Origin of the sequence: Phaeobacter sp. S60 (assembly GCF_000826845.1) — a bacterium.
GTDB lineage: Bacteria > Pseudomonadota > Alphaproteobacteria > Rhodobacterales > Rhodobacteraceae > Phaeobacter > Phaeobacter piscinae.
The window spans coordinates 57242-287927 of record NZ_JSWJ01000004.1; the positions used below are offsets into that span (position 1 = coordinate 57242).

Annotated in this window: 216 protein-coding genes, 2 tRNA genes, 1 pseudogene and 2 riboswitches (2 of these 221 cut by a window edge); of the genes and pseudogenes, 100 read left to right on the forward strand and 119 right to left on the reverse strand. The window is 59.2% G+C overall.

Annotated features, from left to right (window positions below; all coding sequences use genetic code 11):
* Window positions 1-1056: the 3' portion of an aldehyde dehydrogenase family protein gene (locus OO25_RS05200; RefSeq protein ID WP_040178785.1), read on the forward strand. Its footprint begins 384 nt before the window's first position; the window shows 1056 of its 1440 coding nt (coding positions 385-1440); the start codon falls outside the window, past its left edge; the stop codon is at window positions 1054-1056.
* A 75-nt stretch (window positions 1057-1131) separates the two neighbouring features.
* Here OO25_RS05200 and OO25_RS05205 read toward each other — a convergent pair whose 3' ends face one another.
* Window positions 1132-1605: a glyoxalase superfamily protein gene (locus tag OO25_RS05205; protein ID WP_040170142.1), complete on the reverse strand. Its 474-nt coding sequence runs from the start codon at window positions 1603-1605 to the stop codon at window positions 1132-1134.
* 360 nt (window positions 1606-1965) lie between these two features.
* On the opposite strand from OO25_RS05205, the gene OO25_RS05210 reads away from it, so the two are divergent.
* Window positions 1966-2469, forward strand: coding sequence for a VOC family protein (locus OO25_RS05210; protein ID WP_052463840.1), 504 nt, complete (start codon window positions 1966-1968; stop codon window positions 2467-2469).
* Window positions 2470-2539: 70 nt separating this feature from the next.
* Complete coding sequence (locus tag OO25_RS05215; RefSeq protein WP_040170139.1) at window positions 2540-3397, forward strand: alpha-1,2-fucosyltransferase; 858 nt, start codon at window positions 2540-2542, stop codon at window positions 3395-3397.
* Between the two features lie 12 nt (window positions 3398-3409).
* Here the strand turns inward: OO25_RS05215 and OO25_RS05220 are convergent, their stop codons facing one another.
* A complete protein-coding gene (locus OO25_RS05220; RefSeq protein ID WP_040178786.1) occupies window positions 3410-4063 on the reverse strand; it encodes an RluA family pseudouridine synthase in 654 nt (217 codons plus the stop codon).
* Between the two features lie 138 nt (window positions 4064-4201).
* On the opposite strand from OO25_RS05220, the gene OO25_RS05225 reads away from it, so the two are divergent.
* Entirely contained in the window at window positions 4202-4615 is a 414-nt protein-coding gene (locus OO25_RS05225; RefSeq protein WP_040178788.1) for a nuclear transport factor 2 family protein, read from the forward strand.
* A gap of 116 nt (window positions 4616-4731) precedes the next feature.
* Window positions 4732-5274: pseudogene (locus OO25_RS22450) on the forward strand (SGNH/GDSL hydrolase family protein); the annotation flags it as partial.
* 60 nt (window positions 5275-5334) lie between these two features.
* Here the strand turns inward: OO25_RS22450 and rarD are convergent.
* The 9 genes from rarD to OO25_RS05275 all read right to left on the reverse strand — a co-directional run bounded on the left by rarD (window position 5335) and on the right by OO25_RS05275 (window position 15925).
* The gene (rarD, locus tag OO25_RS05235) at window positions 5335-6228 is read right to left on the reverse strand and encodes an EamA family transporter RarD (RefSeq protein ID WP_040170129.1); all 894 of its coding nucleotides are present in this window, start codon (window positions 6226-6228) and stop codon (window positions 5335-5337) included.
* A 182-nt stretch (window positions 6229-6410) separates the two neighbouring features.
* Window positions 6411-8861 (reverse strand): FAD-dependent oxidoreductase, encoded by a 2451-nt coding sequence (locus OO25_RS05240; protein WP_040179145.1) that lies wholly within the window; start codon window positions 8859-8861, stop codon window positions 6411-6413.
* 108 nt (window positions 8862-8969) lie between these two features.
* Window positions 8970-9998 (reverse strand): GlxA family transcriptional regulator, encoded by a 1029-nt coding sequence (locus OO25_RS05245; RefSeq protein ID WP_040178791.1) that lies wholly within the window; start codon window positions 9996-9998, stop codon window positions 8970-8972.
* A complete protein-coding gene (locus tag OO25_RS05250) occupies window positions 9979-12426 on the reverse strand; it encodes an FAD-dependent oxidoreductase (RefSeq protein WP_040178792.1) in 2448 nt (815 codons plus the stop codon). Before OO25_RS05250 ends, OO25_RS05245 begins: the two co-directional genes overlap by 20 nt.
* Before the next feature lie 16 nt (window positions 12427-12442).
* Window positions 12443-12814, reverse strand: a complete 372-nt coding sequence (locus OO25_RS05255) for a GFA family protein (RefSeq protein WP_040178793.1) — start codon at window positions 12812-12814, stop codon at window positions 12443-12445.
* Window positions 12811-13440: a LysE family translocator gene (locus OO25_RS05260; protein WP_040178794.1), complete on the reverse strand. Its 630-nt coding sequence runs from the start codon at window positions 13438-13440 to the stop codon at window positions 12811-12813. Before OO25_RS05260 ends, OO25_RS05255 begins: the two co-directional genes overlap by 4 nt.
* Complete coding sequence (locus tag OO25_RS05265; RefSeq protein ID WP_369808849.1) at window positions 13440-14036, reverse strand: helix-turn-helix domain-containing protein; 597 nt, start codon at window positions 14034-14036, stop codon at window positions 13440-13442. The genes OO25_RS05260 and OO25_RS05265 overlap by 1 nt, the downstream gene beginning before the upstream one ends.
* A 165-nt stretch (window positions 14037-14201) precedes the next feature.
* Window positions 14202-14657, reverse strand: coding sequence for a GAF domain-containing protein (locus OO25_RS05270; protein ID WP_040178795.1), 456 nt, complete (start codon window positions 14655-14657; stop codon window positions 14202-14204).
* Between the two features lie 95 nt (window positions 14658-14752).
* Window positions 14753-15925, reverse strand: a complete 1173-nt coding sequence (locus tag OO25_RS05275) for an acetyl-CoA C-acyltransferase (RefSeq protein WP_040178796.1) — start codon at window positions 15923-15925, stop codon at window positions 14753-14755.
* A 93-nt stretch (window positions 15926-16018) separates the two neighbouring features.
* Between OO25_RS05275 and OO25_RS05280 the strand changes: the two genes are divergently transcribed.
* From OO25_RS05280 to OO25_RS05290, 3 genes are all read left to right on the forward strand, one after another.
* Complete coding sequence (locus OO25_RS05280) at window positions 16019-16363, forward strand: STAS domain-containing protein (protein WP_040170118.1); 345 nt, start codon at window positions 16019-16021, stop codon at window positions 16361-16363.
* Window positions 16364-16398: 35 nt separating this feature from the next.
* Window positions 16399-16845, forward strand: coding sequence for an ATP-binding protein (locus tag OO25_RS05285; RefSeq protein ID WP_040178797.1), 447 nt, complete (start codon window positions 16399-16401; stop codon window positions 16843-16845).
* 212 nt (window positions 16846-17057) lie between these two features.
* A complete protein-coding gene (locus OO25_RS05290) occupies window positions 17058-18632 on the forward strand; it encodes a gamma-glutamyltransferase family protein (protein ID WP_040178798.1) in 1575 nt (524 codons plus the stop codon).
* Window positions 18633-18723: 91 nt separating this feature from the next.
* Here OO25_RS05290 and hspQ read toward each other — a convergent pair whose 3' ends face one another.
* Window positions 18724-19050, reverse strand: a complete 327-nt coding sequence (gene hspQ / locus OO25_RS05295) for a heat shock protein HspQ (RefSeq protein ID WP_014876215.1) — start codon at window positions 19048-19050, stop codon at window positions 18724-18726.
* 245 nt (window positions 19051-19295) lie between these two features.
* On the opposite strand from hspQ, the gene OO25_RS05300 reads away from it, so the two are divergent.
* The 3 genes from OO25_RS05300 to OO25_RS05310 are packed head-to-tail and all read left to right on the forward strand — an operon-like array spanning window position 19296 to window position 21103.
* On the forward strand, window positions 19296-20231 hold the full coding sequence (locus tag OO25_RS05300) for a tetratricopeptide repeat protein (protein WP_040170274.1): 936 nt from the start codon (window positions 19296-19298) through the stop codon (window positions 20229-20231).
* 27 nt (window positions 20232-20258) lie between these two features.
* On the forward strand, window positions 20259-20900 hold the full coding sequence (locus tag OO25_RS05305; protein WP_040178800.1) for an LON peptidase substrate-binding domain-containing protein: 642 nt from the start codon (window positions 20259-20261) through the stop codon (window positions 20898-20900).
* Window positions 20897-21103: a Trm112 family protein gene (locus OO25_RS05310; RefSeq protein ID WP_040170111.1), complete on the forward strand. Its 207-nt coding sequence runs from the start codon at window positions 20897-20899 to the stop codon at window positions 21101-21103. The genes OO25_RS05305 and OO25_RS05310 overlap by 4 nt, the downstream gene beginning before the upstream one ends.
* Before the next feature lie 71 nt (window positions 21104-21174).
* On the opposite strand, the gene OO25_RS05315 is transcribed toward OO25_RS05310, so the two are convergent.
* Window positions 21175-22401 (reverse strand): FAD-dependent monooxygenase, encoded by a 1227-nt coding sequence (locus OO25_RS05315; RefSeq protein ID WP_040178801.1) that lies wholly within the window; start codon window positions 22399-22401, stop codon window positions 21175-21177.
* Window positions 22402-22490: 89 nt separating this feature from the next.
* On the opposite strand from OO25_RS05315, the gene OO25_RS05320 reads away from it, so the two are divergent.
* The 4 genes from OO25_RS05320 (at window position 22491) to OO25_RS05335 (ending at window position 29033) form a co-directional block, all read left to right on the forward strand.
* Window positions 22491-23819, forward strand: coding sequence for an amidase (locus tag OO25_RS05320; RefSeq protein WP_040178803.1), 1329 nt, complete (start codon window positions 22491-22493; stop codon window positions 23817-23819).
* A gap of 108 nt (window positions 23820-23927) precedes the next feature.
* Window positions 23928-25106, forward strand: coding sequence for an aminotransferase class I/II-fold pyridoxal phosphate-dependent enzyme (locus tag OO25_RS05325; protein ID WP_040178804.1), 1179 nt, complete (start codon window positions 23928-23930; stop codon window positions 25104-25106).
* A 113-nt stretch (window positions 25107-25219) separates the two neighbouring features.
* Window positions 25220-28381, forward strand: coding sequence for a DNA translocase FtsK 4TM domain-containing protein (locus OO25_RS05330; RefSeq protein WP_040178805.1), 3162 nt, complete (start codon window positions 25220-25222; stop codon window positions 28379-28381).
* A 64-nt stretch (window positions 28382-28445) separates the two neighbouring features.
* A complete protein-coding gene (locus OO25_RS05335) occupies window positions 28446-29033 on the forward strand; it encodes an outer membrane lipoprotein carrier protein LolA (RefSeq protein ID WP_040170103.1) in 588 nt (195 codons plus the stop codon).
* Window positions 29034-29102: 69 nt separating this feature from the next.
* On the opposite strand, the gene OO25_RS05340 is transcribed toward OO25_RS05335, so the two are convergent.
* The 3 genes from OO25_RS05340 to OO25_RS05350 all read right to left on the reverse strand — a co-directional run bounded on the left by OO25_RS05340 (window position 29103) and on the right by OO25_RS05350 (window position 31571).
* Window positions 29103-29690 carry a lytic transglycosylase gene (locus OO25_RS05340; RefSeq protein ID WP_040170101.1) on the reverse strand — a complete coding sequence of 196 codons (588 nt, stop codon included), beginning with the start codon at window positions 29688-29690 and terminating at the stop codon, window positions 29103-29105.
* Window positions 29691-29815: 125 nt separating this feature from the next.
* Window positions 29816-30604 carry an exodeoxyribonuclease III gene (locus tag OO25_RS05345; protein ID WP_040178806.1) on the reverse strand — a complete coding sequence of 263 codons (789 nt, stop codon included), beginning with the start codon at window positions 30602-30604 and terminating at the stop codon, window positions 29816-29818.
* A gap of 280 nt (window positions 30605-30884) precedes the next feature.
* Window positions 30885-31571, reverse strand: a complete 687-nt coding sequence (locus OO25_RS05350) for a response regulator transcription factor (protein ID WP_014876226.1) — start codon at window positions 31569-31571, stop codon at window positions 30885-30887.
* A 195-nt stretch (window positions 31572-31766) separates the two neighbouring features.
* On the opposite strand from OO25_RS05350, the gene ribA reads away from it, so the two are divergent.
* Window positions 31767-32855 carry a GTP cyclohydrolase II gene (gene ribA / locus OO25_RS05355; RefSeq protein ID WP_040179148.1) on the forward strand — a complete coding sequence of 363 codons (1089 nt, stop codon included), beginning with the start codon at window positions 31767-31769 and terminating at the stop codon, window positions 32853-32855.
* Between the two features lie 35 nt (window positions 32856-32890).
* A complete protein-coding gene (locus OO25_RS05360) occupies window positions 32891-33382 on the forward strand; it encodes a L,D-transpeptidase (protein WP_040179150.1) in 492 nt (163 codons plus the stop codon).
* A 28-nt stretch (window positions 33383-33410) separates the two neighbouring features.
* Here the strand turns inward: OO25_RS05360 and OO25_RS05365 are convergent, their stop codons facing one another.
* Entirely contained in the window at window positions 33411-34067 is a 657-nt protein-coding gene (locus tag OO25_RS05365; RefSeq protein WP_040178808.1) for a YggS family pyridoxal phosphate-dependent enzyme, read from the reverse strand.
* 112 nt (window positions 34068-34179) lie between these two features.
* Window positions 34180-35121, reverse strand: coding sequence for a porin (locus OO25_RS05370; protein ID WP_040170093.1), 942 nt, complete (start codon window positions 35119-35121; stop codon window positions 34180-34182).
* 280 nt (window positions 35122-35401) lie between these two features.
* Here OO25_RS05370 and OO25_RS05375 point away from each other — a divergent pair, with 280 nt between their 5' ends.
* The 5 genes from OO25_RS05375 (at window position 35402) to OO25_RS05395 (ending at window position 40832) form a co-directional block, all read left to right on the forward strand.
* Window positions 35402-35890 carry a DUF3576 domain-containing protein gene (locus OO25_RS05375; RefSeq protein WP_040170090.1) on the forward strand — a complete coding sequence of 163 codons (489 nt, stop codon included), beginning with the start codon at window positions 35402-35404 and terminating at the stop codon, window positions 35888-35890.
* A 105-nt stretch (window positions 35891-35995) separates the two neighbouring features.
* Window positions 35996-38569 carry a leucine--tRNA ligase gene (gene leuS, locus OO25_RS05380; protein WP_040178809.1) on the forward strand — a complete coding sequence of 858 codons (2574 nt, stop codon included), beginning with the start codon at window positions 35996-35998 and terminating at the stop codon, window positions 38567-38569.
* Window positions 38556-39098: an LPS assembly lipoprotein LptE gene (lptE, locus tag OO25_RS05385; protein ID WP_040170085.1), complete on the forward strand. Its 543-nt coding sequence runs from the start codon at window positions 38556-38558 to the stop codon at window positions 39096-39098. Before leuS ends, lptE begins: the two co-directional genes overlap by 14 nt.
* On the forward strand, window positions 39095-40123 hold the full coding sequence (gene holA / locus OO25_RS05390; protein ID WP_040178811.1) for a DNA polymerase III subunit delta: 1029 nt from the start codon (window positions 39095-39097) through the stop codon (window positions 40121-40123). Before lptE ends, holA begins: the two co-directional genes overlap by 4 nt.
* Window positions 40124-40241: 118 nt before the next feature.
* Window positions 40242-40832, forward strand: coding sequence for a glutathione S-transferase family protein (locus OO25_RS05395; RefSeq protein ID WP_040178814.1), 591 nt, complete (start codon window positions 40242-40244; stop codon window positions 40830-40832).
* Here the strand turns inward: OO25_RS05395 and OO25_RS05400 are convergent.
* The gene (locus OO25_RS05400) at window positions 40805-42028 is read right to left on the reverse strand and encodes a TIGR03862 family flavoprotein (RefSeq protein WP_040178816.1); all 1224 of its coding nucleotides are present in this window, start codon (window positions 42026-42028) and stop codon (window positions 40805-40807) included. The genes OO25_RS05395 and OO25_RS05400 overlap by 28 nt on opposite strands.
* A 90-nt stretch (window positions 42029-42118) precedes the next feature.
* Between OO25_RS05400 and OO25_RS22455 the strand changes: the two genes are divergently transcribed.
* Entirely contained in the window at window positions 42119-42427 is a 309-nt protein-coding gene (locus OO25_RS22455) for an HNH endonuclease (RefSeq protein WP_082035287.1), read from the forward strand.
* An 11-nt stretch (window positions 42428-42438) separates the two neighbouring features.
* On the opposite strand, the gene OO25_RS05405 is transcribed toward OO25_RS22455, so the two are convergent.
* Both OO25_RS05405 and OO25_RS05410 read right to left on the reverse strand, forming a co-directional pair.
* On the reverse strand, window positions 42439-43056 hold the full coding sequence (locus OO25_RS05405) for an enoyl-CoA hydratase/isomerase family protein (protein ID WP_040178818.1): 618 nt from the start codon (window positions 43054-43056) through the stop codon (window positions 42439-42441).
* Window positions 43053-43802: an SDR family oxidoreductase gene (locus tag OO25_RS05410; RefSeq protein WP_040178820.1), complete on the reverse strand. Its 750-nt coding sequence runs from the start codon at window positions 43800-43802 to the stop codon at window positions 43053-43055. The genes OO25_RS05405 and OO25_RS05410 overlap by 4 nt, the downstream gene beginning before the upstream one ends.
* 132 nt (window positions 43803-43934) lie before the next feature.
* Between OO25_RS05410 and OO25_RS05415 the strand changes: the two genes are divergently transcribed.
* The 5 genes from OO25_RS05415 (at window position 43935) to lpxK (ending at window position 49935) form a co-directional block, all read left to right on the forward strand.
* Complete coding sequence (locus tag OO25_RS05415) at window positions 43935-45458, forward strand: DUF2125 domain-containing protein (protein WP_040170075.1); 1524 nt, start codon at window positions 43935-43937, stop codon at window positions 45456-45458.
* Between the two features lie 122 nt (window positions 45459-45580).
* The gene (locus tag OO25_RS05420) at window positions 45581-46927 is read left to right on the forward strand and encodes a TldD/PmbA family protein (protein WP_040178821.1); all 1347 of its coding nucleotides are present in this window, start codon (window positions 45581-45583) and stop codon (window positions 46925-46927) included.
* Window positions 46914-47717 (forward strand): 3'(2'),5'-bisphosphate nucleotidase CysQ, encoded by an 804-nt coding sequence (locus OO25_RS05425; RefSeq protein ID WP_040178822.1) that lies wholly within the window; start codon window positions 46914-46916, stop codon window positions 47715-47717. The genes OO25_RS05420 and OO25_RS05425 overlap by 14 nt, the downstream gene beginning before the upstream one ends.
* Before the next feature lie 30 nt (window positions 47718-47747).
* Window positions 47748-48944 carry a 3-deoxy-D-manno-octulosonic acid transferase gene (locus tag OO25_RS05430; RefSeq protein ID WP_040178823.1) on the forward strand — a complete coding sequence of 399 codons (1197 nt, stop codon included), beginning with the start codon at window positions 47748-47750 and terminating at the stop codon, window positions 48942-48944.
* On the forward strand, window positions 48931-49935 hold the full coding sequence (gene lpxK, locus OO25_RS05435; protein WP_040178824.1) for a tetraacyldisaccharide 4'-kinase: 1005 nt from the start codon (window positions 48931-48933) through the stop codon (window positions 49933-49935). Before OO25_RS05430 ends, lpxK begins: the two co-directional genes overlap by 14 nt.
* 83 nt (window positions 49936-50018) lie before the next feature.
* On the opposite strand, the gene OO25_RS05440 is transcribed toward lpxK, so the two are convergent.
* Both OO25_RS05440 and OO25_RS05445 read right to left on the reverse strand, forming a co-directional pair.
* Entirely contained in the window at window positions 50019-50690 is a 672-nt protein-coding gene (locus tag OO25_RS05440) for a DsbA family protein (RefSeq protein ID WP_040178827.1), read from the reverse strand.
* Window positions 50687-51214, reverse strand: a complete 528-nt coding sequence (locus tag OO25_RS05445; protein ID WP_040170062.1) for a DUF721 domain-containing protein — start codon at window positions 51212-51214, stop codon at window positions 50687-50689. The genes OO25_RS05440 and OO25_RS05445 overlap by 4 nt, the downstream gene beginning before the upstream one ends.
* An 84-nt stretch (window positions 51215-51298) precedes the next feature.
* Here OO25_RS05445 and mutY point away from each other — a divergent pair, with 84 nt between their 5' ends.
* Both mutY and OO25_RS05455 read left to right on the forward strand, forming a co-directional pair.
* On the forward strand, window positions 51299-52372 hold the full coding sequence (gene mutY, locus OO25_RS05450) for an A/G-specific adenine glycosylase (protein ID WP_040178829.1): 1074 nt from the start codon (window positions 51299-51301) through the stop codon (window positions 52370-52372).
* Window positions 52373-52444: 72 nt separating this feature from the next.
* Complete coding sequence (locus OO25_RS05455; protein WP_040179152.1) at window positions 52445-53608, forward strand: alkane 1-monooxygenase; 1164 nt, start codon at window positions 52445-52447, stop codon at window positions 53606-53608.
* Here the strand turns inward: OO25_RS05455 and OO25_RS05460 are convergent.
* The 4 genes from OO25_RS05460 to OO25_RS05475 all read right to left on the reverse strand — a co-directional run bounded on the left by OO25_RS05460 (window position 53605) and on the right by OO25_RS05475 (window position 57575).
* A complete protein-coding gene (locus OO25_RS05460; RefSeq protein ID WP_040178831.1) occupies window positions 53605-54984 on the reverse strand; it encodes an adenylate/guanylate cyclase domain-containing protein in 1380 nt (459 codons plus the stop codon). The two genes, OO25_RS05455 and OO25_RS05460, sit on opposite strands and share 4 nt — an antisense overlap.
* 178 nt (window positions 54985-55162) lie before the next feature.
* Window positions 55163-56266 (reverse strand): site-specific DNA-methyltransferase, encoded by a 1104-nt coding sequence (locus tag OO25_RS05465; protein WP_024098739.1) that lies wholly within the window; start codon window positions 56264-56266, stop codon window positions 55163-55165.
* A gap of 110 nt (window positions 56267-56376) precedes the next feature.
* The gene (locus OO25_RS05470) at window positions 56377-57039 is read right to left on the reverse strand and encodes a ribonuclease HII (RefSeq protein ID WP_082035288.1); all 663 of its coding nucleotides are present in this window, start codon (window positions 57037-57039) and stop codon (window positions 56377-56379) included.
* 62 nt (window positions 57040-57101) lie between these two features.
* A complete protein-coding gene (locus OO25_RS05475; protein WP_040178834.1) occupies window positions 57102-57575 on the reverse strand; it encodes a hypothetical protein in 474 nt (157 codons plus the stop codon).
* A 167-nt stretch (window positions 57576-57742) separates the two neighbouring features.
* On the opposite strand from OO25_RS05475, the gene OO25_RS05480 reads away from it, so the two are divergent.
* From OO25_RS05480 to OO25_RS05490, 3 genes are all read left to right on the forward strand, one after another.
* Entirely contained in the window at window positions 57743-58048 is a 306-nt protein-coding gene (locus OO25_RS05480) for a hypothetical protein (RefSeq protein ID WP_040170268.1), read from the forward strand.
* Complete coding sequence (locus tag OO25_RS05485; RefSeq protein WP_040170054.1) at window positions 58020-58721, forward strand: histidine kinase; 702 nt, start codon at window positions 58020-58022, stop codon at window positions 58719-58721. Before OO25_RS05480 ends, OO25_RS05485 begins: the two co-directional genes overlap by 29 nt.
* Window positions 58722-58859: 138 nt before the next feature.
* Window positions 58860-60476 (forward strand): DUF427 domain-containing protein, encoded by a 1617-nt coding sequence (locus tag OO25_RS05490; protein ID WP_040178836.1) that lies wholly within the window; start codon window positions 58860-58862, stop codon window positions 60474-60476.
* On the opposite strand, the gene OO25_RS05495 is transcribed toward OO25_RS05490, so the two are convergent.
* The 8 genes from OO25_RS05495 to urtA all read right to left on the reverse strand — a co-directional run bounded on the left by OO25_RS05495 (window position 60466) and on the right by urtA (window position 72203).
* Window positions 60466-61500 (reverse strand): ACP S-malonyltransferase, encoded by a 1035-nt coding sequence (locus OO25_RS05495; protein WP_040178838.1) that lies wholly within the window; start codon window positions 61498-61500, stop codon window positions 60466-60468. The genes OO25_RS05490 and OO25_RS05495 overlap by 11 nt on opposite strands.
* Window positions 61497-63686, reverse strand: coding sequence for a thiamine pyrophosphate-dependent enzyme (locus OO25_RS05500; RefSeq protein WP_040178840.1), 2190 nt, complete (start codon window positions 63684-63686; stop codon window positions 61497-61499). The genes OO25_RS05495 and OO25_RS05500 overlap by 4 nt, the downstream gene beginning before the upstream one ends.
* A 174-nt stretch (window positions 63687-63860) precedes the next feature.
* Window positions 63861-65675: a BCCT family transporter gene (locus tag OO25_RS05505; RefSeq protein WP_040178843.1), complete on the reverse strand. Its 1815-nt coding sequence runs from the start codon at window positions 65673-65675 to the stop codon at window positions 63861-63863.
* 515 nt (window positions 65676-66190) lie between these two features.
* Window positions 66191-66886 (reverse strand): urea ABC transporter ATP-binding subunit UrtE, encoded by a 696-nt coding sequence (gene urtE / locus OO25_RS05510; protein WP_040178845.1) that lies wholly within the window; start codon window positions 66884-66886, stop codon window positions 66191-66193.
* A gap of 3 nt (window positions 66887-66889) precedes the next feature.
* Window positions 66890-67630, reverse strand: coding sequence for an urea ABC transporter ATP-binding protein UrtD (gene urtD / locus OO25_RS05515; protein ID WP_040178846.1), 741 nt, complete (start codon window positions 67628-67630; stop codon window positions 66890-66892).
* Window positions 67627-68829 (reverse strand): urea ABC transporter permease subunit UrtC, encoded by a 1203-nt coding sequence (gene urtC / locus OO25_RS05520; RefSeq protein WP_040178847.1) that lies wholly within the window; start codon window positions 68827-68829, stop codon window positions 67627-67629. Before urtC ends, urtD begins: the two co-directional genes overlap by 4 nt.
* A 3-nt stretch (window positions 68830-68832) precedes the next feature.
* On the reverse strand, window positions 68833-70833 hold the full coding sequence (gene urtB / locus OO25_RS05525; protein ID WP_040179155.1) for an urea ABC transporter permease subunit UrtB: 2001 nt from the start codon (window positions 70831-70833) through the stop codon (window positions 68833-68835).
* Between the two features lie 74 nt (window positions 70834-70907).
* A complete protein-coding gene (gene urtA, locus OO25_RS05530; protein ID WP_040178848.1) occupies window positions 70908-72203 on the reverse strand; it encodes an urea ABC transporter substrate-binding protein in 1296 nt (431 codons plus the stop codon).
* Between the two features lie 357 nt (window positions 72204-72560).
* Here urtA and OO25_RS05535 point away from each other — a divergent pair, with 357 nt between their 5' ends.
* The 10 genes from OO25_RS05535 (at window position 72561) to OO25_RS05575 (ending at window position 83615) form a co-directional block, all read left to right on the forward strand.
* Complete coding sequence (locus OO25_RS05535) at window positions 72561-73475, forward strand: urease accessory protein UreD (protein ID WP_040179157.1); 915 nt, start codon at window positions 72561-72563, stop codon at window positions 73473-73475.
* A gap of 1 nt (window position 73476) precedes the next feature.
* Window positions 73477-73779 carry an urease subunit gamma gene (locus OO25_RS05540; RefSeq protein ID WP_024098754.1) on the forward strand — a complete coding sequence of 101 codons (303 nt, stop codon included), beginning with the start codon at window positions 73477-73479 and terminating at the stop codon, window positions 73777-73779.
* A 24-nt stretch (window positions 73780-73803) separates the two neighbouring features.
* Window positions 73804-73971: a peptidase M23 gene (locus tag OO25_RS22755; protein WP_096790061.1), complete on the forward strand. Its 168-nt coding sequence runs from the start codon at window positions 73804-73806 to the stop codon at window positions 73969-73971.
* Window positions 73968-74273, forward strand: a complete 306-nt coding sequence (locus tag OO25_RS05545; protein WP_040170035.1) for an urease subunit beta — start codon at window positions 73968-73970, stop codon at window positions 74271-74273. The genes OO25_RS22755 and OO25_RS05545 overlap by 4 nt, the downstream gene beginning before the upstream one ends.
* Window positions 74273-76012, forward strand: coding sequence for an urease subunit alpha (ureC, locus tag OO25_RS05550; protein ID WP_040178850.1), 1740 nt, complete (start codon window positions 74273-74275; stop codon window positions 76010-76012). Before OO25_RS05545 ends, ureC begins: the two co-directional genes overlap by 1 nt.
* A 12-nt stretch (window positions 76013-76024) precedes the next feature.
* Window positions 76025-76507 (forward strand): urease accessory protein UreE, encoded by a 483-nt coding sequence (locus tag OO25_RS05555; RefSeq protein ID WP_040178852.1) that lies wholly within the window; start codon window positions 76025-76027, stop codon window positions 76505-76507.
* Window positions 76497-77159 carry an urease accessory protein UreF gene (locus OO25_RS05560; protein WP_040179159.1) on the forward strand — a complete coding sequence of 221 codons (663 nt, stop codon included), beginning with the start codon at window positions 76497-76499 and terminating at the stop codon, window positions 77157-77159. Before OO25_RS05555 ends, OO25_RS05560 begins: the two co-directional genes overlap by 11 nt.
* Window positions 77156-77770 (forward strand): urease accessory protein UreG, encoded by a 615-nt coding sequence (gene ureG, locus OO25_RS05565; protein WP_040178853.1) that lies wholly within the window; start codon window positions 77156-77158, stop codon window positions 77768-77770. The genes OO25_RS05560 and ureG overlap by 4 nt, the downstream gene beginning before the upstream one ends.
* A gap of 456 nt (window positions 77771-78226) precedes the next feature.
* Window positions 78227-83032 carry a hypothetical protein gene (locus OO25_RS05570; protein WP_040178854.1) on the forward strand — a complete coding sequence of 1602 codons (4806 nt, stop codon included), beginning with the start codon at window positions 78227-78229 and terminating at the stop codon, window positions 83030-83032.
* Between the two features lie 40 nt (window positions 83033-83072).
* Complete coding sequence (locus OO25_RS05575; RefSeq protein WP_052465594.1) at window positions 83073-83615, forward strand: toxin-activating lysine-acyltransferase; 543 nt, start codon at window positions 83073-83075, stop codon at window positions 83613-83615.
* A gap of 147 nt (window positions 83616-83762) precedes the next feature.
* On the opposite strand, the gene OO25_RS05580 is transcribed toward OO25_RS05575, so the two are convergent.
* The 7 genes from OO25_RS05580 to OO25_RS05610 form a co-directional block, all read right to left on the reverse strand.
* A complete protein-coding gene (locus OO25_RS05580; RefSeq protein WP_040178856.1) occupies window positions 83763-84410 on the reverse strand; it encodes an SGNH/GDSL hydrolase family protein in 648 nt (215 codons plus the stop codon).
* Window positions 84411-84520: 110 nt separating this feature from the next.
* A complete protein-coding gene (locus OO25_RS22115; RefSeq protein WP_052465595.1) occupies window positions 84521-85366 on the reverse strand; it encodes a TonB family protein in 846 nt (281 codons plus the stop codon).
* Window positions 85363-85752 carry a biopolymer transporter ExbD gene (locus OO25_RS05590; RefSeq protein WP_040178857.1) on the reverse strand — a complete coding sequence of 130 codons (390 nt, stop codon included), beginning with the start codon at window positions 85750-85752 and terminating at the stop codon, window positions 85363-85365. Before OO25_RS05590 ends, OO25_RS22115 begins: the two co-directional genes overlap by 4 nt.
* Window positions 85752-86135 carry an ExbD/TolR family protein gene (locus OO25_RS05595; RefSeq protein WP_369808850.1) on the reverse strand — a complete coding sequence of 128 codons (384 nt, stop codon included), beginning with the start codon at window positions 86133-86135 and terminating at the stop codon, window positions 85752-85754. Before OO25_RS05595 ends, OO25_RS05590 begins: the two co-directional genes overlap by 1 nt.
* Window positions 86125-86781, reverse strand: a complete 657-nt coding sequence (locus tag OO25_RS05600; protein WP_040178862.1) for a MotA/TolQ/ExbB proton channel family protein — start codon at window positions 86779-86781, stop codon at window positions 86125-86127. Before OO25_RS05600 ends, OO25_RS05595 begins: the two co-directional genes overlap by 11 nt.
* Window positions 86778-87209 carry a hypothetical protein gene (locus OO25_RS05605; RefSeq protein ID WP_040178865.1) on the reverse strand — a complete coding sequence of 144 codons (432 nt, stop codon included), beginning with the start codon at window positions 87207-87209 and terminating at the stop codon, window positions 86778-86780. Before OO25_RS05605 ends, OO25_RS05600 begins: the two co-directional genes overlap by 4 nt.
* A 27-nt stretch (window positions 87210-87236) precedes the next feature.
* Window positions 87237-89285 (reverse strand): TonB-dependent receptor domain-containing protein, encoded by a 2049-nt coding sequence (locus OO25_RS05610; RefSeq protein WP_175304802.1) that lies wholly within the window; start codon window positions 89283-89285, stop codon window positions 87237-87239.
* 233 nt (window positions 89286-89518) lie between these two features.
* On the opposite strand from OO25_RS05610, the gene OO25_RS05615 reads away from it, so the two are divergent.
* From OO25_RS05615 to OO25_RS05630, 4 genes are read left to right on the forward strand one after another with little or no spacing between them, the layout of a single operon-like run.
* Window positions 89519-90571, forward strand: a complete 1053-nt coding sequence (locus tag OO25_RS05615; protein WP_040178868.1) for a hemin-degrading factor — start codon at window positions 89519-89521, stop codon at window positions 90569-90571.
* Entirely contained in the window at window positions 90571-91440 is an 870-nt protein-coding gene (locus OO25_RS05620) for a hemin ABC transporter substrate-binding protein (protein WP_040178870.1), read from the forward strand. The genes OO25_RS05615 and OO25_RS05620 overlap by 1 nt, the downstream gene beginning before the upstream one ends.
* 1 nt (window position 91441) lies before the next feature.
* The gene (locus OO25_RS05625) at window positions 91442-92527 is read left to right on the forward strand and encodes an iron ABC transporter permease (RefSeq protein WP_040178872.1); all 1086 of its coding nucleotides are present in this window, start codon (window positions 91442-91444) and stop codon (window positions 92525-92527) included.
* A gap of 12 nt (window positions 92528-92539) precedes the next feature.
* Window positions 92540-93316 carry a heme ABC transporter ATP-binding protein gene (locus tag OO25_RS05630; RefSeq protein WP_040178874.1) on the forward strand — a complete coding sequence of 259 codons (777 nt, stop codon included), beginning with the start codon at window positions 92540-92542 and terminating at the stop codon, window positions 93314-93316.
* Window positions 93317-93393: 77 nt separating this feature from the next.
* Here OO25_RS05630 and OO25_RS05635 read toward each other — a convergent pair.
* Window positions 93394-93470: transfer RNA gene (locus OO25_RS05635), tRNA-Arg, on the reverse strand.
* 145 nt (window positions 93471-93615) lie between these two features.
* Between OO25_RS05635 and OO25_RS05640 the strand changes: the two genes are divergently transcribed.
* Window positions 93616-94641, forward strand: a complete 1026-nt coding sequence (locus tag OO25_RS05640; RefSeq protein WP_014881441.1) for a LacI family DNA-binding transcriptional regulator — start codon at window positions 93616-93618, stop codon at window positions 94639-94641.
* The gene (locus tag OO25_RS05645; RefSeq protein ID WP_040178876.1) at window positions 94641-95867 is read left to right on the forward strand and encodes a winged helix-turn-helix domain-containing protein; all 1227 of its coding nucleotides are present in this window, start codon (window positions 94641-94643) and stop codon (window positions 95865-95867) included. Before OO25_RS05640 ends, OO25_RS05645 begins: the two co-directional genes overlap by 1 nt.
* Window positions 95868-95897: 30 nt before the next feature.
* Here the strand turns inward: OO25_RS05645 and OO25_RS05650 are convergent, their stop codons facing one another.
* The 6 genes from OO25_RS05650 to OO25_RS05675 all read right to left on the reverse strand — a co-directional run bounded on the left by OO25_RS05650 (window position 95898) and on the right by OO25_RS05675 (window position 100972).
* Window positions 95898-96338, reverse strand: coding sequence for a thioesterase family protein (locus OO25_RS05650; RefSeq protein WP_040178877.1), 441 nt, complete (start codon window positions 96336-96338; stop codon window positions 95898-95900).
* Between the two features lie 98 nt (window positions 96339-96436).
* A complete protein-coding gene (locus OO25_RS05655) occupies window positions 96437-97942 on the reverse strand; it encodes a TRAP transporter large permease (RefSeq protein WP_024098775.1) in 1506 nt (501 codons plus the stop codon).
* Window positions 97939-98523, reverse strand: a complete 585-nt coding sequence (locus tag OO25_RS05660) for a TRAP transporter small permease (RefSeq protein ID WP_040178878.1) — start codon at window positions 98521-98523, stop codon at window positions 97939-97941. The genes OO25_RS05655 and OO25_RS05660 overlap by 4 nt, the downstream gene beginning before the upstream one ends.
* 70 nt (window positions 98524-98593) lie before the next feature.
* Complete coding sequence (locus OO25_RS05665; protein WP_040169969.1) at window positions 98594-99640, reverse strand: TRAP transporter substrate-binding protein; 1047 nt, start codon at window positions 99638-99640, stop codon at window positions 98594-98596.
* A 349-nt stretch (window positions 99641-99989) separates the two neighbouring features.
* Window positions 99990-100679 (reverse strand): fumarylacetoacetate hydrolase family protein, encoded by a 690-nt coding sequence (locus tag OO25_RS05670; protein ID WP_040178879.1) that lies wholly within the window; start codon window positions 100677-100679, stop codon window positions 99990-99992.
* Window positions 100680-100896: 217 nt separating this feature from the next.
* A tRNA-Lys gene (locus OO25_RS05675) sits at window positions 100897-100972 on the reverse strand.
* A 211-nt stretch (window positions 100973-101183) separates the two neighbouring features.
* Here OO25_RS05675 and dapF point away from each other — a divergent pair.
* The 3 genes from dapF to OO25_RS05690 are packed head-to-tail and all read left to right on the forward strand — an operon-like array spanning window position 101184 to window position 103859.
* Window positions 101184-102029 carry a diaminopimelate epimerase gene (gene dapF, locus OO25_RS05680; RefSeq protein ID WP_040169965.1) on the forward strand — a complete coding sequence of 282 codons (846 nt, stop codon included), beginning with the start codon at window positions 101184-101186 and terminating at the stop codon, window positions 102027-102029.
* Window positions 102026-103291, forward strand: a complete 1266-nt coding sequence (gene mtaB / locus OO25_RS05685) for a tRNA (N(6)-L-threonylcarbamoyladenosine(37)-C(2))-methylthiotransferase MtaB (RefSeq protein ID WP_040178881.1) — start codon at window positions 102026-102028, stop codon at window positions 103289-103291. The genes dapF and mtaB overlap by 4 nt, the downstream gene beginning before the upstream one ends.
* 43 nt (window positions 103292-103334) lie before the next feature.
* Window positions 103335-103859, forward strand: coding sequence for a chloramphenicol phosphotransferase CPT family protein (locus OO25_RS05690; protein ID WP_040178883.1), 525 nt, complete (start codon window positions 103335-103337; stop codon window positions 103857-103859).
* Window positions 103860-104031: 172 nt separating this feature from the next.
* On the opposite strand, the gene OO25_RS05695 is transcribed toward OO25_RS05690, so the two are convergent.
* The 4 genes from OO25_RS05695 to OO25_RS05710 all read right to left on the reverse strand — a co-directional run bounded on the left by OO25_RS05695 (window position 104032) and on the right by OO25_RS05710 (window position 107575).
* Complete coding sequence (locus OO25_RS05695; RefSeq protein ID WP_040169959.1) at window positions 104032-104823, reverse strand: cytochrome c1; 792 nt, start codon at window positions 104821-104823, stop codon at window positions 104032-104034.
* 18 nt (window positions 104824-104841) lie between these two features.
* Window positions 104842-106176, reverse strand: coding sequence for a cytochrome b (gene petB / locus OO25_RS05700; RefSeq protein WP_040169957.1), 1335 nt, complete (start codon window positions 106174-106176; stop codon window positions 104842-104844).
* Window positions 106177-106187: 11 nt separating this feature from the next.
* The gene (gene petA, locus OO25_RS05705; protein ID WP_040169956.1) at window positions 106188-106748 is read right to left on the reverse strand and encodes a ubiquinol-cytochrome c reductase iron-sulfur subunit; all 561 of its coding nucleotides are present in this window, start codon (window positions 106746-106748) and stop codon (window positions 106188-106190) included.
* 224 nt (window positions 106749-106972) lie between these two features.
* Window positions 106973-107575: a glutathione S-transferase gene (locus OO25_RS05710; RefSeq protein ID WP_040178884.1), complete on the reverse strand. Its 603-nt coding sequence runs from the start codon at window positions 107573-107575 to the stop codon at window positions 106973-106975.
* A gap of 188 nt (window positions 107576-107763) precedes the next feature.
* Window positions 107764-107913, forward strand: a riboswitch (FMN riboswitch).
* An 80-nt stretch (window positions 107914-107993) separates the two neighbouring features.
* Here OO25_RS05710 and OO25_RS05720 point away from each other — a divergent pair.
* The gene (locus OO25_RS05720; RefSeq protein ID WP_040178887.1) at window positions 107994-108431 is read left to right on the forward strand and encodes a 6,7-dimethyl-8-ribityllumazine synthase; all 438 of its coding nucleotides are present in this window, start codon (window positions 107994-107996) and stop codon (window positions 108429-108431) included.
* Window positions 108432-108450: 19 nt separating this feature from the next.
* Here OO25_RS05720 and OO25_RS05725 read toward each other — a convergent pair whose 3' ends face one another.
* The 3 genes from OO25_RS05725 to thiB are packed head-to-tail and all read right to left on the reverse strand — an operon-like array spanning window position 108451 to window position 111639.
* Window positions 108451-109143 carry an ATP-binding cassette domain-containing protein gene (locus OO25_RS05725; protein WP_040178889.1) on the reverse strand — a complete coding sequence of 231 codons (693 nt, stop codon included), beginning with the start codon at window positions 109141-109143 and terminating at the stop codon, window positions 108451-108453.
* Window positions 109130-110686 carry a thiamine/thiamine pyrophosphate ABC transporter permease ThiP gene (locus OO25_RS05730; RefSeq protein WP_040178890.1) on the reverse strand — a complete coding sequence of 519 codons (1557 nt, stop codon included), beginning with the start codon at window positions 110684-110686 and terminating at the stop codon, window positions 109130-109132. Before OO25_RS05730 ends, OO25_RS05725 begins: the two co-directional genes overlap by 14 nt.
* The gene (gene thiB / locus OO25_RS05735; RefSeq protein WP_040179167.1) at window positions 110662-111639 is read right to left on the reverse strand and encodes a thiamine ABC transporter substrate binding subunit; all 978 of its coding nucleotides are present in this window, start codon (window positions 111637-111639) and stop codon (window positions 110662-110664) included. Before thiB ends, OO25_RS05730 begins: the two co-directional genes overlap by 25 nt.
* Window positions 111640-111670: 31 nt before the next feature.
* A riboswitch (TPP riboswitch) is annotated at window positions 111671-111763 on the reverse strand.
* Window positions 111764-112043: 280 nt separating this feature from the next.
* Between thiB and aroC the strand changes: the two genes are divergently transcribed.
* Entirely contained in the window at window positions 112044-113150 is a 1107-nt protein-coding gene (gene aroC / locus OO25_RS05740) for a chorismate synthase (RefSeq protein ID WP_040178891.1), read from the forward strand.
* A 55-nt stretch (window positions 113151-113205) separates the two neighbouring features.
* Here the strand turns inward: aroC and OO25_RS05745 are convergent, their stop codons facing one another.
* The gene (locus OO25_RS05745) at window positions 113206-114708 is read right to left on the reverse strand and encodes a malonyl-CoA synthase (RefSeq protein ID WP_040178892.1); all 1503 of its coding nucleotides are present in this window, start codon (window positions 114706-114708) and stop codon (window positions 113206-113208) included.
* Window positions 114709-114824: 116 nt separating this feature from the next.
* Between OO25_RS05745 and OO25_RS05750 the strand changes: the two genes are divergently transcribed.
* On the forward strand, window positions 114825-115760 hold the full coding sequence (locus OO25_RS05750; protein ID WP_040179170.1) for a DMT family transporter: 936 nt from the start codon (window positions 114825-114827) through the stop codon (window positions 115758-115760).
* Between the two features lie 8 nt (window positions 115761-115768).
* Here the strand turns inward: OO25_RS05750 and OO25_RS05755 are convergent, their stop codons facing one another.
* On the reverse strand, window positions 115769-116215 hold the full coding sequence (locus OO25_RS05755) for a MarR family winged helix-turn-helix transcriptional regulator (RefSeq protein WP_040178894.1): 447 nt from the start codon (window positions 116213-116215) through the stop codon (window positions 115769-115771).
* 119 nt (window positions 116216-116334) lie between these two features.
* Between OO25_RS05755 and OO25_RS05760 the strand changes: the two genes are divergently transcribed.
* Window positions 116335-116763 (forward strand): organic hydroperoxide resistance protein, encoded by a 429-nt coding sequence (locus OO25_RS05760; RefSeq protein WP_040175289.1) that lies wholly within the window; start codon window positions 116335-116337, stop codon window positions 116761-116763.
* Window positions 116764-116877: 114 nt separating this feature from the next.
* Here OO25_RS05760 and OO25_RS05765 read toward each other — a convergent pair whose 3' ends face one another.
* Window positions 116878-117744, reverse strand: coding sequence for a branched-chain amino acid aminotransferase (locus tag OO25_RS05765; protein ID WP_040175287.1), 867 nt, complete (start codon window positions 117742-117744; stop codon window positions 116878-116880).
* A gap of 158 nt (window positions 117745-117902) precedes the next feature.
* On the opposite strand from OO25_RS05765, the gene OO25_RS05770 reads away from it, so the two are divergent.
* From OO25_RS05770 to dxs, 6 genes are all read left to right on the forward strand, one after another.
* The gene (locus tag OO25_RS05770; protein WP_024098794.1) at window positions 117903-118415 is read left to right on the forward strand and encodes a MarR family winged helix-turn-helix transcriptional regulator; all 513 of its coding nucleotides are present in this window, start codon (window positions 117903-117905) and stop codon (window positions 118413-118415) included.
* On the forward strand, window positions 118412-119113 hold the full coding sequence (locus OO25_RS05775) for a response regulator (RefSeq protein ID WP_040175285.1): 702 nt from the start codon (window positions 118412-118414) through the stop codon (window positions 119111-119113). The genes OO25_RS05770 and OO25_RS05775 overlap by 4 nt, the downstream gene beginning before the upstream one ends.
* A gap of 93 nt (window positions 119114-119206) precedes the next feature.
* Complete coding sequence (locus tag OO25_RS05780; RefSeq protein WP_040178896.1) at window positions 119207-120133, forward strand: histone deacetylase family protein; 927 nt, start codon at window positions 119207-119209, stop codon at window positions 120131-120133.
* A complete protein-coding gene (locus OO25_RS05785) occupies window positions 120130-120384 on the forward strand; it encodes an exodeoxyribonuclease VII small subunit (RefSeq protein ID WP_040175280.1) in 255 nt (84 codons plus the stop codon). The genes OO25_RS05780 and OO25_RS05785 overlap by 4 nt, the downstream gene beginning before the upstream one ends.
* A 3-nt stretch (window positions 120385-120387) precedes the next feature.
* Window positions 120388-121290: a polyprenyl synthetase family protein gene (locus OO25_RS05790; protein WP_040178898.1), complete on the forward strand. Its 903-nt coding sequence runs from the start codon at window positions 120388-120390 to the stop codon at window positions 121288-121290.
* A 47-nt stretch (window positions 121291-121337) separates the two neighbouring features.
* Window positions 121338-123266 carry a 1-deoxy-D-xylulose-5-phosphate synthase gene (gene dxs, locus OO25_RS05795; RefSeq protein ID WP_040178899.1) on the forward strand — a complete coding sequence of 643 codons (1929 nt, stop codon included), beginning with the start codon at window positions 121338-121340 and terminating at the stop codon, window positions 123264-123266.
* Here dxs and OO25_RS05800 read toward each other — a convergent pair.
* Entirely contained in the window at window positions 123263-124150 is an 888-nt protein-coding gene (locus OO25_RS05800; RefSeq protein ID WP_040178902.1) for an SDR family oxidoreductase, read from the reverse strand. The genes dxs and OO25_RS05800 overlap by 4 nt on opposite strands.
* A 73-nt stretch (window positions 124151-124223) precedes the next feature.
* Between OO25_RS05800 and OO25_RS05805 the strand changes: the two genes are divergently transcribed.
* Window positions 124224-124859, forward strand: coding sequence for a class I SAM-dependent methyltransferase (locus tag OO25_RS05805; RefSeq protein ID WP_040178904.1), 636 nt, complete (start codon window positions 124224-124226; stop codon window positions 124857-124859).
* 197 nt (window positions 124860-125056) lie between these two features.
* Here the strand turns inward: OO25_RS05805 and OO25_RS05810 are convergent, their stop codons facing one another.
* From OO25_RS05810 to OO25_RS05820, 3 genes are all read right to left on the reverse strand, one after another.
* Window positions 125057-125842 (reverse strand): carnitinyl-CoA dehydratase, encoded by a 786-nt coding sequence (locus tag OO25_RS05810; RefSeq protein WP_040178906.1) that lies wholly within the window; start codon window positions 125840-125842, stop codon window positions 125057-125059.
* Window positions 125835-127901 carry an acetate--CoA ligase family protein gene (locus OO25_RS05815; protein ID WP_040178907.1) on the reverse strand — a complete coding sequence of 689 codons (2067 nt, stop codon included), beginning with the start codon at window positions 127899-127901 and terminating at the stop codon, window positions 125835-125837. Before OO25_RS05815 ends, OO25_RS05810 begins: the two co-directional genes overlap by 8 nt.
* A gap of 105 nt (window positions 127902-128006) precedes the next feature.
* Entirely contained in the window at window positions 128007-129170 is a 1164-nt protein-coding gene (locus OO25_RS05820; protein WP_040178908.1) for an acyl-CoA dehydrogenase family protein, read from the reverse strand.
* A gap of 91 nt (window positions 129171-129261) precedes the next feature.
* Here OO25_RS05820 and OO25_RS05825 point away from each other — a divergent pair, with 91 nt between their 5' ends.
* The 7 genes from OO25_RS05825 (at window position 129262) to msrA (OO25_RS05855) (ending at window position 136278) form a co-directional block, all read left to right on the forward strand.
* A complete protein-coding gene (locus OO25_RS05825; RefSeq protein WP_040178909.1) occupies window positions 129262-130206 on the forward strand; it encodes a GlxA family transcriptional regulator in 945 nt (314 codons plus the stop codon).
* Between the two features lie 108 nt (window positions 130207-130314).
* Window positions 130315-132123, forward strand: coding sequence for an adenine deaminase (gene ade / locus OO25_RS05830; protein WP_040178910.1), 1809 nt, complete (start codon window positions 130315-130317; stop codon window positions 132121-132123).
* Window positions 132124-132193: 70 nt separating this feature from the next.
* A complete protein-coding gene (locus OO25_RS05835) occupies window positions 132194-133675 on the forward strand; it encodes an AMP nucleosidase (RefSeq protein ID WP_040178912.1) in 1482 nt (493 codons plus the stop codon).
* A gap of 141 nt (window positions 133676-133816) precedes the next feature.
* Complete coding sequence (locus OO25_RS05840; RefSeq protein WP_014876311.1) at window positions 133817-134104, forward strand: HU family DNA-binding protein; 288 nt, start codon at window positions 133817-133819, stop codon at window positions 134102-134104.
* 209 nt (window positions 134105-134313) lie between these two features.
* Entirely contained in the window at window positions 134314-135198 is an 885-nt protein-coding gene (locus OO25_RS05845) for a DMT family transporter (RefSeq protein WP_040179172.1), read from the forward strand.
* A 112-nt stretch (window positions 135199-135310) separates the two neighbouring features.
* Window positions 135311-135760: a peptide-methionine (R)-S-oxide reductase MsrB gene (gene msrB, locus OO25_RS05850; RefSeq protein ID WP_014876313.1), complete on the forward strand. Its 450-nt coding sequence runs from the start codon at window positions 135311-135313 to the stop codon at window positions 135758-135760.
* A complete protein-coding gene (gene msrA, locus OO25_RS05855; protein WP_040178913.1) occupies window positions 135757-136278 on the forward strand; it encodes a peptide-methionine (S)-S-oxide reductase MsrA in 522 nt (173 codons plus the stop codon). Before msrB ends, msrA (OO25_RS05855) begins: the two co-directional genes overlap by 4 nt.
* An 85-nt stretch (window positions 136279-136363) precedes the next feature.
* Here the strand turns inward: msrA (OO25_RS05855) and OO25_RS05860 are convergent, their stop codons facing one another.
* The 5 genes from OO25_RS05860 to OO25_RS05880 form a co-directional block, all read right to left on the reverse strand.
* On the reverse strand, window positions 136364-138370 hold the full coding sequence (locus OO25_RS05860; RefSeq protein ID WP_040178915.1) for a hydantoinase/oxoprolinase family protein: 2007 nt from the start codon (window positions 138368-138370) through the stop codon (window positions 136364-136366).
* Between the two features lie 42 nt (window positions 138371-138412).
* Window positions 138413-139501 (reverse strand): tRNA epoxyqueuosine(34) reductase QueG, encoded by a 1089-nt coding sequence (gene queG / locus OO25_RS05865; protein ID WP_052465596.1) that lies wholly within the window; start codon window positions 139499-139501, stop codon window positions 138413-138415.
* Between the two features lie 150 nt (window positions 139502-139651).
* A complete protein-coding gene (gene tdh / locus OO25_RS05870; RefSeq protein ID WP_040179176.1) occupies window positions 139652-140680 on the reverse strand; it encodes an L-threonine 3-dehydrogenase in 1029 nt (342 codons plus the stop codon).
* A 14-nt stretch (window positions 140681-140694) separates the two neighbouring features.
* Complete coding sequence (locus OO25_RS05875; RefSeq protein ID WP_040178917.1) at window positions 140695-141882, reverse strand: glycine C-acetyltransferase; 1188 nt, start codon at window positions 141880-141882, stop codon at window positions 140695-140697.
* A 121-nt stretch (window positions 141883-142003) separates the two neighbouring features.
* Window positions 142004-142570 carry a helix-turn-helix domain-containing protein gene (locus OO25_RS05880; protein WP_014881477.1) on the reverse strand — a complete coding sequence of 189 codons (567 nt, stop codon included), beginning with the start codon at window positions 142568-142570 and terminating at the stop codon, window positions 142004-142006.
* A gap of 136 nt (window positions 142571-142706) precedes the next feature.
* Between OO25_RS05880 and OO25_RS05885 the strand changes: the two genes are divergently transcribed.
* Entirely contained in the window at window positions 142707-143882 is a 1176-nt protein-coding gene (locus OO25_RS05885) for an acetyl-CoA C-acyltransferase family protein (protein WP_040179179.1), read from the forward strand.
* A 67-nt stretch (window positions 143883-143949) separates the two neighbouring features.
* Here the strand turns inward: OO25_RS05885 and OO25_RS05890 are convergent, their stop codons facing one another.
* The 6 genes from OO25_RS05890 to OO25_RS05915 all read right to left on the reverse strand — a co-directional run bounded on the left by OO25_RS05890 (window position 143950) and on the right by OO25_RS05915 (window position 151300).
* The gene (locus OO25_RS05890) at window positions 143950-145125 is read right to left on the reverse strand and encodes an ABC transporter permease (RefSeq protein WP_040175251.1); all 1176 of its coding nucleotides are present in this window, start codon (window positions 145123-145125) and stop codon (window positions 143950-143952) included.
* Window positions 145126-145130: 5 nt separating this feature from the next.
* Window positions 145131-146402, reverse strand: a complete 1272-nt coding sequence (locus OO25_RS05895) for an ABC transporter permease (protein ID WP_040175249.1) — start codon at window positions 146400-146402, stop codon at window positions 145131-145133.
* Between the two features lie 100 nt (window positions 146403-146502).
* Window positions 146503-147609, reverse strand: coding sequence for an extracellular solute-binding protein (locus OO25_RS05900; protein WP_040175246.1), 1107 nt, complete (start codon window positions 147607-147609; stop codon window positions 146503-146505).
* Window positions 147610-147698: 89 nt separating this feature from the next.
* A complete protein-coding gene (locus OO25_RS05905; protein WP_024098818.1) occupies window positions 147699-148799 on the reverse strand; it encodes an ABC transporter ATP-binding protein in 1101 nt (366 codons plus the stop codon).
* Between the two features lie 354 nt (window positions 148800-149153).
* Complete coding sequence (locus OO25_RS05910) at window positions 149154-150548, reverse strand: aspartate aminotransferase family protein (RefSeq protein WP_040178919.1); 1395 nt, start codon at window positions 150546-150548, stop codon at window positions 149154-149156.
* 65 nt (window positions 150549-150613) lie between these two features.
* Window positions 150614-151300, reverse strand: a complete 687-nt coding sequence (locus tag OO25_RS05915; protein WP_175304803.1) for a GntR family transcriptional regulator — start codon at window positions 151298-151300, stop codon at window positions 150614-150616.
* A gap of 141 nt (window positions 151301-151441) precedes the next feature.
* On the opposite strand from OO25_RS05915, the gene OO25_RS05920 reads away from it, so the two are divergent.
* From OO25_RS05920 to OO25_RS05935, 4 genes are all read left to right on the forward strand, one after another.
* Window positions 151442-152527 carry a polyamine ABC transporter substrate-binding protein gene (locus OO25_RS05920; protein ID WP_040178923.1) on the forward strand — a complete coding sequence of 362 codons (1086 nt, stop codon included), beginning with the start codon at window positions 151442-151444 and terminating at the stop codon, window positions 152525-152527.
* 114 nt (window positions 152528-152641) lie between these two features.
* A complete protein-coding gene (locus OO25_RS05925; protein WP_040175237.1) occupies window positions 152642-153769 on the forward strand; it encodes an ABC transporter ATP-binding protein in 1128 nt (375 codons plus the stop codon).
* Complete coding sequence (locus tag OO25_RS05930; protein WP_040178925.1) at window positions 153769-154650, forward strand: ABC transporter permease subunit; 882 nt, start codon at window positions 153769-153771, stop codon at window positions 154648-154650. The genes OO25_RS05925 and OO25_RS05930 overlap by 1 nt, the downstream gene beginning before the upstream one ends.
* Entirely contained in the window at window positions 154647-155462 is an 816-nt protein-coding gene (locus OO25_RS05935; RefSeq protein WP_014876330.1) for an ABC transporter permease, read from the forward strand. The genes OO25_RS05930 and OO25_RS05935 overlap by 4 nt, the downstream gene beginning before the upstream one ends.
* Before the next feature lie 3 nt (window positions 155463-155465).
* Here the strand turns inward: OO25_RS05935 and OO25_RS05940 are convergent, their stop codons facing one another.
* From OO25_RS05940 to cysQ, 5 genes are all read right to left on the reverse strand, one after another.
* On the reverse strand, window positions 155466-156527 hold the full coding sequence (locus tag OO25_RS05940) for a glycosyltransferase family 2 protein (RefSeq protein ID WP_040178927.1): 1062 nt from the start codon (window positions 156525-156527) through the stop codon (window positions 155466-155468).
* Window position 156528: 1 nt separating this feature from the next.
* Window positions 156529-157512, reverse strand: coding sequence for a UDP-glucose 4-epimerase GalE (galE, locus tag OO25_RS05945; RefSeq protein WP_040179181.1), 984 nt, complete (start codon window positions 157510-157512; stop codon window positions 156529-156531).
* A 97-nt stretch (window positions 157513-157609) separates the two neighbouring features.
* Window positions 157610-158503, reverse strand: coding sequence for a UTP--glucose-1-phosphate uridylyltransferase GalU (gene galU, locus OO25_RS05950; RefSeq protein ID WP_040175230.1), 894 nt, complete (start codon window positions 158501-158503; stop codon window positions 157610-157612).
* Between the two features lie 186 nt (window positions 158504-158689).
* The gene (locus OO25_RS05955) at window positions 158690-159490 is read right to left on the reverse strand and encodes a 3-deoxy-manno-octulosonate cytidylyltransferase (RefSeq protein WP_040178930.1); all 801 of its coding nucleotides are present in this window, start codon (window positions 159488-159490) and stop codon (window positions 158690-158692) included.
* Window positions 159490-160287: a 3'(2'),5'-bisphosphate nucleotidase CysQ gene (gene cysQ / locus OO25_RS05960; RefSeq protein ID WP_040178933.1), complete on the reverse strand. Its 798-nt coding sequence runs from the start codon at window positions 160285-160287 to the stop codon at window positions 159490-159492. The genes OO25_RS05955 and cysQ overlap by 1 nt, the downstream gene beginning before the upstream one ends.
* A 134-nt stretch (window positions 160288-160421) precedes the next feature.
* Between cysQ and OO25_RS05965 the strand changes: the two genes are divergently transcribed.
* Entirely contained in the window at window positions 160422-161243 is an 822-nt protein-coding gene (locus tag OO25_RS05965) for an ABC transporter permease (RefSeq protein WP_040175224.1), read from the forward strand.
* A gap of 19 nt (window positions 161244-161262) precedes the next feature.
* Here OO25_RS05965 and OO25_RS05970 read toward each other — a convergent pair whose 3' ends face one another.
* Window positions 161263-161865 (reverse strand): alpha-ketoglutarate-dependent dioxygenase AlkB, encoded by a 603-nt coding sequence (locus OO25_RS05970; RefSeq protein WP_040178935.1) that lies wholly within the window; start codon window positions 161863-161865, stop codon window positions 161263-161265.
* A gap of 212 nt (window positions 161866-162077) precedes the next feature.
* On the opposite strand from OO25_RS05970, the gene dnaK reads away from it, so the two are divergent.
* The 3 genes from dnaK (at window position 162078) to radC (ending at window position 166139) form a co-directional block, all read left to right on the forward strand.
* Entirely contained in the window at window positions 162078-163997 is a 1920-nt protein-coding gene (gene dnaK / locus OO25_RS05975; RefSeq protein ID WP_040178940.1) for a molecular chaperone DnaK, read from the forward strand.
* Window positions 163998-164073: 76 nt separating this feature from the next.
* Window positions 164074-165237, forward strand: a complete 1164-nt coding sequence (gene dnaJ / locus OO25_RS05980; RefSeq protein ID WP_040175217.1) for a molecular chaperone DnaJ — start codon at window positions 164074-164076, stop codon at window positions 165235-165237.
* Between the two features lie 137 nt (window positions 165238-165374).
* Entirely contained in the window at window positions 165375-166139 is a 765-nt protein-coding gene (gene radC / locus OO25_RS05985; protein WP_040178944.1) for a DNA repair protein RadC, read from the forward strand.
* A gap of 4 nt (window positions 166140-166143) precedes the next feature.
* On the opposite strand, the gene OO25_RS05990 is transcribed toward radC, so the two are convergent.
* The 3 genes from OO25_RS05990 to secA all read right to left on the reverse strand — a co-directional run bounded on the left by OO25_RS05990 (window position 166144) and on the right by secA (window position 171500).
* Window positions 166144-167700, reverse strand: coding sequence for a substrate-binding domain-containing protein (locus OO25_RS05990; RefSeq protein WP_040175212.1), 1557 nt, complete (start codon window positions 167698-167700; stop codon window positions 166144-166146).
* Between the two features lie 24 nt (window positions 167701-167724).
* Entirely contained in the window at window positions 167725-168654 is a 930-nt protein-coding gene (locus tag OO25_RS05995; protein ID WP_040178945.1) for a hypothetical protein, read from the reverse strand.
* Window positions 168655-168800: 146 nt separating this feature from the next.
* On the reverse strand, window positions 168801-171500 hold the full coding sequence (gene secA, locus OO25_RS06000; protein WP_040175206.1) for a preprotein translocase subunit SecA: 2700 nt from the start codon (window positions 171498-171500) through the stop codon (window positions 168801-168803).
* Window positions 171501-171677: 177 nt separating this feature from the next.
* On the opposite strand from secA, the gene OO25_RS06005 reads away from it, so the two are divergent.
* From OO25_RS06005 to mutT, 3 genes are read left to right on the forward strand one after another with little or no spacing between them, the layout of a single operon-like run.
* Entirely contained in the window at window positions 171678-172529 is an 852-nt protein-coding gene (locus tag OO25_RS06005) for a peptidylprolyl isomerase (RefSeq protein ID WP_040178946.1), read from the forward strand.
* 2 nt (window positions 172530-172531) lie between these two features.
* On the forward strand, window positions 172532-173761 hold the full coding sequence (gene argJ, locus OO25_RS06010; protein WP_040178948.1) for a bifunctional glutamate N-acetyltransferase/amino-acid acetyltransferase ArgJ: 1230 nt from the start codon (window positions 172532-172534) through the stop codon (window positions 173759-173761).
* Window positions 173758-174156, forward strand: a complete 399-nt coding sequence (mutT, locus tag OO25_RS06015; RefSeq protein WP_040175198.1) for an 8-oxo-dGTP diphosphatase MutT — start codon at window positions 173758-173760, stop codon at window positions 174154-174156. Before argJ ends, mutT begins: the two co-directional genes overlap by 4 nt.
* Window positions 174157-174560: 404 nt before the next feature.
* Here mutT and infB read toward each other — a convergent pair whose 3' ends face one another.
* The 6 genes from infB to pip all read right to left on the reverse strand — a co-directional run bounded on the left by infB (window position 174561) and on the right by pip (window position 181935).
* A complete protein-coding gene (gene infB / locus OO25_RS06020) occupies window positions 174561-177041 on the reverse strand; it encodes a translation initiation factor IF-2 (protein WP_040175196.1) in 2481 nt (826 codons plus the stop codon).
* Between the two features lie 8 nt (window positions 177042-177049).
* Window positions 177050-177670 carry an RNA-binding protein gene (locus OO25_RS06025; RefSeq protein ID WP_014876348.1) on the reverse strand — a complete coding sequence of 207 codons (621 nt, stop codon included), beginning with the start codon at window positions 177668-177670 and terminating at the stop codon, window positions 177050-177052.
* A gap of 26 nt (window positions 177671-177696) precedes the next feature.
* Entirely contained in the window at window positions 177697-179322 is a 1626-nt protein-coding gene (nusA, locus tag OO25_RS06030; RefSeq protein WP_040175192.1) for a transcription termination factor NusA, read from the reverse strand.
* Window positions 179322-179912 carry a ribosome maturation factor RimP gene (rimP, locus tag OO25_RS06035; protein ID WP_040178951.1) on the reverse strand — a complete coding sequence of 197 codons (591 nt, stop codon included), beginning with the start codon at window positions 179910-179912 and terminating at the stop codon, window positions 179322-179324. Before rimP ends, nusA begins: the two co-directional genes overlap by 1 nt.
* 200 nt (window positions 179913-180112) lie before the next feature.
* On the reverse strand, window positions 180113-180958 hold the full coding sequence (locus OO25_RS06040; RefSeq protein ID WP_040178952.1) for an ABC transporter substrate-binding protein: 846 nt from the start codon (window positions 180956-180958) through the stop codon (window positions 180113-180115).
* Complete coding sequence (gene pip / locus OO25_RS06045) at window positions 180955-181935, reverse strand: prolyl aminopeptidase (protein WP_040175187.1); 981 nt, start codon at window positions 181933-181935, stop codon at window positions 180955-180957. Before pip ends, OO25_RS06040 begins: the two co-directional genes overlap by 4 nt.
* Window positions 181936-181984: 49 nt before the next feature.
* Here pip and ubiG point away from each other — a divergent pair, with 49 nt between their 5' ends.
* Complete coding sequence (gene ubiG, locus OO25_RS06050; protein WP_040175183.1) at window positions 181985-182731, forward strand: bifunctional 2-polyprenyl-6-hydroxyphenol methylase/3-demethylubiquinol 3-O-methyltransferase UbiG; 747 nt, start codon at window positions 181985-181987, stop codon at window positions 182729-182731.
* Between the two features lie 270 nt (window positions 182732-183001).
* On the opposite strand, the gene OO25_RS06055 is transcribed toward ubiG, so the two are convergent.
* The 4 genes from OO25_RS06055 to OO25_RS06070 all read right to left on the reverse strand — a co-directional run bounded on the left by OO25_RS06055 (window position 183002) and on the right by OO25_RS06070 (window position 185381).
* Window positions 183002-183442 carry a MarR family winged helix-turn-helix transcriptional regulator gene (locus OO25_RS06055; protein ID WP_027248348.1) on the reverse strand — a complete coding sequence of 147 codons (441 nt, stop codon included), beginning with the start codon at window positions 183440-183442 and terminating at the stop codon, window positions 183002-183004.
* Window positions 183442-184272 (reverse strand): carbon-nitrogen hydrolase family protein, encoded by an 831-nt coding sequence (locus tag OO25_RS06060; protein WP_040178953.1) that lies wholly within the window; start codon window positions 184270-184272, stop codon window positions 183442-183444. The genes OO25_RS06055 and OO25_RS06060 overlap by 1 nt, the downstream gene beginning before the upstream one ends.
* Before the next feature lie 38 nt (window positions 184273-184310).
* Window positions 184311-184568, reverse strand: coding sequence for a glutaredoxin 3 (grxC, locus tag OO25_RS06065; RefSeq protein WP_014881502.1), 258 nt, complete (start codon window positions 184566-184568; stop codon window positions 184311-184313).
* An 84-nt stretch (window positions 184569-184652) separates the two neighbouring features.
* Window positions 184653-185381: a ComF family protein gene (locus OO25_RS06070; protein ID WP_040178954.1), complete on the reverse strand. Its 729-nt coding sequence runs from the start codon at window positions 185379-185381 to the stop codon at window positions 184653-184655.
* 14 nt (window positions 185382-185395) lie between these two features.
* On the opposite strand from OO25_RS06070, the gene OO25_RS06075 reads away from it, so the two are divergent.
* From OO25_RS06075 to OO25_RS06085, 3 genes are all read left to right on the forward strand, one after another.
* Window positions 185396-186226 (forward strand): methyltransferase domain-containing protein, encoded by an 831-nt coding sequence (locus OO25_RS06075; protein WP_040178955.1) that lies wholly within the window; start codon window positions 185396-185398, stop codon window positions 186224-186226.
* A 127-nt stretch (window positions 186227-186353) separates the two neighbouring features.
* Complete coding sequence (gene hemH, locus OO25_RS06080) at window positions 186354-187415, forward strand: ferrochelatase (protein WP_040175172.1); 1062 nt, start codon at window positions 186354-186356, stop codon at window positions 187413-187415.
* 73 nt (window positions 187416-187488) lie between these two features.
* On the forward strand, window positions 187489-190518 hold the full coding sequence (locus OO25_RS06085) for an aminotransferase class III-fold pyridoxal phosphate-dependent enzyme (protein ID WP_040178956.1): 3030 nt from the start codon (window positions 187489-187491) through the stop codon (window positions 190516-190518).
* Between the two features lie 99 nt (window positions 190519-190617).
* Here the strand turns inward: OO25_RS06085 and OO25_RS06090 are convergent, their stop codons facing one another.
* Window positions 190618-190800, reverse strand: a complete 183-nt coding sequence (locus OO25_RS06090; protein ID WP_014876361.1) for a hypothetical protein — start codon at window positions 190798-190800, stop codon at window positions 190618-190620.
* Window positions 190801-190941: 141 nt separating this feature from the next.
* Window positions 190942-191583, reverse strand: coding sequence for a L,D-transpeptidase (locus OO25_RS06095; RefSeq protein ID WP_040178957.1), 642 nt, complete (start codon window positions 191581-191583; stop codon window positions 190942-190944).
* Window positions 191584-191750: 167 nt separating this feature from the next.
* Between OO25_RS06095 and OO25_RS06100 the strand changes: the two genes are divergently transcribed.
* Window positions 191751-192242 (forward strand): CAP domain-containing protein, encoded by a 492-nt coding sequence (locus OO25_RS06100; RefSeq protein ID WP_040178959.1) that lies wholly within the window; start codon window positions 191751-191753, stop codon window positions 192240-192242.
* Between the two features lie 111 nt (window positions 192243-192353).
* Here the strand turns inward: OO25_RS06100 and OO25_RS06105 are convergent, their stop codons facing one another.
* From OO25_RS06105 to OO25_RS06140, 8 genes are all read right to left on the reverse strand, one after another.
* Window positions 192354-192872 (reverse strand): murein L,D-transpeptidase family protein, encoded by a 519-nt coding sequence (locus OO25_RS06105; RefSeq protein WP_040178960.1) that lies wholly within the window; start codon window positions 192870-192872, stop codon window positions 192354-192356.
* A gap of 64 nt (window positions 192873-192936) precedes the next feature.
* The gene (locus OO25_RS06110; protein WP_040179183.1) at window positions 192937-193746 is read right to left on the reverse strand and encodes an ion transporter; all 810 of its coding nucleotides are present in this window, start codon (window positions 193744-193746) and stop codon (window positions 192937-192939) included.
* 5 nt (window positions 193747-193751) lie between these two features.
* Complete coding sequence (locus OO25_RS06115; protein ID WP_040178962.1) at window positions 193752-194999, reverse strand: class I SAM-dependent RNA methyltransferase; 1248 nt, start codon at window positions 194997-194999, stop codon at window positions 193752-193754.
* Window positions 195000-195086: 87 nt separating this feature from the next.
* Window positions 195087-196955, reverse strand: a complete 1869-nt coding sequence (locus tag OO25_RS06120) for an ABC transporter ATP-binding protein (protein WP_040175160.1) — start codon at window positions 196953-196955, stop codon at window positions 195087-195089.
* Window positions 196952-198790 carry an ABC transporter ATP-binding protein gene (locus tag OO25_RS06125; protein WP_040178964.1) on the reverse strand — a complete coding sequence of 613 codons (1839 nt, stop codon included), beginning with the start codon at window positions 198788-198790 and terminating at the stop codon, window positions 196952-196954. The genes OO25_RS06120 and OO25_RS06125 overlap by 4 nt, the downstream gene beginning before the upstream one ends.
* A gap of 210 nt (window positions 198791-199000) precedes the next feature.
* Window positions 199001-200155, reverse strand: coding sequence for a CCA tRNA nucleotidyltransferase (locus OO25_RS06130; RefSeq protein WP_040178968.1), 1155 nt, complete (start codon window positions 200153-200155; stop codon window positions 199001-199003).
* The gene (locus tag OO25_RS06135) at window positions 200152-200748 is read right to left on the reverse strand and encodes a CoA pyrophosphatase (protein WP_040178969.1); all 597 of its coding nucleotides are present in this window, start codon (window positions 200746-200748) and stop codon (window positions 200152-200154) included. Before OO25_RS06135 ends, OO25_RS06130 begins: the two co-directional genes overlap by 4 nt.
* Entirely contained in the window at window positions 200741-201742 is a 1002-nt protein-coding gene (locus OO25_RS06140; RefSeq protein ID WP_040178970.1) for an Hsp33 family molecular chaperone HslO, read from the reverse strand. Before OO25_RS06140 ends, OO25_RS06135 begins: the two co-directional genes overlap by 8 nt.
* Before the next feature lie 78 nt (window positions 201743-201820).
* Between OO25_RS06140 and OO25_RS06145 the strand changes: the two genes are divergently transcribed.
* Window positions 201821-202273: an NUDIX hydrolase gene (locus tag OO25_RS06145; protein ID WP_040178971.1), complete on the forward strand. Its 453-nt coding sequence runs from the start codon at window positions 201821-201823 to the stop codon at window positions 202271-202273.
* A gap of 51 nt (window positions 202274-202324) precedes the next feature.
* Here OO25_RS06145 and OO25_RS06150 read toward each other — a convergent pair whose 3' ends face one another.
* On the reverse strand, window positions 202325-203596 hold the full coding sequence (locus OO25_RS06150; RefSeq protein ID WP_040175149.1) for a PP2C family protein-serine/threonine phosphatase: 1272 nt from the start codon (window positions 203594-203596) through the stop codon (window positions 202325-202327).
* 177 nt (window positions 203597-203773) lie between these two features.
* Between OO25_RS06150 and OO25_RS06155 the strand changes: the two genes are divergently transcribed.
* Complete coding sequence (locus OO25_RS06155) at window positions 203774-204097, forward strand: Hpt domain-containing protein (protein ID WP_040175147.1); 324 nt, start codon at window positions 203774-203776, stop codon at window positions 204095-204097.
* A 12-nt stretch (window positions 204098-204109) separates the two neighbouring features.
* On the opposite strand, the gene ilvA is transcribed toward OO25_RS06155, so the two are convergent.
* Together ilvA and OO25_RS06165 are read right to left on the reverse strand one after the other, a co-directional pair.
* Window positions 204110-205336, reverse strand: a complete 1227-nt coding sequence (gene ilvA, locus OO25_RS06160) for a threonine ammonia-lyase IlvA (protein ID WP_040178972.1) — start codon at window positions 205334-205336, stop codon at window positions 204110-204112.
* A gap of 71 nt (window positions 205337-205407) precedes the next feature.
* On the reverse strand, window positions 205408-206157 hold the full coding sequence (locus OO25_RS06165) for a hypothetical protein (RefSeq protein ID WP_040175143.1): 750 nt from the start codon (window positions 206155-206157) through the stop codon (window positions 205408-205410).
* 134 nt (window positions 206158-206291) lie between these two features.
* Here OO25_RS06165 and OO25_RS06170 point away from each other — a divergent pair, with 134 nt between their 5' ends.
* From OO25_RS06170 to OO25_RS06180, 3 genes are all read left to right on the forward strand, one after another.
* Entirely contained in the window at window positions 206292-207518 is a 1227-nt protein-coding gene (locus tag OO25_RS06170; protein WP_014876377.1) for an argininosuccinate synthase, read from the forward strand.
* Window positions 207515-207973, forward strand: coding sequence for a DUF1810 domain-containing protein (locus OO25_RS06175; protein ID WP_040178973.1), 459 nt, complete (start codon window positions 207515-207517; stop codon window positions 207971-207973). Before OO25_RS06170 ends, OO25_RS06175 begins: the two co-directional genes overlap by 4 nt.
* 91 nt (window positions 207974-208064) lie before the next feature.
* Window positions 208065-208349, forward strand: coding sequence for an SCP2 sterol-binding domain-containing protein (locus OO25_RS06180; RefSeq protein WP_040175136.1), 285 nt, complete (start codon window positions 208065-208067; stop codon window positions 208347-208349).
* Window positions 208350-208438: 89 nt separating this feature from the next.
* Here OO25_RS06180 and OO25_RS06185 read toward each other — a convergent pair whose 3' ends face one another.
* Window positions 208439-209152 (reverse strand): hypothetical protein, encoded by a 714-nt coding sequence (locus OO25_RS06185; protein WP_040178974.1) that lies wholly within the window; start codon window positions 209150-209152, stop codon window positions 208439-208441.
* Window positions 209152-210060: a D-amino acid aminotransferase gene (locus tag OO25_RS06190; RefSeq protein ID WP_040178975.1), complete on the reverse strand. Its 909-nt coding sequence runs from the start codon at window positions 210058-210060 to the stop codon at window positions 209152-209154. Before OO25_RS06190 ends, OO25_RS06185 begins: the two co-directional genes overlap by 1 nt.
* 144 nt (window positions 210061-210204) lie before the next feature.
* On the opposite strand from OO25_RS06190, the gene msrA (OO25_RS06195) reads away from it, so the two are divergent.
* The gene (msrA, locus tag OO25_RS06195) at window positions 210205-210870 is read left to right on the forward strand and encodes a peptide-methionine (S)-S-oxide reductase MsrA (protein WP_082035291.1); all 666 of its coding nucleotides are present in this window, start codon (window positions 210205-210207) and stop codon (window positions 210868-210870) included.
* 78 nt (window positions 210871-210948) lie between these two features.
* On the opposite strand, the gene OO25_RS06200 is transcribed toward msrA (OO25_RS06195), so the two are convergent.
* Together OO25_RS06200 and OO25_RS06205 are read right to left on the reverse strand one after the other, a co-directional pair.
* Complete coding sequence (locus tag OO25_RS06200) at window positions 210949-211821, reverse strand: ribokinase (protein WP_040178976.1); 873 nt, start codon at window positions 211819-211821, stop codon at window positions 210949-210951.
* A 4-nt stretch (window positions 211822-211825) separates the two neighbouring features.
* Window positions 211826-214081 (reverse strand): NADP-dependent malic enzyme, encoded by a 2256-nt coding sequence (locus tag OO25_RS06205; protein ID WP_040178977.1) that lies wholly within the window; start codon window positions 214079-214081, stop codon window positions 211826-211828.
* A 162-nt stretch (window positions 214082-214243) separates the two neighbouring features.
* Here OO25_RS06205 and mutS point away from each other — a divergent pair, with 162 nt between their 5' ends.
* Window positions 214244-216859, forward strand: coding sequence for a DNA mismatch repair protein MutS (gene mutS / locus OO25_RS06210; RefSeq protein ID WP_175304804.1), 2616 nt, complete (start codon window positions 214244-214246; stop codon window positions 216857-216859).
* A 102-nt stretch (window positions 216860-216961) separates the two neighbouring features.
* Here mutS and OO25_RS06215 read toward each other — a convergent pair whose 3' ends face one another.
* Both OO25_RS06215 and hrcA read right to left on the reverse strand, forming a co-directional pair.
* Entirely contained in the window at window positions 216962-217525 is a 564-nt protein-coding gene (locus tag OO25_RS06215) for a nucleotide exchange factor GrpE (protein WP_024098878.1), read from the reverse strand.
* Window positions 217526-217534: 9 nt separating this feature from the next.
* On the reverse strand, window positions 217535-218611 hold the full coding sequence (gene hrcA / locus OO25_RS06220; protein WP_024098879.1) for a heat-inducible transcriptional repressor HrcA: 1077 nt from the start codon (window positions 218609-218611) through the stop codon (window positions 217535-217537).
* Window positions 218612-218765: 154 nt separating this feature from the next.
* On the opposite strand from hrcA, the gene rph reads away from it, so the two are divergent.
* Genes rph through OO25_RS06240 form a run of 4 tightly spaced genes read left to right on the forward strand, consistent with a single transcriptional unit; the run spans window position 218766 to window position 221594 of the window.
* Complete coding sequence (gene rph / locus OO25_RS06225; protein ID WP_040178982.1) at window positions 218766-219479, forward strand: ribonuclease PH; 714 nt, start codon at window positions 218766-218768, stop codon at window positions 219477-219479.
* The gene (gene rdgB / locus OO25_RS06230) at window positions 219476-220090 is read left to right on the forward strand and encodes an RdgB/HAM1 family non-canonical purine NTP pyrophosphatase (protein WP_040178984.1); all 615 of its coding nucleotides are present in this window, start codon (window positions 219476-219478) and stop codon (window positions 220088-220090) included. Before rph ends, rdgB begins: the two co-directional genes overlap by 4 nt.
* Complete coding sequence (gene hemW, locus OO25_RS06235) at window positions 220083-221237, forward strand: radical SAM family heme chaperone HemW (RefSeq protein WP_040178986.1); 1155 nt, start codon at window positions 220083-220085, stop codon at window positions 221235-221237. The genes rdgB and hemW overlap by 8 nt, the downstream gene beginning before the upstream one ends.
* Before the next feature lie 3 nt (window positions 221238-221240).
* On the forward strand, window positions 221241-221594 hold the full coding sequence (locus OO25_RS06240; protein ID WP_040178988.1) for a YbaN family protein: 354 nt from the start codon (window positions 221241-221243) through the stop codon (window positions 221592-221594).
* On the opposite strand, the gene OO25_RS06245 is transcribed toward OO25_RS06240, so the two are convergent.
* The 7 genes from OO25_RS06245 to OO25_RS06275 all read right to left on the reverse strand — a co-directional run bounded on the left by OO25_RS06245 (window position 221584) and on the right by OO25_RS06275 (window position 228983).
* Window positions 221584-222477, reverse strand: coding sequence for a ParB/RepB/Spo0J family partition protein (locus OO25_RS06245; RefSeq protein WP_040175112.1), 894 nt, complete (start codon window positions 222475-222477; stop codon window positions 221584-221586). The two genes, OO25_RS06240 and OO25_RS06245, sit on opposite strands and share 11 nt — an antisense overlap.
* A 20-nt stretch (window positions 222478-222497) precedes the next feature.
* Window positions 222498-223307, reverse strand: a complete 810-nt coding sequence (locus OO25_RS06250) for a ParA family protein (RefSeq protein WP_040175111.1) — start codon at window positions 223305-223307, stop codon at window positions 222498-222500.
* Complete coding sequence (gene rsmG, locus OO25_RS06255; RefSeq protein WP_040178990.1) at window positions 223300-223914, reverse strand: 16S rRNA (guanine(527)-N(7))-methyltransferase RsmG; 615 nt, start codon at window positions 223912-223914, stop codon at window positions 223300-223302. The genes OO25_RS06250 and rsmG overlap by 8 nt, the downstream gene beginning before the upstream one ends.
* On the reverse strand, window positions 223915-225789 hold the full coding sequence (mnmG, locus tag OO25_RS06260; protein WP_040179186.1) for a tRNA uridine-5-carboxymethylaminomethyl(34) synthesis enzyme MnmG: 1875 nt from the start codon (window positions 225787-225789) through the stop codon (window positions 223915-223917).
* 12 nt (window positions 225790-225801) lie between these two features.
* Window positions 225802-227094, reverse strand: a complete 1293-nt coding sequence (gene mnmE, locus OO25_RS06265; protein WP_040178992.1) for a tRNA uridine-5-carboxymethylaminomethyl(34) synthesis GTPase MnmE — start codon at window positions 227092-227094, stop codon at window positions 225802-225804.
* Window positions 227095-227126: 32 nt separating this feature from the next.
* The gene (gene rho, locus OO25_RS06270) at window positions 227127-228398 is read right to left on the reverse strand and encodes a transcription termination factor Rho (RefSeq protein WP_014876396.1); all 1272 of its coding nucleotides are present in this window, start codon (window positions 228396-228398) and stop codon (window positions 227127-227129) included.
* Between the two features lie 129 nt (window positions 228399-228527).
* A complete protein-coding gene (locus OO25_RS06275; protein ID WP_040178994.1) occupies window positions 228528-228983 on the reverse strand; it encodes a CopD family protein in 456 nt (151 codons plus the stop codon).
* A 405-nt stretch (window positions 228984-229388) separates the two neighbouring features.
* Here OO25_RS06275 and OO25_RS06280 point away from each other — a divergent pair, with 405 nt between their 5' ends.
* Both OO25_RS06280 and OO25_RS06285 read left to right on the forward strand, forming a co-directional pair.
* The gene (locus OO25_RS06280; protein ID WP_040178997.1) at window positions 229389-229988 is read left to right on the forward strand and encodes a nucleoside triphosphate pyrophosphatase; all 600 of its coding nucleotides are present in this window, start codon (window positions 229389-229391) and stop codon (window positions 229986-229988) included.
* Window positions 229985-230686, forward strand: partial view of a shikimate dehydrogenase gene (locus OO25_RS06285; protein ID WP_014881539.1) — the 5' portion only. 132 nt of this gene lie beyond the right edge of the window; only the first 702 of its 834 coding nucleotides appear in the window; its start codon is at window positions 229985-229987; its stop codon lies beyond the right edge, outside the window. The genes OO25_RS06280 and OO25_RS06285 overlap by 4 nt, the downstream gene beginning before the upstream one ends.

The following is a 230686-nucleotide window of genomic DNA, read 5'->3' on the forward strand; positions in this document are numbered from 1 at the left end:
GACCATGCCCCCAACGATCGCATCATCCATGAGGCTGTCGGCGTCGCTGCGTTGATCACGCCATGGAACTGGCCGATGAACCAGGTCACGCTGAAGGTTGGCGCCGCAGCCATCGCGGGCTGCACCATGGTTCTGAAACCTTCGGAGCAAAGCCCGCTCAACGCGATGATCTTTGCCGAAATGATGGACGAGGTTGGCTTCCCTGCCGGTGTCTTCAATCTGGTGAACGGTGACGGCACCGGCGTGGGCACCCAGCTGTCCAGCCATCCCGATGTGGACATGGTGTCCTTCACCGGATCGACCCGCGCCGGCACTGCCATTTCCAAAGCTGCGGCAGATACACTGAAGAAGGTTCATCTGGAGCTTGGTGGCAAAGGCGCCAATGTGATCTTTGACGATGCCGACGAGAAAGCGGTCAAGCGCGGCGTGCTGCATATGATGAACAACACCGGCCAAAGCTGTAACGCGCCAAGCCGTATGCTGGTTCAGAAAGGCATCTACGACAAAGCCGTCGAAGAGGCCGCCGCTGTTGCCAACAAGGTAGAGGTCGGCCCCGCCTCCAGCGAAGGCCGTCATATCGGCCCGGTTGTGAATGAGCTGCAATGGACCAAGATCCAGGATCTGATCCAGAAAGGCATCGACGAAGGCGCCCGATTGGTAGCAGGCGGCACCGGTCGCCCCGATGGCTTGAACCAAGGCTTCTATGTCAAGCCAACCGTCTTTGCCGATGTGAACAACCATATGACCATCGCCCGCGAAGAGATCTTTGGCCCGGTGCTGTCGATTATCCCCTTCGAGAGCGAAGAGGACGCAATCGAGATCGCCAATGACACGCCCTATGGCCTGACCAACTATGTGCAGACACAGGATCCCGCCCGTGCCAACCGCATGGCCCGCAAGCTGCGCGCCGGAATGATCGAGATGAACGGCAAGTCGCGTTCCGCTGGCTCGCCGTTTGGGGGCATGAAACAATCCGGCAATGGCCGCGAGGGCGGCAGCTGGGGGATCGAGGATTTCCTGGAGGTCAAAGCCGTCGGTGGCTGGGCCGACGAGTAACGCCCCACACCAATCTGCGAACCCGACGACAAGAGCCGCCCATCAGGGCGGCTCTTTGCTATTTTCGCGCTGATTTCAGGTGAAACGGCTCCAATCAGGCAGATCAAGAACCAGTTGAGGCACACCATCCGAGGTCCGCTCAACCGAGCGTCCGTCCCACCCAATGGTGCCGCTGATCCGCTGACGCATTGCGGAGAAACTGTCGAATTTCACCACATCCACCGGCTCTTCCAGATGCAGGGTCACACGTCGGCGCGCGCCTTCACCAAAGACCTGCAGCCCGCGCAGCTCAGCGGTGAAGGCCTGACCAAGGTAGCTGCCCCGCAGGGTCTGCCCGACACGCAGGGTCTGCTGCGGAATATTCGGACGCGGTCTGTCCGCCTTGGCACTGATCGTATTCCAATCTTTATAGCCATATTGCCGGGCCACCATCTCAAGCGCGGCGCTATGTGACAGGGTGAGATTGCGGGCCTGCAACTGCTGTCGCAGATTGCGGGCCTGTTGCTTCAGGCTCCCGACGGTGGGGAGGTCTTCTGGGTTGGTCGTCATTCTTGCCTCTTGTCCAATCAACAAGATGCGCCGAAAACATGGAGCCCGCATTGCCATTGGCGCATCACATCGATGGGCGAAAGACAGGAATTCTATTGACGGGGGTTCACCATGGTCGTGTTGACCGCGAGCGGCAGGGCCCCGACCCTGCCTCAGCCTTAGGCCCTTCCACACGCCATGGTCAAGACCTTTGCCACCTCGTGTCTGTGGTTGAGTGGCTGTCTATCAGCCCTGCTGAGTTGAAAGTGGCCACGTCCAAGCCGCATCAAAAGAAAAAAACGGGGAGGTCATTTACCCCTTGATCTAAACCTGACTTGAGCTCGCAGGGTGGGAAAAACGATTGTTCAAAGGAGACACCGAATGATCCATCAGAAGCCTGCCCTCGCCGTTAAACCCGGTATTAACACCACCTTGACCGGTGTTTACGAAACCCACCTGCCGGTGAAAAACCTTGAGGTTTCAATGGCCTTTTATGGGGAGACCATCGGGTTGGAGCTTGCGCGTCACCTACCCGAGCGGCAGGTCGCTTTCTACTGGGTCGGCGGGCAATCTCAGGGGATGCTTGGACTTTGGGCGGGTGGCTCCGCTCCGATGGGTATGCGGTTGCACATGGCGTTTCGCACTACGGTCTCAGCACTTGATGGCATTTGCGACCGGCTGTCTGATGCCGGGATCACGCCGCTTGATTTTCACGGGTCCCCGACGACAGAACCGGTGGTGCTGGGCTGGATGCCCGCGCTGTCGGTCTACTTCAAGGATCCGGACGGGCACTCGATTGAGTTTCTGGCACCAATGACCGACGACCCAGATATGGATTTTGGCGTTGCAAGCTACAGCGACTGGCAGGCGCGATCCGGCGGATGAACCTGACCGGGACTGGTCATGGCGGTCGATGGCGCCTATCAACGCGGTATAGCGCTCCGAGGGACCAACCATGATCATCACCCGCCTGCATGGCCGACTGGGCAACCAGATGTTCCAATACGCTGCCGGGCGTGCGCTGGCGGATCGGCTAGGTGTATCAGTTGCGCTTGACAGTCGCGGCGCCGAGCTGCGCGGTGAGGGCGTGCTGACGCGCGTCTTCGATCTTGATCTGGCGACACCGGATATCCTGCCGCCGTTGCGCCAACGTGCTCCGCTTGGTTATGCGCTATGGCGCAGTTTGGGCCAGCATCTCGGCGCCGGACCGAAGCTGCGCCGGGAGGCAGGCCTGGGCTACAATCCGGGTTTCGCGGACTGGGGCGACAACAGTTACCTGCACGGCTACTGGCAGAGCGAGCGCTATTTCGCACAAAGTGCCGAACGCATTCGGCGCGACTTCACCTTCCCTGAGTATGCAAATCAGCAGAACGCGGAGATGGCGGCCCGCATCCACGAAACCAATGCAATTTCGCTGCACGTACGGCGGGGGGACTATCTGACCCTCGCCGCGCATGTGCTTTGCGATCAAGCCTATTACGAGGCCGCACTGGCGAAGGTTCTGGACGGGTTGGAGGGACACCCAACGGTCTATGTCTTCTCGGATGATCCACAGTGGGCCAAGGAAAATCTCCCTCTGCCCTGTGACAAGGTGGTGGTGGATTTCAACGGCGCTGATACCGACTATGAGGACATGCGCCTGATGAGCCTGTGCAAACACAACATCATCGGCAACAGTTCGTTCTCCTGGTGGGCGGCCTGGCTGAACCAGACACCGGACCGCCGCGTGGCTGGTCCCGCCAAATGGTTCGGCGATCCGAAACTGAACAATCCCGATATTCTGCCGCCAGACTGGCTGCGTATTAGCGTTTAGGTAGGGCCGACCTCAGAACGGAGCCTTGACGCGAAACTTCATCGATTCACCACTGTCAGGATGTTTGATCCGCAGCTCCTCCGCATGCAGCATCATACGCGGGTGATCCAGCGCGTGCCCCTCTGCATAAAGCGGATCGCCCAGAATCGCGTGGCCTAGAGACAGCATATGTACCCGCAGCTGATGCGACCGCCCGGTTTTGGGCGTCAGGCGCACGCGGGTTGCGGTGTCCTCATATTTCATCACCCGCCAGTCGGTCACGGCTTCTTTGCCGGTGTCATGGCAGACCATCTGGCGCGGACGATTGGGCCAGTCCACGATGAGCGGCAGATCTACGGTGCCGCTGCGCGGTTCAAGCCGACCGTCAACCCGCGCGACATAGGCTTTCTTCGCGCTGCGCTTTTCAAACTGCATGGACAGATGCCGCTGCGCATGTGGAGAGACGCCGAAAACCATCACACCGGAGGTATCGCGGTCAAGTCGGTGCACCAAAAGCGCTTCCGGAAAGGCAGCCTGCAGCCTGCTCAGCAGACAATCCGCAAGATGTTCCCCCCGCCCCGGCACGCTGAGCAGACCATGGGGCTTGTTCACCACTAGGAGCTGGGCATCGTGATGCAGGATGTCCAGGGGATCCTTCGGCGGAGTGTAGTCGCTAGAAACTGTCATGCCCGCGTCCCTAGCGGCCCGTTGCCTGCAGGGCAAGGTATCGCGACGTCGCGCTTGTCGGCGCTTGGGTAGAGCGGCAGGGTGGTGACATCTTCACATCCGCCCCGTCCGCGGGCTCCCTGGTCTGAAAGGTGACGCATGACTCATCCAACCATCAGCAGGCTGCAAGAGGTCGTCGCCAAGGGTGATGACAGTCAGATTGCAGATCTCCTGGCCGAAGACGTGCAGTTTCTGCCACCAACCTACTGGAAAACCTGGACAGGTCGCGCACCGGTCGCGGCCATTCTGGGGCATGTCGGTCAAGTTTTCAGCAATTTCCGCTATCGTCGCATCATGGGAGATGGCGATGACTGGGCGTTGGAATTCCAATGCAAGATCGGCGAATTCGACGCGGTCGGCGTTGATCTGATCACCCTGAATTCAGACGGGCTGATTGCTCAGTTCGAAGTGGTGATGCGCCCTTACAAAAGCATCGGGATCTTGCGGGACGCAATCATGGCGCGGGTCACCTCGGATCCCAGGTTTCTGCACTATCAATCGGCGCTCAGCTGATCGGCCTGGACCATATCGCCCGGATCGTACTGCTACCGTTGCTGGTCGTGCAGGTGGTCAACGTACGGCGCAGGGCCCTGCGCCTGCCTGAACCTTGGGGACCGCGGTTTGGACAGATGGGGCGTGGCGCCCCCCTGCGTCTGTTGATTGTCGGCGACAGCTCCGCCGCAGGGGTTGGTGTCGGTCGGCAGGATGACGCGCTTTGCGGCCAACTGACCACGAAACTGGCCGAAGGGCGGCATCTGACCTGGCGATTGGAGGCGACAACCGGACATCGCAGCGCTGATGCACTGGCGCGGGTCCGCGCATTGCCACCACAGACATTCGACGTCGCTGTCTTGGCGCTTGGGGTGAATGATGTGACGCGGCTTACACGACGGCGACGGTTTCACATGGAACAGTCAGCCCTGATCCAACTTCTGCGTGACCGATTTGGGGTCACGCTGGTGATCCTGTCCGGTGTCCCGCCGATGGCGGATTTTCCCGCTCTTCCCAACCCGCTGGCCTGGGTGCTGGGTCGGCATGCGACGCGGCTGGACCAAGTTCTGGCCAAGCTGGCCGCGCAAGATCCAAACATTATTCACCTGCCCTTTACACTGCCACCCGATCCAACGCTGGCCGCACGAGACGGGTACCACCCTTCGGCCACGGCTTATGCGCTTTGGGCTGACACACTGGCACAGACAATCAACGCCGAACTGTCGGGGCCTTCCGATCCGTCAGGCGCGACGCATCTGGCGCAGCAGAGAAGCGGAATAGATCACCAGCGCGAGCCAGATCATCGGGAAGGCGATCATCCGCGCGCGGCCGAACTCCTCGCCAAAGACAAAGACCGCCGCCAGAAAGATCATGGTGGGCGCGATATATTGCAGGATACCGATCGTGGATAGGCGCAGCAGTTTGGCGCCATTGGCATAGGTGATCAACGGCACCGCAGTCACCACACCACACCCCAGCAACAGCGCGGTATCGCTGAAGTCGCCGCCAAAATGGGCACCGCCCGTGGCCGTCAGATAGGCCAAATAAACCAATGCAGGGGGCGTTAGGATCAAAACCTCCAACATGAAGCCCTGATTGGGACCAACCGGTAGGGATTTTTTGAAAAACGCGTAAAAGCCCCAACTGAGCGTCAGCCCAATCGCCGCCCAAGGCAGCCGACCCGCATCCAGGGCGAGCACCAATACCGCCAGTGCTGCCAAACCGATCGCGACCAATTGGGCAGGTGACAGCCGCTCGCCCAGCAGCACAGCACCAAGCATAACGCTGAACAGCGGGTTGATATAATAGCCAAGAGCCGCATCCAACGCATGGCCGGTCGCGATGGACCAGACATAGATGCCCCAATTCACCGAAATCAGTGCTGCTGTTACCGCGCCCATCATCAACACTTTCGGGGAAGTAAGTGCCGCGCGCAGGTCGCGGGTCCGCCGCAGAATGATGAGCAGAACACCCGCAACAGGCACTGACCAGATCACCCGATGGGCCACCACTTCCGCTGCCGGCATATGCGCCAGCGCCTTCATATAGAGTGGCAGAAAGCCCCACATCAGATAGGCGGAAACGGCAAAGGCGAGGCCCTGTGGCGTGTCTTTGTTCTCAGGCTGCGGCGTCATCGTAAAATCTCCCTGAGCCGGGTTTATGACAGGTCGGCCGACAATGAACAGGGGGGATACTGCCAAAGGTGTTGATGTCATCGTTGGGCGGCAGCTTTACTCTAGGCTGCCGGGAGGATGCGCGATTATCGCACGCATCTTCCCCTATGACGCGTTATATCATGTCACAAGATCGGGCGTTTCTATTGCTTCACCCGCTCTGATTTCGGGTCATACATCGGCTTCAGCGACACCTCGGCCTTCACCTTCACACCGCAGACGTCAATCTCATAGCTTGAGCCGAGCACATCAGCCGCGCTTTCGCCCTCACACGGCACGTAGCCCATACCGATGGCGGCACCCAGCGTATGCCCGTAGTTGCCGGAGCTGAGGTAACCCACATATTCGCCGTCACGAATGATCGGCTCATTGTGGAAAAGCAGCGGTTCAGACTCAGTCAGTTTGAACTGGACCATGCGGTTCTTGGGGCCGGTTTCCTTTCGCTCCAGCACCGCCGCCTTGCCGATGAAATCCGCCTTGTCGGTTTTCACCGCAAAGCCCAGGCCAGCGTCGATCACATTGTCCTCGCAGGTGATGTCGTGGCCAAAGTGGCGGAAGCCCTTTTCGATCCGGCAGCTGTCCATCATATGCATGCCGCAGAGCTTCAGCCCCATATCCTGACCCGCCTCATGCAATGTCTCAAACGCGTGGCCTGCCATATCCGCGCTGACATAAATCTCCCAGCCGAGTTCGCCCACATAGGTCACGCGGTGAACACGGGCCAGCCCCATACCCAGCTCGATTTCCTGCGCGGTGCCAAAGGGGTTCACCGCGTTGGAGAAGTCATTGGGCGACACTTTTTGCAGCAACTTGCGGGCGTTTGGACCCATAACGGCCAGCACACCCTCGCCTGCGGTCACATCGGTGATCACAACCCGGTAGTCGCCCACATGACGCATCATCCAGGTCTGATCTGCCAGACGGGTCACCGCAGGGGTCACCACCAGATAGGCGGTCTCCGACAGGCGGGTGACAGTCACATCGGCCTCAATGCCGCCGCGGGCGTTCAGGAACTGGGTATAGACGATCTTGCCCGCCGGAACGCTGAGATTGGCGCCGCAGATGTAATTCAGGAAGGTTTCGGCATCCGGGCCTTCGACGCGGATCTTGCCGAAGGAGGACATGTCGTACATGCCGACGTTTTCGCGGACAGCCTTGTGCTCAGCTGCCGAATTCTCAAACCAGTTCTGGCGCTTCCAGCTGTATTGGTATTCGCGCTCCTGGCCTTCGTTTGCAAACCAGTTGGCGCGTTCCCAGCCGCCGATTTCGCCCATCACCGCGCCTTGCTCCAACAGGTGATGGTGGAACGGGGTGCGGCGCACGCCGCGGGCGGTGGCCTTTTGACGGTAGGGGAAGTGGTCGGCATACAAGAGACCCAAGGTCTCTTTGGAACGTTCGAACAGGTAGTGCTTGTTGCCCTGGAACGGCTGCATGCGGGAGATATCCACGTCGCCCAGATCAAAGGGTTTCTGGCCGTCTTCCATCCACTGCGCCAGCGCCATACCAGCGCCACCTGCCGACTGGATGCCGATTGAGTTGAAGCCTGCCGCGACCCAGACATTATCCATCTCCGGCGCCAGGCCCAGGTGATAGGCATCATCCGGGGTAAAGGATTCCGGACCGTTAAAGAAGGTGTGGATGCCGGCCTCGGCCAGCATCGGCATCCGGTTGCAGGCCGCTTCCAGAATGGGTTCAAAGTGGTCGAAATCCTCGGGCAGCTGATCGAATTCGAATGTGTCGGGGATACCGTTCATCGCCCAGGGTTTGGCGTTCGGCTCAAAGGCGCCGAGCAGAATTTTGCCTGCGTCTTCCTTGTAGTAGGCGCATTCGTCCGGCACCCGCAACACCGGCATCTGGGTCAGGCCCTTGATGCCTTCGGTCACGATGTAGAAATGCTCGCAAGCATGCAGCGGCACGTTAACGCCCGCCATGCGGCCAACCTCATGCCCCCACATGCCCGCACAGTTGACAACCATGTCGGCCTCAATATGGCCCTGCGACTGACCATCATCGCTAGCCCAGTCGACGCCGGTGACGCGGCGGCCCTCCTTGGAGATGCCGGTGACCTTGATCCGTTCCTTGACCAGCGCGCCGCGTTGACGCGCGCCCTTGGCCAGGGCCAGCGCGATGTTGGCCGGATCCCCCTGCCCGTCTTTTGGCAACCACACGCCTGCAGTCACATCGCCGACATTCAGGTGCTCATAGCGGGTTTTCACTTCCTTGGGGGAGATTTCCTCAACCTCGACACCGAATGCGCGCGCCATGGCAGCCTGGCGGAAAATCTCTTCCTTGCGCTCTTCGGTCAGAGCTACGGTGATCGAGCCGCAGCGTTTGAACCCGGTCGCGACGCCGGTTTCCTCTTCCAGCGCGCCATAAAGCTCCTGGCTGTATTTTGCCAGCTTGGTCATGTTGGCGGTCGCGCGCAGTTGGGCGATCAGACCCGCGGCGTGCCAGGTGGTGCCCGAGGTCAGCTGTTTACGCTCCAGCAGCACAACGTCCTTCCAGCCAAGTTTGGTCAGGTGATAGGCGACCGAGCAGCCAATCACGCCGCCGCCGATGATGACCACGCGGGCCTTGTTGGGAAGATCGCTCATCATGTGCCTCCTGAACTTGACTGGACGAACTGCATGGCCGGATCCTGCCACATCAAGGCGACAACAAATGCATCAAAAACGCCAGTCTGCACCCTCTATTCTCCACCGCTATCCTGTGGATTTTCGACGCTGCTGGTGTGACTGAGACACGCGCCGTGATTTGCGCAGAGCAAAGGGTGTCATGCCAAAAAAAGCCTTATACAGGGTCGAAAACCCATTGGAGAACCCGCAGGCCAAACCGATTTCGCGCACGCTCATCGTGGTATTCAGCAAGAGGTTATTGGCCTTATTCAAACGCATCTCCCGGTAGAAGCCATTGGGTGTCGTGCCGAGAAAGGTCTTGAACTTGCGTTCCAGCGACCGGGTCGAAATCCCGAGATGGTCAACGATCTCATTGATCGGCAGCGGTTCCTCTATGTGTTCCTGCATAACGTGAATGGCCTGATCAAGGTCCGCATCGCCGGTGATCGTTGGCTTCACACCGGAAAACGGCTGCAACGACGCGAAGTCCCGCACCTTGTCGTGCAAGAGGATATTCGCAACCGTCACCTGCGCGGCTGCCGTGGTCAGCTGTCCGATCAGGGCCAGAACGATGTCCACCGTCGCCCCCATCCCGGCACAGGTCACCACCTGCCCATCTTCACTCGCCAGCGCAAAATTGGCGTCGAACAATCCAACGCGTTCACGCATCAAGTTGGTGTTTTCCCAATGCGTTGTGTGCTGGGCCCCGTCCTTGCCACTGTCACGGATATACCGGCTGGCGGCCTCTGCCAGCAGATAGACCTTGGCCCCGCGCGTGCGGTAGGTGCGGATCAGCGATCCCATCGACAGCTCTGGACAGTCGGGATCCGTATTGCCCAAAACAAACACGCAGTCGGCATCTGCTTTTGCCGCGAAAGGCTCCGTCTCGACAAAGGCGCCGGCGCGGCATCCGACCTGACCGCCCCCGGCAGAGCGCATAGTCCAGGAGAACGGTGGTTGGGCGAGCACACGATTGGCCAACCGCAAGGGCTCCACCACAGCGGAAAACTCAGTGAGCACAAAGCCTTCCGTCAGGATGATATCAACCTGCCACTGACGTCCCCCCGGGGGTGCCCCTCCGGTGGTCACTGAAGTCTCAGGCGCGGAGCCGGTCATTGTCCGGATCCCACAGCGGTTTGTCTTCCTGAACTACAGCGCGGTATTTCTCTCCATAGATCTCAACCTCCAGCTCGGTGCCCGGCACCGCGATATCGCGGCGCACCATGCCCAGCGCGATTGAGGCGTTCACGCGATACCCCCAATCGCCGGAAGTGGTCTCTCCGACAATCTCGCCATCCTTCCAAATGCAGGACATATAAGGCGCATCCGCATCGCCGGCCTCAACGATCAGAGTGACAAAGGATTTCTTGACGCCCTGCTGTTTTTCACTCTGGATCGCGGCCTTGCCCGGGAAGTCTTGCGGCTTGTCCAGTTTAACAAACCGCTCAAGCCCCCCTTCCAGCAGCGAATAATCGGTGCTGAGGTCACCTTTCCACGTGCGATAGCCTTTCTCGATCCTCAGCGAGTTCAGCGCATACATGCCGAACGGCTTGGCGCCGCCTTCGATCAGCGCTGCGTAAATGTCGGTCTGATGTGCGTTGGCGCAATGCACTTCCCAGCCCAGCTCACCAGCATAGGACACCCGCGCCAGGAAGGCGGGTTTGCCTGCGACGGTGGCTTCCTGATGGGTCAGCCAACCCAGCGACAGATCGGCGTCGGAAATATCCGCCAGCAGCTCCCGCGATTGCGGGCCCGTCACAATCATCGTCGCAAATTCCGTGGTGTGATCCGTCAAGCTTAGACCAGCGGGCAGCGCTTTCTTCAAGATCTCAAAATCATGCCACTGGGCCGAGCCTGCGGTGATCATGGTGAAGTGATCCTCACCGTGACGCATGCAGGACATCTCCGTCAGGATGCGACCGCGATCATCGGAAAAATAGACAAGGTTCATCCGGCCCACCTTGGGCAGCCTGCCGGTGACCAAGCCGCGCAGGAATTCGGCGGCACCTGCGCCGCTCAGATTAAAGCGAGAGAAGCCCGGCAGATCCAGCACGCCAACACCATCGCGCACGGCTTCGCATTCTTCCTTGATCCGCTGCTGCCACGGGCCGGAACGACCCCAGGTATGAGTGGCTTCCTCAGACGTGTCGTCTCCGGGCTTGGCAAACCAGTTGGCGCGCTCCCAACCGTTGTAGGCGCCCATGACACCTCCCAACTCCTTGATCTTGGTATGAACCTGGCTGACCTTCTTGTCGCGCGCAGCGGGCCATTCGTGATGCGGGAAGTGCATGGCGTATTCATTGCCGTAAACCTCCATGCCTTTCTGGTCGCAATAATCCTGATCGGTGTAGTCGGTGTAGCGGCGCGGATCGACCGCCCACATGTCCCATTCAGTCTGACCATCGACGATCCATTCCGCCAGCACCTTGCCAGCACCACCGCCCTGGGCGATGCCGAAGGTGAAGACGCAGGCCTCAAACGCGTTATCGACGCCCGGCATCGGGCCGATCAGCGGCAGGCCATCGGGCGCATAGGGGATCGGGCCGTTGATCACGCTGGACACACCGGAGGTGGCCATCAGCGGCACCCGTTCCATGGCGTCGGTCACGATATCCTCGATCCGGTCCAGATCGTCTGACCAGAGCTGGAACGAGAAATCGTCCGGCATCTGGTCATCTTCGGTCATCCAGTGACCTCTGCAGTTCGGCTCATAGGGGCCGAGGTTATAGCCGTTCTTCTCCTGCCGCAGATAATAAGAGACATCCACGTCACGGATCAGCGGTAGCTTTTTGCCGTGCTCCTTGCTCCAGGCTTCGATTTCCGGAATCTGCTCGGTTAGCAGATACTGGTGCGACATTACCATCATCGGCACCGTACGACCGCCATAGGGTTTGAACCATTCCCCCACACGTTGGGCATAATAACCGGCGGCGTTCACCACATAATCGCATTCGATGTCGCCTTTCTCGGTCTGCACGATCCAGGTCTTGTCTTCCTTCTGCGTCACACCCGTTGCCGGGCAGAAGCGGATAATCCTGGCTCCCATGTCGCGTGCACCTTTGGCCAGCGCCTGCGTCACCTGTGCCGGATCGATGTCTCCATCGGTGGGATCATACAGTACCCCTTCCAGATCGTGGGTCTCCAGAAACGGGTAATGCTCCTTGGCCTGATCAGGTGTCCACATCTCCATCTCAATGCCCTGATACCGGCCCATGGAACAGGCGCGTTCGAACTCCTGCATCCGTTCCTTGGTATGCGCCAGACGGATGGACCCGGACTGGTGATAGTTCATCGGATAATCGACTTCCTCCCCCAGACCCGCATATAGTTCGGTCGAGTAGCGCTGCATGTTCATGATCGCCCAGGACGTCGAAAAGGTCGGGACATTGCCCGCCGCGTGCCATGTGGAACCTGCAGTCAGCTCATTCTTCTCAAGCAGCACGCAATCCGCCCAGCCTTTCTTGGCCAGATGATAAAGCGCTGAACAACCGACGACACCGCCGCCGATGATGACCACACGGGCCTTTGTTGGAAAATCAGACATGATGCCTCCCTCGTCGTCAGTCCTCTTGCGGCACACCGTCCGCAATGTCGTAGTAGTCGCCCTTGGAGGCGGTGAAGATGTGCTTTTCGACGCTGAGACCAGTGTTCCCGTCGACAGCGCCCAGTGCAAAGCTGATGGTGTCTTCGTCCATGGCCTTCCAGAACAGGAAGGAGCCGCATCGCGGGCAGATGCCGCGTTTGGCCAGCGATGTTGCCTCAAACCAGCGGACCGGGCCCGTGATCATGAGGTCCACGTCACGCACCTGTGCGGAGGCCCAGATGCCGCCCGATTGCTTGCGACATTGGGTACAATGGCACATCGATGCGCCGCTCGGTTCTGCGGCGGTTTCAAAACCAACGTCACCGCACAGGCAAGACCCTGTGATCATCGCGCACCCTCCAGATCAGGCACGCTGGTCGATCCCAAGAGCACCCCGTAGACAATGAAACAAATGGCCAGAAGACGCCGGACCCACAGGTTGAAGACCGCTTTCATCGCCGCCTGACCCATCGCAACACCAAGCAGCGTGAATCCAGTATAGCTCAGCGTTGTGAGGATCAGCGCGGTGGGCATGATCACCAGCATCTGATCCCAGATTGGCACGCTTGGTTCGACAAATTGCGAAAACGCTGCGAGATATCCGGCAACGCTCTTAGGGTTGATCACCGCCACAGCCAGAGCATGCAGATAGACATGGCGCGCAGGTCGCTCCACTGCCGGAGTTGGCCGTGTGGCGTTGCGCCATCCGCGCACGCCCAGATAGATCAGGAATGCCGCCCCTATCAGCTTGGCAATCAGAAACACACTCGGCGACGCTGCAATCAGAGCCGTCACGCCGATCGCCGACAGCAGCAGAAACAAGGTTGCCTGTGTCAGAATGGCCAGAACGCCGACCATCGCCCGCCAGAACCCCAAGCTCATTCCATTGGAAATGCAATTCACGGCATTTGGTCCGGGTGTGGTGACGAAGACCACCCAAAACACAGCAAAGAGGGTCCAGGCGTCAAAACTCATCAATACACCGGCGGCGCGATAACCCAGACGGCCACAGCAGGCACATCATATGGGTTGGCCCATTGATAGGCTTCTTCCTTGATCCGGAAGCTATCACCCGGCCCAACGGTGAAGCTGCGGCCCCCGATCACCAGGTCCAATTGCCCGGCAATCATATAGCCGACCTCCTGTGTCGGACGATCAGCCGGGACCTGCATTCGAGAATGCGGGCGAAAGGTGGAATGCACCATCTCGAAATCGTCGGTCAGATCCGGTGAGAGCAACTCCTCCATCAGGCCTTCCTCACCAGACCCCATCGGGCGACGCGCTCCCGCACGGACGATATACCCCTGCTCTGCGGCCGGCGCCGCCGAATGGGCAAACAGCATCGACATCGGCACGTTCAAAGCCTTTGCAATCTCGCGGAGGTCCGAAATCGACGGTTCCGACATATCCCGCTCAACCTGGCTCAGCCAACCGACAGACCGACCTAAACGCGCCGCGAGATCTGCAAGTGTTGCGCCTCGCGCCTTGCGCAAGGCACGCAAATCAGCCCCTAGGCTTGCGGGTTGTGGAGATTGATCCGTCACATAGCACCTGTGAAAATTGCCGCTCATTTTTCACGATGCAATGTATTCATGAAATTTCCAAGGATTTTTTCACGAACATCACTTTATATACAAAAGCCCAGCACACTATAGGCGCCGGGCTCTGTCATCTTTCCGTAAATACTCTGGGGTGAGGCCCTGAGGGCCGAGGGGCAAAGCCCCTGCCACTGCGAATCAGCTTGGAGCGAAGACCCGCTTCAGCATCGCAGCGATCTGTTCTGCATCATTCCCAGTAAAAGCCTCGGGCTGGTCGCTGTCGATGTCAAAAACCCCGATCAATGCTCCATCACCGTTCCAGACTGGCAACACCAACTCAGAGCGCGTCGAAGAAGCGCAAGCGATGTGGCCAGGAAACGCCTCGACGTCGGCCACCAGCTGCACCTCGCCGGTCCGGGCCGCTGCGCCGCAGACCCCCCGGGAGAACGGGATCTGCAGGCAGCCATGACCACCCTGATACGGGCCGATCTTCAGCAATTCCGGCGCCACAACCCGATAAAACCCGGTCCAGTCAAACCGCTCATCACTGTGATGCACTTCGCAGGCCACGGTGGCCATCAGCGCGACCTCGTCGGTCTCGCCCTCGGTCAAAGCAGTGATGGTTTTGGCCAGTGTTTCGTAGTCGACCTGCATGGGTAGCCCTCCTTCAACGTCGCTGAGGGGGCTGTCTGCCCCCTCTTGACCTGCCGGTCAATTCACCCCCGAGAGTATTTTTTGAAAGGTGATTATCACATGCGCTCAATCGCGATGGCCGTACCCTCACCGCCACCAATGCAAATGGCTGCGATGCCGCGCTTCAGGCCGCGTTTTTCCAATGCGTTCAGCAATGTCACCATGATACGCGCACCGGAGGCGCCGATCGGATGACCCAAAGCACAGGCGCCGCCGTTGACGTTCACTTTGTCACGCGGCAGCCCCATTTCATGCATGAAAGCCATGGGCACGACGGCGAAGGCTTCGTTCACCTCCCAAAGATCCACATCGCCAACGGTCCAGCCGAGCTGCGCCATCAGCTTTTGTGCTGCTGGAACAGGAGCGGTTGTGAAGAGGCCTGGCGCCTGGGCGTGACTGGCATGCCCCATGATACGGGCGCGTATGGTCAGGCCTTGCGCTTCCGCAGCATCCTGGGAGGCCAGCAGCAATGCGGCGGCGCCATCCGAAATCGACGAAGCATTGGCGGCAGTCACAGTGCCATCCTTGCGGAAGGCCGGTTTCAGCGTCGGGATCTTGTCCGGGCGTGCTGATTTGGGCTGCTCATCCGCATCCGTAACAGTCTCGCCCTTGCGGGTTTTGACAGTAACCGGCGCGATCTCGTTATCAAAGGCACCGCTTTCCTGTGCTGCCAGCGCATTGGACAATGATGTCAGCGCGTACTCATCCTGCGCCTCCCGCGTGAACTGATAGGTCTCCGCACACTCCTCGGCAAAGGTGCCCATCAGGCGGCCCTTGTCATAGGCGTCTTCAAGCCCATCCAGGAACATATGATCGACCACCTGCCCATGCCCAAGCCGCGCGCCATTGCGCATCTTTGGCAGCAGATATGGTGCATTTGTCATGCTCTCCATGCCGCCCGCAATCATGGTGTCCGCCTGACCCAACGAGATCTGATCATAGGCCACCATCGCCGCTTTCATGCCGGAGCCGCACATTTTGTTCAGCGTGGTGGCCGGCACTTCTTCGCCCAAGCCAGCTGCGAACCCTGCCTGCCGCGCTGGGGCCTGCCCCTGGCCCGCGGGCAAAACACACCCCATCAGGACTTCATCGACAGTGGTGGCCCCTGCCCCCGCAAGTGCGGCGCGCATTGCAGCGCCGCCCAGCTCGGCGGCTGGGACGCCATCGTACATCCCCTGAAATCCGCCCATCGGGGTGCGGGCAGCGCCCGCGATCACAACAGTTTTCATCGAATATTCCTCCTAATGTCGAAATAGTGCATACAAAATCGTAAGGATTGGCGTCTAGGCTGATCGTCAACACATATTGACGCGGGGACACTTATGAGCCTGACCAGCACAACATCCGATGGCACTCAGATCGTGACCGTCAATGCCGAGCGCATTGATGCGGCCATGGCCATCCAATTCAAAGAAGATATGCGCGCGACCACCGAAAACGGACCTGATCGTGTCATTCTCGACCTGTCTGAGGTGAAATTCATCGATTCCAGCGGGCTGGGTGCTATTGTAGCGGCCATGAAGCAACTCGGTCAGGGACGAAAACTGGACCTCGCAGGGTTGACGCCGATGGTCGACAAAGTGTTTCGACTGACGCGAATGGATACTGTTTTTGATTTATATGCGTCGCTGGGCGATGCGACAACCGCAACCCAAATCGATTCTTGAACCAACGCGTGTTTGTTACGCGGAGCGCAAAGACTATGGTAGAAACCTTTTCCTGCACGTTCACGGCTACAGAACTGGATGCCCGATCAGGCGTACAGGATGTTGTCGCGCGGCTGCGCACTATGGGGATCCCGGCCCCCCGTGTGGACGAGGTGCAGATCGCTCTTACCGAGGCCGTGAACAACGTTGTCGAACATGCCTACGCAGGTATGGACATCGGTGACGTACGTATCCGCTGCAACTTGCACCCTGACCAGCTGTGGATTTCCATTGGTGACGGTGGCGCCCCCTTCAAGAACGACGAACTGCCCATGGGCACGCCACATGATCTAACTGTTGATTCCGATCAGTTGCCTGAGGGCGGCTTTGGCTGGTTGCTGATCCGGGAGCTTACCTCCGACGTGCAGTACAAGCGCGACGACACAGGCAACAATCTCTCGCTCTGCTTCGAAATCAAGATGCGCAACGCCAACAGCGCCTGAACAGCACGCGCGGACACGAGGGGCAGCCTGACAGGCAACCAAGCAGTGCGTGACTAGACGCCCAAAATTCACGAGCACAGGATCTTACGCAGATCGCCAGTTTGTGATGCACCCTCCCAAACGCCCCACCCGCCCCATCAGCATTGATAAGCGCTTTGTCGTTGCCTTTGCCTCTGCGCGATCTAATCTGCCTTCCAATCACAGGAGGCATCATGCGCGATTTTCATTTCCCTGGGCGATCAGCTGTATTCGCTGAAAATGGCCTCTGCGCCACATCTCATCCACTGGCAGCGGGCGTGGCGATTGACATCCTCAAGCGAGGTGGCAATGCCATGGATGCCGCAATTGCGGGCGCCGTATTGCTTGGCATATGCGAACCGCAGATGACCGGGATCGGCGGCGATTGCTTTGTTCTTTATTCACGCCCCGGCGCAGCGGTTCAGGCGATGAACGGTTCCGGGCGTGCGGCGGCGGCCGCAGATGCGGCAGGACTGCGGGCGACCGGGCTGACGACCGTCCCCTTGACCAGCGCACATGCGGTTACCATACCCGGTGCGGTTGATGCCTTCTGCACGCTCTCCGATACGGAAGGGCGGCTTGGACTGGATACGCTCCTTGCACCCGCCATCCACTATGCCGAGGCCGGGGTACCGGTTGCCCCACGTGTTGCCTTTGACTGGCAAAGTGATGCGGAGACCCTACAAGGCCGTGCGCGTGACCACTACCTCTTTGATGGTACACCACCGAAAATTGGACAGATGTTTCGCGCAGCAGGGCAGGCTGAAGTGCTGCGTCGGATTGCCAAGGACGGCCGCGATGCCTTTTATACCGGCGAAATTGCTGAGGATATGATAGCTGCGTTGCAGGCGCGTGACGGCGTTCAAAGCGCGGATGATTTTGCCAACACCAAGGCCGAGCTGACCCTTCCCGTTTCTGGAAATTACCACGATATCGATCTGGTTGAGCATCCGCCCAACGGCCAGGGTGCCACTGCCATTCTGATGCTGAATATTCTCAAACATTTCGACATCGCCGGGATGAACCCCTTAGGTGCTGAGCGGGTCCATATTGAGGCTGAGGCGGCGAAGCTGGCCTATGATGCGCGCAATCGGTTTATTGCCGATACCGAACACACCGACCGATTGGATCATATGCTGGCCCCTGAAACGGCAGCCCGGCTGGCGGAGTTGATCAATCCGAAACGGGCAATGGTTGCCGCCGCCCCACTGAGCGAAGCGGTGCACAAGGACACCATCTATATCACCGTGGTGGACAAGGACCGCATGGCCGTCTCGCTGATTTATTCGATCTTCCATGGCTTCGGGTCGGGAATTGCCTCTGATAAATTCGGCATCCTGTTACAGAACCGGGGCGCCGGTTTCACCTTGGAGGAGGGCCACCCCAATATGTTGGCGGGAGGCAAGCGTCCGATGCACACCATCATCCCCGGAATGCTGCGCAAAGAGGGCGCTGTGACCATGCCGTTTGGCGTGATGGGCGGGGCGTATCAGCCCAATGGGCACGCGCGGTTTGTGTCAAACCTGACGGATTTCCGGATGGATCCACAAGCGGCAATCGATATGCCCCGTGCCTTTGCGGATGCTGGCCAGCTGAAGGTCGAACGAGGTTATAGCGATGCGGTGCGTCAAGAGCTCGCCGATATGGGCCATAACGTTACGATCCCGGAGACAGCGATTGGCGGTGCTCAGGCGATTCAGATTCACAGTTCGGGAATTCTGGAAGGCGCCAGTGACGCACGCAAGGATGGCTGCGCCCTCGGGTATTGACCCGCTCTCGGCAGCCGATCATCAGAAAGAATAGTGATCTTCGCAGCCGCATGTGCTGTTGCGGAGATCCAATCCCCCAACGGCACCGACCCTAGTTCAGCTGATAGTGCAACGCATAGCTGCCGTCGTCAAAACTGCCAAACATCTCGGGGATATCAGGGTGGCCCACAGGTTCGCCGGAATAATCCGCAATCAGGTTCTGTTCAGACACATACGCCACGTAATATGTCTGATCGTTCTCTGCCAGCAGATGGTAATAAGGCTGATCCTTCACGGGACGGCTGTCCTCGGGGATCGCCTCATACCATTCTTCTGTATTGGCAAATTCAGGATCGACATCGAACACGACACCGCGAAAAGGGTGTTTGCGATGGCGGACAACCTGTCCCAGATTATATTTCGCGCGCGTTCTAAGCATGAATGCTGTTCCTATCGCCTCATGATACTCTGCCACAAGGGAAAATGTCGAATCCGCGACAGGGTTTCGGCGGAAACACTCTGTCCTTCACGATAGGACAATGCTGCTGCCCCCACTGCCAGGTATTCAGCGCCCGTGAAACCCTCGTGATTGCGAAACGTCTATAGGCTTTGCGCAGATCGACCCTTGGTTTCTGGGCGGCCAGCTTTCATATAGGGGGCAAGTTCGAAATGGAGAGCAAGCGCATGATCGATATTCTTGGCGGCGCGGGAGATATGGCCCCCGCAGGTGATCTGGTCAAAGACGTGACCGAGGCAACATTCATGCAGGATGTCGTCGATGCCTCAATGCAGGCGCCGGTGATCGTGGATTTCTGGGCGCCCTGGTGTGGCCCCTGCAAGACCCTTGGCCCCGCATTGGAGGCCGCCGTGACCAAAGCCAAAGGCGCGGTCACAATGGCAAAGATTGACGTGGATCAGAACCAGCGTCTGGTGCAGGCGCTATCGCAGCAGGGTTTGCCGCTGCAGTCGATCCCTACGGTTGTCGCCTTTGTCCAAGGTCGACCAATTGACATGTTCCAGGGCGCTGTGGCCCCATCCGAAATCGATGCGTTCATCAAGCGCGCCATCGAAGCAGGCGGCGGTAGCGCAGATGGCGGTCTGGGCGATGCGATCGAAGCCGCAGAGCAGATGTTGGCCGACGGCGATGTGGCAGATGCCGCACAGACCTTTGCCGCTGTTTTGGGCGAAGATGACAAAAACGCAGCTGCTTACGGTGGTCTGGCTCGTGCCCATGTTGCCATGGGCGACCTGGATCAGGCAGAGGCTGTGCTGAATGGCGCCCCCGCTGAGATTTCCGACGCCGCAGAGATCGAGGCAGCCCATGCCCAAATCGCCCTCGCCCGTCAGGCCGAAAATGCCGGTCCGGTGGCCGAACTGCGCGCAACCGTGGAGGCCTATCCCGAAGACCATCAGGCGCGGTTTGATCTGGCGCAGGCCTTGCATGCCGCCGGCGAGGCAGAGGCCGCCGTGGATGAACTTCTGACGCTGTTCCGCAAGGATCAGGACTGGAATGATGGCGCCGCAAAGGCCCAACTGTTCACGATCTTTGATGCGTTGAAACCGAATGATCCGATTGTTCTGAATGGTCGGCGCAAACTCAGTTCTATCATATTTGCCTAAGGCAATGTCAGCGCTACAGTCCCTAGCATGATACAGGCCGCTGATCTGCCCGATATTCTACCGGTGTTTCCTCTACCCGGGGCGCTATTGCTGCCTCGGGCACGGCTACCGCTGCACATCTTCGAACCGCGCTACCTGCAAATGCTGGAGGACGCATTCAAGACGTCGCACCGGTTGATCGGCATGGTCCAGCCGTTCCCCTCGAAAACAGAAGACAGCACCCTCCACAGTATCGGCTGTGCGGGGCGTGTGACCCAGTTTTCAGAAACCGAGGACGGGCGCTACCTGATCACTTTGTCAGGCGTATCGCGCTTCCGCATCAAGACCGAGGTGAACGGATTCACGCCCTATCGGCGATGCGAAGTCGACTGGAACGATTTTAACCGCGACCTGGGTAAAGTTGAAGCCGACGGAACTTTCAACCGACCAGGATTTTTGGACCTGCTCGAGCGTTTTTTCGAATCGCGCAACTTATCGACAGATTGGGATGCGTTGAAGGACGCTGAAGATGAGCTTTTGATCAATTCCCTCTCCATGATGCTCGACTTCGATCCCGAGGACAAACAGGCCTTGCTCGAAGCGCCCTGCCTTGCCACAAGGCGCGAAACACTGGTCACATTGATCGAGTTTGCCCTGCGCGGCGGCTCGCATGAGGAAATTCTGCAATGAGCACTGAACCGTCTTCCACCGATGCCATGGCGGCCTCCTTTGATCGCCGGATGCTGGAGGCATTGGTCTGTCCGCGCACCCAGACGGTTCTGGAATATGACGCATCTGCACAGGAGCTGATTTCGCGCGCTGCCAATCTGGCCTTCCCAATCCGCAACGGTATCCCGGTGATGCTGGAAGATGAAGCCCGCGTGCTAGACTAACTCCCGCGTTCCTTATTGAGGCATTCTGCAATGTGACGGAGACTGGGAATGGTTTGCTCGACCTTCATCCGTTAGATCTTCCGCCCCTGCAGCAGGCGTGGCAGATCGCCGGTCAACCCAGCGGCCTCTCGAATAAAGCTTTGCCGCAGCCCCGGGATCGCACCAACCACGCCCATACCGATGTCGCGCCCCAGACGGAGCAGCGGATTATCGCTGGAAAACAGCCTGTTGAACATATCCGTGGCGGCTGCGAGGCTGGCAGTATCGAAACGACGCCACTGCTGGTATCGCGCCAGCACCAAGGGTGAGGCGATATCCTCGCCACGGCGCTTCGCTTCGGTCAGCACCTCCGCCAAGGCGCCAACATCGCGAAGACCCGCGTTGAGCCCCTGCCCAGCAATCGGATGGACCCCATGTGCGGCATCCCCGACCAGCGCCAGCCGCTCCGACACGAACGCATTCGCCAGTGTCAGGTTCAGCGGATAGGTGAACCGGTCCCCAGCCAGACTGATCTCGCCCAGAAAATCACCAAAGCGCGGACGCAGCGCCGCCAGATAATCCGCCTCTCCAAGCGCCTGAATGGACCGGGCCGTGCTACTGCGTTCACTCCACACGATTGAAGACCGGTTACCCGGTAGCGGCAGGATGGCCAGAGGGCCAGGCGGCATGAAGAACTGATGTGCGACCCCGTGGTGGGGCTTTTCATGTTCAATCGCACAGACCAAGGCCGTCTGCCCGTAGTCCCATCCGGTCCGTTTGATACCGGCCCGTGCTGCGGTCCCGCTGCGCCGGCCATCCGCGCCAACAATCATGCCAGCGCGCAACGTGTCGCCAGACGCAAGCGTGACGGTCACACCGCTGGTGTCGACCCGCTGCGCGACCACTGTCTGCTCATCCACCAATGTGATCGCGGCGTTGTCTTCCATGGCGCTGCGCAAGGCCCGGCGCAGATAGCGATCCTCAATCATGTAGCCCATCGGACCATCTTCGATCTCGGCGTGGTCGAAATGCATGAAAAACGGCGACGGCCCCTGCCCGGCCCTGCCGTCGGTGACCTTGATATCCAGCATCGGCTGTGCGTTGTCAGCGACCTGCGACCAGACGCCGATCTGATCCACCAGCCGCTGCGAGGCCAACGCCAGGGCATAGCTGCGCCCGTCGAAGGCCTCATCGTCGCGCAGATCTCGAGGGAGCGCATCAATCAGGGTCACGTTGTGCCCGGTCTGTGCCAGCGCCAAAGCAAGAGCCGGACCATTCAGGCCACCGCCCACAATCAGGATGTCAGATGTGTTTTTCATGCCCCGCAATATGCGCCTGCGATTGGGATTGTCCATGGGGCGCGGTGCCGCTACCGTCGCCCCATCCCGTGCAACTTGGAGAGGCGCATATGCAAGAGTGGCTGACGCAGACTGCGGCGAATTTGGGCCGTGGCATCGAGGCGGGCGATATCTGTCCGGTTGCCCTGACCAAAACCTATCTCGATGCGATCGACGCACATCCGCATCGTGACCGGATTTACACCGTCGTGACCCATGACCGCGCCCTCGCCGAAGCAGAAGCCGCCAAAGCGCGCGCAGCAAATGGACAGCGATTGTCGCTATTGGACGGTGTTCCGATCAGCTGGAAAGATCTGTTTGACAGTGCCAGCATAGCGACCGAATCCGGGTCTGATCTGTTGGCCAATCGCATACCTGATCGCGATGCGCTGGTGCTGCGGTCAGCGACCGCAATGGGCGCTGTATGCCTTGGCAAGACACATATGAGCGAGCTGGCGTTCTCCGGGCTCGGCCTCAACCCGGTGAAGGCGACACCGCCTTGCATTCATGACGGCGCAGCCGCGCCCGGCGGGTCATCTTCCGGTGCGGCGACCTCTGTCGCCTTTGGGCTTGCGGCCTGTGGAATCGGCTCTGACACTGGGGGTTCGGTGCGTATTCCGGCGGCATGGAACGATCTTGTGGGGCTAAAGACCACCTCTGGCCGGATCAGCCTGGAAGGGGTCGTCCCGCTCTGCCTCAGGTTTGATACGGTTGGCCCGCTGACCCGATCGGTTGAGGATGCTGCGCTCTATCTCGGCATGTTGGAGGGCAACCATGGCCCCGACCTGAGAGGGGCAACGTTGGCGGGGAAACGATTTGCCGATCTGTGGACTGTCGCGCAGCAGGACCTCGCGCCTGAGATCGCAAGCGCCTACAGCACGGCCCTGGATCAGTTGCGCGCCGCCGGGGCGGAGATCATGCCGCTAGAGGTGCCCGTGCTGGAAGAAGCCATGGCCCTAAGCGCAGTCCTGTTCACATCCGAAGCCTACGGTCTGTGGAAGGATGTGATTGAAGCAGCCCCAGATCTGATGTTCCCGGAGATCCTCGAACGCTTCCGCTCCGGTGCGGGCTTCAGCGGTCCGGATTATGTCGCAGCTTGGGCCAAGCTGGAACAATTCAGAATGGACTGGGATCTGGCCACCGCAGGCTTTGACGGGATCCTCTGCCCGACCTCCCCCATTCTGCCGCCGAATGTCGCACGGCTCCAAAGCGATCATGACTACTACATCCATTCGAACCTGATGGCGCTGCGCAATACCCGGATTGGGAACCTGATGGGTCTCTGCGCCCTGACGCTGCCGACAAGAGTGCCATCCTGTGGGTTGCAGATCCTCGGCCAGCCCGACTGCGAAGAGGCGCTTTTGCGCATTGGCGCTGCGGTGGAGCGAGCGTTGGCGTGAAAGCCACATTTCGCCAAGCCCGGTTTTGCGTGGCTGGACGCAGCGGGATCGGCTCTGTAGTTTGATCACAAACGGGGCACTAACGATCCCGGACCTGAGGCCAGATATATGAATTTTCCGGAGCGGTTTTCGAACCTGCCGCCATATGCGTTTCCGCGCCTGCGGGCGTTGCTTGACCACCACACGCCGGGCGGCGACGTGGTGCATATGACCATTGGCGAACCCAAACATGATTTCCCTGCCTGGGTTACCGATGTCATCGTCGAAAATGCCGCTGGCTTTCAAAGCTATCCCCCGAATGAGGGCAGCGCCGAGCTGCGCGGTGCCATCAGCGACTGGATCAAGCGCCGCTATAATGTGAGCGTTGATCCAATGACCCAGGTGATGGCGCTGAACGGCACCCGTGAGGGTCTCTACAACGCCGCAATGGCATTGTGCCCGGAGCAGAAAAACGGCGCAAAACCCGTGGTTTTGATCCCTAACCCGTTTTATCAAGTCTACATGGTTGCGGCGATCTCCGTCGCGGCTGAACCTGTTTTTGTACCTGCCACGGCGGATACCGGCCATCTGCCCGACTATGCCAGCCAATCGCCGGACGTGTTGAACCGCACCGCCGTGGCCTACATCTGCTCCCCCGCGAACCCGCAGGGCGCTGTTGCCAGCCGGGCATATTGGACCCAGTTGATCCAGTTGGCGGAACAGTATGATTTTCGCATCTTTGCCGATGAATGCTATTCTGAGATCTACCGCGATACAGCACCTGTCGGCGCATTGAGCGTGGCGCAGGAGCTGGGGGCTGATCCCGAACGCGTCGTTCTGTTCAACTCGCTCTCGAAGCGCTCCAACCTTGCTGGTCTGCGTTCAGGACTGATTGCAGGCGGCCCGGATACGATGAAGCGGGTGCATCAGCTGCGTGCCTATTCCGGCGCCCCTCTGCCCGCGCCATTACAGGCGGCCGCGGCCCGCGTCTGGGCCGATGAGGCGCATGTTGCCGAGAATCGCGCACTTTATCAGGAGAAATACCGGATCGCGGATCGGGTCTTTGACGGGCTCGATGGCTATATGACGCCAGAGGCGGGATTTTTCCTCTGGCTACCGGTCGAAGACGGCGAGACAGCCGCGCTTAAACTATGGCAAGACACTGGTGTGCGGGTTCTGCCCGGCGCCTATCTGGCCCAAGGTGACGGCACCGCAAATCCCGGCAGAGGCTATATTCGTGTGGCGTTGGTTGCGCCCGCGAAACAGACAGAGGCCGCCCTGCACACGTTGCGCAGCTGCCTGTACTGACGACCCATTGCATGCGCCCCGTTCAGAGGGGGCGCCAAAATAAGAAAAGTCATGGGGACAAAACCCGCGCCAAAAGCGGGACACCCCGACGGACAAGATGAAACGAGGTAGGCATGGCATTTCAGACGCGCAGCCGTGATCCATTGCTGGACAGTACGATGCAGGCGGCCATTGAGAAACGCGGCAAGGAGCTGATCGGCGTCTTGCTGATCGGGTTCGGCCTGATGGTTGCCCTGATGATCGGCAGCTATTCCGCAGATGATCCCAACTGGATGGTGTCAACAGATGCCCCAGTCCAGAATATGCTGGGCCGCACCGGTGCCTCTGTCGCCTTCATTCTGATCACCCTCTTTGGCAAGGCCAGTTGGGCAATTGCCCTATTCCTGACCGTTTGGGGCGGACGCTGCGTGCTGCACCGGGGGGAGGATCGTTTTCTGTGGCCACTGCTGCTGTCGTTGCCCTGGCTCCTGCTGGTCTCTCTGCATCTGGAAACACTGGTCCCCTCGGAGGCTTGGAAATCAGCCCATACTTTTGGCCTGGGTGGTATGATCGGGTACACCTTCCTTGGCATGTTGCTGGCACTGCTGCCGGTCGGGTTGATCTTTCTCGTCAAATTCCTGTCGCTGCTGACGGCACTTGGCATGGTCAGCCTCGGTGCGACCGTGCTCGGCTTCACCCGACCCGAGGTGACGCGCGGCCTGCGGTTTGTGCTTGTTGGCCTCATCCTGATCTATGGTGCGATTGCGGGTCTGCTTGGCCGGGGGGCCGCCAGTGGCATGCAGGCGGCGCTCAGCTATCGCAGCCGTCGCGCCGAACGCACCGCCGCCGCTGTCGCCATGGCCGATGTTGTCGACAGTGCTGAAACAGACCCGCAGATGTTTGAGCCGATGGATTTCGACGATGCCCCCATGGCCGCACCGCCGCTGGGTGCCCCGTCACTTGGGCCAGTTGCTGCGCCCCATGCTCGGGTAGAACCAGCCTTTGAGGCCTCGCAGGAAGACGCCGCCGAGCCGGTTAAGGAAAAGACCGGACTATTTGCCCGCGTGCCAAACCTTATCCGCCGGGCAGATCCCATCATGCCAGAACCGGAGCTGGTTGAACCAACCCTAAACGATCTGGATGCCGCCGCAGATCTGGACGGATTGCCCGGCGATGAACGGATCGCAGAGAAAATCGCCAGCGCGGTGCGTGTACGCCGAGCTGCTGATGTCGCCCCCGAAGTGGATTTCCCGCTGACCAAGGGCCGCGGACGCCGACCAGAACCGCTGATTTTCAATCCCAACCAGGCAAGCGACGGCCTACCGCCGGAGCCACCGTTGACCGGCGCATCCTTGGACGCCATGGGCGCGGCTCTGGGGGCGACCCCGCCTTTGCCTCCCGCGCCTGAAACCAGCTTTTCCGCCGCCATCGATACGCATCAGGGTTACGATGACGACGCCTATGATCACCCTGCTGTCGCATCATCTGAGTTGCAGCATAACAGCTCTCCTGAGTTCGTTGATCATGTCGCATCGGAAGATTTGCCACATGCGCCCGCCGTCACCTCAGGCGCTGCGCAGGTTCTGCGCCGCACGCCTCAGTCAGCGCAAGCTGCCACGGACACTGCGGCAGCCGCTGCACCTGTATCGACTCCCGTAGCGCTCCCCGTGGCAGAGCCCCGGCGGGCTGTTGTGGAACAGCCGGTGCGCAAACCACCACAGCCGTCGACGCGCGCCAAGGCGGAAGCACAACCGCCCTTGGCGTTTGAGGACACCAGCAGTGACTTTGAACTGCCGCCGCTCTCTCTCCTGACCAGTCCGGCGCAAATCGAACGTCATCATCTGAGCGATGAGGCTCTGGAAGAAAACGCCCGGATGCTGGAATCGGTGCTGGATGACTATGGCGTCAAAGGAGACATCGTTTCAGTGCGCCCCGGCCCCGTTGTGACCATGTATGAACTGGAACCGGCACCCGGCCTGAAGGCAAGCCGTGTTATCGGCCTCGCGGATGATATCGCCCGCTCGATGTCGGCGCTCTCTGCGCGTGTGTCTACCGTGCCCGGCCGCACAGTGATCGGTATCGAACTGCCGAACGACAAACGCGAAAAGGTTGTTCTGCGTGAAATCCTCGCCTCGCGCGATTTCGGTGACGGCACCCATGCGCTACCGCTTGCGCTTGGCAAGGATATTGGCGGCGACAGCATGGTCGCCAACCTCGCCAAAATGCCCCACCTGCTGATCGCAGGGACCACCGGCTCGGGTAAATCCGTGGCGATCAACACCATGATCCTGTCGCTGCTATACAAGCTGACGCCAGAGGAATGCCGCCTGATCATGATCGATCCCAAGATGCTGGAACTTTCCGTCTATGATGGTATCCCGCACCTGCTGTCGCCGGTGGTGACCGATCCGAAAAAAGCTGTCGTTGCCTTGAAATGGGTCGTCGGCGAAATGGAAGATCGCTATCGCAAGATGTCGAAAATGGGCGTCCGCAATATCGCAGGCTTCAACGGCCGGGTAAAAGAGGCGCTCGACAAAGGCGAAATGTTCAGCCGCACGGTGCAGACCGGTTTTGACGATGACACCGGCGAACCGGTGTTCGAGACCGAAGAATTCGCCCCCGAAGCCCTGCCCTATATCGTCGTCATTGTCGACGAGATGGCCGACCTGATGATGGTTGCTGGCAAGGAAATCGAAGCCTGCATCCAGCGCCTGGCCCAGATGGCACGGGCATCGGGCATTCACCTGATCATGGCCACGCAACGGCCGTCGGTCGATGTGATCACCGGCACGATCAAGGCCAACTTCCCGACCCGGATTTCCTTCCAGGTGACCTCAAAAGTGGACAGCCGGACCATCCTTGGTGAGATGGGCGCCGAACAGCTTCTTGGGATGGGCGACATGCTCTATATGGCCGGCGGAGCCAAGATCACCCGTTGCCACGGTCCCTTTGTGTCAGATGAAGAGGTGGAAGAGGTCGTCAATCACCTCAAGCAATTTGGCCCGCCTGAATATATCGGCAACGTGCTGGACGGTCCTGATGACGAGAAGGCAGACAACATCGACGCCGTTCTTGGGCTCTCGACCGGAGGCAACACCGATACCGAGGATGCCCTCTATGACACCGCAGTGCAGATTGTGATCAAGGATCGCAAATGCTCCACCTCCTACATCCAGCGCAAACTCGCCATCGGCTACAACAAGGCCGCACGTCTTGTTGAACAGATGGAGGAAGAGGGCCTCGTTTCCCCAGCAAACCACGTCGGGAAAAGGGAAATTCTGGTTCCTGAGCAATAAATTCGGGGCGGGGCCAATTGGTCCCGCCTCTTCACATTTGTCGCAGCGTCCTTATTTAGAAGCCATGAAACAAATCGCCTACGCCATAGCGCTGACGCTCTGTTCCCCGGCTGCATGGGCAGCCGAGAAGCTGAGCCTGAATGAAGTTTCGCAATACCTGAACGGGATTTCCACCGCCACGGCGCCCTTCAGCCAGATCAACGATGATGGTAGCCTGTCGACCGGGAAGCTGTATATGCACCGCCCTGGCCGAATGCGGTTCGAATATGACCCACCGAACAAGGGCGTTGTGGTCGCAGGTGCGGGCGCTGTGCTGATCCAGGACCCGAAGTCAAATCAGCCACCGGAAACCTATCCGCTGAAGCGCACCCCGCTCTCTCTTATTCTTGCCCGGAACGTGAACCTCGGGCGTGCCAATATGGTCGTCGGCCACAGCTTTGACGGCACCTCGACCATCATCCGGGCGCAGGATCCCAAGAACCCTGAGTATGGCAGCATCGAAATGATGTTTACCGGTGACCCGGTCGAACTGCGTAAATGGGTGATCCACGATGGTTCAGGGGGGCAGACCACGGTGATCCTGGGCGGGTTAAAGACCGGCGTGAAGCTGCCATCAAAGCTCTTCAACACCAGCTCGGCCCCCACACGCTGATAAGCCACAGACAGAAAAAGCCCCCGCCCAATAATCTGAGCGGGGGCGTTCATTTCAGGGATATGCCGATCAGCGTGCGCGTCGACAGGTGGCGAGTTGTGTTTGATACATCTCAGCCCGAGCCTGGACCTTTCCAGCGACGCGCAACAGCCAGGGTTTGGACCGGTAGGTGCCCCGCGCATAGCCAGTGTGGCCATCGTGGTAAGCCAGATACTGGTTACGTGCATCATAGAGCGACACGCCGTTCCGCTCCCGCGTCTGGTTCATGTACCAGCCCATAAAGTCGGTGGCGTCCTTGATGCGATTGCGTTTCGCACCACGCCGTCCAGCTGATCTGCGATAGTCGTCCCAAGTGCCGTCCAACGCCTGACTATAGCCATACGCGCTGGATTGCCGCCCCATTGGGATCACCCCAAGCGCAAACCGATGCGGTGTGCGGGCGTCGGAACGGAACCGGCTCTCCTGGTGGATAACGGCCATCTGCACGTGCATCGGCACGCCCCAACGTTTTTCTGTGGCGCGGAACGCCTTCAGATACTCAGGCCGCTGCTTGATGATACTGCACGCGTTGTCGAGATTGCGCGGTGGTGAGCCACCGCCACCGCCGCAGGATGCCACGATCAACAATAGGATCATGGCGCCTATGATTCTGCTCATTGCCTCTGCCTCTTGTAAATCACTGGGCGTATTTTGGCGGCAGTGTAGCCAATCAGGCGCGGCGTGAAAATCACTATTCCGTGGTGCCGCCGATGAAGGCGGTCGGCGACACCGTCAGGAACATCTCAAAGGTCAAATGTTGCAAACACAGGCGCATGGTCGCTGGGCTTCTCCCAACCACGGGCAGCACGCATCACCCGGCTGGAATGGGCTGCGTTCTTGATATCCGGGGTCGCCCAGACATGATCCAGTCGGCGTCCCTTATCCGCCGCATCCCAGTCCTTGGCGCGGTAGCTCCACCAGCTGTAGAGCTGCCCGTCAGGAATATCGTTGCGCGTGACATCGGACCAGCCACCTGCGTCCATGACATCTGCGAAATGCTCGACCTCAATCGGGGTGTGGCTCACCACCTTCAACAGCTTCTTGTGATCCCAGACATCATCCTCGCGCGGCGCAATATTAAGGTCACCAACCAGAATGGATTTCTCAGGCCGTTCGGCGTTGAACCAGTCGCGCATGTCGGTGAGGTAATCGAGTTTCTGACCGAATTTCTCATTCACCGCACGGTCCGGGACGTCGCCACCGGCAGGCACGTAGAAATTGTGGATCGTGACCCCGTTTTCCAACCGCCCCGCGATGTGGCGTGCATGACCTAAGCCTGCAAAATCTTTGTCGCCAACATCCTCGATCGGCAGTCGGGACAGAATCGCCACACCGTTGTAACCCTTCTGCCCGCGCGCAACCATGTGGCCGTAGCCAAGCTCGGCAAACTGCTCCATCGGAATCTTGTCCACCGGGCTTTTGCATTCCTGCAAGCACAGCACATCCGGACCTTCCTCTGCCAACAGCTTGCAGACAATCGGCTCCCGCAGGCGAACCGAATTGATGTTCCAGGTGGCTAGGGTAAACGACATTGCGCGCCTCTTTCTGTCAGATCTGTGCTGTGGGCGGGATACTGCCCGCTCCGACGCGGTGATACCAGTGGCCAAATGATTGTAAGAGGCCGCCCAATCGGCGCGTACGCCCTGCCAGCGCCAAACAGATAAAAAAAGGCCGGGCACAATGGCCCGGCAGTCCAACAGGGAGGAACATGTCATTACCCGGACATGCACGGGAACTCTCATCAGCGCCTAAGGCGCCTGTCTTAGTCATCAGCATAGTCACGCGACTTGGCGATTCTATGGCGCTGACATGTCAGATTGCCAGTTTGTAGCCACCCGACTCGGTAACCAGTATACGTGCATTCGATGGATCTGGTTCAATTTTCTGGCGAAGACGATAAATATGGGTCTCAAGCGTGTGGGTCGTCACCCCTGCATTATAGCCCCAGACCTCGTGCAGCAGCACATCGCGCTGCACCACTCCCTCGTTAGAGCGGTAGAGGAACTTCAGGATATTGGTTTCCTTTTCCGTCAGACGGATCTTGCGCTCATCCTCGGTCAAAAGCAGCTTCATCGCAGGTTTGAACGTATAGGGGCCAAGCGCGAATACGGCATCTTCGGACTGCTCATGCTGCCGCAACTGGGCACGGATCCGCGCGAGCAGCACCGGAAATTTGAACGGTTTGGTGACATAGTCATTCGCGCCCGCATCCAAACCAAGAATGGTGTCTGCATCGCTGTCGTGGCCTGTCAGCATCAGGATCGGGGCCTTCACGCCCTGCTTGCGCATCAGACGGCAGAGCTCCCGCCCATCCGTATCCGGCAAACCCACGTCCAAAATGATCAGATCATAAAGCGCTTCCTTTGCACGCTCCATGGCATTCTGACCGTTTTCAGCCTCAAAGACATCGAAGTCCTCGGTCATGACCAACTGTTCGCTCAAGGCTTCGCGCAGATCCTCGTCATCGTCGACGAGCAGTATTTTCTTCAGTTGGGCCATCACCTTGTCCTCCTGTGCTACTCCCAATACATGCGCAGTCCATTCCCCGATCACAAGTTATGCTGCAAAGCTTTCACGCCGACGTGTCCATCAGACGGGAATTGTTTCACTTTCGCATCGTTTGTGACTACTTAAAGGCGGGCCACCGCAATGGTGCAGCGCCCCAAGACGTCAACGACCTCACAGGATTCCCGCATGAGTCTGATGCCCACGATGATCGACCTTCTGGCCCGCGCGCGGGTAGATTTGCGGATGGGGCTGCCGGTGGTTCTGACAACCCCGGATCAGGCTATTCTGGCCCTCGCGGTGGAGCCTTTGGACACGAAACGCCTTGCCAGCTTGCGGGCGCTCGGTCCTATTGCGCTGACGGTGACAGCCCGGCGCGCTGAAACACTGAAGGCTCGGGTCTATGATGGGGATATCGCCCGTATTGCCGTTCCTGCCTCTGCAGATCTTACATGGATTCAAGCAGTTGCCGATCCGGCTGACGACCTTCGTACACCGATGAAGGGGCCACTGCGAAGCGTCAGAGACGGCGACGCAGAACTCCACCGTCTGGCCATTGCTTTGACGAAATCAGCCCGGCTCTTACCTACGGCAGTAATCTGCCCAGTGCAGCATCCGGCACAGTTCGCCCAAAGTCACGGATTAACAACACTGCCACTTGCCGCTGTTGCACCGCTGATGGTCGAAAGCTCGCCCCTCCACCCGGTGGCCGCCGCCCGCCTGCCGATTGCCGCTGCTGAGGCTGGCCGACTGCATATCTTCCGCCCCGAGGATGGCGCCGAGGAACATTACGCCATCGAGATCGGCAAACCTGACCGCAGCCAGCCAGTTCTGGCCCGGCTACACTCGGCTTGTTTTACCGGCGACGTTCTAGGGTCGCTGAAATGCGACTGCGGTCCGCAGCTTCATGGGGCACTGGCGCAAATGGGTGCCGAGGGCCAGGGTGTTCTTCTCTACCTCAACCAAGAAGGGCGCGGGATAGGTCTGGCCAACAAGATGCGCGCCTATTCCTTGCAGGATCAGGGGTTTGACACTGTTGAGGCCAACCACAGACTGGGGTTCGAGGACGATGAGCGGGATTTCCGCCTGGGTTCTGCTATCCTCAAGGAGCTGGGGTTTTCATCGGTGCGACTGCTGACCAATAATCCGAACAAAATTTCCATGATGGAGAAAACCGGCATCACCGTTGCGGAACGGGTTCCGCTTAAGGTTGGTGAAACCGCATTCAACCGCGGGTATCTCGCAACCAAAGCCGCCAAGTCAGGTCACATGCTGTGAGATCCTCAATGGCGCGCGCTTTGGGGCCGATGGACATGGTGCTTACACGGCAGGGGCTGCGCTTTGCCGGGCGCCGCCTGCCCTGCACGATCGGGCGCGGCGGGCTGACCCGCAACAAAGCAGAAGGTGACGGGGCGACCCCAATCGGCAGCCATGAGATCGTCGGAATGCTCTACCGACCTGACCGCATGACCCCGCCGACAGACTGGGCGGAACCGATTGGGCCCGGTGATCTGTGGTCCGACGCTCCCGGTACGGTTGACTACAACCACCACATCCGCGCGCCATACGCCGACAGCCACGAAGCTCTGAGGCGGGCCGACCCGCTGTATGATCTGATCTTAGTGACGGATTGGAACTGGCCAGATGCCGAACCGGGACGCGGATCGGCAATTTTTCTGCACCAATGGCGCCGCCCCGGATATCCGACCGAGGGGTGTATCGCCTTCTCACGAAGAAACCTGCACTGGCTGGCCAGACAGATTGCCCCCGGAACGCGCCTTGTCGTGCCGCCGCTGGCAGATTGACAGGCTTCAGTTTTGGCGTGCCAGCCCCCTAGATTTCGTAGGCACGGGCGCCGAAAATAGCGGATCCAACCCGAACATGAGTCGCGCCCAGGGCTATGGCGGTTTCGAAATCACCGCTCATGCCCATCGACAGACCACTCAGACCGTTTCGGGCCGCGATTTTACCCAATAGGGAAAAATGCAGGCTCGGCTCTTCACCAGCGGGTGGAATGCACATCAGACCTTCCACAATGAGATCCATGTCCTGACACTCGCGGATAAAGGCATCCGCCTCACGCGGTGGGATACCCGCCTTTTGCGGCTCTTCTCCGGTGTTCACCTGTACGAATAACTTGGGGCAGTGACCCAACTCCTGTGCCAGTCGGGCGAGGGTTTTTGCCAATTTCGGCCGATCCACAGTGTGAATATTCTGAAACAATTCCATCGCCTGCCGCGCCTTGTTCGTTTGCAGGGGACCGATAAGATGCAGATCCAGGTCTGAGTAGCGGGTCGAAAAATCCGGCCACTTTCCGGCAGCTTCCTGCACGCGATTCTCGCCAAAACAGCGATGCCCTTCGTTCAGAACGGCCTCAACCCGGTCATCGGGCTGAACTTTTGATACGGCAATCAGCTGCACCGATCCTGTGGAGCGATTGGCTTTTTCTTCGGCGGAACGAATGCGGGTTTGAATGTCCTGAAGCGACATGGGGCAGTCTCACTGTGGTCATTTGTTGCCGCAGACAAACACGGTTTCTGCCCAAAAGAAAAGGGCGAGCTCGTAAGAGCCCGCCCCAAGAACCGTAGTGGTTCAGGTCAGCTTAGAAGCTGAACTGAGCACCGAAGTCGGCACGCATCTGGCCGTCGGCGTTGCCGGTTTTGCTTTCGCCGATACCGCCACGCAGGGAGACGCCGCCGCCCAGGTCGTGGATCACGCCCAGACCGATGTTGCGGGTGTCGCCGTCGCCGGAACCGTCGCCGTAAGCGAAGGTCAGGGTGGTTGCGGAGCTTACGTCGTAAGCAGCGGAGATACCGTAGAAGGTGTCGGATTCGTTGACTGCTGCAACAGATTCGTCACCAACGATCAGAGTACCGGAGAATGCACCCCAGGAACCGCCGAGGGTCAGGACGGTCATGTCGAAGTCTGCAGCTGCACCGTTGTCGGTTTCACCATATGCCAGAGCGGCAGTGATGTTGCCAAAGGTGTAAGCGGCGTGGATGTCGAAACGGTCGCCGTCTGCACCGTTTGCTGCCTGGTCGTAAGCAGCTGCAACAGCGAAGTCACCAACAGCGTAACGTGCGTATACGCCGTTTACGCCTGCGCCACCGGAAGAGTAACCGATGAAGCCATAGTCAGCACCGGAGTACTGGCCCATGAATGTTTCCAGGCCCGGCTCGTTGCCGTAGTAGTTGGGCAGGTTGTCGATTGCGCCAGCAACGTTGCCAACGTCAACACGCAGACCGCCGTACTCAACGGAGAAACGCGCGCCGTTCAGGCCAGCTGCGTTTGCTTCGCCGGAAGCAGCATCTTCGTCAGCCTGCATACGAACGCGAGCGGAGAATTTCACGCCTGCGTCGGTTTCAGCGGATGCGTCGATGTTCATACGGAAGCGGCTGACGATCACGGTGTCGGAAGTGCCACCAACGGTGCGGTCTTCAACGTAACCAACACCAAAGCGGCCGTAGCCACCGAACGAAACGTCTGCTGCTGCAACACCAGCGGTGGCGACCAGCGCAGTCGAAGCGAAGAGAATCTTTTTCATGTTTTTCCCTCGGGTTTAAATTTCCAAGCTCAAACAGGCGCTGAGTGGCACAAGTCTGAGTACGCCATCCGTTTCGCTTTTTTTGGGGTGGTTGCGCAAGCTTGGGCGCAGGCCGCAATTCCTTTCGGCCCGAAGTTGATGCAACCATGTCACAGTATCTTAACCCCAGCGCCATCAACGGCTTCGCACAGAGAGAGTCTATTAAAGAATAGGCTTGTTGCCGCCCTATCGCTTGGCTAGGACTAGTCCGCAACCGGAATAGCAACGGATCTTGCCCATCATGCGCTGGCTCACGAAACTTGGACTCATCTCGCTTCTGGCAGTCACCGCCAGCTGTGGCGCATTCGGCGGCAAGAACCGCGGCGGCCCGTCGACCTATAATGAGAATGTCATTGGCGGCAACCCACGAGACCCTGAGAACATCGAAGGCACAACAATCTGGGACGCCTTCAAACCGACAAAAGCGGAACAGATCGTTCAGGTGAACCGCTACCTTTGGACGGCAACGCTGGATGTGCTGGACTTCCTGCCGTTGCAAACCGTCGAACCCTACACCGGGGTCATCGTCACCGGCTACGGCACGCCTCCGGGTGGCGGGCGCGCCTATCGCGCCACAGTGCATATCAAAGACCCGGCACTGGACGCCCGCTCGCTGAATGTCTCGCTGCAGACCCGCAACGGTCCCGTCAGCGCAAGCACCGCACGCGCGATTGAGGATGCGATTCTCTCACGGGCGCGGCAGCTTCGGATCGCTGATCGCAGGCTCTGACGCGACGCATCCCCTCATTCTGCCCTCTGGAACAGGCGGGCAAACATCACTATCACAAGCGCCAGGCCCCAAACCTGGCGTTTTTATCTACGAAGGACTGCTCTGATGCCCCGTTATGTTGCCCCGGAAATCGAAGCGCGCTGGCAAGAAGCCTGGGAGAAAGCCGGGATTTTTCAGGCAACACGCTCCGCCAACAAGCCGAAGTACTATGTGCTGGAGATGTTCCCCTACCCGTCGGGCAAGCTGCATATGGGGCATGTGCGCAACTACACGATGGGCGATGTGATCGCGCGCTATAAACTCTCAACAGGGCATAGCGTTCTGCACCCGATGGGGTTTGATGCCTTTGGTATGCCCGCTGAAAACGCCGCAATGGCGAGCGGCGGCCACCCCAAGGACTGGACCTACGCGAATATCGACACGATGGTCGAGCAGATGAAACCGCTGGGACTGTCGCTGGACTGGTCGCGGATGTTCGCCACCTGTGACGAATCGTACTACGGCCAACAACAGGCGCTGTTCCTCGACTTCCTCGAAAAAGGTTTGGTCTACCGCAAGAACGCTGTGGTGAACTGGGATCCGGTCGACATGACCGTGCTGGCAAACGAACAGGTCGAAGGCGGTCGTGGCTGGCGCTCCGGCGCGCTTGTCGAACGGCGCGAGCTGACACAGTGGTTTTTCAAGATCTCCGACTATTCGGATGAGCTGCTGACCGCTCTGGACACGCTGGAGAACTGGCCCGCCAAGGTGCGCCTGATGCAGGAAAATTGGATCGGCAAATCCCGCGGCCTCCAGTTCAGCTTTGCCCGTACCGACGGTGGTGACCCGATTGAGGTTTATACAACCCGTCCCGACACGCTGAACGGTGCGTCCTTTGTCGGTATCTCGCCCGACCACCCGATTGCCAAGGCCCTGGAAGCCGAATCGGAAGAGGTGGCAGCATTTGTTGCCGAGTGCCGGAAAGGCGGCACCACCGAAGAGGCCATCGAGACCGCCGAAAAGCTGGGTTATGACACCGGCATCCGCGTCAAACATCCGCTGAACCCGGACTGGGAGCTGCCGGTCTGGATCGCCAACTTCATCCTGATGGATTACGGCACCGGCGCGATCTTTGCCTGCCCGGCGCATGACCAGCGCGACTATGAGTTCGCGACCAAATACGATCTGCCGATCATCCCAGTGTTTGAGAACCCTGAGGACACCTCCCCTCTGACTGAGGCTTATGTCCCGACCAAGGCGGAGAAAGTCCGCTACATCAAGGGATTCGCTGGTAACGACGAGCAAACCGGCGAAGAGGCTGTAAACGCAGCCGTCGACAAGGCGGAAGCAGAAGGCTGGGGCGAAGGCGTGACCAAATTCCGCCTGCGCGACTGGGGTCTGTCGCGACAGCGCTATTGGGGGTGCCCAATCCCCGTGGTGCATTGCCCGGATTGCGGCGTGGTGCCCGAGAAAAAAGAGAACCTTCCCATCGCGCTGCCCTACGACGAGGATGGCAAGGCGATCGACTTCTCTGTTCCCGGCAATCCGTTGGATCGTCATCCCAGCTGGCGCAACTGCGCCTGCCCCGCCTGCGGCAAGCCTGCACAGCGCGAAACCGACACGATGGACACATTCGTCGATTCGTCGTGGTATTTCGCCCGTTTCACCGCGCCTGATGCGGAAACGCCGACCCGGATGGAAGACGCCGAATACTGGATGAACGTCGATCAGTATATCGGCGGTGTCGAACATGCGATTCTGCACCTGCTCTATTCGCGCTTCTTCGCCCGCGCGATGCAGATCTGCGGCCACCTGCCGGAGAAGGCGATAGAGCCGTTTGATGCGCTGTTCACCCAAGGTATGGTAACCCACGCGATCTATGAAAACGCAGAGCGCCGCACCGAAAACGATCGCCCGATCTATCACTACCCCGAAGAAATCGAAGAACGGGACGGGGCAACCGTGGTCAAAGAAACAGGTGAAGCGGTCAAAGTCATCCCCTCGGCCAAGATGTCGAAGTCGAAAAACAACGTTGTCGATCCGCTCCACATCATCTCCTCCTACGGCGCGGATACGGCACGCTGGTTCGTGCTCTCCGATTCGCCGCCGGAACGAGATGTGGAATGGACCGCTTCCGGGGCTGAGGCCGCGCATAAGCACCTGAACCGCGTCTGGAACCTCTGTGATCGCATTGGCGAAATGGACCCCGGCGCCAGCGGCAACGGCGACGAGGATCTGCTGCGCGAAATGCACAAGGCGATCCGCGATGTCACCCTCAGCATCGAAACCTTCGGTTTCAATGCCGCGATTGCCAAGCTCTACAGCTTCACCAACACACTGGCCAAATCAAAGGCCGGCACCGCAGCCCAGAAACAGGCAATTATGACGCTGGCGCAGCTGATGTCGCCAATGACACCGCATCTTGCTGAGGATATCTGGAGCCATCAAGGCGGCGAAGGCCTCTGCGCGACGGCCCCCTGGCCGGTGGCAGACGATTCGATGCTGGTCGAAGACAGCGTGACCCTGCCGATCCAAATCAACGGCAAACGCCGCGGCGAAATCACCGTGGCCAAAGATCTGGCCAAGGATGAGGTTGAAAAACTCGCCCTTGCACACGAAGCTGTGCAAAAGGCGCTGAATGGCGGCGCTCCGAAAAAGGTGATCGTTGTGCCGGGTCGGATTGTGAATGTCGTGGCTTAACCTGAAATATCCGGCCGCATTGGCCGCTGCCTTTCTGGTGGCGGCTTGCGGCTTCACCCCCGTCTATGCTCCGGGGGGCACCGGGTCCGCGCTTTATGGTGTGGTGACGGTTCAGGCCCCGGAAACGATCGGGGCAACCGATGATACCGATGCCTATTTTCTGGTTCAGAATCTTGAAACCCGGCTGGGTCGCGGGGGTGGTGCTGACTATGCCCTGGATCTGAAGCTGCGCACCCAAAGCGAAGGGCAGGCCATTACCGCCGACAATGAAATCACGCGCTATTCGATCGTGGGGCAGGCCGCCTATGTGCTGACCCGGCAATCTGATGGTGCCATTGTCGCCAGTGGCGATGTGGAAAATTTCACCGGCTATTCCGCCACAGGCACCACGGTTGAAACGCTCGCCGGGGAACGTGATGCCCATCGACGCCTGATGGTTATCCTTGCAGATCAAATCACAACTGAACTGCTGAGCACTGCGGATCTTGCCACTTCCAGCAGCGAACAGCCTGCGGTTGCCGCCAAATGAAACTGAGCCCGCGCGAGGCGGACGGCTATTTTGCCAAACCGGATCCGGGCAAGACAGGCCTTTTGATCTACGGCCCCGACGCCATGCGCGTCTCGCTGAAACGTCAGCAATTGCTGGCGGCGCTGCTTGGCCCCACCGCCGAAGAAGAGATGCGCCTGACCCGGATGCCCGCAGCGGATCTGCGCAAGGACCCGGCGTTGCTGATGGATGCGATGAAGGCGGTTGGCTTTTTCCCCGGCATCCGTGCCGTGTTTGTCGAAGACGCCAATGATACCGCCGCCCCTGCCGTGATCGCCGCACTTGAGGCCTGGCAGCAAGGTGATGCGCAGATCATCGTGACAGCCGGGCAATTGAAAGCCACCTCGAAGCTGCGCAAGGCGTTTGAGGGGCACCGCAACGCCTATGCGACCGGCATCTATGACGATCCTCCGTCACGCGGTGAAATCGAGCGTATTCTGGGTACGGCCCGTATTCGTGATGTGCCAGGGGACAGCATGTCTGCGCTGGTTGATATCGCCAATGAAATCGGTCCCGGTGATTTTTCCCGCATGGTGGAGAAACTGGCACTGTATAAATACGAGGACAGCACCCCGCTGACGCTTGACGATATTCAGGCCATCGCCCCGCAATCGACCGAAGCGGCAGTCGACGACATGCTCAATATCGTGGCCGAAGGGCGCGGCGCAGAAATCGGCCCGCTGATGGGGCGATTGCAGGCCCAGGGCACCAATGCGGTGACACTCTGTATCGGGGCAACCCGCCATTTTCGGACGCTTTACACCATTGCCTCTGATCCCGGCGGTCCGGCGCAGGGTATCGGGCGACTGCGCCCGCCGGCCTACGGCAAACGCCGTGACAGGCTGCTGCGGCAGGCTCAAAGCTGGGGTGCGTTCAAGCTTGAAACCGCGCTCACCTTGCTGACGGACACCGATCTTCAGCTGCGCTCGGCAGGGCAAACCGCTCCGGCGCTTGCCCTGATGGAACGGGCGTTGATCCAGCTGGCCCGCCTCAGCCGGGTGGGGTAGCCCACGACCGGCAGATCTGCACCGACGTTGCGTTTCAGTCAGAGCGGCTTGAGTAAGGCTTGACCCCACAGCGGGAACCCGGTTCCGTTCCGGGCATGAACCGCAGGGAGAATTCACAATGTACACCGTCATCGGCAAGCAACTGACGCGCAGTTATCGTGTTCTTTGGGCGCTTGAGGAGCTGGGCCAATCCTATGAGCTGAACCCTGCCCTGCCGCAGAGCGAAGAGGTCGTCGCCCTCAACGCTTCAGGCAAGGTCCCAGTGTTCAAGGATGGCGAGGAGGTGATCACCGATTCGACCGCCATCATCACCTATCTTGCAGATAAACATGGCAAGCTGACCGCCCCCGCGGGCACCATCGCCCGTGCAAAACAGGACGCGATGACGAATCGTCTACTGGATGAGCTGGACGCGGTGTTGTGGACTGGCGCACGTCACAGTTTCATCCTGCCCGAGGATAAGCGCGTGCCGGAGGTGAAAGACAGCCTGAAGTGGGAGTTTTCCCGCAATCTGGCGCAGCTGGAAACCTGCATGACCGGCCCGTTTCTGATGGGGGAAGAGTTCACCATTCCCGATATCATCTGCACCCATTGCCTGAACTGGGCCTATAGCGCCAAATTCCCGCTCGAGAGCGAGGCCATGCTGGCCTATAGCAAGCGGATGCGCGCGCGTCCCGCGTTTCAGGCGGTTGCGGCCTCGATCACATAGTCGCCCGTCAGATATCGGACTGCTGACCGCCCCGCCCAGCGCCCTGTCGCAAGGCATGCGGTCAGCAAATATCCACCGGTCGGCGCTTCCCAGTCCAGCATTTCTCCGGCGCAGAATACGCCGGGGCGTCTGTGCAGCATTAGTCCGCCATCAACCGCCTCTGCCAGGACACCTCCGGCGGTGGAAATCGCTTCATCCAGCGGCCGCAGTCCCTGATGCCGGATCGGCACTGCCTTCAGCAACTGGGCCAGCGCCGCAGGTTCAACCGGAAGCGGACGGGCAAATTCCTGTAGGATCGCCAGGCGCGGTGGTGTCAATTTTGTCACCTTTCGCAGATGGGTCGAGAGGCTGGACTTCCCCCGAGGGCGCGCCAGACGCGCGGCAACCTGCTCCTGCGACAAATCCGGCAACAGATCCATGTATAGCTCAGCCCCCTCCCGGACAGCAGCGCAGATCATATAGACACCGCCCCCTTCCAGGCCCTGCCTCGAAATGACCGCCTCGCCCCGCGACTGGGTTGATCCGGCATGCAGGGCAATCCCCTTCAGCGGTGCTCCGAAATGAGGTGCCATGTGATCGGACCAGTGGACGAGCAATCCTGCATTGGCAGGTTGAAACGCCGCCAGTGGCACATTCTCTCCTGCCAGAGTTGCAGCCCATAGCCCGTCAGAGCCGAGCCGCGCCCAGCTGGCGCCCCCCATTGCCAACACTGTTGCTCCCGCTTTTATCGCACGGGGACCATCCGGGGTTTCAAACTGCAAGGCGTCGTCATTCCAGCCCTGCCAGCGCCAGCGGGTGCGCCGTTCAACACCGTAGCCATCCAGACGGGCCAGCCATGCCCGCAACAGCGGCGAGGCCTTCATTTCGCGGGGGAAGACCCGTCCTGTGGTGCCCGTAAACAGAGTGCTGCCCAGCCCTGTCGCCCAAGCCATCACCTCTGCCGCGTCGCAGTCTGCAATCATCGGCGCCAGCCAGTCCGCAGCCTCGCCGTAGTGGCTAAGCAGGATCTCGCGCGCCTCATCCTTCGTCAGGTTCAGACCGGATTTCCCAGCCATCAGGAACTTTCGTGCAACGGACGGCTTCGCATCAACAACCAGCACGCGGCGACCCGCAGCCCCCAGTTCTTCAGCGGCCCGCAGACCAGCAGGTCCGGCGCCCACGACCACTGCGTCCCAGCTGTCCCGTTGATGTGTCAAATTGACAGTTCCTTACGTACTTATCCTTGCCGATCGCAACCGCCAGCGCATGTCTTACGGTTGAAACAGCCATACTGAGAGACTGCGCCAATGTCACCGTCTGCCGATGTCGATCCGATATGCCCTCTGTGCCAACGGCCTATCCCTACGGACGTCGCCCAAAGCCTGCATCACCTGATCCCCAAGCTGAAGGGCGGCAAGGGCGGACCAACGGTGCTACTGCATCATATCTGTCACAAAGAAATCCATGCAGCCCTCAGCGAGGCGGAACTGGCGCGGTCTTTCAATACCATTGAAGCCCTGCGTCAGCATCCGAGATTGGCGAAATTCATCGCTTGGGTACAAAAACGCCCGCCCTCCTTCCAGTCGCGCGTACCCGGCGGACGGCGCAAACGCTGAAGCGCCGGGCGCTATACGCAGGTGCAATCCGCCAGAATTGCCTGCGCCATCTCCGCCTCCGCCGCGAGGCTATCCACCATCAGGTCCTGCGCCGTCGCCATCAGATCGCCAGCCGCGACAATACGATCGATCAATCCGAAGATATGTGCCTCCTCAGCGGTGATTTTCTGTCCAGCCGCCAGAATCATCTTCGTACGCGCAGGACCGATCAGCGCTGCCATCCGCCGCGCGTCAGAGGGTTGCGGACGATAGCCAAGCTTCATCACCGGGTAAAACACCTTGGCCGTTGGTACGGCGATACGTAAATCGCACGCCAGCGCCATGCCGTTCGCTCCACCCGCCAAAGTACCATTGAGCGCCGCCACCGTCAGACAGGGCAGATCCGCGATGGCACCCGATAGCTGCTCCCACAGGGGGGACGTCGCCAGCCCGGCTCGCGCCGCATCCAGATCTGCTCCAGCGCTGAAGACACGGCCAGCCCCGGTGATGATCAATCCGCGAGCCTCTTGTGCGCGCTCTGCGATATCACAGAGCTGTTCCAGCATCGCCGCAGTCAACGCATTCGCCTTGTCCGGCCGGTTCAGTGTCACCGTCCACAACCCGTTTTCGGCGATATCAAGGTCGATCATATCAGGCCGACCTGCCTGCGGATGCCCTCATCCCGTAGCGAGATTTCGGTGCCGACCAGATCGTCGGCCGCCTCAGTACACATCCACAGAAGGGCGCGCGCCGGCCACTCCGCCGGGATATGATCAGACCATTCCAGCTGGCTGACAGGATTGACGCCGCTGGCCTTGATCACCCGCTGCATTTCCGTCGCGACGGTGCCCGGCGACAGCCCCATGGCGCGGATGCCATTGGCCCCTTCTTCATGGTGCAGGCTACGGGTCAGCATCGCCGCGGCGGCCTTGGAAGAGCAATAGGCGCTCCAGCCTTCGACGGGATTATGCGCAGCCCCTGAACTGACGGTCAGTACAGTGCCGCTGCCGGCAGCCTTCATCCCGGGCAAAACTGCCCGCATTCCGTTGAAAACCCCGTTCACATTGATATCGATCAGCTGTGCCCAGTCCGCCGGATCAGCAGCCTCAAGCCGGGCAATTGGATCAACCACACCCGCGTTATTGATCAGCACATCGATCCGCCCGAACTGCGCCTCGGTTTTGGCAACGGCCGCCGCTACGGCTGGATAGTCCGCCACATCACAGGCAAAGGTCAGCACGTTTCCGCCGATCTCCTTGGCAAGCGCGGTCAAGCTCTCCTCGCTCCTTGCCAGCAAGGCCAGATTGGCCCCGGCAGCAGCAAACACGCGGGCCGCATCGGCCCCGATCCCCCGGCTTGCACCGGTTATCACAACTGTCTTGCCCTTGATCTCCATAGTATTAATCTCCAAGTCCCTGTTTTGAAATGTGGTAGACTGGTTAGGGGGAACGGTCCAGAGCGATGCCCCCTTGACCCGGTACCTCCTCCGGCCAACCATGGCGCAAAATAGACCACGAAAGGTATACTTATGTCCGTTTTCCTCGCCCGCAGCAGCGGTGTTGCGATTGTTATGGCGTTTTCTGCCCAGGCGGCCCTGGCAGATGTAACGGCAAAAGACGTCTGGTCGGACTGGAAGTCCTACATGACCGCCACCGGTTACACCGTGAACGGCACCGAGACCATGTCCGGCGATACGTTGACCATATCGGATATCTCTATGGCCATACCTGTCATGGAGGAAGATACCAGCGGCACATTTACCCTGCCTGACATCAAATTTGTCGAGAACGGCGATGGCACTGTCAACATCATGCTGCCTGCTGAAATGCCGATCATGTTCAAAATTGACGGTCCCGAAGGCCCCGTCAGTGGCACCGTTCTGTATTCCCACGATGGCAGCCCGATGCTTGTCTCCGGCGACGCGGATGAGATGACCTATGATTACGCCAGCGGCCTGATGAAAATCGCGCTGAAAGATCTGACGGTACCAGACGCCGACGTTCCGAAAGAGGCGATCAAAGTCAGCATGACACTGACGGATGTGGTCACCAAGACCATCATGTCAAATGCAGATAGCCGCACCTACAACCAGACAATGACCAGTGAAACACTGAATTTTGACGCCTCGATCGACGTCCCTGAAGACGGAGGCAGCGGTGCCTTCAAGGGGGCGATGCAGGGGGTGAACTTCACCGGCATCACAACTGTTCCCAACGGGTTGGAAAGCACCGACATGGCGGCACTGCTGCGCGGCGGCTTCAGCGCGGAAGGCACGTTTGACTTTGCCAGTGGCAACAGCGCAATCAATGGTCAGGATGGCGCGGATACATTTGCGTTGGACAGCACTTCTGAAGGCGGAACAATCGCCTTTGACATGGGCCTTGATGGGCTGACCTATGACGTGAAACAGAACCGGACGGAAACCAACATCACCAGTTCTGACCTGCCGTTCCCGCTGGCGCTGTCGATGGCTGAGGCCGGTTTCAAGCTGACCATGCCTGTTGCCAAATCCGACGAGGAACAGGACTTCGCCCTCGGCCTCGTTCTGCGCGATTTTGATGTGCCAGAAATGCTCTGGGGTATGGTGGATCCAACTGGCGCCCTGCCCCACGATCCGGCCACAATCGCACTGGATCTTGCAGGCAAGGCAAAGCTGGCCTTCGACTTCTTTGACCCCGAAGCCATGGCAGAGGTGGAGAACGGCGAACAGGCACCGGGTGAGCTGCACGCGCTGACCGTGAATTCGCTTGAAATCTCCGCCGCCGGGGCAAAGCTGACCGGTACCGGTGATTTTGCCTTCAACAATGACGATCTGAGCACCTTCGACGGCATGCCGGCGCCCTCCGGTGAGGCAAATCTGACTCTCGCGGGCGCCAACACCCTGCTGGACAAGCTGATCGGCATGGGTCTGGTGTCGGATAGCGACGCCATGGGCGCGCGCATGATGATGGGCATGCTGGCAGTTCCGGGCGATGGCGAAGATACGCTGACCTCCAAGATCGAGGTGACCGAGGACGGTCAGATCAAGGCAAACGGCCAGCGCATCAAGTAATCACGACACAAGGCTGATCCCATATTGGGGCCGCAATTTGCGGCCCCTTTTTTCGTCTGCGCTCTTGCAGCATCTGGCCGCGCTGGCTAGCTCTAGGTGACGTCCAACCCATGTAGGTGCCTATGACCCAGACCCCCGAAAGCCTAAGCCACGCACTCCTTGATGCCGCCCGCAAGGCCGGAGCTGATGCTGCCGATGCAATGGTGGCCGAAGGCAGCTCCCTTTCCATTGAGGTACGTCAAGGCACGCTAGAGCATGCTGAGCGGTCAGAAGGTGTTGATCTGGGATTACGGGTCTTTGTCGGGCAACGTCAGGCCTGCGTTTCAGCCTCGGACATGCGGGCCGAAACCCTGACCGCCATGGCCGAGCGCGCCGTCGCCATGGCCCGCGAAGCACCCGAAGATCCCTATGCGGGCCTCGCCGAACCGGGGCAACTCGCCCGGGACTGGGATCTGGCGGCACTGGAGTTGTTTGATGCAAGCGCCGAACCGGCACCCGCTGCCCTGCAGGAGGATGCGCTGGCTGCTGAGGCTGCGGGCCTGGCTGTTAGCGGCGTCACACAGGTGCAATCTGCGGCAGCGGGCTACGGTACCCATAAGGTCCATATGGCGGCGACCAACGGATTCTCCGGAGGCTATCAGCGCAGCAGCCGGTCGACCTCCTGCACGGCGATTGCGGGCAGCGGTACAGGAATGGAACGCGACTACGATGGCGACTCCCGTACGTTTCAGGCCGACCTGCGCAGCGCCAAAGATATCGGAACACAGGCCGGAGAGCGGGCAATCGAGCGGCTCGGTGCTCGCAAGCCGGAAACCGGAAGCTATCCGGTGCTGTTTGACGAACGGGTCTCCTCTTCGCTGATCGGCCATCTGCTGGCGGCAGTGAACGGTGCCAGTATCGCCCGTGGCTCCTCCTGGCTGAAGGATGCGCTAGGGGAGCAGATCCTGCCTGCCCACCTCAGCGTGACGGAAGATCCCTTTCGCCCGCGCATCGCGGGGTCCCGTCCGTTTGATGGCGAAGGCCTGGCAACGCAACGCCGCGACATTATCGACAATGGAATCCTGACAGGATGGACACTGGACCTTGCCTCGGCGCGCAAACTGAACATGCAAAGCACTGGCAACGCAGCGCGTGGTGTCGGATCAGTGCCCTCGCCATCCCAGTGGAACATCGCTCTGACGCAGGGCAAAGACAGCCGCGCCGATCTGATTTCCTGCATGGGCACCGGCCTGCTGGTGACCTCCATGATCGGATCGACCATAAACCCCAATACCGGCGATTATTCCCGTGGGGCCGCAGGCTTTTGGGTGGAGAATGGCGAAATTGCCTATCCGGTCAACGAATGCACCATTGCTGGCAATCTGCGCGACATGCTGCGCAGCATCGTGCCCGCGAATGACGCCCGCAGCCACCTGTCTCGCGTGGTGCCTTCGCTGCTGGTCGAGGGGATGACCCTTGCCGGAAACTGACCTCTCCCTGCTGATCCGCGCGGCCGAGCAGGCAGGCGACATCGCCTGCCGCTACAGCGGTCCAGAGGCGCAGAAATGGGAGAAACCCGGCGGTGCTGGACCGGTGACCGAGGCTGACCTTGCCGTCAACGAGATGCTATCCGACCTGCTGCAAAAGGCGCGACCCGACTATGGCTGGCTGTCCGAGGAAAGCGAAGACACAGCAACGCGCCTGGACCGTGACAGGCTGTTCATTATTGACCCGATCGACGGCACCCGCAGCTTTGCCCAAGGGTCGCGCACCTGGGCCCATTCGCTGGCAATCGCCGAAGAGGGCGACGTCACCGCAGCGGTCATCTATCTGCCCCAGCGTGATCTGATGTATTGTGCGGCGCGCGGACAGGGCGCGACCTGCAATGGCGCAGAAATCCGGGTGTCTGCGCAAGCTGACCTCAACATGGCGAACGTGCTGGCTGCACGGCCTGTGCAGGACCCCAACCACTGGCAGAATGGTCAGGTGCCAGGCTTCAATCGCAGCCACCGACCCTCGCTGGCCTACCGTATGGCACGGGTTGCAGATGCAGGTTACGACGCGATGCTCACCCTCCGCCCCAGCTGGGAATGGGATATCGCCGCCGGCGATCTGATCCTGCGTGAGGCTGGCGGGTGTTGCAGTGATCGCTTCGGCGGGGAATTGCGATATAACAACCCGCACCCGACCCTGAACGGTGTCGTCGCCGCGCCGCCGTGCCTGCATGACCAGCTGATCGCCGCGCTCGACCCGCAGAGCCCCGGCCTACATCCGCTTTGACATGTGCCCCGCAGCAGGACCCCTCTAGCCATGTCGAGACTTTCAGCCGCATCCGAACGTAGTCTCCGCTGGCCGGCCCGGCCGGTGGGTGAGGTGCTATGGGTTCATGCCTCCTCGGCTGAGCGCTTTCTTGCGCTTGGCGATCTGGGCAACCGGATGAAATCCCTGCGCCCCGATCTGTCGGTGCTGGTGACATGGAGCCGCAGCATCACCAACCGCCCGCCGGTTGACGGCTACGATCTGGCTGCGGGGCCACCGCCAGATGACAGCCCGGCAGAGGTACGGATGTTTCTGGATCACTGGCGGCCCGACCTGATGATCTGGTCGGGCGGGGATCTCCGCCGCGGCCTTATGCGCCAGATGAGCGAACGCAACTTGGACAGTCTGCTGGTCGATATTGATGCCAGCGAACTGCCCGACCGCACCAGCCGCTGGTTGCCGGATCAACGGCGCAGGCTGTTTGAACGCTTCACCGAAATCATGACCCCTTCAGATGAGGCACGGGCACAGCTGCTGCGCCTTGGCCTCGCCGCAGACCGGATCCAACGAACAGATCCCTTGCGATTGTCGACCACGCCCCCCGGCTGCAACAGTGATGAACTCACCCATATGCAAGCCACATTGGGCAGCCGCCCTGTCTGGTTTTCGTCACAAACCGAACTTGAGGATTTACCCACAATCCTGGATGCACACCGCAGTGTATTGCGCCTGTTGCACCGCCTGTTACTGGTCGTCGCCATGCGTGATGAGCAAGATTTGGCTGCAGCGCGCGATGCTATCATCAATAGCGGCCTGCAGTTGGCCGATTGGGACAGCGGCGAAGAGCCCGATGAATACACGCAGGTGCTGCTCAGCTCTGCCGAGGACAGTGGCCTGTGGTACCGGCTATCACCGTTGTGTCTGCTCGCAGGTAGCTTGGCGTCGCGCGCGAACGGGCAGAACCCATTGGATGCGGCAGCTCTTGGCTCCGCGGTCCTGCACGGACCGGGTTTGGGTACCTATGGCCCCCTCTATGAGCGCCTGACTGAGGTTGGCGCCGCGCAGAAGGTCGATAACGCCGAGGATCTGGCACAGGGCGTGCTGAGCCTGTCAGCACCAGATCGCGCCGCCGAGATGGCACTGGCAGGCTGGCAGGTCGTCACCGAAGGCGCCAGCATGACCGATCACCTGATGGACCGCGTTCAGGAGCTTCTGGACAAGCGAGAGGACAGATATGAAAGCCCCTGATTTCTGGCACAAACCAGCCGGACAATTCGATATTCGCAAAACCCTGCTGTCCCCGCTGGGCCATATCTATGCCCGTGCTACAGCAAAACGGCTGACTAACGGCACACCGTTAACTGTGGGCGTGCCGGTGATCTGCGTCGGCAATATCAATGCTGGCGGTACCGGCAAAACACCGACAGTTATCTGGTTTCTGGAACGCTTGCGTGACATGGGGCACGAACCGCATGTGGTTACGCGCGGCTATGGTGGCACGCTTGAGGGGCCGGCGCAGGTGGATCCCGGACGCCATCGCGCCAGTCAGGTTGGCGACGAACCGCTGTTGCTGGCCGCCTTTGGTGAGGTCTGGAAAGCAGAGGATCGCGCCGCCGGAGCAAAGGCCGCGGCGGCTGCAGGGGCGACGGTCATCGTCTTGGACGATGGTTTTCAGAACCCGGCGGTGCACAAGGATCTCTCGGTTGTTGTGGTCGATGCTGACCGTGGGTTCGGCAATGGGCATTGCCTGCCCGCCGGCCCCCTGCGCGAACCGGTCACAACGGGGCTGGCCCGTGCTGATCTGGTTTTGTCACTGGGGCAACCCGAGGCGCAGGCCCGGTTCCGGGCAGCATGGCGGAACGCACTGACGGCTTGCCCACATTACTCCGGTGTGCTTGAGCCGCTGAAAACCGGCATGCCTTGGGGCGGAACGCCCGTTTTGGCCTTTGCCGGCATTGGTCATCCACAGAAATTTTTCGACACGCTGCGCGAGCTTGGCGCCGATCTGCGCCGTAGCGAAGCCCTGGACGACCACCAGCCGCTTTCCACTGCGCTGATGACCCGACTGGAAACAGAGGCCAAGCTGATTGGCGCGCAAATGGTTACCACCGAGAAGGACGCCGTCCGCCTGCCGGAGAGTTTCCGCAATAAGGTGATCACTCTGCCGGTACGTCTGCAGATCAGCAATGATGAGGCGCTCTTGGCGCGACTTCGCGAGATTGCGCCACCGCCACCGTAGCCACATCCACAATCTATATATCGAAAAACCCGCCGCGGAGACCGGGCGGGTTTTCTGTGCTTATCCGCTCAGTACGACGGCGGTTAGCCGTCCAGTTCGGCGTCGATCAGTGTCTTGAACGCGTCATACGACTGATTTTCGATCTTTTTGCCGTTCAGAATGAAAGAGGGCGTGGATTCGATCCCATGCTCAGTCGCATTTTCCTGATACCAGCTCACAAGGGTCTGTGCCTTGGTACCGTCCTGCAAACAGGCTTCAAGCTGCTCTTCTTCAAGGCCCGCCAGACGCCCGATCTTGCGCAGCGCATCGACAATCTCGGTCGCGCCACCGGCACGGGCCCAGTCGGATTGCCCCTTATAGATCAAATCGCTGATCCCAAAGAATTTCTCTGGTCCACCGCAGCGCGCAATCATCGAGGCCCACAGACCATAACGATCGAAATAGACCTCACGGTAGATGAATTTCACCTTCCCGGTGTCGATATAGTCCTGCTTCAGCTGCTTATAGGCGCCCTGATGAAAATTCGCACAATGCGGACAGGTGTAAGACGCGTATTCGATCAGCGTCACTGGCGCATCTTCGGCCCCCTGGACCATTTCCACGATGGTGGAGGTGTCCACCTCGGCCTCTTGTGCGTGGGCCGCTCCGATCAGCGGATTGCTGGGCAAAGACGTGCCGCCCTGCAATGCGGCATAGCCATAGACGCCCGCCGCAACTGCGACGGAGGCAAAGATGCCGGACATCAAACGGGTCATTCGTACCCCTTTCTGAGAGTTTTCTGTTTTGTCAGCACATTGCGCCCAAGCCGTTCCAAGGCTGCGCGCAAATCATCGCTTTCCACCCCGGTCGCTGCCTCGGCTGCTGCCGCAACATCCTGCGGATCAGGCGCCTGCGGTTTGCGAACCTTTGGGGCGTATTTGAAGGAGACCTGCCCCTCGGCAAAACCGGTGGGCGCGGTCTGGGTTATGCGGACCTTGGAAATGGCGTTGTAGCCATAGACCGCATTGACCTTACTGCGCAGAGGTTCCTTTTGCATCTCCAGCATCGGGGCATGGGCACCGGTGGTCAGCAACGTCAATGTCGCACCAAAACCGCCACGCCCATAGTGGACGTTGACGGGCCGCGCGATGGCGGAAATGTCAGGCCCTGCAATCTCTTCCCAATGAGTCAGCAGACGCGACACAGCAAAACCCCGGCTTTCACCGGCCTTGCGAATCTGATCATTCAGAAGCTGCGATGTTCGTTTGAACCCGCGAGATTTTGTCCGTTGCACTGCCATGCCCGTGGTTTTGCTAGACTGCTCGCCCTATTGTAAAGGGCTGCCATGCGAGAACCAGCGAAACCGGGCCACAAAGGATAAAGAATGCGTGACCTCGACAGCCAGAGCCAACCACAAAGCAGCACATTGCTGGAGTGGTACGACCATCACGCCCGCACCCTGCCCTGGCGGATCAGCCCGGCGGACCGTTCAGCTGGGGTCTGGCCGGATCCCTATCGGATCTGGCTAAGCGAGGTGATGCTGCAACAAACAACCGTGGCTGCGGTGAAGGATTATTTTCACCGCTTTACCAGCCGCTGGCCCACAGTCGCAGATCTGGCAGCCGCGCCGGATGCGGATGTGATGGGAGAATGGGCGGGGCTTGGATACTACGCACGGGCGCGCAATCTCTTGAAATGTGCCCGAGTGGTTGCGCAGGACTATGGCGGCACCTTTCCCGACACCTACGACGGGCTGATCGCCCTGCCGGGCATCGGCCCTTATACGGCGGCGGCGATCTCTGCCATCGCCTTTGACCGGCAGGAAACCGTCTTGGACGGCAATGTCGAACGGGTGATGGCGCGGCTCTACGATGTCCAGGTCCCCCTGCCGACCGCCAAACCACAGCTCAAGGAGAAAGCAGCCGCCCTGACCCCGGCAGAGCGACCCGGCGATCATGCTCAGGCCGTGATGGATCTTGGCGCCACGATCTGCACGCCGCGCAACCCGGCCTGCGGCATCTGCCCCTGGCGCGCACCCTGCGCGGCCCGCGCGGCGGGAACTGCGACAGAGCTGCCCAAGAAAACCCCAAAGAAACCCAAGCCAACCCGGCTCGGCACTGTCTATCTGGCCCGCAGCGCTGCGGGTGACTGGCTGCTGGAACAGCGCCCGGACAAGGGGCTCCTAGGCGGCATGTTGGGTTGGCCCGGCAGCGACTGGACCGACAGCCCTGACCATCCCACCCCCGCACCACCGTTTGAGGCCGACTGGCAACTTCTAAACGCTGAGGTGCGTCACACCTTCACGCATTTTCACCTTATCCTGCGCGTCATGCTGGCAGAACTGCCTGCGGATTTCGCAGCTGAGGACCATCAGCGCGTGATCGCGCGACATGACTTCAAACCGACGGATCTGCCAACGGTCATGCGCAAGGCCTTTGATTTATGGAAGGGACGCTGATCCCTTCTCTTTTTTCCGGACCACAGGCATAGTCGGCACAAACATCTTCGACATCACTGGATTTGCGCCATGATGACCACCCCCGAAACACTGCGCAGCTGGCAGGCAGCTCTACCATTCTGGCTGTCTTTTCTGCTGGTTCCCCTTGTGGTGTTGGCCGCCGTCTATGGCGGTTGGGCCATTTTGTTGCCCCCCTTGGCCACTTGGTATCTCTTTGCCGCGCTTGATGGGGTGTTTGGTCTCAACCTGGAGAACGCCGACCCGCTCACACCCGAGGACGACCTTCGCTGGTACTCCGCCCTGACCATGGCTTGGATCCCTGTGCAGGCCATGTTGCTCATAGCCATGCTCATCTATGTGCCGACGGCAGAACATCTGTCAGGTCTTGAGAAGTTTGGCGTGTTCTTTGGCGTTGGCGTCCTGAGCGGCACTGTCGGGATCAACTACAGCCATGAATTGATGCACCAAAAGAGCAAGCTGGAACGCTGGCTGGCGGATATCCTGCTGGCCATGGTGCTCTACTCGCATTTCAGATCCGAACATCTGCTCGTCCATCACCGCCATGTCGGCACGCCCCGCGACCCGGTGACAGCGCGCTACAACGAAGGGTTCCACCGGTTCTATCCGCGAGTGCTGCGGCAGTGCTGGCAATCCGCCTTTCGCGCCGAGAGCGCCCAGCTGGCGCGCCGCAATTTGCCCTGGACCGATCGGCGCAATCCCTTCTTTCGCTACTGGACGCTACAAGGGCTTATGCTGTTGGTCGCGGTTTTGCTGGGTGGGTTCACAGGGCTGTTGCTGTTTCTGGTGCAAGCAGGTGTTGCGATCTGGCAGCTGGAGCTGGTGAACTACGTCGAACACTACGGGCTGACCCGCAAATATCTGGGCAATGGCAAATTCGAACACGTGATGCCACGGCACTCCTGGAACGCCGCACATAAGGCCTCGAACTGGTTGCTGATCAACTTGCAACGCCATTCTGACCATCACTACAAACCGGATCGGCGCTTTCCCCTGCTCCAGAACCACACCATGGCCGACGCACCACAGCTGCCCTATGGCTATCCGGTGATGACCGTCGCCGCGATGTTTCCACCGCTCTGGCGCCGGATAATGAACCCGCGGGTGCGGCGATGGCGGCAGATGTATTACCCTGAGATCACCGAATGGAGCGCCTACAACAAGGCTTTACCGGCGGATCAGCGACCAGAACCCACCTCGGGTGCCACCGCCTGCTAGCGCGGCAGCGCCCAGAGTGTCATTGATCGTGTCAATCCACGCAGCTCAGACGCAGGGTACCGGGCAAAGCCAACTTTCTCCAGGTTGGCTGGACCACCCTCGGCCTGCACCTGCTGACGCAGCGCCTCACTGATCACAAGCTGGGCCTCCAGTTCACGTGTACGCTCCTCCAGCCGGGCAGCAATATTCACAGCATTGCCAATCACTGCATATTCCAGCCGGTTCGCACCGATGTTACCAATAACGGTCTCACCGAAATGAACTCCGATACCGACGCGGATCTCAGACTCACCATACCGACGGCGCTCTGCATTCCAATCAGCCAGTGACGTCAGCATGGCCCGTGCACAGGTCAACGCGTTGGTTGCATCCTTTGGTCCCGCCAAAGGCGTGCCAAAGGTCGCCATCAGACCATCGCCAAGGTATTTGTCCAGCGTTCCTTCGTGACGGAAAACCTCCCGTTCCATCCGGCCGTGAAAATCCCGCAAGAGATCAATCACCTGATAGGCATCGCGATCCGCCGCGAGCCGGGTAAACCCAATGATGTCAATGAACAGTATCGCCACATCCTGGCGCCGGGTCTGCTTCAACGGCTCGTCGTTCTGTGAGAGCTGCTGCACGACATTGGGTGAAAAATACCGCGAAAGATTGGCGCGCTCGCGCTCCAGTACCGCATTATTCTGGATCAGCTGGTAAAACCGTCTTGAAGACACCGCCAATGTGACCGCGACCAGAAAGAACACGATCGCCTCCTGAAGTCGCTGATGCAGAGCAAAGTCCGTTGGATCAACGAAAGGGGCCAGCGCCTGGTTGCCTTCAACCGCTGCCAAGAGCGCCGCACTCATCCCCGACTGAGGCGCGGCAAACCACCAGGCGGTAAAGGCCGCCGACAGCCAGATCAGCACCGTCCAGCTGCCGATGGCAATCACCGTGCGCCAGGAATACGCAAGGGTTCCGGCCGCCAGAATGATGAAAAAGTAGATGAAATTGCCATAGCGATACTGAATCGCTAGTGGCAGATCCTCGCTGCTGAACGGGTTCGGAATGACCATGCCAGCCGTCATGATCGCCAGATCGGCAAAGATCAGCAGCATCTCTAACCGCGATTGCCCGACCCGACCCACTCGGCGGATGAGCCAGCCGTTCAGGCACAGCAACGCCAGAATGAAATGGTAGTACAGAACATCCCACTCGGGAATGACATAAACCAGAAACGCCGCCGTGACCGCCATCGCAATCCAACGCGCGCGCACCGCCAGCTCCAGCCCATTGCGCTTGTGCCCGGTTAGTGCGTCCAGCGCATAGGGGCTCTCTTGCGTGAAAATCGCTTCATCGCTGTCCAATGCCGGAGCGGGAGCGGAGGCAGTTATGGCCATGACGTCTGTCCATCTATTGGCGCCAGTCTCACGCTAAAATAGCGACAGCTGCCGCCAGATGCACCCCATGAAGCACCGTTATAAACGAAAAGACCCCGCCGGGTTGGCGGGGCAAGGTTGGCGCCGTCGACAAAGCGACAGCGCCTGCGGTTTCACACAGGTTGTGAAAAGGGTGGGATCAGTTCTGAAGTTCTGCCCGAATCTGTTGGCGCAACACATCGATGGGCACGGTTTTTCCATCCCGCTTGAAACACCAATAGGTCCAGCCGTTGCAGGACGGTGCATTCTCCAGATGGGCCCCGACCTGATGGATCGATCCCTTGATATTGTCGCCAATCAATGTGCCATCCGCGCGGACCTTCGCCTTGTGGCGCTGGTTCATCGAATAAAGCTCATCACCCGGACGCAGCATGCCGCGCTCGACCAGCTGCCCGAAGGGCACACGCGGCTCGGCGCGTTTGCTGGCGGACACCTGCAGCGCCTCGCGGTCAAATTTGCGCACCGATTTGATGCGTTTCTCCGCAACCTCACGATAGGCGGCTTCGCGCTCGATCCCGATAAACTCACGGCCCAGCATCTTGGCCACGGCACCCGTTGTGCCCGTGCCGAAGAAGGGATCCAGTACCACATCACCGGGATTGGTCGACCCAACGAGGATACGGTGCAGCAGCGCCTCGGGCTTTTGCGTCGGATGCGCCTTGTTGCCGGCGTCATCTTTCAGGCGCTCATGCCCTGTGCAGATCGGCATCACCCAGTCGGACCGCATCTGCAAACCTTCGTTCAGCGCCTTCAGCGCCTCATAGTTGAAGGTGTATTTTGCGCCTTCCGACTTCGACGCCCAGATCATCGTCTCATGCGCGTTGGTGTACCGCTTGCCGCGGAAATTCGGCATCGGGTTCGACTTGCGCCAGATCACATCGTTGAGGATCCAGAACCCTTCGTCCTGCACGGCTGTGCCGACCCGGAAGATATTGTGGTAGGATCCAATCACCCAGATGGAGCCGTTGGGCTTCAGGATGCGGCGGGCCTGTTTCAGCCAGTCGCGGGTGAATTTATCGTAGACGCCAAAGCTGGAAAACTGGTCCCAGTGATCGTCAACCGCGTCCACCTTGCTGTTGTCAGGGCGGTGCAATTGCCCCTTCAGCTGAAGGTTATAGGGCGGATCTGCAAAAATCAGATCAACCGAGTTTGACGGTAGACCGGACATCACTTCGATGCAGTCACCGTCAAGGATCGCGTTTAGCGGGAGCGCCTCGGCGCCCCGTGTAAGTGTTTTGTTCATTTGCTCTGCCTCGATAACCACGGCGCATTTTTGCGCTCATTTTGGTTGTCCACAGGATGAGTCATCGTGGATTCGAGGTCAATTTGTTTTTTAGAACAACGCGATGTGGTTCACCCTTGATACAAGATATTGTGGACAGGCTTAAAGGAACGCCGATGATGTGGGGTCACCCCTAGGCAAACCAACGCCTCGCGATGCTGTTTGGAGGGGTAGCCTGCGTTTTTCTCCCAGCCATAGCCGGGAAACTGTTGCGCCAAATCCACCATGATCCGGTCACGCGCCTGTTTCGCCACGATGGAGGCGGCCGCGATGGAGACTGATTTGGCGTCCCCCTTGATGACGAACTCTGACGCTTGCAGCAGCCCTTTTGGGATCAGGTTGCCATCGATCAGCAGATAGTCCGGCGCCGGGTCCAGTGCCGCAACCGCGCGTTCCATCGCCAGATGCGACGCACGTAAAATGTTCAAAGAATCAATCTCTTCGACAGAGGCATGGGCAATCGACACCTCAGCCTGTGCAAAGATAGACGCCTCCACTGCCTCGCGCCGTTTGGCGCTCAGCTTTTTGGAGTCGTTCAGCCCCTCGGGGATATTATCAGGGTCCAGGATCACCGCCGCTGCCGTCACCGGCCCTGCCAGCGGGCCACGCCCTACCTCATCCACGCCTGCAATGCGCATCTGGCCACGCGCACGCGCCGCCGCTTCCAAACTATAATCGGGATACTCCATCCTTTGGTCTGACCGGGTTTTGCGCTGAGTTTCAAGCCCAGCCATCAGATGAGCACAAAAAGAGGGGGCCGAAGCCCCCTAAGTCTGCTCGAACCTATGGTCCCGCGTTAGCGACGAGTGATGCGATAGCCCCGGTTCTTCAGGCAATCGGGGCGGTAACCAACGCGGTTGCGTTTGCCGTTCCAGAAGGTCACCTGGCAGGCACGCGGCAGCTTGTGTTCAAAACCGTACTGTTTGCGCAGGCAGCCCCGGCCCATCAGGGTGCGGCTCTGGCTGTAGCGCGGGAAATACCGCACGCATTGCGCTGGCAGGTCATAGCGCGCCACCCGCGGCGGCAGTGGTTTAGGACGATGGGGGCGATGCGGTCGGGTTACCTGCTGATGGTCATCATCCCGATTGTTTTTCACAATAGCGCCGATAATGCCAAGAACCGCCAGACCCGCCAGGACCTTGGCGATATCTTCATCCGCCCGTGCAGGCGCTGCGGAAAAACCGGTCACCGCAACCGCGGCGGCAACAATCAGCGTGATGAACTTGCAATGCGGTTTGATATCAGCGCTGGAGCGAGGGCTGCGAAACATGGGATGTCCTTCCTTGAGGTCTGAAAACATGAGGTCAGATGACCGATGCAGTCAGCCTGGGGTCAGCCCCCTCGGACAGGCAATAACGCGGCCCTGTTATCGAATATCACTGCGCGCAATCACCTGTGGTTATTGAATATCCCGCAACAAATGCGCAGGGTGAGGGCATGAAACAGTTGCTTATCTCCACGACCCTGATTGCCGGTCTTGCTGCCGGTATACTCAGCGATGCACCTGCGGCCACAGCCGCCGAATGCTACGCTGACTACAAGGCCAAACAGGATGCGCCCCTGCGGCTGCACTACGGTGTGATCCAGATCGGTGGTGCCTGTAGCAAACCAGCGGCCAAGGCGGAAATCTCCGGAAGGTTATCAGCGGCAGGCTGGACCTTGCTGAATGTTCTGTCCATTTTTGGTCCCGACGGGCTGGAACAAAGGAAAGCAGATGCCGGACCCTATTTTCTCCGTTTCTGAGGTGCGCGCGGCAGGCAGCCGCGTCATCGCATTGGGGATTGCTGCCATTGTTGCCCTCCTGGTCATTGCCGGCACCGTGCTCCTGCTGACGCTGCCGGATGCCAATGCCTTCAACGCCCGGGTGGAGCGTGTCTTTGTCGAGAATGACCTCACCACTCAGGCCGAAATCAAACTGCTGGAAATCCTCGCCCAATCCGGCACCGCCTTTGCCGATACGCTGACCAGCTATCGCATGGTGATTTTTGTCCTGCTGGTTTTTGCCACCATGATGATGGTCGCCGCCCTTGTGGTGCTGGCCATGCTGGTCATGCTGAACCGGCGCATGGTGCAGATCGAACGCGCGGGCATTCAGGTGACCGAACTGCTGATCAGCCGCGAGGAAAATACCGTCTATCTCAATACCATGGGCTTCAAACTGACCGCCGCCGCGATGGAGACCCTCGCGGTTCTGGCGGAGGCACGTCTGGATGACGATGTGCTTTCCGGTGCGGAGATTGAGGCGATGATCTCCGGCCGCCCGTCCATCGATTGCGAAGAAGCCGCGGGCGCCACCCGGATCAAACGCCTGCGCGATACATTGGGCAATCAGATGGTGAGTGAGCTTCTGGTCAAGAATATCGCCAAACGGGGTTATGTTCTGTCGATCAGCAAGGATGTGATCCGCATGGTCTGACCGACTGCAGTGGGCACCCGTGCAGTCGGTGACCAATTGGCAGCCGGTGTGGAAACAGCCCTGAGGTCAAGCCGATCAAATCCCCGTGCCGCTCTGGCATTTCTAGCATCAATCACCACATAATAGAGGGCAGGTCGCATGGCCCCCATGCTGGCCAATCAGCAGGAAACGACGCTTATGAATTTGCGCGCAAATACCGCTCCGCAGCCCTATGGCATCCTGATTGAAGAGCTGCGCGGGCCGGTGACCGCGCGCCTCGGTGGGAAAATCATCGCGCAAAGCACCCGCGCCAAGGTGATGTATGAAACCCGCCAGCCTGCCGCGATTTATTTCCCTCGCAATGATATCCACTCCTGCCTATCTGCAGCCAATGGTCACCAGACTTTCTGCCCCTTCAAGGGCACAGCGGGCTATCAGGATCTTCAGCTTGGCAAACACTGTATTGGCAATGCCGCCTGGTCTTATGACGAAGCCTTGCCTGAGGCCTCCGGAATTGCAGGTCATGTCAGTTTCATGCCGGACGCCAACGTCGACATCGACCTGGGCAGCAATCAGCTGGTCATCCCCGACTACGGCAATATCTCCGGCCCCCTGATCGACTGGCTGCTGCGTGAGGCAGCCTATTTGCCCACACCGGAGGAGTTTACCCAGCGCCTTTCCGAAAAACTGGTGGAACAAGGCGTTCATCTATCTCGCCTTTCGGTGATGGCCTGGTCTTTGCATCCTATGATCGCGGGCAAGAACTTCATCTGGAGCCGCGCATCAGGCAAGGTGACCACCTATGCGCCTAGCTATGAGATCCACGACCACCCGGCCTTCCAGAACAGCCCCTTGCGCCACGTCTCGAATGGGCTGGGCGGAATTCGTCAACGTCTGGATCTGGAACAGCCCAGCGACGCGTTTCCCATCCTGACCGACCTGCGAGAGGAGGGCGCGACGGACTATGTGGCCATGCCGCTTCCGTTTTCGGATGGGCGCATCAATGTGCTGACTGTTGCCAGCCACCACCCCAAAGGTTTCACGACTGAGAACTTGGGGCTGATATTTGAATGCTCCGCAGTGATCGCGCGCTACTACGAAGTGTTCATGCAACGCGAAAACGCCCAATCCTTGCTGGAGACCTATGTCGGCAAACGCACCGGCGCGCGGGTTCTGGGCGGGGAAATCCGGCGCGGCGATGGCGACGATATTGATGCGGCCATCATGTTCTGCGATCTGCGCGGTTCGACCCGTCTGGAAGAAGAGTTGGGCCGCACCGAATATATCGAGCTGCTCAACAATTTCTTTGAGACCGCATCCACCATCGTGCACGACCACGGGGGCGAAGTGCTGAAATTCATCGGAGACGCTGTTCTGGCCGTGTTCCCGGCGGGTGACAGCCCGGCTGAGGCCCGCGCTCAGGCGCTGCAGTCGGCGCGCGCCATCGTTGCCGCGCTGGACGCCATGGGCGACGACCCCGGCCAGAGGCGCAGCGAATGCTCCATCGGTCTGGCCTATGGCGGCGTCACCTATGGCAACGTCGGATCGCGTGAGCGGCTGGACTTCACCGTCATCGGACAGGCCGCAAATATCGCGGCACGGCTCGGCGACTATGGCAAATCCTGTGGCCATACCATTGTGGTCAGCCGAGACTTGCTGGAGACACCGGAACAGGCCACGCCGCTGGGGTCTGTGTCACTGCACAACGTCTCACGCCCGGTAGAGGCCTTCGCCGTGTCCATGGCCATCGACCCAGGCCAGCGTGCTAGCGGGTGACCAGCGCCCGTTGCGCCGGATCGCCCATGGCAACAACCAGTGGCACCCGCTCCTGGCGGGCCTTAAACGCGGCCTTATCAGATAGCCCTTGCCAGTTGATCTGTGCCAGTGACTGCGCCACCGCTCCACTCAATGTGGTACCCGGCCCGGCAATGATGAACAGATCCGGCGCAAACTCCTGCGCCGCTACCTGCACAGCGCGGGTGAAATCATAGGGTTCGACCACCTGCGTGTTCAGCGTATAACGCCAAAGGCTTTCCACAGTATCCGCGCCCGGCCACCAGATCTGCCCGCGCCCGTCAATCAGCGGCTTCTTGGCGGGACCAAATAGCGATTGTGACAGCCGTGCCCGACCGGCGGCAGCTACCGGAGCCTGCAGCTCTGTGTGGAATGCCGCATGATTGGCCAGACGCATGGGAAAACGATCCTGGACCGGGGGCACGGCCCGTTCGAACGCGTCTAACCCCTCGGCATTCCCGGCCAGAACCAACATACCACCCAGATCAATTGACAGCGACAGCTGGTGACCGGGTCGCATGGCGATGTCACTGACCAGCTGCAACAGCTCTGCCTTGCGGCGACGATCCAGCTGCCAATCTTCGCTCTGACAGGGAAAGACCAGCTGCCCACCAATCAGGTGCTGCTGCATCAGCTGGCCCATGGTGTTCACCACCTCAAACCCCGCCTGTGGGCTGAGTGCCCCCGCCGCCGCCAGCGCGATATACCAGCCCATGGAATTGCCGGTGACCGCGACGATGTCGATGTCCTCTGCAAGGGACTGCGCATCTGCGATGGCACTGGCATAAATCAGCGGCGAAGCCACGTCACCACGCGTGTATTTTGACACTGAATAGCGATCGGCAGCGTCCAGAGCCGAGACGCTTTCCTGTCCTGCTGCGTCTCGCATAGCATCAAATGCGCCGATTAGAGCCTGTTTATCGCTGTGGTAGCGGGACAAGTAGCTGAGCTCCGCCTTGTTATAGGTGCCTCGTCCAGGGCAGATCAAAACAGCGGTCCGGGTCATGTTGCGGCTCCCGTCAATCGAAGGGCAGCAGCCACAATACTCTCCTTCGAGGGCAAGGTCGCCGCATAGGCCGGTCCCGTTGGGATGAAACAATCCTCTGCCACAACACGGGCCATCGGGCTGCCCTCCGCCTCATAAAACAGCGCCATCAGCGCCTCCGACTGACTGCCAGTGGTGCGGCATTCATCCACGATCAGGATCTTGTCGCAATCGGCGGCTGCAGCCAGCAGCGCCTCTTTTGGCAGGGGCGCGAGCCAGCGCAGATCAACGACACGGGCGGCAATCCCCTTGGCTGCGAGATCCGCCTGTGCCTGCGTCGCCAGATAGCGACCGTTGCCGTAGGTGACGATTGCGAGATCGGTTCCATCCCCATGCACACCGACCTCTCCCAGTGCGATCCGCTGATCCGGCTTTGGGTAGTGACGCATCCAGCCGCCATCCTTGGGCGCGTGCAGGTCCCGCATCGGATAAAGCGCGATAGGCTCGACGAAGACCACGACCCGTTGCTCCTCCCGCGCAAGCCGTACGGCCTCGCGCAGCATCATCGCAGCTTCTGCCCCATCTGAGGGGCAGGCAATCACAATGCCCGGAATATCGCGCAGCACTGCCAGCGAGTTGTCATTGTGGAAATGGCCGCCGAACCCCTTTTGATACCCAAGCCCTGCAATACGCAGCACCATTGGGTTGCTGAACTGGCCATTGGAGAAAAACGGCAATGTCGCCGCCTCGCCGCGGATCTGATCTTCTGCATTATGCAGATACGCCAAGAACTGGATCTCTGGGATCGGCACGAATCCGTTGTGCCCCATGCCGATGGCCAGCCCAAGGATCGACTGCTCATCCAGCAGCGTATCGATCACCCGATCCTGACCAAACCGTTGCTGCAGTTTCTGGGTAACACCATAGACCCCCCCTTTGCGGCCGACGTCCTCACCCATCACGACCAGTTCGCCGTGCGCCAGCATCAGATCTGTGAGCGCCCAGTTGATCAAGCGGCTCATTGGCTGTGGATCTGCCTGCGCGCGCAGGTCGCCACCCAACGCCTCAGCCCGGGCCTCAGCGCTTGGTCCATTGGTCGGTTGGCACATCCGGGCAGGCGGAACCAGGCTCGCGTTCACCTCATCCGCCGTTTTCAGATGGGGGCGGGCGACAGCCTCCGTTCGGATCCTCTCGACCCGTGCACATGTCTCGGTATAAATCTCCAGCGCGGCCTCGCAGGACAACGCGCCGGTTTCTGACAAGAGACGTACCGAATGCAGCAGCGGATCATTGGCCTCATCCGCTTCGACCTCCGCCTTGCTCAGATAGGTTGTCGGCACATCGGCCCCCGCGTGACCATAGAGCCGGACCGTGCGCAAATGCAGGAACGCAGGCTTGCGCCGCAGTCGCACATAGTCTGCCGCCGCCTGTGCGGTTGCATAGGCATCATGCATATTCAGCCCATCGGCCTGAAAATAACGCATCCCCGGACGGTGAGACATCGACGCCTCGATCCAGCCCTTCGGTGTCTTGACCGAAATGCCGATCCCGTTGTCCTCACAGACAAACAGCAGCGGCAGGGGTGTTGACTGCACGGAAGTCCAGCAGGCGGTGTTGATCGCCCCCTGCGCCGTTGAATGATTGGCGGATGCGTCGCCAAAGGAACACATCACCAGCCCATCTTCGGCCAGAACCCGATGTTCCGGATCATGACGCCGCGCCGCGCCGATGGAGTAGGCCGCGCCGACCGCCTTTGGCAGGTGGCTGGCGATGGTGGATGTCTGCGGCGGGATCATCAGCGCCTTTGAACCCAGCACCTTATGCCGCCCGCCAGATGTGGGATCCTCAGCGGAGCAGGCGAAGGACAGCAGCATGTCCCAGGCAATACTCTGCCCCGGTACTTGGCCCGCACGGGCGATCTGAAACGCCGCATCGCGATAGTGCAGAAAGGCCATGTCATCGGGCCGCAGCGCTCGCGCCACCGCCGCCATGCCCTCATGCCCTGACGACCCGATGGTATAGAACCCCTGCCCGGTCTTCTGCATCGCCCGACTGGTCCGGTCCAGCGCCCGGCTCAGTACTTGCGCGCGATAGATCGCCACCGCTTCACTGGGCGTCAGAGCGCCCTCTGGTGCGGCGCCCGGTGGCAGGGACCCTGTCCGCACGCGCTCAAGGAAATTTTGATGTACGATCTCGGCGCGATCCATGGCCTTACCCCTGACAGTTCAATGGCTTTATCACCCAAATTCGCCAGTCTTACCAATGAGATTACCGCCACCACCTATGAGCATCACTCATAGGTTTCTGGCCTCATCACTCAGAAACGACAAAGGCCGCGCCGAGGCGCGACCTTTGCTCTCACGTCAGAACCTGAACCGTGATCAGTCTGCTTTGGCGCGCAGGCTGTCGCGGTACAGCGCTTTCGCCAAAGAGATCATCATGAAGACCATGACAATGGTGAACGGCAACGCGCCGATAATCATCGCATTCTGCAAGGCCCCAAAGGGGTTGGACGCCGTGCCGCTGTTGCCCGCGATGATCAGTGCGCCGATCACGGAGGTCAGGATCAACCCCCAGATAATACGGTGCTTGATGCCGGTTTCCTGCTCGCCGCCGGACATAATGGTGTTCATCACCAAAATCCCCGAGTCCGCCGACGTGACCAGGAAGGTCATGATCAGCACAACGCACATCACGGTGATGGCCGACAGGAAGCCACCGGAAATCATCTGCTCCAGCGTTGCAAAGAGCTTCGCCGTGTTGGTGGCTCCGATGATTGACCCCGCGGCGGAGCCGTTCAGTTCCAGATCAATCGCAGTGCCGCCCAGAATGGTCATCCACAGGAAGCAAACGATCGCAGGCGCGATTACACAGCCCAGGATGAACTCACGCACGGTGCGGCCCTTGGAAATGCGCGCCAGAAACAGGCCGACAAAGGGTGAGAACGCAATCCACCAGGCCCAGTAGAATGTCGTCCAACCGGCCTGCCAGCCGAACTGGCGACCGGGTTCACCGGCGGCATAGACAGCGTCTGCATCCAGTGCAGCGGCAGTGGCTGGCAACCCTTCGGTGAAGCCGCCCAACGATCCCCACGGCGATGTTGCCGAACCGTAGACCGTGCTCAGATCGTCCGCGGGCAAAGCCTGCGCCGCATCAGGCAACGCCGCAGCAAAGGCCTCAGCCGATTGCGGACCATAGGCACCAAACGACATCTGAGTGAAGTGAAGGATATAGTCCACCAACCCGCTGCCGAATTTGGTCATCGCAAAGAAGAACGAACCGAAGAACACAAAGGTCAGCAGCAGAATGACCGACAGCACGAGGTTCAGGTTAGAGAGGTATTTGATCCCACGACCAACGCCTGACACGGCTGACAGGATCGACAGTCCCATGATCACAAAGAGTGCCGACAGCAGGCCCATAGTGCTGGGCTTCGGGGCTTCGGTATCGCCATTCATCAGCCATTCCATACCCGAGACCGCATAAACACCATCGACAAACTGGCTGACGCCAAAACCAATGGTGACCGAAACGCCCAAGATCGTGGCGACCACACCCAGCACATCAACAAGATGACCAACAAACCCGTTTGCGGCCTTGCCCAGCAACGGCGTCAGCGCCGAGCGAATGGTCAACGGCATATCGCGCGTGTAGGCGTAATAGGCCAGCGACAGACCGGTCAGCACGTAGATCGCCCAGGCATGGAACCCGTAATGCAGGAAGGTGTAGCGATAGGCAGATTGCACGGCTTCTTCGCTGTTGGCTGCCACGGCACCGGACAGAACAACCGGGTTCGACCCCCAAAGACCCAGCGGCTCAGCCGTTGCAAAAACCATCAAACCAACGCCCAGACCAGCGCCGAACATCATTGAGAACCAAGAGAAATTGGAAAACTCAGGCGCGGCATCCGCCGGACCCAGTTTTTTGCTTCCTGTGGCTGGCAGGATTGCCAGCACAAACAGGAAAAAGGCAAAGGCCCCCACTGATATGATATAGAAGGCATTGAATCCATTCAGCAACTCACTGTTGACCCAAGACAGAATGCCGCTGGCCTTGCTGGGCCAGACCAAGGCCCAAAGGACCAGCGTTGTCATGATGATTTTACTGATCAATGCGATAGGAAGGCTGTGGCCTTCGTAGAACCCGGATGGAGCCGTTTCGATCTCCAGCTCGGTAAATGGTGGCTTGATTGACATGATCGTTCCCTGATGAGTGTGGCGCGTCTTTTTTGTTGATCCCCGTCTCACCCTGACGCTCGGGTGGCGGGTTGGTCTCCTCCTGCACATTCAAACCGCGCAGGCTGCAATTTGGTCGTGGCGAATTACAAACAATTCCAGAACATGCGCGCGCTTGGCTTCGGTGCTTTTTATCAGCGTAGCCAAAACGGCGGGTTCGGAGACTCTCCTTTTCCTCTGGCGTGCCTGACACGGCGCCATCATAGATTTGGCTAAGACTAGCCAAATACAGCGCGCCAAGCACTTCGAATAAAATGTAGCGAATTTCAGATTATCTAAATTCACCCCGAAGCGCGGTGAATGATCAGCCAGTGACAGGCGAGATGAATGCAATTTTCGACCGCAACAGCAGCCGAAAGCGACAGATTTGACGTTTCAGACGGCGGAGTCCGCCAATATATGCGTCGCGCCCGACCGACTCACGTGCAACACTGTAGTCTAGGCGGCTCGGCCGCAACGCTAACGCGTCGCGACGATCAGACGGATACACCCGCCAACAGATCTGCCCGGCTGACGTCGTTGCGGCCACCAGCCAATGTGACACGACCCTGACGAAGAACCACAAACCGGTCTGCCAGCTCGTAGGCAAAGTCGAAATATTGCTCCACCAGCACAATCGCCATCTCACCTTCGGTTCTCAGTTGCCGGATGACCTCACCGATCTGCTGGATAATATTCGGCTGGATGCCCTCTGTCGGCTCATCAAGCAATAGCAGTTTTGGTCGCGTGATCAGCGCTCTGGCGATGGCAAGCTGCTGTTGCTGACCGCCCGACAGGTCTCCACCGCGTCGATGGCGCATATCATGAAGCACAGGGAACAGCTCATAGATCTTATCCGGAACGTGGCGTTCGGTTTTTGGCAAGCAACCGAACCCGGTTTCGAGATTCTCCTGCACTGTCAGAAGCGGGAAAATCTCCCGCCCCTGCGGCACATAGGCAATCCCATTCTTGGCCAATTGATGCGTCGAAGCAGTTCCCAAAGATCGGCCATCCAACTCTATGAGACCGCCGGATCGGGCATGGCGACCAGCAATCGCCTTCATCAGACTGGTTTTGCCAACGCCATTTGTGCCCATAACACAGGCCACCTCTCCGCGTAGCACCTCCATCGAGATCCCATGCAGAACCTGAGAATGACCATAGTGCAAAGTTACATCGTCAAGTTTCAACATCGCTCAGCGCCCCAGGTAAACATCAATGACAGCTTGGTCGGCTGTCACATGGTCCAACGATCCTTCAGCCAGAACCGCGCCTTCGTGCAGCACCGTGACCCGGCAATTCAGTCTTCGGACGAAATCCATATCGTGCTCCACGACCACCACCGCGCGCGTTTTGGCCGCCGCAACCAAAATTGCTGTGGTTTGTTCCCGTTCTTCCGGCGTCATGCCCGCGGCAGGCTCATCCACCAACAGCAAACGCGGCTCTTGGGCCAGCAACATGCCGATCTCCAGCCATTGTTTCTGGCCGTGGCTCAACTCACCGGCCCGACGCTGCAGTGCACTGCTCAATCCGACCTCACCTGCGAGTTCTTCGATCCGGGCAAGGTGCGGCCGGGATGCGCGATACCGTAATACAGCAAGTGGGCGGCGATCCGCTTTGAGTGCAAGCAGCAGATTTTCCTGAACTGTCTGCTCTTCAAATACCGTTGGTTTCTGGAACTTTCTCCCAATACCTTCACGGGCAATACGTGCCTCGGAACGGGCGAAGACTGATCGTCGGCTCCCATCCCAGATGATACTGCCGCTGTCCGGCGCAGTCTTTCCAGTGACGATGTCCATGAACGTCGTCTTGCCCGCGCCGTTGGGCCCAATGATCGCTCGCAGCTCGGCCCGACCGATCCGAAACGACAAGTTATTGATTGCACGAAAGCCATCAAAGCTGACGGAGACACCCGACACTTCCAGAAGAGGATTCATGATTTTGCCTTCTCTGTGTGGGGTGGCACCTCGGCGGGGCGGCGCCGCTGAACCAGATCGACCAAACCGCCAATCCCCTTCGGTGCGAATAAGGTCACCAGAACAAACCCCAACCCTAGAACAACCTGCCACCAGTCGACCCAGCGAATGGTGAAAACTCCGAGGACAACATCCGGGGCCTGCCCGCCTGTGAACCAGCTGGACAGCAGCGACACAAAGACCGCACCGATCACCGCACCGTAGAGCCGACCCCGCCCGCCGATCGCAACCCAGACCGCCAGATAGATGGAGGCGATCGGCGCCATTTCGGCTGGATTGATAATCCCCGCCTGCGGATAAAAGAGCGCCCCAGCGATACCTGCGACACAGGCCGTCCCGGTAAACATCACCAGCTTGTATCCCTCAACAGAATATCCAAGGAACCGCACCCGGGTTTCATTGTCGCGAATGGCACGCAGAACGGAGCCAAATTTCCCACCGACCACCCAGGCCGCGATCACATAGCCAAGTCCCAGTGCGACAGCCGACGCCCAGAAGAACCAGATCGAGATCACCGACTGCGGCACATCGGCCAAGCCTGGCAAATTCTGCAACCCGCTCAACCCGTTGTTGCCGCGCAGTCCACTGTCATTCTGAAACAGATATAGCGCCAGTGCCAAGGTCATCGCTTGAGTGAGAATCGACAGGTAGACACCGGTCACCCGGCTGCGAAAGGCGAGCCAGCCGAAGGTCAGCGCCAGCACACCGGGGACAGCCACAACTAGGAAAAGTTGCAGAGGCAAACTGTCGGCAAAGGTCCAGATCAGCGGAAAACTGTCGCCGCCAACGACACCAAAAATCTGATGCGCAACGGCATCCCGCACTTCCGCATCGGTTGGCGGAAGTACTTGGTCGGACAATGACGCCAGCACCGTGTCCCGGGTCCGCTCATACATCAGCCACATGCCGATCATATATCCGCCCAAACCGAAGAAGGCGAAATGACCCAAACTCAGAATCCCTACATAACCCCAGATCAAATCCATCGCGATGGCGACCAGACAGAGGCAAAGTGTTTTTCCCAATGTCTTGATCAGTGAGGTTGAGACGATCCCAATCCCCAAGCCTTCGGACAGCAGGGTGACGCCCAGCGTAAACAGCGCAAGGATCGTGACGAAGATCAGGACAGACGGGTTTCGGGCAATGAAGCTAGGTTGCATGGATCAATCCCCCGCCGCGCGACCCCGCAGGGCGACAATCCCACGCGGCCTGAATTGAATGAAGATAATGATCAGCACGATCATGTAGGTCTGTGCAGCAAGCGTATTGGAGGGGTTGAGCCATTCGATCCCCTTCTGGGAGAAGCCGATCATCACTGCGCCCGCCAAGGTCCCCCAGATGCTGCCGACCCCGCCGACAACCACCGTCATGAAGCTCTGCACAATATAGTCGTTGCCCAGCTCCGATGTGACCTTTGCAAACAATCCGATCGCCACCCCCGCAATCCCTGCGATGCCAGATCCCAAGCCGAAGGTCAGCATATTCACGCGGTCCGGATTGATCCCCATCGAAGCCGCCATACTGCGGTTCTGTGTCACTGCCCGTGTTTCCAGCCCCAGACGTGTGCGGCGGATGATGAACAAAAGCAGCGCGAGAAAGCCCAGCGCCAGAACAAAGATCGCAATGCGGATATAGCTGATCGACACCACATCGTTGAGCGTCCATGCGCCGTCCAGCCAGCCCGGTGCGGTCAGCGGGCGCGCTTGTGTGCCAAAGATGTTCTTGGCCAGCTGTTGCAGCGCAATCGAAATGCCGAAAGTAGCAAGCAGCGTCTCCAGAGGACGGTTGTAGAGCCATCGGATCACCAACCGCTCCATCGCAATCCCCGCGCCAAAGGTGACAGCAAACGCAGCAGGTATCGCCACCAGTATGGAAAGCGTGTGGTCCGGGATCACCAGCTGGATCACGTAGCCAGTGTAGGCGCCCATCATGATGAACTCACCATGCGCCATATTGATAACCCCCATCACGCCAAAGGTGATCGCCAAGCCGATTGCTGCGAGGAAATAGATTGATGCCAGCGATATTGCATCCAATGCCAGATCCGCCGCCTTATGGAAGGCAACCTTGCGGTTGCTCCGTGCCAGCGCCGACTCCGCTGCATCTGTTACGGCAGAAGAGGCCTCATTATAGGTATCGGCAAACCGGTAACGCGCAACGGTGTCGGCCATTTCCTGCTCTGTCGGACCAGGACGGACCAGTCCCGCAGCGGCCAACTCGCCATAAGCTCTCCGCCGGGTAGACATATCCGAGAGCTGCGCCAGAGGAATACCTGCCACACGCCCGTCCACAATATGCGCTGCCAGCGCCGATTTGATGTCATCGCGTTGCAAGGGTGCTTCAGCGAACCCCGCAGCCACCAACACCGCATAGGCATCGGCTTCGGTAAAATCCTGACCGATACGACGTTCGGCGGCGATATTCCCGGTCGCTGGCTCTCCCACGGGATAGATCTGCAGCGTGGTGGCTAGCAGTGGATTCAGGGCTGCGCGCACATCAACACCCAGATCGCCCGACATGTCTTCGATGGCCGCGACGCGCGCCTGGGGATCAATGTCAAAACACATGGTCAGCAGGCGCTCCTGACGCTGCTTCGACACGCGCAGGCCGTCGTCGGCTTCGCTGAGGATCGACGCCCGCAGAGGCTCCAGCGCTTTCGCAGAGGGATCGCGTCCAATTGAGGTGACCGCAGCCCTACGGGTCGCAGCCACCGGATCGTTCAGTTGAAACCGCACCAGAGCGGTGCCAATCAGGGCGCGCACGCCGGAATTTGGCTTGATCAGTTTGAGGTCCGCCTTATCAACAACCCTATTCACAACTCCACTGTCCAGGTCCGTCAGTTCATAGCGGCCGTCGCCTATCGTATCGCCACGAAAGAAAAGCCCATCCGACTTGCGCATGACGAGTTTTTTACCCTGCCACAGCTGCAACAGCGTTTGCACCTCGTCCAGACCGCTTTGCGCAACCGCATCAATGGCGGGTTGAATCGTCCGTCGCGAGCTGGCGGCGATAAGGTCAGACTGTGACTGCAAAAGCTGCTGAAGGGGCGCACGCGACGTCGTTGATATCCCCGCTTGAGGCGGATTTGATGGCGGCATCGTCTGCGCCATGGCAGCCAGACAGCCCCACAGGACCAGCAGACCAGCGGCAAGTAACCGTGTCATGATAGGGGTCATTTCCATTCGAAAGGTAGAGAAGATGGAAGGGGAGATCCCCCCTTCCCTGAGATCCTGCGAAATCAGTAGTTGGATAGTGTCTGAACGCAGCTCTTGGTCTCGGTATTATACATTCCGCAGCCAAGATCCTTCCAGTCCGAGGTCAAAACCGCAGATTCAGGAAGATAATCTGTCCAGGCATCACCGGGCATCTCTTCGGTCTGGCTGATGATATCGAATTGGCCGTTGTCCAGAATTTCGCCAATCAGAACCGGCTTGGCGAGGTGGTGATTGGGCAGCATGACAGCTGTACCGCCTGTCAGGTTCGGAAACTCCTGTCCATACATCGCGGAACGCACGGCATCGACATCGGTGCTGCCTGCTTCCGTGGCAGCATTCACCCACATGTTGAAACCGATGTAGTGGGCTTCCATGGGGTCATTCGTGACGCGTGCGTCACCCATGCGCGCCTTCCATTTCTCAACAAAGGCGCTGTTGGCCTCTCCATCAGCGGACTGGAAGTAGTTCCAGGCGGCCAGATGCCCGACAAGGTTGGAGGTATCCAGGCCCGACAACTCTTCCTCTCCCACGGAGAAGGCCACCACAGGGATGTCGTCCGCGCTGATACCCGCCGCTGCCAGTTCTTTGTAAAAGCCAATGTTCGCATCGCCATTGATGGTGGAGATCACACCAACTTTCTTACCGTCTGCGCCCAAGGCCACCACATCCGCGACGATCTTTGACCAATCGGAATGACCGAACGGCGTGTAGTTCACAAAGATATCACTCTCCCCGACCCCCTTCTGGTCAAGGTAACTGGCGAGAATGTTGTTGGTCGTCCTCGGATAGACGTAATCTGTGCCGAGCAACGCAAACTTCTCAACACCAAGCTCTTCGAGGAAATAATCTGTTGCCGGAATCGCCTGCTGGTTCGGTGCCGCCCCGGTGTAGAACACATTACGCGAGCTTTCCTCACCCTCGTATTGCACCGGGTAAAACAGCAGACCGTTCAGCTCTTCGATCACTGGCAATACTGACTTCCGGCTTACCGAGGTCCAGTTGCCAAAAATCACATCCACCTCATGCACGCTTAGCAGTTCGCGCGCTTTTTCCGCAAACAGCGGCCAGTTCGACGCAGGATCAACGACAACCGGCTCCAGCTCACATCCGAGAAGGCCACCCTTGGCGTTCTGCTCGTCGACCAGCATCAGCATGGTATCCTTCAGCGTGGTTTCAGAAATTGCCATCGTACCGGATAACGAGTGCAGGACGCCCACCTTGATCGGGCAATCTGCAGCAAAGGCTCCGGTGCCGAACGCCATCATCGCCAATGCCACAACGGTGGCCGTTGGTGCCGGAACGGATTTTCGGGTGATCATATAGTCTCTCCTCGCCGGAACGACGGTGGATCCCTTGCGCCGGGGCGCCGGATTTCCTACCTGTACCGGGCAGCTTCGTGTTGCATCCGTGTGGCGGCTGGCGAGATCGCAAATTCCTCCGGTCGTCACACATCCACAGTCTCTCCGGGTCATGCCCTTGTGGATGGACCCAGCATTCTGCATCGCAGAAACTTTCGCAAATACGTCGACAAAATCACGTAGCGCCAACCATGCGCGCGCCTGTTTTTTCATCATCAATCTGGCAATTGGCCTCTATTTTGCGCAGGGCTTGGCGCAGAATGCCGAATAGCTCGCTTTGCGCTGGCGGTGGGTCTGCGCTGTGATGAAATCAGCAGCATGACGCCCAGACCTTCATCTCAACGCCAGCAATCGTCTTGGCCCGACCATGCCTGTGGACTGCCTGTAACCCGGTACCAGCAAGCCGGTAAGGTACCTGCGACAGCAGTACAGACAGCCCCCCCGCGCGCTGTTGGAGATGTCTCAGTCTCCGCCAAGCGGCGTGGCAGTGCATCAGTCCTGGCCGACCTTAGGCAGGTTGGATCGCTGAAGCTCTTGTTTCCACGCACCGATGACGCCGCTCTGCAGGGGGTGGTCGTCAATACTGCCGGCGGTGTGACAGGGGGTGACCAATTCAATCTGCACGCAACCGCTCGCGTTGGGACATCGCTGACCCTCACCACCCAAGCAGCCGAACGCGCCTATCGTGCGCAGCCCGGTGAGACCGGCCTGATCCGCAACACAGTCAGCGTCGCCCCCCAGGCCAACCTCGCCTGGCTTCCTCAGGAAACGATCCTGTTTCAAGGCTGCAGCCTGGACCGAAGCCTCACCGTCGATCTGAACGCAGAGTCCCGCCTTTTGTTGTGTGAAACGCTGGTTTTTGGGCGGACGGCCATGGGCGAGAAACTGACCAAAGCCCGCCTGAATGATCGCATCGACATTCGGCGCGCCGGGCATCCCCTGTTTCTGGATACAATCCATCTGCATGGCGATGTCGCCGCACATTTGGCGAATCCGACGATAGCTGGTGGCGCCGGAGCTATGGCGACCCTGGCCTACGTCGCACCCGATGCCCAAGGCAGGCTTGCTCCTTTACGTGCGCAACTGGGTCCTACCGCCGGTGCCAGCATAATCGGCGATGACCTTTTGATCATGCGTGCCCTCGCTCCCGACAGTTTCGCGTTGCGCCAGCTGCTGCTGCCAATCCTCAGCGATCTGCATGGCGCCCCTCTTCCCCGACCTTGGATGATCTGACATGAATCTGACCCCACGCGAAAAAGACAAACTTCTGATTTCCATGGCGGCAGAGGTGGCCCGGCGCCGGCTCTCGCGCGGTGTGAAGCTGAACCATCCCGAAGCCATCGCACTGATAACAGACGCGGTGGTCGAGGGGGCACGCGACGGTCGATCCGTCGCCGACATGATGGAAGCGGGCGCGCAGGTCATCACTCGCGACGACTGCATGACGGGCGTTGCCGAGATGATCCACGACATTCAGGTGGAAGCGACCTTCCGCGATGGCACCAAGCTTGTCACCGTCCACAACCCCATTCGCTGATCCACAATCAGGAGATCCAGACTCATGACACCTCGCCCCGCATATTTCACTCTCCTGCTACTGATCGGCAGCCCGGCCCTCGCCCATGGTGGAGCACATGTTCACCCCCACGGCGCCGAGACATGGCTTCTGGCGGCCTTGGTCGCAACCGTGGTCATTGGCGGTGCCAGCCTTCTGTGGCGACGCAAATGATCCCCGGCAAACTCTTCCCCGCTTCGGGCCATCTGGAGCTGAACCCGGATCACCCCGTTACCCGTCTGATGGTGGCAAACACCGGCGATCGACCGGTGCAAATCGGATCGCACTACCACTTTGCCGAGGCAAACCCTGCGCTCGACTTTGACCGGGACGCCGCACGCGGCCAGCGTCTTGATATTGCAGCGGGCACTGCTGTCCGGTTCGAACCAGGCCAGCGCCGCGAAGTGCAGCTGATCCCGATATCCGGCGCACGGCGCATCTTTGGCTTCAATGCTGCCATCATGGGGGATCTTTGATGCCATCCCAAATCACCCGTGCCGATTATGCAGCGATGTTTGGCCCGACAGTAGGCGACCGCCTGCGCCTGGCGGACACCGATCTGGTCATCGAGGTAGAGCGCGATCTGATCGCCGAAGCCAGCGGAGGCGGCAAGGCTCTCCGCTATGGCGAAGAGGTGAAATTCGGCGGGGGCAAGGTGATCCGCGACGGCATGGGTCAATCGCAGGCCAGCCGCGCCGAGGGGGCCGTCGACACGGTCATAACCAATGCGCTGATCGTGGACCATAGCGGGATCTACAAGGCAGATGTGGGCCTGAGAGACGGGCGCATCGCCGCCATCGGCAAGGCAGGCAACCCGGACACACAACCCGGCGTTACGATCATCATCGGGCCGGGAACCGAAATCATCGCGGGGGAAGGACGGATCCTGACCGCAGGTGGTTTTGACAGCCACATCCATTTCATCTGCCCACAGCAAATCGAAGAGGCGCTGCATTCCGGCCTGACAACCATGTTGGGGGGCGGCACGGGGCCCGCCCACGGAACCCTCGCCACCACCTGCACACCGGGGCCCTGGCACATCGGACGTATGCTGCAGGCGGCGGATGCCTTTCCCATGAACATGGCCTTTGCAGGCAAGGGCAACGCCTCGCAGCCCCACGCACTGGAAGAGCAGATCACCGCAGGTGCCTGCGCGATGAAGCTGCATGAGGATTGGGGCACCACCCCGGCGGCCATTGATTGCTGTCTTTCAGTGGCAGATGCGATGGACGTGCAGGTGATGATCCACACCGACACGCTGAATGAATCTGGCTTTGTCGAACATACCGTTGCAGCGCTGAAGGGCCGCACCATCCATGCCTTCCACACAGAGGGCGCGGGTGGCGGTCATGCGCCGGACATCATCAAAATCTGCGGAGAGGCACATGTTCTGCCCTCCTCCACCAACCCCACACGTCCGTTTACCGTCAACACCATCGAAGAGCATCTGGATATGCTGATGGTCTGTCATCACCTCGACAAATCGATCCCCGAAGACGTCGCCTTCGCCGAAAGCCGCATCCGCCGCGAAACCATCGCGGCAGAGGACATCCTGCATGACATGGGCGCCTTTTCGATCATCGCCTCGGACAGTCAGGCCATGGGCCGTGTAGGTGAGGTTCTGATCCGCACCTGGCAAACTGCCGACAAGATGAAAAAGCAACGGGGGCGCCTGCCGGAAGAGACCGGCGGAAACGACAATTTCCGCGTTCGCCGCTATATTGCAAAATACACCATCAATCCGGCCATCGCCCACGGCATTGCCCATGAAATCGGCAGTATTGAGGTCGGAAAGCGGGCTGATCTGGTGCTGTGGAACCCGGCGTTCTTTGGCGTAAAGCCTGAAATGGTGCTGCTCGGCGGCTCTATCGCGATGGCACAGATGGGTGATCCCAATGCCTCCATCCCCACACCACAGCCTGTCTATTCCCGGCAGATGTTCGCAGCCTACGGCCGCTCAGTGGAAAACTCCGCCGTCACCTTTGTGTCAGAGGCAGCTGAGGCAGGCGGAATTCGCCAGAACCTTGGCCTCGCCAAACAAACCTGCGCGGTCAGGAACACGCGCAACATTGGTAAATCTGACCTGAAACTCAACACCGCCCTGCCAGAGATTAATGTCGACCCGGAAACCTATGAGGTCCGTGCAGATGGCGAACTTCTGACCTGTGCCCCGGCCGATGATCTGCCGATGGCCCAGCGCTATTTTTTATTCTGACGGAGTTCTCGGATGTCCCTCCCCCTAAGCCAGCACAAAATCCATGCCCATGATACGGAGGATCAGATCACCCTAAGCTATGAGGATCGGTTCCTGCGCCGAAAAGTGTTGACCAGCGATAGCGGCTTGCGGTTTCTGGCCGATTTTCCGTCCACCCAATCTCTGGATGCAGGCGACGCTTTTGTGCTGGACGACGGGCATAAAATCGGTGTTCGCCCGGCAAAGGAGGAGCTGCTGGAAGTGACAGGCGACCACATCCTCCGTTTGGCCTGGCACATCGGCAACCGGCATATGCCCTGCCAGATCGAGGCCAATCGCCTGCTGATCCAGCGCGACCATGTGATCCGGGACATGCTGAACAAGCTTGGCGCGACACTGCGCGATGTGGTGGAACCCTTCACCCCAGAGGGCGGGGCCTATGGCCATGGCCGCACCCATAGCCATTCCCACTCCCATTCACATGACGATGGGCACGGGCAGCCCCATGCCCACTAATGCACAATTGCTGACCTTGGCACAGTGGTTCTCTCCCGGCTATCCGGTGGGGGCATTCAGCTATTCGCATGGGTTAGAATGGGCAATAACCTCCGCTGCGGTCAGCACAGCAGCCGAATTGCAGGGCTGGATTGAAACAGTTCTGCGGGACGGCGGTGGCCGGTCTGATGCTCTGTTTCTCGCTGCAGCCTATCATGCCCCGCATACTGGTGCCGTGGCGCAGATCGACGCACAATGTCGCGCCTATGCACCATCGCTGGAGCGCCTTCGCGAAACCGACCTGCAAGGAGCGGCCTTTTGCCAGATCACCCACACCGTGTGGCCGGAAACGGACCAGAACGGCATACCCACTAAGCTCACTTATCCCGTCGCTGTTGGCTATTCGGCAAACTGCTGTGCCCTGCCCTTGCAGGCGACCATCGCGCTGTACCTGCAGGCATTTGCCGCGAACCTTGTGGCGGCGGGCCAACGTCTCGCCCCCATCGGACAGAGCAGAGCACAGGCGATTACCCGCGCCCTTGCGCCGCTTTGTCAGGACATTGCCGAGCAGACCGATGATGGCGACCTCGCACAGCTGTCCTCTACCAGCTTCCTTGCCGATATCGCAGCAATGAAACACGAAACCCAGCATTCAAGGATCTTTCGCACATGACAACTCTCAACGGGCCCCTGCGCATTGGAATTGGCGGACCGGTCGGTGCGGGCAAAACCACCCTCACTGCAGCGCTCAGCGAAGTGTTTCGAGACAGTCACTCCATCGCGGTGATCACCAATGACATCTACACACAGGAAGACGCCGAGGCGCTGATGCGCCAACAGATCCTGCCACAAGACCGGATTCTGGGGGTGGAAACCGGCGGCTGTCCCCATACCGCCATTCGCGAAGACGCGTCCATCAATCTTGGTGCTGTGGCCGAGCTGCGCGACCACCATCCAGATCTTGAACTCATCCTGATCGAAAGCGGTGGTGATAACCTATCGGCCACGTTCAGCCCAGAACTCGCCGATCTGACAATCTATGTGATTGATGTTGCCGCAGGTGAAGAAATCCCACGCAAGGGCGGTCCTGCAATCACCCGCTCGGACATTCTGATCATCAACAAAACCGATCTGGCGCCCCATGTCGGCGCGGATCTCTCAGTGATGGAGCGCGATGCGAAACGTATGCGCAACAAACGTCCCTTTGTCTTTGCCAACCTCAAGGCCCGCGACGGTGTCGACGCCATCCATGCACTGATCTGTGACTTGGGTGGCCTGAACTGACGTAGCACACAGGCCCGTCGCAAACGGCCAGAAGCCGATCAGGGTTCAACCTGAGCGTGCTCATTCGCGTGCCATCAGCATGCCCGATCAGGGCACAGCACCCGCACCTTTGAAGGATCCGACATGCCCCATCGCCGGAGGTGATTCGTCGATTTTGTGAACATGTGATGTAATTTAGAATATGCGTCACTACGGCTGAGCGCTGCGACAACTGCCCTTGCAGGTCAACAGGTTGATACGTCCGGCCACCATCCTTGATCGCACTTAGTCTCAACTGAGCGGCTTCTGATAACCCCTTGAACCTTAGCGCGTTATTCGAACTTTTTGCGATCTGGCCTTATTCAACGTCGCATTCTGGACATACGATGACGGCGGCGCTTTTTTCAGCGTTTGCGTGCACGGCACAACCGTGACGAACCGGATCACACTCTGCCCCCGTCAGAAAGGTCGCATTATATGCTGAACGAAGAACAAGCCGCCATCCTGGAAACCTCAGTCATTGCATATGACACGATCTTTGCGGATCTGGGACCGGAGGCGCGGGACTCGTTTCGCGATACGGTTCAGACATTTCTTGAATCCGGGATCGCCATTCCAGAGGTCAAGTCGATCAGCAAGGCGACCAACTACTCGAACTGGAACTACAATCTGGTCAAAAGCCTGAAAGGGAAAATCGCCGGAAAAGATCTGACCGGTGAGGATGAAGACAACAACGTGGAAGCCCAATGGGCGGAGTTTGTCGCCAAAGACCTGAAAATCGTTGGCAAGATCGTTGCCGCAGTCGAACAGCAGTACGCCGCGGGTGAACTGGCAAACACCAACGAACAGTTCATCAACTCAATCAAGGGCACTGTCACCGACGACATTTCGAAGCTGAAGGTCGAGCTTGATGTCCTGCGGGCGCAACACGACCGGCTGAGTGATCCAAACCACCCGGATTTCGATGCGGCGGCGGCTGATAAGATCAGCAAGGAAATCTACCGCACCAACGCCGTGGTGGATGCTGCTGAAAGCCTTCAGACAAAACTCGCGACCTTCTCAAAAGGCGGCGACATTGGCGAACACACAGCAGACCACGCAGAGTATCTGCAAGCCCGCATCGACGCGCTGGAAATCTCCCGCCAGGAAAAGCTTGAAGAATACAAGACCTATGCTGCCGAGACCTACACCGGCAGTGATATCCTTGCCGCCAACAAGAAGGCCGAACTGGAAGCGGTTTCGGCAGAGTCACTTGATCTCATCAATCTGAAAGAAAAAACTGAGGGGTTCGAGGAATACAGCAGCACCGTGCGCACGGCGTCACTGAAGGCGGGCGTCAATGTGCTGAGCACCGGACAGGCGATTTCGGCCTTTGCGGTGAAACCCGACAATACACCCGAGGGCCATGCCGCAAACGCCGGTTTCCTGGGTGAGGCCGCGCTGGGGGCGGGCGGTGATATTCTTGAGGCCGCAGGGCACCTCAAATTCGCCAAGGGGGCAAAGGGCTTTGCCGCGCTGTCACTGGTTGGCGGCGCCGCTGGGAGCTTTGTGCCGACGGCCAAGCTGCTGGCGGATCCCGACTTGCCAGATGAGACCCGCAAGATCGTACAGGCCGAAGTCGGTCTTCAGGGCACGGCACTGGCCTTTGCGACCGTCGAAAACGTGCTCGGTATTGCGGAACTGGCAGTAAAGGCGGGCAGCAAGGCCGCCAATGTGCTTGGCAAGGCAGTGCCGGTGATTGGTGCCATCGGGTCCGTCGTCGGGGCCATCAACCCGGCAAAATGGGCCGAGTTCGACCAGAAACAGGACCGGATCGACGCAATCCAGAAATCCGACACCTACAGTTCAGGTCTTCTCAGCGATCTGTTGCAGGAATCCAAGGACGCAGAAGCCGCTTTTTACGGTGTGACCACCGGGCTTGATGTTGTCACAGGGGTGACGTCCGGTGTGCTGGCCGCAACCGGTGTGGGGGCGCCCATCGCGGCTGCGGTGGGGCTGATCGGCGGCGCAATTTCCGCGATTGTCGGGGCGTTTGAACAGGTCGCGCTTGAAGCGATTGCCGACAAATACGCCGAAAAGATAAGGACGGATGAGAACGGAAACCCACAGACCGTAGAGGAGTTCTTTGACGGCAGTTTCGATCAAAAACAGGAAAAGACCAAAGCCCACTACACCGATTTTTTTAGTGATCTGGTCGCCGATGAAGACGTTGATCAGGTGATTGCGCTAGGGGGTCAGGGGCTGGATGTTACCGATGTCGAGCTGGCGGCAATCAGCAAAACCAGCGGCGAGCTGAACAAGACCGCCAAGAACTATGTCGAGACCTTCACCAACAATGGCTGGCAGACTGGCGACCGTGCGCTCACGCCGAGCGAAGGCAGCAATATCAACGTCATTCAGTTGCCCAACGCCAATGGTGCCAAATCCTACCTGACCTTCACGACGCCACTGTTCTCCGCCGGGACTGAGGAAACTAGCCGCGAAGAAACCGGCAAGAACGAATATCAGACAACGCTCAAGATCACCGATCTTTCGGGCTGGAATATCCGCGATTACGGCGACAATCAAACCACCTTCAACATGAGCAAAGTCGTGTCCAGTGCAGAGGATCGCAGGGGCAACAAGATGGAGATCGGGATCGACATCGATGCGGGCGGCGGCGATGACACCCTGTTCTCATACGAAAGCCAGGTCACCTTTGATGGTGGCAGCGGGCAAGACACGGCCTCTTATGCACGGCTGTCAGAAGGCGAGCTGTCGCGCGGGCTGTCGATCTCTAGTTCTGACGGCACCACCTATGTGTATAAGAACCTCAAAGCCGGTTCAAAATACTACCAGGAGTCCATCGACTCCCAGACAACCAATCACGGCAAGCGCACCGAAGTTGTGCAGTTCCGCAAGGTTGGGTTGGATGAGCGCAGCGAGGCGCATTCCGTCAGAGACACCCTTAGCAATGTCGAGATTCTGCATGGCTCGTCTCTGGGCGATTACATGTATCTCGACACATCGACCCAGCTTGAACAGGTGTTCGGCTTTGGCGGTGATGACCAGATCAACGTCGGCGCGGCCATTCAGGTTGTTGGCGGTGGTGAGGGTGACGATCTGATCAACCTCGACCACGCGCTACTGGAGAGCTACTGGAGCGGTCAGAAGGAGGAGCTCTATCTTGATGGTGGCGCTGGCGACGGAGACACCCTGGGCCTGAGTTCCGAGAGCTTCAAACGTTTGGTAGACGAGTTGGAAACTGACCAGATCCGCGAACAAACCGCATCCGAGATGGCCGAAGCCCTGATCCCTCTGGTGACCGACAACCGGGATGAAGAGGTTGCGAAAACCGCGGCTTCGCTCACCAATATCCTGCGCAGCACTGATGATACTGCGCTGAAACAACTCAACGTATGGAATACCGAAGCCGCGCATATCACGCTGGAACAGGAAGGCGTCGAAGGAGACACGATTGTTCATTCGCTGTCGGACTACCGCGAGGCGATCAACAACGGCATTACCAATGTGAATGCCGACGGGACCACAACTGAGTTGGATATCAGCGTCGACGTTGCGGGGAACCACTCCGTTGCAATCCTCGGGACGGAACACAACGATACGATCAAGGGGTCATGGAAAGATGATTACCTCTATGGCGGTGCCGGGGATGATCAATTCAGCTACAGCAATATCCACGGCGGCAATGATATCCTGGTCGGAGGCGAAGGCCGAGATGTCTACAACATCACCTATTTCCCGGCCAGCTATGGAGGCGGCAGCCAGGGCCACCACCTGATCACCGGTCCAGAAGCTGAGGACATCAAAGGTGACGTCCTCAACATCCATATGCGCGAAGACGGGGATATCTGGTTCAACTCCTACGGTGACGATCTGGTCATCTCACTTGGTGCGCACTCCTCTTTCACCGTTCAGGACTATTTCATTGATCGTCAGGGCCTGAGCACCAGCACCCAGGTCTCCAGCAGCAGTTGGGCCGGGTGGACCACCCAAGACGGGCTGTCGCAGGCGGACCTTGATGCAATCCTGCAGGACGGCAACAGCGCCAGCACCTTCCGGGTCAATGTGGTCACCTCCAATGGTGCGGAGGTCAATTTTCGCCACGGCGCGCTCGGGGCTTTCGACAGCACCTCAGCCGCGGCACCCAACACCGCCTTCAGCACCCTGCGCGCAAATTATCACGCGTTCCGGAATTCGGATGACATTTGGGCAACGCACCGCGACAACGGCGACAGCCCATACAGCAGCACATTCGCCGATGCGCTGGGGCAGGCACGGGATGCCCAGACCGGCGGTGCAGTTCTGACCGCCGGGGGGCTTGCGACATTAGAAGACATGCTTGCCAACCGTGATGGCAACTACAATGTCCTGCTCGGAGACGCGGGCCAGAACAAAATAGTCGGTGATATGGACGCCAACCTCATAAGAGGCGGGGCGGGCGCCGATACGATTTCAGGTGGTGCCGGAAATGACCTGATCGACGGGGGAGCGGGTGCAGATAATCTGGATGGCGGGGCAGGATTTGATGTCCTCAGCTACGAAGGCGCCACCAACGGCATCATTATGTATTTTGACAATCCGGCAAAGGGTTGGTCTTCGTTGGTCGCTGACATCGTGAACGGCACTCCAGCCCAATCCAGCGAGAGCATTGACAACTTCGAAGGCGCCATTGGGACCAGCTTTGCCGATGTCCTGGTCGGGAATGACGGTGCGAACTTTTTCAAAGCGGGCGCTGGCGATGACGTCATTGCCGGCTACGGCGGAGACGACACTATTCATGGCGGTGAGGGGACAGACACGCTGAACGGCGGTGATGGCTTTGATGTCCTCAGCTACAAGGGTCATTCAACCGCAGTGCGGATCAAACTGGCGGAGCAGACCTCGGAGTTCATTCCCTCGCCGACCAACTATGTTGCTGGCGATCAGATTTCAGAGTTCGAAGGCGTCATTGGCTCTGATTTCGATGATGACCTGAACGGCACCACAGGGCGCAACCTGCTCGAAGGCGGAGCGGGCAACGACCGGCTTGCCGGGGGAGACGGTTTTGACACCTTCGTCTTCCGCGCAGGCCATGGCAATGACCGGATCACCGACTTCACCGTCGGTGAGGACAAGCTGATGTTTGATTTCGGCGGATCGGTTGATGACTTTGACATCTCAGTCATAGAAAGCGCAAATGGAGAAGAAACCCACACCCGTATCCAAACCGCAGACGGCCTGATCGATCTGTTCGGCGTGGAAATTGACGAGCTGGGCGCAACTTCCTTTGTCTTTGTCTGACGCCACGACCGCAAGACCGTCACAGCAGGAAAGCAGGACCATGGACCAACAGCAGAACTTTCAAACCTATGGCAAGATCGCCTGGCTGTGGTCCAATTCCGACCTGCACCGGGATTGGACGGTCAGCCAGCAGGCAGGATTTATCCTGCCTGCCATCGCCAATCAGCAGTATTACATTGTTGAAAAGGACGGCTTTCCGGTGGCCTATTGCAGCTGGGCGCTCCTTGATGAGGACACAGAGGCCGCCTACATCCTCAATCCCAACCACCTCAACCCTGACCGCTGGACCAGCGGTGACCGGCTCTGGTTCATTGACTGGATTTCCCCATTTTCTCCGAAATATTCCTGGACCCTGCGCAGCGCGCTGGTGAAACGCTACCCTGACAAAGTTGCGCGCGCGTTGCGGGTCAAGAAAGACAATGAAACTGCCCGCATCGCCTCCTTCACCGGGCACGGGCTAGAGAAAGCGCAAAGTCGCGCAATCAAACGGCAATACTACGAAGACATGGTCGAAGGATTGGCCAATAACCCCGAGCTGGGCAAGGATTTCTTCCTCTCCGGCCTGAATGCTGGCGATGAATGACGGGACGCCGGTCCGTCCTTAACGGCCCGGCGCAACAGGGCTGTATCGCCCGGCATATGGCGTTCCAACCTAGTCCTCCCGATTTCAGCCCGCGAAACCGGGAATTCACATGCGAGCAAAGATGGGCATCGGAAAAGAGAGCTGCAGTCAACGTATAAGAACAGGCGCCACAAGGTCGGCAATACGACCTGACCCGCGCTGGGACGGATGAACGCGATCCCTGGAAAAGAGGGAGAGATCGTCGGATCGGAACACCGAATCCAAATCCAGAACGATTACCCCCGGATCTGCGGCTGCCATGCGATCCAGGCGCTCTTCCAATATTCGGTATGGCGCAACGCAGATTGTCCCGGCGTATCGCGGAGCAGTGTAGTAGTCCAACCAGACCACGCGGGATCCACGGCGGCGCAGTTCCGCGACCAGATCAGGGATTGCCCCCCTTGTTCCGCTGTCAGAGATCAGCCGATCAAGCACGCTGTCGCAGACCCTGCAGCCACACCCGCTGCCACTCAGGTCATTGGCTCCGCCGTTCAACACCACCCAATCCGCTGCAACACCGTTCAGCTGAGAGGGAATATTCAACGCTCCACCACCCCCGACAAGCCGTGCAAACGACAGCGACACATCTCCCACCGGCTCCCCCAGCCGCCTCGCGAGCCCGTCTGCAACCGAGCCACCGCCGCCGCGATTCCAGGCCATAATAGAATCTCCGGCCACAACGATACGCGCTTCATCTGGCACGCTCCGACCACACGCACAAAGAAGCAGAAGGCCCAAAATCATCAAATGTTTCATACAGCTGAGTTAATACGGGTGGGCTCAGGATCAAACCGGCATAACATGGCGACGTCAGTTCTGCTTTCGCCGACGCGTGGTCAGGTGAACAATCTGCCGGCTCACGACAGCTATTTGCCTTTGATTCTGACCGTGTAGGACGGTCTGACACCCTTGGGTGGGGGCGGGAACGGCGCGGCGCGGCGAACCTGTGCCAATGCAATGTTGTCCAGCTTTGAAGAGCCTGAACTTTTTGCAATGCGAGCGGAGGCCAAAGCGCCGCTGCCCGTGATCGTGAACCGGACCAGCACGGCCCCGCGGATATTCACCCGCTGACGTTTGGCACGCATTACACGCCGCAGCACCTTGCCGCGGTAATTGTCTGCGGCCGCATTGCCCTGTTGCTTGGCCGTGCCCGGGGATGTTTTGGCTTGCCCGAAGTGTTTTGGAGCAGTTCCCGACGCCGTTCCCGCCAGGGTGTTCTGCGCCGCGTTATTCCCATGCCTCTGCACTCTTGTGGGAGTAGGCCGGGGCTTTGGTTCCGGTTTGGCGTCCGGCAGCGGTTCAAGCACCTCCGGTTTTGGTGCTGCTGTTGCCGCTTCAGATGGACGTGGTTCCTCCGGTTTCTGCGACGAGCTCGGCTCGACCTCAAGAGCCGGTCGGATCGGAACGGCGCCAGTCGGCAGGGGCTGGACGGCGGATTGTAGGGCTTCTACCACAACCTTCTCGACCTGCGGTGACAACGTGGTTGCGGCGGGGGTTGCGGCGATGTCTGCGTCCGGCAACTCCTTGGCATCAATCGGCGTATCAACCCCCTCGACCAAATCGGCAAAGGCAAAACCCTGGGCGGCGAGGCCAGTATTACCACCGCTGATTTCTGCCTTGTCAGGCACACTGAGCTGCGCCATGCCTGCATGGCCCGCAGCGGCCAGCAACAGCGCGAACACGCCGATGAGCCGGGAGTGTGGCACCGTCATTGCAACGCTCTTTCCGAAACCAGCAGCACATTTTGCGCCCCGGCAGCGCGCAATGCGTTCCCCAGTTTCACCAGATCCCGGGCCGGTAGATCGCGATCCGGGACGATCCGCACTTCGGCGCGCTCCTCTTCGGTCAGCATCGCAGCATATGTGGCGGCATCCGCCAGCACCTTGCCGCGCAGGGTGAGCTTGCCATCAGCATGCACAACCAAGGCATTCGGTGGCTCCCGCCCCTCCAGATCCTTGGCCTCAATCAGGGTGACATCTTTGTCGAGCGGCACCGCCAAGGTGCCCGCAATCATGAAGAAGATCAGCATCAGAAAAACGATGTTAATCAACGCAATCGTCGGTTCCTTCTGCGCCGCTGTATGTGGCCGGATCCGCATCAGCCCAGCACCACAGCTTGGAGATCCGCCACCTGACGCAACTGCGTGAGCAGATCGACCAGGCGTTGTGAGGACGCCCCCTCGCTTGGGCTGATCAATACCAGATGGCCGTCGCCAGCCTGCGGCTGCAGGCGGATCAGATCGGCAATGCGGCTAAGGTCAGCTGGCTGTGCGTTTAAGGTCAGGCTGTCTTCCCCCAGCGTGACAAACAGCATCTGCCGCTCACTCCTGTCAGGTCCGCGCCCTGCCGCCATCAGTTCAATCTCGCCGAACTTTGAAAACGTTGACGTCAGCATGAAGAACAGAAGCAGCAGAAAAATCACATCAATGAGCGAGGTCATCGAGAGCCTGCCGCGACGCGCGCTGTGCAGTTTAAGTTCCATGCGCCACCTGAAGAGGCTCTCTTGGCCGGGTCTGGGCTGTCGGGGCGAAGATGGTGCGCAGAGCACGATTGGCAAAAACCCTCTCCCGCTGCATACGGGCGGTGAGCCAGCTGAGCACAAGCGAGGTGGGCATTGCGACAGCCAGCCCTGCCGCCGTGGTCAGCAAGGCCACCCAGATACCACCCGCAAGCAGTGAAGGGTCAACCGACGCGCCTGCCGACTGCAGTTTCTGAAACGCCTCAATCATGCCGATCACCGTGCCGAAAAGCCCAAGCAGAGGCGCCAGCTGTGCCACCATGTCCAATGTCCCCAATCCGCGTTCCAACTGGGAGAAACGTTCTTCTGCTTCGGCGTCGGCACGCTCGGCCAGCATTGTGTCGTGTGTACCTGAGAGGGCCAGCCGCATCACCGGGACCAGATAGGACTGACTATGGCTCAGCTGGTCGAGGGCGGCCCCTCCTTCGCCGCGATCCCAGGCTGCGACTGCAGAGGCCAACGCCTTATGCTGGCCAACACGGGCAGAACGGTATTGCCAGATCTTGTAGAGCACCAGTGCAGTGGTCAGGACCGAAACTGCCAGCAACAGTAAGACCACCGGTCCACCCAACTCCAGCACCTTAGCAAGGGCATCCTGAACAAATGTCATCCTGCCAGCTCCATCACCCTGCTGCTCAGCACAAGCCCGCGGCTGCAGGCACCGTCCGGCAGCCCATCGCCGGTGCAGGTATCGGCGCCGTTGATCAGGACCCGACTGATGCCGTCACAGGTGTGAGGAAACTGGAACTGCCGCACGCGCAGGCGCCCGGCAGGCAGATCCTGAAAATCGAGAAGCGTGAGCCGCGCCACTTGTCCCTGATCATCGAACAAGACGGTCTCATAGACCGCCTTGCCGATGTCCGCCTTATGGCCATTCTGCACAACAAAGGACAGTTTACAGGCCTCGCCGACCGGTTCGGCGTCACTCAGCTCGATGGTGACCCCTGTTTTGTCGGGCTCTTGCGCTGCGGCGCCGCCTGCTGCTGCCAGCACAGCGGCCAGCAGCAGGGATTTTCCGGTTTTCAATCCAAGTGTCATGGAACACCTCTCGATTTGCCTTTGGGATCAGAAGGTTTTGGAAACCGTCAGCTTGAAATTGCGCCCGGCTGCAGCACGGGTTGAGAGTTGGGTCTGATACTGTTTGTCAAAAACGTTCTCGACGCCGAACCGGATTTCGGTCCCTTCAAGCATGCCGTTTTGCGGCCGGAAGGTCGCACGCAGGTTATTCACTCCGTAACCGGGCAAGGGACCGCTCCCATTGATGGCATTTGTACTTTCTGCAGCCACCACTTCCCAGCTCAGATCCAGCGTGTCGTTGAAACGCTTGCCAACTGTCAGCGCGGCGGAACCAACCGGGGCCAGAGTATACTCTGACACAGTGCCATCCGGGCGCCGTTGTTCACCATCTGCAACGGTTCCGTTCAGGTCGAAATAGAGGCCGTTCGCCATGCCGTAAGACGCTTCGATTTCGAAGCCGTCGACATCCACCTGTGTCAGCACATCGCCGGCAACCCGAACATCGCTCAGGTTGGTGTCATAGTAATTGACCTTAAAGGCCAACTGATCGCCAGAGTTAAACACATCCTGATTCTGATAGGAAAAACCAGCCTCATAGGTGGTCCCGATTTCCGGCACCCAGACCGAAGGGTCCTTGTCCAACCGATCAATGATCGGGAGAACCTCAGTGTATGCGGCGCTCGCAAAGACGGCAAAGCCACTGTCGAACTCATAGCGCGCCGATAGCCCACCCATCAGAGCATCATTCTTGATCTCGCCGTTATAAGGATCGGTGGCCCCGGGAGACACAGTGTCCGTCCCCTTCAGGTCCTGCGTTTCATACCGCAAGGCTGGGGTCAGCGTGAAACGGTCGCCAAACTGAATGTCGTCCACTGCAAACAGCGCGATCCTGCGGTCGGTGCCGCCAGGGGCCGAATTCGCATCAAGGCGTTCACGGTTTGTAATCTCCAGACCAAGCCGCAGATCATGCGAGGCGACACCCGTGTCAAAATAGCTGGTGTTCTTCAACTGCAGCTTGGTGGTTTTATAGTTGTGATCCGCGTTCAACAGATCTGACACAGAGGCATCACAGCCCGGGAACCCGGCGCAGCTGCCAACAACATACGTGCTGTCGATATCCTGTTCCGCATAGGTCAGGGTCGCCTCAAAATGGATGAGGTCGTTGTCAACCGCATCGAATTCGTAGCGCAATCCGGCGGTCCGGCTGTCTGTGAGTCGATCCACATCGCCGAAGTAGAACCCGCCACCTGAAGACGCGCCCAGAATGTCATAGGGCACGCTGTTGTCGTCCGAATGGGTGACATTATACCAAGCACTCAGGGCATGCTCGCGGGAATCCCCGAATGTGTAGCGCCCCTTCGCCAGATAGGAATAGTTCCGAAAGCCACTATTTGCGGTTTCAACACCATCGCCATCCTCATAGGAATCATTGTCGCGGACTGTGTAGTTCAGAAGAAATTCCAGATCCTCTGTTGGCTGCACAGCCAGAATGGAGGAAGAGGCCCATCCGGTGCCGTTGGACTGTGCCTCCAGGGTCTGCCGGAAGCGTGTACCGATTTCGCCGCCGGTGAAGTCAGACGCGTCCTTGGTTTCCAGCTGTACGACACCGCCAACAACGCCGGAACCATACTCATAGCTGCCGACCGTACCGCGGATGACCGAGATTTCCCTGTAGAGTGCGGGATCTGTGAATAGCTGGTTACCAATCCGATAGATCTCTTCACCGCCAGTGGTCGCCCCATCAATGGTGATCAACACGCGCGGGTTGGCCCCGTAGGTCCCGTCAGCGCCAAAGCCACGGATCGAAATACCGGAAGACTGCGGGGTGGTGCCATTCACCAGTGTCACACCTGGTACGGATTCAACCAATTGGGCAATTGTTGCCGCTTGCCGGTCGTCGATTTCCTCTTGGTTGATAACAGTGAGCGGCACCCCGGTGTCGGTCTGCACCTCACGCTTGCCTGCGCCCAGCTCAATCGTCCCCAGAAAATCGCCGTCTTCCGCAATATCCTGTGCCGCCACGCTGTTTGCGCTGGCTAGCAGGCCCAACACAGATACGGTGCTCAGCAACCGCCATCCCTTTTGGTATTTCCCCATCTCGCGTCCCTTCGCATTAGTCTAGTTCGGTGAACCAAATGCTTGCGGCGGGGCTGGCCTGGTCGTTTGTCTGATAGATCTGGTGGAATCATAAATTCCGCTTGTGTCTGTTATTAAAGCTGATAAAAACAGTCAACAAATTTAATGCACCGTAAAATGCGGTGGCCAGCTCTCGCGCGGCACGTTCCGCCACTGCCAGCCTCTTCTAGGACGTCTTAGTAGAAAGGGCTGCCATGACCGCCTCAACCATGACACCAGCTGCGATCCGTGCGGCGCGCGCAGAGCATGCAAACCTAAGAGATCGCGATTTTGCCGACAAATTCGGCATTGCCGAAGGCCAGCTGGTGGCGGCCTATGTCGGTGAGGGTGTCTCGCGCATTCCGGCCAGCCCAGATGAAATCATGCCGCGACTTGCGCCACTGGGTGAGGTTATGGCCCTGACCCGCAACCCATCCTGTGTGATTGAGAAGGTTGGCATCTACGAAAACTATCACTCAGGCCAGCACGCATCGATGATCCTCAATGATGCAATTGATCTACGCTTCTTCCCCCGGCATTTCGTCTCGGCTTTTGCGGTGGAACGCGAAACGGACAAGGGCACCAAGCGGTCAATTCAGATCTTTGATGCAGCGGGCGACGCGGTTCATAAGGTGCATCTGCGCGAGACCTCGGATCTGGATGCCTGGCAGCGATTGGTTGAAGAGTTGACCCTGGAGCAACAGTCTCAGGAACTCACCGTAGAGCCGCGCAAACCGACAGAACCTGCCAAGGCAAACCCGGAGAAGGCAGACATCCTGCGCGCTGAATGGGCCAAGATGACGGATACCCATCAGTTCATGCGGCTGACATCGAAGCTGAAGATGAACCGGCTGGGCGCCTACCGCATTGCAGGGGAGCCGCTGGCTCGCAAGCTTGACCCGGCTGAGGTCAATAAGATGTTGTTTGCGGTACAGGATCAGGAACTCGACGTTATGTTCTTCGTCGGGAATATGGGATGTATCGAAATCCATGGCGGCCCAATCCGCAATCTGCGTGAAATGGGGCCATGGCAGAACATCTTGGACCCGGGCTTTGATCTGCATTTGCGCATGGACCACATCGCTGAGGTTTGGGCAGTGACCAAGCCCACCCAGCGCGGGGACGCGGTATCTGTCGAAGCCTTCGATGCCGAGGGTGGCATTATCTTTCAGGTCTTTGGCCGCCGGACCGAAGCCAAAGATCACCGCCCGGAATGGAATGCCATTGTTGAAAACCTGACCTCCTTCGCTGTGAAAGAACCGGCGTGATGTCTGCATTCGGCCGTCTATTCCTGGGGCTTAATCTGCTGATGGCAGGGCTGCTAATCGGCAGCATTGCCCTGGCGGAGATGCCCAAACGCATCGTCTCTGTCGGTGGTTCGGTGACCGAGATCATCTACGCTCTTGGTCAGCAGGATCGGCTGATCGGCCGCGACCGGACCTCCACCTACCCTACAGCAGCACTGGCGTTGCCGGATATCGGATACGCGCGGGCATTGTCCCCTGAAGGCGTGCTGTCGGTTGCCCCCGACATGATTATCGCGATCGAAGGCGCCGGCCCGCCTGAAACGCTGGACGTCCTCAAAAGCGCGCAGGTTGACTACGTTTCGGTGCCGGAGATCTTTTCCGCAGACGGGATCACAGCCAAGATTCGCACCGTTGGTGCGGCATTGGGCAAAGAGGCCGAAGCCGAAGCCTTGGCGCAGACCGTGACGCGAGACCTCAGATCCGCAGAAGCAGACGCCGCATCGGTTGCCGGGGAGCATCCCAAAAAGGTGCTGTTCATTCTCTCGACACGGGGCGGCAGGATCATGGCCGGCGGTGCAAACTCGGCGGCTGACAGCATCATTCGAATGGCTGGCGCCGTTAACGCGGTGACGGACTTCGACGGGTATAAGCCGATGACGGACGAAGCGGTGTCGAAGGCTGCGCCGGATGTGATCCTGATGATGGACCGTGGCGGCGACCATGGTGCCGCGATTGAGGACTTGCTTGCGATGCCGTCCATCGCACCGACCCCAGCAGCCCAGACCGGCAAGGTGGTCCGCATGAATGGCCTGCATTTGCTTGGCTTTGGGCCGCGCACCGCATCCGCAGTCACTGAACTCAACCAGGCACTCTACAGCGAGGCAGACTGACATGGCGCTCGCTGCGGATACCCCTAACAGCGGTGTCACATCGCTGGGCGCTATCGATCGCCGGGTGCAGGCGCGGAGGTTGACCGTGGTTCTGGCTTTGCTGCTGGCCGTGATGTCTGTTTTGTCCTTGGCCTGGGGCGCGTCAGGCACGTCGCTATGGGGGGCATTGAGGGATCTGGCGACGGGACGCGACCTGTCGCGACTGGATCAGATTGTTCTGTTCGATATCCGCTTACCACGTCTGTTCTTGGGTATTCTGGTTGGGACCGCCCTGGCCGTTTCCGGCGCTGTGATGCAGGGGCTGTTTCGCAACCCGCTTGCGGATCCAGGGATTGTCGGTGTCAGTGCTGGCGCGGGGCTGGCAGCGATCTGTGCAATTGTCTTGGGTGCCTTTCTGCCCGCCATGCTGCGCGATACGGTTGGCAACTACCTTGTCCCCATCGCCGCATTTCTCGGCGGCTGGGGGTCTACACTCATTCTGTACCGTGTCTCCACACGCAGGGGGCAGACCTCGGTCGCCACGATGCTGCTGGCAGGCATCGCGCTCGGCGCACTTTCAGGGGCTCTGTCGGGAATTCTGGTCTACATCGCAGATGACAACCAACTGCGCGACCTCACTTTCTGGGGCATGGGGTCACTGGCTGGTGCGACCTGGTCAAAGGTGCTGGCGGCATTCCCCATCATTGGCGTCGCCCTGCTGGCTCTGCCAGCCCTGTCGCGCGGCCTGAACGGGCTGGCGCTGGGAGAAGCGGCGGCAGGGCATATCGGCATTCCTGTACAACGGGTCAAAAACATCGCAATCCTCATAGTCGCGAGCGCCACCGGAGCCTCCGTTGCGGTCTCCGGCGGCATCGGATTTATCGGCATCGTCGTCCCGCATCTGCTGCGTTTGGCTAGCGGACCGGACCACCACAGCCTGTTGCCGAATGCCGCCCTTTTGGGTGCATCGCTATTGCTGGCGGCAGACATGATCTCGCGGGTGATCATTGCCCCAGCCGAGCTTCCGATTGGCATTATCACAGCCGTTCTGGGCGCCCCGGTGTTCCTGTGGATCCTGCTGCGCCGCTTCGGCAGCACCGGCCTTTGAGCGGAGAACCCGATGGAAGCTTTTGACATTACGGTTAAACTTGGCCACCGCAGAATTTTGCATGGCATCGACTTCGCCGCACGACCAGGTGAGGTGACGGCAATCGCAGGCCCAAACGGCTCTGGCAAAACCACACTCCTGAGGGCAATGACCGGCGAGGTGCCCTTTACAGGCCAGGTCTTGATAAACGGCCAAGACACTGCTGCGATGAAACCTTGGGAGTTGGCCGCGATCCGGGCCGTTCAACCGCAATCTGCCGCAATCGCCTTTCCCTTCACAGTGGTGGAAATCGTACGGCTCGGGCTCTCCGCAGGTCTGGCCGCGGCGGACACGGAGCTACCGCTCAGGGCGCTGGAACAGGTCGATCTGGGCGGGTTTGCGAACCGGTTCTATCAAGATCTCTCCGGTGGCGAACAGCAGCGTGTACAACTGGCCCGGGTGATGACCCAAGTCTGGGAACCGGTGGTAGAGGGCATCCCGCGTTGGCTTATTCTGGATGAACCCGTGGCCAGCCTTGATATCGGTCATCAGTTCACCGTGATGGATCTGGCGCGTGACTATGCGGCCCGCGGCGGCGGTGTTGTCGCAGTGATGCACGATCTGAACCTGACCGCCATGTATGCCGACCAGATCACCCTGATCCATGCCGGACACGTCGCCGCCAAGGGCACACCGCAGGAGGTTCTAACCAGCCAAACCTTGGAACACGCCTACGGTTGCCCGGTCCCGGTCAACAGCTTGCCCCGCTCCGGTGTTCCCTTCCTTCTGCCACAGGCGCGCCAGATCTGACATAGCCCCCTCCCAAAGGAGGGAAGAGATCATCTAGCACACACTGACGAATGAGAAAAATAGCACAGCCAACAGAATGGCGACCCCGGCAGGATTCGAACCTGCAACCTGCCCCTTAGGAGGGGGCTGCTCTATCCAGTTGAGCCACGGGGCCTGATCCGGGCCAGCCTGTTTACGCGATAGCAAACCCGTCATGGCAAGACAATCCTGAGGAATTGGATTTCGCGGCAGCCGTCCCCATTGTGCAGCCGACGCTGTCTGCGCTAACCTAACGGGAACAACAATGTGAGGCCATCGACGTGACAACGGACAACAAGCGCCCGCTCACTCTTCGTGACGTATCCGAAGCCACCGGGGTGTCAGAAATGACCGTCAGTCGCGTATTGCGCAACCGGGGCGATGTGTCGGAAAAAACCCGCCAAAAGGTGCTGAGCGCGGCCAAGGAACTGGGCTATGTCCCCAACAAGATCGCCGGCGCGCTGGCCTCCAACCGGGTCAATCTGGTGGCGGTCATCATCCCGTCGCTCTCGAACATGGTTTTTCCCGAGGTACTGACAGGCATCAATTCGGTACTGGAAAATACCGATCTGCAGCCGGTTGTGGGTGTCACGGACTATCAGCCGGAGAAAGAGGAGAAAGTCCTCTACGAGATGCTCTCCTGGCGGCCCTCTGGCGTCATCATTGCGGGTCTCGAACATACTGAGGCCGCGCGCGCCATGCTCAATGCGTCGGGCATTCCGGTGGTTGAGGTGATGGATACCGATGGCAAGCCGGTGGATGCGATGGTTGGTATTTCGCATCGGCGGGCAGGCCGAGAGATGGCGAAGGCGATCCTGAAAGCGGGCTATCGCAATATCGGCTTCATGGGCACCAAGATGCCGCTGGACCACCGCGCGCGCAAACGGTTCGAGGGCTTTACCGAGGCCCTCGCCAAGGAAGGCGTGGAGATCATGGATCGCGCTTTCTACTCTGGTGGCTCTGCGCTGGCGAAGGGCCGCGAGATGACGCAGGAAATGCTGGACCGCTCTCCGGAGCTGGATTTTCTTTACTATTCCAACGACATGATTGGTGCAGGTGGTATGCTCTACCTGATGGATCAGAAGATTGACATTCCCGGTCAGATCGGACTTGCCGGCTTCAACGGGGTTGAACTGTTGCAGGGGCTGCCACGGCAGTTGGCCACGATGGATGCCTGTCGTCTGGAAATCGGGCGCAAGGCGGCTGAGATCATTGCCGCCCAACTCGACAATCCGGATGCCGAGATCGAAAAGCACGTGACCCTGACGCCCACGATCACCTTTGGTGACACGCTCAAGCGGCGCTGATGGCGGTCACGCGGCTGGACAACCGGGCCGCGCGGCGCCTGTTCATGGATCGGCATGCCCTGCTGGAGCAACCCAGCGGGCCGGCCAAGGGTGATGCACTGCTGGAGCTGATCACCCGGCTTGGTTTTGTGCAGCTGGACAGCATCAACACCGTCGCCCGCGCCCATGACATGATCCTGTTCTCACGCAGGCCCAGCTATCGGCCTGCGGCGCTGAAACGGCTTTATGAGCAGGATCGCACCCTGTTCGAACATTGGACCCATGACGCCGCCGTTTTGCCCATGGAGTTCTACCCGCACTGGCACCTGCGGTTTCAGCGCGACGCAGAGGTGCTGCGCAAAAGATACCGCAACTGGCACCGCGACGGGTACGAGGCGAAGTTTAAGCATGTGCTGGATCATATCCGCGACTATGGTGCGGTCAGCTCCTCGGACGTGGGCAAGGACGAGAAAAAGGGCACCGGCGGCTGGTGGGACTGGCACCCATCAAAAACCGCGTTGGAATACCTCTGGCGGTCCGGCGCGCTGGCGGTGGTCGGGCGCAGCGGATTTCAGAAACGCTATGATCTGAGCGAACGGGTCATCGACAGCCAATATCTCCCCGCGCAAGGCTCCCCCGCGCCGGAAGAAACGCTGGACTGGCTGTGCAACGCGGCGCTGGATCGTCTCGGCTTTGCCACCTCAGGAGAGCTGGCCGCCTTCTGGGCCACGGCCTCCCCAGCGGAATGCGCCACATGGTGCAAACAGGCGCTGGCGGATGGGCAGATTGAGCCGGTCGATGTCACGCTAACGGACGGGCGCAGCCGCCGTGTCTTTGCCCGCCCCGGTGCTGTCGAACAGGCCGCCGCGCTGCCACCACCCCCCGGCCGCATGCGTGTCCTCAGCCCGTTTGATCCGGCCCTGCGGGATCGCAAGCGCGCGGAAGGGCTGTTTGGGTTTCACTACCGAATTGAGGTTTTCACCCCCGCCGCCAAACGCCGCTACGGCTATTATGTCTTCCCGCTGATGGAGGGAGACCGCCTGGTGGGCCGCATCGATATGAAGGCGCACCGCCAGCCCGGGGACCTCGCAGGCACCCTGCATGTCGCCGCGCTTTGGCCAGAGCGGGGCGTCAAATGGTCTCCGGCACGGCAGAACCGACTGGAAGCCGAGCTGGAACGGACCCGCCGTTTCACCGACATGGAGCGGGTGTCATACGCGGATGGCTGGCAGCGTGAACCGCTCTGACATCGGCTCTAATACGGGGAGTTCCCAACCCTAGGCGAGGTCGGGCCGCAGCAGCGGCTCAATCACTGCGCGGTAATCTTCAGGCGCAGGTTTGGCGCTGAAATCCTCTGGCGCGATAAAGACACAGACAAATTTACCCTCAAAACAAAGGGTGCCATCCTGCTGTGCCTCAACCCGAAAGGTCACGGATTTCTGACCCAAAGCCACGGGCCAGACCGAACAGGCCAGCCGATGGCGCGGTGTGACGGGAGAGCGGAAATCGATGCTCATATGCACAAAGGGCGTGCCGGTGCCACGGTCCAGCTCCATCTGATACCAGCCATCGCCATCCAGCTGATGTTCCCACCAGGCATCGATTGCTTGCAACGCAAACCCCGGCAAATGCCCGGTATAGGCAATGCGCGCCGGGTCACAGTCTCCCCAGCCCACACGGATCTCATGGATAAAATCGGGCGTCTGGCTGTCAGTCATTCTGGGCCTCGGATCTGGAAAAAACTGGATTGAAAATGGCAACGGCCACCCATCAGACCCCAGGGTCAAACGGATGGCCGCGAGAGTGAGCCGCGCCGTCAGCGCATCAACATCAACGGCAGCAAGGTGATGATCGGAAAGGCCACCAAGATCACAACCCGGATCAGGTCGGAGGCGACAAAGAACATCACCGCCTTATAGGTATCGACCATACGGGTGGTGCGATCCATCGCGTTGATCACAAACAGGTTCATACCAACCGGCGGCGTGATCAGGCCAACCTCGACCACGATCAGAACCAGAATACCAAACCAGATGGCGACATATTCGGTCTCCATCCGGTTCGCCATCCCCTTGGTCACGCGAATGCCCAGCTCTTTCATCTGCTCGCGGGTCAGCTCAGCGCCGGTGGCAATCGCCTCTTGGATCGAGGCGAGCATTTCCGCCCCCATCCCCTGTGGCACACCCGCCTTCAACACCTCCATCGCGGCCTCGGCCTGCATGGCGGGCAGGTTCACCAGACCAAAATCCATCGCCGAAATGACAGGGTAAAAGATCGGGATGGTCAGCAGGATCATCGACAGGCTGTCCATCAGGCAGCCAAACACCAGATAGAACGCAAGGATCAGCATCAGCACCATCCAAGGGCTCAACCCTTGTGAGACCACAAAATCAGCCAGCTCCTGCGGCACCTTGGTGAGGGCGAGGAACCCGTTGTAAAACCCGGCCCCCAACACAATGAAAAAGATCATCGCGGTCGAACGCGCCGTGACCATGAAACTGTCGGTCAGGGTCTCGCGATTAAGCCCACCGTTCAGCCAGGCAATCAGCCCAGTCCCCAACGCGCCAACGGCCGCGCCTTCGGTCGGGGTGAACCAACCGAGATAGATCCCACCAACCACCAGTCCAAAGACCAGAAGAACCGGCCAGACGTGAAACAGCGCCGCAAACCGCTCGCCCCATGGCACGGGCGGGCGGGTGCCGGCACTTCCGGGAAAGACGCGAACGTAGATCGAGATTGCAATCACATAGCCGATGGCCGCCAGAATACCGGGGATGAAAGCCGCCAAGAACAGTTTGGCAATGTTCTGTTCGGTCAGGATCGCGTAGATCACCAGCACCACAGAGGGCGGGATCAGAATACCAAGGGTGCCGCCAGCCGCCAGCGTCGCGGTGGAAAACCCACCAGCATAACCGTAGTTGCGCAGCTCCGGCAGCGCCACCCGCCCCATGGTCGCCGCAGTTGCCAGCGACGAACCGCAGATCGCGCCAAAGCCTGCACAGGCACCGATGGCTGCCATGGCAACGCCGCCCTTCTTATGGCCAAGGAACCCCTCCGCCGCCTTGAACAGCGCGGTGGACATCCCCCCCAGCGTCGCAAAATGGCCCATCAGCAGGAACATCGGCACGATGGTCAGTGAATAGGAGGAGAAGGTCGAATAGGTCTCGCTTTTCATCCGGCCAAAGGCAACTTGGGTACCATCGGTCACGATGATCAACCCGACCAGACCAACCAGAAACATCGACAGGCCAATCGGAACCCGCAGGAAAATCAGCATCATCAGGACGGGAAAAGAGGCAATCCCGATTTCAAGCGCAGTCACTGTTCGCCCTCCACGCCGTCCCAGACAAGGATGCGGCCAGTCATAAATTCAATCGTACGTACGGCGGCCATATAAATGCCCACCACGGCGGCCACGCTGGCCGCGACGAGGCTGCCGGCATAGGCCCACCAGACCGGAAACTCGAGCAGGAAGGACGTCTCGCCATTCTGGAACTTGCTCAGCGCACCAGCCCCAAGCCGGACCGCGATCAGCACCAACACTGCGGCAAAGACGATCTCCGTCACCATCCGCAGGAACCGCTTGGCTCCCCTCGGAAAACTGTTGGTCACAATATCCACTGACGCATGGCCTGCCGTGATCTGACACAGCGGCAGAAAGGCAAAGATCGCAAAGGCGACACCGGCCTCGACCACCTCGAAATCCCCGTTGATCGGCCCGACACCAATCGCGATCAGCCACTCGGCCAGATCCGGCGCGATGCTCTGCATCAGGGCGCCGTGCAGCCCCCCGTTCAAGAGACGCCCGGCAATCGACAGACATGTCAGCAGGATCAGCAGCGACAGCACAACGCCGCCCGCCATGGCCATGGATCTGGCCAGTCCCATCATCAGCTTGTGCATGGAAAGCCTACCCTTTCAGGTGGGGGGTGGACCTGCGGATAAACGCAGCCGCAGGTCCACCGGTCTTGGCTCAGTTGTCGTACTGAGCAGTGTATTTGTCGATCAGATAGGTGGCCTGCTCCAGCAGCGCGTCACCATCGACCCCTTTGGCCTTCATATCATCCAGCCACTGTTGGTAGATCGGCTGGGACGCCTCACGCCAGATCGCGGTCTGCTCTTCGTCCAGAGTGATGACATTGTTGCCTTCGTCCAGCGCGAACTCCCGCGCGGGAGTGTCGGCATCCGCCATGGTCCCACCGGCAAAGACGGAGAATTCCAGACCGGAGTTCTCATCAACAGCCTTTTTCAGATCGTCAGGCAGGCTCTCGTACTTCTCCTTGTTCATCGCCAGAACAAAGGTCAGCGTATAAAGCGCACGGCCAGTGAATTCGGTGTGGTTCTCGACCAGCTCCGGCACTTTCAGCGCGGTGGTGACTTCCCACGGAATAGTGGTGCCGTCGATCACGCCTTTGGACAGCGCTTCGGGGATGGCCGGTACCGGCATGCCCACCGGGGTGGCGCCCAGCTCGGTTAGCAGACCATTCACAGACCGGCCCCCGCCGCGGATTTTCATACCGCGCAGGTCGTCAGGGGATTCCACCGGATCAGTGGTATGGATGATGCCCGGACCATGGACCCATGTGCCCAGGATTTTCACGTCCTTGAACTCGGTGTCCTTCATATGTTCGTCGAACATCTCCCAATAGGCGTGCGACGCCGCGCGCGCATTGGTCATCATGAACGGCAGTTCGAACACCTCGGTCGACGGGTAGCGACCGGGCGTATAGCCCACCACGGTCCAGACGATATCTGCAACACCATCAATGGCCTGATCCATCAGCTCTGGCGGTTTGCCCCCCAGCTGCATCGACGGATAGCGGTCAATTTTGATGCGGCCATCGGAAGAGGCCTCGACCTTGTCGGCCCAGACATCCAGAATCAGCTTGGGCACATTCGCCTGCGCCGGCAGAAACTGGTGCAGCTTCAGCGTCACCTCCTGCGCCATGGCGGACGTCGCGCCCATCGCCATGAGTGCAACGGCCCCCGCCGCGCCAAGTAGCTTTCTCCGAGTGGTCATGTGTTTCCTCCCTCTGACCTTTGTTCGTTTCATTTATCGCCATCGGACCCCGCCGATGCAACAAACGCCCTTGCCCTGCGACACTGTGCAAACGCGGTCATCCCGTCCCGGATCACCACGATAGCACCCCCTTGCCTCACCAGCTATTAGGTGCATTTGTAACCATCAACAGATGATTATGCATTTCTGCCACATGATTTCGCGATCCTGCGCAGTCCGCGCGGTGTGTTGAAAGAAAAATACGTTACAGGATGATCGAAACAAGCGGTAATTCGGTTACTTAATTCACGTCATACGTGTATAGCGATGCTAAACTCACCACGACACATGTATATCGCGCGCCGATCCCTCAGCGCAGCGTCAACCGCACCGGCATCAACCCGTCAATTCCGCCTTCGATATAATCGCCTGCGACAACCGGTCCGACACCAGCCGGGGTGCCTGTCATGACCAGATCCCCGGGCCGCAGGTGATAATACCGTGACAGGTGGCACAGTATGTCCTCAACCGACCAGATCAGCTCCGCAAGCGAGGCGTCCTGGCGAATCTCATCGTTGACCCGCAACCAGATCCGCTGTTCCCCCGGCGCGCCCCACTCCTCCGCCGCGCGCAGCGGCGCAAAGACACTGCCGTTCTCCAGATCCTTTCCCAGGCTCCACGGGCGTTGCTTTTGCCGCTCACCCAGTTGCAGATCCCGCCGTGTCATATCCAGCGCGCAGCCGTAGCCCCAGATCGCCGCCCGCGCCTGCGCCACCGTCGCATCCTGCAACGGCGCAGCAATCGCCACCACCAGCTCCATCTCGTGGTGAAAATTCTCTGTCCCCTGCGGATAGGGCACCTCGGCACCGCTCAGCACCGCGTTGGCTGCCGATTTGGTGAAATAGAACGGCTTTTCACGATCCACCTCAACGCCCATTTCGGCCGCATGGGCAGCATAGTTGCGCCCGACACAAAAGATTCGGCCTACCGGAAACCCGGTCTCCTGACCCTCCACCGGAATCACGGGATTCGCAGGCAGCTCAAACATAGGCGACACCATCACAGGCTCCTTACCTCTGGGACAAAACCGGCAACCGCCCGCAGGCCATACCGCTTTGCGTTAGCGCTCGCCGCACCCTAGCAACCCAAGGAAGCCCCGGCGACCACAGAGCCACAAAAACAGAGGACTTTTGCAAGAAAAGACTGAGAAACACCCGGCAGCGACAGCTGCGGTGGTCGGTAGATCATCTGGCAATTTTCAGTGGAGAGAGAGGAAGTGGTGAGCCGTGCAGGATTCGAACCTGCGACCCACTGATTAAAAGTCAGTTGCTCTACCAACTGAGCTAACGGCCCACTTCTTCGTCGGAACGATGTGTCGTTCCTTGGTCGCTCTTTAAGGACATAATCCAGAAGGATCAAGCACTTAATTTGCTTCGGAGCGGCGCGACCGTGTCAGTCTTGCTGTCCCGATAGGCGGCGTATCTAGGGGTAAGGGCTGAGACGGTCAACCCCTTTTTTCAAGTTTCTTGCTGCAAGGGTGGATTCATCTTCGGCGGAGGTCTATATGCCCGAAATGACCATAGGATCAGACACCCGCTTGCCCTTTATGAAAATGCATGGCCTCGGCAACGATTTCGTTGTGGTGGACGCGCGCGATCAAACCTGGGACATCACCCCGGCCATGGCTGAGGGAATCGCCCATCGCCAGATGGGGATCGGATTTGATCAGCTGACGGTCATCACCAAGGGCGACGAGGACGCACATCTGACGTTCTACAACGCCGATGGATCAACCTCTGCCGCCTGTGGCAATGCCACCCGCTGTATTGCACGCCATCTGCTGGATGAAAGCGGCAAGACCCACCTGCGCCTTACCACCGATCGTGGCCTCCTTCTGGCGGAAGATGCTGGAAACGGGCTCACCTCCGTCAACATGGGTCAACCGCAGCTCAACTGGCAGGATATCCCGCTGGCCGAGGATGTCGATACGCTCGAACTCCCCATCGAAGGGGCGCCGACCGCCACCGGCATGGGCAACCCGCATTGCACCTTTTTTGTGGAGAACGCAGAGGTGATTCCGCTCGCTGAATTTGGCGCCCGCTACGAACACCACCCGCTGTATCCCGAACGCACCAATGTGCAGGTCGCCCATGTTGTCGCCCCGGACCATCTGCGGATGCGGGTCTGGGAACGCGGTGTCGGCATCACGCTGGCCTCCGGCTCCTCCTCCTGCGCAACAGCCGTGGCCGCTGTGCGTCGCGGGCTGACGGGACGCAAGGTGCAGATTGATCTGGACGGCGGCACGCTCTGGATCGACTGGCGCGAAGATGGCGTCTGGATGACCGGCCCCACCATGCATGTGGCCGACGGCCATTTTACCCGCCAATTCCTCGAAAGCCTCTCCAAGTGACCAACGCCCCCAAGTTCACAACACTCGGCTGTCGGCTGAACGCCTATGAGACCGAGGCCATGAAGGAGCTCAGCCAGCAGGCCGGGCTGCAGAATGCCGTCGTGGTGAACACCTGCGCAGTCACGGCAGAGGCGGTGCGCAAGGCCCGGCAGGAGATTCGCAAGCTGCGCCGCGAAAACCCCGATGCGCCGATCATCGTCACCGGCTGCGCCGCCCAGACCGAGCCCGAGACCTTTGCCGCCATGGACGAGGTCACGCAGGTCATCGGCAACACCGAAAAAATGCAGGCGGGCACCTGGCAGCAAATCGCCAAGGGACCTGATTTCATCGGCACCACCGAAAAGGTGCAGGTCGACGACATCATGTCCGTGACGGAAACCGCAGGCCACCTGATTGATGGCTTCGGCACCCGCTCGCGCGCCTATGTGCAGGTCCAGAATGGCTGTGATCACCGCTGCACCTTCTGCATCATCCCCTATGGTCGCGGCAACTCGCGCTCGGTTCCGGCGGGCGTGGTGGTAGATCAGATCAAACGGCTGGTGGACCGGGGCTATAATGAGGTGGTGCTGACCGGCGTCGACCTCACCTCCTGGGGCGCGGATCTGCCCGCCACGCCCAAGCTGGGCGATCTGGTGATGCGCATCCTGAAGCTGGTTCCGGATCTGCCCCGCTTGCGGATCTCCTCAATCGATTCGATCGAGGTTGATGACAACCTGATGCAGGCGATCGCAACAGAACCCCGTCTGATGCCGCATCTGCATCTGTCCCTACAGCACGGCGATGACCTCATTCTGAAACGCATGGCCCGGCGTCACCTGCGCGACGATGCGATCCGCTTCTGCGAGGAGGCTCGCAAACTGCGCCCGGAGATGACCTTCGGTGCCGACATCATCGCGGGCTTTCCGACCGAAACCGATGCCCATTTTGAGAACTCGCTCAAGCTGGTCACCGACTGTGATCTCACCTGGCTGCATGTTTTCCCCTACTCAAAGCGCGAGGGCACACCCGCAGCCCGGATCCCCAGCCAGGTCAATGGCACTCTGATCAAGGACCGCGCCGCCCGCCTGCGCGCCGCTGGGGACACCCAGGTTCGGACGCATCTGGCCGCCGCAAGGGGCAAAGCTCATCAGATTCTGATGGAAAATCCCCACATGGGCCGCACCGAACAATTCACCGAAGTCACCTTTGCCACGCCCCAGGTCGAAGGGCAGATCGTGACCGCCACACCAACCGGGATCACAGGCACGCAGCTCACGGTCTGATCGCGCGCTGACCGCGCCTATACGTTGGGAGACAGATGCATCAATTGCTCTCATTCTCTTTCTTCATGGCGCCTCCAGCAGCGGTAAATCCACACTTGCAAACGCATTGCGGGATCAGGCCTCGCGGCCCTTTCTGCATCTCTCCATTGATCACCTGCGCGACAGTGGCGCCTGGCGGCCTGCGGATTATCCCGATTGGCCCACAGCGCGTCCAGCGTTCTTTGCAGGCTTCCACCGCATGCCGGCCGGCTTTGCCGAGGCCGGCAACGACCTGATTGTCGAACATATCCTCGACACACCCGGCTGGCACGCGGAGCTACAGGCCCTGCTGAGCCGCCATGATATTGTCTTTGTTGGGCTGCGCCCGCCGCTCGCAACGCTCACTCAGCGCGAGAAGATCCGCGGCAACAGACCAGCAGGCAGCGCCGCACGAGATGCGGCGCATGTCCATGATGGGCTCCGCTATGATCTGGAGTTTGACGGCAGCACCCCGGTCGCAGATATGGCCCAAACGCTCCTCACGCATCTTCAGACCCCAAGGCCCCGCTCCTGCTTCTTCGCCGGGTAGCAGGCTCAGCGCGCCCTGCCCCTGCCCTCTGCCCCCGTCACCTTTCCCAAAATACTCCGGGGTGAATGCCCGCAGGGCAGAGGGGCAGCGCCCCGTCCTAAGGATCAAAAAGAAACCCCCGCAGGGCAGGACCGTGCGGGGGTTTCATGATCTTAAATGGCAGAGAACCGGCTTAGCTGGATTTCTTGCCTTTATGCGGAGCCCAGAGGCGCTTGTTGGTCAGATACAGCAGAACCGACAGCAGCGTCAGAAACAGCACGCCGACAAAACCCGCTTGCTTGCGTGCCATCATCTTGGGCTCCGCGGTCCACATCAGGAAAGCCGCGACGTCCTTGGACAGGCTTTCCACATCATTCGGTGCGCCATCGATGAACTCGACCTGCTCATCCGAAAGCGGCGGCGCCATGGAGATCCAGCCACCCGGGAAAGCGGTGTTCTCATAGAAGGTGGTGCCAGCTTCTTCCTTGGTTTCACCCGTGTAACCCGCCAACAGGGAGGCGATATATTCAGCACCGCCCATGCCTTTGAACATCTGGTTCAGACCCAGGCCATAAGGCCCGTGGAAGCCTGCGCGCGCCTTCGCCATCAGCGACAGGTCAGGAGCACCGGCGTTGTTGTTCTCTGGGAAGTGATCCGTCGGCTTCGCCGGGCGATCCTCATCCAGTTCCGGGTCATAAACGCTGAAGTTGTCAGCCGCATAGGCCCGGACCTGATCCGCAGGCAGGTTCGGTCCGCCCTCGTCTGCCAGCGTGCGCAGTGGCACCTGTTTCAGACCATGGCAGGCCGCGCAGACCTCGGTGTAGATCTGCAAGCCGCGCTGCAGCTGGTTGGTGTCATAGGTGCCGAACGGGCCTTCAAAAGAGAAGTCGTAGTCTTCGACATGGCCTGCCCCGCCTGCCGCAAAAGATGCGGCAGGAACGAGCGCCAGAGCGAAGGCGGCACCGGTTGCAAGTTTTTTCAACATGGTTGCTGTCCTTCTCAATTACTCAGCCGGCGTGGCGTCAGCGCCAGATTTTTTGCCGTAATGGGCATCAAAATCGGCTTCGATGGTCTCGGGAATGGCCTGCGGCTTCTCGATCACGCCCAGCAGGGGCAGAATGACCAGGAAGTAACCGAACCAATAGGCCGAAGCGACCAGCGAGAACGACGCATAGGGTTCTTCCGCCGGCATCGCACCCAGCCACATCAGGGCGAAGAAGTCGATAACCAGCAACAGGAACCACCATTTGAACTGCGGACGGAAACGACCCGAGCGCACGCGGCTGGTGTCCAGCCAAGGCGCCAGCGCCATCACGGCAATCGCACCAAACATCGCCAGAACACCAAAGAACTTGGCATCCACGATACCACCGGTCACGAAGGACGCGATCTGCACAACCCAGACTTCAGAGGTGAAGGCCCGCAGGATCGCGTAGAACGGCAGGAAGTACCATTCCGGAACGATATGCGCAGGGGTCTGCAGCGGGTTGGCTTCGATGTAGTTGTCCGGGTGCCCCAGGTAGTTCGGCATGAAGCCGACGATGGCCCAGAAGATCACCAGCACAACCGCCAGACCAAGGAAATCCTTGATCACGAAATACGGCCAGAAGGGCAGCGTGTCTTTCGCAGCCTCTTCCTTGGAGGTGCGGCGCACTTCAACACCGGTCGGGTTGTTGTTGCCTGTGGTGTGGAATGCCCAGATATGGACGATCACGAGACCGGCAATCACAAATGGCAGCAGGTAGTGCAGCGAGAAGAAGCGGTTCAGCGTCGCGTTGTCGACGGCCGGACCACCCAGAAGCAGGGTCTGGATCGGCTCGCCGATGAACGGGATCGCGCCAAACAGGCCGGTGATCACGGTCGCGCCCCAGAAGGACATCTGACCCCAGGGCAGAACGTAGCCCATGAATGCGGTGCCCATCATCATCAGATAGATCAGCATGCCGATGATCCACGTGATCTCGCGCGGCGCCTTGTAGGAGCCGTAGTACAGACCACGGAAGATGTGGATATAAACCGCAATAAAGAACAGCGACGCGCCATTTGCGTGCAGGTAGCGGATCATAAAGCCGCCGTTCACGTTGCGCATGATATGCTCAACAGAGGAAAACGCCAGATCCACATGCGGGGTGTAGTGCATCACCAGAATGATACCGGTGACGATTTGCAGGGCCAGACAGAAGGCCAGAACGATGCCCCAAATCCACAACCAGTTCAGGTTCTTGGGCGTGGGGATCATGATGGTGTCGTAGATCAGGCCGACGATGGGCAGGCGGCTGTGAAGCCACTTCTCGCCACCGGTTTTCGGCTCGTAATGATCGTGCGGAATGCCGGACATATGTGCCTCCCTTATCCCAGTTGGATGGTGGTTTCGTCGATGAACTCCGCGGTCGGAACCGGCAGGTTCTCGGGTGCGGGGCCTTTGCGGATACGACCGGCAGTGTCGTAGTGCGAACCATGGCAGGGGCAGAACCAACCGTTGAATTCGCCTGCACCGTCACCCAGCGGCACACAGCCAAGGTGGGTACACACACCCATCATCACCAGCCATTCGCCAGCGTCATCCAAGGTGCGGTTTTCGTCAGATGCATCCAGACCGGGCTTATTTGCATTTCGGTCCTGCTGATCGGGCAGCTCCGCCAGATCGACAGCACGGGCTTGCTCGATTTCTTCTTCGGTACGGCGGCGAATGAACACCGGCTTACCGAGGAACATAACCGAGAGCTGTGTTCCGACTTCCACGCCGCTCACATCCACGATGATCGAGGACAGAGCCTGAACGTCAGCCGAGGGGTTCATCTGGTTGACCAGGGGCCAAATTGCGGCACCCGCAGTCACTGCCCCGGCGCCGGCAGTGGCGTAGTAGAGGAAATCTCTCCGGGTTCCTTCGTTGTCTTCTGCGTGGGACACGAGGTTTTCTCCAATTCCAGCGCCCGTTTAGGGCAAACATGCGCATTCACTGCGCAAAGAACGCAGTGACTCATCGCGGGTATCTAGCGGGGAGAAGGGCTTTCGTCCAGCGGTCATAGGCGCGCAGATGGACGCATCCGCAAGTAATTATGCGCAACTGTTGCAAACAGCCTCACATATTTGCGCAGGCGCCCCCGAATTCAAGGGGTCGCCTGCGCCAGATCTCAGCTTTCCGGCGGCCGTGTCGCCTGCATTGACGGGCGCGAATCGAATGCGGCAAACCATTCTGCCAGCGCCTCATTGCCGTTGCGCCAGCCCATATCCGGATGGCGGAAATCCACATAGGACAGCGCACAGGCCACCGCGATCTGGCCAATCCGCAAGGGCCCCTGCAGATGCGACATCCAGCGGGTGTTCAGCGCCGCACAACCGCCCAGCACCTTGCCACTCTGCCCTTCGATCCACTCTGGCCACTGTTTGTCCGCCGGGCGCAGCCGCTTTTCGTAGGACAGCAATACCGCCGCCTCCATGATGCCATCGGCGGTGGCCTCCAGCACCCGCGTGTCCCAGCCGCCGGCATAAAGCGCATTGCCCGCACGCTCGGCCAGATAGGCGCAGATCACCCGGCTGTCATACAGCGTCGCCCCATCGGCCCGTTCCAACGCCGGAATCTTCGCCAGCGGATTGGCCGCTTTCAGGTCGCTCGCCGGGGAAATCGGTGTCGTGGCCACCGGGCGCAACTCCACATCTGCCAACTGATCTGTCTCGTGCAGCAGCACCATGACCTTGCGCACATAGGGGGAGGTCGGCGCGTGATAGAGTTTCATATCGACTATCCTTTTCGTTGGAACCAATGACCGGTCGGAGATGACTCTTTGGCAGGGCAGTCAGTATGCGCCCTGCGCCAGATCGAACATCACGCACTCTAGCCACAACCCCGGCGGGGAAAACCCCCTTTGCCGCGCGACGCAGGCGCTCTTTCTCTTGCCTTTGACCTGTCTTGCAGCCATGGTCGCGCTGTTCTCAGGGCGGGGCGGAATTCCCCACCGGCGGTAAGCGGGCCAGTCCCGCAAGCCCGCGAGCGGCTTCCAGATTTTTGGAAGTGTCAGCAGATCTGGTGCAACTCCAGAGCCGACGGTCATAGTCCGGATGGAAGAGAACGTGTGACAGGGCCACGGGGAACGTGTGCCCTCATCACTCGTGATCGCCTTGGGTGACGTGTCAAACCTATAGGAGTTATCGATCATGACACACACCCGCTTCGCTTTCATCAAGGCGCATTGGCATTCCGATATCGTCGACCGTGCGCTGGATGGCTTTCAGGAGCTGATCCCCGCCGAGCAGATCGACGTATTTGACGTGCCCGGTGCCTTTGAAATGCCGCTTCTGGCCAAAGAACTGGCCAAGACCGGTAAATACGACGCCATCGCCTGCGCGGCCTTTGTGGTGGATGGCGGCATCTATCGCCATGATTTTGTCGCCCAGGCTGTCGTGGACGGTCTGATGCAGGCCGGGATGGAGACCAACGTGCCAGTCCTGTCCGTCTCGTTGACGCCGCACCACTATCAGGAAACCGATCATCATAACGCGATCTACCGCGCCCATTTTGTTGACAAGGGGCGCGAGGCGGCCAATGCCGCGCTCATGATCGTCAAAACCCGCAAGGCGGCCTTGGGCGCCTAAATCCTCAGGGTGCGTGGGCCTATCCCAGATAGGCCTTCAGCGCAGGCGGCGGATTGTCCAGCAATTCCGCCGTCGCCACTGGCGGGTGGGCCACGCCATCCGCCACCAACACCACCTGATCGGCAATCCGGCGCGCATCTGCCGGATCATGGCTGACCATCAGCACGGTCGCCCCAGTCTCTGCCGCCAGGTCCGCCACCAGATCCAGCATCTCCGCCTTCAGCGCTGGCCCCAGCGCCGCAAATGGCTCATCCAGCAGCAGAAGATCACGCCCCTGCACCAGCACGCGACCCAGTGCCACGCGACTTTGCTGGCCACCGGACAGCGCGGCGGGCTTGCGCTCTTCCATACCCTGAAGGCCAACCCGTGTGATCGCCGCGCGCACCTTTTCCTGTTCGTCAACACTCAGACGCAGGTTCGGGCGGATCCCCAACCCCACGTTCTGTGCCACGCTCAGATGCGGAAACAGATTGCCGTCCTGAAACAGCATCGCAATCGGCCGCTGACCCGGTGAGACATCGGTCAGCGCACGGCCCTGCCAGGACAGCGTTCCGGCCGTGATGGGAACAAACCCCGCGATGGCCTCGATCAGGGTGGTCTTGCCCGCCCCGGAGGGACCAATCACCGCCACCCGGTGACCCGCCTCGATCGCAAGATCCGCACGCACGATAAAACCGCCGTTATCCAATAGGCAGTTCTCAAGTTTCAGCATGTCGACGCCCTCCCCGGTCGAGAATGTAAAACGCCCCCATGGACAGGCACAAAAGCAACAGCGCCCCACCCGAGGCCGCTTCCATCCGGTAAGCCCCCATCAGGCGATAGATCTGCAAAGGCAATGTCGCGGTTTCGCTATCGGCAAACAGCGCAATCACGCCCAGATCCCCCATCGACAACGCTGCCGCCAGCCCAGCGGCAAAACCGATCTGCGGGCGCAGACGGGGCAGCAGCACCCGGCGCAGAAACACCCCGCCGCGCATATCAAGCGAGAGCGACAGACGGCCATAGCGCGCCAGCACCTCCCGCACCCGCGGGATCAGAATGCGCAGCGCAAAGGGCAGCGACATCAGGGCATTCACCACCGCTGTGACCGGCAGCGCCAGCGCAAAGGGATCCGCCACCGGATAGATCAGAATAAACAGGCCGGTGCCAATCACCAGCGGCGATACCGCCAGCCCCAACAGGCCCGACAGCTCCACCAACCCACCCCGGCCCAGCGCCACGGCCACCGCCATCGGCAGGGAAATCGCCAGCAGCACAAACGTGCTCACCCCTGCAATCAACACCGAATTGCCCGCCGCCAGCCAGACCGACGCCCCCATCGACAGCAGGCCCGGCAGACCCGCAATCACAATCGCGCTCAGCGGCAACAGTAAAAACAGCGCCGCCGCAATCAGACAGGCACCATCCAGCCCCCGCGCCAGCGCGCCCTGCCCATCCCAACGCCGTACCGGACGGTCCAATCCGGCACCAAACCCCTCGCCCGTCGCCACCCGCAGGGCCACCAGCGCCGCCGCGCCGGTCAACAACAGCTGCACGCCCGACAACAGCGCCGCCCGCGCCAGATCGAAATCAAATCGAAACGCCTGATAGATCGCCAGTTCAATGGTGGTGGCGCGCGGCCCACCCCCCAGCGTCAGCGCCACGGCAAAGCTCGACAGGCAGATCGCAAAGACCACCGCCAGCGCGCCGGGCACCACCTGCCGCAGCATTGGCGCCTCCAGCAGCTGCCACATCGCCCGGCGATCTGCATTGATCTGCGCCGCCAGACGAAACCGTTCTGCCGGGATTTCCTGCCAGCCCTGCAGGATCAACCGCGTCGCCAGTGGCAGATTGAAAAACACATGCGCCAGCACAACCCCGTGCAACCCATAGATCTGCAGCGGTTCAAACCCGAACAGGCCCAGCACATCGCTCAGCCAGCCCGAACGGCCAAACACCGCAAGAATGCCAAGGATTGCCACGATCACCGGCAAGATAAACGGCGCACCCATGAGGGCAATCAGCACACGTCGCCCGACAAACCGCCGTCGCGCCAGCGCGCGCGCCACCGGAACGGCGAGCACCACGCTGAACAGGGCGGAGAGAACAGCCTGCATCAGGGTAAACCGGATTGCAGCCCAATCGGCAGGACCGATGCCCCGCCCCACCTCGGCACGCCAGACCACTGCGGCCAGCGCACCAAGGATCAGCGCCGCCACACAGGCAGCGACGCCCAGACCCCAGCGGGATCTTAACGGCTGAGCGCGGTCAGCCATTCATCCAACGCCACATCGCGCAGCGCCGCCGCCTCGTCTTCGCTCAGCAGCAGTGATTTTTCTGGCGACACCAGGGTCTCAAACCCTTTGGGCAAACCCTCCGCCGGGGTCACTGCCGGATACATCCAGTTGGTGGTCGGGATCACCGACTGGAACGCGTCACTGACCATGAAGGCGAGGAACTGATCCGCCAGCTCCGGCTGATCGCTGTTCGCCAGCTTCCCGGCAACTTCGACCTGCATGTAGTGACCTTCGTCAAACACCGCTGCCGCCTTGCTGGCGTCTTCCTCGGCGATCAGGTGATAGGCGGGCGAGGTGGTGTAGGACAGCACCATATCCGCCTCACCCTCCAAGAACAGACCATAGGCCTCCGACCAGCCCTTGGTCACGGTCAGCACGTTATCCGCCAACCCGTCCCAAACCTCAGGCGCCTTGTCGCCATAGGCAGCCTTCACCCACATCAACAATCCCAGACCCGGCGTAGACGAACGCGGATCCTGAATGACGATTTTCAGATCGCTCGCAGCCAGTTCGCCAAAGTTCTGCGGCGCGACAGCATCGGCCTTATGCACAAATGCGAAATACCCCCAGTCATAAGGGGCGAAAGTGGCGTCTTCCCAGGCGAAGGGCAGCGCATAATCGGCACTGACCGAATGATCCGCAAACAGGCCCGTCTCCTTGGCCGCCGCAGTCAGATTGGTATCCAGCCCCAGCACCACATCAGCGTCAGACCGCGCGCCTTCCAGCTTCACCCGCGCCAGCAGCGCCGCGCCGTCGCCTGCGCCGACCAGCTTCAGATCGCAGCCGCATGTCGCCTCAAAGGCTTTCTCGACGGCCGGACCCGGTCCCCAGTCAGAGACAAAGCTGTCGTAGGTGTAGACAATCAATTCAGGCGTATCGGCATAGGCTGCCGTTGCGCCCAGCAGCCCCGCTGCAAGTACAAGATGTTTCATGGCATCCTCCATCGCGACGAGGGGCAAGGGAGGAGCCAGTCCATACCTTCCCTCCGCCGGTTCTAGCCGGTTCAGGTTCTACGGGTGTGATCTCAGCGCCGAAGGCGCACCCCGAGGTGGCGCGGACCCTAAGCGGCAGACCCGCGAAAGACAAGCGATTGCGGTGTTACATATGCTCAAAGAACGACAGAAGGGCTGACCAATTGTTTCGCACGCGAAACATTGGGGGAGTCTGCCTGTCCTTTCTGCCGGGTTAACTCACCCCATCTTTTGGCAAGAAACATCCCGGAGGAGTCGCCCAACGGGTGGCGAGGGCAGCGCCTCGAAACCCGCGTCGCAAACCGGAAACCCCTTGAGAGAGCCGCCCTCCCCCGCTAAGCAATCTCGCAAAGGAGACCGCGCCCATGTCGATCAACAGCTTTGGCCATTTGTTCCGCGTCACCACTTGGGGCGAAAGCCACGGACCCGCCTTGGGTGCGACGGTTGATGGCTGCCCGCCGAATGTGGCGATTGAGCCTGAAATGCTGCAGCAGTGGCTGGACAAGCGCCGCCCCGGTCAGAACAAGAATATGACCCAGCGCAACGAACCGGACGCGGTCAAAATCCTCTCCGGTGTGTTCGAGGGGAAATCGACCGGCACGCCGATCCAGCTGATGATCGAAAACACCGATCAGCGCTCCAAGGATTATGGCGAGATCGCCCAGACCTTCCGCCCCGGCCATGCGGACATCACGTATTTCCAGAAATACGGCAACCGCGACTACCGCGGGGGTGGCCGGTCCTCAGCCCGCGAAACCGCAGCCCGTGTTGCGGCCGGCGGTGTGGCACGGGAAGCGATCAAGGCGCTGGTCCCCGGACTGGAGATCAAAGGCTACATGACCCGCATGGGGGAGATGGAAATCGACCGCAGCCGGTTTGACTGGGACGCCATCGACCAGAATGATTTCTGGATCCCCGATGCTGCTGCGGTGCAGGACTGGGAAGATTACCTGCAGGCGCTGCGCAAGGATCACGAGTCCGTCGGCGCGGTGATTGAGGTTGTGGCCCGCGGCGTGCCCGCAGGCATAGGCGCGCCGATCTATGGCAAACTGGACACCGATCTGGCCGCAGCGATGATGTCGATCAACGCCGTCAAAGCCGTCGAAATCGGCGAAGGCATGAATGCGGCGGTCCTCAAAGGCTCCGAAAACGCTGATGAGATCTTCCTCGGCGAGGATGGCCAGCCAGTCTATTCGTCGAACCATGCGGGCGGCATTCTGGGTGGCATTTCCACCGGGCAGGATGTCGTGGTGCGCTTTGCGGTGAAACCCACCTCCTCGATCCTGACGCCGCGCCAGTCAATCCGCAAGGATGGCAGCGCTGCCGAGGTCATCACCAAAGGCCGCCATGATCCCTGTGTTGGCATCCGCGCGGTGCCGGTGGCAGAGGCGATGATGGCCTGCGTGATCCTGGACCACCTGTTGCTGCATCGCGGTCAGGTGGGGGAGAACCAAGGCCACATCGGCGGTTGATCCGATCGCCGTCTCGCCTGCGATGTCAGACGCGAGACGGCGGCACCTTCTTCAGTCAGGTAAATAGCTGGGCGAATGTTTCGCGCAGCGCTTTTTTCTGCACTTTGCCCATGGTGTTGCGCGGCAGTTCCTCCATCAGCGCGATGTGTTTGGGCCGTTTGAACTTCGCGAGATGTTTTGACAGCGCCGCTTGGATGGTTGCCGCATCGGTGCCCTCCCCAATCGGGACCACCACAGCCACAACCGCCTCGCCGAAATCGGGATGCGGCACGCCGATCACCGCACTTTCGAGCACTCCCGGCAGATCGTCGATCAGCGTCTCGACCTCCTTCGGGTAGACATTGAAGCCGCCGGAGATCACCAGATCCTTTTCCCGGCCCACGATGGTGACGTAGCCGTTGCTGTCGATCTTGGCGAGGTCACCGGTGATGAACCAGCCATCCGGGCGCAGCTCCTCGGCGGTTTTCTCCGGCATCTGCCAGTAGCCTTGGAAGACATTCGGGCCGCGCACTTCCAGCACACCGATTTCGCCCAGCGGGATTTCCGTATTGTCCAGTGTCACCCGCGCCTCCACCCCCGGCAATGCGGGGCCAACGGTGCCTGCAATCCGTTCGCCCTCATAAGGGTTGGAGGTGCTCATATTGGTTTCCGTCATCCCGTAGCGTTCCAGAATACGGTGACCGGTGCGGGCCTGCCATTGCTCGTGGGTCTCCACCAGCAGCGGCGCCGAGCCAGAAATGAACAGCCGCATATTGGCCGCCAGATCCGGGGTCAGCCGTGCATCCGCCAAGAGCCGCGTATAGAAGGTCGGCACCCCCATCAGCGCGGTAGATGTTGGCATCGCTGCCAAAATCGCCTCCGCATCGAAACCGGGCAGCAGCACCACCTGCGCGCCTGCCAGAAGCGCCACGTTGGTCGCCACAAACAGCCCATGCGTGTGAAAGATCGGCAGGGTGTGGATCAACACATCCTCAGCGGTGAACTGCCAGTAATCGCGCAAGGTCAGTGAGTTGGAATAGAGATTTTCATGGCTGAGCATCGCCCCCTTGGAGCGCCCGGTGGTGCCCGAGGTATAAAGGATCGCCGCCAGATCGGAGCGCGCGCGCGCGACCGGGTCAAACCCACTCTGGCCTGTCGCCAGATCCGCTAGACTGCCCTGCCCCGCCCCATCCAGCGTCAGAAGATGCGCCCTTCCTGCCACCCCCTGCACCCCGTCCAGCCGCGCAGGATCACAGACAAACACAGATGGCGTGGCATCCCCGATGAAATAGGCAACCTCAGCATCGGTATAGGCGGGGTTGAGCGGCAGAAACCCCGCCCCCGCCATCACCGTTCCCAGATAGAGCTGGAGTGCCGCAAGGGATTTATTCACCTGCACAGCCACACGATCGCCCGGCGCGACTCCACGTGAAACAAGTGCGGCTGCCATACGCTCCGCCCCCGCAAAGAGATCGCCATAGCTGACCGGATCCGCGCCGGGACGGGTGGCAAACAGGGCGTCCTCGCGCCCCAGGGACGCCGCACGCAGGTGGCAGATCAGCGGATTGGCGTCATACATTCGGAGGGCTCCTTGCAGCGGGTGACAGATGATTGCGGTGCTGCGTGACCTTGGACAAAGCCGGGCGGGAAAATCAACCCGTTGCACTTTTCGACGCGGCGGCGCAGGGTCTGGCCATGGTCAAATCCTTAACATCGCATCAACCCGGCCGCGCCATCGCGCTGAAACTGGCCGCGATTGCCCTGTTCACCGGGCTGTCGGCGATTATCAAGGCGACCTCCGACGTGGTGCCCGCCGGTGAAGCGGTGTTTTTCCGCTCCTTCTTTGCCATTCCGGTTATTCTCGTCTGGCTGTCCATGCGGGGCGAACTGGCGCGCGGATTGCGAACGACCCATCCGGGCAAGCATTTCCTGCGCGGCATTCTGGGCACAACTGCGATGGGCATGACCTTCATGGGGCTGGGAATGCTGCCGCTGCCCGAGGTCACGGCGATTGGCTATGCCACCCCGATCTTCACACTCATTCTGGCGGCCCTGTTGCTGGGCGAGCGGATCAGGCTGATCCGAATCAGCGCCGTGACCATCGGGTTGATTGGCGTTCTTGTGATGCTCTGGCCGCGATTGGGCAGTGGCGATCTGGGGGATACGGCGACTATCGGCGCCATCCTGATCCTCATCGCCACGATGGCGCGTGGACTGGTGCAGATCCACATCCGCCGCATGGTGATGACGGAGCATACCGCCGCCATCGTGTTCTATTTTTCGCTCACCGCCTCGCTCCTGTCGCTGTGCACGCTGCCGTTTGGCTGGGTCTGGCCTGATCCAACCACGCTGGCACTCTTGATCGGTGCGGGTCTGGTCGGGGGCGTGGCGCAGATCCTTGTCACATCCTCCTACCGTTTTGCGCCCGCTTCCATGCTGGCACCCTATGACTATTCCTCGATGCTGTTTGCTATCCTCTTGGGTTACATCTGGTTCAACGAGCTGCCGACGCTGGTGATGCTGATCGGCGCCGGACTGGTGATTGCCGGCAATGTGCTGGTGATCTGGCGTGAAAGCCGGTTGGGGCTGGAACGTGGCAAGGCGCGGTCCGTCAGCGATCCCAAGGGGTAAGCTGCGCTCTACTTGGCCACCATTTGTGCCCGCAGCGCATTGACCCGGTCGCGCAGGTCCAGAATATCCTGAAGATCGCCGCCCATCTCCTCAACCGCGCAGGCGGTGATCTCGCCTGCCTGCACCGCAAGATCCCGGCCCTTTGCGCTGAGCTGGACCAATCGGCTGCGGTCATCCTCTGGGTTGGGGACCCGGGACAGGAAACCCGCCACCTCCATCCGTTTCAGCAAGGGCGTCAGCGTATTGGTTTCCAGATCCAGCCGCTGGCCCAATGCGCCGACGGTCTGCCCGTCGGCATGATAGAGCGAGATCAGCACCAGATATTGCGGATAGGTCAGCCCTAAAGGCGCCAGCAAAGGACGGTAAAGCCGGGTCAACGCATGATTTGCCGAATAGATGGCAAAACACAAAAGGTCCGGCGTATCCGGGATGTCAGGAGGCGGCGCATTGGTCATGAGTATAATTTAAATCGCGCACGATCCATCTGCAAGGACTTGACGTTGACCCAAGGAGACCCATTTATATCGCACACGACATAAATAACTCCGACAGTGACCCAGGAAAGGATCCCGCCATGAGCGTCTCCCCCGTCTATACCGCATCAGCCACTGCAACCGGTGGCCGCGATGGCAAGGCCAGCATTCACGACAGCGACCTCAGCTTTGATCTGGATCCGCCCAAGGAGATGGGTGGCGGCGGCAACGGCAGCAACCCCGAGCAGCTGTTCGCAGCCGGCTATGCGGCCTGCTATATTGGCGCAATGAAATTTGCGACCACGCAGGATGACAGCCTGGCCAAGGTCCCGAATGATGTGTCGGTCCACGCCGAGGTGGGCATCGGTCCGCGTGACGAGGGCGGTTTTGGCCTGACGGTCGCGCTGAAGGTGGCGCTGCCCGGCCTCTCCCCCGAGGAGGCACAGGCCGTGACCGAGGCAGGCCACAAGATCTGTCCTTATTCCAACGCTGTCCGCGGCAATGTGACCGTCACAACTGAACTGGTCTGAGACCCGGTTTGATGCACATCCGGTCCCTGCACGCAGGGGCTGGGCGCATACGGAAAAAGCGCGGAGTTACCTCCGCGCCTTTTCATTTTAACTAGACCTGAAACGGCTGGATGATCAGCTACGCACCAGTTCCTCGTAAGCCTTGGCAATGTCTTGGGTCAGTTCCCCCACCTCAAAGCTGTGCGGACCGATCTGGCCAACGGGGGTGACCTCTGCCGCGGTGCCGGTCAGCCAGCATTGCTCAAACCCGTCGAGTTCTTCCGGCATGATGTGACGCTCATGCACGGTGATGCCGCGATCCTTCAGCATGCCGATCACGGTCTGACGGGTGATGCCGTTCAGGAAACAGTCGGGTGTCGGCGTGTGAACCTCGCCGTCCTTCACGAAGAAGATATTGGCGCCGGTCGCCTCCGCCACATAGCCGCGATAGTCCATGAACAGCGCATCCGAGCAGCCCTTGGCCTCAGCCTTGTGCTTGGAGATGGTGCAGATCATGTAGAGGCCCGCCGCCTTGGCGTGCACCGGGATGGTTTCCGGGCTTGGGCGTTTCCACTCCGCGATATCCAGCTTGGCGCCCTGCATCTTGGCGTCGCCATAATAGGCGCCCCAGCCCCAGACCGCGATGGCCATGCGCACCGGGTTTTTCGCCGATGCGACACCCATATCCTCGCCCGAGCCACGCCACACAACCGCGCGCACATAGGCATCCTGCAGACCGGAGGCCTTGAGGGTTTCCTCCTTCGCCGCTTCGATCTGATCGACGGTGTAGGGCATCGGCATATCCAGCGCCTCGGCCGAGGCGATCAACCGCTCGGAATGTTCGCGGCTTTTGAAGATTTTGCCGTTATAAGCCCGCTCGCCCTCAAAGACGGAGGAGGCGTAATGCATGGCGTGGCTGAGGATGTGGACCTTGGCATCGCGCCAGTTGACCATCTCACCATCCATCCAGATCAAACCGTCCCGATCATCATACCCAGCCATGGCGCACCTCCTAATGTCTCGCCGAATTTTCATAAGTTGCGCCGCATATGACCGGTTCGGACATAATATTGCGCTAAACCTGCGATTCGATACATCTTCGGACTTGGAATGTCAACAACGCTGACTTAAAATGACCCCAGCACAACAGGGAGAGACCCATGGCAGAAGGGCGACCGGGGCAGGGATTTGGCGGCGAAAGCCTGCTGTTTCTGACGGATGAGCAGTTGCGGCAGGGCATCGAGGCGATGTTCTTTGCCTATCGCGGATTTACCGCAGACCCGGATCGGATCCTGGCGGAGATGGCCTATGGCCGGGCGCACCATCGGGCCATCCACTTCATCAATCGCGCACCGGGCACGACGGTGAACAACCTGCTGTCCATTCTCGGGGTGACCAAACAATCGCTCAATCGCGTGCTCCGGGCGCTGATCGGCGACGGTCTGGTCGAGAGCCGGGTTGGGGTCACCGACAAACGGGAACGGCATTTGTTCCTGACCGATAAGGGGCGCGCATTAGAGGCGACCCTGTCGGATGCCCAGCGCGCCCGGATGCGCACCGCGTATAAGGATGCCGGACCGGAAGCGGTTCAGGGCTTCAAACGGGTGCTGGAGGCGATGATGGATGCCGATATGCGCCGCGCCTACGCCAAGCTGCGGGAGAGTGGCACATGACCCAGTTCGATTCCCATCTGCTGATTGTCGATGATGATGAGCGCATCCGTGGCCTGCTGAAGAAATTCCTGATGAGGGCCGGATTTCTGGTCACCGCCGCGCGCGATGCGGCCCATGCCCGGCGGGTGCTGTCGGGGCTGGATTTCGATCTGATTGTGCTGGATGTGATGATGCCGGGCGAGGATGGGATCTCTCTCACCCGGTCGCTGCGCGAAACCATCGCCACACCGATCCTGCTTTTGACAGCGAAGGGAGAGACCGAAGACCGCATCGAAGGGCTGGAAGCGGGCGCGGATGATTATCTGGCCAAACCGTTTGAACCCAAGGAGCTGCTGTTGCGGATCAACGCGATCCTGCGGCGGATGCCGGAGCCGGCCGCCAGCGAGGCCGCCCCCAAGGTGCTGCATCTGGGGCCAATCCGCTATGATATTGAACGCGGCGAGATGTGGCAGGGCGAGGAGCTGATCCGCCTGACCGGCACCGAAAACCAACTGATGAAGATCTTTTCCGCCTGTCCGGGCGAACCGGTGAGCCGCACCAAACTGGTCGAGGATCTGGGCCGTGATCGAGGGCAGGCGCAGGAACGGGCGGTGGACGTTCAGATCACCCGCCTGCGGCGCAAGATCGAACCCAATCCGAAACAGCCGCAATATCTGCAGACGGTGCGCGGTGCGGGCTATATGCTGGCACCGGACTAAGCCTCAGGGCCGGGAACCGCTGCACGGTATTTTGAGCCTCCGGCGGGGATATTTGTGGCCAGAAGAAGCGGCCAGAAGAAACGGGGACGCCTCATGACGACTGCCTTGATCACCCATGCTGATTGCCTGACCCATGTCACACCTGACGGCCACCCCGAACGGGTGGCCCGACTGGAACATGTGCTGCATGCGCTTGAAGGACTGGAGCTGCGCCGGGTGACCGCACCGATGGCGGCAGAGGATGATATCCTGCGCATTCACCCGGCCAGCTATCTCGCGGATCTGCGCCGGGCGCTGCCGCAGGAGGGGTTTGGGCAGATTGATGGCGATACGTTCCTGTCACCGGGCTCGCTGGATGCGGCGTTTCGCGCAGCGGGGGCAGCGGTGCGGGCGGTGGATCTGGTTGTCAGCGGCGAAGTCCAGAATGCCTTTGCCGCCGTGCGCCCGCCCGGCCATCACGCGGAAACCGACACTGCCATGGGGTTTTGCCTGTTCGGCAATGCCGCGCTGGCGGCCAAACATGCCCTGGATCACCACGGTCTGGCCCGTGTGGCCGTGGTGGATTTCGATGTGCATCACGGCAATGGTACGCAGGATCTATTGTGGGATGAGCCCCGCGCGCTGTTCATGTCCAGCCAGCAGATGCCGCTTTGGCCCGGATCAGGCCGACCGGAGGAAGATGGCGCCCACGGCCAGATCCTGAACCTGCCATTGCCGCCCGGATCAGGCGGCGTGCAGATGAAAGCAGCCTATGTCGATCAGGCCTTCCCCCGGTTGCGGGCCTTCAAACCGGAGCTGATCATAGTTTCGGCCGGATTTGACGCCCATCAGGACGACCCGCTGGCAGAACTGATGTGGAGCACAGAGGATTTCCGCTGGTTGACCCGCGAACTCTGCACATTGGCGGCAGAGCTGTGCGGTGGTCGTATCGTCTCGACTTTGGAGGGGGGATATGATCTGAACGCGCTGGCCGCAGCGGCCAAAGCCCATGTGGAAGAATTGATAGAGGCAGGCACATGACCGACACATCCAACGAGACCCCTGTTGAAGAGCTGAGCTTTGAACAGGCGATGCGCGCGCTTGAAACCGTGGTGGACCAGCTGGAACGTGGCGATGTGGCGCTGGATGCCTCCATCGCGCTCTATGACCGTGGGGCCAAGCTGAAGAAACGCTGCGAGGATGAGCTGAAGCGGGCCGAGGAAAAAGTGGCGGCGATCACGCTGGATGCCAAGGGCACGCCGACCGGCACCCAGCCTCTGGATGCTGGCTGACCCATGGCTGCTGCCGCAGATGCCACCGCGCAACACCACAGTACTGCGCGCCCCTTTGCGCAGGCGTTGAAGGACGCGCAGACCCGGATCACAGCGCATATGGATGCGCGGCTCGGCGGCGGCGATGCGCTGCACGCTGCGATGCGCTATGCCGTCACCGGCGGCAAGATGCTGCGCGGGTTTCTGGTGCTGGAGAGCGCCCGCCTGCATGGCATCACTGAGGAGGCCGCGCTAGAGGCGGCACTGGCGATCGAATGTATTCACGCCTACTCGTTGGTGCATGATGATCTGCCCTGCATGGATGATGACGATCTGCGCCGCGGTCAGCCCACCGTTCACAAAAAATGGGACGAGGCGATGGCGGTGCTGGCAGGCGACAGCCTGCAGACATTTGCGTTTGAGCTGCTCGCCAACCCCAGGATCGGCCCGCAGGCGCTGCCGCTGATCCGTGGTCTGGCGCAAGCCTCTGGCAAGGATGGGATGGTCTCTGGGCAGATGCTGGATATCGCTGCAGAAACCGCCACCACGCCGCTGGATCTGGAACAGATCACGCAGCTGCAAAACCGTAAGACCGGCTGTCTCATCTCCTGGTCCGCTACTGCGGGTGCCGTGATGGCCGGGGCAGATGAGACCCCGCTGCGACGCTATGCCGATGCGCTTGGCCTTGCTTTTCAAATCGCAGATGACATCTTGGATGTGGAAGGCGACGCGGCCAAGGTTGGCAAAGCCGTCCGTAAAGATGCTGATGCGGGCAAAGCCACCTTTGTGTCGCTATTGGGACTGGACGCCGCAAAAACACGCGCCAGCGCCCTGATGGAACAGGCCTGTGAGGCGCTGACCCCCTATGGCGATGCCGCAGAAACCTTGAAGGACGCCGCGCGCTTCGTTATCTCGCGCGATAGCTGAGCCGCACAATGCGTGCACCGCCAAAGCAACACGCCCAAGGAGCTGCCATGTCAGACCGGCCTCAGACCCCCCTTCTGGATCAGATCACCCGCCCGGCAGATCTGAAATCCTTGAGCGATGCGCAGCTGACGCAGGTTGCCCAGGAGTTGCGCCAGGAAACGATTTCCGCCGTCTCCGTCACCGGTGGCCATCTGGGCGCCGGACTGGGGGTCGTGGAGCTGACCACCGCGCTGCATGCGGTGTTTGACACGCCACGCGATAAAATCATCTGGGATGTCTCGCACCAGTGCTATCCGCACAAGATCCTGACAGGCCGACGCGACCGCATTCGCACCCTGCGGATGAAGGACGGGCTGAGCGGGTTTACCAAACGCTGTGAATCGCCTTTTGATCCCTTTGGGGCGGCGCATAGCTCCACCTCGATCAGCGCGGCGCTTGGCTTTGCCGTGGCGCGCGACCTGGGCGGTGTGGTGCCCGAGGGGCTGGGCGATGCGATTGCGGTGATCGGCGATGGCTCGATGTCGGCTGGCATGGCGTTTGAGGCGATGAACAATGCCGGCCATCTGGGCAAGCGGCTGATTGTCATTCTGAACGACAATGAGATGTCGATTGCCCCACCGGTGGGCGCGCTGTCCTCCTATCTGTCGCGCCTCTATGCCGAAGAACCATTTCAGGAGCTGAAAGCGGTGGCCAAGGGCGCTGCATCCCTGCTCCCGGAGCCGTTCCGCGAGGGGGCCAAGCGCGCCAAAGATATGCTGAAGGGCATGGCGGTAGGTGGCACCTTGTTTGAAAGCTTGGGCTTTTCCTACCTCGGGCCGATTGATGGCCATGATATGGACCAGCTGCTGCCGGTGCTGCGCACCGTGAAGGCCCGCGCCACCGGTCCGATCCTGATCCATGTGCTGACCAAGAAGGGCAAGGGGTATGCCCCCGCTGAGGCCGCCCGTGACAAAGGTCATGCCACTGCCAAATTTGACCTGGTGACGGGCGAGCAGAAGAAAGCGCCCTCCAACGCGCCCTCCTATACCTCCGTCTTTGGCAAGGAACTGGTGAGGCTGGCAGCCGAGGATGATAAAATTTGCGCCGTCACCGCCGCGATGCCCGATGGCACCGGTCTGAGCCTGATGGCTGAACGTTACCCGTCGCGCACCTTCGACGTCGGTATTGCAGAACAGCATGGCGTGACCTTCGCCGCCGCGCTTGCGGCGGGCGGGATGAAACCGTTCTGTGCGATGTATTCCACCTTCCTGCAGCGCGGCTATGATCAGGTGGTGCATGACGTGGCGATCCAGCGCCTGCCGGTACGCTTTGCCATCGACCGCGCCGGTCTGGTGGGGGCGGATGGGGCGACCCATGCGGGCAGTTTCGACATTGCCTATATGGCCAACCTGCCCGGCATGGTGGTGATGGCCGCCGCCGATGAGGCCGAACTGGCCCACATGACGGCCACGGCCGCGGCCTATGATGACGGCCCCATCGCCTTCCGCTATCCGCGTGGTGAGGGCGAAGGCGTCGATATGCCGGAGGCGCCCGAGGTGCTGGAGATCGGTAAGGGGCGCATGATCCAAGAGGGCAAACGCGTGGCGATCCTGTCCTTTGGCACCCGTCTGGGTGAGGTCAGGAAAGCCGCCGAGGCGCTAAGCGCAAAGGGCATCACCCCGACGATTGCCGACGCCCGCTTTGCCAAGCCGCTGGACCGAGACATGATCCTGAAGCTCGCCGCAGACCATGAGGCGCTGATCACCATTGAGGAAGGCGCGGTGGGCGGCTTTGGCTCCCACGTGGCGCAGCTCCTGGCCGAAGAGGGCATCTTTGACAGTGGGCTGAAGTATCGTTCCATGGTGCTGCCCGATACTTTCATCGATCAGGCCAGCCCGGCGGATATGTACAATGTCGCCGCCATGAACGCACCGCAGATCGAAGCCAAGGTTCTGGAGGTTCTGGGCGTGGCGTCGATTGGAGAGAAGCGGGCTTAAACACCCGTCGTCTCCGGCGGGGGGACGAAGGTCTCCAGATCTTCGGCGGCGCGGACGGCGCGGAGGCCTTCGCGGTAGGTGGGATAGTGCAGCTCCACCCCCAGATCTTCCTTGATGCGCTGATTGGCAACGCGTTTGTTTTCGCCGTAGAAACTGCGCGCCATGGGGGTCATGCCGGCCTCATCGAAAGGGACCTCGGCAGGGACTGGCAGGCCCAGCAGCTCGGCGGCAAAGCCCAGCACATCCTGCGGCGGGGCCGGGTCATTATCACAAAGGTTGTAAACTGCGCCGGGATTGGGCTGCGCAATTGAGGCGGCGAGAACCTGCGCGATGTCATCCACATGGATGCGCGAGAACACCTGCCCCGGTTTCACGATACGCCGCGCCTTCCCGGCCATCAGCTTGGCAAAGGGACCGCGACCGGGGCCGTAGATCCCGGCGAGGCGAAAGATATGCAGCGGCAGATCGGGAATGGCCTGCCAACCCGTCTCAGCGGCGGCGCGCCAGCGACCGCGTTGACTGGAGGGGGTGACGGCAGTGTCCTCATCCACCCAGGCGCCATCATGATCACCATAGACAGCGGTGGTGGAGAGGTAGCCGACCCACTCCAAAGTATCGCCATGGGCGGCGGCTGCCAGCGCATCCGCCAGCTCTGCCAGCACCGGATCCCCCGCCTCGGTCGGTCCTACCGACGACAGGATATGCGTCACCCCGTCAAGCGACAGAGGCACACCAGGCCAGGTGATCAGGTCGACACCGGGCACCGGCACCGCATCTTCGACCGACCGGGTGGTGCCGATCACGCGCCAACCGGCCTGAAGCAGCCGGGGAGCCAATGCGCGGGCGGTATAGCCAAATCCAAGACAGAGCAGCGTTTTTGTCATGGCTCATAGATGCGCGCGGCTCTTCTTGGGTGCAAGGGTTGATTCAACGGCCAAAACCGCATTTCCTGTGTCCATGGCGGAAAAACCGATCACCCTGACCACAGCCTATGAGCTGGAGACGCCGGACCATTCCCGGCAGCTCTATGCCGACTGGGCCGAAAGTTACGACCAAAGCTTTGCACAAGAGACGGGCTATATCCTGCCGGATCAGGTGGCCGGGCTGTTTGCCGCAGCGGAGGGATATGGCCCGGTTCTGGACGTCGGGGCGGGCACAGGACTATGTGGCGTGGCGCTGAACAGGCGCGGGATCGCGCCGATTGATGCCACGGATATCAGTCCCGAGATGCTGGCCCAGGCGCTGCGCAAAGATGTCTACCGCGATGTAATCGAGGCGGATCTGACGGTAGGCGTGCCGGTGCCGCGTGCCGCTTATGCCGGGGTGGTTTCCTCTGGCACCTTCACCCATGGCCATGTTGGCCCTGAGGTGCTGCCGGGCCTGCTGCGCCTTGCGCGACCCGGCGCGGTGTTTGCGCTGGCTGTGAATGCGCGGTTCTCAGCCCGGTCCGGCTTTGCCTCAGCATTGGAGCGGTTGCAGGACGGGGGCTGGATCCGCAACCTGACCCTGCCCGAGGTCGCCATCTACGGTGCCAAGGCGACCGGCGCCCATAGCGCGGACACGGCACTGATTGCTTTGTTTTCCAAGGTCTAGCGCCAGCGCGTACGATACCCGTGATCCACGATTCGGTCTGATATGTTGCGGGACCCGCTGCGCCATAGGGCGCAGCGCCACGCCCAACGGCACAGGGGGACCATCAGGTCACCCGAAGCGGGCGGGCGTGCCGGCCATCCAAAACTCCCCGCCGTTCATCGCCGCAGAGGACCTCGAACACCGGATCACGCCCCTTCTTAGCGGCCCTTCCAGACCGGATCCCGTTTCTCGGCAAAGGCCCGCGCGCCTTCCATCTGGTCCTCACTGTCATAGAGCACATCAACACTGCGCAGCTGGCGTTTGGTGATGCGGTTCATGGCGTCCTGAAATTTGCTATCCTCAGCGTCGCGGACGATCTCCTTGATTGCGGCGTAAACCAGCGGCGGGCCTGACGCGAGCAGGCGGGCCAATTCCCAGGCACGGTCCAACAGCTGATCCGCCGCTACGATTTCATTCACCAAGCCCCAGCGATGGGCCTCTTCAGCATCAAACCAACGTCCCGTCAGCAACAGCTCCATGGCGATGTGATAGGGAATGCGTTTGGGCAATTTGATCGAGGCGGCATCCGCCACCGTGCCGGAGCGAATTTCCGGCAGCGCAAAGGTGGCGTGATCTGCGGCAAGGATCATATCCGCCGACAGCGCCAGTTCCAGCCCGCCACCGCAGGCGATACCGTTCACGGCGGCGATCACCGGCTTGTTCATATCGCGCAGCTCCTGCAGCCCGCCGAAACCGCCAACACCATAATTGCCGTCAACCGCATCTCCGTCGGCCGCCGCTTTCAGATCCCAACCGGGGCAGAAAAATTTCTCACCGCCGCCGGTCAGAATCGCCACACGCAGTTCAGGATCATCGCGAAACTCCCGAAACACCTCGCCCATGGCAACGCTGGTTTTCAGATCAATGGCGTTGGCCTTCGGCCGATCCAGTGTGATTTCCAGAATAGCGCCGTCGCGGCGTGTCCGGATGGGGGTATCAGTCATAGGTCAATTCCTTCTCTCGCAGCAGCGCGTCCACCGCAATGGCGTCACTGGGCGTACAAATCAGCGGGTTGATTTCAATTTCTTCAACTGTGTCCGAATGGGCAAGCACATAGCGTTCCACCGCCCGCACCGCCCGCAGAACAGCCGGACGATCTGCTGCCGGGGCACCGCGATACCCGTCAAGCAACCGGGTGATCCGCAGTTGATCCAGCGCCGCCTCCAGCATGGTGTCGCTGACCGGCAGCAGCAGCGACACGCTGTCCTCCAGCAGCTCGGTCCACACACCACCGGCACCCAGCGTCAGCACAAACCCATGTGCCGGATCGCGCGTCACCCCGATCAGCAGTTCCGCAACCGTCCCGGTGATCATCTCCTCCAGCAGCAGTTGATCTCCCGGCATCTCCCGCGCGGCGTCGACGACAGCCTCTTGTGATCCAAGGGCAAGGCGCACCGCGCCAGCTTCGCTTTTGTGGGCAAGGCCTTCGGCCTTCAATACAAGGGGGAAGCCAACTTCGGATGTTGCCGCAGCCAGGGTTTCATCCAGCGTTTCGCGGGACAAACGACAGCTCCGTGGAATGCGCAGACCGGTTGCGGCCAGGCGCTGTTTGGCGATGCCTTCCGGCACAAGCGCTATGTCAGAGATCACCCCATCAGGGTCCGACCGGGGCAGGAGCGCAGGCACATCCGACGGGCTTGCGATCTGGCTGGCGGCTACCGTGGCGCTCATTGCCTCCCGCAGACCACAAAGCGGCACCACCCCCGCTGCGAGCAGGCGGTCCGCGATCTCTTCAGGCATAAGTTCGGGCAGTGTCGCAACCATGGCCAAAGGAGCGCCAGTGTGCATCCGCGTGGCCACGGCGGCCTCAATTGCGCACTCCCAATCTGCGGCGCTACATCGATTCTCGCGTGGGAAATCCACAATCAGCATCAACAGATCCAGATCAGGATTAACCATCGCACTGAACGCCTGTGTCATCGCAGGCACATCGCGCCAGATGTAGGTGTGATAGTCCAGGGGATTGGCCAGCGCCACCATAGGCCCAAGTGCGGCCCGCAGCGCTTGATGCTGCCCGTCGGACAGCGGCGGAAAGGTGACGCCCTGCGCCTGTCCCAGATCCGCGGCGAGGCTGGCCTCCCCACCGGAACAACTGATCGTAGCAACCTGTGATCCCCGTCGGGGACCAAGCACATGCAGAATTTTCAGCGTTTCCAAGAACACTGGCAAATCATCGACCCGCGCAATGCCACAGCGCCGCAGGAAGGCTGCCGCCCCTGCCTCCTGTCCCGCCAGCGATGCGGTATGCGACAGGGTCGCAGCCTGGGCCTGATCCGAGCGCCCCACCTTCAGCGCCACAATCGGCTTGCCACAGGCGGCGGCCTCCTGCGCCAGCGCCTCAAACGCGCGCAGATCACGGATACCTTCAATATGCAGGCCAATGGCGGTGACACGAGGATCCTCCAGCAGGCCCCGCGCGATCTCCGCCATATCGCTCTGCGCCTGATTTCCAACGGTGATCATATAGGCTATTGGCAGCCCACGCGCCTGCATGGTCAGATTGATGGCGATATTGGAGCTTTGGGTGAGAACGGCGACACCCTGCGCGACCTGTGCACCGCCATACTGATCCGGCCAAAGCAGGGCGCCATCCAGATAGTTGATGAACCCATAGCAATTCGGGCCAAGGATTGGCATATCACCAGCCGCCTGTAGCAAATCCTGCTGCAGATCAGCGGCGTCAGATGCCTCTTTCTGCGCCTCAAGAAAACCGGACGCAAAACAGACGGCGCCCCCGGCTCCGGACCGGGAAAGGGCGGCCACAACTTCAACGGTTGCGTATCTGTTGACCCCAATGAAACTTGCATCAGGGGCTGCAGGCAGAGCCTCGACAGAGGCAAAAACCGGCAAACCGCAAAGCTCCGTTGCCTTGGGGTGAACCGGCCAGATCTCACCCGTAAATCCCATCTTCTGCAGCTGCTGGATCACCTGGCGGCACCAGGCCCCACCGCCGATAACGGCGATTGTGCGGGGGCGGAACAGCCTGTTGAAATCACGCCTCATCACGGATGCTCCCGATCAGTCTGAAGTAAGGATGCCTTCGGCGAAATGGACCCGGCTGCTGACACCCCTGCCGCATGACGGGGACAGCACCATGCCTGCCCGTCATCACCCTCCCCTCGCACGCAGCAACTCGCGGCTGATGATATGGCGTTGGATTTCACTGGTCCCTTCCCAGATCCGTTCCACCCGCGCGTCGCGCCAGATGCGTTCCAGTGGCAGCTCATCCATCAGCCCCATACCGCCATGGATCTGGATCGCCTCATCCGCCACCATGGCGAGCATCTCCGTGGCCTTGAGTTTGGCCATCGACATATCGGCTTCGGTCACACTGCCCTGATCAAACTTCCAGGCGGCCTCCCAAGTCAGAAGGTTCGCGGCCTTCAGCTCCGTTGCCATATCTGCCAGTTTGAAAGAAACGCCCTGGAATTTACCGATCTGCTGGCCGAACTGGCGACGTTCAGCGGCATAGGAGATCGCATGATCCAGCGCGCGTTCTGCCCGTCCGATACAGGTCGCGGCCACCTGCAGCCGGGTGGCGCCCAGCCAAGTGTTGGCCACATCAAAACCTTTGTCGACCTCACCCAGAACCGCAGATTTGGGCAGGCGGCAATCGTCGAATTCCAGCACCGCATTGGTGTAGCCTCGGTGGCTCACATTGCGGTAGCCATCGCGGATGGTGAAACCTGGCGTGCCTTTATCAACGAAGAAGGCAGTGATTTTCTTCTTGGGCCCGCGCGGGGTGTCCTCCTCACCGGTGGCCATAAACACGATGGCGAAATCGGCGATATCCGCGTGGCTGATGAAATGCTTGGTGCCGTTCAGAATGAAGTCATCGCCATCGCGATGGGCGGTGGCGGTCATGCCGCGCAGATCGGAACCGGCACCTGGTTCTGTCATCGCCAGACAGTCCCATTTTTCGCCTCGGATGCAGGGGTAGAGATATCTCTCTTTCTGCTCCTCGGTGCCCGCCAGAAGGATGTTCGACGGGCGCGCAACGCAGGTCCAATGCAGGGCATAATTGGCGCGGCCTAGCTCCTTTTCATAGAGCAGCCATGTCAGCGTATCGAGGCCTGCACCGCCGACCTCCTCAGGCATATTGGCGGCATATAATCCGGCTTCAATCGCCTTGGCTTGGATCTCGCGCACCAGCTCCATTGGCAAATGGCCACTGCGCTCCACCTCCAGTTCATGCGGATAAAGCTCCTTGGTGACAAAGGCGCGTGTGGTGTCCACGATCATCGACTGTTCTTCGGACAGGCCAAATTGCATTTCCGCTCCCCCCTTTGGTGGCTTTCTGCGTTGCTCTTGACCCGAGCCTAGGGCTGGGAGAGGCTGCTATCGTGCAGAAACGGACATTTTCATGCCAAATTGGAAGAAACCTCACGCCGCACCGCAGCAGATCGACCTGCTGCTGTTTGATCAGTTCTCCGGCCACTGCCTCGCCAATACGGTTGAGCCGCTGCGTGCGGCGAACAGCTTTTCCGGGCGGCAGGTGTATTCCTGGCGGTTCGTTACGGTGGACGGCGGCACCGCGATGTCGTCTGCCCGCATGGAGGTCACCGCGCAGATGCCGCTGCGCAAGGCCGAGGGCGATATGCTGATTGCGATGCCCAGCTATGACTATCTGCGCCACGCAACTGAGGCCACCGCGCGGGGGTTGCGGGCGGCAGAGCAACGCTATGACGTTCTGGCAGGGTTTGACACGGGCGCCTGGCTGCTGGCGGCGGCCGGGCTGCTGGATGGCTATCGCGCCACCATTCACAGCTCGGAACTGGAGGCTTTTGCCGACATGTTTCCGGCGGTTCAGGCGGAGACACATCGGTTTCTTTGGGATCGTGACCGGCTGACCTGCTCCGGCGCCATGGCGGCCTTTGACGGGGTCCTCGACATGATTGCACAGCAGCACGGGCAAGCGTTGCGGCTGGATGTGGCAGCCCTGTTTCTAAGCGAAAGCCAAACCGGGAGCAGCCGGTCAGCCCCTGTGCGCAGCACCTCCGTGGCCCGGGCCATCCGGGCGATGGAGGCCAATCTGGAAACGCCACTGCCGCTGGAGGACGTGGCACGGCAGGCAGGGCGCAGCCTGCGGGATCTGGCGCGCCGCACGCAGAGCGAACTGGGCACGACACCGCAGGCGCTTTATCGACATCTGCGGCTAAAGCAGGCGAAACGCCTCGTACTAGAGACTGATTTTAGTGTCGCCGAGATTGCGTTACGCTGCGGATATGAGGATCCCAGCGCGTTGACCCGCGCCTTTCGCAGCGCCTTTGCGACCACGCCGCGCGCCCTGCGCGCCGCCCGAAGATAGCATTGGCGGCTCCCGGCAGCGGTCTTCTTGTTTTGCAAAAAGCAGCTATTGTTTGCGCTCGCAGTTAAGAGGCCTTGCGCTTGCCCGGGTTATCAGAACAATTGGGCCATGACAGATATCGCATTCCCAAGCTGGCCCGACGTTGCCCCCCAATTGATCGAAGTCGCGGCAGGTCGCCGCCCTGCGGATACGGTGATCCGCAAGGGGATCTGGGTCAATGTTCACACCCGCGAACAACTGCCCGATCATGACATCGCCATCGTTGCAGGGCGCATCGCCTATGTCGGTCCCGACGCGAGCTATTGCACCGGTCCTGACACCGAGGTGATTGAAGCCGATGGGCGCTATATGGTCCCCGGCCTCTGCGATGCGCATATGCATATTGAATCCGGGATGCTGACCCCCGCAGAATTCACCCGTGCAGTGATCCCGCACGGCACGACATCAATGTTCACCGACCCGCATGAGATCGCCAATGTGTTGGGGTTGGAAGGTGTGCGTCTGATGCATGACGAGGCGCTGTTACAGCCGGTCAATATCTTCACCCAGATGCCCAGCTGCGCGCCCTCCGCGCCGGGGTTGGAGACCACCGGCTATGAAATTTCACCCGAGGATGTCGCCGAAGCGATGAGCTGGCCGGGGATTATCGGCCTGGGCGAAATGATGAATTTCCCCGGCGTGGCGGCGGGGGATCCGAAGATGCTGGCGGAGATCGCGGCGACACAACGCGCGGGCAAAACCGTGGGCGGGCATTACGCCTCCCCTGATCTGGGGCCGGATTTCGCAGCCTATGTGGCGGGCGGTCCGGCAGATGACCACGAGGGCACCTGCGAGGCGGATGCCATCGCCCGGATGCGGCAGGGGATGCGCGCGATGGTGCGGCTGGGATCGGCCTGGTACGACGTTGAGGCGCAGATCACCGCAATCACCGAGAAGGGGCTGGATCCGCGCAACTTCATCCTGTGTACCGACGACTGCCATTCCGGCACATTGGTCAATGATGGCCATATGAACCGGGTGGTGCGCCACGCCATCGACTGTGGCTGTGATCCGGTCATCGCTTTGCAGATGGCGACGATCAACACCGCGACACATTTCGGGCTGGAGCGGGATATCGGCTCCCTCACACCGGGGCGGCGCGCCGATGTGATCCTGACATCCGACCTCAAAACCCTGCCGATTGAGGTGGTGATGGCTCGTGGTCAGATTGTTGCCAAGGATGGTCAGATCACCGTGGATTGCCCGCATCTGGACTGGCCCGACAGTGCACGGGGCACGGTGCATCTGGGGCATGAGTTGAGTGCGGCGGATTTCGAAATCAGCGCGCCGGACGGCGCCAATGCCGTGACTGCGAATGTGATCGGTGTCGTGGAGAACCAAGCCCCAACCAAGGCGCTACAGGCAGAGCTGCCTGTGGTCGACGGGCTGGTTGAGGGCAACCAGGAGGTCTGCCAGATCGCATTGGTGGAACGGCACCGTGCGACGGGCGGTGTAACCAACGCCTTTGTCTCTGGTTTTGGGTACAATGGACGGATGGCGATGGCCTCCACCGTGGCGCATGACAGCCATCATATGATTGTCGTCGGCACAGACCGCGACCAGATGGCGCTGGCCGCCAATCGCCTGGCCGAGGTCGGCGGCGGCATCTCCATTTTCCGCGATGGCGCCGAACTGGCATTGGTGGAGCTGCCCATTGCCGGGCTGATGTCCGACAGCCCCGCCACCGAAGTTGCTGCAAAGGCGCAGAAGATGATGGAGGCAATGGAGACCTGCGGCTGCAGCCTCAACAACGCCTATATGCAGCATTCGCTGCTGGCGCTGGTGGTGATCCCCGAGTTGCGGATTTCCGATCTGGGGCTGGTGGATGTGCGCAGTTTTGAACAGATCCCGGTGATCGTGAGTGCCCAACCCGCCTGACCGCCCACCTGTTTCAACCGACCTTCTGAACCGCACAGCGGACCCCGTTTTCCAGTGATCGAGCATACTCATGACAACAGTTAAAACCCCTCAACTCCCGGCGGCGGAAGAGTTCACGGATGCGGCGGCAGCTGTCGCCCGGCTGGAGCTTCTGTACCGCGAGGCGACACAGTTTCTTTGCGCTGAATTCTCGCGGATTTTGAGCGATGGCCCAGCGGTCGGCAGCACCGGCACCACCCATCGCATTCGTGCGTTCTACCCCGAGATCCGCTTTACCACATCGTCCTTTGCGCAGGTGGACAGCCGGTTGAGTTACGGCCATGTCTCGGCGCCGGGCACCTATGCCACCACGGTGACCCGCCCCGACCTGTTCCGCCATTATCTGACCCAGCAGATCGGCCTGTTGATCCGCAATCACGGCCAGCCTGTGACCATCGCGGTTTCTGACACGCCGATCCCGGTGCATTTTGCGGTGGCGGCAGATCCCAGCCTGACCGTTCCGCAGGAAGGTGCGGCCGGGTTCACGTTGCGCGATGTCTTTGATGTGCCGGATCTGGCGACGACCAATGACGACATTGTAAACGGCACCTATAAATCAACCGATGACACCGGGCCGTTGGCGTTGTTCACGGCACAGCGCGTGGATTATTCGCTGGCCCGCCTTGCCCATTACACCGCGACCGATGCCAGCCATTTCCAGAACCACGTTCTGTTCACCAACTACCAGTTTTATGTGGCCGAATTCGAAGCCTACGCCCGTGCGCAACTGGCGGATCCCGCATCGGGCTACAGCAGCTTTGTCAGCACCGGCGATCATGAGATCACCGAGGCCGAGGCGGAGATCCCTGCGATTGCAAAACTGCCACAAATGCCGACCTATCACCTGAAACGAGAAGACGGCAGCGGCATCACGCTGGTCAATATCGGTGTCGGCCCGTCCAACGCCAAGACCGCCACGGATCATATCGCGGTTCTGCGGCCGCATGCTTGGCTGATGGTTGGTCACTGTGCCGGTTTGCGCAACACCCAGACGCTGGGCGATTTCGTGCTGGGCCATGGTTATCTACGCGAAGATCACGTGCTGGATGACGACCTGCCGATCTGGACGCCAATTCCGGCGCTGGCGGAGATTCAGGTCGCGCTGGAGGATGCGGTGGCAGAGGTGACAGAGCTGGAGGGTTACGACCTGAAACGGATCATGCGGACAGGCACCGTCGCGACCATCGACAACCGCAACTGGGAGCTGCGCGACCAGTCCGGTCCGGTGCAGCGCCTGTCTCAATCCCGCGCGATTGCGCTGGATATGGAGAGCGCCACCATCGCCGCCAACGGTTATCGCTTCCGGGTGCCCTATGGCACGCTGCTGTGTGTCTCCGACAAACCGCTGCATGGCGAGCTGAAGTTGCCGGGTATGGCGTCTGAGTTCTATCACACCCAGGTTGCGCGGCATTTGCAGATCGGGATAAAGGCGATGGAGCAGCTGCGTGGCATGCCTCTGGAACGATTGCACAGCCGAAAACTGCGATCCTTTGACGAAACTGCCTTTCTTTGAGAGTTATTTTGCCTCTAATTCTTCGAAAACCCCTATTTTATGGGGTTTTTGACAACACTACTCGTTGTGTTCGTACACTACATAACGCTAGAGTTACGCAATGAGGCCCCATAACTCGGGCAGTGACAAGGAGACCTAAGAATGTCCAAACCGATGACCAAGACCCAGCTTGTTGCCGCACTGGCTGAAGAGATGGACAGCGACAAGAAGGCCGCAGGCGCAGCACTTGACGCTGTTTGCGCGCTGATCACTCGCGAAGTATCCGGCGGTGGCGCTGTGACTCTGCCCGGTGTTGGCAAGATCTACTGCCGCGAGCGCCCCGAGCGTGAAGTGCGCAACCCGGCCACCGGTGAGAAGTTCACCAAAGAGGCCGACAAGGTGGTCAAGATGACAATCGCCAAAGCGCTGAAAGACAGCGTGAACGGCTAAGGGTCAAGGCACGGTTGACCGTGTTGCGGGTCGCCTTTTACAGGCGGCCCTTTTTTGTGCCACCGCGTCAATCGCACTGCTGATGCAGGTGAACGGACGTGGGGCGCGAATTCGGTTCCCTGCGAATGCTTGCCTTGCTAAACCTATCCAAACTGCGCCTGACTAGGCGACGGTGGGGACCGGTGGCTGACCGGCAGGGGGACATGATCATGGATCTGCGCGCTTTGGCGATGGGGCTGGCCTTTGCCTTCATGTGGTCGTCTGCCTTCACCTCGGCGCGGATCATCGTGGCCGATGCCTCGCCGCTGTATTCGCTGGCGTTCCGGTTTCTGGTTTCCGGTCTGATCGGCGTCGCGGTTGCCCGCTACATGGGACAAAGCTGGCGTCTGACGCGCGGCCAGCTGAAGGCAACAATCATCTTTGGCATCTGCCAGAACGCGCTTTATCTCGGCCTAAACTTCGTCGCGATGGAAACCATCGAGGCCTCGCTGGCGGCGATCATCGCCTCAACCATGCCGATGCTGGTCGCCATTGCGCTGTGGCTGGTTTACGGCGAACGGCTGCCTGCGCTGGGAGTTGTGGGACTGCTGGCAGGGGTGCTGGGCGTCGCCTTGATCATGGGCACCCGCATCAGCGCCGGGGTTGATCTATTTGGTGTTCTGCTCTGCGGGATCGGTGTGCTGGCCCTAACACTGGCGACGCTGGCCCTGCGCGGCGCGACCTCCGGCGGCAACTACATGATGGTGGTGGGGCTGCAAATGCTGGTCGGTTCGGCCGTTCTGTTTGTGGCGGCCCCGATGGTCGAGACCTTCCGCCTGACGCCCAGCTGGCCGCTGGCGCTGGCCTTTGTCTACACCACGCTTGTTCCCGGTCTGACCGCCACTTTCATCTGGGTGCTGCTGTTGAACCGGATTGGCGCAGTGCGCGCCGCGACGTTCCATTTTCTCAACCCGGTCTTCGGCGTCGCTGTGGCCAGTGCCCTGCTGGGAGAGCAATTGGGGCTGTTGGATATCATCGGCGTCGGGATCGTCACCTTTGGCATTCTGGCGGTGCAATTGGCGCGGCAGTCCGCGCAGCGCACACCAAAGCCATGACATCGCCCTGCGCTCTGGCACCACACACACAAACGCGAGCCGCTGAAATACAGCTTTGCTTTTGCCCCAAACGACCCCATTTACAGCAACACAAGCACGATCGGAGGACATGATGCGCAGCTATTCCAAAGACCCGGACGCCATTGCGGCCCTCTCGGAAGAAGAATTCTACGTCACCCAAAACGCCGGTACGGAACGCCCCGGCACCGGCAAGCTGCTCGGCAACAAGGAACCCGGTATCTATGTCGATATCGTTTCTGGCGAGCCGCTGTTTGCCTCTGCCGACAAATATGAATCCGGCTGCGGCTGGCCGAGTTTCACCAAGCCCATTGAGCCTGCCCATGTACAGGAGCTGGAGGACCGGACCCTTGGCATGATCCGCACCGAGGTCCGCTCGACCCATGGGGACAGCCATTTGGGACATGTGTTCCCGGATGGTCCAGCAGACCGTGGCGGCCTGCGTTACTGCATCAATTCAGCCTCCCTGCGGTTCGTACATCTGGACGACATGCGGGCAGAAGGCTACGGCGATTATATAGATCAAGTGGAGGATAGAAGATGAGCAGCACGACTGAACGTGCCGTCCTGGCCGGTGGGTGTTTCTGGGGCATGCAGGACCTGATCCGCAAGCGCCCGGGCATCGTCAGCACCCGCGTCGGTTACTCCGGCGGCGATGTGCCCAATGCGACCTACAGGGACCACGGCACCCATGCTGAGGCGATTGAGATCATGTTCGATCCCAGCCAAACCAGTTACCGCGCGCTGCTGGAGTTCTTCTTTCAGATTCATGACCCAACCACCGTCAATCAGCAGGGCAACGATCTGGGGATGAGCTATCGCTCCGCGATCTATTATGTTGATGCCCACCAGAAAGAGGTTGCCGAAGACACCATCGCTGATGTCGATGCCTCGGGGCTGTGGCCCGGCAAGGTGGTCACAGAGGTCGAACCGGTTGGTGATTTCTGGGAAGCGGAGCCTGAGCATCAGGATTATCTGGAGCGGCAGCCCAACGGCTATACCTGCCATTTTGCCCGTCCCGATTGGGTGCTCCCCAAGCGCAGCGAGACTGCTGCCGAGTAAGTCGTCTGTAAAGGTAACCCCAAGCCACAAAGGCCCCGTCATCCGGCGGGGCCTTCTGCGTTAAGGCGGCGGCCAGCAGTGGTGGTTAACCCTGTGCAATACGCGGTCGACCACTGGCCTCTACCGTCAGGAACGCCTCGACAAACACCTGCCGCGCCTCCACCTCGGCAACGCGAATATCACGGTCCACCTGGATGGAGATATCCTGCGCCCCCGCAGCCTCCGCCGCGGCGCGGGCCTCTGCGCGCAATTCGGTTTCCAGACAGATCAGGGCCTCCTCCGAGGCGGCGAAATCCTGCGGGCCGTGCTCCAGATGCACCCGGTATCGGCCTTCCTCCGGCGCGGTCACGGTGCCGCTGCGCCGCATGGTAATGCGGCCCACCACTGCCCCGATGGCATTGGCGACACCGGCATGATCCGGCAAGATCATCCGGCAGTGAAGGCGAGCCCCAACAGCGGGGTAATAGCTGGGCGCAGAGGCGCCAAGGCCCACGACATCCACATTCAGTCCTGCCTTGATGGCGACAAGCCCCTGATGTCCGGTCAGCCCACGCTGCATCAGAACATGGCGCGCAAGCTGATCCGGCGGCGGTCCAAACGGGCTGCTCTCTTCCGCAAATGCAGTCTCTAACAAGGTCAAAGAGGTCTGTTCCGTCATCTGATCAACGATCATCTGCGCCAAGGTCTCCGCATCCGGTGCCAGACGATCCCCGGACCCAACCCTGCGGCGGGCAAACAGCGTCAGCGCCTTCTCAGCTGCCGCACTGTCCCAACTGGACAGCCGCCCAAGCACATGGCTGGCATCCGACGGTGTGACCCCGGCCACCTGCACCAACCCCCGGTCCACCAACCGCATCAATGCGCCCTGCTCGATGCGGGTCTGTAGCACGGCCCCCATGGGATGTGTCTGGTCTCCGATCCGGTCCAACACCCGGGCTTCCCTGTCGCTGAGACCAAGAGTGTGCTGGCCGGGAATGGCGCGCACAAAGCGACCGTCGTATTCACCGACAGTGGCGGCGCGCAACTGCGTATCCAGCGCGGCATGCACCACATCCGGTGCCATCGTCGCGACCAGGGACACCGGCAGCACCCGGCGCGGCCCAAGGCTGACGCCGCCGCTCAGCCCGGCGGCAACCGGATGCACCTGACTGTCGCCACCCAAACCGCTGGTGCGCATCGCCACGGCCTCCACCATGGTGCGAAACCCGCCCACCTGCGCGCCTGCCGGGTCGATCTTGGGCTTCCCGTTTTCGATCAGCGCCACATCGGTGGTGGTGCCGCCAATATCACTGACCAAGGCACTGTCGACGCCAGTTAACCAGCGCGCCCCCACCAAAGACGCCGCCGGACCGCTGAGGATTGTCTCAATCGGGCGTGCCCGTGCCTGCGCTGAGGACATCAACGCGCCATCGCCACGCACCACCATCATCTGCGCTGTGATCCCAAGATCAGCCAGACGCGTCTCAGCGCGCCCGATCAACCGGTCAATCATCCCGATCAGCCGCGCATTCAGAACCGCCGTCAATGCGCGTTTCGGCCCGTTCAGCCGCGCGGACAGTTGATGCGAACAGGTGACGGGAACGCCGGTTTCCTCAGTAATAATGCGGGCAACCTCCAGCTCATGGGCGGGGTTTCGGGTCGCAAACTGACCGGCAATGGCAAACCCGCTGACCGAGGCCGCCTCCCGTTGCAGAAACCCGCGGAGCGCCGCTGTGTCCAGTGGCGCAGCCTCACTGCCGGAATGGCTGTGTCCCCCAGCCAGAACCAGCGCCGGGTCACCCTTCAGCGCCTCACGCAGCCCGTGTCGATCCAGATCCGCCTCACCAAAGCCGATATAGATCAGCGCGACGCGCCCTCCCTGCCCTTCCACTAGCGCATTGGTCGCCAGCGTTGTGGACAGCGCTGCCAGCGCAATCTCTCCCGGTTCCACCGCAGCCTTTGCAAGCACTGCGGCAACCGCCTCCCCCACGCCGATGGCCAGATCCTGCCGGGTGGTCAGCGCCTTGGCCTTGGCCAGCACATCGCGATCATCGCGGATCAGAACCGCATCCGTATAGGTGCCGCCTGTATCGACCCCAAGCAAAAGCGCCATGGCCGTTCTCCCTTCACCATCTCTTTGGTCTTGGTCACCGGTTTAGCGCAGCCCTGCCACCGATCCATCCTGTTTGCGCCACGTCAGTCGCTGAACGGCCCAACGGGCGGCATCCGCCACGGTGGGATCAGGATCTTCGGTCAGGGTTTCTGCTGTCGGGCGCAGTTTGAGCAGACCGGAATTCCCGATTGCATAAAGCACGTTGCGCACAAACCGGTCCCGGCCGATCCGCTTGATCGGAGAGCCGGAAAACAGCGCGCGGAAGCCCGGATCATCGAGAGCGGCCAGTTCCGCCAGCTTGGGCGCGTTGAATTCCGGGCGCGCCTCATAGCGGATGTCACTGGCGGCCACGGCAAATTTGTTCCAAGGGCAGGCCGCAAGACAATCGTCACAGCCATAGATCCGGTTGCCCAGTTTGCCGCGCAGCTCCTCATCGATGGGCCCCTTATGCTCAATCGTCAGATAGGAAATGCAACGCCGCGCATCCAGCTGATAGGGCGCCGGGAAGGCATCGGTCGGACAGGCGGTCAGGCAGGACCGGCACGAGCCGCAGTGATCAGGTTCAGCAGTATCGGTGGGAAGGTCGAGCGTCGTGAAAACAGAGCCTATGAAGGCCCAATTGCCCCAGTCCCGGCTCACCAGATTGGTGTGTTTTCCCTGCCAGCCAAGACCCGCCGCCTGCCCCAGCGGTTTCTCAGGCACCGGCGCGGTGTCGACAAAGACCTTGACCTCGGCAGGATCACCGGTACGCGCGGCCTCCGCAATCAGCCAACGGGCCAATCGCTTCAGGCGCTTTTTCACCAGATCATGGTAGTCCTTGTTGCGCGCATAGACCGAAATCGCTGCCCGATCTGCCTGGCCGACAATGTCCATGGGATCGACATCAGGCGTATAGCTTTCGGCAAGCATGATCACCGAGCGTGCCTCAGGCCAAAGCTGCGCTGGGTCGCCACGCCAATGGCTGCGTTCCTCCATCCAGCCCATCTGGCCATGATACCCCGCATCCAGAAACGCCTGCAGCCGGTCTGGCACCTCCGGCACGTCCGACGGGCGGCAGATCCGGCACGCTACAAACCCCTCCGCCAGCGCCTGCGCGATCAAGCGGTCTTTTATGTCGGCTGTCTCTATCATCTGGCTAGACATATATACCGTGTTGCCTCGGTCAACATCCCGAAACGGTAAAGCTGTGGATGTGGCCGGATAGATCGCATGTCAAAATGCGCGCGTGAGGCACTATAGGATCGCAGCGCTCACAGGCCCGAACTCGATCACCCCAGCCTATCAGGTCCAGTGCAGCACGACTTTGCCGCTGCGGCCGGACTTCATTGCGGTGAAACCTTCTGCGAAATTCTCGACATCAAACCGATGGGTAATGACCCGGCTGACATCCAGCCCGTTCTGCAGCATCGCGATCATCTTGTACCAGGTTTCGAACATCTCGCGGCCATAGACGCCCTTGATGGTGATCGCCTTGAACACGATGCGCGACCAATCAACGGGAGATTTGCCGGGCGGAATGCCCAGCAGGGCAATTTTGCCACCCATCACCAGCGCCTCCACCATCTGATCCAGCGCGGCCTGCGACCCGGACATCTCCAGCCCGACGTCAAAACCCTGCTTCATGCCGAGGTCGTGCACCACGTCCTGCAGATCCTCCTGTGCGACATTCACTGCGCGCACTGTCGGCACCACGTGCTGCGCTAGCGCCAGCCGGTCTGGGTTGATGTCGGTGATCACCACATGCCGCGCGCCGGCATGCCGCGCCACCGCAGCCGCCATAATACCAATCGGACCGGCTCCGGTGATCAGCACATCTTCGCCCAGAAGATCAAAGCTGAGCGCCGTGTGGACTGCATTCCCCAGCGGGTCGAGGATGGCGCCAATCTCATCCGGGATCTCCTCCGGCAGCGGCACCACATTGAAGGCCGGCAGCTTCAGATACTGCGCAAACGCGCCCTGCTCATTTACCCCGATGCCGCGGGTGCCAGGATCCAGGTGGAACTTGCCCGCCCGGGACTGGCGCGAATCCGTCTGGATCAGATGCCCCTCGCCCGAGCAGCGCTGCCCAACCGCCAGATCGGTGACATTGCGGCCGATCTCGACAATCTCGCCCGCGAACTCATGACCGGTGATCATCGGGACCGGCACCGTATGGGCAGCCCATTCGTCCCAGTTCCAGATATGAATGTCCGTGCCACAGATGCCGGTGGTTCTGATCTTGATCAGCACTTCGTCTGGACCGATCTCCGGCACCGGCGCCTGCACCATCCAGAGGCCTTCCTGCGGATGGCTCTTCTCCAGCGCCTTCATCGTGTTGGGCACGCTCATGACACGATCCCCAACTCCTTGCCGACCGTGCCAAAGGCGGCCAGCGCCCGGTCCAGATCGTCCCGCGTCAGCGCTGCATTCATCTGCGTGCGGATGCGGGCCTGGCCACGTGGCACCACCGGGAAGAAGAAGCCGGAGACATAGACACCCTCGTCAAACAGCCGGGAGGCCATATCCTGCGCCAACTGTGCCTCGCCCAGCATCACTGGAATGATCGGATGCTCACCCGGCAAAAGGTCAAAGCCTAGTTTTTCCAACCCCGCACGCCAGTAGCGCGCATTCTCAAACAGCTGCGCCCGCAGGTCGTTCCCATCTTCCACCAGCCGGATCGCCTCCAGCCCGGCGGCCACAATGGATGGCGGCAGCGAATTGGAGAACAAATAGGGCCGCGCCCGCTGCCGCAGGAGGTCGATCACTGGCTGCGGCCCGGCGATATAGCCGCCAATGGCCCCCCCAAGTGCTTTGCCCAAAGTTCCGGTGACAATATCCACATCCACCCCGAAATGCTCCGGCGTGCCCGCACCCGTGGCGCCCATGAAGCCGGTGGCATGGCAGTCATCCACCATCACGATGGCATCATATTTGTCCGCCAGCGCGCGGATCTCAGGCAATTTTGCCAGATAGCCATCCATCGAGAACACCCCGTCGGTGGCGATCATGATATGCCGCGCGCCATCCTCGCGGGCCTGCTTCAGCCAGGCCTCAAGGTCGTTCATGTCGCTGTTCAGGTAACGATAGCGCTTCGCCTTGCACAGGCGGATGCCGTCGATGATCGAGGCATGGTTCAAACTGTCGGAGATGATCGCATCCTCCGGCCCCAACAGCGGCTCAAACAACCCACCATTGGCGTCGAAACAGGCGGCAAACAGGATCGCGTCATCCTTGCCCAGGAATTTGGCCAGACGCTGCTCCAGCTCCCGGTGAATATCCTGGGTGCCGCAGATAAAGCGGACGGAGGCCATGCCAAAACCCTTGTCATCCATCACGCCACGAGCAGCCGCGATCAGATCGGGATGATCCGCCAAGCCAAGGTAATTGTTGGCACAAAGGTTGATGACCTCAGCATCCCCAACCTTGATCTCGCCCCCCTGAGGGGAGGTGATCATTCGTTCCCGCTTGTAGAGACCATCGGCTTTGATCTCTTCCAGGGTCTTGGAGATGTCGGTCAGAAAATCAGTAGACATGCGGGAACTCCTTCTCTTTCGAGTCGGAGTTCTATCATAACGGATGAATTTCCGAAATAGGAGATTTCAGGATAGCGGATGTATATCCGTCAAAATGGACAATCCCCGTGACAAACTTGCGTCATGCGTTTTTCACGATCAGGAAAACGCGGGCCGCACCTCCCAATGCTGCAATAGAATGGGTCACATCTGCGGCGTATCGTGCGGTGTCCCCTGCATGCAGCCGATCGGTTGCACTGCCTGAGGTGAGCGCCACGGCCCCTTCCAGCACGGTTACATGCTCAACCGTCCCCCGCCCGTGCGGCTGACTGTTCAGGGCACCGCCATCCTTGAGCCGGATATCGTAGACCTCGTGTCCACCAGCGTCTTCCGGCGGGGACAGAATGCGGATCAGGCACCCCTCGCCCATATTTTCAATCGACGGGACATCGCCATCGCGCAGGATTTCGATACTGTCCTGCGCCTCATTGCTGTCCAACAGCCCGGCAAAATCAACCTGAAGCGCGCGCGTCAAATTCCATAGGGTCGCAATCGTCGGGGAGCTTTCACCGCGTTCAATCTGGCTCACCATAGAGCGGCTCACCCCAGAGAGATTCGCCACCGCCTCAAGACTGAGACCCTGGGCCCGGCGCGCCTCTTTCAGGCGGGCAGGCAGCAAGGTCAGGATATCGTCTACATGTTCCGTCATGACGGAATCACTGCGCCTTTACGACCTATTTGTCAAACAGACGCCGTGGCACGGCCGTCGTGTTTTGACGGCACGTTCTGCGGGACAGGCCATGCTGCATCTGCATACTCTGCGCCAAACCTATGAGGAGAGAGAAATGACCGATATCGTGATCCTGGATGGCGCCCGCACCGCCATCGGCACCTTTGGCGGGTCGCTTGCCGGCACCACGCCGATTGATCTGGCAACCGTGGCCTCCAAGGCCGCCATGGAACGTTCCGGCGTCGCGCCCGAACAGATCGGCAATGTGGTCTTTGGCCATGTGATCAACACCGAGCCCCGCGACATGTACCTGAGCCGCGTGGCGGCGATGCAGGCCGGCATCCCCAACGGCACGCCAGCGATGAACGTCAACCGGCTTTGTGGATCTGGCGCGCAGGCGATTGTCTCCGGCATCCAGTCCCTCATGCTGGGCGATGCGGAATTTGCCCTTACCGGTGGTGCCGAAAACATGTCGCGCAGCCCCTTCATCGTGCCAAGCGCGCGCTGGGGCCAGAAAATGGGTGATGCGCGGGCCCTCGACATGATGCTGGGCGCGCTGAACTGCCCGTTCGGCACCGGACACATGGGGGTGACGGCGGAAAACGTCGCGGATGAACATGACATTACCCGCGCCCAGATGGATGAATTTGCTCTCACCAGCCAGACCCGCGCAGCCGCGGCGATTGAGGCCGGATATTTCGCCAGCCAGATCACCCCGGTTGAAGTGAAGGTAAAGCGGGACATGGTCCCGTTTGAGGTGGACGAACACCCCAAAGCCAGCACGCTGGAGACATTGGGCGGGCTGAAAGCTGTGTTCAAAAAGGACGGCCGTGTCACGGCCGGCAATGCCAGCGGTATCAACGACGGCGCAGCCGCCATCGTCATGGCCACCGCTGAGGCAGCGCAGAAGGCGGGGCTGAAGCCCAAAGCGCGCATTTTGGGCTACGCGCATGCCGGTGTCCGCCCCGAGGTCATGGGCATTGGCCCGGTTCCCGCTGTGCAGAACCTGCTGAAGAAAACCGGATTGTCCGCCTCTGATTTCGATGTCATCGAATCAAACGAAGCCTTTGCAGCGCAGGCGCTTGCCGTAAACAAGGAGCTGGGGCTGGATCCTGCGAAGGTGAACCCGAATGGCGGTGCCATCGCGCTTGGCCATCCTGTCGGTGCGACCGGTGCGATCATCACGCTGAAGACACTTTATGAATTGGAGCGCATCGGTGGCTCCAAAGGGCTCATCACCATGTGCATCGGTGGCGGTCAGGGCATTGCTCTGGCAATCGAACGTCTCTGATCCCAGCCCCCGAAACGTAAAAGGCCCCGGTTTTCACCGGGGCCTTTTTCATTGGGTGACATATGTCTTAGCTCGGGCTCATTCCACGCAAGCGTTCGGAACGACGGCGCAGCATCTCGACCACTGTGAGCAGACAGATTGAGACCACAACAAGAATGGTCGCCACCGCCAGAATGGTGGGGGAAATCTGTTCGCGCAGACCGATAAACATCTGCCAGGGCAACGTCTTCTGCCCGGCCGAGCCGACAAAGAGCACGACAACAACCTCATCAAACGAAGTGATGAAAGCAAACAGACCGCCGGAAATCACGCCGGGCAGGATCAGGGGCATCTGCACGCGGAAGAAGGTGGTCACAGGACCAGCCCCCATATTCGCCGCAGCCCGTGTGAGCGAGCGATCAAAACCAACCAGCGTTGCAGTCACGGTGATGATCACAAAGGGAATCCCCAATGCCGCATGGGCCAGAACCACACCAAAATATGTCCCCTGCAGGCCAATCCGGCTGTAGAAGAAATACATACCCGCAGCCGAAATGATCAGCGGCACGATCATGGGCGAGATCAGAATGGCCATGATGGCGCGACGGAACGGCACATGCGGTTGGCTGAGGCCAATCGCGGCAAGCGTGCCGAAGCCCACCGACAGGATGGTCGCCATCGGTGCGATCTTGATGGAGTTCCACATCGCCTGCTGCCAATCCGCGTTGGTGAAGAAATCGCGGTAGTGTTTCAGCGAATAGCCTTCAGGATCGAAGCGGATCATTTCCGGCGTAAAGGTGAAGAAGTCCTGCGCGTTGAACGACAGCGGCATCACCACCAGAATCGGCGTAATCAGGAAGATGAAGATGGCCCCACAAATCACCCGGAACGTATAGTGCCACAGCACCTGCCCCGGAGTGAGATATGGCGCCAGATGCACGCGGTAGCGCGAGGTCGAGAGCCAGAAAATGAACCAGCCGACAAAAGCGCCGAACAGCAATCCCATCACGGCGGCCGGCAGACCGCCCATCACGAAGCCCGCAACAGCGAAGGCTGCGATCAGGACCCAGCGGATCGGCCGCTCCTGATCGCGCATCCCGGCGAGGGCAAATCCAAGCCCGCCGACAAGAGCTGCCCCAATCAGAACCCCGAGAAGCCCGGAGCCCTGGGCGGTCCCCACGAAGAGGCCAAAGAAGGCCCCGGCAGCCGCCGCAACAAGCGCGACAAAACCGGGAGTTTGGTTTTCAACAGGTGTCAAAGCCATGTGTCTTATCCCAGTTTCACGTTGTCGATGCCGACAATCTTGTCATAGGCCCAGTAGAGCGCGAGGACGACGACCAGCAGAATACTGCCAAGTGCCGCAGCAAGACCCCAGTTGAGCGATTGCGAGATGTGGAAGGCAATCCGGTTGGAGATGAAGACACCCTTGGTGCCGCCAACCAGCTCCGGCGTGATGTAGTAGCCAATCGCCAGAATGAAGACGAGGATCGACCCCGCGCCGATACCCGGCACCGACTGCGGGAAATAGACCCGCCAGAAGGCTGTCCAATTGGTCGCGCCCAGAGATTTGGCCGCGCGCAGATAGGAGGGGTTGATCGTTTGCATCACAGAATACATCGGCAGGATCATGAACGGCAGCAGGATGTGGGTCATCGCCACAATCGTGCCGAACTGGTTGTTGATCATCACCAGACGTGCGTCATCTGCAACCAGTCCCAACCAGACCAGCGTATCGTTGATAACACCTTGTTGCTGCAACATGACTTTCCAGGCGGAGGTCCGCACCAGCAGCGATGTCCAGAACGGCAGCAGCACCAGGATCATCAGCAGGTTTGCAGTACGCGACGGCAAATTCGCCAGGATCCAGGCCACTGGGTAGCCCAGGATAATACAGCTCACAGTGATCGCCAGCGACATGATCAGGGTGCGCAGGAACAGCGTGCCATAGATACGTTCGTTTTCCGGTCGCAGTTCAGCGCCTTCGGCACCTTTCTGGAAATCGGCAGCATTCAGGAAGTACCCGTTGGTATAGGCGCCGGAATAGGTCTGAATGGTGCGCCAGACTTCGGGATCGGCCCAATCTTCGTCGATTTTGAGGAACTGCTCCTTGAACGGGCCATCCTCAGCCAGATCCCAGCGCTTGACCTTGCGCCCAGCCTTGCGGAACAGCGAGGAGATACCCGGGTTTTCGTAGTTCAGACGCGAACCGACACGGGTATGAGTTTTTTCCTGCGCGGCCACCTGAAGGTCAGCAGCCAGCGCCGCGAATATAGCCTCATCCGGCGTCTCGCCCGAATTTGCATCCCAGTCCTGGAGCGCAACCACGGTCTTGGGCAAGGTATCAGAGACGATCTTATTCTCAACCGAGCGGAACAACATGTCGGCAATCGGGAGAATGAAAGTCAGAAGAACAAACAGCAGAAGCGGCGCGATCAACATCAGGGCGCGGATTTTCTGCATCCGGAGAGCTCGGGCCAGGCTACGCTTTAGCGGCGTGCCATCGGCGGCCAGGACCGGTCCGGTGTGGGTGGTATCGCTCATGGGTAGGAGCCCCCGTCGGAATTTTTTGTTGGTGGAGAAAGGGCCGTGCGATAGGCACACAGCCCTTTCCCGATGATGTCAGTGTCTGTTCAAAAACAGATTACTTGGCCAGCCAAGCCTGGAATTTTGCGTCCAGATCATCGCGGTTATCGGCCCACCATTCGTAGTCATAGACATGCACGTTGCCGGCATTTGCCGGATCGGTCGGCATGTGCGGCGCCATATCGATACCCAGAACGGCGTGCTTACCAACCAGCGGTGCCGACGATGCACGAGCCGGACCATAGGAGATGAATTTCGCCTGATCGGCCAGACGCTGGGTGTCGGTGGCGAACTTCAGGAAGTCCATCACGCGAGCCTTGCGATCTTCGGGCAGGTCAGCAGGCACGATCCAACCGTCGAGGTCAAAGGACTGCATGTCCCACAGCATGTCGATTGGCTGGTTCTGCTCGGCGATTGCGGAGAACAGACGACCGTTAAAGGTCGAGCCCATCACAACTTCACCGTCGGCCAGCAGCTGGGGCGTTTCTGCACCAGCAGTCCACCAGACAACCTGATCCTTGATGCTGTCCAGCTTAGCCAGCGCGCGCTCCACACCCTCATCGGTGCTCAGCACATCATAAATCTCGTCCTTGGCAACGCCATCGCAATACAGAGCCCATTCAACGTTGTCGATCGGACGCTTCTGCAGGGCGCGCTTGCCCGGATATTTTGCAGTGTCAAAGATATCGCAGATGGAGGACGGCGGGGTGTCACCCACTTTGTCCATGCGGTAGCCGAAGGTGGTCGAATACACGATCTGCGGTACGAAGCAGTCGCTGACGATCAGCTCGCCGAAGTCTTCGCTTGCGGGGGTGCCATCGGGCGCCGTAGCCAGCACTTCGTCGTGATCCAGCTCAGCGGCCAGACCTTCGTCGCACATACGCATGGCGTCGGAGGCAACCACATCGACCAGATCCCAGGTCACATTGCCCGCTTCGGTCATCGCGCGCATTTTTGCGGTCGCTTCAGCCGAGCTTTCGTCCCAGATCACTTTCAGATCAGGGTGCATCTCCTGATAGGGTTCGACATATGCCTTCAGCTGGCTTTCCTGATAGGCGCCGCCCCAGGACACGATGGTCATTTCGTTGGCCATATCGGCAGCCATTGCCATCGGCGCACACAACGCCGTGGTGGCCGCCAGGGCAGTCAGTTTGGTGAGTTTCATAGACACTCTACTCCTTGTTGAAATTATTATTTGTCTTGATCGTCGTCCCCCGGTCGTTCACTGCCGGGGGTTCGGGCACGCGTGGAGGCTTAGGCGTCCAACGCGCGGCAATCTTCAGGCAGCCAGCCGATTTCGATCTGCTGACCGGGCTTCAGCCGTTCCTGATCGGGGGCGTTACGAGTTTTGATGATAAACTCATCATTGCCGGCAACCCGCAGGCGGGTGCGGAATATATCGCCCATGTAGATGAATTCCAGCACTTCCGCTTTCAGCGTATGAGCGCCTTCCTGCATCCGGTCCTTATTGTATTCGACGCGTTCGGGACGGATCGAAACACGGGTCCGCTCACCTGGCTTGGACACGTTGATCGGTTTGCAGTCGATCAACTCGCCATCGTCCAGCTGCACCAGCGCGATACCGTTGTTGACCTCTTTGACAGTGCCTTCCAGCGTGTTGTTCTCACCGATGAACTGCGCGACGAAACTGTTGGACGGTTCTTCATACAACTGATCGGGCGGCGCCAGCTGCTGGATACGGCCGTCGTTGAAGACAGCGACGCGATCCGACATGGTAAGCGCTTCGGTCTGGTCGTGCGTCACGTAAACCGTGGTGATGCCCAACTGATGTGCCAGATGGGTGATTTCGAACTGCATTTTTTCCCGCAGCTGCTTGTCCAGCGCCCCCAGTGGTTCGTCCATCAGAACAAGTTCCGGTTCAAACACCAGTGCCCGTGCCAGGGCGACCCGCTGTTGCTGACCACCGGACAATTGGGCCGGCCGACGGCCCCCGAAGGCGCCCATCTCCACCATATCAAGCGCGCGCTTCACCTTCTGCTCACGCTCAGATTTGCCCATATTGCGAACCTCCAGCGGAAAGCTGAGGTTTTCGGCAATGGTCATATGGGGGAACAGCGCATAGTTCTGAAACACCATCCCGATGCCGCGCTTGTGGGGTGGGATATTGTTGATCGAGACGCCGCCCAGTCGGATATCACCATGGGTCGCAGTCTCAAATCCTGCCAGCATCATCAGGCAGGTCGTCTTACCCGAACCGGACGGGCCCAACATTGTCAAAAATTCGCCTTTCGGCATGGTGAGGTTCAGGTCTTTGACAACGAGGTTCTCGCCATCATAGCTCTTCTGCACGCGTTCGAATTCAACGAACGCGCTCGTGTTTGACGCATCAGCCAAGTGAGGCTCCCTGGTTTGGTTCGGCAGATTGGCTCTGCACTTCTGTCGCGATGTAAGCACACCCGAGTGTCGGTGCGCAACCGGATCGTCCGGATCATCTCTGCAGTTTACCTTAGGGCCGACAGTTCAACAAACGGTACGTTTTACGACGAACCACCACTGAAAAACGACAATATTCTGCGCGGAAATCAGATAGAAAATCTATTCCCACACGCCGTGATTGATAGTGCCCGATCGTTACCGGAAACACTTCAAGAAATGAATTTGACCACCCGGCACGGATTCGCAAACGTAATAAGGGCGCCAGTACCAAGCTGGAACTGGCACCCTCTTCATTCGGTGGCAAGCCTGATGTCAGGCGCTGTGCAGCATGTCCTGATCCTGCAAGGCCGCATAGCATTCATCGAGGGACTGACGCGCCCGCGCGATGAGGGTGTCGATCTCTTCCGGCGTGATGACCAGCGGCGGCGAGATGATCATCCGGTCACCGACATGGCGCATCACCAGATTGTTGGCGAAACAACGTTCACGGCAAATATACCCGACAGTGCCACCCTCAGCAGCAAACGCCGCACGTGTCTCCTTGTTCGGGGTTAGCGCGATAGAGCCCATCATGCCGACAATCTTGGCCTCCCCCACCAGCGGATGGTCTGCCAGCGCCTCCCATTTTTTCTTGAGATAAGGCGCGGCCACATCGCGCACATGGCCAACGATGTCTTCCTCTTCCAGGATACGCAGGTTTTCGAGTGCAACAGCCGCCGCCACCGGGTGACCCGAATAGGTGTATCCGTGATTGAATTCGCCGGACCCGATCACCGACGCGATCTCATCGCTGACAATCGAGCCGCCAATCGGCGCATAGCCGGAGGACAGCCCCTTGGCGATTGTCATGATGTCGGGACGAATGCCCACAGTCTGGCTACCAAACCAATTTCCGGTCCGCCCAAACCCGCAGATCACCTCATCTGCAATCAGCAGGATCTCGTATTTGTCACAGATGCGCTGAATTTCCGGCCAATAGGTTGCGGGGGGGACAATCACACCGCCGGCACCCTGCACCGGTTCGGCAATAAACGCCGCAACGCGATCTTCGCCCAGTTCAAGAATTGCCTGCTCCAGCTCTTGCGCCCGAGCGAGACCGAAGTCTTCAGCCGACATATCGCCACCTTCGGCCCACCAGTTCGGCTGATTGATATGGTGGATATCCGGGATCGGCAGGCCGCCCTGTTCATGCATCGCCGTCATACCGCCGAGGCTGCCACTGCCAACAGAGGAACCATGGTAGCCGTTTTTGCGGCTGATAATCACCGATTTTGTCGGTTTTCCCTTCATCGCCCAGTAGTGGCGCACCATGCGGATGTTGGTGTCATTTGCCTCAGATCCTGACCCGGCAAAGAACACATGGTTCAGCCCCTCCGGCGCCAGTTCAGCGATCTTCGCTGCCAGCGCGATAGCTGGCGCATGGGTGGTCTGAAAGAAGGTGTTGTAATACGGCAGCTCACGCATCTGGCGCGCCGCGACATCGGCCAGCTCGTCACGGCCATAGCCGATATTCACACACCAAAGGCCGGCCATGGCATCCAGGATCTCATTCCCTTCGCTGTCCGTCAGCGTGACGCCACGGGCGCGGGCGATGATCCGCGCACCTTTTTCAGCCAGCTCGCCATTGGCGGTGAAAGGATGCATGTGATGGGCCGCGTCCAGCGCCTGAAGCTCGGCTGTGGGCAGGTGATTTGTAATCGCAGTCATGGGACAGACTCCTGAAAGAAGAGATTGCCCTCAGAATATGATCAAATTCCACCATGTCAATCGAATCAGCCAGCCTGTGTGAGCCCCTGTCGCACCTGATCCATCCCCTGGGCTACATCTCTCTCCATCGCCAGGGCGGCCAGATCTGCGTCCTTGCGATGTAGGGCTTCCAGAATGTCTTTATGGCGATCAGGAAAGCTCTGGGTGCCAAGCCGCCCGCAGACCACCCGCAGCGACGGGCCAAAGCGCAGCCAGAGCCGATCCGCGAGATCTGTGAGGATTGGTGCGTCGGCATGGGCATAAAGCCGCGTGTGGAATTGGTAATTCTGCACCAGATAACCCGCCACATCCCCTGCAGAGATCGCCTGGTCCAAGGCTGTGTCTATCGCCTCCAAGGCGGCGATATCCGCTGGGGATACCCGTTCTGTCGCCAATCGCGCAAGCTGACACTCAATTGTTTTTCTTGCATAAATCAGCTCACTAAGGTCGCTTTCCCGCAGCATCGGGACAGAGACGCGCCGATTGCCCTGAAACACCAGCGCCCCGTCTGAAATCAACCGCCTGATCGCCTCTCGTACAGGCGTCATGCCGGCCCCCAGCGACTCGACCAGGCCTTGGATGGTCACCGCCTGTCCCGGGGCCAGATCGCCGAACAGAATCTGCCCGCGCAGGGTCTGATAGACGGTTTCATGCGCCGGCAGTTTCGCGGTCGGCTGACTGACGGATGATGCGTCTGGTTGGCTCAGGTTCACCTTCGGAATCCCTCCTAAATTTTGGGCAGCTTGCACCAAGTTTTCCCAGGTGAAAACATAAACAGTATTGCCGAATGAGGCAAAACTTGATCAAATCCTTACCAGCCGGGCACGGAAACCGGCACGCACAGGGAGATACTCATGACACTCAAGACGATGACATTGACCGCCATCGTGGCGCTGAGCAGTGCGGCCGCCGTCGCCGAAGAAGTTCGCGTTTACAACTGGTCCGACTATATCGACGAAGACCTGCTGCAGAAATTCGAAACCGAAACCGGCATTGATCTTATTTACGACGTCTTCGACAGCAACGAACTGTTGGAAACCAAAATGCTGGCCGGCGGATCGGGCTACGACGTGGTTGTCCCAACCGGGTCTTTCCTGGCGCGACAGATCCAGGCCGGCGCGTTTCAGAAACTGGATGCGAGCAAACTGTCGAACGCAGGCAATATGTGGGATGTGATCGAGGATCGCACCGCCCGTTACGACCCCGACAACCTCTATTCAGTGAATTACATGTGGGGCACCACCGGTATCGGCGCCAACACAGCCAAGGTCGAGGAAGCGCTGGGGGCCGATGCACCGATCGACTCGCTTGAACTGGTGTTCAACCCGGAGAACATGGAAAAACTGGCCAATTGTGGCGTCTACTTCCTGGATGCGCCTGATGAGATGATCCCAGCGGCGCTGAAGTATATTGGCGAAGATCCCAACAGCATGGACCCCGATGTGGTGGCCAAGGCAGAGCCGGTGCTGATGGCGATCCGTCCTTATGTGAAGAAATTCCACAGCTCCGAATACATCAACGCCTTGGCAAACGGCGATATCTGCGTGGCCTTTGGCTGGTCTGGCGACATTCTACAGGCGCGTGACCGGGCGGATGAGGCAGACAACGGCGTCGAAATCGTCTTCAACGCCCCCAAGGAAGGCGCGTTGATGTGGTTCGACCAGATGGCAATCCCCGTGGATGCACCGAACCCAGAGGGTGCGCATAAGTTCCTGAATTTCATCATGGAAGCCGAGAATATGGCGGCGGCGTCGAACTACGTCTATTACGCCAATGGCAACAAGGCGAGCCAGGAATTCCTTGAGGAAGATGTGATCGGCGATCCCGCGATCTACCCAAGCGAAGAGACCCTGAAAAACCTCTACATCAAAGAAGCCTATCCGCCCAAGGTACAGCGCAAGGCCACCCGCATGTGGACCAAGATCAAGTCCGGGACCTGATCCGGCACTGCTGATCACGCGGGGCATCGTATGTGCCCCGCGTTTTACCTTTTGGGGACGTCGGCAGCTGTTCCGTGCCCGTTCCACAACCTGTGTCTATTACTGGGGGCTCGCGTGACCATTCCTGTTTTTGAACCCTGGAACGATCCGGAGGCCAAGCCCCTGATCCAATTCCAGAACGTCACCAAACGCTTTGGCGAGTTCACCGCCATCGATGATCTGACGCTCGGGATTTATGAGAAAGAGTTCTTTGCCCTACTTGGCCCTTCGGGCTGTGGCAAAACGACAATGATGCGGATGCTTGCCGGGTTTGAGACCCCAACCGAAGGCAAGATTTTCCTGTCAGGTCAGGACATTGCCCCGGTCCCCCCGAATAAGCGGCTGGTGAATATGATGTTCCAGTCCTACGCGCTGTTCCCGCATCTGAGCGTCTGGGACAATATCGCCTTTGGACTGAAGCGCGAGAATAAGCCCAAGCATGACATCGCCGAACGGGTGCAGGAAATGCTGCGACTGACCCGGCTTGAGAAATTCGCCCGCCGCAAACCGCACCAGATTTCCGGCGGCCAACGTCAGCGGGTTGCCTTGGCCCGGTCGCTGGCAAAAGCTCCGAAACTGCTGCTGCTGGATGAACCGCTCGGCGCGCTCGACAAAAAACTGCGCCAGGATACCCAGTTTGAACTGATGGATATTCAGGAGAAAACCGGCACCACATTTGTCATTGTCACCCATGATCAGGAAGAGGCAATGACTGTCGCTTCCCGCGTGGCGGTGATGGACAATGGCCGGATCGTGCAGGTGGCCACGCCAGACCGGATCTATGAGACTCCAAATTCTCTGTATGTTGCGGATTTCATTGGCGATGTGAACATCATCGGCGGCACAGCCACCCCCACCGGCCCCGAACAATACGCAGTGAACTGGAAAGACGGCGCCGCCCCGCTCACGGTCAAAAGTCAGGCATCCTTCTCCGATGGGCAGGACTGCCATCTGGCGATCCGCCCGGAGAAAGTCACGATCAGCGCGGAGCGCCCGGCGGAGGCTGACAACACGGTGCAGGGGCGCATTCTCGATATCGCCTACCTTGGCAATATCTCCACCTATCACGTTGAGCTGCCCTCCGGCGCGGTGATCAAGGCGCAGGCCGCCAATACCCGCCGCATTGCACGCCGCGCCTTTACCTGGGAAGACCCGGTCTGGCTGTCCTGGACAGCCACCGCCGGTGTTCTGCTGGCGAACTGATGCGCCGCTTCATCCTGATCGCTATTCCCTACGCCTGGCTATTGGCGCTGTTTCTTGTGCCCTTCGCAATCGTCTTCAAAATCTCGCTGTCGGATGCCGCCGTTGCCCGCCCGCCCTATATGCCGCAGTTCGACTGGGTCACCGGTATCGGCGCCTTCCTTGCGGATCTTGATTTTGAGAATTTCACGTGGCTGACCGAAGATGATCTCTACTGGAAAGCCTACCTCAGCTCGCTGCGCATTGCGGTCGTCTCAACAATTCTGACGTTACTGGTCGGCTATCCGATGGCCTACGGCATGGCACGCGCGCCTTCGGAATGGCGCCCGACGCTGATGATGCTGGTGATCCTGCCGTTCTGGACCAGCTTTCTGATCCGGGTCTATGCCTGGATGGGAATCCTGTCGAACGAGGGCCTTTTGAACCAATTCCTGATATGGGCCGGGCTGATTGATACACCGCTGACGATCCTGAACACCAATACAGCTGTCTATATCGGCATCGTCTACACTTATCTGCCGTTCATGATCCTGCCAATTTACTCTGCGCTGGAACGGTTGGATGGTTCGCTCATTGAGGCCGCCGAAGATCTGGGGTGCTCGCGCATGGAGGCCTTCTGGCTGGTCACTATTCCCCTGTCCCGCGCAGGTATCATCGCGGGCTGTTTCCTCGTCTTTATTCCGACCCTGGGCGAATTCGTGATCCCGTCGCTGCTGGGTGGATCTGATACACTGATGATTGGCAAAGTGCTGTGGGAAGAGTTCTTCTCTAACCGTGACTGGCCGGTGGCATCAGCGGTGGCGGTTGTGCTCCTGCTGATCCTGATCGTGCCCATCGTGCTGTTCCAGCGCAACCAGCAGAAACAACAGGAGGCGGACCAATGACCCGATTGAGCTGGTTCAACACGGTTTCGCTGACACTGGGGTTTGCGTTTCTTTATATCCCGATGGTGATCCTGATCATCTTCAGCTTCAATGAAAGCAAACTGGTCACCGTCTGGGCGGGGTTCTCCGTCAAATGGTATGGTGAATTGTTACAGAACGAGGCGTTTCTGAATGCGGCCTGGGTAACGCTGAAGGTGGCTGTGATGTCCTCGACCATCGCGACGGTTCTGGGCACCATGGCGGCCTATGTTCTGGTGCGCGGCGGGCGGTTTTTGGGCCGTACGCTGTTTTCCGGCATGATCTATGCGCCGCTGGTTATGCCAGAGGTGATCACCGGCCTGTCGCTTCTACTTCTGTTCATCGGCATCGGTCTCGATCGCGGCGTGATGACCATCGTGCTGGCACATACGACATTTTCAATGTGCTACGTCTCGGTTGTCGTGTCGTCACGGCTGGTGACCTTTGATCGATCGCTGGAAGAGGCCGCGCTGGATCTGGGCTGCTCCGCGGCTGAAGCATTCCGCCTTGTGACGTTGCCGATCATCGCACCTGCGGTCATCTCTGGCTGGCTCTTGGCCTTCACTCTGTCGCTGGACGATCTGGTGATCGCGTCATTCACCTCCGGTCCAGCCGCAACGACCCTGCCGATCAAGATTTTCTCAGCCGTGCGGCTGGGGGTTAGCCCGGAGATCAACGCGCTTTCCACGATCATGATCGCCATCGTAACCGTCGGCGTGGTCACTGCCTCGCTGGTCACCAAACGCCAGCTGGTACGCCAGCGCCGCGATGAGCAAAACGCCGAACGCAGCTAAGCATCAGTCCGCGTCCCACTCCGGGGCGCGGGCCAGCCCCAGCGCCTCAAGCTGATCCGGCCCCTCATAGCGCAACGCCTTGTCGTGCCAGAGGTCCGGGCCAGCCGCCAATTGATCATAGTAACCTTCGAACTGATGCGGCTGACCGAAATGCTGACCGCGCTGTTTTTCGACCCGCGCCTTCTCCGTGATCTCAGGCAGGAATTTGCTATGCAGAAGCACCCCGGATGGCAGCACAGCATTCGGTCCATCATAGAGCGCATTGAGCCGTCGCGGCAGCGCCGCATGGGTGGAGTTGGTGTAGGCGTAGCGGCGATCCCATTTGATCAACGGGATTTTGTTCAACGTCGGTGCCCGCTGCGGCTCAGCAGCGAAAAACACCCGGTCCCGCGTGCCGCCCTGCACCCACAGATTGCCGCGCGGTGCCTGACGCGTAATACGATAAGGGCCGGGATCAAGCCACGGCAACACAGTGCGGGGATCATCGCCTGGGGAATAACTCACCTTTCCCAGCGGCCCCTTGGGGAAAAGATCCAGCATCAGCGCGCCAAAGCCCATCCTGCCCTGACGGTCAAGCCAATGGGTCAGGCCACGCAGCCCGTGTTGCGCATCACCGCCAAACACCAGCAATTCATCTGCGTCAACGCTCAGGCACCAACGACGGTGACCATAGCGGATCTGCAGCCAGGTCGCCCAATCCAGACCAAATCGCGCATCGCGGTAGCTGGCGGTCGTGTGCCAGAGCGAGACATCGGGCTGGGCGGCAAGATATTCCGCGCCCCCGTCGTCGCTGTCGTTGTCGACAATAAGGAAGTGATCAACACCCAACTCCCGGTAAAATTGCAGGAAAAAGGGGATCCGGGTCGCCTCGTTCCGCAGCACTGTGATGGCGATCAGCGCCTTATCTGGCAGGATGGCGGTATGATCCGTCACCCTGCGAAGTTGGTGGCGTGACCGAAATGCCCGCCAGAGAAGCCGACGGCGCTGCCATCTCAATCGATAGGCCGCCGCCAGCGAAATCTCCGGCAGCGGCACAGAGCCCGGAGCCAAAGCAGGCCCCGTCACCCTAGCGCTCGTATGCGCCGGCTTTGTGCCAGCCCCAGGCATCCGCAATCATCGTCTCAAGGTCGGACCGGGTCGGCTCCCACCCCAGCAGCGTTGCCGCCCGCACAGAGCCCGAGACCAGTTTGGTGCAATCCCCGGCACGCCGCGGCCCGATGGAATGCGGCACAGATTTTCCGGTTGTCGCTTCGGCCTTGTCCATCACTTCGCGCACAGAAAACCCGGTGCCTGTCCCCAGATTGAAGACTTGGCTGCCCTTGCCGTCTTTCAGCCATTTGAGACCCAGAACATGGGCATCAACCAGATCGCAGACATGGACGTAGTCGCGTACGCAAGTCCCATCTGGCGTGTCGTAATCGGTTCCGAAAATGGTCAGCGCATCGCGTTTGCCGTCAATCGCATCCAGGACCAGCGGCACCAGGTGGGTCTCGGGGCGATGGAACTCGCCCACCTCAGCCTCCGGATCAGCACCCGCCACGTTGAAATACCGGAAAATCACCGATCGCAGCCCGTGCGACGCGCCAAAGTCACGCAGGATATCCTCGACCGCACGTTTGGACGCACCATAGGCATTCAAAGGCACCTGCGGCGTGCTTTCGTCCAGCACCACATTGTCGTGCTCACCGTAGGTGGCACAGGTGGAGGAAAAGACGAAATCGAGGCAACCGGCGGCCACTGAGGCCTCAATCAGTGTCAGCGAGCCACCTACGTTGTTGGCCCAGTAACGGCCAGGTTCACTCATGGCTTCACCCACCTGACTCAGGGCGGCGAAATGCATAACCGCGGCAGGCTGATACTTAGCAAATACTTCGTCCAGTCGCGCGCGATCGCTCAGGTCCCCCTTCTCGAAGGGGCCGAATTTCACCGCATCCTGCCAGCCCGTTACCAGATTGTCATAGGTCACAGGTGTGAACCCAGCCGCGCGCAGCGCCTTGCAAGCGTGGGAACCGATATAGCCGGCCCCACCGGTCACCAGAATATATGTCAAAGCAGCGTTTTCCTGATCAAAAGGCCGGACGTTGCTGCCCGGCCACCCAAAATTCACATCTCACCAATCTTCGCCCATCGCAGCAAAGTGGCAGGTCTTATTGCGCCGCCTTATCGACTTGGGCAATCTGATTGATATAGCACATCAGATCATCACGCAGCTCCTCGCGCGCCAGCGCGAAGGCAACCGTTGCCTGCAGGAAGCCCGCCTTGGACCCGCAATCAAATCGCTGACCACGGAACCGGTAGCCATAGACTGGAACATCAGCGGCAATGTCTTCCGCGATGGCATCAGTCAGCTGGATCTCACCGCCAGCGCCCTGCTTCTTCTTGTTGAGATTGCGCAGCACAGAAGGCGCCAGAATATAGCGGCCAATCACCGCCAGATTGGATGGCGCCTCTTCAGATTTGGGTTTTTCGACCATGCCATTCACGGACACGACCGATCCCATGTCATCGCGCACATCCAGCACGCCATAGGAGGATGTCTGCTCCGGCGGAACCTCCATGGCCGCAACCATATTGCCGCCGGTTTCTTCATAGGCTTCCACCATCTGCTTGAGGCAGGGCGTTTCCGCCGCGATCACGTCGTCTGGCAGGATCACCGCAAAGGGCTCATTCGCAATCAGGCGACGCGCACACCACACTGCATGGCCAAGGCCCAGCGCCTGATGCTGACGAATATAGGCAATCGCGCCGGAGTCCATATTGGTCGCCTTCAGGATATCCAGCAGGTCGTCCTTGCCCTTCTTGCGCAGCTCCTGTTCGAGCATGGGCGAGTGGTCGAAATAGTCCTCAAGCGCGCCTTTGCCACGCGAGGTGACAAAGATGAATTCCTTGATCCCAGCTTCACGCGCCTCATCGATGGCGTATTGGACCAGCGGACGATCCACCAGCGTCATGATTTCCTTGGGAACCGATTTGGTGGCTGGCAGGAATCGCGTTCCAAGACCGGCCACCGGAAAAATTGCCTTCGTTACTTTTCTACGCATATCGCACTCTCATTGTCTATTTCCCAAACCGTTCTGATGCGGTTCGTCAGTGGTGGCCGATTTGGTGACACAACCTGCCTTGAAAGGCCGGCTCAAGTATTCCGCAGGCAATTCAAAAAATATACCCCCAGTCACGTTTCGCTCACGACCTTCGATAAGATGTTTCATTTTATCGACAATTCAGGCCTATTTGTGACCCATCTTTTTCATCATCGCCTCAATCAACGGCACGTCTTCGGGGTTGTTCAGCTCCCAGAATTCACGTCCGCGCGCCTCAACCTCGACGCAGAGGATCTTGCGCCCGTTCTCCAGAAAACGCAGCTGCTCCAGCCCCTCCAGCGTCTCCAAGGGGCCGACAGGCCACCCTGGGTAAGCACTCAGCGCGTCTGGCCGATAGGCATAGACCCCGACGTGATGGAACACCGGGGTGTCCTGATCGGCCTCATACGTCGTGGAGGTGAACGGCACCACTTCCTTTGAGAAGTAGAGCGCGTTGTTATCCCGCCCGAACACAGCGGTGGTGCCTCCGACGCGACCGGCCTTACGGTCGGCCAGCAGGCTGTTCAGCGTCGCCCCATCGCAACGCAACACCGGTGTTGCCAGCCCCTTGTCAGGGGCACCGCGCAGACCCGAGATCAGATCTTCGACAAACCAATGCGGCGTCAGCGGCGCATCCCCTTGCAGGTTCACAACGATATCATAGCCACCACCAAGATTGGCCAACGCCTCCGCACAGCGCTCGGTCCCGTTGCCGCAGCTTTCGGAAGTCATAACCACCTCAGCGCCAAACCCTGTCGCAGCGTCGTGAATCCGCTCATCATCGGTGGCCACCACCACACGGTCGACACCATTGACGGCCATGGCAGCGCGCCAGGATCGTTCAATCAGCGTTTGGCTTTCTCCGCTGGCACCGGTCAAGGCAACAAGCGGCTTGCCAGGATACCGTGTGGAGGCGAAACGGGCGGGGATGACAATCAGAACGGACATCAGGCTTTCTTCAGCTCCACACCCGGCGCATAGGCAATAAAGAAGGGGTTTGCGTATCCTTCCTTGCCATAGGTGAGTGGGCTGTGGTCATCGAAACGCACCACCTGACCACCGGCGCCCCCTAGAACGGCATGACCAGCTGCGGTGTCCCATTCCATGGTGCGGCCAACCCGTGGGTACAGATCGGCTTCCCCGGTGGCGACCAGACAGAACTTCAACGACGAGCCTGCGCTTTTGCTGTCTTTCACTGCATATTTATTGATGTAGTCATCAGTCGCCTGATCGCGGTGCGATTTGGAGGCAACCACCATCAGCGCATCATTGTCGCTATCTGCGACGCGAATGGGTTTGATCTCTCCCATCGTGGCGGGATCAAACGCACCGGTTTCCTCAACCGCAGAGCCATCCGCCAATGTGAAGAACATTCGCGACCGCGCCGGAGCATAGACCACACCGCGAGTCGGCACGCCGTTTTCGACCAGCGCGATATTCACGGTGAAGTCGCCGCGGCGATGGATAAACTCCTTGGTTCCATCCAAGGGGTCAACAATGAGAAAGGTGTCGCCGCTCTTGCTATGCGAGTCGGCCTGTTCTTCGGTGACCAGCATTACATCCGGAAATGCCGCCCGAAGCCCGGCGGAGATCAGCGCATCTGCGGCCTCATCGGCGGCGGTGACCGGGCTTTCGTCCGACTTCACCTTCACCTCGAATTCATCCGAGTTGTAGATCTCCATGATCTTCTCTCCGGCTTCGATCGCCAATCGGCGGATCACCGGAATAAGGTCATCATATGTCACAAACGCTCTCCCTGACCGGGTTTGGTTGATTACAGCAGTTGTCCCCCTTATGGTCGCGGGGAAAGGGAACAGCAAGATTTCCGTGGTAACGATAAGCAGAGTTTCACCTAAAGCAGGTCTGGCTAAGCAACTTCATGTTCGAGCAGCGCCACAAACGGTCCCACCTCAGCAGCCTCATCGCCATGGGCGAGGTTGTGTTTCATTCCGTGGCGCGCAGTGTGCGGTCCAAGCATAACAATGCCTTCATGGCGCTTGCCCTCAATTTGACGCAGGCCGTGATGTTTGTCGTTGTCTTTTATCTGATGTTCTCATTGCTTGGTCTGCGCGGCGCAGCCATTCGTGGTGATTTCCTGCTCTATGTCATGTCAGGCGTCTTTCTGTTTCTGACCCACACCAAGGCTGTCGCGGCTGTCTCAGGCGCCGAGGGGCCGAGCAGCCCAATGATGCAACATGCGCCGATGAACACCATCGTTGCTATTCTTTCAGCAGCACTCGGCTCTCTCTACATTCAGGTGCTGTCGATGCTGATCATCCTGTTTGTTTATCACGTCGCTTTCACCCCGATTGAAATTGAAGAGCCAATCGCGGCCTTTGGTATGGTCTTGCTATCGTGGATTACAGGTGCGGCTGTTGGTCTGATCCTATTGGTAATGAAACCATGGTCACCAGGGACCGTGGGCATCATTTCCACAATCTATCAGCGGGCCAATATGATCGCCTCGGGCAAGATGTTTCTGGCCAATACCCTGCCCAGTTTCATGCTCTCGATGTTTGACTGGAACCCGCTGTTTCACTGCATCGATCAGGCCCGCGGGTTTGTGTTCATCAACTACAATCCGCATTTCAGCAATTGGCAATATGCCTGCTGGGTCGCCCTGATACTGATCATGATTGGCCTGATGGGGGAGTTTTACACGCGTCGCCGTGCTTCGATCAGTTGGGGAGCGAAGCGCTAGACCACGGATAGCCCACCATTCAGGTCACCACGCGCAGGGTCAGATTGATCCGCCCCCCTTTTGGCAGCAGACGTGAGGATTTGAACCGAATACGGTCCACCCCGTGATAAGTCAGCCGGGCATCCCCGCCCATCACGACCACATCGCCCGAATTCAGCCAGACGGTGTCGGTTTTGCCACCGCGCGTTTGATTGCCAATCCGCAGCAGACCGTCGTCCCCAAGAGAGATTGACACCACCGGATAGGTGAAATCGGCCTCGTCCTTGTCCTGATGCAAGCCCATCCGTGCCCCTTCGCCATAATAGTTGATCAGACAGCAATCAGGGCGCCGCTCTAAACCGGTCGTCGCATGCCAGATGTCCAGAATCTCTGTTGGGATCTCAGGCCAGCGCTGCCCGGCCGGGTGGCGCTCTTCATACCGGTACCCGTCCCGGTCACTGACCCAGCCATAGGCCCCGGCTGACGTCATCCGCACAGACATCTTACCGCCACCGGGCACCTCGGGCGAAAACAGCGGTGCGGCGCGCAGAACCGGGCGCAGGCACTCAATCAGCCGCTGCTGCCCGTCCATATCCAGAAGGGGTTTTGTCAGCTCAAACCCCCGCAATCGCAACTTCATCATCACTGTTAGCCCGTTCTTAACCACTCCCCTGTCAAAAACCGCTGTAATTCGCGAAACAGGACGCGATCTGGCGGTTGCAGGGGGCATTTGCGCTCCCTATATACGCCGGGAAGCGGTGAGGTGCAGACCAAACCGCAACTGAATCGGGGCTGGAATGCCAAAATGGGTTCAGACCTCGGGTAATCGCCTTAGAAAGTAAAAAGGGATCGAACATGAGCAAAGTTATCGGAATCGACCTCGGGACCACCAACTCCTGTGTGGCCATCATGGACGGCTCGCAGCCTCGCGTTATCGAAAACGCTGAGGGCGCCCGTACCACGCCGTCGATCGTAGCCTTCACCGACGATGAACGTCTGGTGGGCCAACCGGCCAAACGTCAGGCCGTCACCAACCCGGACAACACCGTTTTTGGCGTCAAGCGCCTGATTGGCCGCCGGTTTGACGACAGCGATCTGGCCAAAGACAAGAAAAACCTGCCCTTCGCCGTGATCAACGGCGGCAATGGGGACGCATGGGTCGAAGCCAAGGGTGAGAAATACTCCCCGTCGCAGATCTCCGCCTTCATCCTGGGCAAAATGAAAGAGACCGCCGAATCCTATCTCGGCGAAGAAGTGACCCAGGCCGTCATCACCGTGCCTGCCTACTTCAACGACGCTCAGCGTCAGGCCACCAAGGACGCAGGCAAAATTGCCGGCCTTGAAGTGCTGCGCATCATCAACGAGCCGACAGCTGCCGCGCTGGCCTATGGTCTGGACAAAGAAGAAACCCAAACCATCGCGGTCTATGACCTTGGCGGCGGTACCTTCGACGTGACCATCCTGGAAATCGACGACGGCCTGTTCGAGGTGAAATCCACCAACGGTGACACCTTCCTCGGTGGTGAAGACTTTGACATGCGTATCGTCAACTATCTGGCGGAGCAGTTCAAGAAAGAGCACGGCGTCGATCTGACCAAGGACAAGATGGCCCTGCAGCGTCTGAAAGAAGCCGCTGAAAAAGCCAAGATTGAGCTGTCCTCCTCTAGCCAGACCGAAATCAACCAGCCGTTCATCTCGATGGATCCGTCCTCGGGCCAGCCGCTGCACATGGTCATGAAGCTGACCCGTGCGAAGCTGGAAAGCCTGGTTGGCGATCTGATCAAAGCCTCCATGAAACCTTGTGCCGCTGCGCTGAAGGATGCGGGCCTCTCCGCATCTGACGTTGACGAGGTTGTTCTGGTTGGCGGTATGACCCGCATGCCCAAGGTGATCGAAGAGGTCACCAAATTCTTCGGTAAAGAGCCGCACAAGGGTGTGAACCCGGATGAGGTTGTTGCCATGGGTGCCGCTATTCAGGCCGGCGTTCTGCAGGGCGACGTGAAAGACGTTGTTCTGCTCGACGTGACCCCGCTGTCGCTGGGCATCGAAACCCTCGGCGGTGTGTTCACCCGTCTGATCGACCGCAACACGACCATCCCGACGAAGAAAAGCCAGGTGTTCTCCACCGCGGAAGACAACCAGAATGCCGTGACCATTCGTGTGTTCCAGGGTGAGCGCGAGATGGCGGCTGACAACAAGATGCTCGGCCAGTTCAACCTCGAAGACATCCCGCCCGCACCGCGTGGCATGCCGCAGATCGAAGTCACCTTTGACATCGACGCCAACGGCATCGTTTCTGTCGGTGCAAAGGACAAGGCAACCGGAAAAGAGCAGAATATCACCATTCAGGCCTCCGGTGGTCTGTCCGACGACGATATCGAAAAGATGGTCAAGGATGCCGAGGACAATGCCGAGGCGGACAAGGAACGCCGCGAGCTGATCGAAGCGAAGAACCAGGCTGAAAGCCTGATCCACTCCACCGAAAAGTCGATGGAAGAGCACGCCGACAAGGTGGATCCGACCACTATCGAAGCGATCGAACTGGCGATTGCGGCACTGAAGGACGATCTCGAAAACGAGAAGTCCACCGCCGAGAAGATCAAATCCGGCGTTCAGAACGTCACCGAAGCTGCGATGAAGCTGGGTGAGGCGATCTACAAGTCGAGCCAAGAAGAGGCTGCGGATGAACCTACCGCCGCAGACGACGCGGCAGGCCCCGGTGATGATGACATTGTCGATGCCGAATTCGAAGATCTGGACGAAAACAAGCGTTAAGGTCTGATTTTGGCCAGAGCGGGCCGGTCCGAACTCCGGGCCGGCCCGCTTTCGTTGCGGCAAGAAGGGTATTCCGATGTCCAAACGAGATTACTATGACATTCTCGGGGTGTCCAAAGGGGCCACCGCCGATGAAATCAAGAAAGGCTTTCGCAAGAAGGCCAAAGAGCTGCATCCTGACCGGAACAAGGATAATCCCGAAGCCGAAGGGCAGTTCAAAGAGGCCAATGAGGCCTATGATGTTCTGAAAGACCCAGAAAAGAAAGCGGCCTACGACCGCTACGGCCACGCAGCCTTTGAAAATGGCATGGGCGGTGGGCAGCGCGGTGGCCAGGGCGGCCAGGGCTTTGGCGGCGGTGATTTCTCCTCTGCCTTCTCTGATGTATTCGACGATCTGTTCGGCGACTTCATGGGTGGTCGTGGCGGCCAGGGTGGCGGACGGCAACGGGCCGCACGCGGCTCCGACCTGCGCTACAACCTGCGCATCTCGCTTGAGGATGCCTTTGCAGGAATGCACAAAACCATCAACGTGCCGACTGCTGTGGCATGCGGGTCCTGCGACGGCACCGGCGCTGAGGGCGGCGTGGAGCCAACCACCTGCCCGACCTGCTCAGGCATGGGCAAAGTGCGCGCGCAACAGGGCTTCTTCACGGTGGAGCGCACCTGCCCCACCTGTTCCGGCCTTGGCCAGATCATCAAGAATCCCTGTAAATCCTGTCAGGGCCACGGTCGCGTCGAGAAAGATCGCTCCCTATCCGTGAATATCCCGGCTGGCGTGGAAACCGGCACCCGCATCCGTCTTGCTGGCGAAGGTGAGGCCGGCATGCGTGGCGGCCCTCCCGGTGATCTCTACATCTTCGTAGAGGTGGCCGCGCATGATCTGTTTGAGCGGGATGGCAACAATCTTTATTGCCGCGTTCCGGTGTCCTTGGCCAAGGCCGCCCTTGGCGGAGCGATCGAAGTGCCCACCATCGACGGTGGTCGCGGGCGGGTTCAGATCCCCGAAGGCAGTCAATCTGGCCGCCAGATGCGCCTGCGCGGAAAGGGTATGCCTGCGCTGCGTGGTGGTGTCACCGGTGACATGTTCATCGAACTCGCGGTAGAAACCCCGGTAAACCTCACCTCACGGCAAAAAGAGCTGCTGCGGGAATTCGAGGATCTCTCCGAGGACAACACCAACCCGGAATCGCGGAGTTTCTTCTCCTCAGTCAAAAGTTTCTGGGATGGGATGAAGGGCTGAGACCAGCTCGTTCACAGCATTAGACCAAGTTAAAGCGCCCTCAAAAGGGGCGCTTTTTTTGATGGTTTTTTGGTACCGGACTGCTTTGGCCTGACGGATTAACCCTTTCGCAACCCTGATGGCGCGAGCATTGCGACATGCCCAAGGAGCCCGCATTCGAGGACGTCTCTCTGCCGCTGTTTCCTGACAGTGCAAAAATCACTGCGCCCACCGCAAAATCACCATCGCCCCCCTCCTACATCAAGGATCACCGCGCCCGACTGCGGGACCGGTTCATGACGGGGGGTGCCGCAGCGATGCCGGACTACGAGTTGCTGGAATTGGTGCTGTTCCGCTCAATCCCGCGCCGGGATGTGAAACCGCTAGCGCGTCAGTTGCTCGACAGATTTGGGGATTTCAACCGTGTGATCACTGCGCCCCCCGAACGGCTCGCACAGGTTGCAGGAGTTGGCGACGCAGTGATCACCGATCTTAAGGTGCTGGAGGCCGCTGCCCATCGCATGGCCCGTGCAAAGGTCCTGCAACGCCACATCCTGTCCTCTTGGGATGCATTGCTGGATTATTGCCATACGGTCATGGCCCACCGCGAAACCGAGCAATTCAGGGTGTTATATCTTGATCGTAAGAACACATTGATTGCGGACGAGGAACAGGCCAAAGGCACCGTCGACCATGTGCCTGTCTACCCACGCGAAATCGCAAAGCGTGCCTTGGAGATCAGCGCCAGCGCCCTGATATTGGTGCATAATCATCCATCAGGCGATCCGACACCATCGCCCAGCGACATTGAAATGACCGACCGGGTTGCCCGCGCCCTCGCCGCGTTGGATATCGTGCTGCATGACCATCTGATCATCGGCAAATCCAGCGAACTCAGCTTTCGGTCGGCGGGGTACCTATAGCTGGCTAACGCACCCAGACCTCAACCCGGCGATTTACCTGACGCCCCCACCGCTGATCCTCGCAGGCCATCGGCAGCGCTTCACCGAATGCTGCAATCTCAATTTCTGTGCGCTCCAAATTCGCGGTTTCCGCAGCTGCAATCACAGCATCACGCACCGCCTCTGCACGTTTCATGGCGATGGCTCTATTGCCACTCGCCGGTCCATCCCCGTCAGAGAAGCCAACAAAAACCAGCTCCCGCGCATCATAGGCGCCCGCCTCAAGCGAACGCGCAAGTTGCGTGATATTGCTCCGCGATTGCGCATCCGGGCGGGTCGAGCCCGGCTCAAACCGAAAAGATGTGGTCAGACGCTGTAAGCCATCCAAACGAGAGACAAGCCGCTGAAGCTCTTCCAGCGGCACCTCCGACCCCGCTGCCGTGATCGCATTGGCCAGGCGGTCGCCCTGTACGTTCATGGAGATCCGCTCGGGCGCCTGATCGACGAAGCCGGCCCTGCGAATCACGATCTGCGCACCGGGACCACGCACATAGCTTAGGAAATCCCGCGCCAGTTTGGGCAGCCGCCGGGACGGCAGGTAAAGAAACATGGGCGCGGTCAGCGGATAATCTTCGGTCTTGATCGAACGGCGGTTGGCGCGCAGCGAAAACCCGCAGGCACCTCGTAAGGTCAGGACCCGCGCAGTCGATGTCTCGGCAAAACTGGCCAACCCAAGCGCAAAGGGATCCGTTGCAACCACACGCACCAGAGTACTGCCACGATCATGGCGCCGCAGACGGGTCCCCAGTGCCGCTATGTTCGGCGCCTCCAACCGGTCCGAGATTGCCTGCGCCAGGCCGGAGCCTGCCACCGGCAGATGCAGTGAAATCGGCGCATTCGGCCCCCCCAGCTCCGACCAATTGCTGAGGTTGCCAGACAACACCCCTGCCAGATCTGCAACCGAGATTGAGCGGACGGGATTGCCCGGTGCCACAACAGGCACCATCGCATCCAGCGCCAGAACACGGCTACGCTGCGCGCCGGTCATGTCGCCCATCCCCGCCTCACGGGCCCGCTCACGCTCGGCGCTGCGGATCTCGCGCAAGGCCATGACAATGTCGGCCTCATTCGCGAGGAGGTCGGCAAATCCTTCGTCCGTGTTGCTGACAAAGAAGCTGAACCTTGCCGCAACCCGGCCAGTATCGCGCAGCAGGACATAGTCGAAATTATTGTCAGGCATCGGATCGCGCCGTGTCTGAAACCCGTTTCGCAGCGCAAACCCCTCGATCAGGGCCGGCAAAAGGACCTCTGCCATGGTCGACGATCCCGAAAGGCTGATCTCTGCTACGAAATCAGACAGGCTGGGGCAGCCCGGCCCCTCGCAGCTCACCCCGGAGCCGTCGACTGTCAGCTCTCCAAATTTGGTATCCACGCGATAGAATTCGCCATCGAACCCCAGAATATTCCCGGTGATCTCAACAGCTCCATCCGGCGACGAAAGTGTCACGTCCTGCGCCTTCAGCGGCAGGATCCCGGTGACAAGAAAGAGTGCGGCGCATATTGCCGCACGAAACAAAGCCATGAGAAATCCTGAATAAACCGCGAGTTAATTTGCGGCGATTTTCAGGGTTTCCAGAAGATTATTCAACACAAGAAAGTCACCTGTGGCGGCACAATCCGGCATTGCCAGGGTCAGGTCACGGGTCCGCAAACTCCCATTGCGCAATTCCAGCGTCTGCGCCGAAACATCGCGACCACAATTGATCGCTGTCACTTCGGCCTCCACGGTCAGATCAATCGCACCGCTTTGATCGCCGCCAAGACGTGGCACGCTATAGACCTCCGCCAAACGCGGGGCCAACTGCGTGGCGTCACCAAGCTGCACGACGCTTCCACGCCCCGCCGTCAGATCGGCGCCATGCCAAACGTGACCGGCACTGCCATAGCCCGCACCAAATTCCCGCGCATGCAATTCAAACCCGCTGTTACCCGCCCATTGCAGCACAACCCGGCTAACAAGATCCAGATCCGGAACCGATGTTGTCGCCACCGCACCACGACCGTTTTTGGGTTCAACGATAAACACCGCGGAAGACGACAGAGCTGGGATCTGCACCGTCAGCGCGCCCGTTGCATCCAGTCGGCTGGAGAACATCATGCCATTGTGATGGATGGTCAAACGCTCGCCCGGCCGACACAGCGACAACACCGTCAATCGAACCTCAGCCATCGGACCGGGAACCGCTTCAGCGGTCATCTCGCAGGTGGTTTCGGGATCTTGACGCAGGAGTTGCAGAGCGTCGCTGTCACCTACCTCGGGTGTTGCTGCCGTCAGGCTGATGGCGTCAATCTGAAGCGGAGCATCCGTCGGCAGATCAGGCAGCGCTGTTTCCGTAATGGCTGTCGGATCGGGAGTAGGAATTGCCATCGCTGCGGCCGTCCGCGACGGGCCAGCGGTATGCTGCATAACAAGACCAATCGCCAGGGCGCTACAGAGGGTCGCCGCACTCATCAGGGCTGTGCGTTTGCTGATCATTACCGACTCCTTACCCAAAAAGGTTAAGGAACCGTGACGCAGAAAGGCGGCCAATTGATGGCCGCCCCTTGCAGAGAATCTGGCGAAACCGTGCAATTGTCACTGATTTCTCTGAATTATGTGCCAAATACTTCCGCCTCGAAACCTCAGCTGAGGCTGCCGTGACAGTGTTTGAACTTCTTGCCGGAGCCACAGGGGCATTTGTCGTTACGTGATGGATTGCCCCAAGTGGAGGGATCGTCCTCGACAAAACCATCTGCTGGTGCCTCTTGCAGCGCTGCTGCTGCACTACCACCCGCCGCAGCCTTCTGCAGTTCGGCCTGTTGCGCGGCCATCTGCATCATCATCTGGCGCTGCTCGTCTTCGCTGATCGGGCGTACATGGGCCAGCTGCTGAGTGACGGTTTCCCGCAGCGTATCAAGCATATTCTCGAACAGCTGGAAGCTCTCGTTTTTATACTCGTTGAGCGGGTCGCGCTGCGCGTAGCCACGGAAACCCACGACAGAGCGCAAATGCTCCAGCGTCAGCAGATGTTCGCGCCATTTCGCATCGATTGTCTGCAGCAGAACCTGTTTTTCGATGTTGCGCATGGTTTCCGGGCCAAAGGCCTCAGTCTTCTCGAGCATTTTCGCGTCACTGGCTTCCACCAGACGTTCGCGAATTTGCTCGTCATCGACACCCTCTTCCGCGGCCCAGTCCACAACCGGAACATCCAGACCCAGCTTCTCGCGAACCTGCTCCTGCAGCCCCTCGCTGTCCCATTGATCCGCGTAGGTCTTGGCGGGCATGTGTGCATCCAGCAGGTCGTCGATCACCTCGTGGCGCATGTCAGCGACAATTTCCGAGAGATCCTCAGCCGCCATGATTTCACGGCGCTGGTTAAAGATCACCTTGCGCTGGTCGTTCATGACATCGTCGAATTTCAGCACGTTCTTGCGCATGTCGAAGTTGCGGCCTTCGACTTTCGCCTGCGCGCGCTCCAGAGATTTGTTCACCCACGGATGAATAATCGCCTCGCCTTCCTTCATGCCCAGGGTTGAGAGCAGTTTATCCAGCCGCTCAGACCCAAAGATCCGCATCAGATCATCTTCAAGGCTGAGGTAGAACACCGTGCGACCCGGATCCCCCTGACGGCCGGAACGACCCCGCAGCTGGTTGTCGATGCGACGGCTTTCGTGACGCTCAGAGGCCATGACGAACAGACCACCGGCCTGTTTGACCGCTTCCTCATCGGCGATATGAGCCTCTTCGATGCGGGCGCGAATGGCCTCGTGATCCCCATCAGGGTCTTCTGCGATGGCCTCAAGCACCTTAAACTCAACGTTGCCGCCCAGTTTGATGTCGGTGCCCCGGCCCGCCATATTGGTGGCGATGGTCACCGCACCCAGGCGACCAGCATCAGCGACGATCTGTGCTTCCTGCTCGTGGTGGCGGGCGTTCAGCACGTTGTGTTTGATGCCCTCCTTCTGGAGAAGCTGGCTCAGCAGTTCAGATTTCTCAATCGAGGTAGTGCCCAGAAGAACCGGCTGCCCATTTTCATGGGCTTTCTTGGTCTCATTGATCATCGCCTGGTATTTTTCCATGGCGGTGCGATAGACCTGATCGTCCTCATCCTTGCGTGCAATCGGACGGTTGGTTGGCACTTCGACAACACCAAGCCCGTAAATTTCGGCAAATTCTTCGGCTTCGGTCATTGCGGTACCGGTCATGCCCGACAGCTTGCCATAAAGGCGGAAGTAGTTCTGGAAGGTCACGGAGGCCAGCGTTGTGTTTTCTGGCTGAATCTTCACCTCTTCCTTGGCCTCGATGGCCTGATGCAGACCCTCGGAGAGACGGCGGCCCGCCATCATCCGTCCGGTGAATTCATCAATCAGGACCACTTCACCATCACGCACGATATAGTCCTTATCGCGCTGGAACAGCTTGTGCGCGCGCAGGGCTTGGTTGACGTGATGCACGACTGTTGTGCTCTCAGGATCATAGAGCGACGCGCCCTCTTCGAGCAAACCATGGGCGATCAGCTGCTGTTCGAGATATTCGTTGCCATCCTCGGTGAAGGTGACGCCGCGGGTTTTCTCGTCCAGCTCGTAGTGATCATCGCTCAGCAGCGGGATTAGCTTGTCGATGGTGGAGTAGAGTTCGGAACGGTCTTCCGCCGGGCCGGAGATGATCAACGGCGTGCGGGCCTCGTCGATCAGGATGGAGTCGACCTCATCCACAATCGCAAAGTTATGATGTTTCTGGAACACCTGATCCAGCGACGGCTTCATGTTATCGCGCAGATAATCAAAGCCCAGCTCGTTGTTGGTCGCATAGGTGACATCGCTTTGGTAGGCAGCCATTTTCTCGGCGTCAGGCTGACCCGACCAGATCACACCGGTGGTCATGCCCAACTGTGCAAACACCTTGCCCATCCATTCGCTGTCGCGCTTGGCCAAGTATTCGTTGACGGTGACAACATGCACACCCTTGCCGGTCAGCGCATTGAGATAGGCCGGGAAGGTCGCAACAAGGGTCTTACCCTCGCCGGTCTTCATCTCGGAGATGTTGCCCTGATGCAGGAAGATGCCACCCATCAGCTGGGTGTCAAAGGCTCGCAGACCCAACGCCCGGCGCGCCGCTTCGCGCACATTGGCGAACGCCTCTGGCAGCAGGTCATCCAGGCTTTCCCCGTCCAGCGCGCGTTTGCGCAGCTCGGCGGTCTTGTCCTGCAAATCCTGATCGCTGAGTTTCTCGAACTCGGGCTCCAGCGCGTTGATCTTGGCAATCAGCGGCCGTGTCGCCTTGATTTTGCGGTCATTCGGCGTGCCGAAAACCTTTTTGGCGAGTGTTCCGATACCCAGCATGTGTTCTCCAACCGTCCTGTCATTGACCCCTGGCGTTGGCAGGCTTGCCCGCCCCGCTCGCAACCCATAAACAATGATGGAACAGCGGTCCTGCCAAAGGCCTCATGGCGATGTAAGGTCCCGCAAATACAGTGTCAACGCTACGCCCCGCCGTGGCCAGATAATAGGAAGAATTCAATGCGCAAAGGTCTCACTTATTTGTCAGGACTGGCCCTGGCAGCCGCTTTGACACTGCCCATGTCCGCAACTGCTGAACCCCATGCCAACACGGTGGTGGCTACGGTAAACGGTGAAGAGATCACAATCGGTCACATGATCATTGCCCGCGCGACATTGCCCCAGCAGTATCAGCAGCTGCCCGATGATGTTCTCTATGATGCAATCCTGGATCAGCTGATCCAGCAGACCAGTCTGAAGCAGGAGCTGAATGGCGAAGTGCCAAAATACGTGGCTCTGTCGCTGGAGAACGAGGCGCGGTCCCTGCTGGCGGCAGATGTCATTGAAAAGGTCATGGAAAACGCAGCCTCGGACGAAGATCTGCGTTCGGCCTATGATGAGAAATATACCGACGGTACAGGCGGCGATGAATTCAACGCCTCGCATATTCTGGTCGAGACCGAGGAAGATGCCGCCGAAATTCGCGCGGAACTGGATGCCGGTGCAGATTTTGCCACTCTGGCGCGCGAACGCTCCACTGGCCCGTCCGGTCCCAACGGCGGTGAACTGGGCTGGTTCGGCAAGGGCCGCATGGTCCCAGAATTCGAGGAAGCGGTTCTGGTGATGGGGGCTGGCGATGTCTCCGATCCGGTACAGACCCAATTTGGCTGGCACGTGATCAAGCTCAATGATCGACGTACTTCCGCTGCGCCAACCTTTGATGAGGTTCGCGAAGAGCTGGCGGCGCAGATGCGTCAGGACGCGGTAGAAGAGCGCGTGCTCTCACTGACCACAGCCGCCACTATCGAACGCCCGGAAATCGAAGATCTGGATCCCTCAATCCTGAAAAACCTCGATCTGGTAAGGAACTGACAATGGCATTGCCCCGCTCTCCGCTTGCACCGGATCACTTTCCCACGCTTCCGCAAATCGCTGGGGTTCGATTTGCTTCCGCTGCGGCTGGCGTAAAATACAAAGATCGCACAGATGTGATGCTCGCCGTGATGGATCCGGGCAGCGCCGTGGCAGGCGTGTTCACCCGGTCCGCGACCCGCTCTGCCCCGGTTCTGGACTGCCAGGCAAAACTGGCCTCAAGCGACAATGACACCGCGCATGGTGCTGCCATTCTGGTTAACTCGGGCAATTCGAATGCGTTTACCGGGCACTATGGCCAGACCTCCGTTGCTGAGATTACCCGCACGGTTGCAGATATCACGGGTATTCCGACAGCTCGGGTGTTCACCGCCTCCACCGGCGTCATTGGTGAACCGCTGCCCCATGAGCGGATCGTGTCGCAGATTGCGACCCTGAACGACGGGCTGGACGGGTCAGCGATTGAAGGCGCTGCCGAAGCCATCATGACGACGGACACCTTCGCCAAAGGGGCCGGCGCCACGGTTGAGGTCGACGGTAAAACAGTCTCTATTGCGGGGATTGCCAAAGGCTCCGGCATGATTGCGCCAAATATGGCCACCATGCTTGTCTACATTTTCACTGATGCAAAGATCGCACAGGAAGACCTGCAAGCCCTCCTGTCGCAGATCTGCGATCGCACCTTCAACTGCATCACTGTGGACAGCGATACCTCGACCTCTGACAGTTTGATGCTCTGTGCTTCTGGCGCCGCTGGCGTTGATGTAACCGGCAATGCAGATTTCGCCCTCGCGCTGGAGGGCGTGATGCTGGATTTGTCGCATCAGGTGGTTCGTGATGGTGAAGGCGCGACCAAATTTGTCGAAATCCAAGTCACAGGCGCGATGAATGATCACGACGCCAAGGTCCACGGCCTCTCGATTGCAAATTCACCTTTGGTGAAGACCGCCATCGCGGGAGAGGATCCCAACTGGGGCCGTGTGGTGATGGCCATCGGTAAATCCGGGGCTGCTGCTGACAGGGACAAGCTGTCGATCTCATTCGGAGAGGTGCTGGTCGCCGAAAAAGGCTGGGTTTCGCCTGACTACAAAGAGGCCGACGGCGCCGCCGAGATGGCAAAAACAGAGATTGTCATCAAGGTTGATCTGGGATTGGCAGAAGGGAAGAGTACCGTCTGGACCTGCGACCTGACGCATCAGTACATTTCCATCAACGCGGATTACCGGTCATGAAGATGGTTCTTGTATCCGCTGTCGCCCTGATTGATGTGGAAGGTCGCGTGCTGCTTGCGCAACGCCCGGAAGGGAAATCCATGGCAGGCCTATGGGAATTTCCAGGCGGCAAGGTGGAAGCGGGCGAAACCCCAGAGGCCGCATTGATTCGCGAACTGGAAGAAGAGCTTGGCATCAACACCTGGGAATCCTGCCTGGCGCCGCTGACGTTTGCCAGCCACGGCTATGATGATTTTCATCTGCTGATGCCCCTGTTTGCCTGCCGCAAATGGGAGGGCATCCCGCAAGCCAAAGAAGGGCAAACCCTGAAGTGGGTGCGCGCGCAGAACCTGCGGGACTACCCGATGCCAGCCGCCGACATTCCTCTGATCCCGATTCTGCGCGACTGGCTGTAGCCCGGAATTCCCCTGTTTCATGTCGCGATCGCGTGGCTCCGCCAGCTTCTGTGGCGGGGCTTCGATCCCCGCGTCAATCAATCGTTAACGTTTTTCGTCAACCCTGAGAGCCAAGCGGAAGTAATTTTCTGAAGTCTTGGCGACCAAAGGTGGTAGCGATCATGATCCGAACGATTAAACAGGGCGCGTTCATTTTTATACAGGGCACGTTTGTCCGAAGCCTGCCCAATGGAAAGATCTCAGTCCGCGTCGGAAACAAAACCTACGAAGGTGAACCAGTCAGCCTCGCGGCCTGACGGCACCAACACAGCCTCTCCTTGGCGGGTTTGTCCTCCCCCAAACCTGCCACAAAAAACCCCGACCAGATTGGCCGGGGTTTTTTAATTTCATCGTCGAACTGCCGATCAGTCGAGCGTGCGGGTCACTTCCTCGCGCTCGAAGATCTCGATCACATCGCCCTTGCGGACATCATCGTAGTTTTCAAACGCCATGCCGCATTCCTGGCCCGACTGAACCTCGGCCACTTCGTCCTTGAAGCGTTTGAGGGTCTTCAGCGTGCCTTCGTGGATCACGACGTTGTCGCGCAGCAGACGAACCCCGGCGGAGCGGCGTGCCACACCTTCGGTGACCAGACAGCCCGCAACCTTGCCCACGTTGGACACTTTGAAAACGTCCTTGATCTCGGCGTAGCCAATGAAGTTCTCGCGGATTTCTGCGGACAGCAGACCCGAGGCAGCAGCTTTCACGTCGTCCACAAGGTCATAGATGACCGAGTAATAACGGATCTCCACACCCTTCTGGTTGGCGGAGTTCCGCGCCGATGTGTTGGCACGGACGTTGAAGCCCATGACCGGCGCGCCGGAGGCCTCGGCCAGACCGATATCGGTCTCGGTGATCGCACCTACGCCTGAGTGCAGCACGCGCACGCGTACCTCGTTGTTGCCGATTTTCTCCATCGCCTGAACGATAGCTTCGGCGGAGCCTTGCACGTCAGCCTTGACCAGAATGGGCAGCTCGGAGACGTTCTCGTCTTCCTTGGCCTTCTGCATCAGCTGTTCCAGCGTGGTCGCAGCACCCGCAGCAGCGCGTTTGTCTTTCGCCGCCTGCTCACGATATTCAGCGATCTCACGGGCCTGAGCCTCAGTGTCGGTCACGTTCAGAACATCGCCCGCTTCGGGTGTCCCGTTGAGGCCAAGAACCTCAACCGGCACCGAGGGCCCGGCTTCCTGCACGCGCTCACCCTTATCGTTGATCAGCGCACGGACCTTACCGTACTGCTCACCCACAACGAAGATATCGCCCTGACGCAGCGTCCCGTTCTGAACCAGAACGGTGGCAACGGGGCCGCGGCCCACATCCAGCTGCGCCTCGATCACGGCACCTTGCGCGGCACGATCAGGGTTGGCTTTCAGTTCCAGAATTTCCGCCTGCAGCGCAATCGCTTCCAGCAGCTCGTCAAGACCCTGGCCGGTAACGGCAGAGACTTCGACATCCTGAACCTCACCAGACATGGCTTCCACGATCACTTCGTGCTGAAGCAGATCGGTACGGACCTTGTTCGGGTCAGCTGCCGGTTTGTCGATCTTGTTGATCGCGACGATCATCGGAACCTGCGCCGCCTTGGCGTGGTTGATCGCTTCAATCGTCTGAGGCATCACGGCATCGTCAGCAGCGACGACCAGAACCACGATATCTGTCACCTGAGCACCACGCGAACGCATGGAGGTAAAGGCCGCGTGACCCGGTGTATCGAGGAAGCTCAGTACTGCGCCACCTTCGGTTTTCACCTGATAGGCACCGATGTGCTGGGTGATGCCACCAGCCTCGCCAGCAACAACCCGCGCATCGCGGATTGCGTCCAGCAGCGAGGTTTTGCCGTGGTCAACGTGACCCATGATGGTGATCACAGGCGGACGCGATTGAAGATCCTCGTCCTTGTCCTCGACTTCTTTGATGACGTCTTCGACATCCGAATCGGAAACACGCACAACTTTGTGGCCGAATTCTTCGATGATCAGCTCAGCGGTATCGGCATCAATGGTCTGGTTCTGCGTGACCATCATGCCCATGTTCATCAGCGATTTCACAACTTCGCCGACACGCTCCGCCATCCGGTTGGCCAGCTCAGAGACAACAATCGCCTCAGGCAGCTGAACGTCACGGATTACCTTTTCACGCTCAACCGAGCCCATCGCCTTCTGACGCGCACGCTCCTGCTTACGCTTCATTGACGCCATGGAGCGCTGACGACCGCCTTCGCCACCGGTGGCCTGACCAAGTGTCAGCTTCCCGGAGCGGCGACCGCCACCATCATTGCGACCTTTGGCATTGCGGTTCTGCCGGTCGTCGCGATCGCGGTCACCCTTGCGGGGCTGCGAGGACGGGCCGGGGGCCGGGCGTACCGAGGCTGGCTCAGATTTTTTCTTTTCAGCGTCAGAGGCTGCGCGTTTTGCAGCGGCTTCGGCCTCGACGCGCTTGCGCTCTTCGTCTTCGGCCTTCTGACGGGCACGCTCTTCAGCTTCGCGCTGTTCGCGTTCCTTGGCTTCCTGCTCGGCCCGGCGGCGCTCACGCTCTTCAGCGCGGGCCTTCTCCTCAGCTTCGCGCTGTGCCGCTTCTTCCACTTCGCGGGCCTTGGCGGCCTGCAACGCCTTCAGGCGGCGCGCCATCTCTGCATCGCTGATGCCAGCCGGACGCCGCGATGCGTCGCCGGAGGGCGTCGCACCGGAGCCCCCTTTTGCCGCGGTCGGCTTGGGGACCACAACGCGTTTGCGCTTGGTTTCCACCACGACATTCTTGGTCCGACCGTGGCTGAAGCTCTGTTTCACATTCCCGGGCCGGGACCCACCACGAAGACCCAACGTCTTTTTGCCGTCACTATCGCTCATAAAGCTCTTTATCCTTCCGTGCGGCCCTTGCCGCCCACCGTTTCGCGCAAACCTTGTAGTCGTTGCGCTTCCTCTACAACACGTTTGCCGAGTCCACCAGAGGCCAGCGCCGCATGTATCACAGTTTGGCGCCCAAAGGCCATGCCCAGCTCATCCGCAGTGAGGCATCCGATGAATTTCCCACGGTGCGGCGTGCTTAATTTTGATTTGCCCCGTCCCGATCCATCCGAAGCCTGAATCAAGACACGAGCATGTTCCTTAGCCAGCCAGTCCTTGACCTTCTCATAGCCAGAGACCGCATCGCCCGACTTGCGCGCCAGGCTGATCAGTTCGATCAGGCGCCGCAGCACCTGACCTTTGATTTCATCTTCCAGCCCATCAGGCACCGTTACCGGCGCCTTGAAGCCGCGCGCAAAGAGTTTCTTCTTTATCGCGGTGCGAAGCGCAGCCTCGGTTGAGGTCACGTAGACCCCGCGCCCCGGCAACTTCCCCATCACGTCAGGGACGACCTGACCTTCAGGACCAACAACAAAGCGGATCAGCCCTTCCTTGGGCTGAATCTCGCCTGTCGCCAGACATTTTCGCTCCGGTCCGTCGGACCGGTCTTTGTCACTGCCACCGCGTGCCATTGCTACCCTCGCTGCGAGGCCTGATATCAGGCTTCGCCTTCTTCTGCTTCGCCGTCTTCAATGTCGGCGTCTTCTTCGGCGTCCGCTTCCAGTTCGGTGGGATCCACCCAACCCAGCAGAACGCGGGCGGTCATGACAAGCGTCTGGGCGTCTTCCAGCGACACATCGAAGGGTTCAAGAATACCATCATCCTTGACGCGCTCACCTTTGTTGGTGGTCCAGCCGCCGGCCAGCTCCCAATCCGCGCAGGTGGCGAAATCTTCCAGCGTCTTGATGCCATCCTTGGCCAACGCTTCAACCATTTGGGGCGTCAGACCGTCAAAGTCAATCAGGCTGTCCTCAGCACCCAAGGCACGGGCCGCGTCAATTGCTGCTTTTGCCTGCGCTTCCAGATAGTCCGCAGCACGGGCCTGCAGCTCTTGGGCGGTGCCTTCGTCAACACCGTCGATGACCAGCAGTTCGTCCAGCTCGACATAGGCAACCTCTTCGAGGTTAGTGAAACCTTCGGAGACCAGCAACTGGGCGAAGAACTCGTCCAGATCCAGGGTTTCCATGAACAGCTTGGTGCGCGCCTCGAATTCCTTCTGGCGGCGGGCCGATTCCTCTTCCTCGGTCATGATGTCGATGTCCAGCGCAGTCAGCTGGGATGCCAGACGCACGTTCTGACCACGACGGCCGATGGCCAGCGACAGCTGCTCCTCGGGCACGACAACTTCGATCTTGCCAGCTTCTTCATCCAGAACAACCTTCGACACTTCAGCAGGTTGCAAAGCGTTCACAAGGAAGGTCGGCTGATCTTCATTCCACGGGATGATGTCGATCTTTTCACCCTGCAGCTCATTGACCACGGCCTGCACACGCGAACCACGCATACCGACACAGGCGCCGACCGGATCAATGGACCCGTCGTAGCTGATCACAGCGATCTTCGCGCGCGAACCGGGATCACGGGCCACGGCCTTGATCTCGATGACACCATCATAGATTTCCGGCACTTCCATCTTGAACAGCTCGGCCATGAATTCCGGCGCGGTCCGCGACAGGAAGATCTGCGGACCACGGGGTTCACGGCGTACGTCCTTGATGAAGCAACGGATACGGTCGTTCGGGCGGTAGCTCTCGCGGCCGATTTTCTCGTTGCGACGCAGGATGGCTTCGCCAGCGCCCACATCGACGATAACATTGCCGTATTCTTCGCGCTTCACCAGACCATTGATGATGGTGCCGGCACGATCCTTGAACTCTTCGTACTGACGATCACGCTCAGCTTCGCGCACCTTCTGCAGGATCACCTGTTTAGCGGATTGGGCGGCAATACGGCCCATTTCGACCGGAGGCACTTCTTCGACAAAAACATCGCCAACCGACGGATCGGCCATATATTGCTTGGCCTGCTCAACAGTCATTTCCGCCTGGTAGTTTTCCAGCGCGTCATCTTCGACCACGGTGCGCACACGGGTGAAGGTCGCACGACCGGTCTTGCGGTCAATGGACACACGGATATCCATTTCGCTGCCGTAGCGGCTCTTGGCGGCCCGGGCCAGGCTTTCTTCCATCGCATCGACAACCAGAGCGGGGTCGATCATCTTTTCGCGCGCCACGGCTTCTGCGGTTTGCAGAAGCTCCAACTGGTTTGCTGATGTGATAGCCATTACTTTTTCTCCTCTTCGGACCCATCGGCCTCGATTTCGTCGAATGCGTCTTCGTTCAGGGTGCCCGCAGCTTTGCGCTGGCGCAGCATTTCTTTGATCAGATCGTCGGTCAGAACCAGTTTGGCGTCGCTCAACCAGTCGAACTTCAAACCGATGGTGATGGTCTCGCCGTGCTCCTGGATGTTGATCAGAACCTCGTCCTCCTCAACACCGGCCAGCTCGCCCTTGAAACGGCGGCGGCCATCGATCAGCTCGCTGGTTTCAATCTTGGCTTCATAGCCTTCGAACATCTCGAAGTCCTTGAGGCGGGTCAGAGGGCGATCAATACCGGGGCTGGACACCTCCAGCGCGTAGCTGTCGAGGATCGGATCCTCGACATCCAGCGTCGCACTAACCGCATTGGAGATCTCGGCACAGCCATCAACCTCAATGCCGCCGTCCGGCTTATCCGCCATGATTTGCAGCGTGGTGGTTTTGCCAGACATCAGCCGAATACGCACCAGCTCAAAACCGAGATCTTCGATCACCGGAGTGATGATCTCGGCAAGCCGACGGTCGATGGCTGCCTTGGCTATCAGGTCATTGGTCATACGAATTCCAGATCTGTGATTCGGGCACAAAAAAACGGGCGCGCGGCCCGTTGAATTTTCCGGTGGAGCTGAGGGGAAAACCCGACGCGCCGCTGTTACGACAGGCATATACGCCGTATCAGGTCAAACTGCAAGGGGCAGATCCCAGTCGCCTGTCAGGCGCCAGGCGGCCCGCAAGCCAGACATCGCAAATTCACAGATCAGACGCGCCACCAGCGTTCAGCGATACGGCCATCATCCAGCGCTGAGCGGGCGCCGATCCTGCGGGGAAGGCCGACATCCCGGCGCGCCGCCAGCGCCATATCGCTCGCCGACGGATGGTAGTGAAAACTGCCGCGCGACAACACCCCATCGGGCGCAGGTAAGGCCGCAACATCAACGTACCCCTCGCGCAGGGCCTCTGCCCGAACCTCTGCATCCGGAATCACAATCAGCTCGACCGTGTCGACCCAACCTGCCTGACCGGATTTATAGTGATCCATCACCCGCGTCGCCCGAAAATCACGCCCAGCGCGCGCGCGTTCCACCCGGTAGCATCCGGTGCCATCTGCGGCAGAGAGATCGCATGAAACCTCCCCCCCCGCAGCGATGGAAAAGCGGCCATCCGCCAACAGATAAGGCAGATGCGGATTCGAGGCGCCCAGCGCAATCTGAATACTCTCCTTGGAAAGCACCTCAACCCGCGCCACATGACCAGCCTCAACAACGCTGTTGCGCAGGCTGGCGGCCACATCCTGGGCTTGCAGCTGCGCCCCGCTATGAAATGCCACATCGGACCGGATATCAAATCGCCAGATCCGCGCATCCGGGCTGCTGCTCCACCGGGTGGCCAGCTCAGGGCGCAATGACCCATCCGGGGCAATTTCCGTCAACGTATCAAAGACAGCACCACGAGCCACATGATCCATCAGATCACCATCCCGCGGCACAGCCAATCGCAGAATTCCGCCCGGCCGCGGGGCATCCGCAAGCGCCGCACCTGTGGCAGCCAACAAGGCTGCGGCGGCCCCCGATGTAAACAGCGCACGTCTGTCGATCCGTGTCATGGCTCCTGCTCCTCGGCAATCTGGTCCATCGCGCGCACCAGTTCCGCGCTGATTCCCGGTTCCGACAGAGCATGGCCGGCATTGCGTACCATCTTCAACTCTGCATTTGGCCACAGCTCCTTCAATCGCCAGGCCGAGGTTGGCGGGCAGATCATATCATACCGCCCCTGCACGATGATGCCCGGAATATGCGATATGCGGCTCATATTGGCGAAGATCTGGCCGTCGTAGTCGAGAAAGCCGCCGTTGATGAAGTAGTGATTCTCCAACCGGGCAAAGGCACGGGCGTAGTCGCCGGGGCTTTCCCCTGAGACGCCGTTGGAGTGGATAGAGGCCAGAGCATTTTCCCAAGCGGACCAAGCCCGCCCGAAACGTATCTCCTCTGCCATATCGCCCGAAAACAACCGCCGATTATAGGCCGCGATCAGGTCGCTGCGCTCATCGTCCGGGATCAGCGAGACAAATCGCGACCAGGTTTCCGGCCAGAACCGACCGGCGCCGCCTCCGTAGAACCAGTCCAGCTCCGACTTGGTCATCAGGAAAACGCCGCGCAGGATCAGCTGGCGCACTCTCTCCGGATGGGTCTGGGCATAGATCAGCGACAGCGTCGCCCCCCAGCTGCCACCGAACACCATCCATTGCGACACTCCGATCAGGCGTCGAATGATCTCCATATCCGCAACCAGATGCCAGGTGGTATTGTCCTCGCAGGAGGCATGTGGCCGCGACCGCCCGCACCCCCGCTGATCGAACAGGATAATCCTGTAACGCTCCGGATCAAAATACCGTCGCATCGCCGGGCTGGATCCGCCACCGGGCCCCCCGTGACAGACCACCACAGGGATGCCATCCGGATTGCCGCTTTGCTCCATATAGATATGGTGCCCCTGCCCAACATCGATCATACGCTGGTCGAAGGGTTCGATGGGCGGGTACAAATACTGCACTGCGCGCTTTTGATACGGGTATTTGTCCATTACTGACCTAACTTAGTCCTGACTGATAAAAGAACACACGGAGACAGGAATGCAAGCGCCTCAATCCACGGTAGATCCGTCCGAGATCGCAAAATTCGAAGCCATGGCTGCTGAATGGTGGGATCCGACCGGAAAATTCAAGCCTCTGCATATGTTGAACCCCTGTCGCCTTGATTACATCACGCAGCAGATCGCAGCAGAATTCGACCGTGACCTGTCGTCAGATGCGCCATTTTCAGGTCTGCGTCTGCTTGATATCGGGTGTGGCGGTGGTCTTTTGAGCGAACCCATGGCGCGCTTGGGCGCAGAGGTCGTCGGTGCGGATGCCGCAGCGGGCAATATCCCGGTGGCGCAGGTCCACGCCCAGCAATCCGGGCTGGATATCGACTATCGTCATACCACAGCTGAGGCACTGGCCGAGGCGGGCGAACAATTCGATGTGGTTCTCAACATGGAAGTGGTCGAACATGTGGCCGATCCGCTCAGCTATCTGACTGCCACACGGCAATTGCTGAAACCCGGCGGATTGCAGATTTGCTCAACCATCAACCGCAATCCCAAGAGCTATGCCATGGCCATCTTTGGTGCAGAAGTGGTGATGCGCTGGCTACCACGCGGCACCCATGAATGGTCGAAGTTCATCACCCCAGATGAGCTATTCGACCTGCTGGAAAAGGCTGGACTGACGCCGGTCGATCGCAAGGGATTTGTCTTCAACCCAGTATTTTGGACATGGTCCCTTTCGAACCGTGATCTCAGCGTCAATTACGTCACTGCAAGCACAAAACCACACTGATACGCACCGAAAACCAGCTGCTCCTATACTTAAGGATAGGTGATCATCCTTCTGCGCCGTTGGGCCAATAGGCTGCCCGTGGTAGATTGTTCTTAAGGGTCAAAAAGTTCTGACCTGTCACCGAGTGAATGCACAGAGGCCCTTGTTCCGGGTCGCCCTGTCGTTAAGCGTACCACTCACGGACCAGCCTGACGGGGGGCACCAAGGACGTCTGTTCGCAGGCGTCCTTTTCCGTTGTGAGGGAGCTAAGCTCAGCGCAAATACCTCTGTTCAGTCACGACTGCCCAGTTTGATGCGAAATTCTCGCAGAATTGGCAGCGCAGATTTGACCCGGTCACCGCCCAGTTCCTCAACCACTTCGGAAATCATCGGCACAATGCTCGCCAGCGCCGCATCGCGTGCCTGCCGCCCGGCCGGGCTGATGGCAACCATTTTACGCCGCGCATCATCCCAATCAGGGCGAATGTGGACATACCCGGCAGCCTCCAGCTTGCCCAGCGTGTTGGTCATCGCGCCGCGGGTCACATGAAACGCCTTCGCCAGCTGCGCGGGGGAGCGCTCCACGCCTGTACGTGCCAGATGGTTCAATACGGAAAAATGCGACAGCTCCATTCCCTTGGGCAGCACCTGTCCCAGCCGTGTTCGCGCCAGCTGATCTGCCATCAAAATTTCGCTAAACAGCGAAACCGCAAGGGAATTTGTATCATCCATCAGGGGCCGTCAAACTCTCGGTCATGCGACAGGGAAGGCACCTGTCGGCGCGCTTGTGCCACTTTTTCAAGGTCAAGATCAATGTAGGTGATGCCGATATCCGTGCCACCATCTGCAAGGATCTCCCCCCAGGGCGAAACAACAAGCGAATGCCCATAGGTGCGACGTGACGGCCCACGGGTGGCCGGATGCGTGCCAGTCTGTGCCGCAGCCAGCACGTAGCAGCCGGTTTCGATGGCCCGCGCCTGTAGCAGGGCGTGCCAATGGGCGGCGCCGGTGACATGGGAAAACGCCGCAGGGGCCAAGAGAACCTGCGCCCCTGCCTTGGCCAGTCGCCGATGCAGATAGGGAAAACGCACATCATAGCAGATGGTCATCCCCAACGCGGCAAAAGGGGTTTCTGCAACCACCGCTTCGTGGCCGGGGCGGTATCCATCGGATTCGCGGTAGGTTTCTTCAGGCGTGACATCCACGTCGAACATGTGGATCTTGTCATAGCGGGCGACAATCTCACCCTTCGGATCAATCAAAAACTGGCGGTTGGCAAAGCGCCCGTCTGCGTCCGTCGTCTTCACCGCCAGTGACCCAAGCGACAGCCAGATTTCATGCTGCGCCGCCGTGTCCCGTAACGCCGACAATGTCGGATCATCAGCTTCGTGATGCAGAACGGATTGCTGATGACTGCGGCTGCCGGACAGACAATTGGTCACCTCCGGTGTCAGCACAAACCCCGCGCCGCCCGCGACAGCGTCGGCGATCATCTGCTGCACCATCGCCAGATTATCGGCGGGTTGGTCGCTTGACGTCATTTGAAGCAGAGCAGCACGCATCTGTCACCTCCTCAGGCTGTCACTTTATGTACCGCAATTCAGGCGGCGAGCAGCGGATCCAACTTCCCGGAGCGGTCCAGCGCATAAAGATCGTCGCATCCGCCCACATGGGTCTCACCCACGAAAATCTGCGGCACTGTGCGTCCGCCATTGGCACGCTCAATCATTTCAGCCTTGCGGTCCGGGTTTGCCAAAACGTCGATTTCATCAAAGCTTACACCTTTTTGCGTCAGAAGGCGTTTGGCGGCATGGCAGAACCCGCAAAGCGGGGATGTGTAGATTTCGACCGGTTTCATTCGGGTCTCCGTTTGGACATATCTGTTGGCTTGGCACGAACTTGGGCAGTCCATGATAAAATTGCCAGCCCCAGCGCGTTCAGATCACGAGTGCGTGACCCGTGCAAGCACCGCGACACGCACCGCCGTCGCCCCGGCGTCGAGACAGGCCTCGCTACACGCGCTGAGCGTCGCGCCGCTGGTCATCACATCATCCACCAACAGGAAAATTCTGCCACTGATCCGCTCGGCATGTTTGGGATGCGCAGCTATCGCCTGCGTCAATGTCGTGTAGCGCTGATGGCGACTCTGCCCCTCCAGCGAGGGGGTACGCCGTGTCCGACGCAACAGATCCGGACAATAATCTAGGTCGGCGTCTTGGGCTATGACCTTGGCCAATAGGTCAGACTGATTGTAGCGACGGCGCAAAAACCGCGACCAATGCAACGGCACCGGCGCCACCAGCGGGGTATCTGCCAATAAGGTAGTTGCGGCCCGCGCCAGCCAGCGCGCCGCAGGCCGTGCGATCTCTGTGCGGTCTCCATGCTTCAACGCCAGAATCAAACGCCGCGCGGTGCCGTCGTAAGACAATGCCGCGCGCCCCTGCTGCCAAGGGCGCGGATGTGCCATACAGTCATCACACTCAAGCCGGAAACCGTCTTCCTCCCCCATCAGTGCAACACCGCAACCGTCACAGCAGGTTCCGCTGATGAAAGGGGTGTCGCGCCAACAGGGACCACAGAGTCCGAAATCACTGTCAACCCAATCTCCGCAGGCCAGACAACGCGGGGGGTAGATCAATGAAACAGCCGTTTGTATCCGCGCCTTCAACATCCTAAATAGCCCTCATGACCCAAGCCACGACGCCCCGCCCGCAGCTGTTCGACCGCCGCGCCATCGCCGCCCATCGCAACCGCCTGACGCCTCAGGCCTTGTTCCTGCATGACATCGCCCGCGATGAGATTGAGGATCGGCTATCCATGGTTAACAGAAGCTTTACCAGCCCAGCGCTGGTGGCGCCTTTCGCCGAAGGCTGGGAGAGTTGTCTGCCCGATGCGAAACATGTGGTCGATGACGAAACCTTGGATCTGGCGGTGGGCGCACATGATCTTGTGGTCCATGCAATGTCCCTGCATTGGGCCAATGATCCTGTGGGCCAACTGATCCAATGTCACCGCGCCTTGCGCGAAGATGGGTTGCTGCTGGTTGTGATGCTGGGCGGGCAAACCCTGCATGAATTGCGCAGCGCCCTGGCAACCGCCGAAACACGGCTTCTTGGCGGGCTTTCCCCACGTGTGGCCCCAATGGCCGAGGTGCGTGATCTGGGCGCCTTGTTGCAGCGGGCCGGATTTGCGCTGCCCGTTGCGGATGTGGTGCCGCTGACGGCAAAATACCGCGACCTGCAACATTTGATGCATGAATTGCGTGGCATGGGCGAAACCAATGCGATGACCCAACGACTGAAGGTGCCGCCCTCGCGCCGTCTCTTTGCAGAAGCAGAAGAAATCTATCGCACCACTTACGCCACTGCGGACGGTCTTTTGCCCGCTACATTCGAACTGATTTGCTTGACCGGTTGGTCGCCATCGGAAACCCAGCAGAAACCGCTGCGTCCTGGATCGGCGAAGGCCCGTCTGGCAGATGCGCTTAAGGTGCCAGAAACACCGCTGCCCAAGTAGACAGTCCCGGTCATAGTTCTATCCTATGGCTCTGGTGGAATGATCCAATTGGCTATTTCCGTCGTATCTTCATATTGCTAGGGCGGACCACGATCCGCTGACCGATTACCGCACAGGACCCTGACAGATGCTGGACGCCACTGCCCCCGCCACCTGCCCCGCTCACGCTCCGGCAGACCACCCAAAAATCGCACCGGCGAAAGTTGGCGTTCTGTTGGCCAATCTCGGCACGCCTGACGACTACAGTTACTGGCCCATGCGCCGGTATCTTAGCGAGTTTCTCTCTGATAAACGGGTGATCGATTATCCGGCCTGGAAATGGCAGCCGCTGCTTCAGCTGATCATTCTGGCCAAACGGCCCTTCACATCGGGGGCGGCCTATAAATCCATCTGGAACCACGACAAGGGCGAAAGCCCCCTGATGACCATTACCAAAGATCAGACCGCTGCTATGGCGGAGGCGTTGCAAGACCGTTACGGCAACGAGGTTATGGTGGATTTCTGTATGCGCTACGGCAATCCGTCGACAAAATCGAAGGTCCGCGAAATGATTGAGGCGGGCTGCCAGAAAATCCTCTTCGTGCCGCTCTATCCGCAATACGCGGGCGCCACCTCAGCAACTGCCAATGACCAGTTTTTCCGCGCCCTGATGGAGGAGACCTGGCAGCCGGCTGCGCGCACAGTGGCCCCCTACTTTGACGATCCTGCCTATATCGACGCGCTGGCCCGCTCAGTCGAGAAGGCCTATGCCGCCGCTGAGAAAAAGCCCGAAATCCTCGTGGTTTCCTATCACGGTATGCCAAAACGCTATCTAATGCAGGGTGATCCTTACCACTGCCAGTGCCAGAAAACGACACGCCTTCTGAAAGAGCGTCTCGGCTGGACCGACACCGAGATCACAACCACGTTCCAATCGGTTTTTGGACCTGAGGAATGGCTGAAACCCTACACCGTGGATCACGTCGCCACTCTCGCCAAGGATGGGAAGAAGAATATCGCCGTGATCGCCCCGGCCTTCTCGGCCGATTGCATTGAAACGCTTGAAGAAATCAACGAGGAAATCCGCGAGAGCTTTGAGCATGCAGGCGGAGAGGATTTTCTCTATATCCCCTGTCTGAACGACGATGCAGAGCATATCGACGCGCTGTCTGGTGTGATCGAACGCAATTTGAAAGGGTGGCTGGACTAATCGCCACGCCCCGGTCCAAATAGCCCAAACGCCCCGGCCAACGGGGCTTGGGAGTTTTGAACAGGGGCATTTCATGACCGCAATCCGTTTGGCCGAAGATCACTGGGCCGCCGTCCTGCACGACCACTGGGGCATCCGTGCCGAATTGTCCCGGTTGGACGGGGAATATGACCTTAACTATCGCGCACTTACGTCTGACGGCCGGGGCTATATCCTGAAAGCCATGCGCCCCGGCTGTGCCTCCGATCTTGTCGATATGCAAATCGCGGCACTGGCGCATATCCACAAAACTGATCCTGGTCTGCCGGTCCCCCGCACCGTTGCGGCAACCACCGGAGAGCTGTGCCTCAGTCTCCAGGATGATACCGGCGAAAACCGGCTGGTGTGGGTGCAAACCCTGCTGCCCGGCCGCTGCTATGCCAAAAGCGCGCCAAAATCCGCAGATCTGATTCGCGAGGTCGGCGCGACCCTTGCCGGAACCACCCACGCGCTCAAAGAATTTGCGCATCCCGCCTTGGAGCGTAGCTTCAAATGGGATTTGATGACCGCAGACTGGATCAAGGATGACATAACCTGCATCACGGATAGCCGCAGGCAGCAAGTGATTGCGGAGATCTGCGCCGATTTTGCATCCCTGAAACCGCGGCTCAATGCTCTGCCAAAACAAGCGATCCACAATGATGCAAATGACTACAACATTCTGGTCACTGGTGCACTGTCGGAGCCACGCGCCGTCAGCGGCCTGATTGACCTTGGCGATATGTGTGCCGCACCGCGGATCTGTGATCTCGCCATTGCGGCTGCCTATATCGTGCTTGACCACCCCCAACCGCAGGGGGCGCTTGCGGCGCTGGTGTCGGGATATCACGCTATAACCCCGCTAACGACAGAAGAACTGGGTCTTCTCTGGCCGCTGCTGCGGATGCGGCTGGCCGTCAGTGTCGTCAACTCCACGTTGGAGGCTCAAGACAATCCTGATGATCCCTATGTGACAATATCGCAAGAACCGGCGTGGCGGTTTCTGGACCAGCCGAGTGAACATCCCGCCCTGATCACAGCGCGGCTGCGGGCAACCTGCGGCCTGACGGTTGTCGATGGTGCAGACCGCGTATTGGCCTATTTAGAAACACATTCAGCTGATTTCGCCCCCCTGATGGGGCGGGATCTGGCGGATCTGCCAATGGGATCTCTTTCTGTCGAAGAGTCCACTTGGCCGCAGAACCCGTTTGACATGCCACTGGCCGAGGCCGCGGAGGTTGGACGTGAGTTTTCCGGCGAGGATGGCCGCGATTGGTGGCTTGGCTACTACGGCGAGCCCCGTCTGATCTACACTGCGCCAGCCTTCCGCAAGGGCGAGTATAAAGCCAGCGATCGCCGGACCGTGCATCTAGCGGTGGATGTTTTCGCCCCCGCCGGACAACCGCTTCATGCCCCATTGGCAGGGGAAGTGCTGGTTGTTGAGGATCGCGCCAATCACCTGGACTACGGTGGTGTTGTAATCCTGAAACACCACACAGATAGCGGCGACGCGTTTTATACGCTCTATGGCCACCTTGATCCGGAGTGCTGCACGCGTCTGTCTGTTGGCGACAAAATCGCCAAGGGCGCACCATTTTGCAAGCTCGGCACGGCTGACCAAAACGGGGGATGGGCGCCGCATGTTCATTTCCAGCTTGCCCTGTCAACAGAAGGCATCGAAGCTGACTGGCCCGGGGTTGCGGACCCGGACGACCTCGCACTCTGGACCGCGCTCTGCCCCAATCCGGCGCCACTCCTGAACCTGCCTGCCGCTCAAGTGAGCTATCAACCAACCGATAGAGCAACGGTTCTGGCCGGGCGGCGTGCTCATTTTGGTGGCAACCTCAGCCTGACATACAGCGACCCGGTGATGTTGTTGCGCGGCTGGAAGCATCATTTGTTCGACGAATGGGGACGCCCCTATCTGGACGCCTATAACAATGTCCCGCATGTCGGACATGCCCATCCGCGCATTCAGGCGGCCGCTGCCGACCAGCTGAAACGGATGAACTCCAACACCCGCTATCTGCATCCGGCACAGACTGCTTTTGCAGAAAAAATACTGTCAAAAATGCCGGATCATCTGGAGGTCTGCTTCTTCGTCAACTCAGGCACCGAAGCAAACGAGCTGGCCCTGCGACTGGCCCGGGCGCACACCAACGCCAAGGGGATGGTGACCCCCGACCACGGCTACCACGGCAATACAACCGGTGTCATCGACATCTCGGCCTATAAGTTCAATGCCAAGGGCGGGGTTGGCCCCTCCGATTGGGTTGAGCTGGTAGAGGTCGCGGATGACTATCGCGGCACCTACCGTCGTGATGATCCGCAGCGTGCGCAGAAATACGCTGATTTGGTCGATTCCGCCATCACGAAGCTACAGGCCAGCGGTCACGGTGTTGCTGGTTTTATCGCCGAAACCTTCCCCTCGGTAGGCGGGCAGATCATCCCGCCCACGGGGTACCTGCCAGCGGTCTATGAGAAAATCAGGGCTGCAGGCGGGATTTGTATCGCCGATGAGGTGCAAACCGGGCTTGGGCGCTTGGGTGATTATTACTTCGGCTTTGAACACCAGGGGGCAGCACCGGATATCGTTGTTCTGGGCAAACCGATTGGCAATGGCCATCCGCTTGGCGTCCTCGTCACCACCCGCGCCATCGCCGATAGCTTTGCCCAGGGTCCGGAGTTTTTCTCGACCTTTGGTGGCTCCACCCTGTCCTGCCGCATCGGTAACGAAGTGTTGAATATTGTCGACGACGAAGGATTGCAGGAAAACGCCCGCCAGCGCGGGGCAGATCTGATCACCGGTCTGCGTAACCTGCAGTCGCGCCATCAGGCAATCGGTGATGTTCGGGGTATGGGGCTTTTTGTCGGGGTCGAGCTGATCCGCGCTGATGGATCAGAGGCCTCCGAGATCTGCGCCTATGTCAAAAACCGGATGCGGGACCACCGCATCTTGATCGGCAGCGAAGGCCCAAGCGATAATATCCTGAAAATCCGCCCGCCGCTAACGATAGATGCAGAGGGGATTGAGATGATCCTGAAAACACTGGACAGCATCCTGTCAGAGCTGTCTGAAAACTAGGTCACGCGCAGATGGCATCGGCCTGTTCCGATGCCATCAGTTGCCACGAAAAAAGGCGGTGGAAATCCACCGCCTTTCTTAACGTTCTGATACAAGCAATTAGTTGCTTGCAACAGCCGCGCCGACAACAACCAGCAGCAGCAGCGGCAGAAGGATGCCGCTGGAGGAGCTTTCGGTCTGCTCAACAATAACCGGCGCCTCAACGATCGGCTCAGCCAGGTTGCCCGCGGAAGCGGTCGAAGCAGCAGCAGTCAGAGCAGCAGCGATAACGAGTTTTTTCATGTTAACCTCCAAAAATATGCGCAGTTCAGTCCACCTGAACCACGCGCCCAAGACTTACCTCGTGATATTTTTCTAATCAGCAAAATCCCGGCATTGCAATTGCTTGTTGCATGATTCGGCCCCCGGAACGGGCCAATGTCGTCAAATTAGCAACACTTGAGTGCCCACTTTCGTCAGTCCAAATAGCTCTGAGATATGCTCATTATAAAGGCCGATACAGCCATTGGACGACTTACGTCCGATCTTGCGTGTGTCGTGGGTTCCGTGGATCCGGTAATACTTCCAGCTGAGATACAAAGCGTGGGTTCCGAGCGGATTGTCTGGTCCCGGCGGAATATAGGCCGGCCACTCAGGATTGCGTTTAAGCATATTTGGAGTCGGTGCCCAGCCTGGGCCGTCGACCTTGCGGATGATCTTCGTTCGGCCGCGCCGCGTCAGATCATCCGAGAGCGGTACTGAAGATGGGAACAGCTTATAGACGCTTTGATCTTCAGACCAGAAATGCAAGGCACGGCTGTCGATGTCTACCAGCACCGCACCATTGCGCAGGCTGTCGAAATAGGGGCGCCAGTCCTTGGAGCGGAAAGCGGAAATATTGCGCTGCACTGGCGGTTCGGGCTCAGGCGGGGGGCGCAGGGGGTCAATCCCCTCCGCGACGGTATCCGCTGCATCCTGAGCCCAGCCTGTGCTGGCAACACCACCACCAACCAGCGAGGCGCCGGCAAACGCGGAACCGGCAATAAACTGCCGTCTTGAGAGAGGATCGAAGGGGCTGCGGGTCATGACTTTTCCAAACTGCGGAGATATGCATTCGTTATGCCGTATCTTATGGCGCGAATGCCTCAGTCGCAAATCAAACAATCCGGCGATGATCAATTCACCGCTGACAGGTTTGCGCCTATGTCACAGCCGGGGTATTGGAGCAGCCAGCAAATGAAGCAAGGTGTAGTATGACACGTGTATTTCTGATCCTTATCGCCGGGCTGATGACCCTCGTCGCGGCCTGTGCCCCTGCTCCCGATGGCAGCACAGGTGGCAACGTGTACCGGATCCGTAACGCCGACAAGGTACAGCTGCGGATGCTCGACTCGGTCAATGCCCTCCGCGAGGCGGCAGGTCGCCCCACTGTCCAGCTGAACCCGCAGCTGACCGCTGCGGCGGCCACCCATTCACGCGATATGTCCGTGCAGAACCGTCCTTGGCATTTTGGCTCCGATGGCTCGTCGCCGCTGGACCGTGTAGCCCGAGCAGGCTTCACCGGCACCATGATTGGCGAGACGATTTCGGAAACCTATGAATCCGAGCTGCAGACACTCACGGCCTGGATGGAACAATCCGCAACCCGGTCTGTCATTATGGACCCCAAAGCGCGCACAATGGGCTTTTCCTGGTTTCAGGAATCCAACGGCAAGATCTGGTGGACCCTGGTGATGGGCAGCTGATCCGGCGCTTTCGCCTAAACCAAAAATGAAAAAGGCCCGATCTGCCATTCAGGCAATCGGGCCTATTCTATTGAGCTGCAACCTGCGGTGATGGACATGCTGTCCACGCGGTTACGGGCGTAGGGTGATCACCGTACCATCGCGAACCATCGCGTAGATCTCTTCAATCTCATCATTCGTGACAGCAATACAGCCCGCGGTCCAGTCGTCCACGCGCGCCGCGCGCTTGCGCTCTTTTGCAATGTTAGGCTCACCGTGGATGAAAATCTCACCTCCCGGTTTTTTGCCCATCGCCGCAGCTTTGGCCCGGTCCTGCGCGTTGGGGTAGGAAATCCCGATCGACAGGTGATAGCGGCTATTGGGATTGCGCCGGTCAATCAGATAGGTGCCTTCGGGTGTTTTACCGTCACCTTCGATTTGCTTGTGACCAAGCGGAGCAAAGCCAAGCTCCATATCATATTCACGCAGAATATCCTCATGATGAAGAAGATAAATCTTGCGCGCGCCCTTGTTCACGACGACCGAGGTGACCTCGGGCCCGTTATAGCTGCGAAATTTGCTTGGACCGGAGCTGCACCCTGCCAGCCCAAGGGTCGCCGCAGCGCCCAGTCCGAATGTACGTCTGTCCATTATATTAGGTCTCTGCCTGATTTGCCTCAATTTCCAACTACTATCTTCGTCGGAAAAAACAAAATCACTTCTTCTCGTGCGGCGGCTGCAAGGCCGCGATTTGCTGCTCAATTGCCTCTAACCGGGCCAAAACCAGATCGCGGTAGGCATCGGTGCGTTCACCTTCTTCCTCGTGATGGGCATCCTGCATGGAATTCACGATCAGACCCACCAGCAGGTTCACAACCGCAAAGGTGGTCACCATGATAAACGGCACGAAGAAGGCCCAAGCGTAGGGGTAGATCTCCATCACCGGGCGCACGATCCCCATGGACCAGCTTTCCAAGGTCATGATCTGGAACAGGGAATAGGCGCTTAGTGCAAGATTGCCGAACCAGTCAGGAAAACTCTCTGCAAAGAGCTTCGTCGCGATAACTGACCCGATGTAGAAGATGATCGCCATCAGCAGGAACACCGATCCCATGCCCGGCAAAGCGGTGATAAACCCTTCGACCACGCGGCGCAGGCGCGGCGCGACAGAGATGACGCGCAGCACCCGCAGGATACGCAGCGCCCGCAGCACCGAAATTCCCTGCGCACCAGGCAAAAAGGCGATGCTGACAATCACAAAGTCGAAGATGTTCCAGCCGCGCAGGAAAAACCGCAGCCGCTGCACCCAAAGTTTCGCCAGCAGCTCGACAACAAAAATCGCCAGGCACAGCTGATCAACGAATAGGACAGCGGCCCCAAATCGGGACATGATCGTATCGGAGGTTTCCATCCCCAGCGTGATCGCATTGATCAGGATCACCGCCGTGATGAAATTGCCAAAGCCATCGCTGGAAATAAGCGCCCCGAGCCGCTGGGTCAGGGATTGTTTTGCGCTGATGCTCACCGGTTTCACCCCACGTAGGAAAAGCTGGCCGCCAGTTCGCAATGCGAAGACCAGCGGAATTGATCGACCACCTGTACCCAATCCAGACGGTAGCCGCCATCCGTCAGGATTTTGGCATCGCGGGCAAAGGTGACGGGATTGCAGGACACATAGGCCACCCGCTTGGTCCGTGCGGCAACCAACTGCGTTACCTGTGCTTCGGCACCTGCACGGGGTGGATCGATCACGGCGACATCAAAAGCCGCGCCAAAAGGGTTCAGATCCTCTGCCAGAAGCGGATTGCGAAACAGATCACGGGTTTCGGTTGTGACCTTTTTTAGCCCCTTGGCCTGCCGCCAGCCGGCATCAAGCGCGCGCAGCATGCTGCCTTCACCCTCGACCGCGTGCACCTCTGCATGTTTCGCAAGTGGCAGGGTGAAGGTGCCGCAGCCAGCGAATAGATCCACGATGCGTTTCGCACCGGCCACACAGTCCTCAACCGCCGCAAGAAGTGCGGCTTCGCCGTCGCGCGTCGCCTGCAAAAAGGCACCGGGCGGCGGGCAGACATGGGCCGGTCCAAACGGTTGGATTGGTGGCTGCTCCATACCGATCAGCTCATCCTCCCAGGTCAGACGTGCGATATGATGGGCATCAACAACTTGAGCCAACGCAATACGCAAGGGACCGTCCAGCGGTTTGCCATTGGTCACCAGCACGTCCACACCAACCTCAGACAGGGTCACGGTCACCGAGAGCGGCGCCTTGCGACTGGCGCCAACCATGGCCAGTGCCTCAGCCATGGGGATGGCGGACAGCAGCTGCGGCGCCAGCAATTGGCAGTCGGGAATTTCCGTGATCACCCCGGAGGCGCGCCCATGGAACCCGGCCATCGCGCCCTTTTTGGTGCGTCGCACGGACAAGGTGGCGCGGCGACGCGATTGTGGTGGTGAGATGTGGATCGGGCGGAACTCCGCCTCAAGCCCCTGCGCCGCCAGCGCATTACGAACGATGTCGACTTTCCAGTTCGCAACAAAATCATCTGTCGCATGTTGCAGCTGGCAACCACCGCAGGATTTATAGTGCCGACAGGGCGCCTGGACGCGCATCTCCGACGGGCTTTCGATGCGAATATCGCTAAGCTGGTGCCCGTCGCGAATACCGCTGACGGTCTCTCCCGGCAGCGTGCGCGGTGCAAAAAGCGGGCCTTCGGCGACCCCGTCGCCCTGATGGCCCAGACGAATGATTGTGGCTGTGGTTCTAGCTGCATGTGTCATGGCCGCTGCATACCCTGCGACCGCCGCATGCAAAAGAAAAATGCGCAGCCCTCGCGGGAACGACGGATGCGGTGGGTCATACGGCGCCTATTCCGCAGCATCCCGCGGCAGTGAGCTCCCGGCCTGATCATCAGCTTCCGTCCGTATGAAACCACCAGACTGCCGCGCCCAGAACTGCGCATACAAACCGCCCTGTTCCAGCAATGCGTCATGCGTGCCTGCCTCGGCGATGCGGCCCTGATCCATAACGATGATCCGGTCCATTTCACTCAACGTGGACAGTCGGTGCGCAATCGCCAGAACGGTTTTCCCCTGCATCACGCGCTCAAGCGCGGACTGAATGGCTGCTTCTACCTCTGAATCCAGGGCCGAGGTTGCCTCATCCAGCACAAGAATAGGCGCATCTTTCAGAATCGCGCGCGCAAGGGCGATACGCTGCCGCTGACCACCAGACAGCTTCACCCCGCGTTCGCCGAGATGAGCATCATAGCCGGTGCGGCCCTGACCATCCTCCAGATCAAGGATAAACTCATGCGCTTCGGCCTTTTGCGCGGCGGCGATCAGCTCCAACTCACTGGCGTCAGGTCGACCATATAGGATGTTGTCCCGCGCCGAACGATTGAACATCGCAGTTTCCTGCGTGACCATGCCAATCTGACTGCGCAACGAGTTTTGGGTGACCTCTGCGATATCCTTTCCGTCGATCAGGATCTGACCAGATTCCCCATCATAGAGCCGTAGCAAAAGCGAAACGAGTGTCGACTTCCCCGCCCCGGAGGCGCCAACGATCCCAAGTTTTTCCCCGGGCGCAATGGTCAGCGAGACATTCTGAATGCCGCCGATATCACGCCCATAGGCAAAACCGACCTCGCGAAACGCAATCTGCCCCTCAGTGACTGTCAGCACCTCAGCCGCGGTTTGATCCTCAACCCGGTCGGGACGGGTCAGGGTCGTCATGCCATTTTCAATCTCACCAATGTTGGAATAGATCGCCATAAGGGTGAAACTGACCCACCCGGTCATCTGGGCAATGCGCACGGACACCGCACCAGCCGCGACGATATCGCCTTCGCTCGCCAGCCCATCGCGCCACAGCACCAGCGTCGCACCAATCAGCAACACCGGCAGCACACCCGCCAGCGTCATCAGACAAAACCGGAAACTCGCAGACAGATACCCGAAATGCAGTGCCTTGGTGCGGAAATCCGCCATGGAATCCTGCGCCGTACGCTCCTCAAAATCGGCATGCGCAAACAGCTTCACCGTCTTGATGTTGGTGATCGTATCAACCACCTGCCCCGACACCATTGCCCGCGCCCCAGCGCGCGCAGCGGAGCGTTTGCGAATACGGGGCAGAAACCAGCGGATGGTGGCGAAATAGCCGACCAGCCAGACCACGAACAGGCCGGTAATCCGCCAGTCAATCGCCCCCAACAGCGCCAGCGCCCCCAGAAGCGAGGCCAGCGCAAAGGCAACCACGTTGATCATCTCAACCGCAACCGAGGTCACGGCATTGGCTGTCTGCATCTGTTTCTGCGCGATACGACCCGCGAAATCATCGTCGAAGAAGCGCACCGATTGGCCCATGGTCCAACGGTTGAGCCGCGACAGCACCAGCGGGTTGACGTTTGGCTGGACGATGATTGCATTGGATGCCGCAGACAGGCCAAACAGGATCGGCCGCAGCAGAAGGAAAAATCCCAGCGCCCCGGCAATGATCACTAGATTACCGGCAGAAAAAAACTGCCCCGGCCCGCTGGAAATCGCGGTATCAATCACCAGACCCAGAATATAGGCCGTCCCTGCTTCCATCCCGCCAGCCAGCGCCGAGCAGAGCGCAGCAAGCGCAAGCATTGGCCAGGCACCTGAAAGGCACCAGCGCAGAAAGCCCCCCAGCCGATTGGGCGGCGGGCCCTTGGCGGGTTGAAATGCGTCGATCAGATTGCCGAGTTTCATTCTGCTGCCTCGATATTCAGGAACCCGCCGGATTGACGTGCCCAGAACTGGGCATATAGGCCCTCTGAGCGCAAAAGCACGTCATGCGTCCCCTCTTCAACAATCCGCCCATCATCCAGCACCAGGATGCGATCCATCTGAGCAATGGTGGACAGGCGATGCGCAATCGCGATCACCGTTTTGCCCTGCATCATCCCATAAAGCGTTTGCTGAATTTCAGCCTCCACCTCTGAATCCAGAGCAGATGTGGCCTCATCCAGGATCAGTATGGGCGCATCTTTCAGAATGACTCGGGCCAAGGTAACCCGCTGCCGCTGGCCACCCGACAATTTCACCCCACGCTCCCCGACATGTGCGTCGTAGCCGCGACGGCCTTCAGGGTCTTCCAGATCAAGGATGAACTCATGCGCCCGCGCTTGCTTGGCGGCCTCAATCATCTCCGCCTCGGTGGCATCAGGCCGACCGTAAAGCAGATTGTCCCGGACTGACCGGTGCAGCAATGCGCTATCCTGCTGCACCATGCCGATCTGGCTGCGCAGACTATCCTGCGTCGCCATGCGGATGTCCTGACCGTCGATCAGGATCGCACCGCCCTCAGGATCGTAGAACCGCAGCAACAGCTTCACCAGCGTGGATTTCCCCGCACCGGAGCGCCCGATCAGGCCGATCTTTTCGCCCGCGCGGATGTTCAGGCTGATCCGATCCAGACCACCAGAGCCGCGCCCGTAGTGATGCGAAAGCTCACGCAGTTCCACCGCGCCGTCACGCAGATCAAGCGGTGTTGCATTGGCCGCATCCACCAGATCGATCGGCTGGGCGATGGTTTCCATCCCCTCCGCTACAACACCCAGCTGGCGGAAGAAGGTGGTCAGCGCCCACATGATCCAACCCGTCATCGCATTAAGGCGCAGCGTCAGCGCAGTCGCAGCTGCAACCACCCCGACCGAGGCCAAACCCTGCATCCACAGCAGAATTGCCCAACCGACAACACCGACGATCAACAATCCGTTCAACGTCACCAGTGCCGCATCCATAATAGTGTAGAGCCGCATCTCAGCCTGGAACGTCTTGCGTGTGCCTTCGATGGCTTCTTTGGCATAGGTCAGTTCGGTGTTGTGATGGGCGAACATCTTCACCGAATGAATATTGGAATAGCTGTCCACAACCCGGCCCGTCACGGTGGAGCGCGCATCAGATGCCGCCTGGCTGGCCGGCCCAACCCGGCGCACGGTCCAGCGGATCAACACCGCATAGAGCGCAAACCAAACCAAGAGCGGCAGCAACAGCCGGACGTCCGCCAGCCACAGCAACAGCGCGGCCCCCACCAAATAGGCAAGCGCAAAGGTGATCGCGTCGAAAACCTGAAACACCACCTCCCCTGCGGCGGGCGGGGTTTGCATAATCCGGTTGGCGATCCGTCCGGCAAAATCATTTTCGAACCAGCCAACGGATTGACGCAGAACATGTTTATGCGACCGCCAACGGATCAGAGTGCCGAAATTTGGCAGGATCGCATTGTTCAGCAACAGCACATCGAACAGCTGCAACATCGGGCGCACGGTCAGAATGAAAACCGCCAGCAGGATGAATTCCGTGCCATGGTCCTGCCACACCCTGGCCGGTTCACCAGACAAGAGGTCAACCACCCGCCCCATGTAATGGATCAGACCAATTTCCACGCCAGCGACAATCACCGACATCAGCGCGGTGACTGCGAACACTTTTTTGAAAGGCTGCGAGTAATCCTTTAGGAACGGCCACAGCTGCCGCGGCGGTGTATCTGTTTCCGGATAGTCACAATAAGGGTCGATGAGGTTTTCGAAAAAACGAAACATACGGGTGCTCCAATAATTGAGCGTAGGGAATAGTCATGCGAATAGAGGCCATCGCCGTGGCCCCCCGACATGCGTCGGACAGGTCAGGCGTCAGTCGTGCCAGATCCCGTAGTACATGCGTATTCCTCCCGTCATAAGATGGTCCCCTATGGGTAGGAAAAAAAATCCGCTCTGTCACCCCTTTTGATGGGGCGCGGCCAATAGGGCAGGTTAGAGCAGCCGTTTCAGCAACGCATCGCGGTCAAGCACAAACCCAGATTTAATCCAGTCCTTCTGCAAGGATTTGAGTGCTGCACCCAGCGCCGGGCCTTGCAGGTTGGGCATCAAATCTTTGGCAGAAAGCGGGAATACGGCTGCGGCTCCTTTGGTAATTTCAGCCTCTAAATCAGGGGCAACCGGTACCTCGAACAAAGCAGATCGCAACATCGTCACGTTGCGCGCGGTGGTCGCGCCGTGATGATAAGCCAGTGCCGCCGGTCCATCCGTACCCTCCGCAGCTGCACGCAGCAGACGCACATCCGCAGCTTGGGCTTTACTCAGGCGCAAGGCCTCCCATGGCGCATCTCCGCCCAGCGCGGCCAGGCGGCAAAGCGGGTTGGCAGACCTCCCCGATTCCAGATGGACGAGCGGCCCCAGGGCGCGATCATCGCTTCCTGGAAGAATCAGAGGTAGCAGCCCAATCTGCCGCATCACCGCAATTGCCGGCGCCGGATTCGGCGCCGCAAGCAGCTTCAGCACTTCACTGCCAACCCGTTCACGCGAGAGGCTGCCAATCCCATCCAGGTTTTCTGCGATGGCCGACAGGGCGTCCGGGTCAAATCCGGCATCTGGGTTGCCATACCAGGCATGAAACCTGAAATAGCGCAGCGAGCGTAGGTAATCCTCACGAATGCGCTGCGCCGCACTGCCAATGAACCGGACGAGTCTTGCGCGCAGATCCGGTAGGCCATTCAGCGGGTCAACCAGCCCCCCGTCGGGGCGGGCATAAAGCGCATTCATGGTGAAATCGCGCCGCGCAGCGTCCTCCTCGATCCGGTCGGCAAATGCCACAACAGCGCGTCGGCCATCAGTGGCGACATCACGGCGAAACGTGGTGATCTCGTAAGGGGTCCCGCGATGGACCAATGTCACGGTGCCGTGGTCAATGCCTGTTGGTATGGCCTTGATCCCGGCCCCTTCGGCAAGGGCCATGACACGCTGTGGTGGCACATTGGTTGACAGATCAAGATCCGAAACCGGTGCTCCCAATAGCGCGTTGCGCACACAGCCGCCGACAAAATACACCTCTGCCCCGCCCTTTGTCAGGACGTCGCAGACGTGCTGCACAGCTGGATCCTCCAGCCATTTGGCCTGTATATGGGTCATCCCTGCATCCGTTCGGCAAGGCCATGCAACATGCGCGCGGTGGCACCCCAAATGTAATAGGGACCGTAGGGCACCGCAAAGTAATGCCGCCGTATCCCACGCCAACGCCGGGATTGAATCTGATAGTTCGACGGATCGCAAAGATGCGAGAGCGGCACGCTGAAGACTTCGGCCACCTCGCCCGCTTCGGCCACGATATCAAACGGTTGGTCAATCAGCGCTACAACCGGTGTCACCGTAAACCCGGTGACAGTTTCATGTATCGGCAGTGCCCCGACAATCTGCGGCAGGTGGCGCGGCAGGCCGATTTCCTCCCAGGCTTCCCTGAGGGCGGCATCGGTCACGCTCGTGTCTGCAGCCTCCTGCTTTCCGCCGGCGAAGGCGATCTGACCCGGATGGTGCTTCAAGGCAGACGAGCGTTTGGTCAGAATAACACGCGGTGCGCCCGCCGCGGTGCTGATCGCCACGAGGACACCTGCTGGCCGCAGTTTGCGGTCAGCGGGCAGGACCACGTCGGGGTTCAGGTCGAAATCCGAGGACCCTCCCCCCTTCGTGCCCAGCGCGGCGGTCAGCTGTGCCCGAAGATCAGGCACTCTCACCCTGTTCGCTGTCGCCTGCATCTGCCTCAAAACCCAGCGTTGCCGGATCGAGGTCGTAATGTGCACCACAGAACTGGCAATCGGCTGTCACGCGCCCCTCGTCAGTCGTCATGGTCGCAATGTCCTTGGCCGAATAGATCGACAGGCTTTCGCGCACGCGATCGGTGGAACATGTGCAGCCGAACTTGACTGCCTGCGCATCAAAGACCCGCGGTTGTTCCTCGTGAAACAATCGCAATAGCAGATCTGTTGGTGTTACGGACGGGCCGATCAACTCCATGTCTTCTACGGTTGCCACAAGGTGCATCACACGGTTCCAGTTCTCGCCCTCTTCGCCGCTGACCAGATCCTCTGCGGCAAGCGTCGCACCATTGCCTTCACCATCCGCAACGAATGGAGAGGCTTTTGGCATCTGCTGCAGCATGATACCGCCAGCGCGCCAGTGTTCCGGAACCCCAGGTTCAGCCGAGCGACCAAAGCTGAGCGAGAAACGTGTCGGCAGCTGCTCGGACTGCGCAAAATACGCCTCGGCACAGGCCGACAAAGACCCACCAGCAAGTGGTGTGATCCCTTGGTAGGGCTTCATGCCCTCTCCCTGATCAACGAGAATGGCAAAATACCCCTCGCCCACCTGATCAAACGGCGCCCCATTGGTCAGCCGCGCATCATCATAGCTTGCATAGGCACGAATACGCGCTGGCTCGCCCTCGGCTGCGGGTGCGTAATAATCGGTGGCAATCATGCGCACCGCCCCTTTGGACTGGACCTGCAACGACAGTTTCCACTGCAGTTTCATGGTTTGGCCAATCAATGCCGTCAGCAACGCCATTTCAGCTACCAGAGCTTCGACAACGGGCGGATAGTTATGCTGCTTCAGAATGCCATCCAGCACACCATCCAACCGCGCGACGCGGCCGCGCATGTCCGATACATCAAGCTGGAAGGGCAGGACGGTATCGTCCCACGCGATTTTCGATACAAGTGTCATGGGGTTTCCTTACGCGCCGTGGATTGGCATATCGGGCCTATATAGGGTTTACATCATCAGAGTGAAGAGGTCAGCGCCGTGATCAGACGTTTTGGCGATACACCGGAAAAATCGCAAAGCTATCGGCGACGGCCAGGAGTCTATGCGCTGTTGCCGCGCGATGGTGAACTGCTGCTGACCTGTCAACGTGAGCCCGGTCCTGATATTCAGCTTCCCGGAGGGGGTATTGACCCGGGAGAGTCGCCCATTCCGGCGTTACACCGTGAGGTGATGGAAGAAACCGGCTGGACCATCTCTCAGCCACGCAAGCTGGGCGCGTTTCGCCGATATGCCTATATGCCAGAGTATGATCTCTGGGCAGAGAAACTCTGCCACATCTATATCGCGCGTCCGGCACGTCGGATCTGCGCACCTACCGAGCCGTTGCATGACGCGATTTGGATGCGCGCGGACGCCGCATGCGAAATCCTCGGGAATGCTGGTGATCGGCATTTCGCCAGCATCATAGCGCGATGGATGGCGCAGACCTAACCTGTCAGGCAACGTGCAAAAGCGGGCGCCTGTGGCGCGCCGCTTGACGTTTTAAGGGCCTTCATACTCAAACAAGGTCGCGGAGACATCATCCTCCAGACCGTATTGCGATGACATCACCTGTGTCAGATTCCAATAAAGGTCATCCAAAAACTCCTGACCGGTCTGCTCCGCGTTGCACTTTCCAATAAGCTCAACCAGACCTTCCGCCTCAAGCATCTCGCCATTTTCCAGACGGGCCTCGGTAAAGCCATCGGAATACAGCAGCAGGCGGTCGCCCTTCTCCATCACCACATCTTCCTGCGAATAGGTGATGTCCGGGACCAGACCAACCGGAACGCCACCCTTGCCGATAAACTCCGTGCTGCCATCTTTGCGGATCAACAGCGGATGCGGATGACCTGCCTGCACCATCTTCAGCACGCCGCTGCGCAGATCAACGATGCAATAGGCCATGGTAAAATATTCTTCGATCCCGGTGTCCGCGATCAGTCGCGCATTCAACAGGCTGGCGACCTCTTCCGGCTGGCGCAGCGCATAAAAGCGGTTGAACCGCTTTTCCATCCCGACATTCTGATCAAAATAGGTCGACGACAGATACCCACCGAGCCGCGCTGTCATCATCGCAGAGGTGATGCCGTGCCCAGAAACATCGATGGAGTAGAATCCGATCCTGTTCACACCAGGTGAGAACATGCCGACAAGATCGCCGCCGATGTGGCCACAGGGTTTCAGCAGCAGGCTCACGGTCGAGGCTCCGAAATCGCGCGAAAGCTCGGGGACCAGAGACTCCTGAATTTTTCGAGCCTGGATCAAATCCTTGTCGATCGCATCATAGACCCGCTGCAGTTCATCCAGCGTGTCCGATACGATTCGATTTTTCTCGGAAAGCTCGCGCTGCATGCGTAGAATGCGCTCCCCCGCAGATATCCGGGCGCGCAACTCGTCTGAACTCACTGGCTTGGTGAGAAAATCATCAGCACCAGCATCAAGCCCTTGTGCCACCTCGTTTTTTTCACTCTTGGAGGTGAGCAGAATAAAATAGCTGTAGTTGTCCTGAGACTGATTGCGAAACGCGCGGCAGAACTCAAGACCGTTCATCCCCGGCATCATCCAGTCGCTGAGGATCAAATCCGGCGGATCACTCTCACAGATCTCCATTGCCGCCTCGCCGCTCTCGGCTTCGACAACATCAAATCCCCATTTCTTCAGCGATGCGACCAAGATTCGCCGCTGCAGACGGCTATCATCAACCACCAGAACACGGCGGATCGAATTGGTCGTAACCTCTTGGTTTATTTCGATCGAACTGTCTGGCAACACCGAGTGAACCCCACAAAAAACAGCGCAAGATACCTTAAACGCAAGTCACTATCGCGCTCTTCGCTTAACAGGAGGTGAAGTTTGCAAATAATCGGCCTAGCCTCACGTTAATCGGTGATTTACGAGTTTATAAGTAAAGCAATCGTAAAATGCGATATCAAAACAAGGTTTGCTAAGATGATTGATTGGTCACGCGCGAAAGAGCTGCACGAGGAAGTTGGCCCCGAGGACTTCTCCGAAGTTGTCGAAATTTTCTTGGAAGAGGTCGAAGGCGTCATCGAAAAGCTGCGATCACCGGATCTGGCAACGTTGGAACAGGACCTACACTTCCTGAAAGGCAGCGCGTTGAATTTGGGGTTTCGCCAGTTTTCCCGTCTCTGCCAAGAGGGCGAACGCCGTTCCGCCCAGGGGGAGTCCAAAGAGGTAGACACCGCCGCCATCATTGCCAGCTATGAAAACTCCAAGGAAGAGTTTCTGCGCGATATGAGCCGCCAACTCTGAGCCGACACCGGCTCAGATCACAAACTGTGCCAGGGTTTCGTCGCTGGTGATATCAGTATAGGCGAAGCCGGCAGCATCGAGCCGGGCATAGAGATCTGCAAAGTTCTCAGGCTGCTTGGTTTCAATACCAATCAGCACCGAGCCAAAGTTGCGCGCCGATTTCTTCATATATTCGAAACGGGCGATATCATCCTCAGGCCCCAGTATGCCCAGGAATTCCTTCAGCGCGCCGGGCCGCTGCGGTAGGCGTAGTAGAAAGTACTTCTTCAGTCCCATGTAGCGCTGCGCGCGCTCTTTCACTTCTGGCAAGCGTTCGAAATCAAAGTTGCCGCCAGACGTCAGGCAGACCACGGTTTTGCCGCGGATCCAGGAGCGCACATCGCGCAGGGCTTCGATCGCCAGCGCCCCGGCAGGTTCCAACACCACACCTTCGACGTTCAGCATCTCAAGGATTGTTGTGCAGATGCGATCTTCGGCAATCGACAGTACATCAGGCAAGGGGACCTGTTTCAGGACCTCAAACGGCCGTGCGCCAACACGCCCAACGGCCGCGCCGTCAACAAATGTATCGACATGATCCAATGCAACGGGATGCCCTGCCGCCAGCGCCGCCCGCAGACATGCCCCGCCAGCAGGTTCCGCAAAAAGGCAATGCACCCGATCCCCGAACCAACGGGCCACACCTGACGACATACCCCCGCCACCAACTGGCAGGATCACATGGTCCGGGGCCGCACCCAGCTGGGCCTCAATCTCGACCGCGATAGAGCTTTGCCCCTCGATCACATCGTCATCGTCAAACGGCGAGAGGAAATGACCACCTTCATCCGCGCACCACTTCTGCGCCGCAGCCAAAGTGTCATCGAAATAATCGCCAATCAGATGGATCTCGACACTGTCACCGCCAAACATCCGGGTTTTCTGGATCTTCTGCTGCGGTGTGGTCACCGGCATGAAGATCACGCCCCGCTTACCCAACTCGCGGCACATATAGGCGACGCCCTGCGCGTGATTGCCTGCTGACGCGCAGACAAACAGCGATTGCTCCATCTGCTTGCGCATGGCGTTGAACGCACCACGGATCTTGTAGGACCGTACCGGGCTCAGATCTTCGCGCTTGAGGTATATTTCAGCGCCAAACCGCTCTGACAATAGCGCGCTACGCTGCAGCGGTGTGGCAGGAAAAATCGCGCGCATGGCCTGTTCGGCGGCCCGGGCCTGGGTCTGGAAATCACTCATAATACTTGAGTGGCCCAACCCTGCCCCCAAGGCAAGGGGGCAAGGTCAAAGCATCTGAAGAATACCGCCAATCAGATCGGCCGTTTCTCGACGTAGTAGCCGTAAAGAGTGGTGAGAGCGCTGATATTTAGTACTGCGAGTCCAACCGAGAATATCAGTTGCAGGACGGTCGAAATCAGCACGGCATCGATCAGCAGATACAGGATCAGTTCGGACAGCAGTTGCAGACCAAAAAGGCAAAGCGCAAGGACAAACAGCGTTCCAAAAGCTCCTGTTGTCAGTTCCAGCGACTCACCGACCCCAATGGGTTTGCCCAGCGCCGCCGCCGGCAAGATCAGAACAAGCCGATACATAAAGACAGCAATCAGTGTGGCGATCACGAGCAAGAAAGCGAGGCCAACCATCCCCATGCCGCTGATCAGGGCGATACCAACAAACATCGCCACGCCGTAAACAACGCTACCGATTACGACCAGCTGAAGCAGACGCAGAAAATACCAGAGAGCCTCCTTCGCGCGAAATGCCGGAATCCACCCCTGCGGATGTTCTTCCAGTAGGACGTAGCGATGCCAGGAGACAGCAGTCCAAGCACAGATCACGCCAATGGCCAGCCAAATCCCGACTATCCGCAAGATGATTTCAACGACCGTTGCAGGGTCTGGCCCAAGCCCTTCCAGTTCGGCATCGTTGGGCACACCTGCCAGCATGGCATAGGCAATCGCCACTACAATCAACCCCGGCACGAGAAAGATTTGCAACAACTGTGGGGCGTTCCGCTGCACCATACTTACCGAGTGTAGAAATAGCTTCCAGCCAGTCATTTATTCATGCTCCAAAACTGCTCGATCGTCGCGCGCGACCACAATGTGCGTACTCAGGTTCCGATCCGGGGAAAACCTTGCTCTTCTGACAAAAACCGGGTAGGCCGCAGGCGTTCTGATCAAGAGGAAATCCAATGTCCGCGCCCAAGAAAGTTGTCCTCGCCTACTCCGGCGGTCTTGATACGTCAATCATTCTGAAATGGCTGCAGACCGAATACGGTTGCGAAGTTGTGACTTTCACCGCCGATCTCGGTCAGGGTGAGGAACTGGAGCCCGCACGCCAGAAAGCCGAGCTTCTGGGTATCAAGCCGGAAAACATCTTCATCGAAGATGTGCGGGAGGAATTCGTGCGGGATTTCGTGTTCCCGATGTTCCGCGCCAACGCCGTCTACGAGGGCCTCTATCTTCTGGGCACCTCCATCGCCCGGCCGCTGATCTCCAAACGCCTTGTTGAGATCGCCGAAGCCACCGGTGCTGATGCGGTCGCCCATGGCGCCACCGGCAAGGGCAACGACCAGGTCCGTTTTGAACTGGCGGCCTATGCGCTGAACCCCGACATCAAGGTGATTGCCCCCTGGCGTGAGTGGGATCTGACGTCGCGGACCCGCTTGCTGGAATTCGCAGAGGCTCATCAGATCCCGGTGGCCAAGGACAAGCGTGGGGAAGCCCCCTTCTCTGTCGATGCCAATCTTCTGCACACCTCTTCTGAGGGCAAAGTACTGGAAGATCCCGCCGTGGCCGCACCTGACTACGTCTACCAGCGCACCGTCCACCCGGAGGACGCCCCGAATGAGGCCGAATTCATCGAGATCGGTTTTGAAAAAGGCGACGCGGTCAGCATCAACGGCGAAGCAATGTCGCCGGCAACCATCCTGACCCAGCTCAATGAATACGGTGGCAAACACGGCATCGGCCGTCTCGACCTTGTCGAGGGGCGTTTTGTCGGCATGAAATCCCGCGGCATCTACGAAACGCCCGGCGGCACCATCCTGCTTGAGGCCCATCGCGGCATTGAATCCATCACCATGGACCGCGGCGCGATGCACCTCAAAGACCAGCTGATGCCGCAATATGCTGAGCTGATCTACAACGGTTTCTGGTACTCGCCTGAGCGTGAAATGCTGCAGGCCGCCATTGATCGCAGCCAAGAGCATGTGACCGGCACCGTCCGCGTGAAACTCTATAAAGGCTCCGCAACCACCGTGGGTCGCTGGTCTGATCACTCACTCTATTCAGAGGCCCATGTGACCTTTGAAGATGACGCGGGCGCCTACGATCAGAAAGACGCTGCCGGCTTTATCCAGCTGAACGCGCTGCGACTGAAGCTGCTCGCCGCCCGCGAGCGTCGGTTGAAAAAATGAGCGACCACGTCGATATCACAGACGATATAGACGACGATCTGACCGAAGAGATGGAGATGTTCGTCGAAGCGCAGGACACCGTCTGGAACGATGTCCGTGCCGAACTCTCTGCCGGAAAAAAGACGAGCCACTGGATGTGGTTCGTCTTTCCGCAACTGGCCGACCTTGGTCAGTCCCATATGGCCCAGCTTTACGGGATCGAGGACCTGACAGAGGCCACCGCCTACCTTGCCCATCCCGTACTGCGCACACGGTTGATCGAAGCCAGCGAACTGCTGCTAAGCCACACCGACCGCAGCGCTGAGGATATCTTGGGCGAAACCGATGCCAAGAAACTGCGCTCCTCCATGACGCTTTTCACTGCTGTGCCCGACGCCCCACAGGTGTTCGACGCGGTGTTGAAGACGTTTTTCGATGGCGCCCCCTGCCCCCTCACCCGTGATGCGCTTGGCTGACAGTTGACGCGACCTCCCCTTTGGTCACCCTTGCCCGCCGACACCCCGGTGCCTAACCCTTGGCACAACGAGAGACACCGAGGGGGACATCATGGCATTACAACCGCTGGCAGAAGGCATCCGCGCTGGTCTGACCGGGAAAACCTTTGACGGATCGCTGAAATTCGACTGCGGTGATGATGGTGTCATCGTCCTTGCGGATGGCGATGCTTCAATGGAAAATCGCGATACTGACTGCACCATCCGCATCAGCACCGAAAATCTGAAAAAGCTGCTGACCGGGAAATTGAACCCGATGACCGGCGTGATGATGGGTAAGCTGAAAATTTCAGGTGATATGGGCGTGGCGATGAAGCTGGGCAAACTGATCAGCTAGGCGAAACGCACTCTACGTGTGTCACTTTTCCGAAAATACTCCGGGGGTGAAGCGCCAGAGGCGCGAAGGGGGCAGCGCCCCCTACACGATCAGATTTTCTGCGCTTTCAACCGATCATAATAGGGCATAGCGGCGTCCAAAACCGGCTGCAAAGTTGCAGGAACCTCAGGCAACGGCCCCTCGGGTCCTGCAAATTTGGTCGACTGCCAGACGGACCCGTACCAATGCGCGGCCCAGATTCCATCGTCCTTATGTCCGCCCATCGGCCATGACAGCATCTTCGGGGAAAACGGGACACCCAGGCTCTCACAGAGCCGCTCCAATACCGCTGCGGGATCGCTGCGGATATCATCGCTGTCTACCACCACGGGCGACTGACCCCAGCGTGTCACCAGATCAAACAACTCCGCCTGCTGACGAAACCCGATATCATCCAACGTGGGATTCTCCCGTTTCTCGGCGTATGAGGCGATGACCCGTGCCGGATGACGGATCAGAAACACATTTGTGACCTCCCGCATCCAGGCGCGCGGCACCCCGTCTATCATATGCTGGGTCATATGTTTTTGATAGAAAAACGGTTTTGCAGCGGGCACTGGCCCCAGCAGAGATGCGGCAACAACGTCAGCATCCCTTGGCTGGCTGTCCAGGATTTCAGCCCGCATGGGATGTTCCAGCCCGGTCTTTGCCAGATAGGCGGCATAGAACGGCTCATCCACCACAGCGCAATCGCCGCGGTTGCCAAAGGCATACATCATAGCGGTCGACAGGTTGCGTGGCCCAGACCACATGGCAATCCGCATCAGGCACACTCCTGCGCGATCAGATCCTTGTAGAGCGCGCGCAGACGCTTGGTCACCGGCCCCATCTCGCCGTCGCCAATCTGCCGCCCGTCAATGTCACCCACCGGTGTCTGCGCCCCAAATGTGCCGGTCAGAAACGCCTCATCAGCGCCGTAGGTATCCACCAGGGAATAGTTGCGCTCAAACACCGGAATGTCATTGGCACGGCACAGATCGATGACCTTCTGCCGGGTGATCCCGTTCATACAATAGTCGCCGGTCGAGGTCCAAACCGCCCCCTTGCGCACGATAAAGAAATTGCAGGCATTGGTCGTATTCACAAACCCGTTCACGTCCAGCATCAGCCCCTCATCGGCGCCCGCTTTCTCTGCCGCGATACAGGCCAGAATGCAGTTCAGTTTGGAATGCGAATTCAGCTTCGGATCCTGTGTCATCGGCAACCCACGCAGATGCGGCACTGTCGCCAGCCGGATCGGGCGCGGCAGGTTCGGGCGCGAATGCTCCATGATAATGGTGAAGGTTGGCCCCTGCTGCGACAGCGATGGGTGCTGGAACGGGCGGGACTTCACCCCCCGCGTCACCATCAGGCGCGCATGGGCATCGCTGGTCATGTCATTAGCATTTTGTGTGTCTAATACGGCTTGTTTGACCTGATTCCGGTCCATCCCGATGTCCAGATCGATAGTCTTCGCAGCCTCGAACAGGCGGTCGAGATGTTCGTCAATAAACGCCCAGGTCCCGTTATAGAGCCGCAGCCCCTCCCAGACACCATCCCCCAGCATGAAACCACTGTCATAGACGCTGACCTTGGCCTCGGCTTTGGGAACAATCTCACCATTCAGATAGATCAGGATCTCTTCGTTGCGCTGATCTTCCTGCGCTTGATGCGTGCTCATTTTTTCGGTCATCTGCTCCTCCTGCGAGGCGCACGCTAGAAGGATTGGATCCTATTTCCAAGCGGTAACTTCCCGTCACCAAGCCGTGACAAACCATGTCATGTGATTGAGCCCAATCGGCGCCCGGGCCAATGTAGCGCAACGATGGAGGCGATGATGCGTTCGACAAACACCGCAAGACCAATTGTCCTGACCCTGTTCATGCTGCTTGCCGTAGCGCTGAAGGGACATCAGGCCCATGCCCAGAATATCGAAACACTCACCGTCGCCGGCGGCTGCTTCTGGTGTGTTGAGAGTGATTTCGAAAGCGTCCCTGGCGTGCTCTCGGCAGTATCCGGCTATACCGGCGGCAGCACCAAATCACCCACCTACAAACAGGTCACCGCCGGTGGCACCGGTCATTATGAGGCGGTCCAGATCCGGTTTGACCCTACCAAGGTGACGCGCAAGCAACTGCTGTCGATGTTCCTGCGCTCCGTTGATCCAACGGATGCGGGTGGCCAGTTCTGTGATCGCGGAGACAGCTACAGGACAGCGATATTTGTCTCTGGCGCAGATCAGACATCCATTGCCAAGACCGCAAAGACCGAGGCGCAGTCGGCACTTGGTCAGACTATCGTCACGCCAATCCTTCCAGCAACGGCCTTCTACCCGGCCGAAGCCTACCATCAGGACTACTACAAGGGTCGCAAACTGGTTCTCACGCGCTTTGGCCCCAAACGTCAGTCAGAGGCCTATAAGCGCTATCGAAAGGCCTGTGGGCGGGACGCTCGTGTGTTGCAGCTTTGGGGGGATGCAGCGCCTTTTGCGAAAGGGCACTAACAACGGACCTAAGGCGATTGAAATGAAGAAGGCGCGGATGATACCGCGCCTTTTCCTATGCAGACCCTGTTGGCAGGATCAAAAGCTTGCGTCCTGAACCTCCTTCAGGTCAGGGATCACATCGGCGGTGCCCTTCCGCGTCACCATCAATGCAGCGGCGCGATTGGCCTGCGCCAACGCCTGCGCCATCGGCAGTCCACGATCCAGACCAGACAGCACATAGCCGGTGAAGGTATCACCAGCCCCTGTTGTATCAACCGGGACAACGGAATGCGCCGCGACATCATGGGTGGTTCCCGCCGTCGTGTCGTAGTGGCGCGCGCCCTTGGCACCCAGCGTCACAATCACATCCGCAACGCCCAGCGCCTCAGGCGTTTTGCCTGTCGCATCACGCAGCTGTTCGGCCTCGACCTCATTCAGGAACAGATAGTCGAGGTAGGGCAGGACCGCCTGAACCGCCGCGGCATCAAACGGCGCCGCGGCATAGGCAACCTTCAAGCCCAGATCACGCCCCATCTGGGCTGCCTCGGCCTGCATGTTGGTTTCATTCTGCATCACCAGAATATCGCCAGCGCTGGCGGCAGACAGCGCGGCGCCAACCTGATCCGCACTGATCTCACGGTTTGCTCCCGGGAACAGGATGATCTGGTTCTCACCTGTTGGATCCACGGCAATGATGGCGTGGCCGGTCGGCACCTCCAACTGGGCGATATGCCGCGTATCGACACCGTATTCCAACAAACGCGTGACAGCCCAGCTTCCCTCCGGCCCGACGGCACCCAAGTGACAAGCATGGCTGCCGGCACGCGCCGCCGCGACCGACATATTGGCGCCTTTGCCGCCCAGAAACTGCTCCAGCCCCGTCGCCGCGAGGGTTTCCCCCGCAGTCGGCATATGGGGCAGCGCATAAATCATGTCGGCATTGATTGAGCCTAGGTTCCAGATCGCCATGAGATCACCCGATATTGCAGGCAGCCAGAACCGCCATGTTCAGAACGTCATTTGCCGTCGAGGTGGTCGAGCAGATCTGGATCGGCTTATCGACACCTGACAGGATCGGACCAACAACAGTTGCCCCACCCATTTCCTGCATCAGCTTGACCGAAATCGACGCGGAGTGGCGCGCGGGTACGATCAGGATATTGGCCGGACCGGTCAGGCGCTGGAAGGGATAGGCCTCCTGCGCCTTGGCGTTCAGCGCCACATCGACGGTCATTTCGCCTTCATACTCAAAATCGACACCGCGCTGGTCCAGCACCGTGGGGGCGATATGCATCTTCTCCGCACGCTCCGACACCGGATAGCCAAAGGTCGAGAAGCTGACAAACGCCACCCGCGGCTCAAGGCCCATATGCCGGGCCACGCCTGCGGCATGTTCAGCGATATTGGCGAGGTCATTTTCATCCGGCCATTCGTGCACCAGCGTATCGCCAATCAGCACAATGCGCCCCTTGTGCAGAAGCGCGGTCACCCCGGCTGATCCATTGGTCGCATCGGCATCAAACACATGGTTGATCTGATCAAGCACATGCGCAGACTTCCGGGTGGCTCCGGTGACCAGACCGTCGCCATGCCCATGCGCCAACATCAGCGCTGAAAACACATGTCGGTCGCGCCCAACCAAGCGGTGAACATCCTTGCGATCAAAGCCTTTGCGGTTCAGCCGCTCATAGAGGAAGTCCTTGTAGGTCTCGAAATGCTGGGTATTGGCCGCGTTGATAATCTCCAGCTCACGCACCGCATCGCCCAGACCCGCTGTTTCCAGCTTGCTGCGGACATCTTCCGGACGACCAACAACCAGCGCTTTGCCGAAGCCAGATCGCTGATACATCACCGCCGCACGCAAAACGCGAGGGTCGTCGCCCTCGGCAAAGATCATGCGTGATTGCGCTGCACGGGCACGGGCGTTCAGACCACGCAGGATCGACTGGGTCGGATCCATCCGCCCACGCAGCCCGTGTTCATAGGCATCCATGTCGATGATCGGACGACGTGCAACGCCCGTGTCCATCCCTGCCCTTGCCACAGCGGGTGGGATCCGATGGATCAGACGCGGGTCAAACGGTGTCGGGATGATGTAATCCCGGCCAAAGGACAACGATTTGCCATAGGCCAGCGCCACCTCATCCGGCACATCCTCCCGCGCGAGCCCAGCCAGCGCATGGGCGCAGGCAATTTTCATCTCGTCATTGATGGCGCGGGCGTGGATATCCAATGCGCCACGGAACAGATAGGGAAAGCCAAGGACGTTGTTGACCTGATTGGGATAATCAGACCGGCCGGTGGCGACAATCGCATCCACACGCACCTCATGCGCCTCTTCCGGGGTGATCTCAGGATCCGGGTTTGCCATCGCAAAGATCACCGGATTGTCGGCCATGGATTTCACCATATCCTGTGTCACCGCCCCTTTGACAGATACGCCAAGGAACACATCCGCATCCTTCATCGCCTCTTCCAGCGTGCGCAGATCCGTCTTGACCGCATGGGCGGACTTCCACTGGTTCATCCCCTCGGTACGGCCCTGATAGATCACGCCTTTGGTATCGCAGACGATGCAATTTTCATGCCGCGCGCCCATTGCCTTCAGCAGTTCAATACAGGCGATACCTGCGGCGCCGGCTCCGTTGAGGACGATTTTCACATCCTCGATCTTCTTGCCAGAGATATGCAGCGCATTGATCAGACCAGCGGCGCAGATCACCGCCGTACCGTGCTGGTCATCGTGGAACACCGGGATGTCCATCTCTTCTTTCAGACGCTGCTCAATGATGAAACATTCCGGCGCCTTGATATCCTCAAGATTGATCCCGCCAAACGTTGGCCCCATCAGGCGCACCGCCTTGATGAACTCATCCGGGTCTTCGGTATCCAACTCAATATCGATGGAATTCACATCGGCAAACCGTTTGAACAGGACAGATTTGCCCTCCATCACCGGTTTGGAGCCCAGCGCCCCGAGATTGCCCAACCCCAGAACCGCAGTCCCGTTGGAGATGACCGCAACCAGATTGCCCTTGTTTGTATAGTCATAAGCGGTTTCCGGGTTTTCCGCGATCGCCTCGCAGGGCACCGCAACACCGGGGGAATAGGCCAGCGACAGATCCCGCTGCGTGGTCATCGGGACCGTTGCGTTGATCTCCCATTTGCCAGGGGTCGGTTCCAGATGGAAGGCAAGCGCCTCTTCGTTGGTAATCTTCGCTTTGGGCATTGGCTTTGGGTGTCCTCTCACTGTCTCAAGCGTCATAGCCCAGCGCGCGCCTCTTCTCAACGAAGTTGCGTTTTCACCTTTCGTCGCAGTCGCCTGATTTGTAAGGTCGCGCCAAAGAAATCCCCCATTTTACGGAGCCGAACTTTGTCCACAGTCACGCCGATGATGGCCCAATACCTCGACATCAAGGCGCAGTACCCGGATGCCCTCTTGTTCTACCGCATGGGCGATTTCTACGAGATGTTCTTTGACGATGCCGTCAACGCGGCAGAGGCCCTCGACATCGCGCTGACCAAACGCGGCAAACACGATGGCAACGACATTCCGATGTGTGGTGTCCCGGTTCATGCCGCCGAGGGCTATTTGCTGACATTGATCCGAAAGGGGTTTCGTGTCGCCGTTGGCGAACAATTGGAAAGCCCTGCAGAGGCCAAGAAACGTGGCTCCAAATCGGTTGTGAAACGGGATGTGGTGCGGCTGGTCACCCCCGGCACCATCACCGAAGACTCCCTGCTGGAGGCGCGCCGTCACAATTTCCTCACCGCCTATTGCGAGCTACGCGACCAGTCCGCCCTCGCTTGGGCAGATATCTCCACGGGCGCGTTCCATGTGATGCCCGTCGCATCCGTCCGGGTGTCCCCTGAACTGGCCCGGCTGGCGCCATCGGAGTTGATTGTCCCCGATGGTCCCGCACTGGACCAGCTGCGCACCATTGCAGAGGACCATCAGATCCCGGTAACCCCACTGGCAAAATCCAGTTTCGACAGCACCGCCGCTGAAAAACGCATCTGTGATCTCTTCAAAGTCTCAACACTGGAATCTTACGGCTCCTTCAACCGAGCAGAGATTTCGGCCATGGGCGCGGTCATCGACTATCTCGACATCACACAAAAGGGTAAGCTGCCACTGCTTCAGCCCCCGCAGCAGGAGGCCGAGGACAGGGTTGTGCAGATCGACGCTGCGACTCGTCGTAGCCTAGAACTCACCCGCTCATTGACTGGCGGGCGCAGCGGCTCACTGCTTGCGGTGGTGGATCGCACCGTAACCCCCGCCGGCGGTCGGCTTCTTGAACAACGGCTGTCCAGCCCATCGCGCAACCTCGATGTGATCCGATCCCGGTTGACGGCGCTGGACTTCGTGGTGGAGCAAACGCAACTCGCGCAATCTCTGCGCGCTGCTCTGCGCAAGACACCCGATCTGGACCGGGCCCTGTCCCGGCTTGCCCTGGATCGCGGCGGCCCACGGGATCTCGCTGCGGTACGCAACACGCTGATCCAGTCTGAGGCTATTTCGGACCTCTGCGACAGGGCAGATATGCCGCCACTTCTACAACAGGCGCTCTCCGGGCTCACCGGATTTGACGATCTGTTACCCCTGCTTGATGCCGCGTTGATTGCAGAGCCCCCCCTCTTGGCTCGCGACGGCGGATTTATTGCAGAGGGCTACGACAGCGAGCTGGACGAGGCCCGCACACTGCGTGACGAAGGTCGCTCCGTCATTGCAGCGCTGCAAAAGAAATACTCCGATCACACGGGCATCAATTCGCTGAAAATCAAGCACAACAATGTGCTCGGCTACTTCATCGAGACCACCGCGACCCATGCAGAGAAAATGCTCTCCGCCCCCCTGTCGGAGACCTATATTCACCGCCAGACAACAGCCAATCAGGTTCGGTTCACCACGGTGGAACTGAGCGAAATCGAGACCCGTATTCTAAATGCCGGTAATCTGGCACTGGAGATTGAAAAGCGGCTCTATACAAGGCTATCAGACGCTATTCTGGCAAATGCGGCCTTGCTGAATGCAGCAGCGCGGGGACTGGCAGAACTGGACCTGGTCACCGCCTTGGCCGATCTCGCTCTAGGTGAAAACTGGTCCTGTCCAACGGTAGACACCTCGCGCGAGTTCAGTATTTCAGGGGGGCGACACCCCGTTGTGGAACAGGCACTGCGGCAACAGGGTGGCAGCAGCTTCGTTGCCAATGACTGCGATCTAACCGCCGATACAGGGGCCGCCATCTGGCTGCTGACCGGTCCGAACATGGCCGGTAAATCAACCTTTCTGCGCCAGAATGCCCTGATTGCCATCCTCGCCCAAATGGGGAGCTACGTTCCAGCCGACAGCGCCCATATCGGACTGATCAGCCAGTTGTTCAGCCGGGTTGGTGCCTCGGACGATCTGGCACGCGGGCGCTCGACCTTCATGGTTGAGATGGTTGAAACCGCGGCCATCCTCAATCAGGCAGATGATCGCGCACTGGTCATTCTCGACGAAATTGGGCGCGGTACTGCGACCTATGACGGGCTGTCGATCGCCTGGGCAACGCTGGAACATCTGCATGAGGTCAATCGCGCCCGCGCGCTGTTTGCGACCCATTACCACGAACTCACCCAGCTCGCCGGCAAGCTGCCCGGCGTCGATAATGCCACCGTTTCGGTCAAGGAATGGGAAGGCGAAGTCATCTTTCTGCACGAGGTCAAGAAAGGCGCCGCAGATCGCTCCTACGGGGTACAGGTAGCGCAGCTTGCCGGCCTGCCCGGATCGGTTGTTGCACGGGCTCGGGACGTTCTGGACATGCTGGAAGAGGGCAGCCGCAGTGGCGCCGGCAAAATCCAGATCGACGATCTTCCCCTCTTCGCTGCCGCCCCACCGCCGCAACCAGCAGCACCGGTCGGCCCCTCACCAGTCGAAATGCTTCTGGACGACATCCACCCTGATGATCTCTCACCACGGGAAGCACTGGAAGCGCTTTATCGCCTGAAAGAAGCCGGGAGCTGATACAGAAAAGCGGCCTCCATGGATCACCACGGGGCCGCTTGTCATCTTTCCAAAAATACTCGCGCCGCAGGCACGGGCCACAAGGCCCGTCACTGCTGCAGTTCAGCTCGCCGGCGTCGAGGAAACACCAACTTGCGCCGGGCGCAGCAGACGGTCGTGCAGCATGAAGCCCTCTGCAGAAACCTGAATGATATCGCCGGCTTTGGTACCTGGCACCGGGGCCTCGAACATCGCCTCATGCACCTGCGGATCGAATCTCTCACCAACTTCCGGCGCGATCACCTGCATACCGTGCTTTTCAAACACACCAAGCAGTGCGCGCATGGTCAGTTCCACGCCTTCAATCAAAGCGGCGGAAACTTCGCGCTGTTCATCGCTGGCAGCTTCGATCGCACGTTTCATATTGTCGTAAACCGGCAGCATGTCCCGCGCCAGTTTGGAACCGCCGTATTGCTCAGCTTCACGGCGCGCTTTGTCGCCACGCTTACGCGCGTTTTCCGCATCAGCCAGGGCCCGCATGAACCGATCTTTCAGCTCATCCCGTTCAGCCCGCAGGCTGTCCAGCTCCAGCGCTGCATCATCAAATTCTTCAGTCTGCGCAGAGAGCTCCTCTGCTTCGGCTTCTGTGATGTCGTCCAAAAAATCGTCGTTCTTGGGCTCTGCCATATTTCACCTCTAACTCCGGTCGGAAAGCAGCTTCCCGACCAGTTGCGCCGTATAGTCCACAATCGGCACGATCCGGCCGTAATTCAGGCGGGTCGGGCCAATGACACCCACCGCACCAATGATCTTTCGATCCGCGTTCATATAGGGAGACACCACCAAAGAGGAACCCGAAAGTGAAAAAAGTTTGTTCTCCGAACCGATAAAAATGCGCACACCTTCGCCATCTTCTGTCAGCTGAAGAAACTCTTCGATATCGCGTTTGCGTTCCAGGTCATCAAACAGGTTCCGGATCCGGTCCAGCTCCTCCGCAGCCCCACCGTCGGATAGGAGATTCGCCCGACCGCGCACAATCAGCCGCGCAGAATCGCTGCCGTCATCTTCCCAAGCGGCCAAACCGCTTTCGATCATTTCACGGGCCAGAACGTCGATCTGCTGCTGCCGGGCCTTGATCTCTTCCTGAATAGCGCCGCGCACGTCGCCCAATGTGCGTCCCTCGATCAACGCATTGAGGAAATTCGCCGCCTCCCGCATTGAACTGGGCGTCTGTCCGGGCGGTGGCGTAAACAGGCGGTTTTCCACGTGACCATCTGAAAACACCAGAACAACCAGCGCACGATCATGGGCGAGAGTGACGAATTCAATATGGCGAATTTCGGCTTCATGTTTCGGGGTCAGCACCAAGGAGGCCCCCTGTGTCACCCCCGACAGGGCCGAACCGACACGATCCAGCATACCGGCCAGACCCGCAGCCCCACCGCCAGCAGTCCCGCCCATGGTTTCATCAATTTTCTGGCGGTCCTGGGTGTTCAAATCCCCAACTTCAAGCAGACCATCCACAAACATCCGCAATCCGACCTGCGTTGGAACCCGACCGGCGCTGGTGTGCGGACTGTTCAACAGTCCAAGATGCTCCAGATCCTGCATCACGTTGCGCACAGTCGCAGCGCTCACCTTCTCATTCAGCGATCGCGTCAGAGTACGGCTGCCGACGGGATCTCCCGTCTCCAGATAGGATTCCACGACCGCACGGAACACATCCCGTGACCGATCATTCATATCCTTCAATATGTCGGTACTGCTGTTCATCGCATTCTATGTGTGGTCACTGCCGAAGTTCCGCAAGCCTTGGCTCCCTGTCCTACAGTTGTCATTAAAGAGCGCAGCACCAAAAGGTCAATCATGCTTGCATCGCCAACCCTGCGGACGCTATCCCGATGGGTAACCAAACAAAGGATGACCCATGCGACCCTCCGGACGAGATCTGAACCAAATGCGCGCCGTTTCCATCGAAACGGGTTTCACCAAACACGCTGAGGGATCCTGCCTGATCAAGATGGGCGATACCCATGTGCTCTGCACCGCCACCATTGAGGATCGTGTGCCCCCGTTTATCAAAGGCTCAGGTCTAGGTTGGGTAACCGCTGAATACGGCATGCTGCCCCGCGCGACCAACACCCGTATGCGCCGCGAAGCCGCGATGGGCAAACAGGGCGGCCGCACCGTCGAAATTCAGCGCCTGATCGGACGCGCACTGCGCGCCGGCGTCGACCGCGTTGCACTCGGTGAGCGGCAGATCAGCATCGACTGTGATGTGCTGCAGGCCGACGGCGGCACCCGCTGTGCCTCCATCACCGGCGGCTGGGTTGCCCTACGTCTTGCGGTGAACAAGCTGATGAAAACCGGTGAGGTCAAGATTGATCCCCTCGTTGATCCCGTAGCCGCAGTGTCCTGCGGTATCTACGCAGGTCAGCCGGTGCTGGACCTCGATTACCCGGAAGATTCAGAGGCCGGCGTCGATGGCAACTTCATCATGACAGGTTCTGGCCAACTCATCGAAGTGCAGATGTCCGCTGAAGGATCCATGTTCAGCCGCGAGCAGATGGACATGCTGATGGATCTCGCAACCAAGGGCACCGCCGAACTGGCAGAACTGCAGAAGGCAGCCTGCGCATGACCCGCAAATTTGCCGGCGACCGGCTGCTGGTCGCCACCCATAACAAAGGCAAGCTGGAGGAGATGAAACATCTCCTCCAACCCTTTGGCGTGAGTGTCGTTGGTGCCGGCGAGATGGAACTTCCTGAACCCGCCGAAACCGAAGATACATTTGTCGGGAATGCCCGGATCAAGGCCCATGCCGCCGCCAAGGCGACTGGTTTACCGGCTCTCTCCGATGATTCCGGAATCACCATTGATGCGCTAGATGGCGCCCCCGGCGTTTACACCGCTGACTGGGCGGAAACCGGTGATGGCCGCGATTTCATGATGGCCATGACCCGCGCCCATAATGAACTGGAAGCCAAGGGTGCAGCCCACCCCCGCCTTGCCCAATTTCGCTGCACGCTTGTTCTCGCCTGGCCCGATGGTCACGATGAGGTGTTCGAAGGCGTGATGCCCGGCCAGCTGGTTTGGCCTATTCGCGGCAAGGATGGGTTTGGCTATGATCCAATGTTCCAGCCAGATGGGCATGATCAAACCTGTGCCGAAATGGATCGTTGGGCTAAAAACAAGATCAGCCACCGCGGACAGGCCGTCGCAAAATTTGTCGAGGCGTGTTTCGGTGGATGATTGGCGCAACGGGGGGTTTGGTCTCTATGTGCATTGGCCCTTCTGTCAGGCCAAATGCCCCTATTGCGATTTCAACAGCCATGTCACCGCGCAGATCGACCAAAATCGTTGGGCTGCAGCCTATCGATCGGACATGCTGCGCGCGGCCCCATCTCTATCGGGACGCGTTCTGAATACGATTTTTTTCGGGGGTGGGACACCGTCCCTGATGCATCCCGATACTGTAGCCACAATTGTTGAGACTGCTCGGGAAATATGGCCTTTTTCCAATGACATAGAGATCTCTCTTGAAGCAAACCCAACCTCAGTCGAGGCTGGTCGCTTTACAGGATACCGGGATGCTGGCGTCAACCGAATTTCTATGGGTATTCAGGCGCTTAACGACAATGACCTGCGCCGTCTTGGGCGGATGCACAGTGTTTCTGAGGCACAAAAGGCCTTTGATGTGGCTCGGAACTGCTTTGACAGAGTCAGTTTTGACCTGATTTATGCGCGTCAGGGTCAGACACTGGCCGGCTGGCAGCAGGAACTCGACCAAGCCTTGTCCATGGCGATTGACCACCTGTCCCTTTATCAATTGACCATTGAAGATGGCACAGCGTTCGGCGATCGATACGCGCGGGGCAAGTTGCGCGATCTTCCGACCGACGACAACGCCGCTGACATGTATCTCGCCACCCAGGACATCTGCGACAAGCATGGTCTGCCCGCCTATGAGGTCTCCAACCACGCGCGCCCCGGCGCGGAGTCGCGGCACAATCTGATCTATTGGCGCTATGGCGATTACCTTGGTATTGGGCCAGGAGCGCATGGGCGCCTGACTCTGGACGGTACCCGGTACGCCACGGAAACCTATCTGCAACCCGGCGCCTGGCTGGCAGCTGCAGAAAGCCAAACTGGGGAGTCTTCGCGAACGCCACTTACTCCTGAAGATGCGGGTGCTGAATACCTTATGATGGGGATGCGATTGGTTGAGGGGCTCGATTTAGATCGGTTCCGCGCCTTGTCCGGCCATACTCTCTCTTCCGAGCGGATCTCCAACCTCTGCGAAATTGGAATGTTAGATCTCTCGGAAAATCGTATTCAGGCAACTGACGCCGGCCGCGCGGTCCTAAATGCCGTTCTCCGCGATCTTCTAGTGGAGTAGTTTATGCGTCTTCTCTACGCCGCGCTTGGGCTTGTATGTGTTGGATTGGCTATTGTAGGAGTCGTCCTTCCTCTCTTACCCACCGTTCCATTTTTGCTGCTCGCCAGTTTTTTCTTTGCCAATTCTTCCGTGCGGCTGCACGAGTGGATCATAAACCATCAACTATTTGGCCCTATGATCCAGGATTGGCATGAGAGAGGCGCTATTCGACCCGCCGCAAAAAAGGCGGCAACCATCTCAGTTGCCGCCGTGTTCGGTTTGTCGGTTGTTTTTTCAGCACCAAATCACGTCCTGATCATTCAGGCCATTACACTTGGTGCCGTGATGATATTCATATGGTCACGCCCTAGCGGCTAAGGCGCCCGCAAAGATCATCCAACTCATCCAGAGATGCGTAGCTAACGCACAGAACACCGCTTTCACCACCCGCGCGATGATCAATCGACACTTTCATGCGCAGCGCGGCTGAGAGATCTGCTTCCAAGGCGCGCGTATCCGCATCTTTTTCTGCTGTTTTCTTGGCCGAACGCGCTGTTGCAACCTGCAGGCCGGCAGCATCTTTCTTCACCAGCGCCTCAGTCGCACGTACTGACAGACCACCTTTAACGATTTTCTTCGCCAAATCTGACGCATTGTCAGAAGTGATAAGAGCACGGGCATGACCAGCTGAGAGACGTCGTTCTTGAACCAAAGACTGTACATCATCCGGCAGATGCAGCAGCCTGACCAGATTGGCGATATGGCTCCGGCTTTTACCAAGCGCTTCGGCCATTTTCTCCTGCGTATGGCCAAATTTATCCATCAACTGCTTGTAACTTTGCGCCTCTTCCATGGCGTTAAGGTCAGAGCGTTGAATGTTCTCAATGATGGCAACTTCCATCATCTCGACATCGGAATAGTCCCGAATAATGACCGGTACTTCGTGCAGTTTTGCGCCTTGCGCAGCACGCCAGCGGCGTTCGCCGGCAACAATCTCATACTGCCCGCCAGGACGCGGCCGCACGATAAGAGGCTGAAGAACCCCCTTCTCCCGGATCGACGCGGTTAGGTCATCCAGATCTTCCTGCAAAAACTGGCGACGCGGCTGATCCGGGTTCGCGATAACTTTCTCGATTGGCACCATGATTTCGGTGCTTCTGACTGCCTGTTTTTCTGTGCTAACAGGTTCCGGGTTCACATCCGCCATTAGAGCTGACAAGCCTCTTCCCAATCCTCTGGGTTTGTTTTTCTTTTCTGACATTACTGCGCCTCCAGCTGTGGTTAGGCTGCGAGTTTCTGATGTCTCGCAATCAGTTCTTCTGCAAGGGCGCGATACGCATTCGCCCCTAGCGAGTTCGTGTCGTAGGTCAATACCGGCAACGCGTACGACGGCGCCTCACTGACACGCACATTTCGAGGAATCTTCGTTTCAAAGACCAATTCCCCCAGATGCCCACGGGCGTCCTGCTCTACCTGCTGAGACAGGTTATTCCGCCGGTCGTACATCGTCAGCACAATTCCCTCAATCCGAAGGTTCGGGTTTGCTGTCTGACGCACCTCGCGGATTGTAAGCATCAGTTGTGAGACCCCCTCAAGGGCGAAAAATTCACTTTGCAATGGGACCAGCACAGAATGGGACGCAACCATTGCGTTGACGGTCAATAGGTTCAGAGATGGAGGACAGTCGATCAGGACGTAATCCCAATCGTAGTCATCCATTGCCGGCTGACGCAACGCATCGTGCAGCAGGAAGCTGCGCTTTTCATTTGTAAAAAGTTCGATATCCGCCGAACTCAGATCAACGGTCGCCGGGATAATGCAAAGATCTTCAATCTCCGTCTCGCGGATAACCTCATTCAATGCAACATCATCTACAAGAAGGTCATAGGTTGTAAGAGTGCGATCTGTCGCCTCGATTCCAAGACCTGTCGAGGCATTGCCTTGGGGATCCAGATCGACAACCAGGACCCTATACCCCGTTTCAACCAGAGCTGCTGCCAAATTAATTGCGGTTGTCGTCTTGCCGACGCCACCCTTTTGATTGGCCACGGCAATAATTCGTGGCCCAGCCGGCCGGGACAAATCAGACACGCGTAACTCCCCTGATTTCCAAAACAACCGCGTCGGGTTCAGTCCAACTCTTAGTGGATTTCAGGTCAAATTGCCATTGGCTCCGCGCGTTATCCACTTCTTTTTTCCACTGTATTCCCTTGGAAAAAAGTGCAATTCCCTTCGGTTGGAGATGTCGTTCGGCAAAGCCAAGCAACGCCGAAAGATCGGCTAGTGCACGTGCTGAGATAACATCAACCGCCATCGGCGGCACCTTTTCGATACGCTCAGATACCACCGTTGCCGTCACGCCGCATTCACGAATAGCCGTGCGAAGAAATGCGCACTTCCGCTGATCACTTTCGATCAGAGTAACTGCGCAATCTGGCGCTCGCTCCGCGGCCAGAATCGCAACAACAACACCTGGAAAGCCACCTCCACTCCCGATATCAAGCCAGGACCGTGGAAAATCAATTCCCTGGCAGATCTGCACGGAGTCCACGATATGGCGATCCCATACGTCGACCAGTGTAGACTTGGCGACAAGATTGATTTTTGGAGACCATTTTTTGACAAGGAGTTCGTAGTGCTTAAGGCGCTCATATGTTTCACGTGAAACATATGTCTCCCCAATTTTCATCTCGCCCATTTACGCGGTCTTCCCCTGGCCTGTAGTATCGCTTCGGCGCAACCTTGCCAGAATCAGTGCCAGCGCCGCTGGTGTCATCCCATCGACTCTCCCCGCTTGAGCGAGGGTCTCCGGCTTGGACTTTTCCAGTTTGCCACGTAGTTCATTCGACAGACCTTCAAAATCATACGAGAAATCAAATGGAATACGATACCCCTCGTCGCGTTTCAGCGCTTCGATCTCTCGCTTCTGTCGAATGATGTAGTTTGCGTACAGGGCATCTCGCTCGATTTGCCGTCGTATAGGGTCTTCACAGCTTCCAAGGTCGGGTAGCAGACGCAAGATATCCTCGAACACCACATCAGGGAATGCCAATACGTCGGTCGCCGTCCGTCGGTTGCCGTCCTGATTTACTGTGATACCAGCTTCATTGATCTCTTTCGGTGTGAACCGTCGATTATCCATTTGGGATCGGGCCGCCTCGAGTTTCTCCATTTTTTTGGAAAATAACTCACGACGCACCTCACCGACGCACCCAAGATCAAGCCCGATACCAGTCAACCGCTGATCAGCGTTGTCCGCACGCAGAGATAGCCTGAATTCGGCCCGAGACGTGAACATTCGATAAGGTTCAGTCACCCCATTTGTTGTGAGATCATCGATCATCACGCCAATATAGCTGTCGGAGCGACTAAACGTGACCGGTTCCATCTCTTTTGAATACCGTGCGGCATTCAACCCCGCTACAAGACCCTGTGCTGCAGCTTCCTCATATCCTGTGGTACCGTTGATTTGCCCTGCAAGATATAGACCCCGATGCGACTTTAGGGCCAAATCTAGTCCCAAAGCGCGCGGATCCACATAATCATACTCAATTGCATACCCTGGCTGCAAGATCACGGCATCTTCCAAACCGAAAATGGAGCGAACATAACTCTCTTGGATTTCTAGTGGCAGACTTGTCGAAATACCATTGGGATAGACGGTATGATCATCCGCGCCCTCTGGTTCGAGGAAGATTTGATGACTTTCTTTGTCAGCGAACCGTACCACTTTATCTTCAATTGACGGGCAATAGCGCGGACCAACGCCGTCGATGTGCCCGCCATACATGGCAGATTTTCCGAGATTATCCCGAATAATATCATGTGTCTGCGTGTTGGTATGTGTAATCCCACAAACGACTTGAGCTGCCGATGTAGATGTTGTCAAGAAACTGAAGAACGTAGGATCATCATCTCCGGGCTGCCCCTCCAGCTTCTCCCATGCGATGGTGCGGCCATCCAGTCGCGGTGGCGTGCCTGTCTTCAACCGCCCGAGTTGCACATCGAAACTGTCAAGTCTCTCTGCAAGGCGGATCGAAGGCTTATCCCCCATACGGCCGCCCGGTTTAGATACATCACCGATGTGAATAACGCCCCTCAGGAAGGTTCCGGATGTCAGAATGACGGCGTGACTTTTGATCTGGCTTTCGTCAGCCAGACACACACCATTGACCTTGTTGCCAGTCATCATAAAATCGGTGACTTCGCCTGGGATAATATCAAGGTTAGGCTGGGCTTCTGTCTCAGCCAACATCTCACGACGATAGATCCTCCGATCTGACTGCGCCCTTGGGCCCTGCACAGCCGGCCCCTTGCGTCTATTGAGGAGGCGGAATTGTATGCCGGCTTTATCAGCGACACGCCCCATAACGCCATCGAGTGCGTCGATCTCACGAACCAGATGCCCCTTACCCAATCCGCCAATTGCGGGATTGCAAGACATCACACCAATGCTGTCCTTTGTGAGGGTAACAAGAGCTGTTTTTGCGCCCATACGGGCAGCCGCATGGGCGGCCTCTGTCCCCGCATGACCACCACCAACAACGATGACGTCGTAATCTGGATGTTTCACGTGAAACACTCCTTACTTTCCCAAGCAAAAACTGGAGAAGATTTCATCCAAAAGGTTCTCTACTCCTACGCGGCCAACCAACATCTCCAAGGCGCGAATGGCCGAGCGCAGATCTTCGGCGGCGACATCATAAAACTCTGGACCGTAGTTTAGCACATCTTGCGCGGTCTTCAGGCGGTCATATGCCGTCTTCATTGTCTCTCGATGTCGCGCACGCGTGGCAATACCCGCTTTACCAGCACGATTTTTCAGCGCTTTGGTAATGTCCGCGATCAGCACATCTATGCCCTGCCCGGTTTGTCCGGAAACCGCCTTTTTAGAAGCATCATTGCCGATCAGATCCGCCTTTGGGGTAACAACAATATCGTCCTCAAGGATGTCGATATCAATTGCATCTCGATCATTGGTCAAAAACACGCGAAGGTCTGCCGCCTCTGCCCGTTTCTTCGCTATTCTGATGCCGATCCCTTCGACATGGTCGTCAGTCTCGCGCAGGCCGGCGGTATCAAGAAGAGTGACTGGCAGACCCGCCAAATCCATCCTTACCTCGATTACGTCCCGGGTCGTGCCGGCATATTCCGACGTAATAGCAGCCTCGCGGCCGGCCAGAGCGTTGAGTAGTGTTGACTTGCCAACGTTTGGCGCACCGATGATTGCAACCTCAAAACCGCTGCGAATCCGTTCAGCCATCTGTACACCAGAAATCTGAGGTTCCAAATCCGCTGTTACGCCGGCCAAAAGCTCTTTGACTTCCTCAGTGACATCTACGGGAACATCTTCATCGGCAAAGTCAATTGTTACCTCAATCAGGGATGCAGCGCGAATAAGGTCTTTTCGCCAGCGCTCAGCCAAATCAGAAAGCCCGCCGGCGAGTACGGCTTGCGCCTGTACCCGCTGCGCCTCGGTCTCTGCATCGATCAAATCCGCCAATGCCTCAACCTGGGAGAGGTCCAGCTTACCATTTTCAAGCGCACGGCGGGTAAACTCACCTGGGTCCGCCAGCCGCACATCTTCAAACTGACCCAATAGATCAAGCATGGCACTGACAACCGACGTACTGCCATGGACCTGAAATTCAACAGTATCCTCACCAGTGAAGCTATTCGGGCCGGCGAAAGTGAGCACCAAGGCTTCGTCGATACGCGCCTTACTGCGATCAGACAGAACGCGCAACGCCCGACCAGGACAGGGCAAAGCACCGCCACTGATAACAGAAGCGGTGCTGATAGCCTTTGGGCCAGAGAGGCGTATAACCGAAACGCCGGCCTTCCCTTGGGCGGAGGCCAGCGCAAAGATCGTGTCCATCAGGTGACCTTCCTTTCGTGCCGGCCAGTCTACTAGGTGTTCATTGAGTCGAAGAATTCAGAATTTGTCTTTGTTTGCTTCAACTTAGACAAAAGGAATTCAATCGCGTCGGTGGTACCCATTGGGTTCAGAATCCGGCGTAACACAAATGTTTTGGCGAGATCACCTTTGTCGACGAGCAGATCCTCTTTCCGTGTACCGGATTTGAGAATATCGATCGCTGGGAACACGCGTTTGTCTGCGATCTTCCGATCAAGGACGATTTCAGAGTTACCGGTCCCTTTGAATTCTTCAAAGATCACCTCATCCATCCGACTACCGGTGTCGATGAGAGCCGTCGCGATGATCGTCAAAGAGCCGCCTTCTTCGATATTTCGGGCCGCACCAAAGAATCGTTTGGGACGTTGCAGCGCGTTTGCATCAACACCACCAGTCAAGACTTTACCAGAAGACGGCACCACTGTGTTGAATGCTCTACCAAGTCTTGTGATCGAGTCGAGAAGAATAACAACATCTCGTTTATGCTCTACCAAACGCTTGGCCTTCTCGATGACCATTTCGGACACCGCAACGTGGCGGGTCGCAGGTTCGTCGAAGGTGGAGGACACGACCTCACCCTTGACCGAGCGCTGCATATCGGTGACCTCTTCCGGGCGTTCGTCGATCAGGAGAACGATCAGATAGCATTCCGGGTGATTCTTCGCGATGGAATGCGCGATATTCTGGAGAATCACTGTCTTACCGGTCCGCGGTGGCGCCACGATCAGGGATCGCTGGCCTTTACCAATCGGGGAAACCAAATCGATCACGCGGGCAGAGCGATCTTTGATGGTCGGATCTTCGATCTCCATCTTCAGGCGCTCATCGGGATAAAGCGGTGTCAGGTTGTCGAAAGCGATCTTGTGACGGGCCTTCTCCGGCTCTTCGAAGTTGATTTTGGTGACATTTGTCAGCGCAAAATACCGTTCGTTTTCCAGCGGCGATTTGATCTGACCGTCAACCGTATCACCGGTCCGCAGCGCATATTGCCGGATCATATCGGGCGAAACATAGATATCGTCGGGACCCGGCAGATAGTTGGCCTCGGGCGAGCGCAGGAACCCGAATCCATCTTGAAGAACCTCAAGCACACCATCGCCGGCAATTTCCCAGCCTTCATCCGCGCGTTCGCGGAGAATCTGGAACATCATCTCACCCTTGCGCATGGTGGAGGCGTTTTCGATCTCCAGCTCTTCGGCCATGGACAGAAGGTCCTTAGGGCTCTTGGCCTTAAGATCGGAAAGGTTCAGGGATTGAACGGTCATATATATACGGCCTTTGTTCTCCCCTGAGATCTGGGGAGCGGTGTCATAGGTATAAGGAAGACACGAGTGCCCGGACGGGCCCGTTAGCCGCATACATAAGGGGTCCACCCTGCTGAGTCAAATCCCCGCTCAGAACTTGAAAATGACCGATATGACGATGACCACCATCAGCAGTGTCGGGACTTCGTTCATCATTCTATAGCTGCGACCACTGCGGGTGTTCTTCCCATTTGCGAAGTCACGGTGACGGATCAGCAGCCAGTGGTGGAACCAGGTCATCCCCAGAACGCTCAGGCCCTTCGTCCAGGGCCAAAGACTACTCCAGTCGACCAACCCCGGCGTCAGCACCATTAACAGCCCTGCAGCCCAGCTGACGTACATAGCGGGCCTCATGATGATGCGGAGCAACTTCTCTTCCATCATGACAAAGATGGGAAGGCTGTCCGGCACCTTCTCTGCCTGCTCCACGTGATAAACGAAAAGCCTCGGGAGGTAGAACAGTCCTGCCATCCAGCTGATCACTGCCATGATGTGCAGAGATTTGGCGTAGGGGTAAATTTCAAAGAGCAGATCGCTCAGATCCATGGCTGGCCTCTCGGTTCCCTCTCTCCCCTTAAAATATAAGTATTTTAAAAGGATGATGTTTTAGTAGTGCACCCTAAAAACGGTGGATAACTGACTCGTCCACCGGCTTATCCCCGCTTGGGATAACTTACCAGCATTACCCCCAGCGACATGATGCCTCTTGCCGGCAGGCTATAAAAACATGAGAAATATCACGTTCATTTTGGGGTTTGGATGTGGGGATAAACCTGGGGTGAAATCGGAGCAACCGAGATATCCACGATTTCAAAGTTATCCCTATCCTCTCAGGGCGAATCTGCCGGCAAGCAAATGGGGATTTTGAGGTTCTCCACGGCTTGCGAAATGGCCGAAATTTCATACAAACCATCCTAAGCTCATCACACTCTTGCCCACGGGGTTTTCCACATGTCTACCCACATCGTTCTGGCTTCCGGATCGCAGATACGCGCGCAGCTGCTGCGGCAGGCTGGCGTTCCGTTTGAGGTCGCCGCGGCCCGTATCGACGAAGCGGCGATCAAGGCGGCGCTTCTGGCTGAGGAGGCCACGCCGCGTGATATCTCCGATACGCTGGCAGAGGCGAAGGCGCGCAAGGTCAGCGCCAAGTTCCTCGGTGCCCTGGTGTTGGGCTGTGATCAGGTCCTCGAGTTTGATGGAAAATTGTTATCAAAACCAAAAGATTCGGATGACGCCTTTGCTCAGCTGAAGATGATGCGCGGTAAGCGACATATGTTATTGTCCGCTGCGGTCATCTATCGCGACAATGAGCCGCTGTGGCGGCATATCGGCCAGGTGCGGCTTAGGATGCGGTCCAGTTCGGATGCGTATCTGCGCAGTTATGTTGCGCGAAACTGGGACAGCATTCAGCATGCCGTTGGCGGATATAAGCTGGAGGAAGAAGGGGTTCGATTGTTCAGCGCCATCGAGGGAGACTATTTCAACGTGCTTGGATTACCGTTGTTGGAGCTGCTGAACTATCTGGCCCTTCAGGGAGTGATTGAGCAATGAATGATACTCGGATTCCGCTGGCTGGCGTGATCGGCAGCCCGGTGGCCCATTCCCGATCGCCATTGGTGCACGGCCATTGGCTCCGGACTTATGGTATTGCTGGTCACTATGTGCCGCTGCATGTCGAACCCGGTCAGTTGGAGGAGGTTGTCCGCAGTCTGCCCAAGATGGGGTTTGTCGGGGCCAACATCACCATCCCGCACAAGGAACAGATCATGGAGATCGCCGATCAGGTGACGGATCGTGCGACATTGATCGGTGCGGCCAACACGCTGATCTTCCGTCCCGATGGCTCAATTCTTGCTGATAATACAGATGGTTACGGGTTTATCACCAATCTGCACCAGGCCGCGCCGGATTGGGATCCTGCGACCGGTCCAGCTGTTGTATTTGGGGCCGGCGGCGCCAGTCGCGCGGTGATCGCTTCACTGCTTGAGGCAGGCGTACCAGAGATTCTGCTGAGCAATCGCACGCGGGAACGCGCGGATCAGTTCCGCAGTGAGTTTGGCTCCCGCATTCAGGTGGTCGACTGGGTGCAGGTTGGGAATGTGATCGAACAGGCCGCACTCCTGGTGAATACAACCTCTCTTGGGATGGTTGGAAAGCCGCGTTTGCGTGTGCCCTTGGACGGGCTGCGCTCCAGCACTGTTGTGACGGATCTGGTCTACACACCGCTGAAAACGGACATGCTGCAATGG

Bases quoted from the DNA above. Each gene is read 5' to 3' on its own strand.
- OO25_RS05890 (WP_040175251.1), bottom strand. From the start codon at position 145,125: ATGGCTTTGACACCTGTTGAAAACCAAACTCCCGGTTTTGTCGCGCTT.
- OO25_RS05670 (WP_040178879.1), bottom strand. From the start codon at position 100,679: ATGGTGTCGCCTATGTTTGAGCTGCCTGCGAATCCCGTGATTCCGGTG.
- OO25_RS05535 (WP_040179157.1), top strand. From the start codon at position 72,561: ATGACGCCCAGACCTTCATCTCAACGCCAGCAATCGTCTTGGCCCGAC.
- OO25_RS05745 (WP_040178892.1), bottom strand. From the start codon at position 114,708: ATGTATGACGCCAATCCGCTGATCTGCCACCTGCGTGCGGCGTCCCTG.
- rph (WP_040178982.1), top strand. From the start codon at position 218,766: ATGCGACCCTCCGGACGAGATCTGAACCAAATGCGCGCCGTTTCCATC.
- aroC (WP_040178891.1), top strand. From the start codon at position 112,044: ATGTCGATCAACAGCTTTGGCCATTTGTTCCGCGTCACCACTTGGGGC.
- OO25_RS05495 (WP_040178838.1), bottom strand. From the start codon at position 61,500: ATGACCCGGACCGCTGTTTTGATCTGCCCTGGACGAGGCACCTATAAC.
- OO25_RS05765 (WP_040175287.1), bottom strand. From the start codon at position 117,744: ATGGCTGGGTATGATGATCGGGACGGTTTGATCTGGATGGATGGTGAG.
- urtA (WP_040178848.1), bottom strand. From the start codon at position 72,203: ATGATCACCCGAAAATCCGTTCCGGCACCAACGGCCACCGTTGTGGCA.
- ureC (WP_040178850.1), top strand. From the start codon at position 74,273: ATGCCATCCCAAATCACCCGTGCCGATTATGCAGCGATGTTTGGCCCG.
- OO25_RS05475 (WP_040178834.1), bottom strand. From the start codon at position 57,575: ATGTTTCGCAGCCCTCGCTCCAGCGCTGATATCAAACCGCATTGCAAG.
- OO25_RS05610 (WP_175304802.1), bottom strand. From the start codon at position 89,285: ATGGGGAAATACCAAAAGGGATGGCGGTTGCTGAGCACCGTATCTGTG.
- OO25_RS05340 (WP_040170101.1), bottom strand. From the start codon at position 29,690: ATGAGCAGAATCATAGGCGCCATGATCCTATTGTTGATCGTGGCATCC.
- dapF (WP_040169965.1), top strand. From the start codon at position 101,184: ATGCCCGAAATGACCATAGGATCAGACACCCGCTTGCCCTTTATGAAA.
- rarD (WP_040170129.1), bottom strand. From the start codon at position 6,228: ATGACGCCGCAGCCTGAGAACAAAGACACGCCACAGGGCCTCGCCTTT.
- OO25_RS05210 (WP_052463840.1), top strand. From the start codon at position 1,966: ATGATCCATCAGAAGCCTGCCCTCGCCGTTAAACCCGGTATTAACACC.
- OO25_RS06025 (WP_014876348.1), bottom strand. From the start codon at position 177,670: ATGGCACGCGGTGGCAGTGACAAAGACCGGTCCGACGGACCGGAGCGA.
- OO25_RS05330 (WP_040178805.1), top strand. From the start codon at position 25,220: ATGGCATTTCAGACGCGCAGCCGTGATCCATTGCTGGACAGTACGATG.
- OO25_RS06240 (WP_040178988.1), top strand. From the start codon at position 221,241: ATGCGTCTTCTCTACGCCGCGCTTGGGCTTGTATGTGTTGGATTGGCT.
- OO25_RS05590 (WP_040178857.1), bottom strand. From the start codon at position 85,752: ATGCGGATCCGGCCACATACAGCGGCGCAGAAGGAACCGACGATTGCG.
- ubiG (WP_040175183.1), top strand. From the start codon at position 181,985: ATGCAAGCGCCTCAATCCACGGTAGATCCGTCCGAGATCGCAAAATTC.
- OO25_RS05285 (WP_040178797.1), top strand. From the start codon at position 16,399: ATGGTAGAAACCTTTTCCTGCACGTTCACGGCTACAGAACTGGATGCC.
- galU (WP_040175230.1), bottom strand. From the start codon at position 158,503: ATGCGTAGAAAAGTAACGAAGGCAATTTTTCCGGTGGCCGGTCTTGGA.
- OO25_RS05620 (WP_040178870.1), top strand. From the start codon at position 90,571: ATGTCTGCATTCGGCCGTCTATTCCTGGGGCTTAATCTGCTGATGGCA.
- urtE (WP_040178845.1), bottom strand. From the start codon at position 66,886: ATGTTGAAACTTGACGATGTAACTTTGCACTATGGTCATTCTCAGGTT.
- OO25_RS05600 (WP_040178862.1), bottom strand. From the start codon at position 86,781: ATGACATTTGTTCAGGATGCCCTTGCTAAGGTGCTGGAGTTGGGTGGA.
- OO25_RS06095 (WP_040178957.1), bottom strand. From the start codon at position 191,583: ATGACCCGCAGCCCCTTCGATCCTCTCTCAAGACGGCAGTTTATTGCC.
- OO25_RS05995 (WP_040178945.1), bottom strand. From the start codon at position 168,654: ATGATCAGCAAACGCACAGCCCTGATGAGTGCGGCGACCCTCTGTAGC.
- lptE (WP_040170085.1), top strand. From the start codon at position 38,556: ATGTCGTGGCTTAACCTGAAATATCCGGCCGCATTGGCCGCTGCCTTT.
- OO25_RS06100 (WP_040178959.1), top strand. From the start codon at position 191,751: ATGACACGTGTATTTCTGATCCTTATCGCCGGGCTGATGACCCTCGTC.
- OO25_RS06180 (WP_040175136.1), top strand. From the start codon at position 208,065: ATGGCATTACAACCGCTGGCAGAAGGCATCCGCGCTGGTCTGACCGGG.
- OO25_RS05410 (WP_040178820.1), bottom strand. From the start codon at position 43,802: ATGGAGATCAAGGGCAAGACAGTTGTGATAACCGGTGCAAGCCGGGGG.
- mnmE (WP_040178992.1), bottom strand. From the start codon at position 227,094: ATGGACACGATCTTTGCGCTGGCCTCCGCCCAAGGGAAGGCCGGCGTT.
- OO25_RS05455 (WP_040179152.1), top strand. From the start codon at position 52,445: ATGACCACCCCCGAAACACTGCGCAGCTGGCAGGCAGCTCTACCATTC.
- urtB (WP_040179155.1), bottom strand. From the start codon at position 70,833: ATGACACGGTTACTTGCCGCTGGTCTGCTGGTCCTGTGGGGCTGTCTG.
- OO25_RS06105 (WP_040178960.1), bottom strand. From the start codon at position 192,872: ATGGACAGACGTACATTCGGACTGGGCGCTGCGGCGACCCTTGGGCTG.
- leuS (WP_040178809.1), top strand. From the start codon at position 35,996: ATGCCCCGTTATGTTGCCCCGGAAATCGAAGCGCGCTGGCAAGAAGCC.
- queG (WP_052465596.1), bottom strand. From the start codon at position 139,501: ATGATAGAGACAGCCGACATAAAAGACCGCTTGATCGCGCAGGCGCTG.
- OO25_RS06165 (WP_040175143.1), bottom strand. From the start codon at position 206,157: ATGACTGGCTGGAAGCTATTTCTACACTCGGTAAGTATGGTGCAGCGG.
- rdgB (WP_040178984.1), top strand. From the start codon at position 219,476: ATGACCCGCAAATTTGCCGGCGACCGGCTGCTGGTCGCCACCCATAAC.
- OO25_RS05375 (WP_040170090.1), top strand. From the start codon at position 35,402: ATGCGCTGGCTCACGAAACTTGGACTCATCTCGCTTCTGGCAGTCACC.
- OO25_RS05575 (WP_052465594.1), top strand. From the start codon at position 83,073: ATGGACCAACAGCAGAACTTTCAAACCTATGGCAAGATCGCCTGGCTG.
- OO25_RS05910 (WP_040178919.1), bottom strand. From the start codon at position 150,548: ATGACTGCGATTACAAATCACCTGCCCACAGCCGAGCTTCAGGCGCTG.
- OO25_RS05310 (WP_040170111.1), top strand. From the start codon at position 20,897: ATGAGCACTGAACCGTCTTCCACCGATGCCATGGCGGCCTCCTTTGAT.
- OO25_RS05955 (WP_040178930.1), bottom strand. From the start codon at position 159,490: ATGTCCGTTCTGATTGTCATCCCCGCCCGTTTCGCCTCCACACGGTAT.
- OO25_RS05275 (WP_040178796.1), bottom strand. From the start codon at position 15,925: ATGAAAACTGTTGTGATCGCGGGCGCTGCCCGCACCCCGATGGGCGGA.
- rimP (WP_040178951.1), bottom strand. From the start codon at position 179,912: ATGACCAATGACCTGATAGCCAAGGCAGCCATCGACCGTCGGCTTGCC.
- OO25_RS05930 (WP_040178925.1), top strand. From the start codon at position 153,769: ATGCGCCGCTTCATCCTGATCGCTATTCCCTACGCCTGGCTATTGGCG.
- OO25_RS06115 (WP_040178962.1), bottom strand. From the start codon at position 194,999: ATGACACATGCAGCTAGAACCACAGCCACAATCATTCGTCTGGGCCAT.
- lpxK (WP_040178824.1), top strand. From the start codon at position 48,931: ATGAAAGCCCCTGATTTCTGGCACAAACCAGCCGGACAATTCGATATT.
- OO25_RS06200 (WP_040178976.1), bottom strand. From the start codon at position 211,821: ATGGCGATCTGGAACCTAGGCTCAATCAATGCCGACATGATTTATGCG.
- OO25_RS22755 (WP_096790061.1), top strand. From the start codon at position 73,804: ATGACACCTCGCCCCGCATATTTCACTCTCCTGCTACTGATCGGCAGC.
- OO25_RS06275 (WP_040178994.1), bottom strand. From the start codon at position 228,983: ATGGATCTGAGCGATCTGCTCTTTGAAATTTACCCCTACGCCAAATCT.
- OO25_RS06185 (WP_040178974.1), bottom strand. From the start codon at position 209,152: ATGCGGATTGCCATGTGGTCTGGGCCACGCAACCTGTCGACCGCTATG.
- OO25_RS06060 (WP_040178953.1), bottom strand. From the start codon at position 184,272: ATGCGTGCTGCTCTGCTTCAAATGACGTCAAGCGACCAACCCGCCGAT.
- OO25_RS06215 (WP_024098878.1), bottom strand. From the start codon at position 217,525: ATGGCAGAGCCCAAGAACGACGATTTTTTGGACGACATCACAGAAGCC.
- OO25_RS05225 (WP_040178788.1), top strand. From the start codon at position 4,202: ATGACTCATCCAACCATCAGCAGGCTGCAAGAGGTCGTCGCCAAGGGT.
- OO25_RS06170 (WP_014876377.1), top strand. From the start codon at position 206,292: ATGTCCGCGCCCAAGAAAGTTGTCCTCGCCTACTCCGGCGGTCTTGAT.
- OO25_RS05265 (WP_369808849.1), bottom strand. From the start codon at position 14,036: ATGAGCGGCAATTTTCACAGGTGCTATGTGACGGATCAATCTCCACAA.
- OO25_RS05215 (WP_040170139.1), top strand. From the start codon at position 2,540: ATGATCATCACCCGCCTGCATGGCCGACTGGGCAACCAGATGTTCCAA.
- OO25_RS05490 (WP_040178836.1), top strand. From the start codon at position 58,860: ATGGCCCCCATGCTGGCCAATCAGCAGGAAACGACGCTTATGAATTTG.
- OO25_RS05220 (WP_040178786.1), bottom strand. From the start codon at position 4,063: ATGACAGTTTCTAGCGACTACACTCCGCCGAAGGATCCCCTGGACATC.
- OO25_RS05760 (WP_040175289.1), top strand. From the start codon at position 116,335: ATGAGCGTCTCCCCCGTCTATACCGCATCAGCCACTGCAACCGGTGGC.
- OO25_RS05595 (WP_369808850.1), bottom strand. From the start codon at position 86,135: ATGGAACTTAAACTGCACAGCGCGCGTCGCGGCAGGCTCTCGATGACC.
- OO25_RS05885 (WP_040179179.1), top strand. From the start codon at position 142,707: ATGACCGATATCGTGATCCTGGATGGCGCCCGCACCGCCATCGGCACC.
- OO25_RS05315 (WP_040178801.1), bottom strand. From the start codon at position 22,401: ATGAAAAACACATCTGACATCCTGATTGTGGGCGGTGGCCTGAATGGT.
- OO25_RS05750 (WP_040179170.1), top strand. From the start codon at position 114,825: ATGGTCAAATCCTTAACATCGCATCAACCCGGCCGCGCCATCGCGCTG.
- OO25_RS05255 (WP_040178793.1), bottom strand. From the start codon at position 12,814: ATGATCACAGGGTCTTGCCTGTGCGGTGACGTTGGTTTTGAAACCGCC.
- OO25_RS05645 (WP_040178876.1), top strand. From the start codon at position 94,641: ATGGCGGTCACGCGGCTGGACAACCGGGCCGCGCGGCGCCTGTTCATG.
- OO25_RS06005 (WP_040178946.1), top strand. From the start codon at position 171,678: ATGCGCAAAGGTCTCACTTATTTGTCAGGACTGGCCCTGGCAGCCGCT.
- OO25_RS05755 (WP_040178894.1), bottom strand. From the start codon at position 116,215: ATGACCAATGCGCCGCCTCCTGACATCCCGGATACGCCGGACCTTTTG.
- OO25_RS05250 (WP_040178792.1), bottom strand. From the start codon at position 12,426: ATGTCTGATTTTCCAACAAAGGCCCGTGTGGTCATCATCGGCGGCGGT.
- OO25_RS22115 (WP_052465595.1), bottom strand. From the start codon at position 85,366: ATGACGGTGCCACACTCCCGGCTCATCGGCGTGTTCGCGCTGTTGCTG.
- OO25_RS06280 (WP_040178997.1), top strand. From the start codon at position 229,389: ATGTCTACCCACATCGTTCTGGCTTCCGGATCGCAGATACGCGCGCAG.
- argJ (WP_040178948.1), top strand. From the start codon at position 172,532: ATGGCATTGCCCCGCTCTCCGCTTGCACCGGATCACTTTCCCACGCTT.
- ribA (WP_040179148.1), top strand. From the start codon at position 31,767: ATGAGTCTGATGCCCACGATGATCGACCTTCTGGCCCGCGCGCGGGTA.
- OO25_RS05710 (WP_040178884.1), bottom strand. From the start codon at position 107,575: ATGAAACTCTATCACGCGCCGACCTCCCCCTATGTGCGCAAGGTCATG.
- nusA (WP_040175192.1), bottom strand. From the start codon at position 179,322: ATGGCTATCACATCAGCAAACCAGTTGGAGCTTCTGCAAACCGCAGAA.
- OO25_RS05860 (WP_040178915.1), bottom strand. From the start codon at position 138,370: ATGGCGCTTTTGCTTGGGGTCGATACAGGCGGCACCTATACGGATGCG.
- rho (WP_014876396.1), bottom strand. From the start codon at position 228,398: ATGACCGTTCAATCCCTGAACCTTTCCGATCTTAAGGCCAAGAGCCCT.
- OO25_RS05300 (WP_040170274.1), top strand. From the start codon at position 19,296: ATGATCGATATTCTTGGCGGCGCGGGAGATATGGCCCCCGCAGGTGAT.
- ade (WP_040178910.1), top strand. From the start codon at position 130,315: ATGACAGATATCGCATTCCCAAGCTGGCCCGACGTTGCCCCCCAATTG.
- OO25_RS06130 (WP_040178968.1), bottom strand. From the start codon at position 200,155: ATGACCCATATACAGGCCAAATGGCTGGAGGATCCAGCTGTGCAGCAC.
- OO25_RS05580 (WP_040178856.1), bottom strand. From the start codon at position 84,410: ATGAAACATTTGATGATTTTGGGCCTTCTGCTTCTTTGTGCGTGTGGT.
- OO25_RS06125 (WP_040178964.1), bottom strand. From the start codon at position 198,790: ATGTTTCGTTTTTTCGAAAACCTCATCGACCCTTATTGTGACTATCCG.
- OO25_RS05900 (WP_040175246.1), bottom strand. From the start codon at position 147,609: ATGAAACTCACCAAACTGACTGCCCTGGCGGCCACCACGGCGTTGTGT.
- OO25_RS06175 (WP_040178973.1), top strand. From the start codon at position 207,515: ATGAGCGACCACGTCGATATCACAGACGATATAGACGACGATCTGACC.
- rsmG (WP_040178990.1), bottom strand. From the start codon at position 223,914: ATGGGCGAGATGAAAATTGGGGAGACATATGTTTCACGTGAAACATAT.
- grxC (WP_014881502.1), bottom strand. From the start codon at position 184,568: ATGAAACCGGTCGAAATCTACACATCCCCGCTTTGCGGGTTCTGCCAT.
- OO25_RS05350 (WP_014876226.1), bottom strand. From the start codon at position 31,571: ATGGCCCAACTGAAGAAAATACTGCTCGTCGACGATGACGAGGATCTG.
- OO25_RS05605 (WP_040178865.1), bottom strand. From the start codon at position 87,209: ATGACACTTGGATTGAAAACCGGAAAATCCCTGCTGCTGGCCGCTGTG.
- OO25_RS05240 (WP_040179145.1), bottom strand. From the start codon at position 8,861: ATGAGCGATCTTCCCAACAAGGCCCGCGTGGTCATCATCGGCGGCGGC.
- OO25_RS06085 (WP_040178956.1), top strand. From the start codon at position 187,489: ATGACCGCAATCCGTTTGGCCGAAGATCACTGGGCCGCCGTCCTGCAC.
- infB (WP_040175196.1), bottom strand. From the start codon at position 177,041: ATGAGCGATAGTGACGGCAAAAAGACGTTGGGTCTTCGTGGTGGGTCC.
- OO25_RS05270 (WP_040178795.1), bottom strand. From the start codon at position 14,657: ATGCAGGTCGACTACGAAACACTGGCCAAAACCATCACTGCTTTGACC.
- OO25_RS05695 (WP_040169959.1), bottom strand. From the start codon at position 104,823: ATGTTGAAAAAACTTGCAACCGGTGCCGCCTTCGCTCTGGCGCTCGTT.
- OO25_RS05785 (WP_040175280.1), top strand. From the start codon at position 120,130: ATGACCGACACATCCAACGAGACCCCTGTTGAAGAGCTGAGCTTTGAA.
- hspQ (WP_014876215.1), bottom strand. From the start codon at position 19,050: ATGCTTAGAACGCGCGCGAAATATAATCTGGGACAGGTTGTCCGCCAT.
- OO25_RS05290 (WP_040178798.1), top strand. From the start codon at position 17,058: ATGCGCGATTTTCATTTCCCTGGGCGATCAGCTGTATTCGCTGAAAAT.
- tdh (WP_040179176.1), bottom strand. From the start codon at position 140,680: ATGAAGGCGCTGGAGAAGAGCCATCCGCAGGAAGGCCTCTGGATGGTG.
- hrcA (WP_024098879.1), bottom strand. From the start codon at position 218,611: ATGAACAGCAGTACCGACATATTGAAGGATATGAATGATCGGTCACGG.
- OO25_RS05665 (WP_040169969.1), bottom strand. From the start codon at position 99,640: ATGACCACTCGGAGAAAGCTACTTGGCGCGGCGGGGGCCGTTGCACTC.
- OO25_RS06205 (WP_040178977.1), bottom strand. From the start codon at position 214,081: ATGCCCAAAGCGAAGATTACCAACGAAGAGGCGCTTGCCTTCCATCTG.
- mutS (WP_175304804.1), top strand. From the start codon at position 214,244: ATGATGGCCCAATACCTCGACATCAAGGCGCAGTACCCGGATGCCCTC.
- OO25_RS05835 (WP_040178912.1), top strand. From the start codon at position 132,194: ATGACAACAGTTAAAACCCCTCAACTCCCGGCGGCGGAAGAGTTCACG.
- OO25_RS05345 (WP_040178806.1), bottom strand. From the start codon at position 30,604: ATGTCGTTTACCCTAGCCACCTGGAACATCAATTCGGTTCGCCTGCGG.
- OO25_RS05965 (WP_040175224.1), top strand. From the start codon at position 160,422: ATGTTCGAGCAGCGCCACAAACGGTCCCACCTCAGCAGCCTCATCGCC.
- pip (WP_040175187.1), bottom strand. From the start codon at position 181,935: ATGGACAAATACCCGTATCAAAAGCGCGCAGTGCAGTATTTGTACCCG.
- OO25_RS05935 (WP_014876330.1), top strand. From the start codon at position 154,647: ATGACCCGATTGAGCTGGTTCAACACGGTTTCGCTGACACTGGGGTTT.
- OO25_RS05920 (WP_040178923.1), top strand. From the start codon at position 151,442: ATGACACTCAAGACGATGACATTGACCGCCATCGTGGCGCTGAGCAGT.
- OO25_RS05280 (WP_040170118.1), top strand. From the start codon at position 16,019: ATGAGCCTGACCAGCACAACATCCGATGGCACTCAGATCGTGACCGTC.
- OO25_RS06245 (WP_040175112.1), bottom strand. From the start codon at position 222,477: ATGTCAGAAAAGAAAAACAAACCCAGAGGATTGGGAAGAGGCTTGTCA.
- OO25_RS05500 (WP_040178840.1), bottom strand. From the start codon at position 63,686: ATGGATCGCGCCGAGATCGTACATCAAAATTTCCTTGAGCGCGTGCGG.
- OO25_RS05650 (WP_040178877.1), bottom strand. From the start codon at position 96,338: ATGACTGACAGCCAGACGCCCGATTTTATCCATGAGATCCGTGTGGGC.
- OO25_RS05260 (WP_040178794.1), bottom strand. From the start codon at position 13,440: ATGAGTTTTGACGCCTGGACCCTCTTTGCTGTGTTTTGGGTGGTCTTC.
- ureG (WP_040178853.1), top strand. From the start codon at position 77,156: ATGACAACTCTCAACGGGCCCCTGCGCATTGGAATTGGCGGACCGGTC.
- OO25_RS05840 (WP_014876311.1), top strand. From the start codon at position 133,817: ATGTCCAAACCGATGACCAAGACCCAGCTTGTTGCCGCACTGGCTGAA.
- OO25_RS05325 (WP_040178804.1), top strand. From the start codon at position 23,928: ATGAATTTTCCGGAGCGGTTTTCGAACCTGCCGCCATATGCGTTTCCG.
- OO25_RS05370 (WP_040170093.1), bottom strand. From the start codon at position 35,121: ATGAAAAAGATTCTCTTCGCTTCGACTGCGCTGGTCGCCACCGCTGGT.
- OO25_RS05805 (WP_040178904.1), top strand. From the start codon at position 124,224: ATGGCGGAAAAACCGATCACCCTGACCACAGCCTATGAGCTGGAGACG.
- OO25_RS06040 (WP_040178952.1), bottom strand. From the start codon at position 180,958: ATGACACGGATCGACAGACGTGCGCTGTTTACATCGGGGGCCGCCGCA.
- OO25_RS06140 (WP_040178970.1), bottom strand. From the start codon at position 201,742: ATGACACTTGTATCGAAAATCGCGTGGGACGATACCGTCCTGCCCTTC.
- OO25_RS05555 (WP_040178852.1), top strand. From the start codon at position 76,025: ATGTCCCTCCCCCTAAGCCAGCACAAAATCCATGCCCATGATACGGAG.
- OO25_RS05485 (WP_040170054.1), top strand. From the start codon at position 58,020: ATGCCGGACCCTATTTTCTCCGTTTCTGAGGTGCGCGCGGCAGGCAGC.
- OO25_RS05430 (WP_040178823.1), top strand. From the start codon at position 47,748: ATGTCGAGACTTTCAGCCGCATCCGAACGTAGTCTCCGCTGGCCGGCC.
- OO25_RS05970 (WP_040178935.1), bottom strand. From the start codon at position 161,865: ATGATGAAGTTGCGATTGCGGGGGTTTGAGCTGACAAAACCCCTTCTG.
- OO25_RS05560 (WP_040179159.1), top strand. From the start codon at position 76,497: ATGCCCACTAATGCACAATTGCTGACCTTGGCACAGTGGTTCTCTCCC.
- OO25_RS05470 (WP_082035288.1), bottom strand. From the start codon at position 57,039: ATGGCTGGGCTTGAAACTCAGCGCAAAACCCGGTCAGACCAAAGGATG.
- OO25_RS05205 (WP_040170142.1), bottom strand. From the start codon at position 1,605: ATGACGACCAACCCAGAAGACCTCCCCACCGTCGGGAGCCTGAAGCAA.
- OO25_RS05815 (WP_040178907.1), bottom strand. From the start codon at position 127,901: ATGAGGCGTGATTTCAACAGGCTGTTCCGCCCCCGCACAATCGCCGTT.
- OO25_RS05480 (WP_040170268.1), top strand. From the start codon at position 57,743: ATGAAACAGTTGCTTATCTCCACGACCCTGATTGCCGGTCTTGCTGCC.
- OO25_RS05990 (WP_040175212.1), bottom strand. From the start codon at position 167,700: ATGGCTTTGTTTCGTGCGGCAATATGCGCCGCACTCTTTCTTGTCACC.
- OO25_RS05570 (WP_040178854.1), top strand. From the start codon at position 78,227: ATGCTGAACGAAGAACAAGCCGCCATCCTGGAAACCTCAGTCATTGCA.
- OO25_RS05845 (WP_040179172.1), top strand. From the start codon at position 134,314: ATGGATCTGCGCGCTTTGGCGATGGGGCTGGCCTTTGCCTTCATGTGG.
- OO25_RS05405 (WP_040178818.1), bottom strand. From the start codon at position 43,056: ATGATCGACCTTGATATCGCCGAAAACGGGTTGTGGACGGTGACACTG.
- mutY (WP_040178829.1), top strand. From the start codon at position 51,299: ATGCGTGACCTCGACAGCCAGAGCCAACCACAAAGCAGCACATTGCTG.
- OO25_RS05245 (WP_040178791.1), bottom strand. From the start codon at position 9,998: ATGACCGGCTCCGCGCCTGAGACTTCAGTGACCACCGGAGGGGCACCC.
- OO25_RS05445 (WP_040170062.1), bottom strand. From the start codon at position 51,214: ATGGCAGTGCAACGGACAAAATCTCGCGGGTTCAAACGAACATCGCAG.
- OO25_RS05365 (WP_040178808.1), bottom strand. From the start codon at position 34,067: ATGTCGCTTCAGGACATTCAAACCCGCATTCGTTCCGCCGAAGAAAAA.
- hemH (WP_040175172.1), top strand. From the start codon at position 186,354: ATGCTGGACGCCACTGCCCCCGCCACCTGCCCCGCTCACGCTCCGGCA.
- OO25_RS05875 (WP_040178917.1), bottom strand. From the start codon at position 141,882: ATGTCTACTGATTTTCTGACCGACATCTCCAAGACCCTGGAAGAGATC.
- OO25_RS05880 (WP_014881477.1), bottom strand. From the start codon at position 142,570: ATGACGGAACATGTAGACGATATCCTGACCTTGCTGCCTGCCCGCCTG.
- msrA (WP_040178913.1), top strand. From the start codon at position 135,757: ATGAGCAGCACGACTGAACGTGCCGTCCTGGCCGGTGGGTGTTTCTGG.
- OO25_RS05630 (WP_040178874.1), top strand. From the start codon at position 92,540: ATGGAAGCTTTTGACATTACGGTTAAACTTGGCCACCGCAGAATTTTG.
- OO25_RS05790 (WP_040178898.1), top strand. From the start codon at position 120,388: ATGGCTGCTGCCGCAGATGCCACCGCGCAACACCACAGTACTGCGCGC.
- OO25_RS05360 (WP_040179150.1), top strand. From the start codon at position 32,891: ATGGTGCTTACACGGCAGGGGCTGCGCTTTGCCGGGCGCCGCCTGCCC.
- OO25_RS05800 (WP_040178902.1), bottom strand. From the start codon at position 124,150: ATGACAAAAACGCTGCTCTGTCTTGGATTTGGCTATACCGCCCGCGCA.
- OO25_RS05440 (WP_040178827.1), bottom strand. From the start codon at position 50,690: ATGACCCGTTTGATGTCCGGCATCTTTGCCTCCGTCGCAGTTGCGGCG.
- petB (WP_040169957.1), bottom strand. From the start codon at position 106,176: ATGTCCGGCATTCCGCACGATCATTACGAGCCGAAAACCGGTGGCGAG.
- dnaK (WP_040178940.1), top strand. From the start codon at position 162,078: ATGAGCAAAGTTATCGGAATCGACCTCGGGACCACCAACTCCTGTGTG.
- msrB (WP_014876313.1), top strand. From the start codon at position 135,311: ATGCGCAGCTATTCCAAAGACCCGGACGCCATTGCGGCCCTCTCGGAA.
- msrA (WP_082035291.1), top strand. From the start codon at position 210,205: ATGCGTTCGACAAACACCGCAAGACCAATTGTCCTGACCCTGTTCATG.
- OO25_RS05465 (WP_024098739.1), bottom strand. From the start codon at position 56,266: ATGAACAAAACACTTACACGGGGCGCCGAGGCGCTCCCGCTAAACGCG.
- OO25_RS06090 (WP_014876361.1), bottom strand. From the start codon at position 190,800: ATGAAAAAACTCGTTATCGCTGCTGCTCTGACTGCTGCTGCTTCGACC.
- OO25_RS05780 (WP_040178896.1), top strand. From the start codon at position 119,207: ATGACGACTGCCTTGATCACCCATGCTGATTGCCTGACCCATGTCACA.
- holA (WP_040178811.1), top strand. From the start codon at position 39,095: ATGAAACTGAGCCCGCGCGAGGCGGACGGCTATTTTGCCAAACCGGAT.
- OO25_RS06190 (WP_040178975.1), bottom strand. From the start codon at position 210,060: ATGACCGAAAAAATGAGCACGCATCAAGCGCAGGAAGATCAGCGCAAC.
- OO25_RS22455 (WP_082035287.1), top strand. From the start codon at position 42,119: ATGTCACCGTCTGCCGATGTCGATCCGATATGCCCTCTGTGCCAACGG.
- OO25_RS06055 (WP_027248348.1), bottom strand. From the start codon at position 183,442: ATGGATGATACAAATTCCCTTGCGGTTTCGCTGTTTAGCGAAATTTTG.
- OO25_RS05460 (WP_040178831.1), bottom strand. From the start codon at position 54,984: ATGGCCATAACTGCCTCCGCTCCCGCTCCGGCATTGGACAGCGATGAA.
- OO25_RS05825 (WP_040178909.1), top strand. From the start codon at position 129,262: ATGCCAAATTGGAAGAAACCTCACGCCGCACCGCAGCAGATCGACCTG.
- OO25_RS05320 (WP_040178803.1), top strand. From the start codon at position 22,491: ATGCAAGAGTGGCTGACGCAGACTGCGGCGAATTTGGGCCGTGGCATC.
- OO25_RS05545 (WP_040170035.1), top strand. From the start codon at position 73,968: ATGATCCCCGGCAAACTCTTCCCCGCTTCGGGCCATCTGGAGCTGAAC.
- OO25_RS05305 (WP_040178800.1), top strand. From the start codon at position 20,259: ATGATACAGGCCGCTGATCTGCCCGATATTCTACCGGTGTTTCCTCTA.
- OO25_RS05420 (WP_040178821.1), top strand. From the start codon at position 45,581: ATGACCCAGACCCCCGAAAGCCTAAGCCACGCACTCCTTGATGCCGCC.
- OO25_RS05775 (WP_040175285.1), top strand. From the start codon at position 118,412: ATGACCCAGTTCGATTCCCATCTGCTGATTGTCGATGATGATGAGCGC.
- ilvA (WP_040178972.1), bottom strand. From the start codon at position 205,336: ATGAGTGATTTCCAGACCCAGGCCCGGGCCGCCGAACAGGCCATGCGC.
- mutT (WP_040175198.1), top strand. From the start codon at position 173,758: ATGAAGATGGTTCTTGTATCCGCTGTCGCCCTGATTGATGTGGAAGGT.
- OO25_RS05810 (WP_040178906.1), bottom strand. From the start codon at position 125,842: ATGACTGATACCCCCATCCGGACACGCCGCGACGGCGCTATTCTGGAA.
- OO25_RS05725 (WP_040178889.1), bottom strand. From the start codon at position 109,143: ATGCTGAAACTTGAGAACTGCCTATTGGATAACGGCGGTTTTATCGTG.
- dxs (WP_040178899.1), top strand. From the start codon at position 121,338: ATGTCAGACCGGCCTCAGACCCCCCTTCTGGATCAGATCACCCGCCCG.
- OO25_RS05540 (WP_024098754.1), top strand. From the start codon at position 73,477: ATGAATCTGACCCCACGCGAAAAAGACAAACTTCTGATTTCCATGGCG.
- OO25_RS05615 (WP_040178868.1), top strand. From the start codon at position 89,519: ATGACCGCCTCAACCATGACACCAGCTGCGATCCGTGCGGCGCGCGCA.
- OO25_RS06120 (WP_040175160.1), bottom strand. From the start codon at position 196,955: ATGAAACTCGGCAATCTGATCGACGCATTTCAACCCGCCAAGGGCCCG.
- OO25_RS06075 (WP_040178955.1), top strand. From the start codon at position 185,396: ATGACCCAAGCCACGACGCCCCGCCCGCAGCTGTTCGACCGCCGCGCC.
- urtC (WP_040178847.1), bottom strand. From the start codon at position 68,829: ATGCAACCTAGCTTCATTGCCCGAAACCCGTCTGTCCTGATCTTCGTC.
- radC (WP_040178944.1), top strand. From the start codon at position 165,375: ATGCCCAAGGAGCCCGCATTCGAGGACGTCTCTCTGCCGCTGTTTCCT.
- OO25_RS05625 (WP_040178872.1), top strand. From the start codon at position 91,442: ATGGCGCTCGCTGCGGATACCCCTAACAGCGGTGTCACATCGCTGGGC.
- OO25_RS06070 (WP_040178954.1), bottom strand. From the start codon at position 185,381: ATGTTGAAGGCGCGGATACAAACGGCTGTTTCATTGATCTACCCCCCG.
- OO25_RS05820 (WP_040178908.1), bottom strand. From the start codon at position 129,170: ATGCAATTTGGCCTGTCCGAAGAACAGTCGATGATCGTGGACACCACA.
- OO25_RS05415 (WP_040170075.1), top strand. From the start codon at position 43,935: ATGTCCGTTTTCCTCGCCCGCAGCAGCGGTGTTGCGATTGTTATGGCG.
- secA (WP_040175206.1), bottom strand. From the start codon at position 171,500: ATGCTGGGTATCGGAACACTCGCCAAAAAGGTTTTCGGCACGCCGAAT.
- urtD (WP_040178846.1), bottom strand. From the start codon at position 67,630: ATGAATCCTCTTCTGGAAGTGTCGGGTGTCTCCGTCAGCTTTGATGGC.
- OO25_RS05770 (WP_024098794.1), top strand. From the start codon at position 117,903: ATGGCAGAAGGGCGACCGGGGCAGGGATTTGGCGGCGAAAGCCTGCTG.
- OO25_RS05395 (WP_040178814.1), top strand. From the start codon at position 40,242: ATGTACACCGTCATCGGCAAGCAACTGACGCGCAGTTATCGTGTTCTT.
- OO25_RS05505 (WP_040178843.1), bottom strand. From the start codon at position 65,675: ATGTCAATCAAGCCACCATTTACCGAGCTGGAGATCGAAACGGCTCCA.
- OO25_RS05720 (WP_040178887.1), top strand. From the start codon at position 107,994: ATGACACACACCCGCTTCGCTTTCATCAAGGCGCATTGGCATTCCGAT.
- dnaJ (WP_040175217.1), top strand. From the start codon at position 164,074: ATGTCCAAACGAGATTACTATGACATTCTCGGGGTGTCCAAAGGGGCC.
- OO25_RS05895 (WP_040175249.1), bottom strand. From the start codon at position 146,402: ATGAGCGATACCACCCACACCGGACCGGTCCTGGCCGCCGATGGCACG.
- OO25_RS06155 (WP_040175147.1), top strand. From the start codon at position 203,774: ATGATTGATTGGTCACGCGCGAAAGAGCTGCACGAGGAAGTTGGCCCC.
- thiB (WP_040179167.1), bottom strand. From the start codon at position 111,639: ATGAAACATCTTGTACTTGCAGCGGGGCTGCTGGGCGCAACGGCAGCC.
- OO25_RS05730 (WP_040178890.1), bottom strand. From the start codon at position 110,686: ATGGCTGACCGCGCTCAGCCGTTAAGATCCCGCTGGGGTCTGGGCGTC.
- OO25_RS05660 (WP_040178878.1), bottom strand. From the start codon at position 98,523: ATGCACAAGCTGATGATGGGACTGGCCAGATCCATGGCCATGGCGGGC.
- OO25_RS05335 (WP_040170103.1), top strand. From the start codon at position 28,446: ATGAAACAAATCGCCTACGCCATAGCGCTGACGCTCTGTTCCCCGGCT.